The organism is Sulfurivermis fontis, from assembly GCF_004001245.1.
GTDB classification, from domain to species: domain Bacteria; phylum Pseudomonadota; class Gammaproteobacteria; order Thiohalomonadales; family Thiohalomonadaceae; genus Sulfurivermis; species Sulfurivermis fontis.
The window spans coordinates 2,995,435-3,221,047 of sequence record NZ_AP018724.1; the positions used below are offsets into that span (position 1 = coordinate 2,995,435).

At 64.9% G+C, this 225,613-nt stretch carries 221 protein-coding genes, 1 tRNA gene, 1 pseudogene and 1 riboswitch (2 of these 224 running past the window's edge); of the genes and pseudogenes, 100 read left to right on the forward strand and 123 right to left on the reverse strand.

Features of this window, described 5'->3' with window-relative positions:
• The 3 genes from trmB to EP379_RS15040 all read left to right on the forward strand — a co-directional run.
• On the forward strand, positions 1-426 hold the 3' portion of the coding sequence (gene trmB / locus EP379_RS15030; protein WP_232023933.1) for a tRNA (guanosine(46)-N7)-methyltransferase TrmB. Its footprint begins 267 nt before the window's first position; only the last 426 of its 693 coding nucleotides appear in the window; its start codon lies beyond the left edge, outside the window; the stop codon is at positions 424-426.
• Positions 427-510: 84 nt separating this feature from the next.
• Positions 511-930 carry a DUF4124 domain-containing protein gene (locus tag EP379_RS15035; protein WP_172600510.1) on the forward strand — a complete coding sequence of 140 codons (420 nt, stop codon included), beginning with the start codon at positions 511-513 and terminating at the stop codon, positions 928-930.
• A gap of 107 nt (positions 931-1,037) precedes the next feature.
• Positions 1,038-3,005: a Ser-Thr-rich GPI-anchored membrane family protein gene (locus EP379_RS15040; protein WP_127478549.1), complete on the forward strand. Its 1,968-nt coding sequence runs from the start codon at positions 1,038-1,040 to the stop codon at positions 3,003-3,005.
• Positions 3,006-3,205: 200 nt separating this feature from the next.
• Here EP379_RS15040 and EP379_RS15045 read toward each other — a convergent pair whose 3' ends face one another.
• Positions 3,206-5,287 carry a VIT and vWA domain-containing protein gene (locus EP379_RS15045; protein ID WP_127478550.1) on the reverse strand — a complete coding sequence of 694 codons (2,082 nt, stop codon included), beginning with the start codon at positions 5,285-5,287 and terminating at the stop codon, positions 3,206-3,208.
• 188 nt (positions 5,288-5,475) lie between these two features.
• On the opposite strand from EP379_RS15045, the gene EP379_RS15050 reads away from it, so the two are divergent.
• The 3 genes from EP379_RS15050 (at position 5,476) to lplT (ending at position 9,506) form a co-directional block, all read left to right on the forward strand.
• Positions 5,476-6,075, forward strand: coding sequence for a TetR/AcrR family transcriptional regulator (locus tag EP379_RS15050; RefSeq protein WP_127478551.1), 600 nt, complete (start codon positions 5,476-5,478; stop codon positions 6,073-6,075).
• Between the two features lie 66 nt (positions 6,076-6,141).
• The gene (locus EP379_RS15055; protein ID WP_127478552.1) at positions 6,142-8,322 is read left to right on the forward strand and encodes an AMP-binding protein; all 2,181 of its coding nucleotides are present in this window, start codon (positions 6,142-6,144) and stop codon (positions 8,320-8,322) included.
• Entirely contained in the window at positions 8,319-9,506 is a 1,188-nt protein-coding gene (gene lplT, locus EP379_RS15060) for a lysophospholipid transporter LplT (RefSeq protein ID WP_127478553.1), read from the forward strand. The genes EP379_RS15055 and lplT overlap by 4 nt, the downstream gene beginning before the upstream one ends.
• A 263-nt stretch (positions 9,507-9,769) precedes the next feature.
• Here lplT and EP379_RS15065 read toward each other — a convergent pair whose 3' ends face one another.
• From EP379_RS15065 to EP379_RS15085, 5 genes are all read right to left on the reverse strand, one after another.
• Positions 9,770-10,072 carry a DUF3240 family protein gene (locus EP379_RS15065; protein WP_127478554.1) on the reverse strand — a complete coding sequence of 101 codons (303 nt, stop codon included), beginning with the start codon at positions 10,070-10,072 and terminating at the stop codon, positions 9,770-9,772.
• 9 nt (positions 10,073-10,081) lie between these two features.
• Positions 10,082-13,147, reverse strand: a complete 3,066-nt coding sequence (locus EP379_RS15070) for an efflux RND transporter permease subunit (protein WP_127478555.1) — start codon at positions 13,145-13,147, stop codon at positions 10,082-10,084.
• Entirely contained in the window at positions 13,147-14,253 is a 1,107-nt protein-coding gene (locus EP379_RS15075; RefSeq protein WP_127478556.1) for an efflux RND transporter periplasmic adaptor subunit, read from the reverse strand. Before EP379_RS15075 ends, EP379_RS15070 begins: the two co-directional genes overlap by 1 nt.
• Positions 14,250-15,497, reverse strand: coding sequence for a TolC family protein (locus EP379_RS15080; RefSeq protein ID WP_127478557.1), 1,248 nt, complete (start codon positions 15,495-15,497; stop codon positions 14,250-14,252). The genes EP379_RS15075 and EP379_RS15080 overlap by 4 nt, the downstream gene beginning before the upstream one ends.
• 303 nt (positions 15,498-15,800) lie before the next feature.
• Complete coding sequence (locus EP379_RS15085; RefSeq protein ID WP_127478558.1) at positions 15,801-17,006, reverse strand: polysaccharide pyruvyl transferase family protein; 1,206 nt, start codon at positions 17,004-17,006, stop codon at positions 15,801-15,803.
• 80 nt (positions 17,007-17,086) lie between these two features.
• Between EP379_RS15085 and EP379_RS15090 the strand changes: the two genes are divergently transcribed.
• Both EP379_RS15090 and EP379_RS15095 read left to right on the forward strand, forming a co-directional pair.
• The gene (locus EP379_RS15090) at positions 17,087-18,124 is read left to right on the forward strand and encodes an RNA methyltransferase (protein ID WP_127478559.1); all 1,038 of its coding nucleotides are present in this window, start codon (positions 17,087-17,089) and stop codon (positions 18,122-18,124) included.
• 73 nt (positions 18,125-18,197) lie between these two features.
• The gene (locus tag EP379_RS15095; RefSeq protein WP_127478560.1) at positions 18,198-18,515 is read left to right on the forward strand and encodes a TusE/DsrC/DsvC family sulfur relay protein; all 318 of its coding nucleotides are present in this window, start codon (positions 18,198-18,200) and stop codon (positions 18,513-18,515) included.
• Positions 18,516-18,571: 56 nt separating this feature from the next.
• On the opposite strand, the gene EP379_RS15100 is transcribed toward EP379_RS15095, so the two are convergent.
• The 3 genes from EP379_RS15100 to hemW are packed head-to-tail and all read right to left on the reverse strand — an operon-like array spanning position 18,572 to position 20,185.
• Positions 18,572-18,778, reverse strand: a complete 207-nt coding sequence (locus EP379_RS15100; protein ID WP_127478561.1) for a hypothetical protein — start codon at positions 18,776-18,778, stop codon at positions 18,572-18,574.
• Entirely contained in the window at positions 18,778-19,035 is a 258-nt protein-coding gene (locus EP379_RS15105) for a transcriptional antiterminator, Rof (RefSeq protein ID WP_127478562.1), read from the reverse strand. The genes EP379_RS15100 and EP379_RS15105 overlap by 1 nt, the downstream gene beginning before the upstream one ends.
• Positions 19,028-20,185, reverse strand: coding sequence for a radical SAM family heme chaperone HemW (gene hemW / locus EP379_RS15110; protein ID WP_127478563.1), 1,158 nt, complete (start codon positions 20,183-20,185; stop codon positions 19,028-19,030). Before hemW ends, EP379_RS15105 begins: the two co-directional genes overlap by 8 nt.
• A 71-nt stretch (positions 20,186-20,256) precedes the next feature.
• On the opposite strand from hemW, the gene EP379_RS15115 reads away from it, so the two are divergent.
• Positions 20,257-21,204 carry an ABC transporter substrate-binding protein gene (locus tag EP379_RS15115; protein WP_127478564.1) on the forward strand — a complete coding sequence of 316 codons (948 nt, stop codon included), beginning with the start codon at positions 20,257-20,259 and terminating at the stop codon, positions 21,202-21,204.
• Positions 21,201-24,587, forward strand: a complete 3,387-nt coding sequence (locus EP379_RS15120) for an EAL domain-containing protein (RefSeq protein WP_127478565.1) — start codon at positions 21,201-21,203, stop codon at positions 24,585-24,587. Before EP379_RS15115 ends, EP379_RS15120 begins: the two co-directional genes overlap by 4 nt.
• On the opposite strand, the gene EP379_RS15125 is transcribed toward EP379_RS15120, so the two are convergent.
• The 5 genes from EP379_RS15125 to EP379_RS15145 all read right to left on the reverse strand — a co-directional run bounded on the left by EP379_RS15125 (position 24,579) and on the right by EP379_RS15145 (position 28,539).
• Positions 24,579-24,779 carry a hypothetical protein gene (locus tag EP379_RS15125; protein WP_127478566.1) on the reverse strand — a complete coding sequence of 67 codons (201 nt, stop codon included), beginning with the start codon at positions 24,777-24,779 and terminating at the stop codon, positions 24,579-24,581. The two genes, EP379_RS15120 and EP379_RS15125, sit on opposite strands and share 9 nt — an antisense overlap.
• Before the next feature lie 71 nt (positions 24,780-24,850).
• Positions 24,851-25,444: an RdgB/HAM1 family non-canonical purine NTP pyrophosphatase gene (rdgB, locus tag EP379_RS15130; RefSeq protein WP_127478567.1), complete on the reverse strand. Its 594-nt coding sequence runs from the start codon at positions 25,442-25,444 to the stop codon at positions 24,851-24,853.
• A 193-nt stretch (positions 25,445-25,637) separates the two neighbouring features.
• Complete coding sequence (gene rph / locus EP379_RS15135) at positions 25,638-26,354, reverse strand: ribonuclease PH (RefSeq protein WP_127478568.1); 717 nt, start codon at positions 26,352-26,354, stop codon at positions 25,638-25,640.
• A 302-nt stretch (positions 26,355-26,656) separates the two neighbouring features.
• Positions 26,657-27,553: a PP2C family protein-serine/threonine phosphatase gene (locus EP379_RS15140; protein ID WP_127478569.1), complete on the reverse strand. Its 897-nt coding sequence runs from the start codon at positions 27,551-27,553 to the stop codon at positions 26,657-26,659.
• Between the two features lie 17 nt (positions 27,554-27,570).
• Positions 27,571-28,539: a serine/threonine protein kinase gene (locus EP379_RS15145; protein WP_127478570.1), complete on the reverse strand. Its 969-nt coding sequence runs from the start codon at positions 28,537-28,539 to the stop codon at positions 27,571-27,573.
• A gap of 94 nt (positions 28,540-28,633) precedes the next feature.
• Here EP379_RS15145 and EP379_RS15150 point away from each other — a divergent pair, with 94 nt between their 5' ends.
• From EP379_RS15150 to spoT, 6 genes are all read left to right on the forward strand, one after another.
• Positions 28,634-29,497 carry a YicC/YloC family endoribonuclease gene (locus EP379_RS15150; protein WP_127478571.1) on the forward strand — a complete coding sequence of 288 codons (864 nt, stop codon included), beginning with the start codon at positions 28,634-28,636 and terminating at the stop codon, positions 29,495-29,497.
• 42 nt (positions 29,498-29,539) lie between these two features.
• Positions 29,540-29,797: a type II toxin-antitoxin system RelE family toxin gene (locus tag EP379_RS15155; protein WP_127478572.1), complete on the forward strand. Its 258-nt coding sequence runs from the start codon at positions 29,540-29,542 to the stop codon at positions 29,795-29,797.
• Positions 29,794-30,192 carry a helix-turn-helix domain-containing protein gene (locus EP379_RS15160; protein WP_127478573.1) on the forward strand — a complete coding sequence of 133 codons (399 nt, stop codon included), beginning with the start codon at positions 29,794-29,796 and terminating at the stop codon, positions 30,190-30,192. The genes EP379_RS15155 and EP379_RS15160 overlap by 4 nt, the downstream gene beginning before the upstream one ends.
• Before the next feature lie 23 nt (positions 30,193-30,215).
• Positions 30,216-30,842: a guanylate kinase gene (gmk, locus tag EP379_RS15165; RefSeq protein WP_127478574.1), complete on the forward strand. Its 627-nt coding sequence runs from the start codon at positions 30,216-30,218 to the stop codon at positions 30,840-30,842.
• Between the two features lie 244 nt (positions 30,843-31,086).
• Positions 31,087-31,356, forward strand: coding sequence for a DNA-directed RNA polymerase subunit omega (gene rpoZ / locus EP379_RS15170; RefSeq protein WP_127478575.1), 270 nt, complete (start codon positions 31,087-31,089; stop codon positions 31,354-31,356).
• Positions 31,357-31,378: 22 nt separating this feature from the next.
• Positions 31,379-33,490: a bifunctional GTP diphosphokinase/guanosine-3',5'-bis pyrophosphate 3'-pyrophosphohydrolase gene (gene spoT, locus EP379_RS15175; RefSeq protein ID WP_127478576.1), complete on the forward strand. Its 2,112-nt coding sequence runs from the start codon at positions 31,379-31,381 to the stop codon at positions 33,488-33,490.
• 31 nt (positions 33,491-33,521) lie between these two features.
• Here the strand turns inward: spoT and EP379_RS15180 are convergent, their stop codons facing one another.
• The 10 genes from EP379_RS15180 to EP379_RS15220 form a co-directional block, all read right to left on the reverse strand.
• Positions 33,522-34,925 carry an efflux transporter outer membrane subunit gene (locus tag EP379_RS15180; RefSeq protein ID WP_127478577.1) on the reverse strand — a complete coding sequence of 468 codons (1,404 nt, stop codon included), beginning with the start codon at positions 34,923-34,925 and terminating at the stop codon, positions 33,522-33,524.
• A 177-nt stretch (positions 34,926-35,102) separates the two neighbouring features.
• The gene (locus tag EP379_RS15185; RefSeq protein WP_127478578.1) at positions 35,103-37,031 is read right to left on the reverse strand and encodes a MacB family efflux pump subunit; all 1,929 of its coding nucleotides are present in this window, start codon (positions 37,029-37,031) and stop codon (positions 35,103-35,105) included.
• Complete coding sequence (locus EP379_RS15190) at positions 37,031-38,188, reverse strand: efflux RND transporter periplasmic adaptor subunit (protein WP_232023934.1); 1,158 nt, start codon at positions 38,186-38,188, stop codon at positions 37,031-37,033. The genes EP379_RS15185 and EP379_RS15190 overlap by 1 nt, the downstream gene beginning before the upstream one ends.
• Before the next feature lie 81 nt (positions 38,189-38,269).
• Positions 38,270-38,434, reverse strand: coding sequence for a hypothetical protein (locus tag EP379_RS16440; protein WP_172600511.1), 165 nt, complete (start codon positions 38,432-38,434; stop codon positions 38,270-38,272).
• Complete coding sequence (locus tag EP379_RS15195; protein WP_127478580.1) at positions 38,427-39,209, reverse strand: PepSY domain-containing protein; 783 nt, start codon at positions 39,207-39,209, stop codon at positions 38,427-38,429. Before EP379_RS15195 ends, EP379_RS16440 begins: the two co-directional genes overlap by 8 nt.
• Before the next feature lie 14 nt (positions 39,210-39,223).
• Positions 39,224-41,431: a TonB-dependent receptor plug domain-containing protein gene (locus tag EP379_RS15200; RefSeq protein ID WP_127478581.1), complete on the reverse strand. Its 2,208-nt coding sequence runs from the start codon at positions 41,429-41,431 to the stop codon at positions 39,224-39,226.
• Positions 41,432-41,526: 95 nt separating this feature from the next.
• The gene (gene hemP / locus EP379_RS15205) at positions 41,527-41,706 is read right to left on the reverse strand and encodes a hemin uptake protein HemP (protein ID WP_232023935.1); all 180 of its coding nucleotides are present in this window, start codon (positions 41,704-41,706) and stop codon (positions 41,527-41,529) included.
• 106 nt (positions 41,707-41,812) lie between these two features.
• Positions 41,813-42,175: a gamma-butyrobetaine hydroxylase family protein gene (locus EP379_RS15210; RefSeq protein WP_127478583.1), complete on the reverse strand. Its 363-nt coding sequence runs from the start codon at positions 42,173-42,175 to the stop codon at positions 41,813-41,815.
• Positions 42,176-42,185: 10 nt separating this feature from the next.
• On the reverse strand, positions 42,186-43,364 hold the full coding sequence (locus EP379_RS15215) for a methyl-accepting chemotaxis protein (RefSeq protein ID WP_127478584.1): 1,179 nt from the start codon (positions 43,362-43,364) through the stop codon (positions 42,186-42,188).
• Between the two features lie 50 nt (positions 43,365-43,414).
• Positions 43,415-43,915: a hypothetical protein gene (locus EP379_RS15220; RefSeq protein WP_127478585.1), complete on the reverse strand. Its 501-nt coding sequence runs from the start codon at positions 43,913-43,915 to the stop codon at positions 43,415-43,417.
• Positions 43,916-44,112: 197 nt separating this feature from the next.
• On the opposite strand from EP379_RS15220, the gene EP379_RS15225 reads away from it, so the two are divergent.
• The gene (locus EP379_RS15225; protein WP_127478586.1) at positions 44,113-45,354 is read left to right on the forward strand and encodes an HDOD domain-containing protein; all 1,242 of its coding nucleotides are present in this window, start codon (positions 44,113-44,115) and stop codon (positions 45,352-45,354) included.
• A 32-nt stretch (positions 45,355-45,386) separates the two neighbouring features.
• Here EP379_RS15225 and EP379_RS15230 read toward each other — a convergent pair whose 3' ends face one another.
• Genes EP379_RS15230 through EP379_RS15240 form a run of 3 tightly spaced genes read right to left on the reverse strand, consistent with a single transcriptional unit; the run spans position 45,387 to position 47,577 of the window.
• Positions 45,387-45,878 (reverse strand): GNAT family N-acetyltransferase, encoded by a 492-nt coding sequence (locus tag EP379_RS15230; RefSeq protein ID WP_127478587.1) that lies wholly within the window; start codon positions 45,876-45,878, stop codon positions 45,387-45,389.
• A gap of 10 nt (positions 45,879-45,888) precedes the next feature.
• A complete protein-coding gene (locus EP379_RS15235; RefSeq protein ID WP_127478588.1) occupies positions 45,889-46,497 on the reverse strand; it encodes a MarC family protein in 609 nt (202 codons plus the stop codon).
• 36 nt (positions 46,498-46,533) lie between these two features.
• Positions 46,534-47,577 carry an FIST signal transduction protein gene (locus EP379_RS15240; RefSeq protein WP_232024034.1) on the reverse strand — a complete coding sequence of 348 codons (1,044 nt, stop codon included), beginning with the start codon at positions 47,575-47,577 and terminating at the stop codon, positions 46,534-46,536.
• A gap of 59 nt (positions 47,578-47,636) precedes the next feature.
• Here EP379_RS15240 and EP379_RS15245 point away from each other — a divergent pair, with 59 nt between their 5' ends.
• Complete coding sequence (locus EP379_RS15245; protein ID WP_127477213.1) at positions 47,637-48,875, forward strand: ISL3 family transposase; 1,239 nt, start codon at positions 47,637-47,639, stop codon at positions 48,873-48,875.
• Positions 48,876-48,985: 110 nt separating this feature from the next.
• On the opposite strand, the gene msrA is transcribed toward EP379_RS15245, so the two are convergent.
• The 3 genes from msrA to EP379_RS15260 all read right to left on the reverse strand — a co-directional run bounded on the left by msrA (position 48,986) and on the right by EP379_RS15260 (position 50,651).
• Positions 48,986-49,618 (reverse strand): peptide-methionine (S)-S-oxide reductase MsrA, encoded by a 633-nt coding sequence (gene msrA / locus EP379_RS15250; RefSeq protein ID WP_127478590.1) that lies wholly within the window; start codon positions 49,616-49,618, stop codon positions 48,986-48,988.
• 125 nt (positions 49,619-49,743) lie between these two features.
• Positions 49,744-50,397 (reverse strand): thiopurine S-methyltransferase, encoded by a 654-nt coding sequence (locus EP379_RS15255; RefSeq protein WP_127478591.1) that lies wholly within the window; start codon positions 50,395-50,397, stop codon positions 49,744-49,746.
• A complete protein-coding gene (locus EP379_RS15260) occupies positions 50,397-50,651 on the reverse strand; it encodes a hypothetical protein (protein ID WP_127478592.1) in 255 nt (84 codons plus the stop codon). Before EP379_RS15260 ends, EP379_RS15255 begins: the two co-directional genes overlap by 1 nt.
• Before the next feature lie 105 nt (positions 50,652-50,756).
• Here EP379_RS15260 and EP379_RS15265 point away from each other — a divergent pair, with 105 nt between their 5' ends.
• From EP379_RS15265 to EP379_RS15285, 5 genes are all read left to right on the forward strand, one after another.
• Positions 50,757-51,641, forward strand: a complete 885-nt coding sequence (locus tag EP379_RS15265) for a DNA/RNA non-specific endonuclease (RefSeq protein ID WP_127478593.1) — start codon at positions 50,757-50,759, stop codon at positions 51,639-51,641.
• Between the two features lie 97 nt (positions 51,642-51,738).
• Complete coding sequence (locus EP379_RS15270) at positions 51,739-51,942, forward strand: hypothetical protein (RefSeq protein WP_127478594.1); 204 nt, start codon at positions 51,739-51,741, stop codon at positions 51,940-51,942.
• A gap of 126 nt (positions 51,943-52,068) precedes the next feature.
• Positions 52,069-53,475: a cryptochrome/photolyase family protein gene (locus EP379_RS15275; protein ID WP_127478595.1), complete on the forward strand. Its 1,407-nt coding sequence runs from the start codon at positions 52,069-52,071 to the stop codon at positions 53,473-53,475.
• Positions 53,476-53,604: 129 nt separating this feature from the next.
• Positions 53,605-54,795 carry an acetate/propionate family kinase gene (locus tag EP379_RS15280; protein WP_127478596.1) on the forward strand — a complete coding sequence of 397 codons (1,191 nt, stop codon included), beginning with the start codon at positions 53,605-53,607 and terminating at the stop codon, positions 54,793-54,795.
• Positions 54,796-54,805: 10 nt separating this feature from the next.
• Complete coding sequence (locus EP379_RS15285) at positions 54,806-57,181, forward strand: phosphoketolase family protein (RefSeq protein ID WP_127478597.1); 2,376 nt, start codon at positions 54,806-54,808, stop codon at positions 57,179-57,181.
• 118 nt (positions 57,182-57,299) lie between these two features.
• Here EP379_RS15285 and metA read toward each other — a convergent pair whose 3' ends face one another.
• From metA to EP379_RS15300, 3 genes are all read right to left on the reverse strand, one after another.
• A complete protein-coding gene (gene metA, locus EP379_RS15290; protein WP_127478598.1) occupies positions 57,300-58,373 on the reverse strand; it encodes a homoserine O-succinyltransferase MetA in 1,074 nt (357 codons plus the stop codon).
• A gap of 114 nt (positions 58,374-58,487) precedes the next feature.
• Positions 58,488-59,273 carry an ATPase gene (locus EP379_RS15295; protein WP_420824464.1) on the reverse strand — a complete coding sequence of 262 codons (786 nt, stop codon included), beginning with the start codon at positions 59,271-59,273 and terminating at the stop codon, positions 58,488-58,490.
• Between the two features lie 141 nt (positions 59,274-59,414).
• A complete protein-coding gene (locus EP379_RS15300) occupies positions 59,415-61,505 on the reverse strand; it encodes a hypothetical protein (protein WP_127478600.1) in 2,091 nt (696 codons plus the stop codon).
• Between the two features lie 235 nt (positions 61,506-61,740).
• Between EP379_RS15300 and pap the strand changes: the two genes are divergently transcribed.
• Positions 61,741-63,249: a polyphosphate:AMP phosphotransferase gene (gene pap / locus EP379_RS15305; protein ID WP_127478601.1), complete on the forward strand. Its 1,509-nt coding sequence runs from the start codon at positions 61,741-61,743 to the stop codon at positions 63,247-63,249.
• Positions 63,250-63,284: 35 nt separating this feature from the next.
• Here pap and EP379_RS15310 read toward each other — a convergent pair whose 3' ends face one another.
• Together EP379_RS15310 and EP379_RS15315 are read right to left on the reverse strand one after the other, a co-directional pair.
• Positions 63,285-65,318: a tRNA(Met) cytidine acetyltransferase TmcA gene (locus tag EP379_RS15310; protein ID WP_127478602.1), complete on the reverse strand. Its 2,034-nt coding sequence runs from the start codon at positions 65,316-65,318 to the stop codon at positions 63,285-63,287.
• Positions 65,315-66,223, reverse strand: coding sequence for a LysR family transcriptional regulator (locus EP379_RS15315; protein ID WP_127478603.1), 909 nt, complete (start codon positions 66,221-66,223; stop codon positions 65,315-65,317). The genes EP379_RS15310 and EP379_RS15315 overlap by 4 nt, the downstream gene beginning before the upstream one ends.
• 99 nt (positions 66,224-66,322) lie before the next feature.
• Between EP379_RS15315 and EP379_RS15320 the strand changes: the two genes are divergently transcribed.
• The 10 genes from EP379_RS15320 (at position 66,323) to EP379_RS15365 (ending at position 74,691) form a co-directional block, all read left to right on the forward strand.
• A complete protein-coding gene (locus EP379_RS15320; RefSeq protein WP_127478604.1) occupies positions 66,323-67,159 on the forward strand; it encodes a pirin family protein in 837 nt (278 codons plus the stop codon).
• Positions 67,160-67,171: 12 nt separating this feature from the next.
• Positions 67,172-67,717, forward strand: coding sequence for a cytochrome b (locus EP379_RS15325; protein ID WP_127478605.1), 546 nt, complete (start codon positions 67,172-67,174; stop codon positions 67,715-67,717).
• 34 nt (positions 67,718-67,751) lie between these two features.
• Positions 67,752-68,324: a YceI family protein gene (locus tag EP379_RS15330; protein WP_127478606.1), complete on the forward strand. Its 573-nt coding sequence runs from the start codon at positions 67,752-67,754 to the stop codon at positions 68,322-68,324.
• 469 nt (positions 68,325-68,793) lie between these two features.
• On the forward strand, positions 68,794-69,216 hold the full coding sequence (locus EP379_RS15335; RefSeq protein ID WP_127478607.1) for a rubrerythrin family protein: 423 nt from the start codon (positions 68,794-68,796) through the stop codon (positions 69,214-69,216).
• Positions 69,217-69,446: 230 nt separating this feature from the next.
• Positions 69,447-70,793: a heterodisulfide reductase-related iron-sulfur binding cluster gene (locus EP379_RS15340; protein WP_127478608.1), complete on the forward strand. Its 1,347-nt coding sequence runs from the start codon at positions 69,447-69,449 to the stop codon at positions 70,791-70,793.
• 21 nt (positions 70,794-70,814) lie between these two features.
• Positions 70,815-71,405, forward strand: a complete 591-nt coding sequence (locus EP379_RS15345) for a DUF3501 family protein (protein ID WP_127478609.1) — start codon at positions 70,815-70,817, stop codon at positions 71,403-71,405.
• Positions 71,406-71,554: 149 nt separating this feature from the next.
• Entirely contained in the window at positions 71,555-71,881 is a 327-nt protein-coding gene (locus tag EP379_RS15350) for a hypothetical protein (RefSeq protein WP_232023936.1), read from the forward strand.
• Positions 71,878-73,011: an ABC transporter permease gene (locus tag EP379_RS15355; RefSeq protein WP_127478610.1), complete on the forward strand. Its 1,134-nt coding sequence runs from the start codon at positions 71,878-71,880 to the stop codon at positions 73,009-73,011. The genes EP379_RS15350 and EP379_RS15355 overlap by 4 nt, the downstream gene beginning before the upstream one ends.
• Positions 73,008-73,682 (forward strand): ABC transporter ATP-binding protein, encoded by a 675-nt coding sequence (locus EP379_RS15360; RefSeq protein WP_127478611.1) that lies wholly within the window; start codon positions 73,008-73,010, stop codon positions 73,680-73,682. Before EP379_RS15355 ends, EP379_RS15360 begins: the two co-directional genes overlap by 4 nt.
• Before the next feature lies 1 nt (position 73,683).
• Positions 73,684-74,691 carry a hypothetical protein gene (locus EP379_RS15365; RefSeq protein ID WP_127478612.1) on the forward strand — a complete coding sequence of 336 codons (1,008 nt, stop codon included), beginning with the start codon at positions 73,684-73,686 and terminating at the stop codon, positions 74,689-74,691.
• 53 nt (positions 74,692-74,744) lie between these two features.
• Here EP379_RS15365 and EP379_RS15370 read toward each other — a convergent pair whose 3' ends face one another.
• Both EP379_RS15370 and EP379_RS15375 read right to left on the reverse strand, forming a co-directional pair.
• A complete protein-coding gene (locus EP379_RS15370) occupies positions 74,745-75,983 on the reverse strand; it encodes an ISL3 family transposase (protein WP_127474685.1) in 1,239 nt (412 codons plus the stop codon).
• A gap of 75 nt (positions 75,984-76,058) precedes the next feature.
• Positions 76,059-77,297, reverse strand: a complete 1,239-nt coding sequence (locus tag EP379_RS15375) for an ISL3 family transposase (protein WP_127474685.1) — start codon at positions 77,295-77,297, stop codon at positions 76,059-76,061.
• A 146-nt stretch (positions 77,298-77,443) separates the two neighbouring features.
• Here EP379_RS15375 and EP379_RS15380 point away from each other — a divergent pair, with 146 nt between their 5' ends.
• The 6 genes from EP379_RS15380 (at position 77,444) to EP379_RS15405 (ending at position 80,725) form a co-directional block, all read left to right on the forward strand.
• Positions 77,444-77,941 carry a TlpA family protein disulfide reductase gene (locus tag EP379_RS15380; RefSeq protein ID WP_127478613.1) on the forward strand — a complete coding sequence of 166 codons (498 nt, stop codon included), beginning with the start codon at positions 77,444-77,446 and terminating at the stop codon, positions 77,939-77,941.
• A complete protein-coding gene (locus EP379_RS15385) occupies positions 77,938-78,618 on the forward strand; it encodes a sulfite exporter TauE/SafE family protein (RefSeq protein ID WP_127478614.1) in 681 nt (226 codons plus the stop codon). The genes EP379_RS15380 and EP379_RS15385 overlap by 4 nt, the downstream gene beginning before the upstream one ends.
• A 39-nt stretch (positions 78,619-78,657) precedes the next feature.
• A complete protein-coding gene (locus tag EP379_RS15390) occupies positions 78,658-79,281 on the forward strand; it encodes a nitrous oxide reductase accessory protein NosL (RefSeq protein WP_127478615.1) in 624 nt (207 codons plus the stop codon).
• A 242-nt stretch (positions 79,282-79,523) separates the two neighbouring features.
• Positions 79,524-80,018: a nitrous oxide reductase accessory protein NosL gene (locus EP379_RS15395; protein ID WP_127478616.1), complete on the forward strand. Its 495-nt coding sequence runs from the start codon at positions 79,524-79,526 to the stop codon at positions 80,016-80,018.
• Between the two features lie 85 nt (positions 80,019-80,103).
• On the forward strand, positions 80,104-80,457 hold the full coding sequence (locus EP379_RS15400) for a type II toxin-antitoxin system RelE/ParE family toxin (RefSeq protein WP_127478617.1): 354 nt from the start codon (positions 80,104-80,106) through the stop codon (positions 80,455-80,457).
• Positions 80,438-80,725: a helix-turn-helix domain-containing protein gene (locus tag EP379_RS15405; protein WP_127478618.1), complete on the forward strand. Its 288-nt coding sequence runs from the start codon at positions 80,438-80,440 to the stop codon at positions 80,723-80,725. Before EP379_RS15400 ends, EP379_RS15405 begins: the two co-directional genes overlap by 20 nt.
• A 147-nt stretch (positions 80,726-80,872) precedes the next feature.
• Here the strand turns inward: EP379_RS15405 and EP379_RS15410 are convergent, their stop codons facing one another.
• From EP379_RS15410 to EP379_RS15420, 3 genes are all read right to left on the reverse strand, one after another.
• Positions 80,873-81,262, reverse strand: coding sequence for an MDR/zinc-dependent alcohol dehydrogenase-like family protein (locus EP379_RS15410; RefSeq protein ID WP_127478619.1), 390 nt, complete (start codon positions 81,260-81,262; stop codon positions 80,873-80,875).
• 191 nt (positions 81,263-81,453) lie between these two features.
• Complete coding sequence (locus EP379_RS15415) at positions 81,454-82,734, reverse strand: ATP-binding protein (protein ID WP_127478620.1); 1,281 nt, start codon at positions 82,732-82,734, stop codon at positions 81,454-81,456.
• Positions 82,734-83,411 (reverse strand): response regulator transcription factor, encoded by a 678-nt coding sequence (locus tag EP379_RS15420; RefSeq protein ID WP_127478621.1) that lies wholly within the window; start codon positions 83,409-83,411, stop codon positions 82,734-82,736. The genes EP379_RS15415 and EP379_RS15420 overlap by 1 nt, the downstream gene beginning before the upstream one ends.
• Before the next feature lie 249 nt (positions 83,412-83,660).
• On the opposite strand from EP379_RS15420, the gene EP379_RS15425 reads away from it, so the two are divergent.
• Together EP379_RS15425 and EP379_RS15430 are read left to right on the forward strand one after the other, a co-directional pair.
• Entirely contained in the window at positions 83,661-84,122 is a 462-nt protein-coding gene (locus tag EP379_RS15425; RefSeq protein WP_127478622.1) for a Spy/CpxP family protein refolding chaperone, read from the forward strand.
• Between the two features lie 292 nt (positions 84,123-84,414).
• A complete protein-coding gene (locus EP379_RS15430; RefSeq protein WP_127478623.1) occupies positions 84,415-84,723 on the forward strand; it encodes a hypothetical protein in 309 nt (102 codons plus the stop codon).
• 4 nt (positions 84,724-84,727) lie between these two features.
• On the opposite strand, the gene EP379_RS15435 is transcribed toward EP379_RS15430, so the two are convergent.
• Positions 84,728-85,249, reverse strand: coding sequence for a hypothetical protein (locus tag EP379_RS15435; protein WP_127478624.1), 522 nt, complete (start codon positions 85,247-85,249; stop codon positions 84,728-84,730).
• Positions 85,250-85,321: 72 nt separating this feature from the next.
• Positions 85,322-86,152 (reverse strand): metallophosphoesterase family protein, encoded by an 831-nt coding sequence (locus EP379_RS15440; RefSeq protein ID WP_127478625.1) that lies wholly within the window; start codon positions 86,150-86,152, stop codon positions 85,322-85,324.
• Positions 86,153-86,217: 65 nt separating this feature from the next.
• Between EP379_RS15440 and EP379_RS15445 the strand changes: the two genes are divergently transcribed.
• Positions 86,218-86,607 carry a tetratricopeptide repeat protein gene (locus tag EP379_RS15445; protein ID WP_127478626.1) on the forward strand — a complete coding sequence of 130 codons (390 nt, stop codon included), beginning with the start codon at positions 86,218-86,220 and terminating at the stop codon, positions 86,605-86,607.
• Between the two features lie 88 nt (positions 86,608-86,695).
• On the opposite strand, the gene EP379_RS15450 is transcribed toward EP379_RS15445, so the two are convergent.
• From EP379_RS15450 to oxyR, 4 genes are all read right to left on the reverse strand, one after another.
• On the reverse strand, positions 86,696-87,829 hold the full coding sequence (locus tag EP379_RS15450; protein WP_127478627.1) for an FAD-dependent oxidoreductase: 1,134 nt from the start codon (positions 87,827-87,829) through the stop codon (positions 86,696-86,698).
• Between the two features lie 127 nt (positions 87,830-87,956).
• Positions 87,957-88,121, reverse strand: coding sequence for a rubredoxin (rd, locus tag EP379_RS15455; protein WP_127478628.1), 165 nt, complete (start codon positions 88,119-88,121; stop codon positions 87,957-87,959).
• A 42-nt stretch (positions 88,122-88,163) separates the two neighbouring features.
• Positions 88,164-88,637 carry a rubrerythrin family protein gene (locus tag EP379_RS15460; RefSeq protein ID WP_127478629.1) on the reverse strand — a complete coding sequence of 158 codons (474 nt, stop codon included), beginning with the start codon at positions 88,635-88,637 and terminating at the stop codon, positions 88,164-88,166.
• 261 nt (positions 88,638-88,898) lie between these two features.
• A complete protein-coding gene (oxyR, locus tag EP379_RS15465; protein ID WP_127478630.1) occupies positions 88,899-89,828 on the reverse strand; it encodes a DNA-binding transcriptional regulator OxyR in 930 nt (309 codons plus the stop codon).
• Between the two features lie 125 nt (positions 89,829-89,953).
• On the opposite strand from oxyR, the gene EP379_RS15470 reads away from it, so the two are divergent.
• Complete coding sequence (locus EP379_RS15470) at positions 89,954-90,607, forward strand: peroxiredoxin (RefSeq protein WP_127478631.1); 654 nt, start codon at positions 89,954-89,956, stop codon at positions 90,605-90,607.
• A 113-nt stretch (positions 90,608-90,720) separates the two neighbouring features.
• A complete protein-coding gene (locus tag EP379_RS15475; protein WP_127478632.1) occupies positions 90,721-91,482 on the forward strand; it encodes an EAL domain-containing protein in 762 nt (253 codons plus the stop codon).
• A gap of 5 nt (positions 91,483-91,487) precedes the next feature.
• On the opposite strand, the gene EP379_RS15480 is transcribed toward EP379_RS15475, so the two are convergent.
• A complete protein-coding gene (locus EP379_RS15480; protein ID WP_127478633.1) occupies positions 91,488-93,575 on the reverse strand; it encodes a DUF342 domain-containing protein in 2,088 nt (695 codons plus the stop codon).
• 104 nt (positions 93,576-93,679) lie between these two features.
• Between EP379_RS15480 and msrB the strand changes: the two genes are divergently transcribed.
• Together msrB and EP379_RS15490 are read left to right on the forward strand one after the other, a co-directional pair.
• Positions 93,680-94,075, forward strand: coding sequence for a peptide-methionine (R)-S-oxide reductase MsrB (gene msrB / locus EP379_RS15485; protein ID WP_127478634.1), 396 nt, complete (start codon positions 93,680-93,682; stop codon positions 94,073-94,075).
• A 55-nt stretch (positions 94,076-94,130) separates the two neighbouring features.
• Entirely contained in the window at positions 94,131-94,562 is a 432-nt protein-coding gene (locus EP379_RS15490) for a DUF4426 domain-containing protein (RefSeq protein ID WP_127478635.1), read from the forward strand.
• 3 nt (positions 94,563-94,565) lie between these two features.
• Here the strand turns inward: EP379_RS15490 and EP379_RS15495 are convergent, their stop codons facing one another.
• Positions 94,566-95,147 (reverse strand): hypothetical protein, encoded by a 582-nt coding sequence (locus EP379_RS15495; RefSeq protein ID WP_127478636.1) that lies wholly within the window; start codon positions 95,145-95,147, stop codon positions 94,566-94,568.
• A 207-nt stretch (positions 95,148-95,354) separates the two neighbouring features.
• On the opposite strand from EP379_RS15495, the gene nosD reads away from it, so the two are divergent.
• Positions 95,355-96,569: a nitrous oxide reductase family maturation protein NosD gene (gene nosD, locus EP379_RS15500; RefSeq protein WP_127478637.1), complete on the forward strand. Its 1,215-nt coding sequence runs from the start codon at positions 95,355-95,357 to the stop codon at positions 96,567-96,569.
• Between the two features lie 12 nt (positions 96,570-96,581).
• Here the strand turns inward: nosD and EP379_RS15505 are convergent, their stop codons facing one another.
• Positions 96,582-97,184, reverse strand: a complete 603-nt coding sequence (locus EP379_RS15505) for an arylesterase (protein WP_127478638.1) — start codon at positions 97,182-97,184, stop codon at positions 96,582-96,584.
• On the opposite strand from EP379_RS15505, the gene EP379_RS15510 reads away from it, so the two are divergent.
• Positions 97,150-97,869, forward strand: coding sequence for an ABC transporter ATP-binding protein (locus EP379_RS15510; RefSeq protein WP_127478639.1), 720 nt, complete (start codon positions 97,150-97,152; stop codon positions 97,867-97,869). The genes EP379_RS15505 and EP379_RS15510 overlap by 35 nt on opposite strands.
• Before the next feature lie 4 nt (positions 97,870-97,873).
• Complete coding sequence (locus EP379_RS15515) at positions 97,874-100,369, forward strand: ABC transporter permease (protein WP_197722816.1); 2,496 nt, start codon at positions 97,874-97,876, stop codon at positions 100,367-100,369.
• Positions 100,370-100,477: 108 nt separating this feature from the next.
• Here the strand turns inward: EP379_RS15515 and EP379_RS15520 are convergent, their stop codons facing one another.
• Positions 100,478-101,215, reverse strand: coding sequence for an HPP family protein (locus tag EP379_RS15520; RefSeq protein WP_197722817.1), 738 nt, complete (start codon positions 101,213-101,215; stop codon positions 100,478-100,480).
• Between the two features lie 19 nt (positions 101,216-101,234).
• The gene (locus EP379_RS15525) at positions 101,235-101,573 is read right to left on the reverse strand and encodes a TusE/DsrC/DsvC family sulfur relay protein (RefSeq protein WP_127478640.1); all 339 of its coding nucleotides are present in this window, start codon (positions 101,571-101,573) and stop codon (positions 101,235-101,237) included.
• 141 nt (positions 101,574-101,714) lie between these two features.
• Here EP379_RS15525 and EP379_RS15530 point away from each other — a divergent pair, with 141 nt between their 5' ends.
• Entirely contained in the window at positions 101,715-102,572 is an 858-nt protein-coding gene (locus EP379_RS15530) for a LysR family transcriptional regulator (RefSeq protein ID WP_127478641.1), read from the forward strand.
• Between the two features lie 90 nt (positions 102,573-102,662).
• Here the strand turns inward: EP379_RS15530 and EP379_RS15535 are convergent, their stop codons facing one another.
• From EP379_RS15535 to soxX, 3 genes are read right to left on the reverse strand one after another with little or no spacing between them, the layout of a single operon-like run.
• On the reverse strand, positions 102,663-103,337 hold the full coding sequence (locus EP379_RS15535; RefSeq protein ID WP_127478642.1) for a hypothetical protein: 675 nt from the start codon (positions 103,335-103,337) through the stop codon (positions 102,663-102,665).
• Positions 103,334-104,092, reverse strand: a complete 759-nt coding sequence (gene soxA, locus EP379_RS15540; RefSeq protein WP_127478643.1) for a sulfur oxidation c-type cytochrome SoxA — start codon at positions 104,090-104,092, stop codon at positions 103,334-103,336. Before soxA ends, EP379_RS15535 begins: the two co-directional genes overlap by 4 nt.
• Positions 104,089-104,529, reverse strand: coding sequence for a sulfur oxidation c-type cytochrome SoxX (soxX, locus tag EP379_RS15545; RefSeq protein ID WP_197722818.1), 441 nt, complete (start codon positions 104,527-104,529; stop codon positions 104,089-104,091). The genes soxA and soxX overlap by 4 nt, the downstream gene beginning before the upstream one ends.
• Positions 104,530-104,711: 182 nt before the next feature.
• On the opposite strand from soxX, the gene EP379_RS15550 reads away from it, so the two are divergent.
• On the forward strand, positions 104,712-105,380 hold the full coding sequence (locus EP379_RS15550; protein ID WP_127478644.1) for an adenylate kinase: 669 nt from the start codon (positions 104,712-104,714) through the stop codon (positions 105,378-105,380).
• 342 nt (positions 105,381-105,722) lie between these two features.
• On the opposite strand, the gene efp is transcribed toward EP379_RS15550, so the two are convergent.
• From efp to EP379_RS15565, 3 genes are all read right to left on the reverse strand, one after another.
• Entirely contained in the window at positions 105,723-106,280 is a 558-nt protein-coding gene (efp, locus tag EP379_RS15555) for an elongation factor P (protein WP_127478645.1), read from the reverse strand.
• Positions 106,281-106,349: 69 nt separating this feature from the next.
• Complete coding sequence (gene earP, locus EP379_RS15560; RefSeq protein WP_127478646.1) at positions 106,350-107,504, reverse strand: elongation factor P maturation arginine rhamnosyltransferase EarP; 1,155 nt, start codon at positions 107,502-107,504, stop codon at positions 106,350-106,352.
• Positions 107,505-107,583: 79 nt separating this feature from the next.
• Entirely contained in the window at positions 107,584-108,477 is an 894-nt protein-coding gene (locus tag EP379_RS15565; protein ID WP_127478647.1) for a phosphoribosylaminoimidazolesuccinocarboxamide synthase, read from the reverse strand.
• A gap of 298 nt (positions 108,478-108,775) precedes the next feature.
• On the opposite strand from EP379_RS15565, the gene EP379_RS15570 reads away from it, so the two are divergent.
• Positions 108,776-109,726 carry a LysR family transcriptional regulator gene (locus EP379_RS15570; protein ID WP_127478648.1) on the forward strand — a complete coding sequence of 317 codons (951 nt, stop codon included), beginning with the start codon at positions 108,776-108,778 and terminating at the stop codon, positions 109,724-109,726.
• Between the two features lie 44 nt (positions 109,727-109,770).
• On the opposite strand, the gene EP379_RS15575 is transcribed toward EP379_RS15570, so the two are convergent.
• Both EP379_RS15575 and EP379_RS15580 read right to left on the reverse strand, forming a co-directional pair.
• Positions 109,771-110,184, reverse strand: a complete 414-nt coding sequence (locus EP379_RS15575; protein WP_127478649.1) for a hypothetical protein — start codon at positions 110,182-110,184, stop codon at positions 109,771-109,773.
• 1 nt (position 110,185) lies between these two features.
• On the reverse strand, positions 110,186-110,530 hold the full coding sequence (locus tag EP379_RS15580; RefSeq protein ID WP_127478650.1) for a hypothetical protein: 345 nt from the start codon (positions 110,528-110,530) through the stop codon (positions 110,186-110,188).
• A gap of 247 nt (positions 110,531-110,777) precedes the next feature.
• Here EP379_RS15580 and EP379_RS15585 point away from each other — a divergent pair, with 247 nt between their 5' ends.
• Positions 110,778-111,245: a DUF411 domain-containing protein gene (locus tag EP379_RS15585; RefSeq protein WP_127478651.1), complete on the forward strand. Its 468-nt coding sequence runs from the start codon at positions 110,778-110,780 to the stop codon at positions 111,243-111,245.
• A gap of 176 nt (positions 111,246-111,421) precedes the next feature.
• Here the strand turns inward: EP379_RS15585 and EP379_RS15590 are convergent, their stop codons facing one another.
• The 3 genes from EP379_RS15590 to EP379_RS15600 form a co-directional block, all read right to left on the reverse strand.
• Entirely contained in the window at positions 111,422-111,754 is a 333-nt protein-coding gene (locus EP379_RS15590) for a helix-turn-helix domain-containing protein (RefSeq protein WP_127478652.1), read from the reverse strand.
• A gap of 101 nt (positions 111,755-111,855) precedes the next feature.
• Positions 111,856-112,116, reverse strand: coding sequence for a type II toxin-antitoxin system RelE family toxin (locus EP379_RS17080; RefSeq protein WP_127478653.1), 261 nt, complete (start codon positions 112,114-112,116; stop codon positions 111,856-111,858).
• On the reverse strand, positions 112,097-112,303 hold the full coding sequence (locus tag EP379_RS15600) for a hypothetical protein (RefSeq protein ID WP_127478654.1): 207 nt from the start codon (positions 112,301-112,303) through the stop codon (positions 112,097-112,099). Before EP379_RS15600 ends, EP379_RS17080 begins: the two co-directional genes overlap by 20 nt.
• Positions 112,304-112,489: 186 nt before the next feature.
• Between EP379_RS15600 and EP379_RS15605 the strand changes: the two genes are divergently transcribed.
• Positions 112,490-113,728 (forward strand): ISL3 family transposase, encoded by a 1,239-nt coding sequence (locus EP379_RS15605; protein ID WP_127474685.1) that lies wholly within the window; start codon positions 112,490-112,492, stop codon positions 113,726-113,728.
• Positions 113,729-113,812: 84 nt separating this feature from the next.
• Here EP379_RS15605 and fba read toward each other — a convergent pair whose 3' ends face one another.
• The 5 genes from fba to tkt form a co-directional block, all read right to left on the reverse strand.
• Complete coding sequence (gene fba, locus EP379_RS15610) at positions 113,813-114,877, reverse strand: class II fructose-bisphosphate aldolase (protein WP_127478655.1); 1,065 nt, start codon at positions 114,875-114,877, stop codon at positions 113,813-113,815.
• A 192-nt stretch (positions 114,878-115,069) separates the two neighbouring features.
• A complete protein-coding gene (pyk, locus tag EP379_RS15615; RefSeq protein ID WP_127478656.1) occupies positions 115,070-116,503 on the reverse strand; it encodes a pyruvate kinase in 1,434 nt (477 codons plus the stop codon).
• Positions 116,504-116,672: 169 nt separating this feature from the next.
• Complete coding sequence (locus EP379_RS15620) at positions 116,673-117,854, reverse strand: phosphoglycerate kinase (RefSeq protein ID WP_127478657.1); 1,182 nt, start codon at positions 117,852-117,854, stop codon at positions 116,673-116,675.
• A gap of 160 nt (positions 117,855-118,014) precedes the next feature.
• Positions 118,015-119,019, reverse strand: a complete 1,005-nt coding sequence (gap, locus tag EP379_RS15625) for a type I glyceraldehyde-3-phosphate dehydrogenase (RefSeq protein WP_127478658.1) — start codon at positions 119,017-119,019, stop codon at positions 118,015-118,017.
• Positions 119,020-119,080: 61 nt separating this feature from the next.
• Positions 119,081-121,078: a transketolase gene (gene tkt, locus EP379_RS15630; protein WP_127478659.1), complete on the reverse strand. Its 1,998-nt coding sequence runs from the start codon at positions 121,076-121,078 to the stop codon at positions 119,081-119,083.
• Between the two features lie 540 nt (positions 121,079-121,618).
• Here tkt and EP379_RS15635 point away from each other — a divergent pair.
• From EP379_RS15635 to EP379_RS15655, 5 genes are all read left to right on the forward strand, one after another.
• The gene (locus EP379_RS15635) at positions 121,619-122,440 is read left to right on the forward strand and encodes a phosphate/phosphite/phosphonate ABC transporter substrate-binding protein (protein WP_127478660.1); all 822 of its coding nucleotides are present in this window, start codon (positions 121,619-121,621) and stop codon (positions 122,438-122,440) included.
• Between the two features lie 215 nt (positions 122,441-122,655).
• Entirely contained in the window at positions 122,656-123,819 is a 1,164-nt protein-coding gene (gene metK / locus EP379_RS15640) for a methionine adenosyltransferase (RefSeq protein WP_127478661.1), read from the forward strand.
• A gap of 161 nt (positions 123,820-123,980) precedes the next feature.
• Positions 123,981-124,058: riboswitch (S-adenosyl-L-homocysteine riboswitch) on the forward strand.
• 14 nt (positions 124,059-124,072) lie between these two features.
• A complete protein-coding gene (gene ahcY, locus EP379_RS15645; protein ID WP_127478662.1) occupies positions 124,073-125,488 on the forward strand; it encodes an adenosylhomocysteinase in 1,416 nt (471 codons plus the stop codon).
• 105 nt (positions 125,489-125,593) lie between these two features.
• Positions 125,594-126,445, forward strand: a complete 852-nt coding sequence (gene metF / locus EP379_RS15650; protein WP_127478663.1) for a methylenetetrahydrofolate reductase [NAD(P)H] — start codon at positions 125,594-125,596, stop codon at positions 126,443-126,445.
• A gap of 17 nt (positions 126,446-126,462) precedes the next feature.
• Positions 126,463-127,191 (forward strand): 16S rRNA (uracil(1498)-N(3))-methyltransferase, encoded by a 729-nt coding sequence (locus EP379_RS15655; protein WP_127478664.1) that lies wholly within the window; start codon positions 126,463-126,465, stop codon positions 127,189-127,191.
• Between the two features lie 246 nt (positions 127,192-127,437).
• Here EP379_RS15655 and EP379_RS15660 read toward each other — a convergent pair whose 3' ends face one another.
• The 7 genes from EP379_RS15660 to EP379_RS15690 form a co-directional block, all read right to left on the reverse strand.
• Entirely contained in the window at positions 127,438-128,178 is a 741-nt protein-coding gene (locus EP379_RS15660) for a c-type cytochrome (protein ID WP_172600513.1), read from the reverse strand.
• A gap of 54 nt (positions 128,179-128,232) precedes the next feature.
• Positions 128,233-128,739 (reverse strand): chemotaxis protein CheW, encoded by a 507-nt coding sequence (locus tag EP379_RS15665; protein ID WP_127478666.1) that lies wholly within the window; start codon positions 128,737-128,739, stop codon positions 128,233-128,235.
• A 15-nt stretch (positions 128,740-128,754) separates the two neighbouring features.
• On the reverse strand, positions 128,755-134,631 hold the full coding sequence (locus EP379_RS15670) for a hybrid sensor histidine kinase/response regulator (RefSeq protein ID WP_172600514.1): 5,877 nt from the start codon (positions 134,629-134,631) through the stop codon (positions 128,755-128,757).
• Positions 134,632-134,677: 46 nt separating this feature from the next.
• Positions 134,678-136,729, reverse strand: a complete 2,052-nt coding sequence (locus tag EP379_RS15675; protein WP_127478668.1) for a methyl-accepting chemotaxis protein — start codon at positions 136,727-136,729, stop codon at positions 134,678-134,680.
• A gap of 67 nt (positions 136,730-136,796) precedes the next feature.
• A complete protein-coding gene (locus EP379_RS15680; RefSeq protein WP_127478669.1) occupies positions 136,797-137,339 on the reverse strand; it encodes a chemotaxis protein CheW in 543 nt (180 codons plus the stop codon).
• Positions 137,340-137,347: 8 nt separating this feature from the next.
• Positions 137,348-137,713: a twitching motility response regulator PilH gene (gene pilH / locus EP379_RS15685; RefSeq protein ID WP_127478670.1), complete on the reverse strand. Its 366-nt coding sequence runs from the start codon at positions 137,711-137,713 to the stop codon at positions 137,348-137,350.
• Positions 137,714-137,787: 74 nt separating this feature from the next.
• A complete protein-coding gene (locus EP379_RS15690) occupies positions 137,788-138,195 on the reverse strand; it encodes a response regulator (RefSeq protein WP_127478671.1) in 408 nt (135 codons plus the stop codon).
• Positions 138,196-138,360: 165 nt separating this feature from the next.
• Here EP379_RS15690 and gshA point away from each other — a divergent pair, with 165 nt between their 5' ends.
• From gshA to EP379_RS15725, 7 genes are all read left to right on the forward strand, one after another.
• Complete coding sequence (gene gshA, locus EP379_RS15695) at positions 138,361-139,653, forward strand: glutamate--cysteine ligase (protein ID WP_127478672.1); 1,293 nt, start codon at positions 138,361-138,363, stop codon at positions 139,651-139,653.
• 85 nt (positions 139,654-139,738) lie between these two features.
• Positions 139,739-140,944, forward strand: a complete 1,206-nt coding sequence (locus EP379_RS15700; RefSeq protein ID WP_127478673.1) for a response regulator — start codon at positions 139,739-139,741, stop codon at positions 140,942-140,944.
• Between the two features lie 21 nt (positions 140,945-140,965).
• Positions 140,966-141,652 (forward strand): sensor histidine kinase, encoded by a 687-nt coding sequence (locus tag EP379_RS15705; protein WP_127478674.1) that lies wholly within the window; start codon positions 140,966-140,968, stop codon positions 141,650-141,652.
• 136 nt (positions 141,653-141,788) lie between these two features.
• Complete coding sequence (locus EP379_RS15710; protein ID WP_127478675.1) at positions 141,789-143,102, forward strand: enoyl ACP reductase FabMG family protein; 1,314 nt, start codon at positions 141,789-141,791, stop codon at positions 143,100-143,102.
• A 109-nt stretch (positions 143,103-143,211) separates the two neighbouring features.
• Positions 143,212-143,733, forward strand: a complete 522-nt coding sequence (locus EP379_RS15715) for a Slp family lipoprotein (RefSeq protein ID WP_127478676.1) — start codon at positions 143,212-143,214, stop codon at positions 143,731-143,733.
• A 3-nt stretch (positions 143,734-143,736) separates the two neighbouring features.
• Complete coding sequence (locus tag EP379_RS15720; RefSeq protein WP_127478677.1) at positions 143,737-144,228, forward strand: Slp family lipoprotein; 492 nt, start codon at positions 143,737-143,739, stop codon at positions 144,226-144,228.
• A 40-nt stretch (positions 144,229-144,268) separates the two neighbouring features.
• Positions 144,269-144,904: a hypothetical protein gene (locus EP379_RS15725; RefSeq protein ID WP_127478678.1), complete on the forward strand. Its 636-nt coding sequence runs from the start codon at positions 144,269-144,271 to the stop codon at positions 144,902-144,904.
• An 88-nt stretch (positions 144,905-144,992) separates the two neighbouring features.
• On the opposite strand, the gene EP379_RS15730 is transcribed toward EP379_RS15725, so the two are convergent.
• The gene (locus tag EP379_RS15730; RefSeq protein WP_127478954.1) at positions 144,993-145,397 is read right to left on the reverse strand and encodes a c-type cytochrome; all 405 of its coding nucleotides are present in this window, start codon (positions 145,395-145,397) and stop codon (positions 144,993-144,995) included.
• A gap of 261 nt (positions 145,398-145,658) precedes the next feature.
• Between EP379_RS15730 and EP379_RS15735 the strand changes: the two genes are divergently transcribed.
• The 3 genes from EP379_RS15735 (at position 145,659) to EP379_RS15745 (ending at position 148,975) form a co-directional block, all read left to right on the forward strand.
• Positions 145,659-145,735, forward strand: a tRNA-Arg gene (locus EP379_RS15735).
• A 311-nt stretch (positions 145,736-146,046) separates the two neighbouring features.
• Entirely contained in the window at positions 146,047-147,072 is a 1,026-nt protein-coding gene (locus EP379_RS15740) for an IS110 family RNA-guided transposase (RefSeq protein ID WP_127476133.1), read from the forward strand.
• Positions 147,073-147,355: 283 nt separating this feature from the next.
• A complete protein-coding gene (locus EP379_RS15745; protein WP_127478679.1) occupies positions 147,356-148,975 on the forward strand; it encodes a mucoidy inhibitor MuiA family protein in 1,620 nt (539 codons plus the stop codon).
• 142 nt (positions 148,976-149,117) lie between these two features.
• Here the strand turns inward: EP379_RS15745 and EP379_RS15750 are convergent, their stop codons facing one another.
• Positions 149,118-149,444, reverse strand: coding sequence for a DUF4156 domain-containing protein (locus tag EP379_RS15750; protein WP_127478680.1), 327 nt, complete (start codon positions 149,442-149,444; stop codon positions 149,118-149,120).
• A 61-nt stretch (positions 149,445-149,505) separates the two neighbouring features.
• Between EP379_RS15750 and EP379_RS15755 the strand changes: the two genes are divergently transcribed.
• Positions 149,506-149,946 carry a VOC family protein gene (locus EP379_RS15755; protein WP_127478681.1) on the forward strand — a complete coding sequence of 147 codons (441 nt, stop codon included), beginning with the start codon at positions 149,506-149,508 and terminating at the stop codon, positions 149,944-149,946.
• Between the two features lie 371 nt (positions 149,947-150,317).
• Here the strand turns inward: EP379_RS15755 and EP379_RS15760 are convergent, their stop codons facing one another.
• On the reverse strand, positions 150,318-150,617 hold the full coding sequence (locus EP379_RS15760; protein WP_127478955.1) for a hypothetical protein: 300 nt from the start codon (positions 150,615-150,617) through the stop codon (positions 150,318-150,320).
• Between the two features lie 32 nt (positions 150,618-150,649).
• The gene (locus EP379_RS15765) at positions 150,650-150,964 is read right to left on the reverse strand and encodes a DUF2288 domain-containing protein (RefSeq protein ID WP_127478682.1); all 315 of its coding nucleotides are present in this window, start codon (positions 150,962-150,964) and stop codon (positions 150,650-150,652) included.
• A 142-nt stretch (positions 150,965-151,106) separates the two neighbouring features.
• On the opposite strand from EP379_RS15765, the gene EP379_RS15770 reads away from it, so the two are divergent.
• From EP379_RS15770 to EP379_RS15785, 4 genes are all read left to right on the forward strand, one after another.
• The gene (locus EP379_RS15770; protein ID WP_127478683.1) at positions 151,107-151,487 is read left to right on the forward strand and encodes a YkgJ family cysteine cluster protein; all 381 of its coding nucleotides are present in this window, start codon (positions 151,107-151,109) and stop codon (positions 151,485-151,487) included.
• A 312-nt stretch (positions 151,488-151,799) separates the two neighbouring features.
• Positions 151,800-152,825: an IS110 family RNA-guided transposase gene (locus EP379_RS15775; RefSeq protein ID WP_127476133.1), complete on the forward strand. Its 1,026-nt coding sequence runs from the start codon at positions 151,800-151,802 to the stop codon at positions 152,823-152,825.
• Between the two features lie 283 nt (positions 152,826-153,108).
• On the forward strand, positions 153,109-154,308 hold the full coding sequence (locus tag EP379_RS15780; protein WP_127478684.1) for an SUMF1/EgtB/PvdO family nonheme iron enzyme: 1,200 nt from the start codon (positions 153,109-153,111) through the stop codon (positions 154,306-154,308).
• A 93-nt stretch (positions 154,309-154,401) separates the two neighbouring features.
• Positions 154,402-154,608, forward strand: coding sequence for a hypothetical protein (locus EP379_RS15785; protein ID WP_127478685.1), 207 nt, complete (start codon positions 154,402-154,404; stop codon positions 154,606-154,608).
• Between the two features lie 30 nt (positions 154,609-154,638).
• Here the strand turns inward: EP379_RS15785 and EP379_RS15790 are convergent, their stop codons facing one another.
• Positions 154,639-155,802, reverse strand: a complete 1,164-nt coding sequence (locus EP379_RS15790) for a hypothetical protein (RefSeq protein WP_127478686.1) — start codon at positions 155,800-155,802, stop codon at positions 154,639-154,641.
• Positions 155,803-155,929: 127 nt separating this feature from the next.
• Between EP379_RS15790 and EP379_RS15795 the strand changes: the two genes are divergently transcribed.
• Positions 155,930-156,820 (forward strand): radical SAM protein, encoded by an 891-nt coding sequence (locus EP379_RS15795; RefSeq protein ID WP_197722819.1) that lies wholly within the window; start codon positions 155,930-155,932, stop codon positions 156,818-156,820.
• A 1-nt stretch (position 156,821) separates the two neighbouring features.
• On the opposite strand, the gene EP379_RS15800 is transcribed toward EP379_RS15795, so the two are convergent.
• Positions 156,822-157,241: a hypothetical protein gene (locus EP379_RS15800; RefSeq protein WP_127478687.1), complete on the reverse strand. Its 420-nt coding sequence runs from the start codon at positions 157,239-157,241 to the stop codon at positions 156,822-156,824.
• A 203-nt stretch (positions 157,242-157,444) separates the two neighbouring features.
• On the opposite strand from EP379_RS15800, the gene EP379_RS15805 reads away from it, so the two are divergent.
• Positions 157,445-158,956 carry a B12-binding domain-containing radical SAM protein gene (locus tag EP379_RS15805; protein ID WP_127478688.1) on the forward strand — a complete coding sequence of 504 codons (1,512 nt, stop codon included), beginning with the start codon at positions 157,445-157,447 and terminating at the stop codon, positions 158,954-158,956.
• A gap of 66 nt (positions 158,957-159,022) precedes the next feature.
• Here EP379_RS15805 and EP379_RS15810 read toward each other — a convergent pair whose 3' ends face one another.
• From EP379_RS15810 to EP379_RS15835, 6 genes are all read right to left on the reverse strand, one after another.
• Entirely contained in the window at positions 159,023-159,316 is a 294-nt protein-coding gene (locus EP379_RS15810) for a TusE/DsrC/DsvC family sulfur relay protein (RefSeq protein WP_127478689.1), read from the reverse strand.
• Positions 159,317-159,514: 198 nt separating this feature from the next.
• A complete protein-coding gene (locus tag EP379_RS15815) occupies positions 159,515-160,303 on the reverse strand; it encodes a dienelactone hydrolase family protein (protein ID WP_127478690.1) in 789 nt (262 codons plus the stop codon).
• A gap of 80 nt (positions 160,304-160,383) precedes the next feature.
• The gene (locus EP379_RS15820; RefSeq protein WP_127478691.1) at positions 160,384-162,207 is read right to left on the reverse strand and encodes a GGDEF domain-containing protein; all 1,824 of its coding nucleotides are present in this window, start codon (positions 162,205-162,207) and stop codon (positions 160,384-160,386) included.
• 40 nt (positions 162,208-162,247) lie between these two features.
• Positions 162,248-163,024 (reverse strand): endonuclease/exonuclease/phosphatase family protein, encoded by a 777-nt coding sequence (locus EP379_RS15825; protein ID WP_232023939.1) that lies wholly within the window; start codon positions 163,022-163,024, stop codon positions 162,248-162,250.
• A 22-nt stretch (positions 163,025-163,046) separates the two neighbouring features.
• Positions 163,047-164,681, reverse strand: a complete 1,635-nt coding sequence (locus EP379_RS15830) for an acetolactate synthase large subunit (protein ID WP_127478693.1) — start codon at positions 164,679-164,681, stop codon at positions 163,047-163,049.
• Positions 164,682-164,688: 7 nt separating this feature from the next.
• Positions 164,689-165,360, reverse strand: a complete 672-nt coding sequence (locus EP379_RS15835) for a thiol:disulfide interchange protein DsbA/DsbL (RefSeq protein WP_127478694.1) — start codon at positions 165,358-165,360, stop codon at positions 164,689-164,691.
• A 142-nt stretch (positions 165,361-165,502) separates the two neighbouring features.
• On the opposite strand from EP379_RS15835, the gene EP379_RS15840 reads away from it, so the two are divergent.
• Positions 165,503-165,991 (forward strand): Crp/Fnr family transcriptional regulator, encoded by a 489-nt coding sequence (locus EP379_RS15840; RefSeq protein ID WP_127478695.1) that lies wholly within the window; start codon positions 165,503-165,505, stop codon positions 165,989-165,991.
• Positions 165,992-166,138: 147 nt separating this feature from the next.
• On the opposite strand, the gene ccsB is transcribed toward EP379_RS15840, so the two are convergent.
• The 4 genes from ccsB to EP379_RS15860 form a co-directional block, all read right to left on the reverse strand.
• A complete protein-coding gene (gene ccsB / locus EP379_RS15845; protein ID WP_127478696.1) occupies positions 166,139-167,305 on the reverse strand; it encodes a c-type cytochrome biogenesis protein CcsB in 1,167 nt (388 codons plus the stop codon).
• Between the two features lie 17 nt (positions 167,306-167,322).
• Positions 167,323-169,344: a cytochrome c biogenesis protein ResB gene (locus tag EP379_RS15850; protein ID WP_197722820.1), complete on the reverse strand. Its 2,022-nt coding sequence runs from the start codon at positions 169,342-169,344 to the stop codon at positions 167,323-167,325.
• 159 nt (positions 169,345-169,503) lie between these two features.
• The gene (locus EP379_RS15855) at positions 169,504-170,103 is read right to left on the reverse strand and encodes a c-type cytochrome (protein WP_127478697.1); all 600 of its coding nucleotides are present in this window, start codon (positions 170,101-170,103) and stop codon (positions 169,504-169,506) included.
• 24 nt (positions 170,104-170,127) lie between these two features.
• A complete protein-coding gene (locus EP379_RS15860) occupies positions 170,128-170,436 on the reverse strand; it encodes a c-type cytochrome (RefSeq protein ID WP_127478698.1) in 309 nt (102 codons plus the stop codon).
• 195 nt (positions 170,437-170,631) lie between these two features.
• Here EP379_RS15860 and yihA point away from each other — a divergent pair, with 195 nt between their 5' ends.
• Positions 170,632-171,267: a ribosome biogenesis GTP-binding protein YihA/YsxC gene (yihA, locus tag EP379_RS15865; protein ID WP_127478699.1), complete on the forward strand. Its 636-nt coding sequence runs from the start codon at positions 170,632-170,634 to the stop codon at positions 171,265-171,267.
• 458 nt (positions 171,268-171,725) lie between these two features.
• On the opposite strand, the gene polA is transcribed toward yihA, so the two are convergent.
• Entirely contained in the window at positions 171,726-174,449 is a 2,724-nt protein-coding gene (polA, locus tag EP379_RS15870) for a DNA polymerase I (RefSeq protein WP_127478700.1), read from the reverse strand.
• A gap of 73 nt (positions 174,450-174,522) precedes the next feature.
• On the opposite strand from polA, the gene EP379_RS15875 reads away from it, so the two are divergent.
• From EP379_RS15875 to EP379_RS15905, 7 genes are all read left to right on the forward strand, one after another.
• Complete coding sequence (locus EP379_RS15875; RefSeq protein WP_127478701.1) at positions 174,523-175,248, forward strand: LOG family protein; 726 nt, start codon at positions 174,523-174,525, stop codon at positions 175,246-175,248.
• Positions 175,249-175,256: 8 nt separating this feature from the next.
• Positions 175,257-175,586: a DUF2782 domain-containing protein gene (locus EP379_RS15880; RefSeq protein WP_127478702.1), complete on the forward strand. Its 330-nt coding sequence runs from the start codon at positions 175,257-175,259 to the stop codon at positions 175,584-175,586.
• A gap of 350 nt (positions 175,587-175,936) precedes the next feature.
• On the forward strand, positions 175,937-176,533 hold the full coding sequence (locus EP379_RS15885) for a TRAP transporter small permease subunit (protein WP_232023940.1): 597 nt from the start codon (positions 175,937-175,939) through the stop codon (positions 176,531-176,533).
• Between the two features lie 2 nt (positions 176,534-176,535).
• A complete protein-coding gene (locus EP379_RS15890; protein WP_127478703.1) occupies positions 176,536-177,918 on the forward strand; it encodes a TRAP transporter large permease in 1,383 nt (460 codons plus the stop codon).
• A 38-nt stretch (positions 177,919-177,956) separates the two neighbouring features.
• The gene (gene greB, locus EP379_RS15895) at positions 177,957-178,454 is read left to right on the forward strand and encodes a transcription elongation factor GreB (protein WP_127478704.1); all 498 of its coding nucleotides are present in this window, start codon (positions 177,957-177,959) and stop codon (positions 178,452-178,454) included.
• The gene (locus EP379_RS15900; RefSeq protein WP_127478705.1) at positions 178,451-178,789 is read left to right on the forward strand and encodes a YqcC family protein; all 339 of its coding nucleotides are present in this window, start codon (positions 178,451-178,453) and stop codon (positions 178,787-178,789) included. The genes greB and EP379_RS15900 overlap by 4 nt, the downstream gene beginning before the upstream one ends.
• A 65-nt stretch (positions 178,790-178,854) precedes the next feature.
• A complete protein-coding gene (locus EP379_RS15905; protein WP_127475565.1) occupies positions 178,855-179,811 on the forward strand; it encodes an IS5 family transposase in 957 nt (318 codons plus the stop codon).
• A 160-nt stretch (positions 179,812-179,971) separates the two neighbouring features.
• Here EP379_RS15905 and EP379_RS15910 read toward each other — a convergent pair whose 3' ends face one another.
• The 3 genes from EP379_RS15910 to uvrD all read right to left on the reverse strand — a co-directional run bounded on the left by EP379_RS15910 (position 179,972) and on the right by uvrD (position 183,830).
• A complete protein-coding gene (locus tag EP379_RS15910) occupies positions 179,972-180,472 on the reverse strand; it encodes a DsrE family protein (RefSeq protein ID WP_127478706.1) in 501 nt (166 codons plus the stop codon).
• A gap of 97 nt (positions 180,473-180,569) precedes the next feature.
• Positions 180,570-181,652: a TRAP transporter substrate-binding protein gene (locus EP379_RS15915; RefSeq protein ID WP_127478707.1), complete on the reverse strand. Its 1,083-nt coding sequence runs from the start codon at positions 181,650-181,652 to the stop codon at positions 180,570-180,572.
• 21 nt (positions 181,653-181,673) lie between these two features.
• The gene (gene uvrD, locus EP379_RS15920; protein ID WP_127478708.1) at positions 181,674-183,830 is read right to left on the reverse strand and encodes a DNA helicase II; all 2,157 of its coding nucleotides are present in this window, start codon (positions 183,828-183,830) and stop codon (positions 181,674-181,676) included.
• 80 nt (positions 183,831-183,910) lie between these two features.
• Here uvrD and EP379_RS15925 point away from each other — a divergent pair, with 80 nt between their 5' ends.
• Positions 183,911-184,294, forward strand: coding sequence for a group II truncated hemoglobin (locus EP379_RS15925; protein WP_127478709.1), 384 nt, complete (start codon positions 183,911-183,913; stop codon positions 184,292-184,294).
• Positions 184,295-184,318: 24 nt separating this feature from the next.
• On the opposite strand, the gene hemF is transcribed toward EP379_RS15925, so the two are convergent.
• From hemF to EP379_RS15960, 7 genes are all read right to left on the reverse strand, one after another.
• A complete protein-coding gene (gene hemF / locus EP379_RS15930; protein ID WP_127478710.1) occupies positions 184,319-185,239 on the reverse strand; it encodes an oxygen-dependent coproporphyrinogen oxidase in 921 nt (306 codons plus the stop codon).
• A gap of 14 nt (positions 185,240-185,253) precedes the next feature.
• Positions 185,254-185,814, reverse strand: coding sequence for an L-threonylcarbamoyladenylate synthase type 1 TsaC (gene tsaC, locus EP379_RS15935; RefSeq protein WP_127478711.1), 561 nt, complete (start codon positions 185,812-185,814; stop codon positions 185,254-185,256).
• Between the two features lie 5 nt (positions 185,815-185,819).
• Positions 185,820-186,329 carry a 5-(carboxyamino)imidazole ribonucleotide mutase gene (gene purE / locus EP379_RS15940; protein ID WP_127478712.1) on the reverse strand — a complete coding sequence of 170 codons (510 nt, stop codon included), beginning with the start codon at positions 186,327-186,329 and terminating at the stop codon, positions 185,820-185,822.
• 298 nt (positions 186,330-186,627) lie between these two features.
• On the reverse strand, positions 186,628-188,946 hold the full coding sequence (gene topA, locus EP379_RS15945) for a type I DNA topoisomerase (RefSeq protein ID WP_127478713.1): 2,319 nt from the start codon (positions 188,944-188,946) through the stop codon (positions 186,628-186,630).
• A 65-nt stretch (positions 188,947-189,011) separates the two neighbouring features.
• Positions 189,012-189,488, reverse strand: coding sequence for a DUF494 family protein (locus EP379_RS15950; RefSeq protein ID WP_127478714.1), 477 nt, complete (start codon positions 189,486-189,488; stop codon positions 189,012-189,014).
• A complete protein-coding gene (dprA, locus tag EP379_RS15955; RefSeq protein WP_127478715.1) occupies positions 189,489-190,592 on the reverse strand; it encodes a DNA-processing protein DprA in 1,104 nt (367 codons plus the stop codon). It lies immediately after the preceding gene.
• Positions 190,593-190,697: 105 nt separating this feature from the next.
• Positions 190,698-191,819: a LysM peptidoglycan-binding domain-containing protein gene (locus tag EP379_RS15960; RefSeq protein WP_127478716.1), complete on the reverse strand. Its 1,122-nt coding sequence runs from the start codon at positions 191,817-191,819 to the stop codon at positions 190,698-190,700.
• Positions 191,820-192,003: 184 nt separating this feature from the next.
• Between EP379_RS15960 and def the strand changes: the two genes are divergently transcribed.
• From def to EP379_RS16010, 10 genes are all read left to right on the forward strand, one after another.
• Entirely contained in the window at positions 192,004-192,507 is a 504-nt protein-coding gene (def, locus tag EP379_RS15965) for a peptide deformylase (RefSeq protein ID WP_127478717.1), read from the forward strand.
• Between the two features lie 50 nt (positions 192,508-192,557).
• On the forward strand, positions 192,558-193,499 hold the full coding sequence (fmt, locus tag EP379_RS15970) for a methionyl-tRNA formyltransferase (RefSeq protein ID WP_127478718.1): 942 nt from the start codon (positions 192,558-192,560) through the stop codon (positions 193,497-193,499).
• Positions 193,492-194,802 (forward strand): 16S rRNA (cytosine(967)-C(5))-methyltransferase RsmB, encoded by a 1,311-nt coding sequence (gene rsmB, locus EP379_RS15975; RefSeq protein ID WP_127478719.1) that lies wholly within the window; start codon positions 193,492-193,494, stop codon positions 194,800-194,802. The genes fmt and rsmB overlap by 8 nt, the downstream gene beginning before the upstream one ends.
• Before the next feature lie 4 nt (positions 194,803-194,806).
• A complete protein-coding gene (locus EP379_RS15980) occupies positions 194,807-195,367 on the forward strand; it encodes a DUF4390 domain-containing protein (RefSeq protein WP_172600515.1) in 561 nt (186 codons plus the stop codon).
• Positions 195,349-197,577 carry a sensor histidine kinase gene (locus tag EP379_RS15985; protein ID WP_127478721.1) on the forward strand — a complete coding sequence of 743 codons (2,229 nt, stop codon included), beginning with the start codon at positions 195,349-195,351 and terminating at the stop codon, positions 197,575-197,577. Before EP379_RS15980 ends, EP379_RS15985 begins: the two co-directional genes overlap by 19 nt.
• 90 nt (positions 197,578-197,667) lie before the next feature.
• Positions 197,668-199,029 carry a sigma-54-dependent transcriptional regulator gene (locus EP379_RS15990; RefSeq protein ID WP_127478722.1) on the forward strand — a complete coding sequence of 454 codons (1,362 nt, stop codon included), beginning with the start codon at positions 197,668-197,670 and terminating at the stop codon, positions 199,027-199,029.
• Between the two features lie 42 nt (positions 199,030-199,071).
• Entirely contained in the window at positions 199,072-200,586 is a 1,515-nt protein-coding gene (gene trkA / locus EP379_RS15995; RefSeq protein ID WP_338055818.1) for a Trk system potassium transporter TrkA, read from the forward strand.
• A gap of 9 nt (positions 200,587-200,595) precedes the next feature.
• On the forward strand, positions 200,596-202,041 hold the full coding sequence (locus EP379_RS16000; protein ID WP_127478724.1) for a TrkH family potassium uptake protein: 1,446 nt from the start codon (positions 200,596-200,598) through the stop codon (positions 202,039-202,041).
• Position 202,042: 1 nt separating this feature from the next.
• Complete coding sequence (locus EP379_RS16005; protein WP_127478725.1) at positions 202,043-202,618, forward strand: methyltransferase domain-containing protein; 576 nt, start codon at positions 202,043-202,045, stop codon at positions 202,616-202,618.
• 37 nt (positions 202,619-202,655) lie between these two features.
• Positions 202,656-202,976, forward strand: a complete 321-nt coding sequence (locus EP379_RS16010) for a tetratricopeptide repeat protein (protein ID WP_127478726.1) — start codon at positions 202,656-202,658, stop codon at positions 202,974-202,976.
• Here EP379_RS16010 and EP379_RS16015 read toward each other — a convergent pair whose 3' ends face one another.
• Positions 202,977-203,189, reverse strand: coding sequence for a hypothetical protein (locus EP379_RS16015; RefSeq protein WP_127478727.1), 213 nt, complete (start codon positions 203,187-203,189; stop codon positions 202,977-202,979).
• Positions 203,190-203,243: 54 nt separating this feature from the next.
• Entirely contained in the window at positions 203,244-203,924 is a 681-nt protein-coding gene (locus EP379_RS16020; protein WP_127478728.1) for a zinc metallopeptidase, read from the reverse strand.
• Positions 203,925-204,049: 125 nt separating this feature from the next.
• On the opposite strand from EP379_RS16020, the gene EP379_RS16025 reads away from it, so the two are divergent.
• Positions 204,050-205,264 carry a TraB/GumN family protein gene (locus EP379_RS16025; RefSeq protein WP_127478729.1) on the forward strand — a complete coding sequence of 405 codons (1,215 nt, stop codon included), beginning with the start codon at positions 204,050-204,052 and terminating at the stop codon, positions 205,262-205,264.
• A gap of 4 nt (positions 205,265-205,268) precedes the next feature.
• Here the strand turns inward: EP379_RS16025 and EP379_RS16030 are convergent, their stop codons facing one another.
• Complete coding sequence (locus EP379_RS16030) at positions 205,269-205,775, reverse strand: 3'-5' exonuclease (protein WP_127478730.1); 507 nt, start codon at positions 205,773-205,775, stop codon at positions 205,269-205,271.
• Positions 205,772-206,314 carry a YaeQ family protein gene (locus EP379_RS16035; protein ID WP_127478731.1) on the reverse strand — a complete coding sequence of 181 codons (543 nt, stop codon included), beginning with the start codon at positions 206,312-206,314 and terminating at the stop codon, positions 205,772-205,774. The genes EP379_RS16030 and EP379_RS16035 overlap by 4 nt, the downstream gene beginning before the upstream one ends.
• Before the next feature lie 144 nt (positions 206,315-206,458).
• Between EP379_RS16035 and EP379_RS16040 the strand changes: the two genes are divergently transcribed.
• Both EP379_RS16040 and EP379_RS16045 read left to right on the forward strand, forming a co-directional pair.
• Positions 206,459-207,766, forward strand: a complete 1,308-nt coding sequence (locus tag EP379_RS16040; RefSeq protein ID WP_127478732.1) for an NAD(P)/FAD-dependent oxidoreductase — start codon at positions 206,459-206,461, stop codon at positions 207,764-207,766.
• Between the two features lie 92 nt (positions 207,767-207,858).
• Complete coding sequence (locus EP379_RS16045; RefSeq protein WP_127478733.1) at positions 207,859-208,827, forward strand: phosphatase domain-containing protein; 969 nt, start codon at positions 207,859-207,861, stop codon at positions 208,825-208,827.
• An 82-nt stretch (positions 208,828-208,909) separates the two neighbouring features.
• On the opposite strand, the gene EP379_RS16050 is transcribed toward EP379_RS16045, so the two are convergent.
• The 18 genes and pseudogenes from EP379_RS16050 to atpA form a co-directional block, all read right to left on the reverse strand.
• Positions 208,910-210,247, reverse strand: a complete 1,338-nt coding sequence (locus EP379_RS16050; RefSeq protein WP_127478734.1) for an ArsB/NhaD family transporter — start codon at positions 210,245-210,247, stop codon at positions 208,910-208,912.
• A complete protein-coding gene (locus EP379_RS16055; RefSeq protein ID WP_127478735.1) occupies positions 210,247-210,747 on the reverse strand; it encodes a CBS domain-containing protein in 501 nt (166 codons plus the stop codon). The genes EP379_RS16050 and EP379_RS16055 overlap by 1 nt, the downstream gene beginning before the upstream one ends.
• A 40-nt stretch (positions 210,748-210,787) precedes the next feature.
• Positions 210,788-211,045 (reverse strand): type II toxin-antitoxin system HicA family toxin, encoded by a 258-nt coding sequence (locus tag EP379_RS16060; RefSeq protein WP_127478736.1) that lies wholly within the window; start codon positions 211,043-211,045, stop codon positions 210,788-210,790.
• Between the two features lie 243 nt (positions 211,046-211,288).
• A complete protein-coding gene (locus EP379_RS16065) occupies positions 211,289-212,164 on the reverse strand; it encodes a DMT family transporter (protein WP_127478737.1) in 876 nt (291 codons plus the stop codon).
• A 37-nt stretch (positions 212,165-212,201) separates the two neighbouring features.
• Positions 212,202-212,822, reverse strand: a complete 621-nt coding sequence (locus tag EP379_RS16070; RefSeq protein ID WP_172600517.1) for a LysE family translocator — start codon at positions 212,820-212,822, stop codon at positions 212,202-212,204.
• Positions 212,823-213,238: 416 nt separating this feature from the next.
• Positions 213,239-214,375 (reverse strand): 23S rRNA (uracil(747)-C(5))-methyltransferase RlmC, encoded by a 1,137-nt coding sequence (rlmC, locus tag EP379_RS16075; RefSeq protein WP_127478959.1) that lies wholly within the window; start codon positions 214,373-214,375, stop codon positions 213,239-213,241.
• A 49-nt stretch (positions 214,376-214,424) separates the two neighbouring features.
• Complete coding sequence (locus EP379_RS16080; protein ID WP_127478739.1) at positions 214,425-215,006, reverse strand: DUF6933 domain-containing protein; 582 nt, start codon at positions 215,004-215,006, stop codon at positions 214,425-214,427.
• A 13-nt stretch (positions 215,007-215,019) separates the two neighbouring features.
• Entirely contained in the window at positions 215,020-215,721 is a 702-nt protein-coding gene (locus tag EP379_RS16085) for a hypothetical protein (protein ID WP_197722821.1), read from the reverse strand.
• Complete coding sequence (locus EP379_RS16090; RefSeq protein WP_232023942.1) at positions 215,702-216,220, reverse strand: hypothetical protein; 519 nt, start codon at positions 216,218-216,220, stop codon at positions 215,702-215,704. Before EP379_RS16090 ends, EP379_RS16085 begins: the two co-directional genes overlap by 20 nt.
• Before the next feature lie 392 nt (positions 216,221-216,612).
• Positions 216,613-217,170: pseudogene (locus EP379_RS16100) on the reverse strand (RES family NAD+ phosphorylase).
• 102 nt (positions 217,171-217,272) lie between these two features.
• Positions 217,273-217,632: an MbcA/ParS/Xre antitoxin family protein gene (locus tag EP379_RS16105; RefSeq protein ID WP_127478743.1), complete on the reverse strand. Its 360-nt coding sequence runs from the start codon at positions 217,630-217,632 to the stop codon at positions 217,273-217,275.
• 244 nt (positions 217,633-217,876) lie between these two features.
• Complete coding sequence (glmS, locus tag EP379_RS16110; RefSeq protein ID WP_127478744.1) at positions 217,877-219,709, reverse strand: glutamine--fructose-6-phosphate transaminase (isomerizing); 1,833 nt, start codon at positions 219,707-219,709, stop codon at positions 217,877-217,879.
• Positions 219,710-219,790: 81 nt separating this feature from the next.
• Positions 219,791-221,167, reverse strand: a complete 1,377-nt coding sequence (gene glmU / locus EP379_RS16115) for a bifunctional UDP-N-acetylglucosamine diphosphorylase/glucosamine-1-phosphate N-acetyltransferase GlmU (protein ID WP_172600518.1) — start codon at positions 221,165-221,167, stop codon at positions 219,791-219,793.
• Between the two features lie 52 nt (positions 221,168-221,219).
• Positions 221,220-221,708, reverse strand: coding sequence for an FKBP-type peptidyl-prolyl cis-trans isomerase (locus EP379_RS16120; protein ID WP_127478745.1), 489 nt, complete (start codon positions 221,706-221,708; stop codon positions 221,220-221,222).
• 133 nt (positions 221,709-221,841) lie between these two features.
• The gene (locus EP379_RS16125) at positions 221,842-222,267 is read right to left on the reverse strand and encodes a F0F1 ATP synthase subunit epsilon (RefSeq protein WP_127478746.1); all 426 of its coding nucleotides are present in this window, start codon (positions 222,265-222,267) and stop codon (positions 221,842-221,844) included.
• A 25-nt stretch (positions 222,268-222,292) separates the two neighbouring features.
• Complete coding sequence (gene atpD, locus EP379_RS16130; protein WP_127478747.1) at positions 222,293-223,669, reverse strand: F0F1 ATP synthase subunit beta; 1,377 nt, start codon at positions 223,667-223,669, stop codon at positions 222,293-222,295.
• A gap of 37 nt (positions 223,670-223,706) precedes the next feature.
• A complete protein-coding gene (gene atpG, locus EP379_RS16135; protein WP_127478748.1) occupies positions 223,707-224,570 on the reverse strand; it encodes a F0F1 ATP synthase subunit gamma in 864 nt (287 codons plus the stop codon).
• A gap of 14 nt (positions 224,571-224,584) precedes the next feature.
• Positions 224,585-225,613, reverse strand: partial view of a F0F1 ATP synthase subunit alpha gene (atpA, locus tag EP379_RS16140; protein ID WP_127478749.1) — the 3' portion only. Its footprint extends 516 nt past the window's final position; the window shows 1,029 of its 1,545 coding nt (coding positions 517-1,545); its start codon lies off the right edge, out of view — the gene reads right to left on this strand; it ends in the stop codon at positions 224,585-224,587.

Sequence of the window (225,613 nt, forward strand, 5' to 3'; positions counted from 1 at the left end):
GGTGTCGGCCACCTGCTGCTCAGGATAGAAGAACTCGCACTGACCAACTTGCGCGTGATGCGCGACGATGCGGTGGAAGTGCTCACCCGGCGCATCGCCGACGCCTCGCTGGACGCGGTGTATCTGTTCTTCGCCGACCCCTGGCCCAAGAAGCGCCACCACAAGCGCCGCATCGTGCAGGAAGAGTTTGTCCAGCTGCTGCGCCGCAAGCTGAAAATCGGCGGCCACTTCCACATGGCCACCGACTGGGAAGACTACGCCCGGCACATGCTCGAAGTGATGAACGTCGCCGCGGGCTTTCGCAACACCTCGCCCAGCGGCGATTACGTGCCGCGCCCCGACTATCGCCCGCTCACCAAGTTCGAGCAGCGCGGCCAGCGCCTCGGCCACGGCGTGTGGGATCTGATCTTCGAGCGCATCGACTGACCTGCTTGCGCTTCCCCGCCACGGGGAAGCTATACTCGCGCAGGGACAGGATCGTCCCCGTCATGGCTATCAAGGAGGATGCCCATGCCCGCACGCATTCACAGTACCGTCCTGCTCACCCTGCTCCTCGCCGGCACTGCTCACGCCGCCACCTTCCAGCGCTGGACCGATGCCGAGGGCCGCATCCACTACGGCGATGCCGCCCCGGCCGGCGCCACTGCCGAAGAGGTGGAGATCGATCCCGATCACAACGTCCACGAAGCGCCGCCCGTGCCGCGCTTCACGCCGGCCGCACCGAAGAAACGCCCGCCCCCCCGCAGCGACGCCGCGGCGCAACGTGAAACCCGCGAGCGGCGGGAGCGGGCGGAGAAATGCGCCGACTACCAGGAGAAATTCGAACACCTGCGCGCGCGCATGCGCGCCGGCTACAAGGCCAGCGAATACAACCGACTGATGGAACAGGAAGAGACGCTGCGCCGGAAGATCAAGACCTACTGCGACTGATCGCCCGCAGCACGATACCGGGGCCGGTGCTAGTATCAGGCCATTGGGAAAATCCGTACGCAGAGACGGTGGCCCACGCAACGCCCCAGGCGCAAGGGAGAGGGAACATGAAACGCTCCGGCTACAACCACGCATGGCTGGTGCTCGGCGCACTCGGCCTCGTACTCGGCGGCCCGCTCCAGGCGGCCGAAACAGACAGCAAACCGACCGTGGAAGACGAAGCGCCGGTCCGCACGCTCAAACGCCCCCTCCCCGCCACCGTAACTCCGCGCACCACGACGCCCGCCGCGCCCAGGACGGTCGCGCCGGCCGCACCCAAGGCAGTGGCACCGGCCCACACCGCACCCAGGGCTGCGCCAGCACCGGCGGCCGCACCGAAGGCCACCACCCGCACACCGGCCCCGGACAAGGCAGCGGAACGCGCACCCTCCCGCGCAGCGCCCGGCACCGCCACGCTGACCGTGCAAAGTCCCAACGGCGGCGAGACATTCGCGCCGGGCAGCCGCCTGCAGGTGCAGTGGCAGGCCAGCGGCGTGTCCGGCCCCGGCACCATCCAGCTGCTGCGCGACGAGCGCCAGGTGGCGGTCATCGCCGCCTCAATCAACCTGTCGCAGGGCAAGACCAGCTGGCGCATACCGCAGGACCTCAAGGCCGGCAGCTACACCGTGCGCATCCAGAGCCGCGACCGCAAATACAGCGACACCAGCGATCGACCGTTCACCATCGGGGCCGCCAGAAGCAGCGGGGCAAAACCCTCCGCCAAGAGTGAGCGGGAACGCGGTCAACGCCCCACCGCCGCCGCGGCCACGCCGGACGACGGCAGCGCACAGGCGGCGCCGGACAGCGATACGACACCCGCCACGCCCGGACTGGACTTCATCGCACCGACCACCGACACGGCGTGGTGCACCAACCAATCGCATGAATTCCGCTGGAACTCGACGCTGCCGGCCAACAGCCACGTCGCCATCGACCTCATGCGCTCGGACGGCACGACACTGTGGCAGGCCGTCGCGGCCAACGCGCCCGACACCGGCAGTTACACCTGGCCCGGCCTGACCAATGCACAGTTCTCCTCCGGCATGATCAGCCTGCGACCGCGCATCAAGAGCAGCGACAACAGCGTGGTGCAGATGGGCGGGACACTGCATTTCGGCAAGCCGCTGATGCTCAACGCCCCGCAGAGCAATCACACCTGGCGCAAGGGGTCGCAATACACCATCCGCTGGACCCAGTTGTGCGACCTGCCGGCACCGGCCACCCTCGAACTGCTCAACGCCGCACAACAACCGGTGCTGACCATCGCCGACGGCCTGCCCACCGCCGGGCACCACATGCCGCGCTGGTATGAGTGGACCGTGCCCGACGACCTGGCGCCGGGGACCTATCACATCCGCGTGCGCACCGCCGACAACCAGCTGGCCCGCACCGGCTCGTTCAAGATCGCCAATCCGGTCAGCGTCGCCGTCAGCAGCAGCCTCACCTTCACCCAGCCGGCCAACAACGCCGCCTGGTGCACCAACCAGCCGCACGAATTCCGCTGGAACAGCACACTGCCCGCCAACACACGGGTCAAGATCGATCTCATGGAGGCCAACGGTGAAACCGTCTGGCGCAGCATCGTCGCCGACATCCCCAACAGCGGCAGCTATGCCTGGAGCGGCTACACCGACGTCCACTTCGGCTTCGATATGGGCAGATTCCGGCCGCGCATCGCCACCCTCGACAACAGCGCCGTCACCGTGGGCGATCGCTTCCACATCGGCAAACACCTGTTCCTCGAAGCGCCGAAGAGCAACTACACCTGGCACCACGGCGCGTCCTACGACATCCTCTGGACCCAGCTCTGCGACCTGCCCGCACCGGTCAGCGTGGAGCTGCTCGACGCCGGCAAACAACCCGTCGCAACGTTGGCCAGCGGCCTCGGCCCCGCCGGCTCCTCCGGCCGGCAGATCTACAAGTGGACCGTGCCCAACACCCTCACCCCCGGCACCTACCACATCCGCGTACGCACCGCCGACGGCCAATACATGGAAGAAAGCTCCTTCACCATCGCCGCGCCGTCGCCGTTCTGATCCTCGAAAAACAAAGGGCGGCGAGGTCAACAACCTCGCCGCCCATATTATGTTGGGCTGACAAAGGACACCCAATAATGGTGCCTCTATGCCCATCAAACTATTGCAATAGTTTTTACTCTGACCCCGAACTCCTATTGCAATAGTTTTTACTCTGACCCCGAACTCCTCACGAACTCCTTTTACTCTGACCCCGAACTCTACCCCGAACTCCTCAAACGGCCCATCAGTGACGGCAACACCAGCACTGCCAGCAGGAGCAGCATGAAGCCGTCGATGGCACCGCCGCCACCGCCGCTGGAGTGGCTCGGACGCGGGGTGGTGTACATCGGCTGCTGGGTATCGAGGCGGCGCGAGACCGGGGCGCTCTGCGCGCGCTGCTGCTGCGCGGCCTGTTCGATGGCGACGCGCTGCTGGTTGCTGCGCTGGATGTGGCGGGCGGCGAACTGTTCCTCGCGCAGGACGATCATCGAGGTGTAGTCGGTGACCAGCCCGTACTCTAACGCGATGTCGGTGGCCGCGCGCTTGAGATCGGCGTTCTCGCCGAAGTCTTCCATCTCGCTCTGGATGTCCTCGATGGCGGCGTAGGCCCACAGGCGTTCCAGTTCCGGGTTGTCCCTGCTCTGGTGGGGGAAGGCGAACTCGGTCTTGTAGGTCTTGGGCTGGCCGGAGATGCGGCCGGTGATTTCGACCCTGGCGTTGCCGCCGTCGAAGTAATGGCCCATGACGATCAACTGCTGGCCGCGATACAGGCTGCCGATTTCTTTCGGCGTCAGGTCGGCCACCTTCACGCCGCCGATCTTCACTTCCACGCCGTGCAGCGCCTCGTGGCTGACCTTGCTCACGGCGGTGAGCAGCTGGCCGACGATGTCGTCGCTGTTGGAGATGCTGACGGCGAAACCGCCGGAGGCCTTGGTGAGCGCATCGAGCAGCGGACGGTTGGCGCTGTTGCCCATGATGAAGGTGAACAGGCGCGTGTCCTTGCGCTTGATCATCTCGATGAACTTGCGCTGCGCGGTCTCGCCCACATTGGCCACACCGTCGGTGACCAGCACGATGGCACTGGTGCGATCAGCATCGATGGAGTCGAGCCCCATCTGCACGCCGGCATACAGGTTGGTGCCGTTGTGCGGTTGAATACGCATCACCTCGGCGCTGTAGCGCTTGACCATCTCCGCCGTGGCATTGACGTAGCCGCGGGTCAGCTCCCGCGCGCGGTCGTTGAACAACACGATGCGGAAGCGATCATCGGGACGCAGCTTGCCCAGGGCGCGCTGCACGCCATCGGCCAGGGTGGCGTACTTGCCCTGCATGGAGCCGGAGATGTCGAGCACGAAGATCCAGTCGCTGCCTTCGCTGATCGGCTTGAGGTCCTCGCCGGGGGTGACGGTGAGCATGAAGGTGCCGCGCTTGCCGGCGTCGGGCTTGTAGGTCACGAGGTCGACGCTGCCGGGCAGGCCGACCTGATGACGCCAGTAGACCACCAGGTCCTGGTCCAGGGTGAACACCGCCCCGGCCTGTTGCCCCTGCGGGTTGAAGGCCGGGGTCTGGACGCTGCCCTCTTCCTGCACCGCGGCGGCGCCATTGCCGATGCTCACTTTCCATTCGCCGGGACCGACCTGGCGCACCTGGGCATTGGGCTGGTTGGGCAGGCGCACGGCATCCACCGGATAGCCGGACTTGAGGTGCAGGTTGAAACTGAAGGCTGCGGTCACCTTGCTGTCGGCGGTCCAGAACGCCAGCTTCTCCTCGTCGACGCCGCCCTCTTCCAGCGGATAGACATAGCGGCCGATGCCGGTGTCGACGTGGGCCGCCTGCACGTACACCAGGCGGGTGCGGGTATCCTGCCCGGCGCGCACCGGGGACACGCTGATGTCGAAGGTCTTGTAGCTGTCCTTCTCGGTGATGCCGGCATCGCGCCCGGCGGCCTTTTCCTCCTCATAGACGCGGCGCGCCTCCTTCTTCTCCAGCACCTCGCCGATCACCGGCTTGCCGTCGATCCACAGGGTGAACTCGCCCACCGCGCCGTGCTCCGGCACCGGGAAGGAGTAGATCGCCTCCAGGTCGCGGTCGTGGGGGTTGTGAAACACCTGTTCCACGGTGGTGACCGCGTAGCCGTCCTCCACCACCACGTTGACGTGGTGCTCCTTCAGCGCCAGCGCCGGCAGACTGCCGTCCGCCGGGGTGAGCAGGCCCGCTGCCTGGGCCAGACCGCCCGCCAGCAGACCGAGGCACAGGGCCAGCGCCCTGCCCGTGACCGTCCAAACCTTGGTTGTTTCCATGATGGACCTCCTTAAATAAACATCGTTCAATTAATCCGCTGTAAAAACCCGCCGGGGCGGGTGATGACGCTGTCCAGTCCTCGTTTCTTGCCAACTGAACATCGTTCAATTATTTTGTAGCACACAATTGAACGGTGTTCAATACTCCGCTACACTGGCTTCCAACATTCAGCAGCAGGGCAAGACAGATGGCACGACGCAGCGACCACAGCCGGGAAGAAATCCGCCAGATGGCCCTCAACGCCGCCGAGGCCATCGTCGCGGCCGAGGGCTACAAGGGCCTGTCCGCCCGCAAGGTGGCCACCGCCATCGACTACACCGTGGGCACCCTGTATCTGGTATTCGAGAACCTGGACGACCTGGTCTTGCAGGTGAACGGCCGCACCCTCGACGCGCTGTACGAGTGGATGCGCGCCCGCCGCGCTCCCGGCGCCGACACGCGCGCCAGCCTGCTGGCCCTGGCCGATGCCTACATCGCCTACGCCGAGGCGGAGACGCCGCGTTGGAACATGCTGTTCGAGTACGTGACCGACAAAGGCAACGCCCTGCCCGACTGGTATGTGATGAAACTGAGCAAGGTATTCGGCCTGGCGGAAGTGGCGCTGAAGCCGCTGGCGGATCACCGCAGTGAGCAAGAGATCCAGCAGGCGGCGCGCGTGCTGTGGGCCAGCGTGCATGGCATCTGCACCCTGAAGATCCGCCACCGCATGGACCTGGCCGGCGGCCAGTCCACCGGCGAGATGGCGCACATGCTCATCGACAATTTTTTGCATGGATTTGAGGCATAACCCCCTCCCAGCCTCCCCCGAGGCGGGAGAGGAGAATCGGAACAACAGGAAAAAAGGAGAAAAACGATGGAATGGTTCAAACGCGCGCTGCGCTGGCTGCTCAAGGCGCTGTACCAGGTGGAAGTGAAGGGACTGGAGAATCTGGAGCAGGGCGGCAGGCGCGTGCTCATCGTCGCCAACCACACCTCCTTCCTCGATGCCGTGCTGCTGGTGGCCTTCCTCCCCGGCCCGCTCACCTTCGCCGTCAACACCTTCATCGCGCAGAACAAGCTGCTCAAGCCCTTCCTGGCGCTGGCGAAGATTTTCCCCATGGACCCGACCAACCCGCTGTCGGCCAAGTCGCTGATCCGCTACCTGCAGCAAGACAACCGCGCAGTGATCTTCCCCGAGGGGCGCATCACCGTCACCGGCTCGCTGATGAAGATCTACGACGGCACCGGCCTCGTCGCCGACAAGTCGGAGGCGATGGTGGTGCCGGTGCGCATCGACGGCGCGCAGTACACGCCGTTCTCGCGCCTGCGCGGCCGCGTGCGCCTGCGCTGGTTTCCGCAGATCACCCTCACCGTGCTGGAGCCGCGCCGCATCGCCCCGCCCGCCGAGATTCGCGGCCGCGCCCGCCGCAAGGCGGCCGGCCGTGCCCTGGCCGAGATCATGACCGAAATGATGTTCGCCACCAGCAACTACCGCCGCACCCTGTTCCAGGCACTGCTCGATGCGCGCAAGGTTCACGGCGGCAGCCACGTCATCGTCGAGGACATCCAGCGCCGGCCGCTGACCTACAACAAGCTCATCGCCGCCGCCTTCGTGCTGGGCGACGTCATCGCGCAGAAGGCGAAGCACGGCGAATACGTCGGCCTGCTGCTGCCCAGCATGACCAGCACCGTCGCCGCCTTCCTCGGCCTGCATGCCTACGGTCGTGTCCCGGCGATGCTCAACTACACCATCGGCGCCAACGGCATGCGCTCGGCCTGCGAAACGGCGCAGATCAGGACCGTCATCACCTCGCGCCGCTTCATCGACGCCGCCAAGTTGGGCGACGCCGTGCGCCAGCTGGAGGAGCAGGTCAAGCTGGTCTACCTGGAAGACCTGGCCAAACACATCACCCCGCTGGACAAACTCAACGGCCTGGCGCTGTCGCGCCTGGCCTCCTGGGCCTACTACAGAAACGGCGGCGCCACCGATCCGGACGCGCCGGCGGTGGTGCTGTTCACCTCCGGCTCCGAGGGCGCGCCCAAGGGCGTGGTGCTGTCCCACGCCAACCTGCTCGCCAACCGCGAACAGCTCGCCGCGCGCGTGGACTTCTCGGCGCAGGACATCATTCTCAACGCCCTGCCGCTGTTTCACTCCTTCGGCCTCACCGCCGGCACGCTGCTGCCGCTGTTCTCCGGCATGAAAACCTTCTTCTATCCCTCGCCGCTGCACTACCGCATCGTGCCGGAGATCGCCTACGACGTGAACGCCACCGTGCTGTTCGGCACCAACACCTTCCTCGCCGGCTATGCGCGCTTCGCCCATCCCTACGATTTCTACTCGGTGCGCTACGTCTTCGCCGGTGCGGAAAAACTGCAGGAGGAGACGCGCCGCGTATGGGCGGAGAAATTCGGCGTGCGCATCTTCGAGGGCTACGGCGCCACCGAGACCGCGCCGGTGCTCTCCGCCAACACACCGATGGATCACGCCGTCGGCAGCGTCGGCCGCCTGCTGCCGGGCATCCGCTATCATTTGCAGCCGGTGCCCGGCGTGAAGGAAGGCGGGCGCCTGTTCGTGCACGGCCCCAACGTGATGCTCGGCTACCTGCTGCACGCCAATCCCGGCGTGCTGGTGCCGGCGGAGTGCGAGCTGGGCCAGGGCTGGTATGACACCGGCGACATCGTCACCATCGACGGCGACGGTTTCATCCGCATCCAGGGCCGTGCCAAGCGCTTCGCCAAGATCGGCGGCGAGATGGTGTCGCTCACTGCCGTTGAAGAGCTGGTGGCGAAGACCTGGCCGGGGCACGCCCATGCCGTGGTTGCCCTGCCCGACAAGGCCAAGGGCGAACAACTGATCCTGCTCACCGAACAGGCGAACGCCGAGCGCGGCGCGCTGCTCGCCGCCGCCAAGGCGGCGGGCATCGCCGAAATCAACGTGCCGAAGAAGATCCTGAGCGTGCGCCAGCTGCCGCTGCTCGGCACCGGCAAGATCGACTACCCGGCGGTGAAGACCATGGCCGAAGAGCAATTCATCGACGAGGAGGACGTGGCATGAACCGCTCCATCCATACCCTGCTGTTTGCGCAGTTCCTCACCGCCTTTGCCGACAACGCCATCCTGTTCACCGCCTTTGCGATGATCACGCAGAGCGGCGGTTACGGCGAATGGTACAAGCCGGCCTTGCAGGCTTCCTTCCTCATCGCCTTCGTGGTGCTGGCACCGTGGGTGGGCCGCTTCGCCGACCGGCACGCCAAGGGCCGCGTACTCACCTGGGGCAATGGCCTCAAGGCGGCGGGCGCGTTGCTGCTGCTCGTCGGGATCGACCCGCTGCTGGCCTACGCTGTGGTCGGCATCGGCGCCGCCGTGTACGGTCCGGCCAAGTACGGCATCCTGCCCGACCTCGTTGGTCATGAGAATCTGGTCAAGGCCAACGGCTGGGTGGAAGGCTCCACCATCGTCGCCATCGTGCTCGGCGCGGTGATCGGCGCCGGCGTGGCGGATCGCAGCATCGGCGGGGCGCTGGCGCTGATCATCGCTTCCTACGTGGTATCGCTGCTCGCCACCCTGTTCATTCCGCAGACCGCCACCAAGCCGCGCGACGAACGTCCCGCCGTGCGCCACTTCTTCGCCATGATGGGCGGCTTCTTCACCACCTCGCGCGCGCGCTTCTCCATGCTCGGCGCGGCGATCTTCTGGGCCGCCGCGGTGGTGCTGCGCGTGATGTTGGTGACCTGGGCACCGGCGGTGCTGCTGACGCACAACACCTCCGACATCGCCAACCTCACGGTATTCATCGCCATCGGCATCGCGCTCGGTGCCGTGGTGGTACCCTGGCTGGTGCCCATCGAACGGCTGCGCCGCGCGCGCCTCGCCGCCTATCTGATGGGCTGCTGCATCCTGCTCCTCGGCATCACCTCCGATCCGCTGTGGGCCAAGGTCGTGCTGCTGCTCATCGGCGTGACCGGCGGCATCTTCGTGGTGCCGATCAATGCCGCGCTGCAGGACATCGGCCACCGCACCATCGGCGCCGGCGGTGCCGTGGCGATCCAGAACTTCTTCGAGAATCTGGCCATGCTGGCCGGCACCGGCCTCTACACCCTGGCGCTGACGCAGCACATCGACCCGGTCGCCGCCGTGCTCAGCCTCGGCGTGCTGGTGGTGCTCGCCACCACCATCGTCGCCTGGCACCTGCCGAAGGAACCGGAACCGCTGCCGCCGGCGCTGACCGAACAAGCGTAGGCATCGAGGCAGGTGGGTACGGCGTCCGGTCTTCCCCTCGAGCAAACCCGAGTACATCAACTGCTCGGTCACAATACAAGGATGGGTGGAGCGCAGCGCAACCCATCCTGCCGACATCAAACATTGCATCGATGGGTTACGCGTTGCTTCACCCATCTACATGGCACGTCTACTCCCTCCCCCTCGGGGGAGGGCTGGTGAGGGGGCATCCGCGCCTGATCAACAGCACCGACTATCCGCCGCCCGTCATGCTGCGGCCGTCATCACTCGATACGCCCGGCATCCAGCAACGGCATGACCCAGTAGTGCAATCCTGCCCCCTTGAAATCACGGCGCAGGGCATCGAGCAACGGGTTCACCGCCGTGCAGTCGGTATGGACATGGAACATCACCTTGCGCTGGCGCCCCATCACCTGCTCGGCCAGCGACAGTTCCGACTGCCGGCTGCCGTGACCGTCGATACGCGAGCTGCTGAAGCCCGACAGCTGTTCCTGTGCCAGCAGCCAGTCCACCACCGACTCCTCGATGGAGGGTGTCGTAACGATTACCAATAGACACTCTTGCATGTGGGACTCCTAGCGTTCCACGCCGAAACGACGGTACAGGATCGGCAGCAGGATCAAGGTCAGCAGGGTGGAGGTCACCAGGCCGCCGATGACCACGATGGCCAGCGGCCGCTGGATCTCCGAACCGGGGCCGCTGGCGAACAGCAGCGGCACCAGTCCGAAGGCGGCGATGCTGGCGGTCATCAACACCGGCCGCAGGCGGCGGCGTGCCCCCTCGATCACCACGTCGGCCAGGGCCATGCCATGGGCGCGCAGCTGGTTGAAATAGGTCACCATCACCACGCCGTTCAGCACGGCGATGCCCAGCAGCGCGATGAAGCCCACCGATGCCGGCACCGACAGATATTCGCCGGCCAGCCAGAGCGAGAACACGCCGCCGATCATCGCAAACGGGATATTGGTCAGCACCAGCGCCGCCTGACGCACGGTGCCGAAGGTGGAGAACAACAGCAGGAAGATCAGGCCGATGGCCACCGGCACCACGATGGACAGACGGCGCGCGGCGCGCTGCTGGTTCTCGAACTGGCCGCCCCACTCGACGTAGTAGCCGGTCGGCAGCTTGATCTGCTCGGCGACCCTGGCCTTGGCCTCGTCGACGAAACCCACCAGATCGCGGCCACGCACATTGGCCACCACCACCGTATAGCGCGCCGCCTTCTCGCGCGCCACCTTCACCGGCCCCTCCACCCGCTGCAGGGTGGCGATGGTGGTCAATGGGATGTTGCGCCCGTCCGGCAGGGTCACCTGCATGGCGGCGAAACGCTCCGGCGCGGCGCGCAGGTCCTCGCTGCCGCGCAGGATCAGCGGCGTACGGCGCGCCCCCTCATGCACGGTGCCGATCGTGATGCCCTCGACCTGTGCCCGCATCATGTTTTCCAGTTCATTGATCGACAGGCCGAGGCGGCCCGCAGCCAGCCGGTCGATGACGACCTGCAGATACTGCACGCCGGAATTTTCCGCCGTGCGCACGTCCTCCGCGCCGGGGATGCCGTTCAGCAGGGCGGCGATCCGCCGCGCCTGGGCATCCAGCTCGGTGACATCGGTGCCGAAGATCTTCACGGCGACATCGCCGCGCACGCCGGTCAGCATCTCGGAGATGCGCATCTCGATGGGTTGGGTGAAGCCATAGTTGAGGCCCGGAATGTCGTTCATCACCTGGCGGATGGCATCGATCAGCTCTTCCTTGGTTTCCATGCGCCACTCGTCCTGCGGCTTCAGCACCAGAAAGCTGTCGGTGTCGTTCAGGCCCATCGGGTCGAGGCCCAGTTCATCGGAGCCGACGCGGGCGATCACGCCGGTGATCTCCGGAACCTTCTCCAGCAGCGCACGCTGCACGCGCAGGTCCAGCGCCACCGACTGCTCCAGGTTGATGGACGGCAGCTTTTCCAGCTGCACCAGCAGGCTGCCTTCGTCCATGGTGGGCATGAACGTCTTGCCGATGCGGGTGTAGACGACGCCGGTCACCAGCAGCAGCACCAGGGCGCCGATGATGATCGGCTGCGGCTTGGCCAGACACCAGCGCAGCAGCGGCATGTAGTGGCGGTTCACCTGCCGCACCACCCACGGGTCCTCATGGCCGACCTTCTTCAGCAGGAACGACGCCAGCACCGGAATCGCCGTCAGCGATAGCAGCAGCGATCCGGCCAGGGCGAAGACGATGGTGAGGGCGACCGGAATGAACAGCTTGCCCTCCAGACCCTGCAGGGTCAGCAGGGGCAGGAACACGATGATGATGATCAGAATGCCGGAGGTCACCGGCACGCTCACCTCGCGCACGGCGCGATAGATCAGGTGCAGGCGCGGCAGGCGCTGCTGCTGCTCGCCGTGGGCGAGATGGGTGACGATGTTCTCCACCACCACCACCGCCGCGTCCACCAGCATGCCGATGGCGATGGCCAGGCCGCCCAGGCTCATCAGGTTGGCGGACATGCCGAACTGGCGCATCAGGATGAAGGTGGCCAGCGCCGCCAGCGGCAATACCAGTGCCACGGTCAGCGCGGCGCGCAGATTGCCGAGGAACAGCACCAGCAGGACCAGTACCAGGACGATGGCCTCGGTGAGCGCCTTGCTCACCGTGTGCACGGCTTTCTCCACCAGGTCGCCGCGGTTGTAGAACACGTTGATGGTGATGCCCTGCGGCAGCGTCGGCGCCAGCTCGTCCAGCTTGGCCTGCACCCCTTCCACCACCGTGCGTGCATTGGCGCCGCGCAGGCCGAGCACCAGACCTTCGACCGCCTCGCCCTCACCATTGCGCGTCACCGCGCCATAGCGCGTGATGGCGCCGATACGCACCGTGGCGATTTCGCCCACGCGCACCGGCACGCCCGCCGCCATCTTGACCACGATGGCGCGCACGTCTTCCACGGAGCGGATGCGTCCCTCGGCGCGTACCAGCAGGGCCTCGTCGCCCTCGCTGAGGCGGCCGGCGCCGTCGTTGCGGTTGTTTTCCTCCAGCGCCGCCACCAGCTCGGTCATGCCGACACCGCGCGCGTTCATGCGTGCGGCATCCGGCACCACTTCATAGGCGCGCACCAGACCGCCGAGGGCGTTGACGTCCGCCACACCCGGAACGGTGCGCAAGGCCGGGCGGATGGTCCAGTCGAGCAGGCTGCGTTTTTCCATCGCATCCAGCGTGTCGCCTTCGATGGTGAACATGAACATCTCGCCCAGCGGCGTGGTCATCGGCGCCATGCCGCCGCTGATGTCCGCGGGCAGATCCGCCCAGATGGCATTCAGCCGCTCGGCCACCTGCTGCCGCGCCCAGTAGATGTCGGTGCCGTCCTCGAAATCGACGGTGATGTCGGTCAGGGCGTACTTGGCCACGGAGCGCAGCATCACCTGATGCGGGATGCCCAGCATCTCCACCTCGATGGGCGCGGTGATGCGCTGCTCGACTTCCTCCGGCGTCATGCCCGGCGCCTTGATGATGATCTTCACCTGCGTCGAGGAGATGTCCGGAAAGGCATCGATGGGGATGTTCTGGAATGCCAGCGTTCCCGCACCGATCAACACCAGCACCGCCAGCAGCGCCAGCAGGCGCTGGGTCAGGGCAAACTGAATCAGGCGCGCCAGCATCACTCACCCCCGCCGAGGCCCATGGCGGCGCCCTTCACGGCCGCCAGGCCGGTAACCGCGACGCGCTCGTGCGGCGCGAATTTGGCGACGAATACGGTCTTGCCGTCCTGCGTGCCCAGCACCTCGACGATGCGCGGCGAGAAGCCCGTCGCCGTCTGCACGAACACGATGCTGTGCTGGCCGCTGCGCACCACGGCGGCGGCGGGCAGCTGATAGCGATCCGTGCCGGCCACGCCGGCGATGGAGGCCTGCACATACTGGCCGGGCCGCAGGGCGCCGGAACCGCTGGTCAGTTCGGCGCGCACCCGCACCGTCTGGCTCGCCGCATCGACGTCGCGGCCCACGCTCAACAGGCGCCCCGCCGCACCCAGCCCCGCCACCTTGACCTCGGCGCCGGCCGCCAGGCTGGGCAACTGCTCCAGCGGCACGCGGATCTCCAGCCACAGCGGGTCGAGATTGGCGAGGCGGTAGATGGGATCGCTCATGGTGAGGCGCTGGCCCGGTTCGGCGAGACGTTCGATGACCACGCCGGTCATCGGCGCGCGCACCTGCAGCGTGGTCGTCAGGCGGCGATTCTGTTGCAGCGCGGCGATATCCCGCGCCGCCATGCCCGCCAGCAACAACGCCTGACGCCGCTCCTCCAGCGCCGCACTCATTTCCTCGAACGCGCTCTGGGTTTCCAGATAGCGACGACGGGCAATGACGCCTTCCTTGAACAGCATCTCGTCACGTGTCATGGCGGTCTGGGCCAGACGCTGCTGACTCAGCGTTTGCAGGAAATCACGCTGCAGGCTGACCAGCTCGGGACTCTTGAGGCGGGCGATGACCTGGCCTTCTACCACCTCGTCACCCACCGCGCTGGGCATGTATTCCAGCAGGCCGGCCTGCGGTGCCGTGATCAGATGCACCTGATCCGGCGCCACCGTCACCAGCGCCGGCAGTTCCTGGCCGGCCACCGTGCTCACCGCCTCAGGCTCCAGCGTGGTAATCCCCAGCGTCTGCTGCTGGGCCGGTGTCATGACCACATCCTCGGCGGGCAGGTCGGCGGCATGAAGCGACAGAGGCAGCATTCCGGCCAGGACGAAGAGAGACAACAGGGACTTCATAACGTTTCTCCAACAACTTGGTTGTAGCGGGCGATCGCCTGCTGCACTTGCAGCTTGCGCATGTTGAGGGTTCGTTCGGCGGCATCGGCGCGGGTCTGTACGCGCAGGCGCTGCACCAGATCGATTTCGCCCAGATCGAATGCCAGGCGCGCCATGCGCAGGTTTTCCTGCGCCATCTGGTGCTGCTGCCGTGCCAGCTCCAGCTCGCTGCGCAACGTCGTCAACGCCTGCTGCGCGTCGTGCAAGGCAAGTTCCAGTTCGCGTTGCAGCGCCAGCTGTTCGCTCTGCGCCTGCACCAACTGATTGTTGGCCGCCGCAATGGCCGGTCCGGCGTGAGCGCCGCCGCCGAAGGGCAGGCGCAACGACACGCCGATGCTGTCGTGGGTGGTCTCCGTCACCGGTTCCTGATCACGCCGGGTTCCCACGATGAGCATGGGATTGTCACTGCCTGACGCGCGCGCGCGCTGCAATTCCGCCTGCGCCTGCTCGACACGGCGCTGCGCCTCCAGCAGCAAGGGGTGATCCGCCTCGATGCGGCGACGGGCGCTTTGCACTTCGCTGAACTCGGCCGGCCGCTGCGGCAGACCGGACAGCAACAGATAGCGCTTCTCCGCCGTGCGTACCTCGCTCACGGCGAGCAGATACTCGTCCTGCCTGGCCAGGGTTTCATCGCGCGCCAGCAGCAGATCGGCCTCGGCCAGATCCCCGGCCTCGACCCGGCGCTGCACGTCCTGCTCCAGGGCCTGCGCGGTGTGCCAGGCCTGCTCGGCCAGATGACGCTGTTCTTCGGCCAGCGCCAGCGACCACAGCACATCGCGCACACGACCGGCCACCTCCAGCCGCAGCGCCTGTCCCTGGGCGCCGGCCAGCTCACCCGTGCTCAGCGCCTGGTTGCGGCTCGCCGCGCGCTGGCCCCAGCGCCACAGCGGCAACTCCAGATTCGCCTCCCACTCGCGCAGGCCGCGGTCGGTGCCGGCCTGATCGGTCTGGTGTCGCACGACCAGCGCCGGCGCGCCGGCCAGCAGGCTGTCGGCGCGCGCCGCCAGCGCCGCGGCCTCCTGACGGGAGGCCTCGGCGATGCCGCTGCGCGGGTCGCCGCCCAGTGCCGCCACGTAGACATCATTCAGGCTCAGCTCGGCGCTGATGCCCACCAGCGGCGCCGCAAGCGTCTCATCCGCGGCAGCCTGGCCGCTGGTGGCGGCCAGCGCCAGGCACAGTGCCAACACGACAGGGGTTAATTGCATGACATATTTCCCGCAACCATTTCAGTGGCGGGAAGTATGGCGAGTGAAACTTAAACCGAGATTAAAGGAAGCTCTGAACAAGTTCAGAGCTTCCGCGGCACAGGGATGTGCCGCCATTTTCCAACGACGATAAGTCGTTGGAAAATGAAGCCAATCGAAAATCACACTTTTCGATTGGCGTGGTTTTGTCCACGGATGGACTTATGTCGCGCAGCCCATGGAGGGGCGGGAGCGACCTGAGAAGTCCAGGATGGACTTATTCAGACCTTCCTTAAAGTGGCGACGGAAGTGGCGTATGTGCCGTCACGCCAGGCCCGCGGCAAGCGCTGCGAAACAACCACGATATTCCTGGGCCATTTCTGCCGCGTGTTGTCGCAGCATGGCCTGTGGCACGGCCGATGCTGCAGACCAGGCGGCGGCGATCTCTCCCGCCGCCACCTGCACGGGCAGACCCGGCAGCTCCCAACTGGCGCAATAAGCCTTCTGCTTGGCGGGGATTTCTGTCGGCGCCGGCTGCCGTACATTGATGCGCGGCAGGCCATGCGCCATGGCGACGATCCGGCCGTGCAGACTGCTGCCGCAATAGCCACGGCTGTGCGCGATGAGGGCGCAGATATCCCACAGGTGCAGCGAACTGAACAACCAGATCGCGGGGGCGTGCATCCAGGCGGCGAGGCGACGGTAACAGGCGAGGTCATCGTGCCAGGGCGCGGCACCGGCGCGAAACAGGACGATGGTGAATCCGCTGGCGCGGGCGATCGCGTCGAGTTGCGCGGCAATGATGCGCAGCGTCGCGTCATCACCGAAGTCGGCGCTGAATTGCACGGCGAGATAACCCTGCGGAAAGGCGGCGCGCACCTGCGCCGCTTCGCCGTGGCGGGCATGCCGCTGGATTTCAGCGTCGAACAATTCCCGCACCATCACTGCCGGGTCGGGCAGCAGGATGGCGGCGATGCCCGCCGCCGCGAGATGGGCGTGCGTCACCTTGTCGCGCACACCCACGCCGTCTGCCGCATGCAGCTTCGCCAGCACTTCCCTGCGCAGTTCAGCCGGACGATCCGCGAGCTCCACACCGCCGACCGCGCAATAACTCACCGGCTTCGCCGCAGGAAACAGCTCACGGGCGATGCAGTACGGCGCCTCGTCGCCGAGACCGAGGGTCCGCGCGGCCCAGGCGCGGCGCTGCGCGGGATCATGCTCGCAGCGGGCGATCATCTCCTGCGCCTGCTCCGGCGTCTGCAGCATCACCGCCGCCTGCCAGGCATCGCAGGTGAGCAGTTCGCCGCCGACGTGGAGGATATGGAGCGGCTGGTCGCGCAGCTCCAGCGCCAGTGGCGCGATGGCCCGGGTCTGGTGGCCGCCGTATGGGCGCAGATCGCGCGCGGCGAGGCCGGCGTGAATCAACCGGCGCCCCGGCAACAGGGCGGCGGCGATGTGGGGGAACAGCAGATCGCCGAAGTTGTGGCGGTCGCAGGCGCCGAACAGCAGGAGGGGGGTGTCGTCTGCCATGGCTTAACTATACGCGCCCTCCCGGCTCCCCCGCTGTGGATAAGGAGCGCGCAGAGGTTTCCGGCTATCATGCGCTCCCCATGCGTATCGACGATCTGCGCCAGCTTTTACGCCATCACGGCGCCAGGCCCGCCCACGAGGCGCGCTTCCTGCGCGCCTGGCTGCAGGCGCTGCCGCTCGGCACGAAACGACAGGCGGTGGAAGACGTGATGCCGCTGACGCTGCGCCGGGCCTTGCCGGAGATTCACGCGGCACTGGAACACCTGGCCCGGGTGCGCTCCTCCCATCCCGGCGCCGACGACTCGGTGCGCCTGCTGGTGGAACTGGGCGACGGCCAGACGGTGGAAAGCGTGCTGCTGCCACGCGGCGGCGTGTGTGTGTCGACCCAGGTGGGTTGCGCCGTGGGCTGCGTATTCTGCATGACCGGGCGCGACGGTCTGCTGCGGCAGCTGAGCAGCGCGGAGATCGTGGCGCAGGTGGCGTTGGCGCGGCGGCGGCGGCCGGTGAAGAAGGTGGTGTTCATGGGCATGGGCGAGCCGGCCCACAACCTGGACAACGTGCTGGAGGCCATCGAACTGCTCGGCACCCTGGGCGCCGTGGGTTACAACAATCTGGTGTTTTCCACCGTGGGCGATCGGCGCGTGTTCGCACGCCTGCCGCAGGGCACGGTGAAACCGGCGCTGGCCCTGTCGCTGCACACCACCAATGCCGAATTGCGCGCCCGCCTGCTGCCCAAGGCACCGCGCATCGACCCGGCCGAGCTGGTGGAAGAAGGCGAGCGCTACGCCCGCGCCACGCGCTACCCCGTCCAGTACCAGTGGACCCTGCTCGAAGGCATCAACGATACGCCGGAGGAGATGGAAGGCATCGTGCGCCTGCTCAGGGGGAAGTACGCGGTGATGAACCTGATTCCCTACAACAGCAACGAGGGCATGGGCCACCGCCGTCCGACGGCGGAGCACACCGCGGCGATGGCCAGCTACCTGCACCGCCACGGCGTGCTCACCAAACTGCGCAACTCCGCCGGGCAGGACATCGACGGCGGCTGCGGCCAGTTGCGCGCCCGGCTGACGCCGCCGGGCGACGTTCAGCCCCGCCCCTTTCCGGCTCCCCCTTGATCGGCGCCACCACCGGCTATACTTGATACAAAAGGTAGGTTTTTTGGCTGACGGATAACCCGGGAGGTGTGCCATGACCACCGAACATGAAGTACTGCGCAATGTCCGCCCCGGCATGGAGTGCGACAGCGGACGCTGGACCGAACAGATGGCGCAGAACCTGGCCATCGCCGACGGCCTGGGGCGTCTGGGAGAAGAGCATTGGCGCGTGATCCGCTATTTGCGCGAACACTTCGTGCAGTACGGCGCGCCGCCGCCTATGCACCTGGCCTGCCTGAACAGCGAACTGGATCAGCACTGCGTGGAGCGGCTGTTCCATGGCGCACGCGAGGCCTGGCGCATCGCCGGCCTGCCGGACCCGGGTACCGAGGCCATCAGCTACATGGATTGAGGCGGGCGGGGGCGCCGTGCGCCCCCGTTGCCCACCGGGTCAATGCCGCGGGGCAATCACAGCACGTCGCCGACACGCAGCAGGGCATAGATCACCGACAGCGCGATGAGCAGATAGCCCAGCGGCGGCAGCACCTTGTTCAACACGGTGAAGATGCGCGGCATGCGCTCCAGCCTGCCACGCACGCTGCGCGGGTAATACCAGGCGAAGTAGGCGCCCACACCGATGTTGATCAACAGGGAAAGCAGTTCACCGCCACCCATTATTTCTCTCCTGCAAGATTTTCGATTCTGATGATGCGATCCAGACGGATGCAGCGTTCGGCACCGCCATCGGTGACCGCAAGCATGAACTCCTGACCCTGGCGCGTTTGCAGGTCGGTGGGGCGCAGGGTCTCCAGGTGATCGTTGCCGGTCTCGTCGCGCCAGTGCATGCGCCAGCGTCGGCGCTGCATGATGGCCACCTCGTACTCGGAATACAGGCCACATTCGATGGGCTGGTAATCGCTTTCGTCACTCATCGCCGTCCAGAAACAGCTCGATCAGGTCGTTGAGAAAATCGCGGCCCCGCCCGGTCGGCCGCACGCGTTTGGCATCCCACTCGATCAGCCCGCGCCGCTCCGCCTCCTGCAGGGCTGGCGTCACTGCGCTGATGGCCAGGCCGGTACGCTGGCCAAACAACCCGGTGTCGAAACCCTCCACCAGACGCAGCGCATTCATCATGAATTCGAACGCCGCGTCGCTGCGGCGCAAGGTCGCACGTCCCTCCACCTTGTCTGCGGCCGCCAGGTAATCACGCGGGTGGCGCTTCTTCCACAACCGTTCGATGCGCCCTTCCGGCGCATGGGTGATCTTGGCATGGGCGCCGGCACCGATACCGAGATAGTCGCCGAAGTGCCAGTAGTTCAGGTTGTGACGGCACTGCCGCCCGGCGCGCGCATAGGCGGACACCTCGTACTGAGCATAGCCGGCAGCGGCCAGACGCGCCTGGCCCTGGCGCTGGATGGCCTCGATCTCCTCTTCCGGCGGCAGCGCGGGCGGACGGTGATGGAAGGCGGTGTTGGGCTCCAGCGTGAGCTGATAGTAGGAGATGTGCGTCGGCTCCAGCGCCAGTGCCGTGGCAATGTCATCAATGCCACGCGCCAGCGACTGCGCAGGCAGACCGAACATCAGGTCCAGATTGAAATTGTCAAAACCGGCGTGGTGAGCGGCCTCCGCCGCACGCAACGCCTCGCGCCGGCCATGGATGCGACCGAGACGCTGCAGTGTGTCATCATCAAAACTCTGCACGCCGATGGACAGGCGGTTGATGCCGGCGGCGTGGAACTCCTCGAAGCGGCCCGCCTCCACCGTGCCCGGATTGGCCTCCAGGGTAATCTCCGCGTCGGGCGCCAGCCTGAGGCGCGCGCGCAAACCGGAGAGCAGGCGGTCCAATGCCTCCGGCGACAACAGGCTGGGCGTACCGCCGCCGATAAACACGCTGGACACCGGCCGCCCCCACACCGCCGGCAAATCCTGTTCGAGATCCCCCAGCAGCGCATCGACGTAGGCCGCTTCCGGGATATCACCCTTCAACTCGTGGGAGTTGAAATCGCAATAGGGACACTTGCGCACACACCAGGGCACATGCACGTAAAGACTGAGCGGCGGCGGGGCGGAAAAACGAAACATCAATAACCTCGATCCCGGCACTGGATTCCCGGCAATCCTCTGTATACTGTAGGAAAAATTGTTATATCCCGATGATGCCCATACGCCATCCAATGCGCATCGGCCTGTTGCTGGCCCTGTCCATCGCCCTGCTCAGTTGCAGCCCGGCGCCGACCTTGCGCATCGGCAGCAATCCCTGGCCCGGTTATCTCGCTTTGTATCATGCCCGCGATCTGGGGCTGTTCGACGGGCACCCGATCCGGCTGGTGGACTTCGACAACACCGAAGACGTACTGCGCGCCTTCCGCAACCGTGCCATCGATGCCGCCGCCGTCACCCTGGACGAGGCGCTGCACCTGGCAGAGAGCGGCGCAGACCTGCGTATCATACTGGTTTTCTCCATCTCCCATGGCGCCGACGTGGTGCTCGCACGCCCCGGCATCGACACCCCGCAACAGCTGCGCGGCCGACGCCTCGGCGTGGAGACCAACGCCCTCGGTGCCTACATGCTGGCACGCCTGCTGGAGCAGGCCGGCCTGTCCAGCCAGGATCTCACCATCGTCCATGTTCCCCTGCAGGAGCATGAGGCCGCCTACCGCAGCGGCAAGGTCGATGCGGTAATCACCTTCGACCCACAGCGCAGCCGCCTGCTCGCAGCCGGTGCGCGGGAGATATTTTCCAGTCGCGCGCTGCCTGGCGAGGTGGTGGATGTGCTGGTGGTGCGGGAAGAAACCCTGCGTTCCCATCGCACGGTGCTGGCAACGCTCGAAACGGCCTATTTTCAGGCGCTGACCCAGTTGCAGCGTGACCCGCAGGCCGCAGCAGGGACATTGAGCCGCCGCATACAGATCGACAGCGCCGACCTGATGGCCGCCTGGAACCTGATGGAGCTCGCCGAGCAGCCACGCCAACATATCTTGCTCGGCGATGGGCCCGGCAGCCTGCACCACACCATGCAGCGCATGCAGCAGGTAATGCAGCAAGCCGGCCTGTTGTCGCAGCCGGTACTGCAGTCGATCCGATTGGGCACGGCACCGTGAACTGGCTCTATCCCCTGCGCCGCACCATCCCCCTGGCACTGATCCTTTCCAGCCTGCCGCTGCTGGCCGTCCTCTACCTGCTCGAACTGCGCCAGGCCGACACGGGCATCCAACAGGAGCTCAGCCAGCGCGCCGCCCATTCCGGCAACCAGCTCACCATGCTGCTGCGCGATGCGCTCACTCACGAGGACTGGGAAAGTGTGCGGCGTACCCTGCAGAGCGTGGTGACGCAGCCGGATCTGCGCTGGGCCGTGCTGGTGGATGAAATGGATCAGGTGCTGTACAGCACCGACTACCGTCTGCTGCAGCGTTCCCTGACGACACTCCCCGATGCCCCCGATACCGCCCTGCTGGCACGGACGCGTCAGACCCTCGCCGGCGCAAGACGGTTCGACGACACAAATACGGTGCTGCATGCGGTCTATCCACTGCGCCTGCCGCTGAAGTCGGGAGAGCTGCGGGCGGCACGTATCGGCGCGCTGGTCTTTGTCTATGACGCTGCGCCGCAACTGGCACAGGCCTACCATAATGCCACTTGGCACGCCATCTACAGCTTCATCGGCGCAGTGTTCATTGCCGGCCTGTTCTGGCTGTATCTGCACTTCTTCCTGGTACGCCGCATCGAGCAGCTGACTACGGCCATCCAGCTCGGACACGCCGATGCCGCTCCACTGCCCCACATCAGCGGCCGCGACGAAATCGCCCAGTTGTCACAACAATTCACCCGCCTGATGCAACGCCTGGCGGCACAAAACCTCGATCTGCAACAGGCCGAAAGGCACAGTCGCCGCCTGAGCGATTTCTATGCCACGCTGAGTCATACGAACACCGCCATCGTGCGCAGCCAGTCGCTGGATGAATTGTTGCCACGTATCTGTACCATCGCGGTGGAGAACAGCGGCCTCTCGGCTGCCTGGATCGGCTTCGCCGACGAGCAGATGCAAATCCGCCCCGTCGCCAGTGCCAACATGCCGGAGGATTACCTGGCCAATCTGCACATCTCGCTGGACCCGGCGCTGCCGCAGGGACAGGGTCCGACGGCCACGGCCATGCGCAAGGGGGAACACTACCTGTGCAACGATTTCCTGCATGACCCGCACACCGCGGCCTGGCACGAGCGCGCCCGTGCCGCCGGCTTCCTTGCCTCCGCCGCCTTCCCCCTGCGCCGCGAAGGCCAGGTCATCGGTTCCCTCAATCTTTACGGCGGAGAGGCCAATCTGTTCAGCGCTGATCTGGTGCATCTGCTGGACGAAATGGCGCTGGATATCTCCTTTGCCCTGGACAACTTCCTGCGCGAGGAGCGCCGCCATCAGGCCGAGCAGGCGCTGGAGCGGAGCAATCACGAGCTCAACAAACGAGTCAAGGAGATGCGCTGTCTGCTCGACACCTCGGAGATCATCGCGCAGCACGATCTGTCACTGGAAGAGATGCTGCAACAGATCGCCGCACGCATCCCGCCGGCATTGCAGTATGCCGAACAGGCCTGGGCGCGCATCACCCTCAACGACAGGAACTACGGCGTCGGCGGCCACGGCAATGGCCCGGCCATCACTGCACCTATCATGCACAATGGCCACAGCATCGGCGCCATCGAAGCCGGCTACCTGCAGGTGCCCGTGGCTGTCGCAGACCACCCATTTCTCGCCGAGGAGCACAGTCTGCTCGGCCTGTTGGCCGCCCAGATAGGGCGCCTGTTTGGCCAGAGGCAGGCCGACGAACAATTGCAGCTCGCTGCCCTGGTATTCGACAACAGCCGCGAGCTGATCGTGATCACCGACGCCGAGGAACGCATCATCAGCGTCAACCGTGCCTTTACGAAGGTGACCGGATACGAAGCCGACGAAGTGATCGGCAAACATATCCGCACCATCAAGTCCGGCCGCCAGGACCAGCCGTTCTATGCCGCCATGTGGCAGGCCATCAATGAAACGGGTTACTGGCAGGGCGAGCTGTGGAACCGACGCAAGAGCGGTGAGCTGTATCCAGCACTGGCGTCCATCTCGGCCGTACACGATACCCAGGGCAAGGTGTCGAAGTACATCTCCGTTTCCACCGACATCACTGCCTACAAGCAGGCCGAGGAGCGCATTCGCTATCTCGCCTATTACGATCCGCTGACCGAGCTGCCCAACCGCACCCTGCTGCGCGACCGCGGCGAACAGATCCTGAGCAAATCGGAGCGCGCCCATACGGCGGCAGCCTTCCTGTTCCTCGATCTCGATCACTTCAAGACCATCAATGATTCCTTGGGCCATTTGCGCGGCGACACTTTGTTGCAAGAAGCCACCCAGCGCATACGCGCCGCCCTGCGCCATACCGACACCGTCGGCCGGCTGGGTGGTGACGAATTCCTGATCGTCCTCGGGCACACGGATGCGACCAACGCGGCCCATGTGGCGCGCAATCTGCTCATGCGCCTGGGTCAGCCCTTCGTGATCGACGGACACACCCTCAACATCACGGCCAGCATCGGCATCGCCATCTATCCCAACGATGGCGCCGACTTCGACGATCTGATGAAGAGTTCCGATATCGCCATGTACAAGGCCAAGGAACTCGGCCGCAACCGCTATCACTTCTTCACGCCGGAACTGAACGAGGCGGCCATGGAGCGTCTCACCTTGGAGAGCGCCCTGCGCACGGCACTGGAGCAGAACCAGTTGTCCCTCAACTATCAGCCGCAAATCGATCTTGCCAGCGGCAAGGTCATCGGTGTCGAGGCACTGCTGCGCTGGCGGCATCCGCAAATGGGCTTCATCTCGCCGGCCAAGTTCATCCCCATCGCCGAGGAGAGCGGTCTGATCAGCCAGCTAGGCACCTGGGTCTTGCAGGAGTCCTGCCGACAGAACAAGGCCTGGCAGGAGGCCGGCCTGCCGCCCATGGTGATGGCGGTGAACGTTTCGACACGGCAGTTTTCCCTCGGCGATATTCTGGCAGCGGTGCAGCATGCACTCCATGCAAGCGACCTGCAGCCCGAATATCTGGAGGTGGAGATCACCGAGAGCCTGCTGGCGCAGGATCTGGAAAACACCCTGAGGGTATTGGAACAACTGGATCGGCTCGGCGTGCAGATCGCCGTGGACGACTTCGGTACCGGCTACTCCAGCCTGGCCTACCTGAAGCGCTTCCCGCTGCACAAGCTCAAGCTGGATCAATCCTTCGTGCGCGAACTGGAGAACGATGCCGACGACCGCGCCATCGCCTCCGGCGTGGTCAACCTGGGGCACAGTCTCGGGCTGGTGGTGATTGCCGAGGGTGTGGAGACCGCGGCGCAATTGGCTATCCTGCGCCGCCTCGGCTGTGACGAGATCCAAGGTTATCTGTACAGCCGGCCGCTGCCGCCGGAGGAACTGGCGTCCTGGCTGCGCCAGCGTTCAGACTGATTGCCGAATACCGGCACGCGTGCCATTGGGCAGCAGATCCGCCGGAACGGCCTGTCCGGAACGAAACAACTGCAGGCGGGCGCAGCGTTCGCGCCGTGGTCCCTTGCAGTAATTGTTGATCCAAACATTGGCGGCGAGCGTGCCGAAGTTCTTCCACACCGGGCACTGCTGCAACTGCTCACATTCAATCATTTACGGCTCCCTCCGTTTTTGCATCCCTGGCAACCAACCACAGCGGACGATACAGCCCGCACTGCAAAGCGCTACCCCTGTCGCAACGCCGCCAACAACTTGCGCAACGCCTGACCGCGGTGGCTGAGCTCATGCTTCAGCGCCGACGGCAGTTCGGCCACCGTGGCGTTGTGTGCCGGTACGAAGAACACCGGGTCGTAGCCGAAGCCACCCTCGCCATGGGGCTCGAAGGCGATTACACCTTCCCAGCTGCCCTGGCAGATGATCGGCGTCGGATCGAGTTCATGTTCCATATACACCAGCACACACTGAAAGCGCGCCGTGCGCTGATCCGCCGGGACATCGCGCATATCGGCGAGCAGCTTTTGCAGATTGGCGGCGTCGCCGGCCCCGACGCCGGCATAGCGCGCCGAATAAATGCCGGGGGCGCCCCTGAGTGCATCCACCTCCAGGCCGGAATCGTCGGCGATGGCCGGCAGGCCGGTGTGGCGCGCGGCATTGCGCGCCTTGAGGATGGCGTTTTCCACGAAGGTCAGCCCGGTCTCCTCCGCCTCCGGCACGCCCAGCTCGTTCTGCGGCACGATACTGATAGCGGCACCGGCGAGGATCTCGCCGAACTCGCGCACCTTGCCCTTGTTGCCGCTGGCCAATACGACCTTTCTCATACCGCCTCCGAAAAAAAGAAGGTTAAACGCAAAGGGCGCCAAGTTCGCAAAGTGGGTATCCCCGGAACGGCGTTCAGTGCGCCTTGCCCGGGCAACGTACGCTGCGTTTATGTTCCGGGGGCAAATACCGCTTTACCTTTGCGTTCTTCGCGCCCTTTGCGTCTTTGCGTCTTTGCGTTTAACGCTTTTGCTTTTACTGTCCCAATGCCTCGCGCTGTTTTTCCAGCAGCTGGCGGATGCCCTGGTCGGCCAGGGCCAGCATGGCGTCCAGTTCCTCGCGGCGGAAGGCATGGCCCTCGGCGGTGCCCTGCACCTCGATGAAGGCGCCGCCGTCGTTCATCACCACGTTCATGTCGGTTTCGGCACTGGAGTCCTCGGCGTAGTCGAGGTCCACGATGGGCACGCCCTGATAGATACCGACGGATACGGAAGCCACCTGGCCATGCAGCGGGCTTTTCTTGATCAGCTTCTTGTCGAGCAGATGGCGCACGGCATCGGCCAGCGCGACATAGCCGCCGGTGATGGAGGCGGTGCGGGTACCGCCGTCGGCCTGGATCACGTCGCAATCGACGGTGATGGTGCGCTCGCCCAGCGCGGCCATGTCCACCACCGCGCGCAGCGAACGGCCGATGAGACGCTGGATCTCCATGGTGCGGCCGCCCTGCTTGCCCTGCGCCGCCTCGCGGCTCATGCGCGAGCCGGTGGAACGCGGCAACATGCCGTATTCGGCGGTGACCCAGCCCTCGCCCTTGCCCTTGAGGAAGCGCGGCACGCCTTCGCTCACGCTGGCGGTGCAGATCACCTTGGTATCGCCGAACTCGACCAGCACGGAACCTTCGGCATGCTTGGTGTAGTTGCGGGTAAGTTTGATGGCGCGCAGTTCAGCGGGCGCTCGTCCACTCGGGCGCATGGGATTTCCTTCGTTGGCTGGGTGTAATGGGCGGCCCGACCATTGTACCGGGCATCGGCAACGAGGCGAAGCCCATTGCCGCAATTAAGGAAGGTCTGAATAAGTCCATCCTGGACTTTTCAGGTCGCTCCCGCCCCTCCCTGGGCTGCGCGACATAAGTCCATCCGTGGACAAAACCACGCCAAGCGAAAAGTGTGATTTTCGCTTGGCTTCATTTTTCAACGACTTATCGTCGTTGAAAAATGGCGGCACATCCCTGTGCCGCGGAAGCTCTGAACTTATTCAGAGCTTCCTTAAGCGATTCAGCGCTTCAGCTCGTCCTGGTAGGTGCGCAGCACCTCTTCGATCTGGGCGATGGCACTCTGCAGCTTGGCATCGTCCACGTGGGGCGTCGCCGGCTTGGACTCCGGCACGGGCTTGGGCGGCTCCGGCGGGCGCGGTCGCGGCTCAGCCGCCGCCAGCGAGGTGAGGCGCAGGGCTATCACGCTGATGTTGTCGCTGTGCGGATAGCTGATCTGCTCGGCGCGCATGGCCATGTGTTCGAGCACCTCGTCCAGGCTGCCCTCCTGGCGCAGCATCAGCCCCAGTTGCGCATCGTCCAGTGCGCCCCACAGGCCGTCGGAGCAGAGCAGCACGATATCGCCCACACGCAGCTTCTTGCCCTTGCCCACCTCCACCTCCGGCGCCTGCGGCAGGGCGCCGATGCACTGGGTGATGTGGTTGCGGCGCGGGTGAGTGTCCTGCTCGGAACGGCGGATGATGCCCTGCTGGTAGAGCTGCTCGACGTAGGAATGGTCGGTGGTACGGAACACCGGCAGGCCGTCGCGGAACAGATACAGGCGCGAGTCGCCGACATGGGCCCAATCGATTTGACCGTTTTGGACCAGGCACAGCACGGCGGTAGTGCCGGGAATGTTGTCGCTGCCCTGCTCGGCGGCGTAACTCACCAGGGCATCGTGGGTGGCCTGAATGATGGCGGTGAGGAAGCGGCCCGGCTGGGCCACCGGACGCGTGCTGTTGAGATAGCGGTCGCGCGCGATATCCACCAGCGCCTGCGCCGCAATCTCGCCGCCGATATGCCCCCCCATGCCGTCGGCCAGCACCAGCAGCACGCCCTCATCGGTCTCGACGATGTCGAAGCGGTCCTGGTTGCTGTTGCGATTGCCGAGATGATTGGCAACGCCGGTTTCGTAATGCATCAGTCTTGGCCTGTGATTCAACCCTTGGACCAGGGCAAGGTAATGTCGCGGGTCAGCAGATCGAGGAAGGAGTCGCCGCGCGAGGTCGGCTCCTCCGGCGGATCCTCGCGGTTCATCGCCTCCAGCAGCTGATCGACGGTCTGCGGACGCAGCAGCGGGTCCACCTCCATCGCCCAGTCGATGGCGTTGAGCAGGGCGGCGGAATAGTGTTTCTTGAAGGCCTGTGTTGCCGGCTTCAGGGTGTCCTTCATGCGCCGCTCGTCCGCCGGCGGCGGCGTGGTGCCATCGATACAGGCGCGCATGGAGGCGCCGATGGCGTACAGGTCGCTCCACGGCCCGACATAGCCGCCGGGGGTGAGCTGCTCGTAGGGCGCGAAGCCGGGCGTCACCACCTGGGTCGGCTGATACTTGCGGCTGTTCTGCATCTGATGCACGGCGCCGAAGTCGAGCAGGATCGGGTTGCCGCCGGGACGCAGGAAGATGTTGCCGGGCTTGATGTCCAGGTGCAACAGGCCCATGCCGTGGATGGTCTTGATGCCGTCCAGCAGGGGCGGAAACACGGTACGGATGAACTTCTCGCTCAAGCCGCCGCCGTGGCGCTTGATGTAATCCTGCAGGTTGATCCCCTTCTCGTAGGCCATGACCATGTACACCGTGCCGTTGGCGCGGAAAAAGTTGATCACGTTGACGATGTTGGGGTGCTTGATGTTGGCCAGCGTGCTGGCCTCCTGGAAGAACATGCGGCGGCCGTGGGCGAAATTGTCGCCGTTCTCGGAGTCGGGCAGGGTGTGTACCGACACACCGTCCTCGCCACGGAAGGCCAGCTTGCGTGGCATGTACTCCTTGATGGCGACCAGGGTGCCGTCCTTGGCGTCATGGGCCAGATAGACGATGCTGAAACCGCCGCCGCCGATGGTCCGGTCGATGACGTAGCTGTCCAGCGGGGTGCCCTTTTGCAGGCAGTAATTGTCGCGCGCGTCGTTCATCCGCTATCTGTTTGAGGGGAAACCTGTTTTATAGCGCCGCGCAACCGGGTTACCATGACCGACCCGAGCCGCAGCGTTAGCCCGAGGAGTGTACATGATTCACAGCATGACGGCATTCGCCCGCCGCGAATCCCAGGGCGACTGGGGCGCCTTCACCATCGAACTGCGCTCGGTCAACCACCGCTATCTCGAACTGGGCCTGCGCCTGCCCGAGGAGGTGCGCGTGCTGGAGCCGCGCATCCGCGAACGCATCAATCAGACCCTCGGCCGCGGCAAGGTAGACTGCACCGTCCGCTACCAGGCCCCGGCAGAGTATGCCACGCTGGAGCTCAACCGCGACCTGGTGACCCAGCTGGCCCACGTCAGCCGCGAAATCGACGGCATCATCTACAACCCGGCGCCGGTGAACTCCTTCGACGTGCTGCGCTGGCCCGGCGTGCTGCAGCTGCCGACACCCGACCCCGAGCGCCTGCACGCCGAGGCCATGACCCTGCTCGACGCCGCCCTGGCCGACCTCGTCGCCACACGCGCCCGCGAGGGCGAAAAACTGAAGGAACTGATCCTGCAACGCTGCACGGCCATGAGCGAGATCGTCGCCCAGGTCAACGCCCGCCGCCCCGAGGTGCTGGCCCGCGCCCGCGAGCGCCTCGACGCCCGCCTGGCCGAGCTGAAGGGCGAGTTGGACCCGGCCCGGCTGGAACAGGAACTGGTGCTGCTGGCCCAGCGCCTCGACGTGGAGGAGGAGCTGGACCGCCTCAGCGCCCACCTGGAGGAGGTGCGCCGCGTGCTGGCGCAGAAGGAGCCGGTGGGCCGCCGCCTGGACTTCCTGATGCAGGAGCTGAACCGCGAGGCCAACACCCTCTCCTCCAAGTCCCAGGACGTCGACACCACCCGCTATGCCGTGGACCTCAAGGTGCTCATCGAGCAGATGCGCGAACAGGTGCAGAATATCGAATAGCCCGCCCCTTTGTTGACCATAAGTAAACACGGAAGTAAACTTATGCTCCAACTGGTATACAAGAAGGCCGCTCTGAAGGAACTGGCAGAGATGCCGGCCCCGGTACGCCGGAAGATGCAGGAAGAACTGGCGGCGATCGCCGCCAATCCGCATGGCTATAGTGGCGACTGGAGGCCGCTGACCGGTTCACCCTATTGGCGCCTGCGGGTGGGTGGCTACCGCGCCATCTGCCATATCCAGGACGAGGCGCTGGTATTGCTGGTGCTGAGGGCCGGGCCGCGAGGGGACATCGACAAATGAGCGCACAGGTCCAGATCATCGAGAAGGACGGCAAACCCGAATATGCCGTCGTACCCATCGAACTGTACCGCCAATTGCTGACCCTGGCGGAAGACGCCGAGGACCTCCGCGCCGCCAATGCCGCCCTGCGCGAACTGGAGAACGGTGCAGACGAGGCGGTCCCGGCGGAAGTGGCACAGCGCCTGCTGGCCGGGACCGAACACCCGCTGCGCATCTGGCGCGAGCACCGCGGCCTGACTCAGGAGGCCCTCGCGGCCCAGGCCGGTGTCGGCAAATCCTATCTGTCGCAGATCGAGGCCGGTAAAAAGACCGGTTCGGCCAGAACACTGCGTACCCTGGCGCAAATACTGCGGGTGGAGATGAACGATCTGCTCATGCCGCCCGCGCAGGATTGAACCCCGTAAACCACAGGTCCGCTATGGAACACCAGCACGAACAAGGCACCCTCTACATCGTTTCCGCCCCCTCCGGCGCCGGCAAGACCAGCCTGGTCAAGGCCCTGCTGCAGAACACCGATCGGCTGCAGGTCTCGGTCTCCCACACCACCCGCGCCATGCGCCCGGGCGAAGTCGACGGCAAGGATTACCACTTCGTCGATGTGGACACCTTCCGCGGCATGGTGGCCGACCATGCCTTCCTGGAACACGCCCAGGTGTTCGACAACTACTACGGCACCTCGCGCTCCGCCGCCCTGGACCTGCTCAAGCACGGCATCGACGTCATCCTGGAGATCGACTGGCAGGGCGCGCGCCAGGTGCGCCAGATGATCCCCGGCACGGTGTCCATCTTCATCCTGCCCCCCTCCCGCGCGGCCCTGGAGCAACGCCTGCGCAACCGCGGCCAGGACGGCGACGAAGTCATCGCCCGGCGCATGCGCGACGCAGTGAGCGAGATGAGCCACTGCTTCGAGTTCGATTACCTGGTGATCAACGACGATTTCGACACCGCCCTGGGCGAGCTGACCGCCATCGTCCGGGCCAACCGCCTGCGCGAGCCGCGCCAGGCCGCCGTCCACGGCGCCCTGATCAAGGCGCTGCTGGCCTGACCCAACACCATGGGTCCGCAAATGAACATGCATGGCCGCAACTGGTGGACTGAAAAGGTTGGAATGGCACCGGCCCTTCGCTTATCTCCGGTGAAACCCTCATATCCGACAGTCGCTTGTGCGTTTTCAGGACTAGTCGCGTCCCTGCGCGTTTATTTGCGGACTGCGGTTTTTAAGATAGAATTCAACCCCTTTTCGTCCGCCCCCGCCTCGGGGCGGGCCCGGATTATCGGAGAGTAGCAACATGGCCCGCGTCACCGTCGAAGACTGCCTGGACAACGTAGACAACCGCTTCCAGCTGGTGCTGGTCGCCACCAAGCGCGCCCGTCAACTGGAAAAGGGCAAGGAACCCCACCTGGCGTGGGAAAACGACAAGCCCACCGTGCTGGCCCTGCGCGAAATCGCCGCCGGCCTGGTCGGCCGCGAAATACTCGACGCCGTCGATCAGGAGCCCGAGGAAGAAATGGAAGAAGAGGTCGCCGCTCCGGTGGTGATCTCCATGGACAACGACTGATGTCCGGGCCGGAGGGCGCGCGGTGTTTCTCATCAGCGACCTGTGCGCCCTCCTCGAAGGCTATCTCGAACCGGACCAGGTAGCGGAAATCTACCGCGCCTACCTGTTCGGCGCCGAGGCCCACGAAGGCCAGAAGCGTCTCTCCGGCGAACCCTACATCTATCATCCCCTCGCCGTGGCGCGCATCCTCGCCGAGATGCGCATGGACGCCCCCAGCATCATCGCCGCGATCCTGCACGACGTCATCGAGGACACCCCCACCGCCAAGGAACAGATCGCCGAGAAGTTCGGCAACGAGGTGGCCGAACTGGTGGACGGCGTTTCCAAGCTGACCCACATCCAGTTCGAGAGCAAGGCCGAGGCACAGGCGGAAAACTTCCGTAAGATGATGCTGGCCATGGCACGCGACCTGCGCGTCATCATCATCAAGCTGGCCGACCGCCTGCACAACATGCGTACCCTGGAAGGCCTGCGCCCGGACAAGCGCCGCCGCATCGCGCGCGAGACCCTCGACATCTACACCCCCATCGCCTCGCGCCTCGGCATGAACCGCCTGCGCCTGGAACTGGAGGACCTCGGCTTCGCCGCCTACTACCCGATGCGTGCCCGCGTGCTGGCCGAGGCGGTAAAGAAGGCACGCGGCAACCGCCGCGAGATCATCAGCAAGATCGAGATCGCCCTGCAGGAGCGCCTGCGCCAGGAAGGGCTGGAAGGCCGCGTCATCGGCCGCGAGAAACACCTGCTGTCGCTGTACAAGAAGATGCGCAGCAAGAACCTGTCCTTCAACGAAGTGATGGACGTGTACGCCTTCCGCGTCATCGTCGACAAGGTGGACACCTGCTACCGCGTGCTCGGCGCCGTGCACAACCTGTACAAGCCGGTGCCGGGCAAGTTCAAGGACTACATCGCCATCCCCAAGGCCAACGGCTACCAGTCGCTGCACACCGCCCTGTTCGGCCCCTACGGCGTGCCCATCGAGGTGCAGATCCGCACCGAGGAGATGGACAAGGTGGCCGAGGCCGGCATCGCCGCCCACTGGCTGTACAAGACCGGCGAGGGCGGCGGCGTCAGCGCCCAGGCGCGCGCGCGCGAATGGCTCAAGGGCCTGCTGGAGATGCAGCAGAGCGCCGGCAATTCGCTGGAGTTTCTCGAGAACGTCAAGGTCGATCTGTTTCCCGACGAGGTCTACGTGTTCACGCCCAAGGGCGAAATCATGGAACTGCCGCGCGGCGCCACCGCCGTCGACTTCGCCTACGACGTGCACACCGACGTCGGCAACTCCTGCGTGGCGGTGAAGATCGACCGCCGCCTGATGCCGCTCGCCACGCGCCTCGCCAACGGCCAGACCGTGGAAGTGATCACCGCGCCGAGCGCGCGTCCGAATCCCACCTGGCTCAACTTCGTGGTCACCGCCAAGGCGCGCGCCAATATCCGCAACTACCTCAAGAACCAGAAACGCGACGAGGCCATCGGCCTCGGCCGCCGCCTGCTGGAGCAGGCGCTGGCCGACCTGGAAGAAACCCTGCTGATGGTGCCGCACGAACGCGTCGTCGCCGCACTGAAGGAAATGAACCTCGCCAGCCTCGACGACCTGCTGGAACAGATCGGTCTCGGCAACCGCATGGCGCCGCTGGTGGCGCGCCTCCTGGTGCCTTTGGAAACGGCGTCGCCGGAACAGGAAGCGGGCAGCCGCCCGCTCTACATCAAGGGCACCGAAGGCGCCGTGGTGTCCTTCGCCAAGTGCTGCCGCCCGATCCCGGGTGACGCCATCATGGGTTTCCTCTCCACCGGCCGCGGCATCATCATCCACACTCAGAACTGCAAGAACATCGCCGACTACCGCAAGCAGCCGGAAAAGTGGATCACCGTGCAATGGGCCGATCTCATCGACGCCACCTTCCAGGTCGACCTGCGCGTGGAGGTCACCAATCAGCGCGGTGCCCTCGCCACCGTCGCCGCCGCCGTCGCCGACGCCGACGCCAACATCGACAACGTCAACCTGGAAGACCGCGACGGCATTCACACCGCCATCAACCTCACCGTCGCCGTGCGCGACCGCGTGCACCTCGCGCGCATCATGCGCAGCATCCGCGCGCTGGACAAGGTCGTGAAGGTAGGCCGCGGCCGCGGCTGAGCAGCCGTCATCAAGGAAAAATCGGTGAACTTTATCGCGGAGCAGCTATCTCGATCCGCCAGCCGCCACCGAGCGCCTTGTACAAATCCAGCGCCGCGCCGAGGCGGGCGAGGCGCAGTTGCACGCGCGTATCCTGGGCCTGGAACAGACTGCGCTGGGCGTCGAGCACGGTGAGCAGATCATCGGCGCCTTCGCGGTAGCGCAGTTCCGCGAGGCGCAGGGTGCGCTGGGCGTGGGTGACGATCTGTTCCTGCATCGCCGCCTGCTGCGTGTTGCGTGCGGCGTTGCCGAGGCTGTCTTCCACTTCCTGCAATGCGGTGAGGATCGCCTTGCGGTAATTCTCCACCAGTTCGCGGCGGCGTGATTCGCTGCTCGCCACCTGCGCGCGCAGGCGGCCGCCGTCGAACAGCGACTGCACGATGCCGGCGGAAAGGCCGAGGGTGGTAACGGGATTCGACAGCGACAGCAATTCCGTCGTCGCCACGCCGGCAGAGGCGGACAGCGAGATCGACGGCAGCAGCGCGGCGCGGGCAGCAGCGACGTTGGCGTCGGCGGCAGCCAGTTGCGCCTCGGCGCGGGCGAGGTCGGGGCGGCGCAGCAGGAGTTCGGCGGGCAGGCCCGGCGCGACGGCCGGGATGTGCAGTTGCGCGAAATCCTCTTGCATCAGGGCAAGACCCTGCGGCGCGCGGCCGAGCAGGATCGCCAGGGCGCGCACGGTCTGCCGCTCCTGCACCTCCAGCGGCAGCAGCGCGCTGCGCTGGGTCAGCACGGCGGTCTGCTGCCGCGTCAAGTCCAGCGCCGAGGCGGCCCCGTTGCGGTAGCGCGCCTCGACGATGCCGAGCACGCGTTCGGCAATGACGAGATTCTCACGCGCCAGCGCCAAACGCTCGCGCAGGGCGAGGGTCTGGAAATAGGCATCGGCCACGGCCGCCACCAGGCTGAGGCGTGCGGCGGCGAAATCATAGTGCGCCGCGGACAGCGTTGCCGCCGCGGCGCGCACGTCGGCGTCGATGCGGCCCCACAGGTCCACCTCGTAACTGGCGCCGAGGCTGATGCTGGTGGATTCGCTGTTCGTGGCCGGTCCGTCCGCCGGTTCATTGCGACGCACGCCGGTGCTGCCGTTCAGGCTGAGGGCGGGGAACAACGAGGCGCCGCTCTGGCGCACCTGTAACTCGGCCTGCACCACCTTCTCTTGCGCCGCCGCGAGGTCGGGGCTGGCGGCCAGCGCCTCCTGCACCAACGCCTCCAGTTGTATCGAGTTGAAGTGTCGCCACCAGCTGTCGCTCAGCGGTTCGGCCTGGGCAGTCACCGCTTCGCTCCAGGTCTCCGGCAATGCCACCTTGGGCCTCTGGATGGTGTCGGTGGAGGCGCAACCGGACAGCGCGGCGACCAGGGCGAGGCCGAGCAGGGTTTGTTGGCAGCGGGACGGCTTCATGTGGTGTGTTCCCTTTCCTCTTTGCGGTGTTGCATGGTGCGACCGGCTGAAGCCAGCCTACAAAATTGACGCATTGTGCACACCAGGCCTTTCTTTCGTAGCCGCCGAGTCCTCTCGGCGTAGGCAGCCCGCCGTTCCGGCACCTGTTCGCCCACGGGGTGGGCTCCTGCAGTTGCATCACTCCGACGCCAGCGCCACCACCGGGTCGAGCCGTGCCGCCTTGCGGGCCGGCAGGTAGCCAAACACCAGGCCGGTGGCGAAGGCACAGCCGAAGGCCAGCACCACCGGCGCGACCGAGTACAGGATCGGCGTGTCGAAAGCCGCGATGATCGCCGCCGCGCCGAGCCCGACGCCGACGCCGATGAGGCCACCCAGCGCCGACACCACCAGCGCCTCGATGAGAAACTGCTGCAGGATATTGCGCATGCGCGCGCCGGTGGCCATGCGGATGCCGATCTCGCGGGTGCGCTCGGTGACCGACACCAGCATGATGTTCATCACACCGATGCCGCCGACCAGGAGCGAAATGGCGGCAATGGAGCCGAGCAGGATGGTGAGTGTGTTCTGTGTCTCCGATACGCTCTCGATGATCGCCGCCATGTTGCGGATCTGGAAGTCCTCGGTGCCGTGGCGCGCCAGCAGCAGCGCATGCACCGCCTCCTGCGTCGCGTCGATGGCCTTCACATCCTCCACCGCTATGGTGACGTTGCGCAGGTGACGCTGGCCGGTGATACGCAGGCTGCCGGTGGTGTAGGGCACGAAGATCACGTCGTCCTGATCCATGCCCCAGGCGGTGGCCCCTTTGGGCGCCATGACACCGATGACCTGGAACGGGATGTTGTTGATCAGAATGTACCGGCCCAGGGCGTCGCCGCCGGGGAACAGCGCCTTGCTCACCGTCTGCCCCAATACCGCGACGGTGGCGTAGCTGCGCTCGTCGTCGGCGCTGAAGAAGGTACCCACCGCCGGCTGCCAGGTACGGGCGCGGATATAGTCGGCGGAGGTGGCGTTGATCTCGGTGCGGTGATCGGCCCCGCCATAGCGCACGGTGACACCGCTGCCCTGCTCGGGCACCGCCGCCAGCACGTTGGGCAGCTCGCGGATCGCCGCCACATCCTCGGGCACCAGGGTAGTGATGCCGCCACGGCCGCGCATGTTGGGCGCGCCGGGGCGGACGGTGAGCAGATTGCTGCCCATGGCGCTGATGCTGTCCACCACCGCCTGCTTGGCGCCGTCGCCGATGGCCAGCATGGCGATCACCGAGGCGACGCCGATGACGATGCCGAGCAGGGTCAGGATGGTGCGGAACACATTGGCGCGCAGCGCGCGCAGGGCGGTGCGCGTGGCCTCGACCAGGTCGGTGAGGCGGGAGCTGCGGTCCACGTGCGGCATGAAGTCGGCCGCCGGGGTGGCGCGCGGCTGCGGTCCCGGATCGGACAGGATGTTGCCGTCGCGGATCTCGATGATGCGGCTGGCGTGCTCCGCCACCTCGCGCTCGTGGGTGATGAGGATGATGGTGTGGCCCTGCGCCGACAGGTCGGACAGCAGGCGCATCACCTCGGCGCCGCTCTTGCTGTCCAGCGCGCCGGTGGGCTCGTCGGCGAGGATGATGCGGCCGCCGTTCATCAGGGCACGGGCGATGGACACGCGCTGCTGCTGGCCACCGGACAATTGATTGGGGCGATGGTGCAGACGCTCGGCCAGCCCGAGCTCGGTGAGCAGGCGGCTGGCGCGCGCGTGGCGCTCGTGTGGCGGCATGCCGGAGTACACCGCCGGCACCTCGACATTCTCCAGCGCCGTGCTGCCGCCGATGAGATGGTAGCTCTGAAACACGAAACCGAACTCTTCGCGCCGCAGCCGTGCCAGCTCGTCCGCCGCCAGCGCGGACACGTCGCGCCCCATGAAGCGGTAACCGCCGCTGCTCGGCCGATCGAGACAGCCGAGGATGTTCATCAGCGTGGACTTGCCGGACCCGGAGGCGCCCATGATGGCGACGAATTCACCCGCATGGATGACAAGATCGATACCGTGCAGCACCTCCACCGCCAGCTCGCCGCTGTGGAAGGTCTTGCTGATGCCGCGCAGCTCGATGAGCGGCGTGCTCATCAATGCAGTCTCGCCGGCCGCGGCATTCCGCCCGCTGCGGCGCGCGCGCCCAGGGCACTCGGCGTCGACACCACGCGCTCGCCTTCCTGCAGGCCGGAGAGGATCTGCGCCTGGATGCGGTTGCTGATGCCCACCTCCACCTCGCGCGGCGTGATGCCGCCATCCTCCGCCACCACCTGCACCGTGGCGCGGCGCGTGCGGCTGCGCCCGTCACCGATGTCGGCGGCGGGACGCGCCGGCTGCATGGTCAGCGCCGACATCGGTACCAGCAACGCCTCCTTCGCCTCGGCGACGACGAAGAACACCTGCGCCGTCATCTGCGTCATCAGCGCGCGGTTGGGGTTGTCCACATCGAACAGGGCGTTGTACAGCACCACGTTGTTCTGCACCGTCGGCGTCGGCTCGATGCGGTGCAGCTTGCCGTACCAGCGCCGCTCCTGGCTGCCCAGGGTGGTGAAGTAGGCCTCCATGCCGAGGCGCAGGCGCGACACGTCGGCCTCCGACACCTGGGTCTGCACCGTCATGGTGGAGAGGTCGGCGATGCGCAGGATGATCGGCGCCTGCTGGTTGGCATTCAGGGTCTGACCCTGGCGCGCGGTAATGGAAACAACGGTGCCGGCCATCGGCGCGAAAATGCGTGCATAGTTGAGATTGGCCTCGTCGGCACGCAGGGAGGACTCGGTCTGCTCGATCTGCGCCTTGAGCATTTCGATCTGGGCACGCGCCGACTTCAGTTCCGCCTCGGCATTCTGCAAGGCCTCCACGGTGGTCGCCTCCTCGGCCAGCAGATTCTTCTGGCGCCGATGCCGGATCTCCGCCAACACCAGTTGCGCCTCGCGGTCCTGCAACTGGGCGCGCTGGTAGCGCAACTGGGCGCGGCTGGCATCCACCCGCGCACGGAACAGGGTCGGGTCAATCTCCGCCAGCAGATCCCCTTCCTTCACCTCGCTACCCACATCGACGTGAATCCTGTGCAACTGTCCCGACACCTGGGCGCCGACATCGACATAGTCGCGCGGCTGCAGCATGCCGGTGGCGGTCACCACCTCTTCGATGTCACCGCGCTGGACCACGGCGATGTTCTGCACCGGGCCGGCGGCGGCAGCGAAGAAATATCGCCAGGCAAGGTAAGCGCCTGCACCGAATGCGACCATCATTAACGCAACGATGACGCCGCGCCGCGTTGCCGCGCGACGCGGAAAAAAGTGTGTGGCCATGGCTATTCCGTCAATGGATGTTCATGCATCAGTCTGACGCTTCGACGGCGGTGGCGCAATGCGGTTCAATTTTTCTGCCTGCCAGCGCACCATCAAGCCGTGGCAGAAAAGGGCAAGACCGGCACCAAGGCCGGTCACCGCGAGGAAGAGGAGAGAATACAGAATGAACGACGCTTTTTCAGGCATCAGTCCTGGCCGCTCCCGCCTGCACCCGTTTGACCGCAGCGTCCCGCCGCCTGGTTTGCGCCCGCCACCACAGCCACAGGCCGGTGAAACCGAGAAATACCCAGACCAGGGCCAGCAGATCAATCCACACCCATTCGCCCGTCTTGCCCATGAAGGCCTTGCCGGTATGCAGGTCGGTGACAAGTTTACCCAGCGTGACACGCTCCCGCGGCAGCTCCGTGTCACGCATCCCGGCAAAGGCCCCGGCCACATCTGCGCCCTGCCACGCCAGCCAGTTCAGACCATCGTGGCTGATGAACAAGCCTTGCTCCTTGAGCGCAACCGTCACACTGCCATCCGCCGCAGAGTTGGCATTCCATGCATCGCCGGCCAGTACCTGCTGCCATGCGCCGGCACGCTCCAGCCAGACACCCTCCTTGGTAGCGGCCAGCAGCCCCTCTCCCGTCATGGCAAGGTTACGCACCTGCATTCCCTCCAGAGCCTGAACGCTCACCGGTCCCGCCGCCGTCAGCTCGAACAAACCGACATTGGTACCAACGACTTGGCGACCATCCGGCAGCTGCAGCACACTGCGCAGTTCCAGATGCTGACCCTGCATCGCACCCTCACCATACCCCGGCAACCAGGCCACGTAAGGCGTCATATCTATTTCGTTCAGGCCAAGGTCTTTTTTATGGGCCAGAAAAAATGAGGTAAAACCGATCAGCAGCATGGGTACTACCAAGATCACCGATACCCAGTTGTGCCAATCACGGGCCTTGAGATTGATCTGCATGCTTCACCCTCCGCTCAGAATCTGCCTTCCAGCGCCACATACAGTGCCCGACCGCCACGCTCCGACTCCCGGATGAACTTGGTCTTCTGACCACTGGTGTCGTATTCATACTTGTCCTTGTCCTTGACCATGTCGAGCAGATTGGCGGCCGTGATGCGCAGCGACAGATCCCTGCCGAACTGCTTCATCACGTACATGTCGAGCAGTTGCTGTTCCGCCTCGTCATCCGCCTTCAACGGCTCGGTGGGGTTTTTGAGGTATTTCGGTGTGTAGTTGTAGTTCACGCCCCAGGCTGCATCCCACTGCGGCAGTTGCCAGTCAAAGCCGATGTTGTACACGTAGGGCGGCTGGTCGTTTATGCGGGTGGTCGTGCCCGTGATATCGTTCGTGATCTCGGACTCCAGCCGCGTGTAATTGAAACGCAACATCACCTGCGGAAGATTGAAGATATCCAGACGTGCACGCGCGTCCAACTCCGCACCCCAGACTCTGGCATCACCGATATTGTACGGACGCTCGACATAGCGGCCATCTTCCAGGCCGACACGCCGCGCCACCATGTCGGAGATAGCGCGATGGAACAGATTGACGCCGAACACACCGCCACCCTGCGGCAGGAAATGCTCCCATCCCAGTTCCAGCCCCAGGGCCTGTTCCGGCTGTAGCGCCGCATTGCCGGACTTGTCCGGATCGGTAAGCGTGCCGGCCTTGGTTTCCGTGACAGTGGAGATGTCATCGTATTTCGGTGGTTTGATGCTTTCGGTCACGCTGGCGCGCAGATTGTTGCGCGCGCTCAACTGCCACAGGTAGTGCAGTGAGGGCGACGCTATCGTGTAGCGGCTTCCGCTGCGCTGCCCCAGGCTGTCCATGGCACTCTGCTCGCTGCGCAACATGCGCACACCGGGGGTCAGAACGTGGCCGCCGCCCAGATCCATTTCATCCTGCAACCACGCCGTCCAGAGCCTTTCGTCAATATCGAAGTTGTCACCGCGTCCCGGCACCTTGGGCGCACCGTTCTCCATCACCTCCTTGTGATCCCTGCGCTCCAGTTCCTTGTATTCGATGCCGGCACCAAGCGTGTGATTGCCCAGCGGCCGCTCCAGACGCACCCCGCTATACCACTCCTCTTCATGCTTGCGATCCGTCTCCAGCGTGGTCTTGCTCAACACGCCCAGCGCGTTGTATTCCAACATCGTTTTGTCCTTGTCCTCGCTGCCCTGCTGTCTGGCGGCAAAGAAGGCGAGCTGACCACCGGCCTCCAACTTGTGCCGCCACTCGCCGCGCAGGCGGCGGGTCTCGCGCAGCTTGTCCTCTTCCTCGACCCTGCGACCATCGGCAACATAATCGGTGCCGGTCAGCGGCGAGTTGTACTTGAATTTGTCCACCACCTTGTCCTTCTGCTCATCGTTGCGCGAGAGCCAGGGACTCAATATCAGCTCGTCTCCCTCATCCAGGCGGATATTGATGCGCGGGGAAAAATCGATGGTAGCGGAGCTAACGCGCTCGTCCTCGAACTCATCCTTCCAACTGCTGCGCTCGCCGCTGGCGACATTGAATCCCTGCTCGCTCTTGCGCTTGGTCTTCAGCGCGCCGATCTCGCCCGCCGCAACGTTCAGTAACCAGCGCACATGATCCGTCGCACCGCCGTACTGGCCGGACAGATTCCAGGTGTCCTGGTCGGTCTTCTCGCCGAACACACGGCCGGTAACGATCCGCGCATTGGCCACACTGTGCTCCGGCGCCTCACGCAACACGATGTTGATGGTGCCGCTCAGCCCGGCGTTGGGCATGTCGGCGGTAGGGGCGCGGATGATCTCGATGCGCTCCACCATGTCCAGCGGAATGCGGTCCACCTGGATCTGGCGCTCCTTGGTGCCGGACAGCACCGGCTCGCCATCGATGAGGATCTGGGTATAACCCTTGTCCATGCCGCGCATGCGCACGTCCTTGGGCGTGCCCGGCGGGCCGGTGAAGGTGACGCTGGGCAGGCGGCGCAGATAATCACCGACACTCAGTTCATTCATGCGGTCCAGTTCCTCGCGGCCATAGACCAGCCGGGTGGAGGAGGCCTCGCGGCGGACGTCGAAATCATCCTGCTCGGCATGAACGGTGACCGCCTGCAACCGGGTGGCATCGGCCAGGTGCAGGGTGGAATCGGCATAGGTGTGGGTGCAGGCCGCCGTAATCAGGGCCGCCAGGGTGGGTTTGCGCAGGGATGGCATATGTCAGCTCCAAAAAATCGGTACGGGATTTCCTGGCTGGCTGGACACATACCGCAGTGGACGGTGTCGGGCTGGCGATGGATTGGCGATGCAGCTTATTTCGTCAGTATCAGTTTGCCCTGCCGGGTCAAGCGCAGGCGGTACTCCTCGGCGCCGTGGGCAATGATCAACTCGGTGTCACGGCCCAGCAGCTCCGTGCTTTCCATCCGGCGCCGGCCTTCGCCGGCCTCCCGGACCATTACCACGCTTCCGGCAGGGGATTTTGTTTCACTCATCGTAACCCCCATGAATGCTGCAGTGATTGCGGCAGGAGCAAATGATAATGATTCGCAATAACAAGTCAACAGCTTGATGGAGGAGCCATGTGGACGGGGGAGGGACTCAGGTTTGGCGCCGCTGACCGGCCTGCTCCAGCCGGGCCAGATAGTCGGCCCAGCGTCGGGCATAGTTGGCGCCGAGGTCGTAGAGGTAGTCCCAGGTATACAGGCCGCTGGTATGACCGTCGTCGAAACACAGCTTTACCGCGTAGTGCCCCACCTGGACGATGTCGCTGATGTTGACCCCGGCCTTGCCCACCTGCAGCACCGGGCGCTTGCGGTGGTAGCCGGCCACCTCGGAGGAGGGGGAATAGACGCGCAGGTATTCGCAGGGCAGCTCGAAGCGGGCGCCGTCGGCAAAGGTGATTTCGAGCAGGCGCCGGTCGCGGTGCAGGACCAGTTCGGTGGGATGACGGGATGAGGTCATGGGACGTGGCTCAGCGGCGGAACCGCGCCACCAGTTCCTGCAGTCGTGCCACCAGCCCCTCCAGGTCGGTGCCGGCGGCCACCAGCCGCTCGACATCATTGGCGGTGGCCGTGGCATCGGCGCTGATGCTGGCGACATTGCGGTTGACCGTGGCCGTCACCTGCTGCTGATCGTCCGCCGCGCCGGCGATTTCGCCGGTGCTGCGGGCGATGGCGCTGATGGCGCCGGCGATGGCGGTGAGGGCGTCGGCCGCCTTGCGCGCCTGCTCCACGCTGGCCTGCGCCTGGCTGCGCCCGGCGTTCATGATCTGTACCGTGCCGTGGGCACCCTGCTGCAGCTGCTCGATGATGCCCTGGATTTCGCGGGTGGATTGCTGGGTGCGGGTGGCGAGGGTGCGCACCTCGTCGGCCACCACCGCGAAACCGCGCCCCTGTTCGCCGGCGCGCGCCGCCTCGATGGCGGCGTTGAGGGCGAGCAGGTTGGTCTGCTCGGCGATGCCGCGGATCACGTCCAGCACCACGCCGATGTTCTGGCTCTGCTGTTCCAGCTGTTGCAGCGCCGCCGCCGCCTGCTCCACATCTCCGGCCAGGGCATAGATGGCGTCGATGGTCTGGCCGATGATCAACCGTCCACCCTGTGCCTCACTGTCGGCCTGCTGCGCTGTCGCAGCCGCCTCGTGTGCCCGCCGCGCCACCGCCTGCACCATCTGCATAATGTCGCCGAGCGCCTGCGCCGCCTGCTCGGTATCGGCCTGCTGGCGCCGCACACGCTCGCTGACCTCCTGGCTGGTGCGGGCAAGAGAGTGGATCGCGCCGCTGAGCTGGCCGGTGGAGTCACTGATCTGGCCGACCATGCCGCGCAGATTGGCGGTCATGCGGTTGACGCTGTCGACGATCTCGCCGATGACATCGGCGCTTTGCAACGTGCATTGCTGCGACACGTCGTTCTCGCTCACCGCCTGCGCCACCGCGGCGATACGGCGCACCTTGTTCATCAACACCACGTTGACCAGGAAGTAGTTGAACAGGCCGATGGAGGTGCCGGCCACCAGACAGCCGACGATGAACCAGCCGCGCATCCCTTCCTTCCATTCCACGAAGAACTGGGCATACACCGGGAATACCAGCCCCATCGCCAGGCCGAAGGCCAGGAAGGCGAGAAGCAGCGTGCGCAGAATGCTGGGTTTCATGGTTGTCCTTCCTGTATATGCCCGGGAGCGCCGGGCGCCCTCCGTGACAGTCATTCGGCCGGCGGCGGGTACAGCTTGAGCAGCCCGTCCGGCACCTCCCCCTTGCCCGCCATCTCCAGACCGCTGTTGGCCAGCACGAACAGCACCAGCACCATGATGATCGTGGGCATCACACCCACGCGCGTGGCGATGGTGAAGATGATCTCGCGCATGCTGTGCTTCTGCGCGGTGAGCGCCAGCAGCGAACCGCCGCCGATGATCAGCGCCGAGGCGGCATACCCCATCAGCAGCAGGCGGCAACGGCGCCAGGCGAGACGCCAGTGCATCAGCGCAAACCAGGGCGCGCCGGTGGCGGCGCGATGGCTGCGCAGATAGATATAGGCGATCACCAGGGAAGAAAACAATGGCGGCAGGGCCAGACCCCAGGCGCCGATGTCGAGGGCGATGGAGGCCGGGGCGAGGAGCAGATGAAAGGCCGCCAGATTGATCATCAGCAATTCGTGGGGAGTGCGGGCCTGGCGCTTCAGGGCTTCGTCGATGGCGTAGATCATGTCGGTCCTCGTGGGAGTGGGCGTGAAGATGGGGGAGGCGGACGCTGTGATATGCTTGCTGAAGTTCAGGTCCATTTTATCCAAAAACTTCGCCCGGACCTTTGCGAAAACGCAATCGTCGTCGCAGATTCCCGCACGGGCGGCAGGAGAAAGACCGGCGTTTGCGGGAAGCCGCTTGACCAGCCACAAGGTGGGCCATGGAAAGCAACGATCCGCGGGTGCTGATTCGCGTCGCCGAGGCCGTCTACCCGGTGTGTGAACTGGGCGACGAAGCGCGCCGTCGCCTCGCCGAGCAGGGGCGCCTCGAAGTACTCAGGCCCCACGGCCGCATCGTCGCCGCCGCTGATTCCGCCTGGCTCACCTACCTCATCCGCGGCGAGGTGACGCTGGTCTCCGACAAGGGCGAAAACGAGGAGGTGCACGCCAACTCGCCGCGCGCCCGCCTGCCGCTGTTCCGCATCCACCCACCCGGCCTCCATGCCGAGGCCAGGGTCGCCAGCGTGGTGGTGCGTTTCAGCCGCCCGTTGCTGCACAGCCTGACCGCCGCGGAACGCAGCACGGGCAGCGGTGAAGAAATCGTGATGGCGGGCAATGCCGCCGATGACAGCCCGCTGTATCAGCGCATCTACCAGGCCTACCAGCGCGACGAACTGGAGCTGCCGTCGCTGCCCGACATCGCACTGCGCATCCGCGAGGCCATCCGCAATCCGGATGTCAGCGTCAAGGATGTCGCCAAGATGGTGCTGGCCGATCCCGTACTCTCCGCCCGGTTGATTCATGTCGCCAACAGTGCCGCCTACCGGCGCGACAAGCCGGTCACCACCGTCTATCAGGCCGTCACCCGGCTCGGCCTCGCCGCGGCGCAAAGCATCGCCATCAGTCTGGCGCTCAAGCATGTGTTCACTGCCGACGCGCCGCTGCTCAAGCAGCGCATGCAGGCGCTGTATCAGCACAGCAGCCAGATCGCCAGCCTCGCCTATGTGCTGGCGCGCCACAGCCACGGCTTCAACGCCGAGCGCGGCATGCTTGCCGGCCTGTTGCACGACATCGGTGTGATCCCCATCCTCACCTTCGCCGCACAACACGACAACCTGGAACATGACGCCGCCGAGCTGGACAAGACCATCAGCCGTCTGCGTCGCATCACCAGCCATCTGGTGCTGAGCCGTCTCGGCTTCGAAGAGGATCTGGTCACCGCCGCGGAACAGGCGGAAGACTGGATGCGCGATGCCCACGCGACGCCCGATTATGCCGACCTGCTGGTGGTGGCTCAGCTGCACAGCCATCTCGGCACGCCGCAGATGCAGCACCTGCCGCGCATCGACACCACACCGGCCTACCGCAAGCTCGATCTGGGCGAGTTCGATCCGCACCACGGCCTTGCCATTCTGCGCGAGGCGCACACCGTCAGTGCCGCCATCCAGCAGATGCTGCATTGACCCAGGAAGCGCTGAACTTGTTCAGCGCGTCCCTAAGGTGCGTTTCCTGCGGCAATGTCGCGCAGGGCATCACCGCGCAGACGATACACCGTCCACTCATCCTTGGCGGTGGCGCCCATGTGTTCATAGAACGCCACCGCTTTTGCATCCTCCGCCAGCACCCACCATTCCAGACGCGTGCAGCCGCGCTCCAGCGTGATGCGCGCCAGTTCGGCCAGCAACCGGCGGCCTATGTTGAGGCCGCGCGCCACCGGACGCACGTAGAGATCCTCCAGATGGATGCCGCAGCGGCCACGGAAGGTGGAATAGTTGCCGTAGTACAGGGCGAAGCCCACGGCGGCGCCATCGAGTCGCGCCAGCAGCACCTCCGCCTGCCGCTGCGGCCCGAACAGGGCATTGTGGATGTCGCCCTCGGTGGCGACCACCTCGTGGGCCAGACCGAGATGCTCCGACAGCTCAGTGATCATTTCGTGGATGGCCACCACGTCATGGGCCGCGGCCGGGGTGATATGCAATTGTCCCATGTCCCGCTCCTCAAATCTGGCGCCAGCCCTGCACCATGAACTCCACCGCGATCACCGCCAGCAGCAGCCCCATCAGGCGCGTGACGACGCGGATGCCGCTGACCCCGAGCAGGCGGCGCAGGGTCCCGGCAAAGCGCAAAGCCAGATAGACGATGAGGCAGGCGAGGAGTATCGCCGCCAGCAACTGCAGCTGCTGCACGGGTGCGGTGAGCTGCTGGCGCCAGACCAGCACCGCGGTGATGGCGCCCGGCCCGGCCAGCAGCGGAATGGCCAGCGGCACCAGGGCGATGTTGTCCTTGCGAATGCCCTCCTGCTCCTCCTCGGCCGAAGTCTTGATGCCGCTCGGGATCAGCGCCAGCATTTGCAGGGCGTAGATGAAGAAGATGAAGCCGCCGGCCAGCTGGAAGGCCGGCATGCTGATATGGAAGAGGCGCAGCAGGACGTCGCCGCTGAGGGCGAAGGTCATCAGAATGACGGCACTGGCCACGGCAGCCACCAGCGCCATGCGCCGCCGCTCATCCTGCGTGTTGTCGCGGGTGAACAGCAGGAAGAAGGGCAGGTTGCCCAGCGGGTCCATGATGATCAACAGCGGCACCAGTACGCCGATGAAATCCTGCATTCCCTTTTCCCCCGCTTGCCGGCCGCCCGCCGGGTGCTACAGGAACAGCGTCAGCACCCCGGTGTAGCCATACAGGCGTCCATTATAGAGCTCGCCGTTGGCAAAGAAACCGGCCAGGGGGAACTCGCCCAGCACCGCACCGATCAGGCGCAACTCCTCGGCGTCGTCGCCAAACTGGTGGCGGCCGCGCCCCAGGCAGGTGACGTAGATGCCGCCACGGATGGTGCGGCCGGCCACCCGTGCCTTGATGCGCGCCAGCATTTGGCGCATATCCTCGCGCGCCGTGTTGCCGTCGCGGCGACAGAACATCAGCCGCTCATGGCCATCGAGATAATCACCCACGGCGATGAGTCCGTTGCGCGTATCCAGCCCCATCAGGTGGCGCACCAGATAGTCGCCGGTGTCGGCATGGGCGATGGGCAGAGCGACAAAGATGTAACCGGCAATGCGCTGCAGATCGCGCGCCAGTACCTCGCCGATTTCCTCCTTCATCACCTCCAGTGCCGGACGGTGATCAAGACGGATGGCGATGTTGCCCTCCGCCTCGGTGATGGCATGGGGACGCCCCAGCGGCGTGCAGCCCTGGGTGTGATCGGTGACTACCGCCACCGCGGGGCCGAACAACACGCCCGACACGCCGCCGCTGATCACCGCATCACCGACCACCTGATGATGCATGCCGTTGGATGAGGTGAGGCCGCCGTTGATGAAGGCCGCCGGCAGCGCCGCACCCACCGCCTCCACCAGCCGGGGCGTCGCGGCATTGGTGGGATCGCCGTGCAGCAGCGCAAAGCAATAGCCTTGCTGCTCCGCCCAGGCATGCAATTCCGGCGGCAGCACCGCCTCGGCCTGCAACGCCGACGGCAACAGGCGGAACTGCTCCACCGGCACATCGCCCAGCAGCAGCACCAGCGCCGGCCCGTCGTAATATTCCTCACCACTGGCGCACACCGCCATGCCCAGGGTGCCCACCCACTGCACACGCGGCAGCACCGCCTGCAGGCGCTGCACGATCTGCGGCAGCTCGGCCGCCAGCGTGTCGCTGGCATAGACAAAACCGAGTGTGGCCTCGGCCGGCACGCTGCCCAATTGTTGCAGGCTCTTCCCCGTATCGAGTGGGTAGCTTACCCTGTTGAGTCATGAGAGACATAGACCTATACGCCCAGATTCTTGGCTTACGGTCGCCGTGGAAGGTGGCCGATGTGCAGTTGCTGCGTGATGCCGAGGAGGTTCGGATTCACGTGGTCCCGGAGCCGGGAGTGACGTGGAGCTGTCCGCACTGTGGACGCCCCAGCCCCGGCTACGACAGCAGGCGTCGGCAATGGCGCCATCTGGACACCTGCCAGTACAAGACGGTGCTGGAAGCGGACGTGCCGCGGGTGCAATGTGCAGAGCACGGGGTGGTCACGGTGGCGGTCCCGTGGGCAGAACCGGGTTCGGGTTTCACGGCGCTGTTCGAGGCGCTGCTCATTGACTGGCTGAAGGAGGCGAGCACGCAGGCGGTGGCGCGACAATTGAAGCTGAGTTGGGGCGCCATCGACAGAGTGATGCAGCGCGCGGTGAAGCGCGGGCTGTCCCGACGTGAGAGCCAAGCGCCGGAATACTTGAGCGTGGACGAGACCGCCTTCGCCCGGCGCCACGAGTACGTGACCGTGGTGACTGACCAGGAACGTGGCGTCGTGCTGCACGTGGCGGACGACCGCAAGACGGAGAGCCTGTCGGCCTACTATGCCGGGCTGAGTGATGAGCAGAAGGCCAACATCAAGGCGGTGGCGATGGACATGTGGCCGGCCTATATCAGCGCCACGGAGGCGCACATCCCACAGGCGCGGGAGAAAATCGCCTTCGACAAGTTTCATGTCGCCAAGTACCTGAATGATGCGGTGGACAAGGTACGGCGACAGGAGCATCGCTCCCTGTTGGCCGTGGGCGAGGACTGCCTCAAGGGCAGCAAATATGACTGGCTCACCAACCCGGCCAACATGACGCGTGCGCAGCAGAACCGCTTTCGTGCACTGCGCGATGGCAGCCTGAAAACGGCGCGGGCCTGGGCCATCAAGGAATTCGCCATGGGCCTGTGGCACTACGACAGCCGCACCTGGGCGGCCAAGGGCTGGACGCGCTGGCTGTCTTGGGCTGTACGCAGCCGACTGGAGCCGGTGAAGAAAACCGCCGCAACGATCAAGAAGCACCTGTGGGGCATCATCAATGCCGTGGTGTTGAAGGTACACAATGGCCATGCCGAAAGCATCAACAGCCGCATCCAGCACATGAAGAGCCGGGCGCGGGGGTTCCGCAATCGGGAGCGTTTCCGTACTGCCATCTACTTCCATCTCGGCGGCCTTGACCTATACCCCGCTCAGATGAGAAATCGGTGATTCAACCCACTCGATCAGGTGATGACCCTTGTTGCAGGCAGCGCTCCAGCAGGGTGGTGCCGTCGGCGCCCGCCGCGTGGGCGAGCAGAAATTGCTGCATCGTTATATCCCTATGCCAGGCACACGCCGGTGCCGCGCAGGCCGCAATAACCGCCGGGGTTCTTTGCCAGATATTGCTGGTGATATTCCTCGGCGTAATAGAAGGTTGGCGCGTCGACGATCTCGGTGGTGATCGCACCGAAACCCGCGGCGCTCAGCCGCGCCTGGAATGCCGCGCGTGTCGCCTCGGCGGCGGTGCGCTGCGCCGCATCGTAGACATAAATGCCGGAACGATACTGGGTACCGACATCATTGCCCTGGCGCATGCCCTGGGTCGGGTCGTGCGCCTCCCAGAACAGGCGCAGCAGATCTGCGTAGCTGATCTGCTGCGGGTCATGGATCACGCGCACCACCTCGTTGTGTCCGGTCATGCCGCTGCACACCTCGCGGTAGGTGGGGTTGGGCGTATAGCCACCCGCATAGCCCACGGCGGTGGCATACACGCCGGGTTGCTGCCAGAAAAGACGCTCGGCGCCCCAGAAGCAACCCAGGCCGAACAGGGCCTGCGCCATACCCGGCGGAAACGGCGGGAGGATCCGGTTGCCGTTGACGTAGTGATTGAACGGCACCGGCATCGGTACGGCGCGGCCGGGCAGGGCCTCGGCGGCGGTAGGCATGACGGGGGTGCGGGAATGAAGTGACATGGCGGCAGTCCTCGCTGCGGTATCTCCTAAGGATGCGTCCGCACGATGGAAAAACAAGGCCGCACGAAGCATGCCTGTGGCGAACGCAGATTGTTTCCGCAACGAATCTGCCGCGATGGTGCGTCCTACGGCTGCAAATGAAACACCACCTCGTCGAGGCGCGTCAGACCGCGTTCGCGGAAACGGGCGTTCTCGGACAATACATCATGGGTGTACAGCCGCGCGATGTCATAGTGCCCGGCATACAGACGCTGCACCTCGTCCGCGCTGACGGAAAACGGCGGTCCATCCATCTCCGCCTGCTCATAATCCATGGTAACCAGCAACATCGGCACGCGTGCCGGCAGCACTTTGTGCAGGTGCCGCGCATACTCCGTGCGCATCTCAGGCGGCAGCGCCACCAGCGAGGCGCGGTCATACACCGCCGCCACCTCCTTGAGGTCGGCTGGCTCCAGTTCGAAGAAATCGCCACACAGCAGGGTCACGCCGTCACAACTCCAGCTGTCGAAGGCGCCGTGGCTGCGCACCTGCGGCTTGAGTTCGTTCTCCAGAAAGAAATCTTCCACCGCCAGCGGACTCAGCTCCACGCCGAGCACGCGATGGCCCTGGGCACGCAGCCAGAGCATGTCGCGGCTCTTGCCGCACAGCGGCACGAACACCTCCGCTCCCGCAGGCAATTGCAGACTGCCCCAGTAGTCCTGCAGGTGGGCATTGATTTCCTCCTGATGGAAACCGATTTCGTTGCGCTGCCAGCGCTCCAGCCAGAACTCCGCCTTCATCACTCCTCTCCCAGCCAACGCACCAGATAGAACAACCTGAATCCCTCGGAAGAACGGAACGGGCCGCATACCCGCGCGGCAAACAGGTGTTTCGTCGCATCGGAGCGGGCCAGCGCCTCCTGCTCCGTGTCCACCACCTGCACCGTATTCTCCGGATAGCGCTGGCGCTGCCGGCGCGGCGCATAGATCACCGCATAGCTTTCGCGCAGATCGGCCGGCAGCAATCCTTCCTGTTCGTAATCCTCATCCGACATGCCTGGTATCCTTGGTCCTGTGAACGATGCCGTTCCATCATAAGCGCTCGGTACCGGCGGCGGTAGACAGTTATACTTCACTTCCCGTTCTGCCCCGGAGACCCCATGGCCCGTCGCCACACTGCCGTTCATGTCGCTGCACTGCTGTATCTGCTGCGCCGCCATCCGTTGTTGCTGCTGGTATTGGCAGTACTCACCGCCGGTTGGTACGGCCACGAGGTATTGCACGCGCGCCCGGCAATGGCCTGGCAGGGTATCCCCACAGCCATGGACTGGCGTGCCCTCACCTGGACCCGCGTGCTGCGCAACGACGCCTTTCTGGTGGGCTGGTCCGACCTGCGCGGCAATCCGCTGTGGGTCGAATACCGGCTGCAACCCATACCGGCGGATGCACCGTTTCATCGTCGCCCGGAGCGGTTCACTCGCGACTGGCGCGCCCTCAACTCCCTCGGCCACGACGACTACAGCGGCAGCGGCTACGACCGCGGCCACCTCGCCCCCAACTACGCCATCTCGCGCCTGTACGGCCCGACGGCGCAGCAGCAGACTTTCCTGATGACCAACATCACGCCGCAGCGGCCCCGGCTGAATCAGAAGGTGTGGCAGCGGCTGGAGGAGGTGGAGATCGATTTCTTCGCCCCGCGCTACGGCGAACTATGGGTCATCACCGGACCGGTGTTCGATCAGGACATCCAGCGCCTGCCCAGCACGAATCGGGTGGAGGTGCCGGACGCGTTTTTCAAGATACTCGCCGCGCCGCACGGCGGCCCCGGCGGCGAGGCCAAGCTGCTGGCCTTCGTGGTACCGCAGACCGTCAAGGGCAATGAGCCGCTGGACCGCTTCGTCACCAGCGTCGACCACATCGAGGAGCTCACCGGCTTCGATTTCTTCCCGCAGATGGCGCCGGCGTTGCAGGCGCGGCTGGAGGCGGCGGTCGATCCCGCCGCCTGGCGGCTGGGGGACGTGGCGCGACGCCCGGGACGGTATTGACCGTGTTTTTTCCTATGCCGAAACTATGGTTTTGCGGCAGTGCCGCTGCTACTTGAACAGTTTCGTGATTCGTATGCACTGACGGAGCGTGTCTACCATGAGCGAAAATCTCGACGCCATCAAACAGGAAATGATCCAGCTGGAAACCGAGTATCTGGCCCACATCAACAAGAACGGCTTCAGCTACCGGGAGTACGCCAACCCCCCGGCAGGCAGCTTCATGGAGAAGTACAAGAAACGCATGGCCGAACTGACCGCCGCCAGCGGCGTCAAGCCACTGGAGTATTACAAGGGCTATTGATTCCTTTCCTGCCGCAAACAAAACCCCGCGCTGCGGGGTTTTGTTTTTGACGGGCTCTCTGCCGGTCGGCTGATGCGCGGCTCCGCCTGCGCTGTTCACCCTCGCTTCGCGTATGCTGTCACCATCATGACCACCGCCCTGCTCTGGTTCCGCCGCGACCTGCGTCTGGCCGACAATCCGGCCCTGCGCGCGGCCCTCGCCCATGGCGAGCGGGTGATCCCGCTCTACATCGACACGCCGGAAGCCCATAACGAAGGCGCCGCCGCGCGCTGGTGGCTGCATCACAGTCTCGCGGCCCTGGATGCAAGCCTGCAACAAAAAGGCTCACGCCTGCTGCTGCGCCGCGGCGACGCACTGGAGGTGTTGCGCGCCGTGGCACGGGAAGGCGGTGCCACGGCGGTGTACTGGAACCGCGTCTACGAGCCGGCCGCCATGGCGCGCGACAACGGCATCATGCAGGCCCTGCGCGCCGACGGCATCAGCGTCGCCAGCAGCAATGCGCTGCTGCTCAACGAACCGTGGCACTTGCTCAAGGCGGACGGTGCGCCCTATCGCGTCTTTACGCCTTACTGGAACGCGGCACAGAGGCGCGGCTTCGATCTCGCCCTGCATGCGGCACCGGCGGCGCTGCCGCCGGTGCCGGCGGGATTGCGCAGCGAACCACTGGAAGCCTTGCAACTGCTGCCGCGCATCCGCTGGGACGGGGGACTGGCCGCCCAGTGGCGGCCCGGGGAGGCCGGCGCCGTGCAACGACTGACGGCGTTCCTCGGCGATGCCCTCGCGGCCTATGCCGTGGAACGTGACCGCCCCGACCACACCGGGACCGCGCGCCTGTCGCCACACCTGCACTACGGCGAGGTCAGTCCGCAACGTCTGGTGACTATGGTGCAGCAGCGCCTGGCCATGCAGCGCGATGCCGGCCTGACACAAAATGCCGAGAGCTGGCTGCGCCAACTGGCCTGGCGCGAATTTGCCCACCAGTTGCTGTATCACTTTCCGCACACCGTCAACGAACCCCTGGACGCGCGCTTCGCCCGCTTCCCCTGGCGGCGCGATTACACGGAAGACCTCATCGCCTGGCAGCATGGTGATACCGGCATCCCCATCGTCGATGCCGGCATGCGCGAGCTATGGCACAGCGGCTGGATGCACAACCGCGTGCGCATGATCGCTGCCTCGTTTCTCACCAAGAATCTGCTCATCCCCTGGCAGGAAGGCGCACGCTGGTTCATGGACACGCTGGTGGACGCGGATCTGGCCAACAACACGCTGGGCTGGCAATGGGTGGCCGGCTGCGGCGCCGATGCCGCGCCGTATTTCCGCATCTTCAATCCGGTGAGCCAGGGGGAAAAATTTGATCCCCTGGGGAACTACGTACGCCGTTGGGTGCCTGAGCTGACAAAGCTGCCGGATAAATATGTCCATCAGCCGTGGAACGCACCACAGCCACCGACACACTACCCGCCGCCGCTGGTCGATCTCAAGGCGAGTCGGGAACGTGCCCTGGAGGCTTACGCCGGCATCAAAACGTAACACTCGGCGGTTATGGTCTATGCTGAGTGAAACCGCCGCCGGCCATGTCGAGGGCGGACCCAGCCAATACCCGCACCCCTTCCCGTTGTACAACGACATGGACCTGTTTGCTGTTCCGACCACCCGCGCATGAAAATCCTGGTACTCAACTGCGGCAGCTCGTCGCTCAAATTCAAGGTCTTTGCCGCTCCTGATCTGCGCTGGTTGGCCGGCGGAACGGCGGAGCGCATCGGCCAGCCCGACAGCCTGCTGCGCATGGCCTGGCTGGATGGCGCAGGGGAATATCCCGGGGCGGCCCCTGATCACCAGGCCGCCCTGCGACAGGTATTCCGCCTTCTGGCGCAGCACGGCGTCGTTGCCGATCCGGTGCAACTCAGCGCCGTTGGCCATCGCGTGGTCCATGGCGGCGATCGCTTCCGCGCACCGCTGTTGCTCGATGCTGCCAATCTCGCGGAATTGCGCCAACTCACGCCGCTGGCACCACTGCACCATCCGGCCAATCTGCGCGGCATCGAACTGGCCGGCGCGCTGTGCCCGGGCGTGCCGCAGGTCGCGGTGTTCGACACGGCCTTTCATCACACCCTGCCGCCCCGCGCCTGGCGCTACGCGCTGCCGGAATGGACCTGGCGCGACTACCAGGTGCGCCGTTACGGCTTTCACGGTACCTCGGTGCAATACGTCTGCCGCCGCGCCGCCGAGCTGATGGGGCGGCCGCTGGATCAGCTCAACCTGATCGTGCTGCACCTGGGCAACGGCGCCAGCGTCACGGCGGTGCAGGGCGGTCACAGTGTCGACACCTCCATGGGCATGACGCCGCTGGAAGGGCTGGTGATGGGCACCCGTACGGGCGACCTCGATGCGGCGGTGCCGTTTTATCTCATGCGCCACGCCGGGCTGGATGCCGCCGCCGCCGAACACCTGCTGTTTTTCGACAGCGGCCTGCATGGCCTGTGCGGCAGCAGCGACATGCGCGCGGTGCATGCCCGCGCCGAAGCAGGCGACGCGGATGCGCAACTGGCGCTCGATGTCACCGGCTACCGCCTGAAGAAATATATCGGTGCCTACAGTGCCGCCCTGGGCCGGGTCGACGCGGTGATCTTCACTGCCGGCATCGGCGAAAACGATGCCGACATGCGACGACGCGCCTGCGGCGGCCTGGAACGGTTCGGCATATGGCTCGACGCCGGACGCAATGACGCAACACACAGTGAGGCGCGCCGCATCTCCAGCGACGACAGCCCGGTACAGGTGTGGGTGATCCCCACCGACGAGGAACTGGAGATCGCCCGCATCACACTCGAACTCACCACAACGGCCTGAGGAATCTGCCATGACCACACACAATCCCGCGGCACCGCTCGACGCCACCGAACTGGCGCAGATGGACGCCTGGTGGCGCGCCGCCAACTATCTTTCCGTGGGACAGATCTATCTGCTCGACAACCCGTTGCTCAAGCAGCAACTCACCGTGGACCACGTCAAGCCGCGCCTGCTTGGCCATTGGGGCACCACACCGGGCCTGAATTTCATCTACGTCCACCTCAATCGCATCATCCGTCAGCGCGACCTCGACATGATCTACGTCTGCGGTCCCGGCCACGGCGGGCCGGCGATGGTGGCCAACGCCTGGCTGGAAGGCAGCTACAGCGAGACCTACCCCGATATTTCGCTCGACGCCGAGGGCATGAAACGGCTGTTCAAGCAGTTCTCCTTTCCCGGCGGCATTCCCAGCCACGTGGCGCCGGAAACACCCGGCTCGATCCATGAGGGTGGCGAACTGGGTTATGCCCTGAGCCACGCCTTCGGCGCCGCCTTCGACAATCCCGATCTGCTGGTGGCCTGCGTGGTCGGCGACGGCGAGGCGGAGACCGGGCCGCTGGCCACCGCCTGGCATTCCAACAAATTCCTCAATCCCATCAGCGACGGCGCGGTGCTGCCGATCCTGCACCTGAACGGCTACAAGATCGCCAACCCCACCGTGCTGGCGCGCATCCCGCATGACGAACTGGAGGCCTTGATGCGTGGCTACGGCTACGAGCCGTTTTTCGTGGAGGGCTCCGACCCGATGCAGATGCACCAGCAGATGGCCGCCACATTGGACACGGTGTGCGAACGCATCCGCCTGATTCAGCATCATGCCCGCAGCGCCAATGATCCGACGCGCCCGCAGTGGCCGATGATCATCCTGCGCTCGCCCAAGGGCTGGACCGGCCCGAAGAGCGTGGATGGCAAAAAGACCGAAGACTACTGGCGCTCACATCAGGTTCCCTTCGGCGAGCTGCGCGAGAAGCCGGGCCACATCACCCTGTTGCAGGAGTGGTTGCAAAGCTACCGGCCGCAGGAGCTGTTCGATGATCACGGCCGTCCCAGCCCGGAGATCATGGCACTGGCACCGCAGGGCACGCGGCGCATGTCGGCGAACCCCCACGCCAACGGCGGCCTGTTGCTCAAGGCCCTGCGTCTGCCCAACTTCCGCGACTATGCCTTGCCAGTCACCAAGCCCGGCACCAGCAGCGCCGAATCCATCCGCGCCCTCGGCCGCTTCCTGCGCGATGTCATGCAAAAGAACGCCGACCATCGCAACTTCCGCGTGTTCGGCCCGGACGAAACCGCCTCCAACAGACTGGGCGACCTGTTCGAGGTGACCGAGCGCACCTGGCTGGCCGATCGCTGTAACGACGACGATCACCTCGCCCCCGATGGCCGCGTGATGGAAATCCTGTCCGAGCATACCTGTCAGGGCTGGCTCGAGGGCTACCTGCTCACCGGACGCCACGGCTTCTTCTCCTGCTACGAGGCCTTCATCCACCTCGTCGATTCGATGTTCAACCAGCACGCCAAGTGGCTCAAGGTGACGCGCCACATCCCCTGGCGCCGTTCCATCGCCTCGCTCAACTACCTGCTCACCTCCCATGTCTGGCGCCAGGACCACAACGGTTTCTCGCACCAGGACCCCGGCTTCATCGATCACGTGGTGAACAAGAAGGCGGAGATCATCCGCGTCTACCTGCCGCCCGACGCCAACACCCTGCTATCGGTGGCCGACCACTGTCTGCGCTCACGCGACTACGTCAACGTCATCGTCGCGGGCAAACAGCCGCAGTTGCAGTATCTGGACATGGACGCCGCGGTGAAGCATTGCACCGAGGGCCTGGGGATCTGGGAATGGGCCAGCAACGATCAGGGCGGCGAGCCGGACGTGGTGATGGCCTGCGCCGGCGACATTCCCACTCTGGAAACCCTGGCCGCGGTGGACATCCTGCGCCGTGAGTTCCCTACGCTGCGTGTGCGCGTGGTCAACATCGTCAACCTGATGCGTCTGCTGCCGCCGTCAGAACACCCGCACGGCCTGCCCGACAAGGAGTTCGACACCCTGTTCACTGCCGACAAGCCGATCATCTTCGCCTATCACGGCTATCCGTGGCTGATTCATCGTCTGGCCTATCGCCGCACCAACCACAAGAACCTGCACGTGCGCGGCTACAAGGAAGAGGGCACCACCACCACCCCTTTCGATATGGTGGTGATGAACGACCTGGACCGCTTTCACCTGGTGATGGATGTCATCGAGCGCCTGCCCCAGCTTGGCGCTGCCGCCGCCTACGCCAAGCAACGGCTGCGTGAGAAGCTCATCGAGCACAAGGAATACATCCGCCACCACGGCGAGGACATGCCGGAGATCCGTGACTGGGTGTGGCCGTATTGAAGTCGACAGCTGCAAGTGCAGGCCGGATATAGCGCAGCGGTATCGGGCAGGAGCGTGCGCGCCCCTACGCTCGGTTCACGGGCGCACGGGCGCGTAGTGCGCTGCCATAACTGTCGGATTAGCGGCCGCGCAGGCCCAGCGGATCGTCGGGATTGACGCCAGCCTTGAACGGCAGGCGGCGATCGTGGTGGGTGAGCTGGTAGACCATACCGATCCAGTTGTTGATCACCGCCTCGGCGCTGTCATGCCAGGTATTGTCCAGCTGCGCCGCCACGATCTCCTCCGGCATCTCCGGGATCGGCAAGCCCCTGGCCTTCGCCGCCTCCAGCTGCTCGCGGTATTCGTCGAGGATCGCCTCGCTCTGCGCGGTGAAATAGTTCTCCACGAAGGGCGGATAGTCGGCACGATCGCCGTTGGCATAGTGCAACACCTCGCGCTTGTATTCCTTCAGCAGCGAGATCACGTCGTATTCGGGATGGCCCTGGAAGAACACCAGACGGAACAGGTCGGGACTCACCGCCAGGTGCACACCGGCCTGGGCACTCTCCACCAGCACGCGGCAACCGACTGTCTCGAACTGCTCACGATCGATCTGGTTGAAGCGCGAATGCGGCACATCGAAGCGGGTATTGACGCCAGTGACCAGCGGATGACGGCGGTCCATCACCCGGTGCGAATACACACCCCAGCGCTTGAAGCCGAGCGGACGGCGCTTCTGGCCGTAGCGGAACTCCATTACCGCATGGGTGGTGAGGCAGGAACACAACGTCGAGGTCACGTTTTCATAGGCCCAGTCGATCACCTCGATCAGCGGCCGCCAGAACGGCTGCTGCGACAGCTCGCTACCCTGCACATTGGCACCGGTGATGATCAGCGCGTCGAGGCCCTGCGCCTTCACCTGCTCGAAGGTCTCGTAAAACCTGTCGACGTGTTCCTGGCCCTTGGCACCGCGCTTCAGCTCCTTGAGGGTGAACGGGTGCAGATAGAACTGAGCGATCTGGTTGCTCTCGCCGATGAGGCGGAAGAACTGCCGCTCGGTGGCCTCCAGCGCGGCGTCCGGCATCATGTTGAGCAGGCCGACGTGCAGCTCACGGATATCCTGCTGCAAGGCATAGTCGCGCGGCAGCACGTTCTGCCCCTCCTGCTTCATGCGCTCGAAGGTGGGGAGATCAGTATGGGCGACCAAGGGCATGGGTGATTTCCTCGATAATCAAACGGCGTGAAAACAGTCCGCGAATAAACGTGAATGGACGCAAATATTGCTCAGAATATGTCGTCGTTGGATTTGCGGGTTCCTTGCCGTTTCTCATTCCTGCCTTGCAATGGCGCGCTCGATCAGGGCGAGGAAATCCCCTTCGCTCTGCACTTGGGCCAGTTCGGCGGTGGTGATGGTGTAGCCGTACTGCCGGGCGATCGCCTCGTAACGCGGCACCCGCGCCCGGAACAGGCGCGAGAACACCCAGCGCACGAAGTCGTCCGGGTCGATCTGCGCCACGTAATCCAGCGCGCGCTCTCGCATGTAGATGGCCAGTTGCTCGTCGAGAAAGGCCTCGCGGTAATACAGCGGCTTGGGGTCCGCCTCGGCGCGACTGATCAGCGCGCGCTCATCCGCTTCCGAGGCCTGGATGTAAAGAAACAGGGTGTGCTCGGCCAGTTCATCCAACAGACCCGGTTCATCCAGCTCGCACAGCGAACCGCCGGCATCGTTGATGAAGTGCTGATAGCCGTACAGCGACTGCGCCTTGCGGATGAACTCCGGCACGTCGCGGAAGGTGGCCACCTCGGCGACGCGGTGCAGTGCCTGGCGGCGCTTGAACTCGGTGAGCGACAAACCGCCCAGTTCGGGATTGCCCAGCTTGCCCATGAAGGTGGACACCGGCTTCAGATGATCCACCGTGATGTTGTTACGGATATAGATGGAGTCCGAACGCAGCAGGTCACGCAGAAACGGCACCTGCATGGCCTGCTGCTTGATGTTGTCGAGGATCGCCTCGTCCAGGTAGCGCGTGCCGATGCGGTAGTCGGCCGAGAAGTGAAACCAGTTGCTGGCGCGCAGCAGGGTGGAGATGCGCGTCTTGCCCACGCCGGACATGCCCAGCAGGGTGATGCACTTGTGCTCCCAATGACGGAACTGCTCGGCGCTCAGTTTCACGAAACCCGCTCCCCGGGGTAAACGAAAAGAGCGTCATTGTAGCGCGGTGCGCCGCTGCCGTCAGGGCAGCGGCCTGGTGCCTCACCGCCCCGGCGCCGGCTGTCTGATGGGGGCCGGCTGCGTGTGCAGCGGAGTGGGCCGCTCCTGGGTTTCCTCTCCCGGGTCTGCGCCATAGCCGACACTCGATGCCTTGTCACGGTCGGTGGTGGCCTGGGGCCGCTCTGCCGGCACTGCCGACGGCCGCACCGTTGCCGCCGGCCTGGCCGGTGTCGCCGGTGCCGGCGCGCTGGATGGCGTCCCCGCGCCTGGGCGCGGCACCGTGCGCGGTGCCTGCATGGCGGCCGGATCGGCCGGGTCGCGTGCCTCGAAGATGCGCACCCCCTCGTTCCACTCGTAGCGGCCGTGGGTGCCGGCATGGGGCGGCAGGGCGATCTGTCCCAGCGGCAGGGTGAACACATCTATCCAATCGGTGGCCACATCACGCTTCACCGGCCCGGCCCTCACCCGCATCACCACACGCAGGCGCGTCGCGGCGCTGACATCCATCAGATAGGTCGGCGCACCCAGGCGCAGGCCGTAGCCCTGCTGCACCACCGTGCCGGGCGTTGCCGTCAGCGGTGGCAGGCGCAGGGTCTCGGTGTGCTGATTGGCATTGTTCAGGGTGATGCGCTGCTCCACCGCCGGCCGGCCGTCCACCAGCAGGGCATACGGCACCAGCACCTTGCCGCTGCCATTCAGACCCAGTCCGACCTCCAGCGCGCCGCTCAAGGCGCCGAGTTCGATGGCGGTATTGGTCAGTTCCGGCGGCACGGCGAAGGTAAATATCTCGCGCGGACTGCCGCCCAGCGGCGGGCGGAAGCTGCGGCTCTTGTGCCAGGGCGAATTGACCGGCGTCAGCTCCGCCCAGGTCTTGCCCAGGGCGTACAGCTTGAAGCCGAACCACGATCCGGCGGTGAAGACGAACTCATCGCCGCCAAACACCTGTCCCGGCGCCAATCCCACGCGACTGTAATATTCTTCCTGCGCGTCGCTGGTCACGGCCTGCAGACGCAGGGTCAGATCGCGGCCCGGATCATCGATGCTGCTGCGCACACTGCGCGTCGGCTCCAGGCGGCCGTTGAGGGCGACGGGAATGCGCAGGCCGAAACCGTAGCCCATGCCGTAATTGACACGCAGGAAACCGGCGCCGAATTTCCACTTGCGCTCCCAGGCCAGTTCCTGCCCGAGGGTGAAGCCGGCGAGAAAGGGCTCACTGAACTCCAGCCTTCCTTCGTGGCGCTCGCCGGCAGGATAGTGATAGTCGCGGCCCTGCATCGCCGGACCACCCAGGCTCGCCGGCTCACGCGCCGCCGCCGACCGCCGCGCCACGGTCGGCTTCAGCACCGGCCCCACGGTCTGGGCCAGGGCATGAAATTCCCCGGTCAGGCGCGGCACGCCGTCATTGTACAGCCGCCGCTCCACCGCCACCTGTTCGGTGACATCGAACTCGCCCACGCCGCTCAGCACGGCACGCAATACCGCATCCTCACCGCCCGCGGCCAACGCCTGACGCAGCGGATCATCGGCATCCAGCAAGGGCAACTCTGCGGTGATATAGCGGCGGAAACTCTGCTGCACATCCGGCGCCAGATCCGCCACGCGGGCCTGTGCCGCGGCCGCCTGATCCACCGGCGCCAGAAACCTTGCCAGTTCGGGTGCCGCAGCCGCCGCCTGCTGCGGGTCACGCACCACGACCCGTACCTGGCGCACCATGAGCAGCCGATCGGGAAACTCCACCACCGCCTCGTTGATCTGCGGCCGACCGACCAGCGCGGTGGCGGGGATGCGCCGCATTTGCTTGTCCAGTGCGCGCTGGGCCGTGAAGGTGCTGTCGAACAGCTTGTCCAGTGCGACCTTGTCGCCGCCGGCCGTCTCGATGCGGGTGCGCTGCATCGCCGCACGGTTCAGCACCTGGCGCGGCGCCTGGCGTGCCACCTCCATGGCCAGCACCGACTGCTCGTCCCAGTCGCGCAGCAACCGGGCCAGTTCGGGCGCTTTCTTCAGCACCGGAGGAACGGCCACCGCCGCCGCGGCCGGCGCCATGCCGGGCGGTGGCGCCGCCAGCACCGGGACAGCCGCCAGCAGCAGGATGAGCAGGGGAAAGGGAGATGTGCGCCAGGTTGATTTGGTCATGGTTCCATCCTTTCGTTTGTACGGTTATGACGCCACTGCGCCATAAGTGTGCTCCTTATGCCCGTGAATGCAACCCAGCGCAGCACCGGGTTGGAAACGGCGCAGGAAGGGACGTGGCGGCCGCAAGCAGGATAGGTTATTTCTTTATATCACCTTGTGCTGCCGCCGCCGCAGAGCATCCCACCGGACGCGCGGGGACGCCGCCCCCTGCCGGCCATCGCGGAAGGAGAGATACATGTTCGAAGCCGTGGAACTGGGCAACCGTCTGGCCAAAAAGGACTTCAACGACCGGCTGCCGCAACTGCGCACCCGCCTGCTGGAGATTCAGGCGGCGCTGCGCGAGACACGCATGCCGGTGATCGTCATCGTCTCCGGCGTCGAGGGCGCGGGCAAGCCCAAGGTGGTCAACCGCCTCAATGAGTGGCTCGACACCCGCGGCATCCAGACCCACGCCTTCTGGGACGAAAGCGACGAGGAACGGGAGCGGCCGCGCTACTGGCGCTTCTGGCGCAAACTGCCGCCGCGCGGCACCATCGGCATCATGTTCGGCTCCTGGTACACCCAGCCGATCATCGACCGCGTCTATGGTCGTATCGATCCCGGCCGGTTCGAGTACGAGCTGCTGCGCATCAATGAATTCGAAAAGATGTTGAGCGATGACGGCGCCCTGGTCATCAAGCTGTGGTTCCACATCACCAAGAAGGAACAGAAGCGGCGCCTCACGCCGGACAAGAAAGGCAAGCTGCATCCGGCCACCGGCATGGTGGCCTCGCCGATGCAGAAGAAGTTCCTCAAAAAGTACGACGACTTCCTCACTGTCTCGGAAGAGGCGATCCGCGCCACCAGCAGCGGCACCGCCCCCTGGCACCTGATCGAGGCGAGCGACGAGAACTACCGCGACTTTACCGCGGCCAGCACGGTGCTCGACGCCATCAGCCGGCGGCTGGAAGAGATGCAGGCCGCCGCCAAAGGCAAGGAAAAACCCAGCGCGGCCAAACCGGAAACCCCCGCGGCGTCCACGCCGCAACGCCAGGTGCTGGACAGCGTCGACCTGGGCCAGGCCATCAGCGACAAGGATTACAAGAAACAGCTGGCCAAATACCAGGAACGCCTCAGCCGCCTGGCCTGGGCGGCGCGCGAGAAGCGCCGTTCCAGCATCTTCATGTTCGAGGGCTGGGATGCCGCCGGCAAGGGCGGCGCCATCCGCCGTCTCACCGGCGCCATGGATGCGCGCCTGTACCGCGTCATCTCGGTGGCGGCGCCGACCGATGAAGAACTGGCGCAGCACTATCTGTGGCGCTTCTGGCGTCACATCCCGCAGGCCGGCTACATCACCATCTACGACCGCTCCTGGTATGGCCGCGTGCTGGTGGAGCGGGTGGAACAGTTCGCCCGGGAGCATGAGTGGCAGCGCGCCTACATGGAGATCAATGCCTTCGAGCAGCAACTGAGCGAGCACGGCATCATCCTGTGCAAGTTCTGGCTGCACATTTCGCCGGAGGAGCAGCTGCGCCGCTTCCAGGAGCGCGAAAAGATTGCCTACAAGCAGTACAAGATCACCGACGAGGACTGGCGCAACCGCGAGAAGTGGGAGCCGTACAAACAGGCGGTGAGCGACATGGTCACCCGCACCTCCACCTCCTACGCGCCATGGCACCTGATCGCCGCCAACGACAAGCACCTGGCGCGGGTGACGATCCTCAAGTCGGTGTGTGAGCGGATCGAACAGGCATTGGATGAGTAGCAGGTCGCGGGCCCCCTGCTGAATTTTCTGCCGACCTACAGGGCGGCATTACGACACTGCGCCACCGCAGTGCGCAGTGCCGCCAGTGCCTGCGCACGGCCGCTGTAGCCCAGCGCGGCAATCACCGACTCCCACGGCTCGCACAGCAATACCTTGTGTTGCAGCAGTTCACGCTGCACGGCATCCAGCACTGCCTGGTCGATGGCGGCACGCACCAGCTTGCGCACGGCCACCTGACACACCTCGTAGCCACGCCAGCCCTGCACGAAGCTTTCCACGTCGCGCCAGTCCTGCGCGTCCAGCTCCGCGCCGTCGTCGGCGTGCGCCCCTAGCAGCAGCATTGCCGCCACATCGGCATCTACCTCTTCCATGCCGTCGCGCAGCAGGGCCGGAAGGTGGGCCAGAAAACGCGCCCGCACCGCCGCAAACAGTTGTTCCCCCGCAACCGACAATGGCCGCAGCACGATCACCGAATGGGCGCCGCTGCTCGCCTCGCGCGTCAGGCCGAGGCGCACCGGCACAAATGCCGCACGCTGCCAGAACGCCAGCAGTTCGGCGCTGGCACCGAAACTGGAGCCGACGAAATCGAGGCCGTCGTCTTGCGCCTGTTTGACGATGGCCTGCACCAGGCGCGTGCCGAGGCCGCGCCGCTGTGCGGCGGGATGCACGGCGATGCGCATGATGCGCTCGCCCGACAGCCGCGGCGCCGCGACAAAGCCGCTGTGCAACGCCAGTGATTGCGGAATGAGATGACCGCGCGGCCGGCGCTTGCCCTGATAGATCTGCTCTGCCAATGCCTCATCGAAGCCGCCCTCGCGCACCGTCAATGCCGTCGCTGCCACCTGCCCCTGCCAGCGCATCAGCCACACGCTGACATTGGGGCCATCGAGCAGGTGGCGCAGGTCGAGGGGGCTGGTGCGGTAATGGGCCGACACCAGCAGGCCGAACAACTGGCGCAGCAGGGCATCATCGGCCAGCAGGACGTCGCGCTCCACCCGCTCGATACTGCACGCGTCCACGACCACACCACACAGCTGTGCATCATCGGCCGCCTGCGCATCGAGCAGCAGGGCATCGAACACGAACCGCTCCAGCGGATCGTGCTCCGGCCAACGGATCGGTTCCATCAGATGCACGCTGCGCCAGCCTGGCGCGCGTTCGTTCAGGACGCGCTGAAAGCGCACCGCAAAACCGCGCCCGGTGCCCTCGTAACCGTGCAGCGTGGTGGCGAACACGCTGCGCGGATAATGCGCCAGCAGGCGCTCCAGCAACGGCGCCGGGATCGCCGCGGCCTCGTCCACCAGCAGCAGGTCGGCGCCTAGCAGGGTGTGCAGCAGCTCGTCGGGGGCAACGAAGCGAATGCCCGCACTCACGTCCGGAGCAGATCGTAGGGCGGCGTGTTCGAACAAGGTCGCCACCGCCGCCAGGCGCGGCGCCGTCACCACGATGCGGTGCGTGCCCTGGCGCAGCAACTGCGCCGCCGCCATGCCCAGCACCGCCGATTTGCCGCGGCCGCGATCGGAGGTGAGCACCAACGGTATGGGCGCGGCCGCCTGCGCCATCGCCATGATCGCCGCCAGCGCCGCCTGCTGATCGGCGGTATGCCAGTTGGCTGGATGGTTGCCTGGCGTCGCCTGCCACGCGGGCAGCGCATCGGCCTCAGTCACTACCCTGATGTCGTGGCTCTGCAAAAGATGCACGAAGCGCGCAAGAAAGCGCCCGCTCACCTGTTCCGGTTTGAACGGGTGCACGGCGATACGCGCGTATTCGGGATCGGCATAATGCGGCCACCCCGCCAGCGGCGGCGTCAGCAACAACAGCAGGCCGCCGCCGCGCAGCGCACCGCTGGCCGCGCCGAAGGCCTCCACATCGAAACCGGTCCAGGCGTCGATCACCAGCAGGTCCAGTTCGCGCCCCAGCCACTTGTGTGCCTCGCGCGCCGCACCACCGGGCGCACCCGCTGGCGGCTCGCCCAGCCACAGCATCCCGTCGCAGGCATATCGCCGTGCCACTTCGCACGCCCATGCCCGCGCACCGGCCAGCACCCACATCTGTCGCGGCGCCGTCATGCCTGATCCCAATACGGCATATCACCGAAGCGCTGCGCCAGAAACTCGATCAGCACGCGCACCCGCTGCGGCAGATGACGGCGCGAGGGATACACCGCATAGGCGGTGGTGCCCGGCGCCCGGTAATCGGGCAGCAGCGGCACCAGTTCGCCCGCCGCCAGGGCGCGATGGGCGATGAAGGTGGGCGACACCACCACGCCGAGGCCATCGAGCGCGGCGCGCAGCAGCACGTCGCCGTTGTTGGCGCGCAGCCGTGCCGGCACCTTCACGCTGTGCACCTTGCCGGCGGCATCGAGGAAGCGCCACTGCTGCGCCTCCGGCACGTTGCCGTACACCAGGCCGGCATGAAAGGCCAAATCTTCCGGCGTGCGCGGCGTGCCGTGACGGCGCAGATAGTCGGGGCTGGCGCACAGCTGCATGCGGATCGGTGCCAGCGGACGGGCCACCAGGCTCGAGTCGGCCAGATCGCCGATGCGCAGCGCCAGATCGAAACCCTCTTCCACCAGATTGATGCGACGGTCGTCCAGGTCGAGGTCCAGCACCAGCTCCGGATGCTGGGCCAGGAACTCGGCCAGGGCCGGCGCCAGATGCTGCACGCCGAAGGACAGCGGCGCCGCCAGGCGCAGGCGGCCACGCAGGGCGCTCTGCTCCGCCGCCACCGACAGCTCCGCCTCCTCCAGGTCGGCGAGGATGCGCTGCGCCCGCTCGTGGAATTCCCGCCCCGCCTCGGTGAGCGACAGGCGGCGGGTGGTGCGGTTGAGCAGCTGCACGCCGAGGTGCGCCTCCAGTGCCGCCAGCTGCCGGCTCACCGCCGACTTGGCGCGATCGAGGCGCACGGCGGCGGCGCTGAAGCTGCCGGCCTCCACCACGGCGACGAAGGTGTGCAGGGAATCGAAGCGGTCCATTGTTCCTATATTCGCAACAGTCTTTTGCTGATTATCGCCTTTATCCCTGATTCAGCAACTCTAAACTTGAGCACAACAGACAACATCTGGAGGTAAACCATGCCCCTGCGGCCCCGTTCGGTACAACAGGTAATACACGGCCAGGAAACCGCCGACGGCGACGGCGTGCGCCTGACCCGCGTTATCGGCGGGCCGGCGCTGCCGCTGCTCGACCCCTTCCTGCTGCTGGATGACTTCCGCTCCGACGACCCGGACGACTACATCGGCGGCTTCCCGCCCCATCCGCACCGCGGCTTCGAGACGGTCACCTACCTGCTGCACGGCCGCCTGCGCCACGGCGACAACGCCGGCCACAGCGGCGTCATCGAGCACGGCGGCGTGCAGTGGATGACCGCCGGACGCGGCATCGTCCATTCCGAGATGCCGGAACAGGAGGAGGGCCTGCTGGCCGGCTTCCAGTTGTGGGTCAACCTGCCGGCGGCGCACAAAATGATGGCGCCGCGCTACCAGGAGTTCGGCGTCACGAATATCCCCGTGGAAACACGCGACGGCGGCGTCACGGTGAAAGTGGTGGCGGGAACCACCAGCGGCGGCACCACCGGCCCGGTACGTGAGCTGATCACGCCGGTGAGCTACTTCGACGTGACGCTGCCCGCCGGTGCGCGCTTCGCGGAGCCGGTGGACGCGGAGCGCAACGCCTTCGTCTATGTATTCGACGGCGCGGTACGCATCGACGGCCGCCGCATCGAGACCTACGCCCTCGCCCAGCTCGGCGCCGGGGATGCCGTGGAGATCGAGGCGGAATCCGACAGCCGCCTGCTGCTGGTCAGCGGCGCGCCGCTACGCGAGCCGGTGGCGCGCGGCGGGCCGTTCGTGATGAACACCGAGGCCGAGCTGCGCCAGGCCTACAACGACTACCGCGCAGGGAACTTTTGAAGCGAGGTCATCATGCGGATTCGTAACGACAGGGAGCGCTACGGCCTGGTCGCCGTCCTGCTGCACTGGCTGGTGGCGCTGACGGTGTTCGGCCTGTTCGGCCTCGGCCTGTGGATGACCAGCCTGACCTACTACGATGCCTGGTACCGCCAGGGGCCGGCACTGCACAAGAGTATCGGTGTCGTGCTGTTCGTGGTGATGCTGGCGCGCCTCGCCTGGCGCCTGTATTCGCCGCCGCCCGCGCCGCTGGCCAGCCACACACCGCTGGAACGCCGCACCGCGTACCTCGTGCACGGCCTGCTCTACCTGCTGCTGTTCGCCATCATGGCCAGCGGCTACCTCATCTCCACCGCCGACGGCCGCGCCGTGGAGGTGTTCGGCCTGTTCAGCATCCCGGCCACGATCACTGCCCTCCCGCGGCAGGAAGACATCGCCGGCGCCGTGCACCTGACCCTCGCCATCACGCTGATGGCGCTGGTGCTGCTGCACATCGCCGGCGCCCTGAAACACCACTTCATCGACCGCGACCGCACGCTCAAACGCATGCTCGGCCGCTGACATGCAACGACCTCACCACAAAAGGAGCCTCACCATGAAGAAAACCATCATCCCGCTGTTGCTGCTGATCCTCGGCGCCGCCGCCCCGCTGCACGCCGCCGACTATGTCATCGACACCAAGGGCGCCCATGCCTTCATCCAGTTCCGCATCCAACACCTGGGCTACTCCTGGCTGTATGGCCGCTTCAACGACTTCGACGGCAGGTTCAGCTACGACGAGAGCAATCCCGCCGCCGCCAAGGTGGAAGTGAACATCCGCACCGCCAGCATCGACACCAACCACGCCGAACGCGACAAACATCTGCGCAGCAAGGATTTCCTCGACGTGGGCAAGTTCCCCACTGCCAAGTTCGTCGGCACTGGCTATGAGGACAAGGGCAACGGCAAGGGTACGCTCAAGGGCAATCTCACCCTGCACGGCGTCACCAGGCCGGTGAGCATCGAGGTCGAACACATCGGCGCCGGCGCCGACCCCTGGGGTGGCCAGCGCCGCGGCTTCTTCGGCACCACCAAGCTAGTGTTGAAAGACTTCGGCATCGACTACGACCTCGGCCCCGCCTCGCGCGAGGTGTATCTGGACCTGTCGGTGGAAGGCGTGAAGTTGTAGTGAGTTTCATCAAAATCCCCCTCCCCACAATGTGGGGAGGGTTGGGGAGGGGATACGCGGCGCTTCCGGCGCCCCTCCCTCGACGCAGTTTTGCCCTGATTTCCCGCCTGTGGGTGAAATCCGTCCCCTGGGGCTCGAAACCACTGCTCCTGTACTACCCTTACAAACTCCATGGCCACTGACCGCACTGCGGAGCGGCTCGTCCGCATACGGCGGGTTGACCGAGATTTAGACTTGGTCTAGGTTTATCCTGTATCACTTAGGGAAGCTCTGAATTAAGGAAGCTCTGAATAAGTTCAGAGCTTCCGCGGCACAGGGATGTGCCGCCATTTTTCAACGACGATAAGTCGTTGAAAATTGAAGCCAATTGAAAATCACACTTTTCGCTTGGCGTGGCCTGAGAAGCCCAGGATGGACTTATTCAGACCCTCCCCAACATGGTCCCCCACACAAGAAGGAGGTTTGTTTCATGGCAACCCTGAAAGGCAGCAAGACCGAACAGTGCCTGAAAGAGGCATTCGCCGGCGAATCCCAGGCCAACCGCCGTTACCTCTACTTCGCCGCCAAGGCCGACGTGGAGGGCTACAACGACGTGGCCGCCGTGTTCCGCTCCACTGCGGAAGGCGAAACCGGCCATGCCCACGGTCATCTGGAATACCTGGAACAGTGCGGCGACCCCGCCACCGGCCTGCCTTTCGGCAGCACCGAGGCCAACCTGAAGACCTCCATCGCCGGCGAGACCCACGAGTACACCGACATGTATCCGGGCATGGCCAAGACCGCCCGCGCCGAAGGCTTCGACGAAATCGCCGACTGGTTCGAGACCCTGGCCAAGGCGGAGCGCTCTCACGCCAACCGCTTCCAGAAGGCCCTGGACTCCCTCGGTCAGTAAGTACTCGCTGTACCGGCCGGCCACCAAGGCCGGCCTTTTTTTGCCGGACACTTAGGGAAGGTCTGAATAAGTCCATCCTGGACTTCTCAGACCACGCCAAGCGAAAAATGTGATTTTCGCTTGGCTTCAATTTTCAACGACTTATCGTCGTTGAAAATTGGCGGCACACGGGGTATGCCGTGTTCCGTCTGCTCTGCAGCCAAACGATGACGACACAACAGGGAGGCAGCATGTCAGCACCGACCGAGTCCCGCCGCGAAGGCAATCTGGAAGCCCCCACCCGCCACCCGCTGGACTGGCGCAAACCGGGGTTCTACGACGAGGGCGCGCTGTTCCAGGAGCTGGAACGTATCTTCGATATCTGTCACGGTTGCCGCCGCTGCATCAGCCTGTGCAACGCCTTCCCCACCCTGTTCGACCTGGTGGACGAGTCGGACACCATGGAAGTGGACGGCGTGAAGAAGGAGGACTACTGGCAGGTGGTGGATCACTGCTACCTGTGCGACCTGTGCTACATGACCAAGTGCCCCTACGTGCCGCCGCACGAGTGGAACCTCGATTTCCCGCACACCATGCTGCGGGCCAAGGCGGTGAAGTTCAAAAAGGGCGAGTTCAAGACGCGTGACAAAATCCTCACCGCCACCGACGCCGTCGGCGCCCTCGCCGGTGCGCCGGGCCTGGCACCCGTGGTCAACGCGGTGAACAAGATCGGCCTGTTCCGCCAGGGCCTGCAATTCGTGCTCGGCGTGCATCCCGGGGCCCTGCTGCCGCAGTATCACAGCCACACCGCGCGCAAGCGTCTCGCCGGCCATCGCAGCACGGTGAGCCAGCCCGAGGCCGCCGGCCGCACCACCGGCCGCGTCGCCCTGTTCGCCACCTGCTACGGCAACCGCAACGAGCCGCACATCGCCGAAGACCTGTTCAAGGTGTTCGAGCACAACAACATCGAAATGACCCTGGTGGAAAAGGAGCAGTGCTGCGGCATGCCCAAGTTGGAGCTGGGCGATCTGGAGGCGGTGGAGCGGGCCAAGGACGCCAACATCCCGGTGCTGCTCGCCGCCATCGACGCCGGCTACGACATCGTCGCGCCGGTGCCGTCCTGCGCGCTGATGTTCAAGCAGGAACTGCCGCTGATGTTCCCCGAGGATGCCGGCGTGCAGAAGGTGAAGCAGCATATGTTCGACCCGTTCGAATATCTCGCCCTGCGCCACAAGGAAGGCAGGCTCGACACTACCTTCAAGCAGTCGCTCGGCAAGGTGAGCTATCACGTCCCCTGCCACCTGCGCGTGCAGAACATCGGCCTGAAGACGCGCGATATCCTGAGCCTGGTGCCGGACACCACCCTGGACGTCATCGAGCGCTGCTCGGGCCACGACGGCACCTACGCGGTGAAGAGCGAGTACCACGACATCGCCATGAAGATCTGCCGCCCGGTGGTGAACAAGGTGAAACAGGCCGAGTGCGATCACTACGCCAGCGACTGCCCCATGGCCGGCCATCATATCGAGAACGGCCTGCAGGATGGGCGCAAGCCGGAGCATCCGATGACGCTGCTGCGCATCGCCTACGGACTGTAGACATAACCACGCGAGGCCACCATGAGTTCGACCAAGCTGAAGCGCGAAGACCTGTATTCCCTGGAAAAGTACGCCGAGATCCGCCCCGAATTCCGCCAGCGCGTGATGGCGCACAAGAAGAACCGCCGCGTCCAGGTCGGACCCAACGCCACCTTCCACTTCGAGGATCGCCTCACCATGCACTATCAGGTGCAGGAGATGCTGCGCGCCGAGCGCATCTACGAGGCCGCCGGCATTCAGGAGGAACTGGATGCCTACAACCCGCTGATCCCCGACGGCAGCAACTGGAAGGCCACCTTCATGATGGAGTACGAAGATGCGGATGAACGGGCGCGCGAGCTGGCCCGACTCATCGGCATCGAGGACAAGGTGTGGATGCAGGTGGGCGACCATGACAAGGTCTACGCCATCGCCGACGAGGACCTGGAGCGCGAGAACGCCGAGAAGACCTCGTCGGTGCATTTCCTGCGCTTCGAACTTACCCCCGCCATGGCGGCCGATGCCAAAGGGGGCGCCGCCATCGCCCTCGGCATCGACCATCCCAACTACAACCACGCCACCGCGCCACTGCCCGACAACGTACGCGCCTCGCTGGTGGAAGACCTCGCCTGACCGCACTGTTGCGCCTGCGCAACATCTCTGCGTCATATGACGCAACCCATTGTATTGACTAATAATTTTTATCTGGCACATTGATAACCATCAATGCCTCCGTCGTCCGCGCCTCTTAGACTCCCTTCACTTCCAAAGCGCCGCCACCCATGCCTGGCCCATACGCTACTGTCAAAACGAGCTGCCCGGCCCGCGCCGGCACCGTCCCGCTGCTGCTGCTCGGCGCGGGCCTGCTGCTGTTTGCCGTCACCCTGCTGGATGCCGCCTGGCGCGGCAATGACAACGGCCTGGCCAGCTCGCTGGCCCTGGTGGCCGAGCTGGGCCTCACCGACCTCGCCCTGTTCACCGAGGCGCGCTACACCCGCCACCTGAGCCAGGCCGATCGCCATACCGCATTCCAGGATCACCCGCTGGCCCTGGACCACTTCCCCAGCGGCTCGCTGGTGCCGCCGCCACAACGACTGCAACAACCATGAGCCACTTCGTCCGCCGCCAGCGTTACCTCATCGACTTCACCGTCGCCTCCCTCGGCCGGCGCAAGGGCAAGAACCTCGGCCTGCTCGGGGTCTACACCCTGATCGTGTTCCTGCTCGCCTCGGTGATGCTGTTCAGCCAGTCGTTGCGCCGCGAGGCCGGCCTGTTGCTGGAGAACGCCCCCGAGGTGGTGGTGCAGCGCATGGTGGCCGGAAGGCACGACCTCATCCCGGCCGACTATCTGGAGCGCATCGGCAAGGTGCGCGGCGTGGTCGCCAAATACGGCCGTCTGTGGGGCTACTTCTACGACCCGGCGGTGCAGGCCAACTACACGCTGCTGGTGCCACGTGATCGCGACATCAACAACGGCGAGATGATCGTCGGCCACGGCATCGCGCGCACCCGCGGCCTGGGCGCGGGCGACTTCATTTCCTTCCGTGCCGCCAGCGGCACCACCTTTTCCTTCCGCGTCGCCGAGGTGCTGGCAGCGGATGCCGAACTGGTGAGCGCCGACCTGCTGCTGGTGAATGCGGCCGACTTCCGCGCCTTCTTCGGCATCGCCGCCGGGATGTACACCGACCTGGCGCTGGAGGTGCGCAATCCCAAAGAGGTGCGCAAGGTGGCGGAGAAGCTCACCGTGCTGCTGCCCGACACGCGGCCGATCCTGCGCGAGGAGATCCTGCGCACCTACGACGCGCTGTTCCAGTGGCGCCAGGGCATCGTCTTCGTGCTGCTCGCCGGCAGCCTGCTCGCCTTCGTCATCTTTGCCTGGGACAAGGCCTCCGGCCTGTCGGCGGAAGAGCGGCGCGAGATCGGCATCTTGAAGGCCATCGGCTGGGAAACCGCCGACGTGATTCGCATGAAGTTCTGGGAGGGCGCGCTGGTGTCGCTCGGCGCCTTCCTGCTCGGCTATCTCGCCGCCTATGGGCATGTGTTTCTTTTCGATGCGGCGCTGTTCGCGCCGGTGCTGAAGGGCTGGGCCGTGCTCTATCCGCAGTTCCGCCCGCAGCCCTTCGTCGACGGCCTGCAGGTGGCGACGCTGTTCTTCTTCACCGTCTTCCCCTACACCGTGGCCACCGTGGTGCCCATCTGGCGCGCCGCCACCACCGACCCCGATGCGGTGATGCGATGATCCGCCTCAACGACATCAGCAAGGCCTTCAATCAGGGCCGGCCCAACGAGTTCTGGGCGGTGCGCAACGTCAGCCTCGACATCGAGGACAACCGCATCACCGTGCTGCGCGGTCCGAGCGGCTCGGGCAAGACCACCCTGCTGTCGATGATCGGCTGCCTGTCGCGGCCGACCAGCGGGCGCATCCTGCTTGGCGAGCGCAACCTGTCCGGCCTGCCGGAGCGTTTCCTGACGCAAATACGCCGCGAGACCTTCGGCTTCATCTTCCAGCGCTTCAACCTGATTCAGGGACTGACCGTGCTGGACAACGTCATGCTGCCGGCCTATCCGCTGGCGCCGGATCACGGCGAGCTGGTGCAGCGTGCGACGACGCTGCTGGATCAGTTCGGCATGGCCGGCAAACGTGATGCCAAGGTGGAGTGGCTGTCCGGCGGCGAAGCGCAGCGCACCGCCATCTGCCGCGCCCTACTCAACGATCCGCAGGTAATCATTGCCGACGAGCCCACCGCCAACCTCGACACGCGCCTGTCGCAGGAATTCATGCACATCATCGCCGAGCTGAAGGCGGCGGGGCGCACCCTCATCCTCACCAGCCACGACCCAGTGGTCTCCGACGCCGGCTGCGTCGACCGCGTCATCACCCTGCGCGACGGTCAGGTGCAGGACCACTGACATGCTGCTCAGCCCCGCCATCCTCGCGCTCATCGGCGTCTCCGCGGTGGTGACGGCGCTGCTGCTGCTGGCGGCCGTGTTCGCGGTACGTGTGCTGCGCCATTGGGATATCCGCAGCGGCAGCGAGCTGCAACTGCGCCTGGAGCGCAGCACCTATCTCATCTCCACCCTGGTCACCTTCGCCATCGCCGCCGAGGTGGTGGCGCTGCTGCTGTTCGTCTACAACGCCGAGAGCATGCACACCCAGTTCATCGGTGCCATGTGCGCCACCGGCGTGCTCAACGTCAACGCCTGGGGCTGGCCGGCCCTGCTGCTGAAGATCGCCGTGTTCTTCGCCGGCAGCGTGTGGCTGCTGCTCAACCGGCTGGACAATCAGGGCTACGACTATCCGCTGATCCGCCTCAAGTACGCCCTGCTGCTCATCCTGCTGCCGCTGGTGGCGACGGCGGCCTTCGTGCAGCTGCAGTATTTCCTCAACCTCAACCCGGACGTGATCACCTCCTGCTGCGGCAGCCTGTTCTCACCCGATGCCCAGGGCGTGGCGGCCGAGGTCTCCGCTGTGGCACCGCGCGATGCCATGCTGGCGCTGTACGGCAGCGGTGCCCTGGTGCTCGCCAGTGGCGCCGTTTACCTGTGGCGCCGCCGCTTTGCCACATGGTTCGCCGCCAGCGCCGCCATCGCCTTTCCCGTGGCGCTGGTGGCCATCGTCTCCTGCATCGCGCTGTACGTGTACGAACATCCGCACCACCACTGCCCGTTCTGCATTCTGAAAAGCGGCCACGACTACATCGGCTACTGGCTGTACATCCCGCTGTTCATGGCCACCGCACTGGCCCTCGGCGTCGGTGCGCTGGCGCCGTGGCGCGACATCGCAAGCCTGCGTGCCGCCGTCGCCGCCGATGCGCGCCGCTACGCCGCGATCGCCCTGGCCGGCTTCGTGCTGTTCTACGCCGTCGCCACTTTGGCGATCGTGCGTTCCAACCTGACCATGGCGGGGACGTGGTGGTGATGCAGATGCGCACACTTCGTTTTTTGGGTCATCACCTGATCGAGTGGGTTGAATCACCGATTTCTCATCTGAGCGGGGTATAGGTCAAGGCCGCCGAGATGGAAGTAGATGGCAGTACGGAAACGCTCCCGATTGCGGAACCCCCGCGCCCGGTTCTTCATGTGCTGGATGCGGCTGTTGATGCTTTCGGCATGGCCATTGTGTACCTTCAACACCACGGCATTGATGATGCCCCACAGGTGCTTCTTGATCGTTGCGGCGGTTTTCTTCACCGGCTCCAGTCGGCTGCGTACAGCCCAAGACAGCCAGCGCGTCCAGCCCTTGGCCGCCCAGGTGCGGCTGTCGTAGTGCCACAGGCCCATGGCGAATTCCTTGATGGCCCAGGCCCGCGCCGTTTTCAGGCTGCCATCGCGCAGTGCACGAAAGCGGTTCTGCTGCGCACGCGTCATGTTGGCCGGGTTGGTGAGCCAGTCATATTTGCTGCCCTTGAGGCAGTCCTCGCCCACGGCCAACAGGGAGCGATGCTCCTGTCGCCGTACCTTGTCCACCGCATCATTCAGGTACTTGGCGACATGAAACTTGTCGAAGGCGATTTTCTCCCGCGCCTGTGGGATGTGCGCCTCCGTGGCGCTGATATAGGCCGGCCACATGTCCATCGCCACCGCCTTGATGTTGGCCTTCTGCTCATCACTCAGCCCGGCATAGTAGGCCGACAGGCTCTCCGTCTTGCGGTCGTCCGCCACGTGCAGCACGACGCCACGTTCCTGGTCAGTCACCACGGTCACGTACTCGTGGCGCCGGGCGAAGGCGGTCTCGTCCACGCTCAAGTATTCCGGCGCTTGGCTCTCACGGCGGGACAGCCCGCGCTTCACCGCGCGCTGCATCACTCTGTCGATGGCGCCCCAACTCAGCTTCAATTGTCGCGCCACCGCCTGCGTGCTCGCCTCCTTCAGCCAGTCAATGAGCAGCGCCTCGAACAGCGCCGTGAAACCCGAACCCGGTTCTGCCCACGGGACCGCCACCGTGACCACCCCGTGCTCTGCACATTGCACCCGCGGCACGTCCGCTTCCAGCACCGTCTTGTACTGGCAGGTGTCCAGATGGCGCCATTGCCGACGCCTGCTGTCGTAGCCGGGGCTGGGGCGTCCACAGTGCGGACAGCTCCACGTCACTCCCGGCTCCGGGACCACGTGAATCCGAACCTCCTCGGCATCACGCAGCAACTGCACATCGGCCACCTTCCACGGCGACCGTAAGCCAAGAATCTGGGCGTATAGGTCTATGTCTCTCATGACTCAACAGGGTAAGCTACCCACTCGATACGGGGAAGAGCCACGCAGGGTCATCACCTAATCGAGTGGGTTGAATCACCGATTTCTCATCTGAGCGGGGTATAGGTCAAGGCCGCCGAGATGGAAGTAGATGGCAGTACGGAAACGCTCCCGATTGCGGAACCCCCGCGCCCGGTTCTTCATGTGCTGGATGCGGCTGTTGATGCTTTCGGCATGGCCATTGTGTACCTTCAACACCACGGCATTGATGATGCCCCACAGGTGCTTCTTGATCGTTGCGGCGGTTTTCTTCACCGGCTCCAGTCGGCTGCGTACAGCCCAAGACAGCCAGCGCGTCCAGCCCTTGGCCGCCCAGGTGCGGCTGTCGTAGTGCCACAGGCCCATGGCGAATTCCTTGATGGCCCAGGCCCGCGCCGTTTTCAGGCTGCCATCGCGCAGTGCACGAAAGCGGTTCTGCTGCGCACGCGTCATGTTGGCCGGGTTGGTGAGCCAGTCATATTTGCTGCCCTTGAGGCAGTCCTCGCCCACGGCCAACAGGGAGCGATGCTCCTGTCGCCGTACCTTGTCCACCGCATCATTCAGGTACTTGGCGACATGAAACTTGTCGAAGGCGATTTTCTCCCGCGCCTGTGGGATGTGCGCCTCCGTGGCGCTGATATAGGCCGGCCACATGTCCATCGCCACCGCCTTGATGTTGGCCTTCTGCTCATCACTCAGCCCGGCATAGTAGGCCGACAGGCTCTCCGTCTTGCGGTCGTCCGCCACGTGCAGCACGACGCCACGTTCCTGGTCAGTCACCACGGTCACGTACTCGTGGCGCCGGGCGAAGGCGGTCTCGTCCACGCTCAAGTATTCCGGCGCTTGGCTCTCACGTCGGGACAGCCCGCGCTTCACCGCGCGCTGCATCACTCTGTCGATGGCGCCCCAACTCAGCTTCAATTGTCGCGCCACCGCCTGCGTGCTCGCCTCCTTCAGCCAGTCAATGAGCAGCGCCTCGAACAGCGCCGTGAAACCCGAACCCGGTTCTGCCCACGGGACCGCCACCGTGACCACCCCGTGCTCTGCACATTGCACCCGCGGCACGTCCGCTTCCAGCACCGTCTTGTACTGGCAGGTGTCCAGATGGCGCCATTGCCGACGCCTGCTGTCGTAGCCGGGGCTGGGGCGTCCACAGTGCGGACAGCTCCACGTCACTCCCGGCTCCGGGACCACGTGAATCCGAACCTCCTCGGCATCACGCAGCAACTGCACATCGGCCACCTTCCACGGCGACCGTAAGCCAAGAATCTGGGCGTATAGGTCTATGTCTCTCATGACTCAACAGGGTAAGCTACCCACTCGATACGGGGAAGAGCCCGTTTTTTCTCCTCCCCCACGACAGTGGGGGAGGCCGGGAGGGGGCTTGCATCGGCACCGCAGATGGCCCCTGGAGATGCACACTGCACAAAGCGAGTTACGTCATGACCAGGGCCGCACTGATCCTTGTTCTCTCTCTGCTCCTCGCCGCTTGCAGCAGCGACACGCCGCAACTCGCCAACGGCTCATCCGCACCAGGCTTCACCGTGCCGCGCCTGGAAGGCGGCACCGCCACCTTCCCCGACGACTTCCGCGGCAAGGTGGTGGCGATCCGCTTCTGGGCCGACTGGTGCCCGTTCTGCAAGGACGAAATGATGGCCCTGGAGCCGGTGTATCAGCGCCTGCATGGTGAAGGCCTGCACATCCTGGCGGTGAACGTGCGGCAGGATGCCGACACCGCCGGTAACTTCGTGCGCAAACTCGGCATCAGCTACGAAACCCTGCTCGACGTGTCCGGCGAGGTGGCACGCAGCTATGGCGTGCAGGGACTGCCGACGACCTTCTTCATTGACCGCAGCGGCAAACTGCATGCGCGCATCCTCGGCGAATCCACACCCGAGGTCACCGAGCGCATCGTGCGCGAGATGCTGGCCAAGCAATGAACGGCGAATTCACCTATGCCCTGGCCTTCATGACCGGCCTGCTCGGCGCCGGCCACTGCCTCGGCATGTGCAGCGGCCTCGCCGGCGGCCTCGCCGTGCATCAGAGTCACTGGCGCAAGCCGCTGCCGCTGCTTGGTTATCACGGCAGCCGCATCGCCGTGTACGTCGTGCTCGGCGCGCTGGGTGCGGCACTGGGCAGAACGCTGGTACAGACCGGCGCACTGGGCAAGTTTCAGGGCCAGCTCATCATCCTTGCCGGCGCCGTCATCATCGTCCTCGGGCTCGGCATCGCCGGGTTGCTGCCGAAACTCGCACCGCGCCGCTGCCCGCCAGGGACACCCTCGCAGCCGCCGCACCGCATGGCGCGGTGGCATAAACAACTGGCGCCGATTATTGCCGGTGTCGTCAATGGACTGGTGCCGTGCAGCCTGGTGTTTTCCGTGGCGCTACGCGCCACCGCCACCGCCGATCCAATGCAGGCCGGACTGCTGATGCTGTGCTTCGGCCTCGGCACCTTGCCGGCGATGGGTGCCGTAACGGCACTGAGCGGTCACATCGGCTGCCGCGCCCACGGCATCGCCCAGCGCCTCGCCGGTGTCGCTGTCATCGCGCTCGGCGCCTGGACCGTATACGAAGGCGTGATCTTCTACCAGGTGATGAGCGGCCTGGCGAACTGACTTAGTTGGACCAACGTAGCAACACTCAAGGAGAGCAACATGACTGACAAATTGACCCGCAGAAACGTACTCAAGGCACTGGGGCTGGGCACCCTGGCCGGCCTCACCTTCACCCGCACCGCCAACGCGATGTCGAACACCGACGGCACGCCGATGCAGTTCATCCCCAAGACCGCACCCGACGCCAATCCGCTGGAAAACGAACTCAGCAAGTATCCCAAATGCCCCTACTGCGGCATGGATCGCACCCAGTGGCATCACAGCCGCCACCTGGTGCACTACGAGGATGATCTGGTCGACGGCACCTGCTCGCTGCACTGCGCCGCTCTCAGCCTGTCCATCAACCTCGATCGCGGCCCCAAGGCGATCTACGCCGCCGATTTCGGCTCCGGCGACAAGATCAAGCCGCTGATCAACGTCGACCAGGCCACCTACCTCATCGGCTCCCAACTGCCCGGCACCATGAGCAAGACCAGCAAGATGGCCTTCGCCTCCGCCGACGCCGCCAAGGCCGCGCAGAAGGAAAACGGCGGCGAGCTCGGTGACTTCAACGCCGCACTGCGCCAGAGCTACCTCAACATGGCCGAAGACACCATCATGATCCGCGCCCGCCGCGCCGAGCGCCGCAAGAAGATGATGATGGACCAGCAGCACAAGATGTAATGCACCCAACTCCTCCCCCGCGGCAGTTGGGGAGGCTGGGAAGTAAGAATCTCCTCCCCCACGACAGTGGGGGAGGCTGGAAGGGGGCGCCGGGGCTGACGCCATGCCCATCCCCCTCCCCGCTTCTCTCCAGAGGGAGTTTTCACGGAAACAGAACGTAAACGCGACGCCAGACTGATTTCTGCATATCGACAGCAACAACAGGGCGCGCAATGCGCACCCTACACACCGGAACCGCCACCATGCACACCACCAAACACAGACTCGCCGCCCTGCTGCTGCTCACCCTGGCCACCGGCCTCGCCCACGGCGGCGAATTGAATCTCCCCAGCCCCGGGCCCAAGGACACCTGCCCGGTGTGCGGCATGTTCGTCGCGCTGTATCCCGAATGGATCGCCACCGTGCTCTACCAGGACGGCCACGCCCACCACTTCGACGGCGCCAAGGACCTGTTCAAATACCTGCTCGACCTGCCGCACTGGGCCCCCGGCCATCGCTTGGATGACATCCAGGCCATCGGCGTCACCGAATACTACGGCCTCACCCGCATCGACGCCCGCAGCGCCTGGTATGTCATCGGCTCCGACACCCTCGGCCCCATGGGTCACGAACTGGTGCCGCTCGCCACCCAGGAGGACGCCGAGGAATTCATGAAAGACCACGCCGGCAAGCGCATCCTGCGCTTCGACGACGTGAAGATGGGACTGCTGAAGGATCTGGATGCGGGGAAGTTTTAAGCCCTGTGGGGTCAGATTCCTCAGGAACATGGTGTATACCGTCCCCAGGTTGCGATATACGCCATTGGAGTATATGCTTTAGCGCATGATCACGGTGGCGGAAACCGCGCCTTTCCAAAGGAAGATCAGTTCGTTGCTCACGGAGGAGGAACGCGCTGACCTGATCGCTTATCTCGCCGAACACCCTAACGCTGGCGTGCTGCTGCAAGGCACAGGCGGTATCAGGAAACTACGCTGGGGCCGTCAGGGCGGAGGCAAACGCGGTGGCATACGCGTGATCTACTTTGTCTACAATACCGACATGCCGCTCTATCTGCTGGCCGCATTCGGCAAAAACGAAAAGGCGAACATCTCTGCGGAAGAACGCAACATGCTCGCCAAAGCGGTCACGGATTTGGTGGATTACTGGAAACAAAGAAATGCGCAAGGCTTACACTGACATCTCTGCCGGTCTGAATGACGCCATTGCCCATGCCAAGGGTGAACGTTCCGGTGTGGCGGAACATCGTCACGAACCGTTGGACGTGAAAGCCATTCGGGAAAAGACCGGCATGAGCCAGCAGCGTTTCTGCGCCACCTTCGGCATTTCCCTGGGCACACTCCGGCACTGGGAGCAGGGCCTGCGCACACCACGCGGCACCGCAAGGGTACTGCTCAAGATCGTGGCTCAGAACCCCAAGGCCGTTATCAAGGCCGCCTCCGAATAGGCTGACTCATTCGGCTTACAGCGGCATATATCCGGATAACCGTGGCCTGCCCCCGGTTATTTATCTACGTGTGAGTTCGGGAGTTCGGGGTCAGAGTAAAAATTCCCAGTTATCGACGAACAAACGGGCATCCCTGCCCGCCACTGCTCAATACCCCCGGCTGGTATGACCTTCGCCCAGCTGCTCATCACTGATCACCGCCCACAGCATGCGCGCCATGGTCTCCGGCGCAATGATGGTGTGACGGTTGCCGGTGGCCTGCATCTTGGCGCGCAGGTCTTTGCGTACTTCGGGGTTGCCGGTGAGATCGAAGATCACATCCACTGCTCCGCCGAGGGCGACGATTTCATCGGTGGTCTTGATGGGTATGCCGGCGGCCTGGGCGCGCTGCTTGCCCGGAGTGTCGGAGTTCTGCGCGGCGCAGACGATGCGGATGCCGCGCTCGCGCAGGCGCAGCATTTGGTCGAGAAAGCGGCCGCCGATTTCACCCAGGCCGACGATGGCGATGTCGGCAACGGTTACGCTGCTTTGGGTCATTGTTCTTCTCTCCTTTGGTGTTTGTTGTTGTAGTGCCTTCGGAGCATAACCAATCAGATCGCGTAGTGGAAATGCCGCATATCGAAACACAGCGGAGTGGTCAGGCATGCATCATCACCACACCGAGCCCCGCAAGTCCCCTCCCCGGCCCTCCCCCAAGTCTGGGGAGGGAGACATGCGCCAGGGCAGAGTTACAGCGGTAGTCGAATGGTGACCAGCAGACCACCGTCAGGATGGTTTTCGGCACTGACGCTGCCGCCGTGGGCCTGGACGGCGCGGCCGGTGATGGCGAGGCCGAGGCCATAGCCGCCGCCGGCGCGTTCGCGCGCCTCGCCGACGCGGGTGAAGGGTTCGAACATGCGACCGATGGCCTCCTGTGGCACGCCGCCACCGTGATCGCGCACGGTGATGACTGCCGCGTTGTTCGCGCTGTGCAGTTCGACCGTCACCGTCGTTCCCGGCGCGGTGTGGCGTACGGCATTGCGCACGACGTTTTCGATGGCGGAGCGCAGCAGCACCGGATCGCCGGCCAGGGTGGCGGCGTCGTTGGCGCCAAGGTCCACGCTGCATCCCCTGGCCTCGGCCTCGAAGTCGGCATCGGTGACGATCTGCTGCATCAGCTCGTGCAACGCCACCTCGCGCCGTTCCAGCACCGACTGCCCCGACTCCAGCCGCGCCAACGACAGCACGTCGGCGATCAATGCCTCCAGTTCGTCGGCTTCCTTGGCGATGCGCTGCAATGACTTTTCCTTGTCGCGCTCGGCCAGTTCCAGCGCGATGCGCAGACGCGCCAGCGGCGAGCGCAGTTCGTGGGAGACATCGCGCAGCAGGCGCTTCTGCGCGTCGAGCAGGTCGCGCAGGTGATCGGTCATTTGATCGAAGTCGCGCGCCAGCGCCTCCACCTCGTCGCCGCCGGGGCGACCGACACGCACGGAGAGATCGCCGGCGGCCAGGGCCTGGGCGGCGCGGCGCAGGCGGCGCAGGCGGCGCGTGAGCAGGGCGGCAAGGCCATAGCTCACCAGGCCGGTCACGCTGGCCGCGATCAGCAGGCGCAGCCACCACGGCGTCAGCGGCAGTTGTCCCGGCTCCAGCTCCTGCACCAGAAATACCGGCGGCTCCACGTGCGGCAGCGCCGCCGCCAGGATCACGCGGCCCCGTCCGGCCGGATGCACGCCCGGCGTGATCACCTGCGGCAGGCGCGGATGGCGCGGCATGTGCGGGCGCAGGACCGGCTCGCCGCTTGCATCGAGCAGGCGCAGGCTGTCGGGCTGGCTGCGCAGCCAGCGCGCGGCGGCCATCATGCCGCCCTCCTGCCACAGCGCCGCCGCCGTCACGGCCTTGCCCTCCAGCTCACGCTGCGCGTCGGCGATCACCTCGCCGCCGAACAGGCGCGACACGCCGAACAACGTAAAGCCGAGCAGCACGGCGGCCAGCCAGAAGGCGAGGAAGATCTTGGTGAACAGGGAATTCATCAGCGCGCCACGTATTGATAGCCGGCGCCGCGCACCGTCTGGATACGTGCACTGCCGTCGGGCAGCGGACCGAGCTTGCGGCGGATCTGCGCCATGTGGGTTTCGATGCGGCGGTCGAAGGCCTGCAGCGCGCGGCCGAGACCGTCCTCGGCCAGCACGTCACGCGACACCACATGGCCGGCATGGCGCAGCAGCAGGGCGAGCAGATTGAACTCGGCGCCGGTCAGCACCACCTCGCTGCCGCCGACGCTGACGCGGCGTCCGGCCTCGTCGAGAACGACATCACCGACACGCAGCACACCAGCAGCCGCATCCTCACCCTTCCGCCGCAACAGCGCGCGTAACCGCGCCACCAGCACACGCGGGCTGACCGGCTTGGCCACATAATCATCGGCACCCAGCTCCAGGCCGAGCACGGTGTCGGTGTCCTCGCCGCGCGCGGTGAGCATCAGCACCGGCGTCGCAGTCTTCGGCTTGATGCGCTTGAGCACATCGAAGCCGTTCATGCCGGGCAGCATCACGTCGAGGATGATGGCGTCCCACTCGCCGGCGATGGCGAGCGCCTCGCCCTGCACGCCGTCATGCACCGCCTGCACGGCAAAGCCCTCGCCGGCCAGGTATTCGGCCAGCAACTCGCACAGCGCCTCGTCATCGTCGATCAGCAGGATTTTTGACATCGTGGTTCGCCGCTAAACCTACGCGTCCTTCTTCGGTAGGGCCGGCTTCAGCCGGCCAGGCCGGTCGAAACCGGCCCTGCCATGTTTTGAATTGTCCTCTCCTGCATCACGTCGCGAAAGGCACATCACGCCTGCCTTTGCACTTCTTTGCACTCCCTTGCGTGTCTCCACCCAACTGCAACCGGCGCGGGGCTATCGTTTGCTCACCCTGATATCGCAGGCAGACCAATAACCCAAGGAGACAGCATCATGAAGCGTACCAACAAAATTCTCGTCACCGTACTGGCCGGCTCCCTGCTGCTCGGCGGCGGCGCCGCCCTCGCCTTCGGCGGCCATCCCGGCATGGACGGCTGCGACCGCGGCGGCATGATGTCGCTGCGCGGCATGCCGCAGATCGACAACCTGACCGACGCACAGCGCAGCCAGCTCGACACGCTGCGCAAGGAACAGCGCGACGCCATGCGCAAGCAGATGGATGCCATGAGCGACGCCCGCGATGAACTGCGCACTGCCCTGGACAAGGGCGCCGATACCGCCACCATCCGCAAGCTGGCCGAAAAACAGGCGGCCCAGATCGCCAACATGATCGTGGCCCGTGCCGAGATGCAGCAGAGGCTTGAGGCGATCCTGACCCCCGAACAACGCGCCCAGTTCAGGGAACAGGCCCAGCAGCGTTTCGGCGGCATGGGCCAGCCGCGCCACGGCTGGTAACCCTCCGCACCCCCGTCGCCGGGCCCCACGGGCCCGGCTTTTTTTCGCCCTTCACGCCTCCCGTGGCGTAGGAACGGGGCTGGACATAGTCCCGGGCATGGCCGACCCTACGGGGGACCTCGCGCCATCAGGACTGCCTCAAAATTGGGTAATCCCTTCAGCAGAGGCCAGTAAATGATCAATGTCAGTTTCTCTTATGCCGAATCGCAGCATTTACTTGATCGAGGTCAATGACTGAATATCTGTAATCGCTAATATTCTTATTCACCAACGGCGACCAAGGAGGTTCAGCATGTGCATCAAGGCAGGTAAGGACGAACTGGATTCGGTAAAAAACCTGATGAGCATGGCGCTCAAGGCGGTGGTGGCCGAGGCGCTGCAGGTCGAGCTGGATGAGGTGGTGGACGAGGCGCGCCTGGTGGAGGATCTGCACATGGGCGCAGCGGGGGCTGCCGCCCTGCGTGAACTCATCGCCGACACCTTCGACGGCTGCACCGTCGATCCGGCTGCGATACCCACCTACGCCGGGTTGCTGGAGCGCGTGGTGCTGAACGAGTTCCGCGACGTGGAACAGCGCGAGGTATGCGACCTGGCGGCCTGATGGCCTACAGGTCGTACTTGCGCTCCCAGATACTCCCTTCCACGACCCCTCTGGCCAACTTCATCATCGCCAGCAGCTCCGCGGCGGTGAAGTTGGCCATCATCTGCAGCACGTCGCCCGGTGCCAGGCGGCGCTTCTCGATCATCTGATCCATCACCTCCTTGTCGTCCACGCCATCCTCCTGCAACAGAAACGGATTGGCATGCATGGTTTCGATATTCTCGATGCCGAGCGCCCGATCCTGCGCCTTGTATTGCCGTGCGATGTGCTCGTCCTCGAGGGCCAGCAGGAAGGCCTTGTAGAGCGCCCAGGAGTCCGCCGCGGTCAGGCGCGCGACCTTCAGCCAGGCCGCCACATCCGAATCGGCGTCGGCAAACAGCTTTTGCCGCTGCGCATAAAGTTCATCGATGTCTTCCTGCATCGCATGTTCCTGCATGCGGTTCTGGATCTTTTCCGACAGGTCCACGGCGCGCGCCAGGAATATGTGGAGCTTTTTTTGTGCGCTCTGACCGGCTCCTGCTGTCATGTCTTGATTCCTCAGTAGGCAGTGGCACACCAGCGGCGACAAGCCAACCCCAGCCGCCTGCTGCATTACGACTTACAACGCATTACCCAGGAAATCCTCCACCGCACGCGCCACGCTGATCTCGCCGTTCTTCACCGCATCGTGATACTGCTGCATCCACGGCCCGACGAACATGCGGGCGTGGCGCAACTCCTCCAGCATCAGCCGCGTCAGCGGGCCGCCCGCGGCGAGAAAGCCGCTGGCAGCGAAGTCGCGTTCGGTCTGTGCGTAATCATACGCGACGCGCACCACCTCGGCCTGCCAGCGGCGGCCGTCGAAGAGAAAGCGACCGTAGCAGGCGCGGTGGTCCACGTCGAAGGGCGCCCCTACCGAGCCGGTGTTGACCACCAGGGTACCGTCGAACAGGCGCCACAGCGGCTTGTGGGTATGCGAGGTGATGAACAGGTCGCGCCGCTCGCCCAGCTTGGCCGGCAGATCCGCCTCCGCCGTGCGCGCCGAGATGCCGTCGCGGCTGCCCAGACGCGATCCATGGGTGATGTGCAGGGCGCCGCCGTCCAGTTCGGTGAGATCGATGTGGTTGTCCCAGCGGCGCAACTCGGCCACCGCGGCGCCGAGCTGGGCATGGGTCCAGTGGGCGAAGCGGCGCAGGTCGAACAGGGGATGCTCCGGGTCGTAGGCCTTTTCCTCGCACGACAGCACGAAATCCTCGTGGTTGCCGCGCAGAAAGCGGACGGCCGGAAAGCTACGTTGCAGCAGATGCAGGCAGACCAGGCTGTAGGGACCGCGATTGACGAGGTCGCCGTTGACGATCACCTCATCGGGCCGCCAGCGCGTCACATCCTCCAGCACCGCCTCCAGCGCCGGGACATTGCCGTGGATGTCGGAAAGGACCGCAATCTTCATGGTGCAGCGACGTTAACCCGATTGGGGTAGACTTGAACACCCCACACAAAACCACAACAAACACCATGAAACGCTACGTCCTGCTGTTGCTGCTCCTGGCCGCTCCGGCCCTGGCCGACTCCATCGACGAGGCCGCCGCGGCCCTGGATGCCGGCGACCACAGCCGCGCACTGCTGCTGCTGCGCCCGCTGGCGCGCGACGGCAACATGGACGCCCAGTACCTGCTCGGCAGCCTGTACAGCAGCGGCGGCAACGACGTGGCGCAGGATGGCGCGGAGGCGGTCAAGTGGCTGACACGCGCCGCCGAGCAGGGCCACCAGCAGGCGGCCAATACCCTCGGCATGATGTATGTCAGCGGCCTTGGGGTGAAGATGGACGAGACCGAGGCGAAGAAATGGTTCGCCCTCGCCGGCAAGATCGCCGAGGCCAGCAACAAGTCCAGCGATTGCGAATAGTTTTCAGGCATCAAGGTAGGAATCGTATCCGCGATTTGGCGTAGCGGGGTGCGCTATCGCGAATACGATTCGCTCCTACGAAAGGGTATCAGGCCATCAACTGCTTCACCAGCGCCTGCTTGGCCGCCGTCGCCGCGCCGGTGAGGGCGAAGCCGCGCAGCTGCGCGCCGTCGACGAACTCGGCCCGCACACCGTCGGCATCCACCTGCACGCGCCATTCGCCCGGCGCACCCGGCGCCGGCGGCGCCACCACCACCGGACAGGCCGGCGTCTTCACCGCCACCGGCATGGGCGGATAGTTCACCGCCGCCTCACGCCCCGCCAGCACCGCCGCCAGGGTGCGCGCCTGCTCCATCAGCGGCAGCACGAAGGGCCGCACCGTGCCGTTGACCTCGGCGCAGTCGCCCAGCGCGTACACATCCGCTGCACTGGCGCGCAGCTGTACATCCACCACGATGCCGCGATTGACGGCGAGTCCCGCCTGCTGCGCCAGGCGTGTGTCTGCCTGCAGGCCGATGGCGGACAGCACCACATCGGCCTCCACCGCGCTGCCGTCGGCCAGCAACAGACGATAGGCGCTGCCGTTGCGCTCGACGCGCGACACCACGGTGCCGAGATGCCACCCAATACCGATGGCACTCAATGCGCTACGCACCGCGTTGCCCGCCTCACTCGGCAACAGTCGCCCGAGCGGATGCGGGTCGGGGCCGATGATGCTGACCTTATGCCCGGCACCGGCGAGGTCATTGGCGAACTCGCAGCCGATGAGGCCGGGGCCGATCACCGCCACGCGCCGCGGGCCCGGCAACTGCGCATGGAACTGCGCGTAGTCATCCAGGCTGTTCACCGTCAGCACGTCGACCGCGCCATCGCCCTCCAGCGGCAGGCGGATCGGGCGTGCGCCCACGGCGAGCACCAGGCGCGAGTAGGCGATCACCTCGCCATTGGCCGTCACGGTGTGCGCCGTCGTGTCGATGGCTTCCACACGCGTGCGCACCTTGATCACGGCATCGAGGTCGGCGGCCATCTTGGCCGCATCAGCACTCACCAACTCCGCCGGCGTCTTGCCGCGCAGCAGCGCGTTGGACAGCATCGGCTTGGAATAGAAGCCGCCATCGTCCGCCGTGATCATGACCAGCGGCGTGACGCTGTCCAGCTTGCGCAGCTCCCGCGCCAGGGTGTAACCGGCCAGGCCGGTACCGATGATGACGATGGGGTGCATGCCGTTCTCCTGTATCAATTCAGCTATGTCTACAGCGTGCCGTCGTGGGAGCCCGGCTACGCCGGGCGATCGCGGGCTGTCCGGCACCGCTGTCGCCCGATCCATCGGGCTCCCACATCACGGCGCATCAGATCTCCACCATCTCGAAGTCGGCCTTGGCCACGCCGCACTCCGGACACTCCCAGTCTTCCGGAATGTCTTCCCAGCGGGTGCCGGGGGCGATGCCTTCGGCCGGGTCGCCGGCCGCTTCATCGTAGATGTAGCCGCAGACGATGCACTGATACTTTTTCATGTCGTCTCTCCTGAAATAGTGAATACGGGTTCGTTATCGGGCTCAGGCGTTCACGCGCGCCAGGGCCTCGCGGTAATGGTTGGCGTGGCGCTCTTCCACCTTGGCCAGGGCGGCGAAGCGCTTGGCCGCCTTCTCCAGCACCGCCTTGAACTGTTCGGCGTGCTCCTGCGACTCGGCGATCTGCTCGTCGAATTCGCGCACGGCGTCGGACTGCTGCTCTTCCAGCGCGGTGTGGCGGAAGCTCGGGTACATCTCGGTGTACTCGTAGGTCTCGCCCTCGATGGCCAGCTCCAGGCAGCGCGCCGGGTTCAGGGTCGCCTTGGGGAACAGCAGGTCCATGTGGCCGAAGGCGTGCTGGACTTCCTGCGCGGCGGTGGCCTCGAAGACCTGGGCGCTCTCTTCGTCGCCCATGGCGCGGCAGATGCGGGCGAAGTACATGTACTTGATGTGGGCCATGGATTCGCCGGCAAGCGCGGCTTCCAGGTTGGCGAGGGTCTTGATGTCTTTGGGCTGCATTTCCGGTTCTCCGTCTGTGGGTTGAATCCGCTGGGCGGCGGCACGGAGAGCAGGTTACGGAAACGCGACAAATAGCTCTAATCGTTTGTTGCTATAAAATTGATAGTCAATACCCATTAGCGTAGACCCGATACAGCGCAACGACATCGGGCACGGCAGATCAAAGGCTTGATCCGCAAATGAACGCGAATGAACGCAAATGGGATAAATGATTGCATGGGGACCGAAATCGTCCCATAGCGGCAACGAAACGATTTGCGTTCATTTGCGGACCGAGCCTTGCGACTGGTCCACAATCCAGCGCTCGCCCAGCACCGGCGTCACCGCCTCGCGTACCGCCTGCGCCACGGCGGCAAAGGCCTCGGTGCGGTAGCTGCCGCTGCGGTGGAGCAGGCCGACGCGGCGCGTCGGCACCGGATCGGCGAAGGGGATGTAGCGGATGCTCTTCTCCCTGCCCTGGGCCAGTTGCGGCATCAGGGTGATGCCGATGCCCTCCGCCACCATCTGGCGCACCGTCTCCAGGCTGGTGCCGCGGAAGCCGCTGTATTCGCTCGCCCCGCCCAGCAGGCAGACATCCAGCGCCTGGCCGCGCAGGCAGTGGCCCTCCTCCAGCAGCAGCACCTCCTGGCCATGCAGGTGGTCCAGCCCCGCCGTCTTCACACCGGCGAGGTCGGGATGTCCGGCCGGCACGCTGAGCAGGAAGGGTTCCCGATACAGATCGATCTCTTCGAACTCGTCGGTCTCCACCGGCAGGGCCAGCAGCAGCAGGTCGAGGTCACCGTTGCGCAGCTTGTCCAACAGCACGGCGGTCTGGTGTTCGTGCAGAAACAGCTGCAGGCGCGGGTGACGCTTGTGCAGGCGCGGCACGAACAGCGGCAGCAGATAAGGAGCGATGGTGGGGATCACGCCCAGCTGCAGGCGACCGGCCATGGGGTCGCGGAAGGTGGTGGCGATCTCCTTCACCCCGCGTGCCTCGGTGAGCACGCGCCGCGCCTGTGCCGCCACCAGCCGGCCGGCCTCGGTCATGCGCACCTGGCGGCCACGCTCCACCAGCATCACGCCGAGGTATTCCTCCAGTTTCTTGATCTGGCCGCTCAGGGTCGGCTGGCTGACGAAACAGCGCTCGGCGGCGCGGTGGAAATGCCGCTCCTCGTCCAGGGCCACCAGATATTCCAGGTCACGCAGGTTCATCGCCGCCTCTCCAATAAATAGGTTTCACCTATCAAATCAATATAAACAAACGATTTCAACACCCATTAGCAAATGCTGATACTGCATCCACCCCAAGCAATCAACCCAACCGAGAGGAAACTGCAATGTCCGAGAATACTGAACAGGCTGTCCGCGGCATGCCGCGCATCAACGAACCCGCCCCGGCCTTCGAGGCGAAGACCACCCACGGCGTGAAGAAGCTGGCCGACTACAAGGGCAAGTGGCTGGTGCTGTTCTCCCACCCGGCCGACTTCACCCCGGTGTGCACCACGGAGTTCACCGCCTTCGCCAGGGCGTATCCCGAGTTCCAGAAGCTGAACACCGAGCTGCTCGGCCTGTCCATCGACAGCCACTACGCCCACGTCGCCTGGGTGCGCAACATCAAGGAGAAGTTCGGCATCGACATCCCGTTCCCGATCATTGAGGACCTGTCGATGAAGGTGGCCAACGCCTACGGCATGATTCAGCCGGGGGCCTCCGACACCTCCGCCGTGCGCGCCACCTTCATCATCGACCCCAATGGCATGCTGCGCGCCATGGTGTACTACCCGATGAGCAACGGCCGCTCGATTCCGGAGTTCCTGCGCCTGGTGCAGGCCTTGCAGACCTCCGACGCCCACAAGGTGGCCACGCCGGAAGGCTGGCAGCCCGGGGACAAGGTGATCGTGCCGCCGCCGCAGAGCGTGCAGGAGGCCGAGGAGCGCATGGCCGCCGGCTACGAGTGCACCGACTGGTACTTCTGCAAGAAGGCGCTGTAATACCACGTCTCTGACCAGCACGGGCGAACCGGGAACCCGGTCCGCCCGTGCCGCTTTTTTTGCTGCGACACTGTTACGATGCAGCTCAACCGGACGAACCTCGGTATTGCTCCATGGACTCCCCTCTGCACGGCTACAGCAAACTTTCCTGCACCGAGTGCCGCAACGGCGCCGGGCTCGACTTCGATTTCACCATGGCCTTCCAGCCCATCGTAGATGTGGCGACGGGCTCGGTGTTTGCGCAGGAGGCGCTGGTGCGCGGAATGAATGGCGAGGGCGCCGGCAGCGTGCTGGCGCGGATCACCGATGCCAATCGTTACCGCTTCGATCAGGCCTGCCGTGTCAAGTCGGTGCAGCTGGCCGCGCAGCTCGGTATCACCAGTCACCTCAGCATCAATTTTCTGCCCAATGCGGTGTACCGTCCCGAGCTGTGCATCCGCACCACGCTGGAGGCGGCGGAGACCTATGGCTTCCCTCACGCGCGCATCATCTTCGAGGTCACCGAAGGCGAGCAGATCACCGACCACGCCCATCTGCTGGGCATCTTTACCGAATACAAGCGACTCGGCTTTCTCACCGCCATCGACGACTTCGGCGCCGGCTATTCCGGCCTCAACCTGCTGGCGGAATTCCAGCCCGACATCATCAAGCTGGACATGGCGCTGATCCGCGGCATCGACAGCAACCGCCCGCGCCAGGCCATCGTGCGCGGTATCGCGCAGGTATGTGCGGAACTCGGCATCCGTGTCATCGCCGAGGGAATCGAAACCGCAGAGGAACTGAAACCGCTGCGCGATTTCGGCATCACGCTGTTTCAGGGCTATTACTTTGCACGGCCGCAATTCGAGGGGCTGGCCGCCGTCAAGACGGCCTGACTGTGTCAGCCCTTGGGCACCAGCTGCCAGCCGGTATCGCCCTGCTCGCCGGTAACCTCGCGCTCCTCCAGCCAGAGCAGTTTCTTGTCCTCGCTGAGACGCACCTCGCTGTGCGGCGCGCGGATCACCGTGCCCTGATAGGTCATCTTTTGTACCTTGAGTTCCGGTTTGGCTGCCGTTTCACTCATCCAGTCATGCAGGCGGACAATCTCCGCACGCAGGCGCACCATCTCCTCCTGTGCCGCATTTTGTTTTTCCTGCAACTCCGCCAACGCGGCGGCGGCGGCGTCCTGCGCGGCAAACAGCGCATCAAGCTCCTGCTCGGTGCTCGCCACCTGTTCATGCAGCATCTCCAGCAGGTGTTTTGCCTGACCGTCACCGGCGCTTGCCGCCTGCTCCAGCTCGCGCCTGCGCACCAGAATCTTGTCCTGCACCTGCGCCAGGGCGCCGATGCGCGGTTCCAGTTCCTCACGCTCTTTGCGCCGTGCCGTTATCTCCTCGGCCAGCGCCGCCAGCGCCTGCTCCTGTGCCGCAATCGCCGCCTCGTATTGCTCGATCTGGTGCAGCACGCGCTCGTCCACACCGACAGTGATGTGACAGGGCGGCGAGGAGGGCGAGCCGATCTCCTGCACCACCACGCCGCCCTTGGCCGACACGGTGGAGGCGAGCAGGGTGCAGGTCTCACCGTGAAACACGCCGCTGGTTTCCACGGTCGACTCCACCACCTCGCGCTGCACCAACACGTCCCCCATGGCTTCGACATGGGTAGTGTGCAGATACTTGGCCTTCACCACACCATCGGCGCGGATGCGCGCACCAATCACGCCGCCGGCCACCATCACGTCGCCGCTGGCCTCCACCTCGCCGCCCTCGATCTCCTTGGCCACCAGTTCGCCGCACTTGACACGAAAGCCGTGCTGCACGGTGCCGCTGACGATGACCCGTCCGGCAAAATCCACGTGGCCGGTGTTGTAGCCGAGATTGCCATCGATGCGGTACTCCGGATGCACGGCGATCACGCCCGAGGCGGTCAGCACCGGATGACCGGCCACCTGGGCGAGCACCGCCAGACGGTCCGGTGTCAGCTGCGCACCGTTACCGGCCTGCAGGCGCGCGTCCTTCACCTTCGCCACCTTGAGCACGCGGCCATGTACGTCGCGGCCCGGCACACCGTCCACCGCCGGCTGTTTGCGCGCCAGCACGGCGCCGGCCTCCACCTGCGGAATGTCGCCGCGATCCTTGAAATCGATGGCATCGTCGATCTCGCGGCCGGCCTTGAGCGGATGAAGATCAAACAGATATTCGATGCTGGCATCCTGCCCCGGCCGCGGCGCCAGACCATGGGCCAGCGGCAGGGGCTGGCCAGTGGGTGCCGCAGGGTCGCAGGCCTGCTGCAGCGCCTCTTCATCGATACCGTATTCCACATGGGCCAGATGCAGGGCCTGGCGCAGGTCTTCGACACCCGGCCGCGACACCCCCTCGGTCAGGGTCACATAGGCGGTAAGATGATCGGGGGCAATGCTGATGGCATAACTGCCGGCGGGTGCCGGTTTGCGCGCGGCGGCAGGGATGGGGGGTGCGGCAGGCGCCTCGACCGCTGTGGCGATTTCTCCCTGCGCAGCGGGCGCGGCCGCTGCAACCGGTGCAGCGGCCTTGCCGGCAGCCGCCTCCTGCCGCGCGCGATGCTGCACCTTGAGCAGGATGTCGCGCTGGTCGGCGGTGAGGACGTGTTGGCGTACCAGCATCTCGCCGATCATCACCTCCTTGTGCTCCTTCATGAACAGGATCTTCTGCACCTCCATGGCGGCGTTGACCTGTTCCCAGGTGGCCCAGCCGCGGGCGATGGCAAGGTCACCGAAGCGCTTCTCCGCGATGCGCACCGACTTGAAGCGGCGCACCGTCTCCACGTAGTCGAGCTGGGCGCGGCTGAGCAGCCCCTCCTCCACGAACACCAGGCCGGGGTCGTGCTCGTCGTCCAGCGGCTTCATGGCGCGCGCGGCCAGCGCCGCCTGTACCTGCACCGCGGTGAGCAGGTGCAGGCGCTCGGCCACCTCGCCGATCTCGCGCGTCACCTCCAATGCCTTGCTTTCCATGCGCCTTCCACCCGGGAACCCCTGTGATTACTGCGTCTTATAACAGAAATGCCCCCGCAGCGCCCTTGACCTAAACTTGGCGCACACAGCACGGAGACAGAGTCATGAGCGAAAAGATACGCAAGAGTGAAGCGGAATGGCAGGCACAGCTCACGCCGGCCCAGTATCGGGTGCTGCGCCAGGCGGGCACCGAAATGGCCTTCAGCGGCGCGCTGTACCATCACCAGGAATCCGGCGTGTACCGCTGCGCCGGCTGCGGCGCGCCGCTGTTCCGCTCGGAGCAGAAATACGACTCCGGCAGCGGCTGGCCCAGCTTCTGGGCCCCCATCGACGGCGCCTTGGAGACCCGCACTGACACCGGCCACGGCATGGTGCGGGTGGAGGTGCGCTGCGCGCGTTGCGAAGGCCACCTCGGCCACGTCTTCGAGGATGGCCCGCCACCCACCGGGCTACGCTACTGCATCAACTCCCTGGCCCTGGAATTCACCCCCGAGGAATGAGCAAGGCGGCGTGGACTATAGTTGATAACAGGAGTCGGACAAAGGAGGGTTCATCATGCACAAGCTCATCATGCTGCTGGGCGCGACCCTGCTGTGGGCCGCCGTCCCCGCGCTGGCGGACAACGCCGAGCGCTTCAACGGCTATACCGTGCACTACAACGCCTTCAACGCCAACATGCTCGATGCGCGCGTGGCGCAGACCTACCGGCTGCGGCGCGGCTGCAACGACGGCGTACTGACCGTCGCCCTGCGCAGGGATGACGGCAGCGCGGTAGCGGCGAACGTGCAGGTGAGTGCCGTCACCCTGGTCGGGCAGCACAACACCATCGCCATGCAGGAGGTGAGGGACGGCAGGAGCATCTACTACGTGGGCGGCTTCGCCATCCCCGCCGCGGCGGAGCCGCTGAAGTTTGTCGTACGCCTGCGTGTCGGAGGGGCGGCCGAAGAACAGCGCTTCGAGTTCAGCCGGCAGATGTTCCGCTGTTAGGGATCAGCGCTTTTTCCCCGGGGCGTAGTTGCCGTAGCCGCGGTTGACCAGCCGGCCCTCGCGCACCAGCCGCTCCAGAACCTTGCCCAGATCGGTGCCGCTGTGGCCGCGCGAGCGCAGTTGCTCCTTGAGCAGACTCTCGCTGATGGACTGGCGGCCGGCCATGATCTCCATGATCAGGTCGCCCAGATCATCGGCGGATTCCGCCTTGTCGGTGGCGCGACGGGCCGGTTTCTCGGCTGCCGGCTCGACCTTGGCCGGGGCAACGGCCTTGGCGGACTGGGCGGGGGCCTCACCAGCCGCGATATCCTGCTCCAGCTCCGCCAGATTCTTGTCGATGAGCGCCAGGGCCGCCTGGTGCTTGGTGATGAGCTGTTCGCGCTGCTTCTGCAACGCCTGCATCTCCTTGTCGTTGGCGGCCAGGGCCTGCTCGAACTCGCGCATCAGCTGTTCACGACGTTTGCGCACCTCGCCGATGCGCGCCAGCGCCGCGGCACGTTTGGCGGCCTCTTGCTCCGCCTGCTTTTTCCTGTTGGCCAGTTCGAACAGCTCCTCGGCCGACATCTCCTCGATATTCACCAGCATATGAACAGTCCTTGGTTCCACAGGCCCCGCAGGGCCGTTTGCGTCGGCGCCGATTCTACCTCAGCCGGCGGAGTCGCAGAACGGCACGGCGCCACACTCCGCGGCATTGCTCTTGATCAAGGCGGCAGCGACGCCCTTGCAGATATAGTAGGCGGCAAAACCGTTCCCTGCCCTGTAAACAGACCTCTCCCGGACGATCCGCCTCTGATGATGAAACGGTTCTGGCGCATGGCCGGAGTGCTGGCCGGGCTGCTGAGTGCAGCGCCCGGACACTGCCTGCCGCCGTTGCAGATGTTTGTCGACGTCACCCCGCCGGGCGGGGTGCTGCGGCCACCGCCGGGAACCTATGCCGGTCCGGTGGTGATCCGCCGCCCCATCACCCTGGAAGGGGAGGGCCGCATCACCATCGACGGCGGCGGCCACGGTACGGTGCTCAGCGTCATCACCGACGGTGCCACCGTGCGCGGCCTGCGCCTGACCAACTCCGGCGAGGCCCACGACTCGGTGGATGCCGGCATCCTGGTCGAGGGCAACAACAACCGCGTCGAGGACAACACCATCGATGACAGCCTGTTCGGCATCCACCTGCGTCAGGCGCGCGACAATACCCTGCGCCACAACCGCATCAGCTCCAAACCCTTCGACGTCAACATGCGCGGCGACGGCATCCGCCTGTGGTACAGCAGCGGCAACCTCATCGAGGGCAACACCCTGCGCAACGTGCGCGACATCTTCCTGATCAACTCGCCCGACAACCGCCTCATCGGCAACGACACGCGCCACAGCGGCGTCGGCATCCAGCTGGTCTATGCGCCGGGCAACCTGCTGGAGGACAATACCGTCGAGGCCAACACCACCGGCATCGTGCTGGTCTACTCCGACGACAACACCATCCGCCGCAACCGCCTGCGCCACCTGCGCAGCGCCTCCGGCTCCGCGCTGGCGGTCAAGGAAAGCTCCGGCATCCTGATCGAGGACAACGACATCCTGCACTGCGCCATCGGCATCCTCGCCAACTCGCCGATCCATCCCGAGAACACGCTGGAGCTGAAGGGCAACCGCTTCACCTACAACGACGTCGCCATGTATTTCTACGGCGAGAAGGGCGGCCACACCATCCAGGGCAACCGTTTCGAGCAGAACCTGCAGGACATCGCCGTCACCGCCGCCACCAGTGCCCGCGACAATCACTGGAGCAAGAACTACTGGGACAGGTACGAAGGCTTCGATCGTGACGGCGACGGCATCGGCGATCAGCCGCACGAAATCCATCTCTATTCCGATCGCCTCTGGATGGACCGTCCCATGACCCGCTTCTTCCGCGGCGCGCCGCTGCTCGAACTCATCGACTTCATCGAACAGCTCGCCCCCTTCAGCGAACCCCCGCTGGTGCTGCGCGACCCGACGCCGCGCGTGCGCTGACGCTCCGGTGGATCAGCGCAACAACGGTTCCAGCACCGGCCACACCGTATCGAGCAGCAGCGGCTGCGCCGCCGCGTTGGGATGCAGCTGATCGGCCTGGATCAGCGCCGGGTCGAGGGCGACCTTTTCCATCAGGAACGGCACGAAGGGCAGACGGTGGCGTGCGGCCAGCTCCTGGTAGACAGCCGCAAAACGCTCGGTATACACACGGCCATAGTTGGGCGGGATCTGCATGCCGATGAGCACCACCTTGATCCCGCGCGCCTGGGCCCGCATCACCATCGCATCGAGGTTGTCGCGCATGGCCTTGAGCGATAGCCCGCGCAGGCCGTCATTGGCCCCCAGCTCCAGCAGCAACCAATCGGGCCGGTGCTGGTCCAACACCGCGTCGAGGCGGGCCAGCCCGCCCGCCGTGGTGTCGCCGCTGATGCTGGCATTCACCACGGTATGCTCCAGACCGCGCTGCTCCAGACGCTGCTGCAACAGCGCCACCCAGCCCTCACCGGCCGTGAGGCCATAACCGGCACTGAGGCTGTCGCCCAGCACCAGCACTGTCCCGGCCTGGGCATGACAGGCGACAATGAACAACAGGATTGCCAACAGGAAATTTCGCATCGTGGAATCGATTGTCACTGCCGAACAGGTCGGCAAGCAAGTGGAGGTGGCGGGCGGCACGCTCACCATTCTGCAGGACGTGAGCTTTCGCGTCGGCGCCGGCGAGAGCCTGGCCATCGTCGGCGTGTCCGGCTCGGGCAAGTCCACCCTGCTCGGCCTGCTCGCCGGTCTCGACCTGCCGAGCAGCGGCCGCATCCGGCTGGCCGGCGAAGAACTCAACGCGCTGGACGAGGACGGCCGCGCCCGCCTGCGCGGCCAAAAGGTCGGCTTCGTGTTCCAGACCTTCCAGCTGCTGCCCGGCCTCACCGCGCTGGAGAACGTCATGCTGCCGCTGGAGCTGGCCGGCAACGGCGGCGCGGCCAGCCAGGCCGGCACGCTGCTGGAACGTGTCGGCCTGGGCCAGCGCCTCGACCACTATCCGAGGCAGTTGTCCGGCGGCGAGCAGCAGCGCGTCGCCATCGCCCGCGCCTTCGCCGGCGATCCGGCGCTGCTGTTCGCCGACGAGCCCACCGGCAATCTGGATGCCGCCACCGGGGCGCGCATCATCGACCTGCTGTTCGACCTCAACGCCGAGCGCGGCACCACCCTGATCCTGGTCACCCACGACGACAAGCTGGCCGCCCGCTGTGGCCGCCGCCTGCACCTCGATGCCGGCCGCGTGGTGGCCGATGAGCGCAGGGATTAACGTCATGCTGCACCGACTCAAGCTGGCCTGGCGTCTGCTGCTGCGCGACTGGCGCGCCGGCGAGCTGCGCATCCTGTTCGCCGCCCTGGTGATCGCCGTGGGTGCCACCTCGGCCATCGGCTTCTTCACCGATCGCCTGCAACGGGCCATGGGCAGCCAGTCGGCGGAACTGCTCGGCGCCGATCTGATCCTGCGCGCGCCGCGGCCGGTGAGCGCAGACTGGCTGAGGCGGGCGGAACAGCTGGGACTGCGTCACGGCGAAACGCTGGAGTTTCCCAGCATGGTGCTGCACGGCGACGAAATGCGCCTCGCCGGCATCAAGGCGGTACAGGACGGCTATCCGCTGCGCGGCAGCCTGCGCATCAGCGACGAGCCCTACGGCGCGGAGCGCGACAGCCGCAGCATCCCGCCCCCCGGCGAGGCCTGGGCGGAGGCGCGCCTGCTGCCGCTGCTCGGCATGGCGGTGGGCGAGACCCTCGCCCTCGGCGACATCGAGCTGAAGGTGACGCAGATCGTCGCCTTCGAACCGGGCGCCGGCGGCAACTTCGCCGCCCTGGCGCCGCGCCTGCTGGTCAACCGCGCCGACGTCGAGCGCGCCGGCATCCTCGGCCCCGGCAGCCGCCTCAGCCGCAACTACCTGTTCGCCGGCGAGCTGGCCGCGCTGGAACGTTACAAGCGCTGGCTCACGCCGCAGCTGGAACCCAGCCATCGCCTGGTGGACGTGCGCGAGGACCGCCCCACGGTGGGCGCGGCGCTGGAACGCGCCGAGCGTTATCTCGGTCTCGCCAGCCTCACCGCCGTGCTGCTCGCCGGCGTCGCCATCGCCATGGGCGCGCGCCGCTACAGCGAGCGCCACTTCGACGTCAGCGCCATGCTGCGCTGCCTCGGCGCCAGCCAGCGCGACCTCCTCGCCCTCTACCTGCCGCAACTGCTCCTGCTCGGCCTCATCGCCAGCGGCCTCGGCGTCGCCATCGGCGCCCTGGTGCAGGCCGGGCTGTTCGCCCTGCTGCACGAGCTGCTGCCGGTGCGCCTGCCGCCGCCGGGCTGGCTGCCGGCATTGCTGGGCCTGCTCACCGGGCTGGTGGTGCTGGGGGGCTTTGCCCTGCCGCCGATCCTGCGCCTGCGCCAGGTGCCGGCGCTGCGCGTGCTGCGCCGCGACCTCAACCCCCTGCCGCTGCGCGCCTGGCTGGTGTACGGCGCCGCCGTCGGCGCCATGGCCCTGTTGATGGCGCGCTATACCGGCAGTCCGGCGCTCACCCTCGGCGTGCTGGGCGGCACCGCGGCGGCACTGTTGCTGCTTGGCACCCTCGCCTGGCTGCTGCTGCGTGCCAGCCGCGGCCTGCACCGCCGCGTCGGCGCCGCCTGGCGCTACGGCCTCAACAACCTGTGGCGCCGCCCCTGGTCCAGCGCCGGCCAGATCCTCGCCTTCGGCCTCACGCTGATGGCGATGGCGCTGATCGCCCTGCTGCGCAACGACCTGCTCGACACCTGGCAGGCGCAGCTGCCGGAACGCGCGCCCAACCACTTCGTGGTCAACGTGCTGCCCGACGAGGTGGTGCGTTTCGGCGCCTTTCTGCAACAGCACCACATCGACAGTGCGCAACTCTATCCCCTGGTGCGCGGCCGCCTGGTCACGGTGAACGGCAGGCCGCTGGAAGAGGTGCTGGCGCCGGGCGACGACGGCGGCGGCGCGGTGCACCGCGAGCTGAACCTCACCTGGAGCGACACGCTGCAGGAGGACAACACCATCGTCGCCGGGCGCTGGTGGACGGCGCAGGATCGTGGCCAGCCGCTGGTGTCGCTGGAGGCCAAACTGGCGCAACGGCTCGGTGCCGGGGTGGGTGATGAGCTGCGCTTCAGCTTCGGCAGCGGCAACGAACTGGCCGTGCGCATCGCCAGCCTGCGCACGGTGCAGTGGGACTCCTTCAAGCCCAACTTCTTCGTCATCTTCGCCCCCGGCGTGCTCGACGGCCAGCCGGCCACCTGGATGACCTCGCTGTATGCGGCGCCCGGACAGCGCGCCGCCATGGCGCAGATGGTGCGCGACTTCCCGGCGGTGACGGTGATCGATCTGGAGCGGCTGATGGCGCAGGTGCGCCGCATCATGGAACAGGTGACGCTGGCGGTGGAGTACGTGCTGATCTTCGTGCTGCTGGCGGGCTTTGCCGTGCTCTACGCCACCCTGCAGGCCAGCCTGGACGAGCGCCTGTACGAGGGCGCCCTGCTGCGCACCCTGGGCGCCAGCCGCTACCAGTTGCGCGCCGGCCACCTGGCCGAATACGCCCTGCTCGGCCTGCTCGCCGGCCTGTTCGCCGCCGCCGGCAGCGAGCTCATCGCCTGGCTGCTCTACACGCGGGTGTTCCAGCTCGATTACACCCTGCACTGGACGCTGTGGCTGGCGCTGCCGCCCGTGGGCGCGCTGTTGATTGGCGCCGCCGGCTACTGGGGCACGCGCCATGTGGTGCGGCGCAGCCCGCTGGCGGTGCTGCGGGCGCTGTAGGGGAAACGCCGTCGGGAGATATGAGGCACAAGGTACGAAGACCGTGCGCAGCACACGCCTTCTTCGTATCTCGTGCCTTGTCCCTCGTGCCTGGCGACCGTGCCCGCGCTACGCGGCCCTGGCCGCCGCCAGCGACAGGCGCGGCGCCTCCGGGGTGACGGCGTGGCGCATGGCGAGGGCGTAGATCTGCAGCAGATCCTCCTCGCTCACGTCGATATAGGAATCCAGTTCCGACAGGGCATACACCAGGTCGCTGTGGGCGATGACGCATTTCTCCCCCACCGGGCAGACCACTTCGGGCGTCGGCCGCGCCGGCAGCAGGGCCAGGGGATAGCGGCGCCAGGCGAAGGCATAGTTGACCAGCATCGCCGCCAGCAGCAGCACCACGGCATTGAGCAGCACCGGCTGCAGCAGGAAGCCGTAACCCAGGTCATGGATCGCCGGTCCGCCCACCACCGCGACCAGGGCGGTGGCCCCGCCGGGCGGGTGCAGACAGCGCAGGTAGTACATCACGGCGATGGCCAGCCCCACCGCCAGCGGGGCGGCGAGCAGCGGATCGGCCACCCACTGCGCGCAGGTGACGCCCACCGCCGCCGACAGCAGGTGGCCGCCGAGCAGCGGCCAGGGCTGCGCCAGGCTGCCGTGGGGCACGGCGAACAGCAGCACCGCCGAGGCCCCCATGGAAGCGACCACCAGCGCGGCACCGTGCAGATCCAGCAGATGGCTGCTGACCCCGAGGACCAGCAGCATGCCGGTGAAGCCGCCCAGGGCCGAAACCAGCCGCTCCCGATGGCTGGCCGGGTGATCGTCGCCCTGGCCCAGCCAGGTCATGAAACGTTGCCACATAAATCCGCCCCCATACCGTTCAACCCGTACTCCAGGCACGCGGCCGCTTCATGCCGGCGATCTTGCAGGCCTGCTTCACGTAGCCGTAGGGAAACAGCTTGAACAGGTGGTTCTGCGCCTTGCGGCCATAACCCAGCTCATCGGCGATGAACTTGATGGTGAAGCGGGCATCGGGCGCGATCTGGTGCTCGGCGAAGTAGCCGCGCATGAAGCGGAACACCTGCCAGTGCTCGTCGTTCAGCTCCAGCTGCTCCTGCCAGGCCAGCTGCCGGGCGATATGCTCGTCCCAGGTCTCCGGGTCCACCAGATACCCCTCGTCGTCCGTCGTCACGGCCTGTCCGCTCTTGTCGCTGATCATGATTTGCCCCTCCGTTCCGTTCTGTCGGCGGCGGTCGCCACCTGCCAGGTACGGGATCATGGTATGGGCCGGTCATGCATCGAACAAACGATATTTTTTGTCTGTTAATATTTGAATATCCGATAGATTGGACACCAAACCATGGATATCGAGTTTGCCCGTACCTTTCTCGCCGTGGCCGCCGCCGGCAATTTCGTCGGCGCCGCCAACCGCCTGCACGTCACCCAGTCCACCGTCAGCGCCCGCATCCAGGCGCTGGAGACCCAGCTCGGGGCGCGCCTGTTCCGCCGCGGCCGCAGCGGCGCCGAACTCACCATGGCCGGACAGCGCTTCCTGCGTCATGCCAAGACCCTGGTGCAGACCCTGGAGGCGGCACGCCACGACGTCGGCCTGCCCGCCGGCTTCCAGGGCAGCCTGACCCTCGCCGCCCGCATCGCGCTGTGGGAGGGCTATCTGCCGCGCTGGGCGGAGTGGATGCAGCAGGAGGCGCCGGACATATCCCTGCGCATGGAAACCGGCATGGAGGGGGAGATGATGCAGGGGCTGGTGCAGGGCAGCATCGACATCGCCCTGATGTATACCCCGGAGAGCCGCCCCGGCCTCGGCATCGAACGGCTGTTCGATGAAACCCTGGTGCTGGTGAGCAGCAACCCGGCGCGCGGCTGGCCCGATCCGGGCTATGTGCACATCGACTGGGGACCGGAGTTTCACGCCCAGTTCAGCACCCGCTATCCCGACATCCCGCCGCCTGCCCTCACCGCCAACATCGGCTGGCTGGCGATGCAGTGCCTGTTTCACAGCGGCGGCGCCGCCTTCCTGCCGATCCGCATCGCCCGCCGCTGGCTGCAACAGGAACGCCTGTTCCGCGTCGAGGGCGGTCCGCAGTTCACCCTGCCGGCCTACATGGTCTATCCCACCGATCGTGCCGAAAAGACCCTGGCCACCGCGCTGGACGGCCTGCGCCTGCTGGCAGTGGAGGAACAGCGGCTGGCGCAGTAGGACCGCTGTAGGGCCGACTTCAGTCGGCCAAACACCGCCGAACGCAGCAAGGTCGGCTGAAGCCGACCCTACAACCTGTCCGAGCCGCCCCTACCGCTGCGCGGCGCGAAAACGCACCTCGGTGTACAGCCTGCCCTCGAACAGGGCCTCCAGCGTGACCCGGCCGGGCTCGTGCCGCACCGCAAAGCCCGGCTGCCCGGGCGGCGCGACGCTCACCACGCGCAGCCGCTCCGCCGGATACTCCAGGGTCAGGCTGACGCGCAGCGGGAAATAGCCGTCGAGGAAACGGCGCTGGAACGGACCATTGCGCAGCACGTACTCATCGCCCTCGCGGCGCAGCAGGCGTGCGGCGGCGGCGACGCACAACACGGCGCCGTGGCCGATGTTCTCCATCTGCACCGACTGTCCTTCCACCCAGGCCCGCTCGATCCCGCTGGCCGATACCACGCGCAGGTCGCGCATCTCGCGGTACGTGTACACCACCTCCGCCAGCGGCACCGGATCGAGATTCTCGTGACACTGCGACTGCTCCAGCCAGCCGTCGTCCAGGCTGGTGGGCAGGATGCGCAGACGGTTGCGCGAGTGGGGCACGCGCTTGTCCGGCATCACGGCGAGAAACTCCAGTTCGCCGCTGTTGACCTCAAAATCGTAAGGCTGGGCACGCGTGTCATCCTCGAACCAGCGCTCCAGTTCCTCCGGTGTCGGTTCCTGTGCCGCCAGGAACGGCGCGCACAGCAGCAACAGTGCGCAGAGCCCGCCTCTCATCGCCGTATCCCCGGCGTCTCGATGGGCAGGCCGTTGCCGCGGGCGTTGAGATACACCTCCAGCGCGATGAACTCCTCCGAGCCGACCGCATAGGGCAGGGCGCGCAGCGTGGCATAGCAGTCGCGGAACTTGCCGTGCAGGCTGGAGATGGCGCCGGTCTGCAGGCGGTGGGCGGGGAAGGCGTTGCTGTGCCCCTGATTGAGCACCTGATCGCGCAGGCGCAGATCCACATAACGGTCATGGCAGTGATGGCAACTCATGTCGAGCTGGCCGATGCGCGTGTGGTACAGCGCCTTGCCGCTGTCGTACCACGGCTTGAGCGGCCCGCTGACATCGACATTCACCTTCTCGCCGCGCGCCAGATGACGCACATAGGTCTCCAGCGCGATCAGCTCGGCATCGTCGTAGGGCAGCGGAAACTCATCGAGCTGCCGCTCGCGGCAGTCGTTGATGCGCTGTTGCAGGGTAAGCGGTCCCTGATGCACCGCGCTGTAGACCGGATAGCGCGCGATACGTTTGGGGTCGAGCCTGCTGCCGTTGTCGCCGTGGCAACCGGCGCAGGACCGGCCGTTGTAGTCCGGCGCATGAAACAGCGCGCTGCCTTCCTCCACCGTGTACATGCCGGGGTTTTCAAATTCGTCATCCTGCATCGCCTGCATCTGCTCGGGCAGATAGGCATAGCCCGACACCGGCTTGTCCCAGGCCAGCAGCGGCACGGGCAACAGCAACAGCACGACGCACACGACAGACTTCATCGCAGCGTCACCAGGTAGGCAACCACGTCCTCCACCTCCTGCGCGCTGAGTATGGTGCTGGCGTAATCGGGGTGCGGCCGATGGTAGCGCGCCGGGTCACGATAGAAGGCCGGCATGATGGTGTCGGGATTGACCAGCTTTTCATCCACCACGCGCAGGCGCAGCTCGCCGGCCGAGAGACGCGCACCGACGCCGAACAACGGCGGTGCCAGCGTGCCATGCATGGGATGCTCGGGGATGGGCAGCATGTGGCAGGAGATACAGTTGCCGCGCTCGCGTGAGGCGACGATTTCGCGGCCGCGGGCGGCATCGCCGCGCAGCCCTCCCAGCGGTTGCGTAATGGCAAAGTTCTCCGCGCGCCAGGGCAGATAGGCCTCCTGTGCCGCCAGCGGCGCCATCAGGAGGCAGGAGAGGAAAATGAATGCAGCGGGTTTCATCGGCAGACTTGGACTGGGTACAAAACGCAGTGTAGTGCATATGACACCGTCATGATCGCACTGTAATTCTGCTTATGCGCCGATAACGATAATTTGCCGTCATCTTCGCCGCCCAACCGTTAGAATCCCGGTTCAGCCATCGGCTATACACACAATAATTCATATTCTCGGAGACGAATGACATGCGACTGATTCTTCTGGGCGCCCCCGGCGCCGGCAAAGGCACCGTGGCCAAGATGCTGACTGCCCTCGACGGTTCGGTGCAGATTTCCACCGGCGACATCCTGCGCGGCGCCGTGAAGGACGGCACCGAGCTGGGCAAGAAGGCCGATGCCTACATGAAGGCCGGCGACCTGGTGCCGGACGACCTGATCCTCGGCATCATGGCCGAGCGCCTGCAGCAGCCGGACTGCGCCAACGGCTTCCTGCTCGACGGCTTCCCGCGCACCATTCCCCAGGCCGAGGCACTGGGCGGCATGCTCGACAAGCTGGGCATCAAGCTGGACTTCGCCGTGAACCTGGACGTGCCGCGCGAGGTGATCCTCGATCGCCTGACCACGCGCCGCACCTGCTCCAACCCGGCCTGCCAGGAGATCTACAACGTCAAGAGCAAGCCGACCAAGAAGGAAGGCGTGTGCGACAAGTGCGGCAGCCCGGTGATCCAGCGCGACGACGAAACCGAGGAAGCGATCAGCAAGCGCCTCGATACCTACAACGAGAAGACCGCACCGCTGGCCGATTACTACCGCAAGAAGGGCATGCTGCTCGACATCAACGCCACCTCCAGCGACACCGTGGTGAACACCATCAAGAGCAAGCTCGGCATCGGCTGCTGCGGCAGCTGCGCGTAACAAGCCGTTAAACGCAAAGACGCGAAGGCCGCAAAGAACGCCAAGGGAAGCTCTGAAAAAGTTCAGAGCTTCTTAAGGAAGGTCTGAATAAGTCCATCCTGGACTTCTCAGACCACGCCAAGCGAAAAGTGTGATTTTCGCTTGGCTTCATTTTTCAACGACTTATCGTCGTTGAAAAATGGCGGCACATCCCTGTGCCGCGGAAGCTCTGAACTTATTCAGAGCTTCCTTAAGTACGCTTTGCGGTCCTTTGCGCCCTTTGCATTGAAGGCTGTTTGTTCAGATAAAAGAAAAAGGGGCAACCTCGCGGCTGCCCCTTTTTCATTTCACTGCGCGGCGCGCTTACTTGGCGCGGCTGCGGTATTCGTCGGTGCGGGTATCGATTTCGATCTTGTCACCGATCTCGACGAAGGCCGGCACGGAGATTTCGTAGCCGGTGTTCAGCTTGGCCATCTTCATCACCTTGCCGGAGGTGTCGCCCTTGACGGCGGGTTCGGTGTAGACGACCTCGCGCACCACGGTGGTGGGCAGCTGGACGGAGATCGCCTTGCCGTTGTAGAAGGTCAGCTGGCAGGCCATGCCGTCTTCCAGGTACTTGAGGGCGTCTGCCATGTTCTCGGCCTCGACCTCGTACTGGTTGTACTCCTCGTCCATGAACACATACATGGGGTCGGCGAAGTAGGAGTAGGTGACGTCCTTGGTTTCCAGGATGACGGTTTCGAACTTGTCGTCGGCGCGGTACACGGTTTCCGTGCCGGTGCCGGTGAGCAGGTTCTTCAGCTTCATCTTCACCACGGCGGCGTTGCGGCCGGACTTGTTGTACTCGGCCTTCAGCACGACCATCGGGTCATTGCCAACCATCATTACCTGGCCGGCGCGGATTTCCTGTGCGGTTTTCATAGTAGGGGTACTGTCTGGGTGGAAAAGAGGCCGGGATTATACCCGAATATCCGGCAAATTCGCACGCCCTTACCGGGCCTTTCCCTGGCGGCAAAAGGCGACCAGATTGGCCGCCAGATCGCCCAGATCCGCCATTTGTCGCGCCCACAGCTCGGCATGCACCGTATAGGCGGCGCGGTGGGCGAGAAAGCCGTCCCAGTGTGGTGCCATCCCTTCCTCCCGGTTCCAGGCCTGCCACAGGTCGCGCAGCACCGCCCCTTCCTGCACGCCCAGTCCGGCGCAGTAGCGATGCAGAAAGGCACGCAGCTTGTCGCTGTGGGCATCCTCCGCCTGGCGGTAAGGCTGCCAGACCAGCGGCCGGCCGGCCCACTGCGCCCGCACGAAGGAGTCCTCGCCGCGCACGAAGTTGACGTCGCAGGCCCACAGCAGGCGGTCATAGCGGTCCTGCTCCACGAAGGGCAGCACGTGCACCGTCAGCGCCCCCGCGCCCAAGACGGCACCGGCGGCGGCCTCCGCTACGCCATAGTGGCCACCGATGCGCCGCGCCAATGCCCCCTCCGGCACCAGCACGCGCAGCGGCCGGGCTGAACGTTCCCATAGCCGCAACAGGGGCACGACGCCGGCACAGTCATAGGCGAACAGCGACAGGCGCAGCTCGCCGTGCGCCGGCGGCAGACCCAGCCCGGCCCAGAACTCGGCCTGCGCCACCGCGTCGCCCTGGAAGGCGCGGCGCGCCTCCAGCAGGCCGCGCTCGCGCAGCAGGCCGCCGGTGCCGGCGGTGAACCCGGGGAAGAAAAAGTATTTGGTCAGCGGCAGGCCGGGCTGTGGCGAAGGCAGGCCGTGGCAGCCCGCCACCCAGTCCTCGGCGCTCAGGTGTTCGACGTTGACCCAGCGCGGTTTCGGCTCACAAGCGGCCATGGCCCGCAGATAGGCCTCCGGCGGGGTGCAGGCGAAGGTGTCGAGCACCACCGCCGCCACCTCCTGCGGCGTTACCGCGGGAAACGGCGTCAGCCAGCGCCGCACCTCGACGCCGCGGCTGCGCTGCACATCCTGGTCCGGGTCGATCGCCGGGTTGATGCGGCGGAAGGAGGCGAGGTCATCCACCCACAGGCGGACATTCAGACCATGCTCACCGGCGAGCTGGCGCGCCAGACGCCAGCAGGTGCCGATGTCGCCGAAATTGTCGACCACCGAGCAGAAGACATCCCAACGGGAAGCGGGCATGAGGAAAACCGCAGCGGTCGGATCAGAGGGCGATCATGGCACAGGCGGGCAGGCCAAACGAAAAAACGCCGGCGGTGATTTATTCGATGTCGCTGCCGGTGAGCTGGCGCAGGGCCTCGCGGTAACGCTCGGTGGTCTTCTGCACCACCTCGGCGGGCAGTTCCGGGGCGGGCGGCTTCTTGTTCCAGCCCAGACTTTCCAGATAGTCGCGCACATACTGCTTGTCGAAGCTGGGCGGATTGGCGCCGGGCGCATAGGAATCCACCGGCCAGAAGCGCGAGGAATCGGGGGTCAGCACCTCGTCCATCAGCACCAGGTCGCCGGCCTCGTCCTGACCGAACTCGAACTTGGTGTCGGCGATGATGATGCCCTTGGTCAGCGCATACTCGGCGGCGAAGGTGTACAGCCTGATGCTGATGTCGCGCACCTGCTCGGCCAGCGGACGCCCCACCAGCTCCACCATGCGCTCGAAGGAAATGTTTTCGTCGTGGTCACCCACCGCCGCCTTGGTGGAGGGTGTGAAGATCGGCTGCGGCAGCTTGTCGGCCTCGCGCAGGCCGGCGGGCAGCGGCATGGAGCAGACGGTGCCGGAGGTCTTGTACTCCTTCCAGCCGGAGCCGACGATGTAGCCGCGCACAATGGCCTCCACCGGCAGCGGCTTGAGCCTGCGCACCACCACGGCACGGCCGGCCACCTGCGCCGCCTCGGCGGCGGAGACGACGCTGGCCGGGTCGATGCCGGTGAGATGATTGGCAACGATGTGCTGAGTACGCGCGAACCAGAAATTGGACATGCCGGTGAGCACCTTGCCCTTGCCCGGGATCGGCGTCGGCAGCACCACGTCGAAGGCCGAGAGGCGATCGGTGGCCAGGAACAGCATCTTGCTGTCGTCGATGGCGTAGATGTCGCGCACCTTGCCGCGCTGGATCAGTTGGAGACTCTTCAGTTCGGAGTTGAAAACGACTTCGGACATGGCTGGTTCCCGTGGGCTGTGGCGCCGGGTCGCAATGACCCGGCCGGAAAGGGTTTAATGATGCGGATTTGCAACCGCGCTGTCGATAACCGTCAAATTAAAAGGCGGCGCCTCGTTGCCGATGCGCCGCCCCGGGCTCCCTCACAGATATTCTGTCTGCCGCGCCGGTGCCAATCTGTTTTTTGCTGCGGCCACCGCGGACTGCACTCTCGCTTTGAATCGTGCAGTGAAACTAGTGTAGACTTCATTGATATAATGTAAATTAAATTGTTGTAATGGAATACATAAGAAGATACTTATGAATATAACCCTGCGCCAACTCCGGGTCTTTTCCGCCGTCGCCCGACATCTCAGCTTCACCCGTGCCGCCGAGGAGCTGTGCCTGACGCAGCCCGCGGTGTCCATGCAGGTCAAGCAACTGGAAAACCAGCTCGACGTGCCGCTGTTCGAGCACCTGGGCAAGAAGATCTTCCTCACCGAGATGGGCAAGGAAGTCTACCACTACAGCCGCGCCATCCTGCAGCAGATCGATGAACTGCAGGGCGTGCTCAACAGCCTGAAAGGCCTCGGCAAGGGTCGCCTCAAAATCTCCGTCGCCTCCACCGCCAACTACTTCATCCCGGTCCTGCTCGCCGGTTTCTGCCAGCGCTATCCCGGCGTCACCGTCAGCCTCGACGTCACCAACCGCGAAACCCTGCTGACCCAGCTGGCGGAAAACGAAGTGGATCTGGTGGTGATGGGCCAGCCGCCGGAGGACATGGACCTCGGCTACGAGGCCTTCCTGGAAAACCCGCTGGTCATCGTTGCCCCGCCGGAGCATCCGCTGGCCAAGGAAAAGAAGATACCGTTGAAACGCCTGGAACAGGAGGTGTTCCTGGTGCGCGAACCGGGCTCCGGCACGCGCATCGCCATGGAGCGCTTCTTCGCCCAGCACGACGTGCGCATCACCACCGGCATGGAAGTGGGCAGCAACGAGGCCATCAAGCAATCGGTACAGGCCGGTCTCGGCCTCGGCCTGCTGTCACGCGACACGGTGGAGATGGAGCTGGCCCTCGGCCGCCTGGTAATCCTCCACGTCGCCGAGTTCCCCATCATGCGCTACTGGTATGTGGTGCACCGCCACGGCAAGCGCCTCTCCGTCGTGGCACAGGCGTTCAAGGACTACCTGATCAAGGAAAGCCCGTCCCTGCTCGGCAAGGGCGAGCAGAAGCTGCCGCGGGCGGCGACCAAGAAGACGCGCGGCGCCTGACACCTCTCCTCCCCCGCGTGCGGGGGGAGGCGGGAGGGGGCCGCTCAGGAAAACCAGCGCAGGAATGCGGCCGCCGTCAGCGCGGTAACACCCAGCAGCAGCAACACACCCCACACTGCCTCGTGCCGCGGCGCGGGCCAGCGCAATGCCCTCAGCAACAGCAGCCCCGCCAGCACAAAACCCGTCGCCGCACAGGCCATCTTCAGCAGCAGCGCCGCCACGGCGATGCCATGGATATCGGGAAACGCGCCGTACCAGACATAACTGATGGCGCCGAAACCGGCGCCGCTCAGCCCCTGCACCGCCCAGCCGATCAGCACCAGCCAGGCCAGCGGCCGCCGCGCCGCCGCCTGCAGGCGCAGGGGCCAGCGCGCAAACAGCGGCGCACCCACCACCGCCACGGCACCGAAGTTGTGCGCCACCTGGGTCAGGGCATAGGCGAGATTCTGCAGGTCCACCCTACTCCACCCTCACCTTCACGCACTGCTCGACGCCGATGGGCGTGTGTCCCTTGTTCACCACCTTGATGCACACCTCATGGCTGCCGGAATCCATGGCGGGCAGGGCATAACTGCCCTGGAGCCGGCGCAGCACCGCCACCTCCCTGCCGTCCACGTACAGATGCACGTGATCACCGCGCGGCCCCGGCTCGACCGCATAGCTGATGCGGTTCTCCGCCATGGCATCCAGCCGCGCGCCGTCCTGCGGCGCGGTGATGGTGACCGAACCCTCCGCCGCCCACACGGCAGCGGACAGAAACAACCCTGAAAGAAGCGCCAGAACAAACCCGCGCAGACTGTGCATGATCATCACCTCCTGCATTGTTGACTTGAACAGTAAACATAGCAGGCAGACAGTTTCCCCACCAACCACGCCGTAGGGCCGACTTCACTCGGCCAAACCGGACTCCCGCAAGGAGAGAGCCTTAAACCAACGCCACGAACACCGTCACCGGACAACATCGGATCTACATCAAGTCGCACTCAGCGACGCCATGCCATGAAGGAACCACCCGCCGCCGCGCCGGTCGATCCCCTTGGAGGTAACCACCATGACCACATCGAGAATGAACTACTGGCTGCTCGGCATCGGCGCCGCCCTGGCCATCACCACTGCGGCCCTGCTGCCCCTGCGCACCGCCACCTCGGCCCCCGAAGTGGTCGTCTACAAGAGCCCGACCTGCGGCTGCTGCAGCGCCTGGATCGACCACCTGCAGGACAACGGCTTCAAGGTCGTCGCCCGCGACACCACCGACCTCACCACCATCAAGAAACAACACGGCGTCACCCCCGAACTCGCCTCCTGCCACACCGCCCTCGTTGACGGCTACGTCCTCGAAGGCCACGTCCCCGCCGCCGACGTGCAGGCCCTGCTCGCACAGCGCCCGGCCATCACCGGCCTCGCCGTCCCCGGCATGCCCATCGGCTCCCCCGGCATGGAACAGGGCGACACGAAGCAGCCCTATGACGTGGTCGCCTTCGATAAACAGGGCGTGAAGGTGTTCAGCAGCTATCGCTGAGATGTGGCAGGCATAGAAACGAAAAGGGGGCCGATGGCCCCCTTGTTGCCTCGTTATTCAATTGATTTGCCAGATGCGCCTTGCCGTACTTGGCTAGCACGTCAGCAAGCGGAACGGCGTTAAGTTCACTGCGGTCAGAAAAACCGGGGACAGACCACGGTTCTCATGCACCGACTTCACGCTGCTTCGCCATTCAACTGCTCCAATCGAGCCAACGTGTCCGGGTACTTGCGCACCATCAAAATCAACGCTGCCGCCTGGGCGTTGGGTTTGGCCCGCCCCTGCTCCCAGTTCTCAAGTGTCCGGGTGGAAACGCGCAAACGCCGAGCAAATACAGCCCGCGAAACATGCAGTTGTTCGCGCGTGGCGCGGATAAGTTCCGGAGCGATCTCTGGGCGCGGCAATTCGTCCACTTCATGGGTACGCAACGTGATCTTTCCTTCGCGCTGTTGGCGCATCGCATCGATGCCGCTCACCATCTCGTCGAACAGCTTGCGGTTCTTGCTCATGGTTTCTGTCTCCTGGCGGCCACTCCCTGCTGTATTGCCCGCTTCATTGCGGCATTTGTTCCCGGCATCAACTCGGAGAGGCTATCCTGGCCAAACGCCATCTATCTATACACTTCGCTTCTGTGCCCCGCACGCACAACCTCTACAATCAGCCGATCTTGGTAGAGTGCATAAATGACGCGGTAATCTCCGATGCAGATACGGTAACTGCATTCGCTGCCGACAAGCTTGCGGCAATTTTGAGGTATTGGATTTGCGCCGAGGCCACTAACGGCCTCAACGATGCGGGGAATAACTTCGCGGGGTAATCTGCGAAGCTCCTTCTCCGCACTTCTCTTCCATTCAATCCTGTAGGAGACCATCCCGCTTCAAGTCGGCGATTAGCTGGTCATGGCTGATGGTCGGCTCTTCGCGCCGCTCGGCGACGGCGGCCAAGGCATCAAGGTCTTCGAGCAGTTCGTTGTATTCGGCAACGGACAGGATCACTGATACGCGGTTGCCCTGCTCGTCGGTGACGTATTGGGGATGGAGCTGTTCGGCTGTATTCATGGCACGATGTCCATAATGCTGCGGTATGGGTCGATTATAGCGGCTGATTGTCCTAGGGAGGCAAGGGGTTTATATCGACCGAAGAAACGTAGTTTATCCCCCCTCACCCTAGCCCTCTCCCTTAGGGAGAGGGGATAACAAAACGGCTCTTCCCCGTATCGAGTGGGTAGCTTACCCTGTTGAGTCATGAGAGACATAGACCTATACGCCCAGATTCTTGGCTTACGGTCGCCGTGGAAGGTGGCCGATGTGCAGTTGCTGCGTGATGCCGAGGAGGTTCGGATTCACGTGGTCCCGGAGCCGGGAGTGACGTGGAGCTGTCCGCACTGTGGACGCCCCAGCCCCGGCTACGACAGCAGGCGTCGGCAATGGCGCCATCTGGACACCTGCCAGTACAAGACGGTGCTGGAAGCGGACGTGCCGCGGGTGCAATGTGCAGAGCACGGGGTGGTCACGGTGGCGGTCCCGTGGGCAGAACCGGGTTCGGGTTTCACGGCGCTGTTCGAGGCGCTGCTCATTGACTGGCTGAAGGAGGCGAGCACGCAGGCGGTGGCGCGACAATTGAAGCTGAGTTGGGGCGCCATCGACAGAGTGATGCAGCGCGCGGTGAAGCGCGGGCTGTCCCGACGTGAGAGCCAAGCGCCGGAATACTTGAGCGTGGACGAGACCGCCTTCGCCCGGCGCCACGAGTACGTGACCGTGGTGACTGACCAGGAACGTGGCGTCGTGCTGCACGTGGCGGACGACCGCAAGACGGAGAGCCTGTCGGCCTACTATGCCGGGCTGAGTGATGAGCAGAAGGCCAACATCAAGGCGGTGGCGATGGACATGTGGCCGGCCTATATCAGCGCCACGGAGGCGCACATCCCACAGGCGCGGGAGAAAATCGCCTTCGACAAGTTTCATGTCGCCAAGTACCTGAATGATGCGGTGGACAAGGTACGGCGACAGGAGCATCGCTCCCTGTTGGCCGTGGGCGAGGACTGCCTCAAGGGCAGCAAATATGACTGGCTCACCAACCCGGCCAACATGACGCGTGCGCAGCAGAACCGCTTTCGTGCACTGCGCGATGGCAGCCTGAAAACGGCGCGGGCCTGGGCCATCAAGGAATTCGCCATGGGCCTGTGGCACTACGACAGCCGCACCTGGGCGGCCAAGGGCTGGACGCGCTGGCTGTCTTGGGCTGTACGCAGCCGACTGGAGCCGGTGAAGAAAACCGCCGCAACGATCAAGAAGCACCTGTGGGGCATCATCAATGCCGTGGTGTTGAAGGTACACAATGGCCATGCCGAAAGCATCAACAGCCGCATCCAGCACATGAAGAACCGGGCGCGGGGGTTCCGCAATCGGGAGCGTTTCCGTACTGCCATCTACTTCCATCTCGGCGGCCTTGACCTATACCCCGCTCAGATGAGAAATCGGTGATTCAACCCACTCGATTAGGTGATGACCCAACAAAACAAAAAGGGGGCCTTGCGGCCCCCTTTTTGTTGCAGCAAAGGTCGGTGCTTAGTTGATCTTCGGGTCCAGCGCGCCCTTGGCGTACAGGCCCGCCATCTTCTCCAGGGAGATCGGCTTGATCTTGGAGGCGTGGCCGGCGGCACCGAAAGCTTCGTAGCGGGCCTTGCAGATATCGCGCATTGCGTCTTCGGCCGCCTTGAAGTACTTGCGCGGGTCGAAGTTGGACTTGTTCTCGAACAGGTGCTTGCGGATGGCGCCGGTGGAGGCCATGCGCAGGTCGGTGTCGATGTTGACCTTGCGCACGCCGTTCTTGATGCCTTCCACGATCTCTTCCACCGGCACGCCGTAGGTCTTGCCCATGTCGCCGCCGTAGTTGTTGATGATTTCCAGCCAGTCTTCCGGCACGGAGGAAGAACCGTGCATGACCAGATGCACGCTGGGGATACGGGCGTGGATTTCCTTGACGCGGTCGATGCGCAGAACCTTGCCGGTGGGCTTGGAGGTGAACTTGTAGGCGCCATGCGAGGTGCCGATGGCGATGGCCAGGGCGTCGACGCCGGTCTTCTTGACGAAATCGGCGGCCTCGTTGGGATCGGTCAGCAGGGCGGAGTGATCCAGCACGCCTTCGGCACCGTGGCCGTCTTCCTCACCCATCTTGCCGGTTTCCAGGGAGCCCAGGCAGCCCAGCTCGCCTTCGACGGACACGCCACAGGCGTGGGCCATTTCCACCACGCGACGGGTGACGTCGACGTTGTACTCGTAGGAGGAGGGGGTCTTGCCGTCTTCCATCAGGGAGCCGTCCATCATGACGGAGGAGAAACCGGACTGGATGGCATTGATACACACGGCCGGCGAGGCGCCGTGGTCCTGGTGCATGGCCACCGGGATGTGCGGGTAGGCCTCGATGGCTGCCAGGATCAGGTGGCGCAGAAACGGCTCGCCGGCGTACTTCCGGGCACCGGCGGAGCCCTGCAGGATCACCGGGCTGTCGGTGGCGGAAGCGGCCTCCATGATCGCCTTCACCTGCTCCATATTGTTGACGTTGAACGCCGGCAGGCCGTAGCCATTTTCAGCCGCGTGATCGAGAAGTTGACGCATGGAAACCAGGGCCATAGTAAATCTCCTTGTGCTCTCTTTATTAAGTTGAATGGTTCTACTGTAAACCACGCCGGACGGGAAAAAAACGGAGTTGTTGCAATGTCATTGCGCGGCTGCGCTACCGTTGCGCCTGCTCCGTATGTCCCCTGTTCTGCGTGGTAAATCCCTGCTTCGTCTCCTTCTCCTTCAGGGGGAGGGAGGCAAGCATTAAACCAGTTCGCCGACCTTGACGATCTTCATGGCGTTAGTACCGCCATGAACGCCCATCAGGTCGCCCTTGGTGATGATCACCAGATCGCCGTCGCGCACGGCGCCGCGACGCAGCAGTTCGTCGACGGCCTCGCGGTTCACCTCGGCATGGTCGGTGGTCTGCACATCGAAGCTGACCGGATACACGCCACGGTACAGCGTCACCTTGCGCCGCGTCTCGACATGGCGCGTCATCGCGTAGATGGGGATACCGGAGCTGATGCGCGACATCCACAGCGGCGTGGAACCGGATTCGGTCAGCGCGGCGATGGCCTTCACGTTGAGGTGGTTGGCGGTGTACATCGTGGCCATGGCGATGGCCTCGTCGATGTAGGTGAATTGGGTGTGGATGCGGTGATCGGACTGGGTGGCGACGCGCTGCTTCTCCGCCTCGACGCATACACGATCCATCGCCTGGATCGCCTTGTCCGGATATTTGCCGCTGGCGGTTTCCGCCGACAGCATCACGGCGTCGGTGCCATCGAGCACGGCATTGGCCACGTCGAACACCTCGGCGCGGGTCGGGATCGGATTCTCGATCATCGACTCCATCATCTGCGTCGCGGTGATCACCACGCGGTTCATCTTGCGCGCCAGTTGGATCAGATGTTTCTGCACCGGCGGCAGCGCGGCGTCGCCGATTTCCACGCCGAGATCGCCGCGGGCGATCATGATGGCGTCGGAGGCGGCGATGATCTCCTCGATCACCGGCAGGGCCTCGGCGCGCTCGATCTTGGCGACGATGGCGCCGTAGCCGCCGGCGGCGCGCAGCAGGTCACGGGTTTCGTTGACGTCGGCGGCGCTGCGCGGGAAGGACAACGCAACGTAGTCGGCCTGCATCTTGGCCGCGATTTTGATGTCCTCGCGGTCCTTATCGGTCAGTGCCGGTGCGGTGAGACCACCGCCCTGGCGGTTGATGCCCTTGCGGTTGGACAGAATGCCGCCCACCACCACGCGACAGTGGATTTCGGGACCGTGCACCTGATCGACCCACAGCACGATGCGGCCGTCGTCGAGCAGCAAGGTGTCACCGCGTTTCACATCATCCGGCAGGGTCTTGTAACTGATGCCGACGCGGGTTTCGTCCCCGTCGTCAACGCCGAGCTTGGCGTCGAGAATGAAGGGCTTCCCCTCTTCCAGCATCACCTTGCCATTCTTGAAACGCTCGACGCGGATCTTGGGCCCCTGCAGATCGGCCAGCACGCCGACCTGGCGGCCATGGGCGCGGGCGCGGTTGCGCACGCGTTCTACGCGTTCGATATGTTCTTCGGCCTTGCCGTGGGAGAAATTGATGCGGACCACATCGACACCGGCCTCGATGATCTTGTCCAGCATCTTGGGGTCGTCGGTCGCCGGCCCCAAGGTAGCCACTATCTTCGTTCGTCTCGACATATGCTCTCGTATGCTCGCCTCTTAATGATTCGCCGTGAGCGAATCAGGGCAGCCCATGGCCACCCGTGTAGCCGGCGTCGCGTACGACGCCGGTCTGTTTTTATAAACGCACAACGCGCACGGCGCGTTACTCACCGCACCGTGCGCGTTGATTACCAGACATCCGGCTTTAGTCCTTGGCCCGCTCTTCCAGAATGGCAACGGCAGGCAGCACCTTACCTTCCAGATATTCGAGGAACGCGCCGCCGGCGGTGGAGATGTAGGACACCTTGTCGTAGATGTCGTACTTCTGGATGGCGGCAATGGTGTCGCCGCCGCCGGCCAGGGTAAAGGCCTTGGTGTCGGCGATGGCCATGGCGATGGCCTTGGTACCTTCGCCGAACTGATCGAACTCGAACACGCCGACCGGGCCGTTCCACACCACGGTGCCGGCCTTCATGATGATGTCCACCAGCTCCTGCGCGCTCTTGGGGCCGATGTCGAAGATCATGTCGTCGTCGGCCACGGCATTGGCGTCTTTCAGCACGGCGGGCTCGTTGGCGTCAAACTTCTTGCCGCACACCACATCCACGGCGATGGGGATCTTGGCGCCGCGGGCGGACATCTTCTCCATCAGCATCTTGGCGGTCGGAACCAGATCGTCTTCACACAGGGATTTGCCGACGTTCTTGCCGGTGGCCTTGAGGAAGGTGTTGGCGATGCCGCCGCCGACCACCAGTTGGTCACACTTCTCGGCCAGTGACTCCAGCACGGTGAGCTTGGTGGAAACCTTGGAACCGCCGACGATGGCGACCATCGGACGGGCCGGATTGGCCAGGGCCTTGCCCAGGGCATCCAGCTCCTCGGTCAGCAGGATGCCGGCGCAGGCGATCGGCGCAAACTTGGCCACGCCGTGGGTAGAGGCCTCGGCGCGGTGGGCGGTGCCGAAGGCGTCCATCACGAACACGTCGCACAGGGCGGCGTATTTCTTGGCGGTCTCTTCGACGTTCTTCTTCTCGCCCTTGTTGACACGGCAGTTTTCCAGCAGCACCAGCTCGCCTTCGGCGACATCGAAGCCACCGTCAACCCAATCCTTGATCAGGCGCACCGGCTTGCCCAGCTTGGCGGACAGCACGTCGGCGACCGGCTTCAGGGAAACCTCTTCGGTCCATTCACCTTCGGTGGGACGGCCCAGATGGGAGGTCACCATCACCTTGGCGCCGGCCCTCAGGGCGAACTCGATGGTGGGCATGGAAGCGGTGATGCGCGCATCGGAAGTGACCTTGCCGTCCTTCACCGGCACGTTCAGATCGGCACGGATGAAGACGCGCTTACCCTTCAGGTCGAGATCGGTCATCTTGATAACAGGCATGTTTCAACTCCCTCGTAAAGTTTGAAAGTCATTGGCCAAACGCGGGCTTGGCGAATAACTCTGCGAGTCAGATACGAGGCACGAGGTGCGAGATACGAGGGGTTGAGCGCGCTACGCGCCCCCTCGTACCTAGTCCCTCGTATCTCGTCCCTTCTTTGCCTTACTTAGCTACGTGCTGCACGAAGCGCAGCATGTTGCAGGTATAGCCGTATTCGTTGTCGTACCAGGACACGACCTTCACAAAAGTGTCGTCCAGCGCAATACCGGCTTCGGCGTCGAAGATCGAGGAATAGCCGCAGCCGCGGAAGTCGGTGGAGACCACCTTCTCGTCGGTGTAGCCCAGGGTGGCACCAATGCCGGCCTTGTCCTCGGAGGCCTTCTTCATCGCCGCGCAGATGTCCTCGTACTTGGCCGGCTTCTCCAGCTCCACGGTCAGGTCGACCACGGAAACATCGGAAGTCGGTACGCGGAAGGCCATGCCGGTCAGCTTGCCGTTCAGCTCGGGGAGCACCTTGCCTACCGCCTTGGCCGCACCGGTGGAGGACGGAATGATGTTCTCCAGGATGCCGCGGCCGCCGCGCCAGTCTTTCTTGGACGGACCATCGACGGTCTTCTGGGTGGCGGTGGCCGCGTGCACGGTGGACATCAGGCCGCGCTTGATACCCCAATTGTCGTGCAGCACCTTGGCGATGGGGGCCAGACAGTTGGTGGTGCAGGAGGCGGCGGAGACGATGGTCTGGCCCTTGTAGGTCTCGTGGTTCACGCCATAGACGAACATCGGGGTCTTGTCCTTGGACGGAGCGGACATCACCACCTTCTTGGCACCGGCCTTGATGTGGGCCTGGCAGGATTCCTCTTCCAGGAAGAAACCGGTGCATTCCAGCACGATATCGACGCCGACTTCGTTCCACTTCAGGTTGGCGGGGTCCTTCTCGGCGGTCAGGCGGATCTTCTTGCCGTTGACGACCAGATTGTTGCCGTCGACCTTGATCTCGCCGTTGAAGTTACCGTGTACGGAGTCGTACTTCAGCATGTAGGCCAGGTAGTCCGGCTCAAGCAGGTCGTTGATGGCGACCACTTCGATGTCCTTGAACTCCTTGGCGATGGCGCGGAACGCCATGCGACCGATGCGGCCGAACCCGTTGATACCAACTTTGATAGCCATACTCTTCTCCTGTTCTCAAGTGAAACCAAAATGCCGGGAACACGTTCCCCGCCGCTGGAAATTACAGAACGCTTTCGACCGCCTTCACCACGTTCTCCACGGTGAAACCGAACTCCTTGAACAGCTGCCCGGCCGGGGCAGACTCACCGAAGCGATCCAGGCCGACAACCTTGCCGTTGAGACCGACATACTTGTACCAACACGCGGTGACGCCGGCTTCCACGGCGACGCGCTTGGTGCAGGACGCCGGCAGCACGGATTCGCGGTAGGCGGCATCCTGGGCCTCGAAGGCATCGACGCTGGGCATGGACACCACGCGCACGTTCTTGCCCTTACCGGCCAGTTCCTCGGCGGCCTTCATCGCCAACTCCACTTCGGAACCGGTGGCGATGATGATGGCATCGGGATTGGCACCGCCATCACGCAACACGTAGCCGCCGCGGGCGATATTGGCGATCTGCGCATCGCTGCGCGGCATGTGGGCCAGGTTCTGGCGGGAGAAAATCAGCGAGGTCGGTCCGTCCTTCTTCTCGATGGCACAACGCCAGGCCACCGCGGACTCCACCGCGTCGCATGGACGCCACACGCTCATGTTGGGGATCAGGCGCAGGGTGGCGGTCTGCTCCACCGGCTGGTGGGTCGGGCCGTCTTCGCCCAGACCGATGGAGTCGTGGGTGTAAACGAAGATGGAGCGAACCTTCATCAGCGCGGCCATACGCAGCGCGTTGCGGGCGTATTCGGAGAACATCAGGAAGGTGCCGCCGAAGGGGATGAAACCACCGTGCAGGGCCACACCGTTCATGATGGCGGACATACCGAACTCACGCACACCGTAGGACAGGTAGTTGCCGTCGGACACGGTCCGGGTAATCGCCTTGGCCTCTTTCCAGGAGGTCAGGTTGGAGGGGGTCAGGTCGGCGGAACCGCCGAGGAACTCCGGCAGCGCCTTGGCGTAACCCTGGATGGCGTTCTGCGAGGCCTTGCGCGAGGCGATGGTTTCGCCCTTCTCGGCCACGGCCTTGATGAAATCGTCGGCCACCTGCTTCCAGTTGGACGGCAGCTCGCCCTTGATCACGCGGCGCTCGAACTCGGCGGCCAGCTCCGGGAATTCCTTCTTGTAGGCGGCGAACTTCTCTTCCCAGTGGGCCTGCGCCTTGGCGCCCTTTTCCCTGGCATCCCAGCCCTTGTAGATCTCGGCGGGAATGACGAACGGCTCGTGCTTCCAGCCCAGGTTTTCGCGGGTGGCGGCGATCTCATCGGCACCCAGCGGTGCACCGTGGCAGTCGTGGCTGCCGCACAGGTTGGGCGCGCCGTAACCGATCACGGTCTTGCAGCAGATCAAGCTGGGCTTGTCGTTGACGCTCTTGGCCTCGTGGATCGCCTTGTTGATGGCCTCGGCGTCATGGCCGTCCACATCGCGCACGACGTGCCAGCCGTAGGCCTCGAAGCGCTTCGGCGTATCGTCGGAGAACCAGTTCTCGACGTGACCGTCGATGGAAATGCCGTTGTCATCCCAGAAGGCAATCAGCTTGCCGAGGCCCAGGGTGCCGGCCAGCGAGCAGGCCTCGTGGGAGATGCCTTCCATCATGCAACCATCGCCCATGAACACGTAGGTGTAGTGGTCGACGATATGGTGGCCGGGACGGTTGAACTGGCCGGCCAGCACCTTCTCCGCCAACGCCATGCCGACGCCGTTGGTGATGCCCTGACCCAGCGGACCGGTGGTGGTCTCGACGCCCTCGGTGTAGCCGTACTCGGGATGCCCCGGGGTCTTGGAGTGCAGTTGGCGGAAGCTCTTCAGATCGTCGATGGAGAGGTTGTAGCCGGTGAGATGCAGCAGGGAGTAGATCAACATCGAACCGTGGCCGTTGGACAGGATGAAACGGTCACGATCGGCCCACTTGGGATTGGCCGGGTTGTGCTTCATGTGGTCATTCCACAGCACCTCGGCGATGTCGGCCATGCCCATGGGCGCGCCGGGATGTCCCGAGTTGGCTTTCTGCACGCCGTCCATGCTCAGGGCGCGGATGGCATTGGCTAGTTCTCTACGATTCGGCATGTGCTTCTCCTGGATAGTGTGAATACTCAAAACCTTGACTGCACGCGCACCGTCACGCGTGTTTGCAACCGGTCATGCTTTGACGTCAGGGGAGAATGAGACAGGGACGCGCACGCCGCGCACCGTTTGCCACGACGCGCCTCATGCTTCTTGTCATTGAACATTCATTCCGGTGCGGCGCTGGCGCGCACCGCGATACTCCCAGCAAGACATCAAAATTCTGTTGTTATCCCGGCGGCGCGCCATGCGCATCGCCGGGCCTGCGGGAGGGGCCTTTTCCGCCTTGTTAATCCCGCAGCTGTATTAGGAATTGTCGATTTTTACCCAATCGCGCCCCCTGCGGCAATATCCCCGTTATCCATAACTTTCTGTTTTATGCCTATAACTTCGGCTTTAGGCGGGGGAAACGCAGCGCCATGCCACCACCGGAACACACTACGGACTTGCCGCACGGGGAGGTCAACTTTACACTGCGGAAGCGGTAATTACACATAACAATACCCTGATATATGCGGGGGATATAACGGAGGAGTCGGGTCGATGACCAACACGTCCCACCTTGCGGGGGCACGTGCGTTCGTGCGCCGCCTTATCGCTACGCTCGCCCTGCTTGCCGTCGTGACCGGTGCCACAGCTGCCGAACTCACCTTTGCCGTCCATCCGGTCCTGCCGCAGGCACGCACCATCCAGGTCTATCAGCCCCTGGCCACCTACTTGAGCAAGGCCACGGGCCAGAACATCAAGCTGGTCACCAGTCCCAACTTCCTCACCCACTGGCAAATGATGAAACGCGGTGAGTATGACCTGATCCTCGACGGTCCGCATTTCACCGACTATCGGGTGAAAAAGATGGGCTATACCGTGCTGGCCAAGCTACCCGAGGTGGTCAGCCATGCCTTGGTGGCCAACGAGGAACAGATGATCCTGGAGCCGGCCGAACTGGTGGGCAAGACCATCGCCACCACCGCCGCGCCCGCCGTGGGTGCCCTGCAACTGGCGGAGCTCTATCCCAACCCATTGCGCCAGCCACGCATCGTCGAGACCCCGGATTTCCAGGAGGCCGCCGAGTTGGCGGCACAAGGTAAGGTCGCGGCGGCCATGATTCCCTCGCCGCTGGTGGGACGTTACCCCAATCTGATCACCGTGCACACCACCACCCAGGTTCCGTCCCCCGGCATCTCCGCCAGCCCCAAGGTGGGCGCTGAACTCCAGCAGGCACTGCGCCGGGCCCTCCTCGACGCGCCCAACAACCCCGACGGCCGCAAGGCCCTGGAGGCCCTCAACACCGCCGCGCTGGAGGCGGCCGACGACAGCAGCTTCCAGGGCATGGCGCGGCTGCTGGAAGGGATGTGGGGTTATTGAGCACCCAGGCACGAGGAACGAGATACAAGGAGCGCGGGCGGTATCCCCTCGCTCCCTACGCCCTGGTTCCTGCCTGGAGAATGCCTCAGGCGGCGTGATGAGCGCGCTGCGTACCATCCCCTCGCCTCTCGTATCTCGTACCCGTCTTCTTTATAATGCCCGGTCCAACTTTCACGGGTGGGCGCCGCGTGCGTCCGGTTAACCAGGGAACCAGCATGTCCAACAGCTACTTGTTCACTTCCGAATCCGTCTCCGAAGGTCATCCGGACAAGGTCGCCGACCAGATTTCCGATGCGATCCTCGACGCCATCCTGAGTCAGGATCCGATGGCGCGCGTGGCCTGCGAAACCCTGGTGAAGACCGGCATGGCCCTGGTGGCCGGCGAGATCACCACCCACGCCGTGCTGGACTATGAGGCCATCGTGCGCGGCGTCATCAAGGACATCGGCTACAACAGCTCGGAGATGGGCTACGACTGGGAAACCTGCGCGGTGCTGAATGCCATCGGCAAGCAGTCACCGGACATCGCCATGGGCGTGGACGAGAGCGAAAACCACGAACAGGGCGCCGGCGACCAGGGTCTGATGTTCGGTTATGCCAGCAATGAAACCGACGTGCTGATGCCGGCCCCCATCTGCTACGCCCATGCCCTGGTGGCGCGCCAGGCCGAGGTGCGCAAGAACGGCATGCTGCCCTGGCTACGCCCGGATGCCAAGAGTCAGGTCACCTTCCGCTACAAGGGCCACAAGCCCGTCGCCATCGACGCCGTGGTGCTGTCCACCCAGCACGGTCCGGAGATCAGCCAGAAAACCCTGCACGAGGCGGTGATGGACGAGATCATCCTGCCGGTGCTGCCGGCGGAGTGGATCACCAAGGAAACCCGCTTCTTCATCAATCCCACCGGCCGCTTCGTCATCGGCGGCCCGATGGGTGATTGCGGCCTCACCGGCCGCAAGATCATCGTCGATACCTATGGCGGCATGGCGCGCCACGGCGGCGGCGCCTTCTCCGGCAAGGACCCCTCCAAGGTGGACCGTTCCGCGGCCTACGCCGGTCGCTATGTGGCCAAGAACATCGTCGCTGCCGGCCTGGCCGAGCGCTGCGAGGTGCAGGTATCCTATGCCATCGGTGTGGCCGAGCCCACCTCCATCAGCGTGGACACCTTCGGTACCGGCAAGATCTCCACCGAACGCCTGGTGGAGCTGGTACGCGCGCACTTCGACCTGCGCCCGCGCGGACTGATCAGCATGCTCGACCTGCGCCGTCCCATCTACCGCAAGACCGCCGCCTACGGCCATTTCGGCCGCCATGACGCGGACTTCACCTGGGAACGTACCGACAAGGCCGACCTCCTGCGCGACGCGGCGGGGCTGAAGTAAGGGAAAGCTTGTTAAACGCAAAGACGCAAAGGCCGCGAAGTTTGCGAAGCAATTATTGCTGAATTACCCACCGTTCGCGTAACGAGGCGTTTGGGCCTGTTTTTACTTTGCGTACTTTTGCACTCTTTGCGTTGAAATCTTTTGCAGCAGTTTTTCGCCGCCCCCCTGAGGAGCGCTGCAGCAGGTACACACCTGTCAGGCTCAGGGCAGCGGTTCTGTAACAACGGCGCTCGTTCCTGACGGAGTCATAGCCATGAACGCTGTAGCCAACTTCACCGACTATAAAGTCGCCGACATGTCCCTTGCCGCCTGGGGCCGCAAGGAAATCCAGATCGCCGAAACCGAGATGCCGGGCCTGATGGCCCTGCGCGAAGAATTCGGCCCGCAGAAGCCGCTCAAGGGCGCGCGCATTTCCGGCTCGCTGCACATGACCATCCAGACCGCGGTGCTGATCGAGACGCTGGTGGAACTGGGTGCCGAAGTGCGCTGGGCCTCCTGCAACATCTTCTCCACCCAGGACCATGCCGCCGCCGCCATCGCCGCCGCCGGCATTCCGGTGTTCGCCTGGAAGGGCGAGACCCTGGAAGAGTATTGGTGGTGCACCGAACAGGCGATGACCTGGGCCGGCCACGACGGCCCCAACATGATCCTCGACGACGGCGGCGACGCCACCATGCTGGTGCACAAGGGCGTGGAATTCGAGAAGGCCGGCGCGGTGCCTGAAGCGGCCGCCAATGCCAATCACGAGTGGAAGGTATTCCTCGACCTGCTGCGCGCCAGCCTGAAGAACAACCCGGGCAAGTGGACCAAGATGGCCAAGGGCATCAAGGGCGTCACCGAAGAAACCACCACCGGCGTACACCGCCTGTACGAGATGGAAAAGCGCGGCGAACTGCTGTTCCCGGCGATGAACGTCAACGACTCGGTCACCAAGAGCAAGTTCGACAACCTGTACGGCTGCCGCGAATCGCTCATCGACGGCATCAAGCGCGCTACCGACGTGATGATCGCCGGCAAGATCTGCGTGGTGCTCGGTTACGGCGACGTGGGCAAGGGCTGCGCGCAGGCCTTCCGCGGCATGGGCGCCACCACCTGGGTCACCGAAATCGATCCGATCTGCGCGCTGCAAGCGGCGATGGAAGGTTACCGCGTGGTGCACATGGATGAGGCCTGCAAGCTCGGCGACATCTTCGTCACCACCACCGGCAACGTAAATGTCATCACCCACGATCACATGGTCCGGATGAAAGACGAGGCCATCGTCTGCAACATCGGCCACTTCGATTCCGAGATCGACATCGCCTCCCTCGAGAAGTACCAGTGGGAGGAAATCAAGCCGCAGGTCGATCACGTCATCTTCCCCGACGGTAAAAAGATCATCGTGCTGGCCAAGGGTCGCCTGGTGAACCTGGGCTGTGCCACCGGTCATCCCAGTTTCGTGATGTCCGCCTCCTTCACCAACCAGGTGATGGCGCAGATGGAGCTCTTCACCCGCGGTGAACAATACCAGCGCAAGGTCTACGTACTGCCGAAGATCCTCGACGAAAAGGTCGCGCGCCTCCACCTGAAGAAGATCGGTGTGCAACTCACCACCTTGAGCAAGGAACAGGCCGATTACATCGGTGTTCCGGTGGAAGGCCCCTACAAGCCCAACCACTACCGTTACTAAAAGGCCAAGAGCCTGTAACGCTAAGACGCCAAGGTCGCAAAGCCAGCTTTGCGTTCTTTGCGCGCTTTGCGCCTTTGCGTTCAACCTGGTTTTCGGGGGGTTAACATGGAATCGCAAAAGAAGTATCGGCCCGGTTTCAGTTTCGAGTTCTTTCCGCCCAAGACGGCGGAGGGTCGCCAGAAGCTGCTTGCGGCACGCGACAAATTCGCTGCTTTGGAACCGGCATATGTGTCGGTCACCTACGGTGCCGGCGGCAGTACCCAGCAAGGCACCCTGGAAACCATCCGCGACATGTTGGCGGCTGGGCTCGATGCAGCACCGCACCTGTCCTGCATCGGTTCATCCAGCGAAATGCTGCGGGATATCCTCCAGGGCTACAAGGCCATGGGCGTGAAGCGCATTGTCGCCCTGCGCGGCGACATGCCCTCCGGTATGCGCGAGGCCGGCGAATTCTCCTATGCCAATGAGTTGGTGGAATTCATCCGCCGCGAAACCGGCGATCATTTCCACATCGAGGTGGCGGCCTATCCGGAGTTTCATCCGCAGGCAGCCAGCGCACAAAAGGATCTGCTCAACTTCAAACGCAAGGTCGAGGCCGGCGCCAATGCCGCCATCACCCAGTACTTCTACAACCTGGATGCCTATCTGCGCTTCGTCGACGAGTGTGAGAAGATGGGGCTCGCTCTGCCCATCGTGCCCGGCATCATGCCGATCACCAACTACAAGCAGCTGGCCCGCTTCTCCGAGGCCTGCGGCGCCGAGATCCCGCGCTGGCTGGCCAAACGACTGGAGGGCATGGGCGACGATCTGGAGTCAATCCGCGCCTATGGTCTGGAGGTGACGGTGGAGCTGTGCCGCCGCCTGCTGGAGGCCGGGGCGCCTGGATTGCACTTCTACACCATGAACCAGTTCGAACCCACCCGCGCCATCTGGCAGGCCCTGGGGTTGCCAGGCTAAAGCCTGCCGCCGCCTGCATGCGCCTCCCTCGCATCCATCAGCCGGGGCCGCTCAACCCCGGCACCATTGTCGAACTCGATGCCGGCGCTGCCAACCACGTAGCCCGGGTCCTGCGCCTGGCGCCCGGTGCCGCACTGCGCCTGTTCAACGGCGAGGGCGGCGAGTACGACGCGACTCTGCACGAGGTCGGCAAGCGCAACGTCACGGTGCGGGTGGCTGTGCATCATGCGCGGGAAGCCGAGTCGCCCTTGGCGATCACCCTGGCCCAGGGCATCGCCAAGGGCGAGCGCATGGACTATGCCATCCAGAAGGCGACGGAATTGGGCGTGGTACGCGTGGTGCCGATCATCACCGATCGCTGCAACGTGCGCCTGTCCGACGAACGCTGGGAGAAAAAGCTGCACCACTGGCAAGCGGTGGCCATCAGCGCCTGCGAGCAGTGCGGCCGCAACCGCATTCCCGTCATCGAGCAACCGCTCACCCTGCCCGCCTGGCTGGCTCAGGATCAAAATGAACTGCGTCTCACCCTGGACCCGCAGGCGACGGGAGGCGTTGCGACGATCACGGAAACACCGCAGCAGCTGAGCCTGCTGGTGGGACCGGAGGGAGGACTGAGCGACGCCGAGCTGTCGGCCGCGCAGCGTGCCGGCTATCGCGGCATCCGGCTCGGTCCGCGCGTGCTGCGTACCGAAACCGCAGGCACCGCGGCCCTGGCGATATTGCAGGCGCACTGGGGAGATTTATAGCACGGCAGGAGCCGTGCTCCTGCAGGCACGGTTTGCTTTAGGGAAGCTCTGCATAAGTTCAGAGCTTCCGCGGCACAGGGATGTGCCGCCAATTTTCAACGACGATAAGTCGTCGAAAAATGAAGCCGAGCGAAAATCACACTTTTCGCTTGGCGTGGTTTTGTCCACGGATGGACTTATGTCGCGCAGCCCAGGGAGGGGCGGGAGCGACCTGAGAAGTCCAGGATGGACTTATTCAGACCTTCCTTAGCGCAGCGAAGTCACGTAGTTGGCGATGGCGCGGATGTCTTCATCCGACAGATTCTGCGTCACCTGCTCCATGCGCGGGTTGGTACGTTTAACCTCTTCCGGATCGGACCTGCCCTGGGCATTGGCTCGATAGCGCTGCAGGGTCTTCATGACGTATTCCGGCTTCTGGCCGGCGATACGGGCAAAACCGGCCTCGCCCTTGCCATTGGTACCGTGGCACATGAAGCAGACGGTATCGTAGGTACGCTTGCCACGGGCCGCCAGAGCCGCATCGTACTCCACCGGCTGCACCGGCATGCTGGAGTAGTAGATGGCCAGGTTGACCTTGTCTTCGTTGCTGAAGTTGGCCGCCAGCGACTGCATGACGAAGTTCTTGCGCTGGCCGCTGGCAAACAGCTGCAGCTGCTCCAGCAGATAGGCGGGCTGTTGGCCGGCCAGATTGGGGATATCCGGCTGCTTGCTGTTGCCGTCACGGCCGTGGCAGCTGCTGCACAGCAGCGAGCGGTCGGCGCCCTCGGCGATGGCGGTGGCACGCAGGGTGGTATCGCTTTCCACATCCTTGATGACCTGCAGCAGGCGGTTTCGTTCGGCCAGCGTGGCCTCCTCGCGCGCCACATCCTCCTGTTTCATCTGTATACCGAGCTGTTGCGCCAGGCGTTCGTCCTGTGTCGCGGCACCAACCGTGGCGGTAGCGACCGCCAGAACCGAGACCACCCCCATCACGGCTACAGATTTCATGCCCATCATCATGTTTGAAGTCCGATCGATTGCGAATTATCAATGCAGGGGATTCTAACCCACCCTGACACCCAGCTGTAACAATAGCCGCTCCAGCACATCGAGATTGGGAATTACACCCTCACGCCCGGCCACCCGCAGGCGCCCGGCGATTACCGCCAATTCCTCCCCCTCTCCGCCCTCCACCGTCTCGACCATATCCGGCTTCAGCTCCTGCAGGCGGGGGATGCCTTGCGCGAGAACGGCGATGAAAGGCATCACCGGATTGCTGTTCAAAGTGTTGCACACCACGGCACGGGCATGCACGCCACCGGCACCGGCCGAACCGCCCAGGAGGGGCTCGATGGCAAGCAGGGGGATGGAGCGGCCACGCCACAACATCATACCCAACAGCCAGGCCGGCGCATCGGCGATGGGCTGTGGTGATTTGAACTCGGCGACCTCCGCCACCGCGGTGTTGGGCAACACCAGCAGCATACCGCTGAGCGGCACCAGCAGACTGCGCACCTTCACGTCGCCGAGCGCGTCGTTGACCGCTGGTGTGGTTGTCGTTTCGCTCATGCCCTGTCCCCAGCCTTACTTGCCACGCCGCTGTGCAATCAGCTTGTGGATGTTTTCCAGCAATTCGGCCTCCTGATACGGCTTGCTCATGTAGAAATCGACACCGATCTCCATGGCGCGCTGGCGGTGCTTCTCGCCGCTGCGCGAGGTGATCATGATGATCGGGAGGTGCTTGAGACGGTCGGTGTTGCGGATGTGCGTCGCCAGCTCGTAGCCGTCCATGCGCGGCATTTCGATGTCGAGCAGCATGACGTCCGGCATGACCTCCTCCAGCTGGGCAATGGCATCGACACCGTCTTTCGCCGTGACCGGGCGGATGTCGTTGCGCTCCAGCAAGCGCGAAGTGACCTTGCGCACGGTGATGGAGTCGTCCACCACCATCACCAGCGGCTGCGCACTGACCGGTGCGGCTTCCACCACTGCGGTACTGCGCTGGGCCAGGCCGAGGCGGGCGAGCAGCGGCAGGTCGAGGATCAGGGCCACACTGCCGTCACCGAGGATGGTCGCACCGGACAGGCCGCGCAGCTTGGACAGCTGCGGACCGAGCGACTTCACCACGATTTCACGACTGCCGATGAGGTTGTCCGCCGCCCAGGCCACGTAGTGATCGCCGCTGTGGGCGAACAACAGCGGGCGTTTGCTGACCTCGCCTTCGGCCGGTGCCGTAGTCGCCGGCGGCAGGCCGAGCGTGGCACTCAGCGGCAGCAGCTCATATTCGCGGCCCAGCCAGGTGTAGGTGGGGTTTTCCGCCGCCAGCAATTGTTCCAACTGGGCGCGATCCAGGCGCTCGATACCCTGGATGGAGGTCATCGGCACGGCATAGGTTTCCTCGCCGGCCTGAACCAGCAGGGCGCGACTGACCGACAGTGTCAGCGGCAGACGTATGGTAAAGGTGGTGCCTTCGCCCTGACGGGTATCGATTTCCAACAGGCCGCCCAGCTGTTTGATCTCACTGTTGACCACGTCCATGCCGACACCGCGGCCGGCCACCTGGGTCAGGGTCTCGGCGGTGGAAAAGCCGGATTCCAGAATGAAGTGCACCACTTCCTTGTCGGAGAGACCGGCGTCGGGCTTCATCAGGCCACGTTCGATGGCCTTCTGGCGCACACGCTCCAGATTGATGCCGGCACCATCATCGATGATGCGCATCACTATCTCGGAACCTTCACGCACCTGCGCCAGGATGATCTGGCCGCGCGAGGGCTTGCCGGCCTTGCGGCGTTGCTCCGGCGTCTCGATGCCGTGGGCGATGGCGTTACGCAGCAGATGCTCGATGGGCGCCAACATGCGCTCGACCATGTGGCGATCCATTTCCACCTCCGCGCCACGGAAGCTCAACTCCACCTCCTTGCCGAGCTCCGCACTGGTCTGGCGCACGATGCGGCGCAGGCGTGGCGCATGCTCCACCAGCGGCATCATGCGCGTATGCATCAGGCCTTCCTGCAACTCGGTGCTGACACGCGACTGCTGCAGTAACAGAGTTTCCGTTTCGCGCGTCAGACTCTGCAGACCCTGTTGCACCTCGACGAGGTCGTTGAGACTTTCCATCGCCGAACGCGACAGCTGCTGCATGTGGGTAAAGCGGTCGAACTCCAGGGGATCGAAATCCTCGTACTCGGTGCTGTCCACATCCTCGTAGCGCGACTGCATCTGTGCCTCGGTCTCGATGGCGAACTGACGCAGCTGGTCGTGCATACGCTCGAGGATTTCACCGAAGTCACGCAGGCTGTAGTTGATGCTGCCCACCTGCTGCTCGACACGGGAACGGTAAATACTCACCTCACCGGCATAGTTGACCAGATTGTCCAGCAGGTCGGCGCGTACACGCACCACGTCCTGCTGCAGGCGCTGGCCGCGGCGGCGATCGGCAAGCTGTTCGGCCCCCTCTTCCGCTGCAGCCTCCGGCCTGGCCACGGGCTGCGGCGCCGGTGCCGGAATCACTTCCTTGGCGCGGCTTTCGGCCACCAGCTCGTCCATGGCCTCGACGAGCACTGCATCGGGGATCGGTGCATGGCCGCCACGCAGCTGATCGAGCATGGTGGCGAGACGATCGTGGCAGCGCTGCATCAATGCCAGCATGCGCGGTGACAGCGGCACATGACCGTCCGCCGTTGCAGCCACCATCAGTTCCGCACTGTAGGCCACATCGGCCATGCTGGCGATGCCGGCGTCACGCGCCGCCGCCTTCATATCCCGCAACTGGCGACCGATTTCCAGCAACAGCGGCTGCTTGTCCTGCTCCACGTCCCAGGCCCGCAATTGCACCTCGTAGGCTTCGAGGATGGCAGCGGCCTGTTCCAGGAAACCGGACAGCGGCGCCGCAGCCGCCTCCTCTTCCACCGCCGGCACTTGAGGCGCGGCACCGGAAAGATTGCGGATGCGGGCAATCAGATCATCGGCAGAAACCACCGGCGCGTTGTTGCGCACCTGCTCCAGCATCGTCACCAGACGATCGTGTGCCAGCTGCAACAAATCGAACATCGCGCTGGAGCGGGTCAGCCGCCCTTCGACGATATCCTCGAAGATGGATTCCAGGGTATGGCTCAGATCACCGATGGGCGTGACGCCGGCCATGCGTGCACCCCCCTTGAGGGTATGCAACTGGCGCTGCAGCGCCTCGACCAGTGAACGATCGTCGGGGTGCTCGCGCCAGGCCTGCAGCGATTCCTCGCTGGCGTCGATGATCTCGGCACCTTCCTCCAGGAAGATATCGAGCAGTTCCTGATCGTATTCCGGCACCATGGCAGGCGCAGCGACCACCGGCGGCGATGGCGGCGCGGCCGGGGCCTCCTCCACCGCAATGGAGGACAGGATGTCCTCCAGCGGCGGCGCCTCTTCCTCGACCGGCTCCAGCGCCTCCAGGGTGATGTCTTCCTCTTCCGGCGCAACGAGGGTGATCTCCTCCTCTTCCGTTGCGGCAGGTTCCGGCATGGCCTCGACCTCGAAAGAGGCATCCTCTTCTGCGGGCACCTCCGGCGCAGCGCCCTCCAGCGTGATTTCTTCTTCCGGCGCCTCGAACTCGGGCACCGCCTCGCCGGTGATCTCTTCCTCCACCTGCGGTGTGGCAGCGGCCGTCACCTCTTCCGGAGCCTGCGCCAGACCGGCCTCGGGGATCTCCTCCAGCCCTTCGGCAAGGCGCTGGGCCGCATGCTGCAGGGCCTCCGCCTCGTCGCGCAGGGTCTGGTGTCCGGGCACGGCCGCCCGCGTCCCCTGCAAGAAGGAAAGCATGTCGCGGGTCAGCGCCACACATCGCTCCAGCGCGTTCAGCCCCTGCGGTGACACCGCCACATGAGCGGTATGCAACGCCTTGGCGTATTTCTCCAGCGGCAGGGCGACATCGGCCACGGCAATCACACCGGCCATGCGCGAGCTGCCCTGCAGGGTGTGCAGGGCGCGGGTCAGCGCCTCGGTCACCCGGCAGCCGTGCTCGGCGCGGCACTCGGCGATGAACTGCTCGATGATCGCCAGATGGGCGTCGGTTTCGTTGCCGTAGATTTCCAGCAGCACCGGGTCCAGCTCGGGCACCGCCGGTTCAACCGGGGCTGCGTTCTCCATCGTCACCGCGGCAGGGGGTGGCGGTGCCGGCGGCAGCATGGCCTCCAGGCCACCCGGGGTGCTCATGGCGTTCGCCGCCTCCTGCAGCCACTCCACGTCGGCACGGACCGCTGTCCCCTCGCGGAATTCGGCGACCAGTTCCGGCAAGGCCTCCGCCGCCTGATCCAGCAGGTCAAACATGGCGTTGCTCGGCTCGACGGTATTGTCGATGACCCGGTTCAGCATGTTCTCGAAGGCCCAGGCAAACTCGCCGATGCGCAGGGCACCGACCAGGCGCCCGCTGCCCTTCAGGGTGTGGAAAGAGCGGCGCAGGTCACGCAGCGTCTCGCTATCACCGCGGTTGGACTGCCAACGCGGCAGGAGTTCGTTGATCTTGGTGATCTCCTCCGTGGCCTCTTCGATGAAGATCTCGACGATCTCCGGATCGAGCCCGGCACTCGCCGCCGGTGCCTGAGCGGGTGCGGCGGGGGTCACCGGCACTGCGGCCGCGACAATGGCCTCTTCCGGCGCGGCGGCTGTGACCATTTCCTCCGGTGCCGCAACAGCGCTCTCTTCCACCTCCGCCGCAGGGGCCGTAATCGCCACTTCCCCGGCAGCGCCTTCCGCCTCATCCAGCGCCTCTTTCTCGACAGCCGCGGGCACGAGCTCCGGCAATGCATCGACCGGGTAGCCCAGTTTCGCGCAGGCGCGCTCGGCCACCTCCAGCACCATCCCCGGATGGACGCGACTTTCCACGAAGGCGTCCATGTAGTACTCGATAGAGGTCAGCGCATCGGCCAGGGCATCGAGCATATCGGAACCCGGCAGGGTATCGGCCTTGGCGAGATCGTTGCCGATGTACAGCGAGCAGGCACGCAATACCCGGGCGGCGCGGGTATAGGACAGCAGAGTCAGGCTGCCGATGATTTCATGCAACAGTCCGGCCAGGGGCGCCAGCGGAGTGGCATCGCCGGGGGCGGCCACATAGGCGTCCACCGCGTCCTTGACACGCAACAGATTGCTGCGCGCTTCCTTCATCACCTGACGGATGACACGCTGATGCTCGGCTTCGGCCTCCGGCGACAGTTCCCCCGCCCCAACCTGACCGGCCAGATCGTCGGCCTGTTCCAACGGCCGCACCGTGCCCCAGTCGCGCAGGGCCGAGTCCACGGCCAGAACGGCGCTGGCGATACCCATCAATAGGTTGTCGTCGGCAACCGACTCGACATCCTGCAAATCGCGGATCACCGCCACCTGCCGCTCCAGCGCCTCCTGCAATGCGGGCTGGCCCATCATCACCAGGGTGCTGGCGATGCGCGACAGGGTGTCGGCCAGCGGCAGCAGGGAGGATGCCGCGCGCCGCTCGCTGCGCACGAAGATATCGAGGGCATCCTGGACCGAGGCCAGCTCTTCCAGTACATCGCCCGCCAGGGTCTTCTTCAGCTCGGCATTGAAGCCGCCGACACCGGCGGGTGCCGCCTCACCGGCCATCAGACGATTCAGCCCAAAGGCCGTCTTCAGCTCGCCGACGCGGCCTGCCGAACCAGCCGCCTGCGCCACCTGGAACAGCAGGCTGGTGAGCAGGGACGACAGGGACTCGGGCTTCACCGCCGCCTCACCACCCTCGCCGATCTGACGGATCACCTGCTCACCGTTGCTGAGCAGACGCTTGGCGGCGGTACGCACCACCTGGCCGTCGCCGGACAGGGACTCGATAAAACCACCGAATACCCAGAACCACTGCCGCAGCGCCGGAACCGTCGCTGCGGCCAGCAACTTGTCGCTCAGCACGCGCAGGGTCTTCAGGCTCTGGGGGGTTTCCTCGCCGCGCAGCAGGTGCAACAGGCTGGACTGGTAGTAGGGGCGCGCCTTCTGTGCCAAGACACGGATATCCACCGTGGGCGCCGGGGCCGCGGGCGGCATCACACTGAGGTCGGGCTGGAAGAAATCGCTTTCCGGGAGGGCCTGTTCGCCGCGCAGGCGGCGCATCTCGTTGATCAGCGGCAGCAGTACCAGGGCGTTGTCGGACAGGCCGGTCTGCAGACCCTCCAGGTAATCGGGCAGTTGCAGGATGGCACGCATCAGCACTTCGCAGGCGCGCTCGATATCCGCGATGCGCTTTTCCTGCAGGGCAACGGCGAGCCGCTCCATCTCGTCGGCAGCCCGGGCGGCGCCGTAGAGTTCGACCATCTGCAGGGTGCCGTGCACCTGATGCAGATGCATGACGCAGAAACCCATCTGGGTTTCATCGTCCGGCGTGGCGACAAACGCCTCCAGCGCCAGCCTGGCCTGGTCGAGGGAGGCGTCAATCTCGCCCTTGACCCAGTTCAGGGTGCTGACGTCGAACTTCGCGGTCATCGGCATGGCACCCATAGCGCGCTATACATCAAGGCCGGCAAGATTCTTAGCCGGGCAGCTTGAAGCCGGATACGGATTTCTTCAGATCGTTCGCCAGTTCGGCCAGATTACCGATAGCGGCAGCGGTATGCGTGGTACCGGCCGATGTCTGGGTGGTGATCTCCTGAATGACGTTCATGGTGTCGGACACGTTGGCCGCCGCCGCCGCCTGCTGGCGGGTGGCGCCGGAAATGCTCTGTACCAGCTCGGCGAGATGCAGCGACACGTTTTCGATTTCGCCCAGTGCGGTGCCGGCGTCCTCGGCCAGGCGGGCACCGTTCACCACGCCCGCGGTACTTTGTTCCATGGAAATGACCGCTTCGTTGGTATCGGCCTGAATGGTCTTAACCAGGGCCTCAATCTGCTTGGTAGCGTCGGCGGAGCGTTCTGCCAGGCGTTGCACTTCGTCCGCAACCACCGCGAAGCCGCGGCCCGCTTCACCGGCCATCGCTGCCTGGATGGCGGCGTTCAGTGCCAGCACGTTGGTCTGCTCGGCGATATCGTTAATCAGTTCCACGATGTCACCGATTTCCTGCGAAGACTCACCCAGACGCTTGATACGCTTCGAGGTTTCCTGAATCTGCTCGCGAATGGCGTCCATGCCTTCGATGGTCTTCTGCACCGCCGCCGTACCCTTGGCGGCGATTTCCACCGAGCGTTGCGCCTCCTCGGCGAGCTGATCGGCGTTGCGCGACACACCTTCGATGGAAATGGCCATTTCGTTAACTGCACTGGAGGCCGAGGCAATCTGCTGCGCCTGATGCTCGGAGGCCTCGGCGAGGTGCATGGCGGTGGCCTGGGTCTGCTGTGCCGCCGCCGACACCTGACTGGCGGTTTCGTTGATGGCGGTTACCAGGTTGCGCAATGCGTCGATGGCGTAGTTCATGGAGTCGGCGATGGCGCCGGTGATGTCCTCGGTCACGGTCGCGTTCACGGTCAGGTCACCGTCGGCGAGGTCGCCCATTTCATCCAGCAGACGCATGATGGCCTGCTGGTTACGACGGTTGTGCTCCTCACTTTCCTTGCGCTGGGCATCGGCTTCCGCCAGACGGATCATGCCTTCCTTGCGCAGCGAGTAACCGAGATAAAGCAGCAGCAACAATGCGACCACGCCGAACAGGCTGCCCATCATGGTGTTGACGGTACGGCCGGCGGCATAGTTCTGGTAGGCGATTTCCAGACGGGAGATGGCATCCAGCAGACGGTCGGAGTGGGTCAGCACCTCCTGCACGGCCTCGGATACCTCGAACATCTCCGGACTGCGCTCGAGGATGGCGCTGACCTGGGCGCCGATTTCATCAAATAGTGCATTCACTTCCGTCAGCTTGGCACGAATCTCGTTGTTGGCGACGCGCTCGATGCCGAGACCGCGGTTGCCGTCCAGCAGCCCCTTGATGACACGCCCGAACAGAGCGGCGTCACGGCCGAAACGGTCGGCGGCGGTCACCGCGCCTTCACCACCTTCGAGCACGCGGTTGACGTTGTTGACGATACGCTGCGACAACATGAGCTGACGGGCGGCGATGTACACCTGACCGGGTTCGGCGCCGCGCTGCGCCATCAGGGTAGCCACTTCGTCGGACAGGGCCAGCAGCTGGGCGGCGCGCTCGTTGATCGCCTGCACCGTTTCACGCATTGCACGCACCGCCTGCTCACGGCCGAGGATGACATTGATACTCTTGTCAAACTTGTTCCACTCGGACTCCATGGCCGCAAGGGCATCGAGTACCTCGACCGGCGAGGGTGGCATGCCGGTCTCCGGATCGCCCTCCTTCAGCAGCATGAAGGAGTGTTCAAACTGCTCGTAGGACTTTTTCAATTTGGCGAACACATCCACAGTACCCTGCGTAGTCTGGCCTGCGTATTTGGTCATCTGCTGGGACAACACGCGCTCCTCACCCAGCAGGGTGATGTACTGCTTGTCGTAACCGTCCTGAATGGCCACGTAGATGTAAATGCCCGCCATGGCCAGCACGAAGAAAAGCAGGAAGAAGATAAGAATGAAGACAGACTTATCGCCCCCTGCCGCACCAGCGGCCCCTTTGGATCGTGCTTTCATTGTTCTCGCTCCTACACCACGAACACTTGCGGAAAATCGAAGTTGTCATTAATCACCGTGCAGCCGGCTATGCCGCCACCTGCATGAATTCGGGACTGTCCACCAGCGCCGCCATACTGAACACTGGCCAGATTTCACCTTCCTGGCGATAGCTGCCGCGCAGGTAACGCGCAAAGGCGGGGTCCACCGTCCCGCTCTCGGCGCTGAATTCTTCTTCGTAGAAATGCTTCAGACCCAGCACCTCGTCCACCATCAGCCCGGCGGATATCCCCTTGTGGCGCACCACCAGGATGCGGCTGCGGCGTCCCGGCAGCGTCACGCCACCCTGGATGAAACCGTGCAGGTCCATTACCGGCAGCAGGGTACCGCGAATGTTGGCCACGCCCCTCACCCAACGCTGCGCGCCGAATACCGAGGTCAGGCGCGGCACCGGCAGGATTTCCTTCACCTCATCCACCGCCGCCACCAACTGTGTGTTACCGACACGAAAACCGACGCCGTCCCAAGTGACGCGGACGTCCAGCTGCTGGGGAAGTTCGAAGGCGTGAGCCTTGCTGCGTCGCTCAATCTCTTGCAGCAACAGGAGGGGGTGTTGGGACGGGACGGTCATGGTCCTGCTCAGGCGCCCAGCACCGCCTTGATCTTGGCGAGCAGCTCGGCCTCGGCCACCGGCTTGGTCACGTAATCCTTGGCGCCTTGGCGCAGGCCCCAGACGCGGTCGGTTTCCTGATCCTTGGTGGTGACGATGATCACCGGGATGTGCGCCGTGTCGGCGTCCTTGCTCAGCTGGCGCGTGGCCTGGAAGCCGTTCATGCCCGGCATCACCACGTCCATCAGCACCAGGTCGGGCTTCATCTCGCGGGCGGCGGCGACACCCTTTTCGCCATCGGCCGCGGTGGCGACCTCGTAGCCGTGCTTTTGCAGGATGCCGGTCAGGACGTGAATCTCGGTGGGAGAGTCATCGACAATCAAAATACGGGCCATGGTTTTCCCCTCGCCTAACTATGCGTTACGCCGGCTGCGGCGGTCCGTCCGCCGCCACGCCTGGCCATTGCTGTTTATTTCGCCGCATCAAGCACATGGCGCTTGATGGCACCGAGCAGTTCTTCCCGGGTGAACGGCTTGGTCAGATATTCTTCGGAGCCCACGATACGCCCGCGGGCACGGTCGAACAACCCATCCTTGCTGGACAGCATGATGACGGGGGTGTTGCGGAATTTCTGGTTGTGCTTGATCAGGGCGCAGGTCTGGTAGCCATCCAGGCGCGGCATCATGATGTCGACGAAGATGATATCGGGGTTGTAATCGGCGATCTTGGACAAGGCCTCGAAGCCGTCGTTGGCGGTAATAACGTCGCAACCCTCCTTCTTGAGCAGGGTTTCGGCGGTACGCCGGATGGTCTTGCTGTCGTCAATCACCAGGACTTTCAGTCCCTGGAAGCCTTCTTCTGCTGCGTCGCTGGCCACTTCGCCCCCAATCTGCCTTGAGTTTGTGTTCTATAGTCCCTGACAGGCTCGGAGATTTTTATCATATTCTTTAAAAGCAATCCACAAGCCCTTATTAACCCGAACGTTTCCCCTGCGTTCCGCCTGCTACACTGCCCGGCCTGACTCGATGAACCACGGACCACTATGACTACTGCCCTGCACGCCGTCCCCCACCTCACCACCGCCCTCACCGGCCCGCTGCTGCAACTGGAATCCCATCTGCTTGACCATCAGGCGGAGATCGAGGCCTGGTTCCGCGCGCAATGGCGCCTGACCCCCGCCCCCTTCTATACCTCGGTGGACCTGCGCAATGCCGGCTTCAAGCTGGCCCCGGTGGACACCAACCTGTTTCCCGCCGGCTTCAACAACCTCAACCCCGCCTTCGAGGCCCTGTGTATCCAGGCCATCCAGTCCGCCCTGGAACGTCTCTACCCGAACGCCCGCCGCGTACTGCTGGTGCCGGAGAACCATACCCGCAACCTGTTCTATCTGGAGAGCCTGGCCACACTGCGCGAACTCATCGCCCGCGCCGGCTACGAGACCCGCATCGGCTCCCTGCTGCCGGACCTGAACGGCCCCCATGTGGTCAAACTGCCTTCCGGCCGCAAGGTGACCCTGGAACCGGTGCGGCGCGTGGGCGACAAGGTGGGGCTGGACGATTTCTTCCCCTGCGTGGTGGTGCTGAACAACGACCTGTCCGGCGGCCGGCCGGCCATCCTCGAGAATCTGGATCAGGCGGTGGTACCGCCGCTGGGCATCGGCTGGTCGTCCCGCATCAAGTCCGGCCACTTCGGCCACTACCGCAAGGTGGCGGAGGAGTTCGCCGCCATGGTGGAGATCGATCCCTGGCTCATCGACCCGCTGTTCCGCAACTGTGGCGAGATCGACTTCATGAAGCGCGAAGGGGAGGACTGCCTGGCACGCAACGTGGACGCCGTGCTGTCCGCCATCCGGCGGAAATACGACCAGTACGGCATCGACAAGCCGCCCTTCGTGGTAATCAAGTCCGAGTCCGGTACCTACGGCATGGCGGTGATGACCGCCCACAGCGTGGACGAGGTGCGTGAGCTGAACCGCAAGCAGCGCACCCACATGTCCAAGACCAAGGAAGGACAGGCGGTGAGCAAGGTGATCATCCAGGAGGGTGTCTACACCTTCGAGACCTGGGGCGAAGCCAACGCGGTGGCCGAACCGGTGGTGTACATGATCGACCACTTCGTGGTGGGCGGCTTCTACCGTGTGCACACCGGGCGCGGCCCCAATGAAAACCTCAACGCCCCCGGCATGCACTTCGAACCGCTGGCCTTCGCCGAGCCCTGCAACATGCCCGATTGCGCCGAATTCCCCGACGCCGGCGTCAATCGCTTCTACGCCTACGGCGTCATCGCCCGCCTCGCCCTGCTGGCCGCCGCGCGCGAGATTCGCGCCCTGGAGTGAACAGCCCGCCGGCACAGGGAGGTGCCATGGGATATGCCGGACCTGTTAACATCGGTGCCATGTCCGCCTGCCACAACCAAAAAGCATGACCCTCGACCTGGCGAAAAAGTCCGCCCTCGTCATCGACGACTTCCAGAACATGCGTGCGACCCTGCGCCAGATGCTGATCACCATCGGCGTGCAGGAGGTGGACGCGGCGAGTAGGGCCGAGGAGGCGCTGGAGCGCCTGCACGCCAAGCGCTACGACATCGTGCTGTGCGACTACAACCTCGGCACCGGCATGGACGGCCAGCAGCTGCTGGAAACCGCGCGTGCCCAGGGCCTGATCGGCTACGGCACCACCTTCATCATGGTCACCGCGGAAAACTCCAGCGAGATGGTGATGGGCGCCCTGGAAACCCTGCCCGACGCCTACCTCACCAAGCCCTTCACCAAGGACCTGCTGCGCGCGCGCCTGACCCGCGCCCTGCCGCGCAAGATACCGTTACAGGCGGTGGACGACGCCCTGCGCAAGAACGATCGTGCCCGTGCCGTCGCCCTGCTCGATGAACTGCTCGCCGGCCGGCCGGCCAACGGCACCGAACTGCTGCGTCTCAAGGCCGAGCTGCTGTTCAGCGGGGGCGAGGCGACGGCGGCCGAGACGCTGTGCCGCCAGGTACAGGACAGCAAGCCGGTCGCCTGGGCGCTGACCCTGCTCGGCCGGATCGCCCTGCAGCGCCAGCAGTACGGAGAAGCGGAACAGCTGTTCCGCGACGCCATCACCCTTACCCCGGCCTACATGGCCGCCCACGACGGCCTTGCCGCGGCGCTGGAAGCGGATGGCCGCCGTCAGGAGGCCCTCAGCGTGCTGGTTACTGCCGTGGAACGCTCGGCCAAGTCACTGCCGCGCCAACTGCACCTCGCGCGGCTGGCGCAAGATCTGCGACAACTGGACATCGCCGAACGCGCCTGGCGTCGTGCCCTCAGTCTGGCGCGCCAGATGGAGCAGGATCAGCCGGCCTACCACGCCGCCTTCACCGCCACCCTGGCCGCCAAGGGCGAGTACCGCGATGCCCAGGCCGCCGTGAAGAAACTGGCCCAGGAGTTCCGCCTGCACGTGGAGGTCCCCTGGTGGACCCTGACGGCAAAACTGCATATCCTCGCCTTCCATCCCGGCCCCGAGCGCGCGAGCCTGCTGCAGGAATTCGATACCCTGCTGCGGGGCGGCCCGCCGCCGGCCGCGGTTGTCGCGCAGTTGGGAGCGGCACTGCACGCGCTGGGCGAAGACAAGCGCGCCGCACAACTAGGATGATTTCCCAGGAAAAACTCACCCGTGAGCCACATCGATTTCAGCACCATCCTCGCGATCAGCATTCACGACACCAAGAATGCCCTCGGCATGGTGCTCAATTCGCTGGACGGCCTGCTCGACCCCGCCACCGGCGCATGCCGCTGCGACGCCTCCCACATCGCCCGCCTGCAATACGAGGCGCGCCGCGTCAACGACAACCTGGTGCAACTGCTCACGCTGTATCGTGCCGACAAGGGGCTGTACCAACCGCGCATCGGTCCCTGCCCGGTGTACGAGATACTGGAAGACTATTACCTCGCCAACAAACCGATGATGGATCACCACGGCATCCGCTGCGATATCGACTGTGCCGAAGACCTCTACTGGCCCCTGGACCGGGCGATGGTGGCCGCGGTGCTGGAAAACGTCATCACCAACACCGTGCGCTACACCCGTGATTGCATCCGCATCGCCGCAGAAAATACCGAGGGCTGGCTGCTGCTCGACGTGGAGGACAACGGCCCCGGCTTTCCCACCGCCATGCTCGGCCGCCGCGCCGTTGCCAAGGACACCCCCCTCGACCCCACGGCCGGACGTACCGGCCTCGGACTCTACTTCTGCAGCCTCATCGCCCAGATGCATGACAGCGGCGACCGCCACGGCTACATCGAACTGTCCAACGACGGCAGCCTCGGCGGCGGCCGCTTCCGGCTGGCCCTGCCCGGATGAGTCATGTCGCCTGGCGGCGTGACCCCGTTCCAAACCGGTCACAAAACCGCCATTTCAGGCCGTATCCGCCGCATTCTCCGGCTTCGGCCGCCGTCCTTTTGATATAATCGCGGCCAACAATAATTCGGGGGTTCCAATGTCTGTACTCACGCCACTCCGTGACCTGCCCACCGCGAACATCTTCCGCCGCGGTGATGTCTTCGTCCTGTTCGGCGAATTGTTCGGCCGTGGTTACGCCAACGGCCTCATCGATGAAGCCCGCAAGGCCGGCATGACCATCCTCGGCATCACCGTCGGACGCCGTGATGAAAACGACCACCTGCGCCCGCTCAACACCGAAGAGTTGCAAGAGGCGGAAACCCGCCTCGGCGGCCGCATCATAAACATCCCGCTGATGGCGGGCTTCGACATGGATGCGCCGGAAGGCACACCCACACCCACCGCCCTGCTGGCCGAACTGAAGCTGACCAACTGGCAGGAGGCCAAACTGGACTGGGCCCAGATCGAACGCTGCCGCGAGGTCGGCGTCGCCCGCTTCAAGTCCGCCCTGGCCCAGGTGATGGCCGAGCTGGACCAGGCCATTCCCGATGGTGCCAACGTCTTCTTCGCCCACACCATGGCCGGCGGCATCCCCAAGACCAAGGTGTTTCTCGCCATCGCCAACCGCATCTACAAGGGGCGCGGCGAGCGTTTCCTGTCCTCGCGCGCCCTGCTCGATTCCGACCTGGGCAAGATGATCCTGATGAACTTCGACGAGGTCACCGCCAACACCTTCCAGTACCTCATCGAGGCGAGCGCCGGCATCCGCGCCCGCATCGGCAAGACCGGCGGCGAGGTCCGTTACACCGCCTACGGCTACCACGGTACCGAGATCCTCATCAACGGCACCTATCAGTGGCAGACCTACACCAACTACACCCAGGGATATGCCAAGATGCGCCTGGAACGCCACGCCGAAGCGGCCTGGTCCCAGGGCGTCAAGGCCACGGTGTTCAACTGCCCGGAGATCCGCACCAACTCCAGCGACATCTTCGTCGGTGTGGAACTGTCGCTGTTCCCGCTGCTCAACGCACTGAAGAAAGAAGGCTGCGGCGCCTGGGCGGAACAACAGTGGGCACATTGCCAGTCGCTGCTGCAAGACGGCATCAGACTGCAGGACATCCTCGACAAGATCGAACGCTACAACAACGACCCGGCCATCGCCCGCTTCCGTGATTTCGCCGCCTGGCCGATGGACAACAGCGCCGAGCTGGCCGAGGTGATGGTAGGAACGTCGGAAGAAATCGTGGATCTGCACAAGGACCGCAAGGTGCTGATCAGCGATCACCTGAGCTCCCTGGTGCTGGAAGGCACCGGACCGCTGATGTTCCACGAGGCCGCCGCACCGCACGGCCCGGTGCTGTGGCTCAACCACGACATCATCGCCAAACAACTCGCCAGGCTGCACTGACCAGCCACAGCCCCGGCCCGGGCGGGCAGCGGGGCTGGCGCAGTGCTGCGGAAAATCCCCTCCCCCGCAGCTAGACTTTGAGCACAGATTCATTGCTCATGGTACCGCCATGCATGTCCTCCATCGCCGCCTCCTGCTCGCTCTCGTGCCACTCGTACTGGGCGCCTGCGCACCCACCCCGCTGCCGTTGCGCGAGGCCCCGGAGCACGGCCCGGGACCGGATCAGGTGCGCGTCGCGCCCGAGCAATACACGGGCACCGTCGTCCGCTGGGGCGGCATCATCACCGCCGTGGACAACGGCCCCGCGGACAGCGTGGTGGAACTGGTATCACGTCCGCTGTGCGGCAACGGGCGACCGTTGGAAACGGATCAGTCAGAAGGACGCTTTCTGGTCCATATCAGCGGCTTTCTCGATCCGGTGGTCTATGCCAACGGCCGGGAACTGTCCGTGGTCGGCCGCGTGGAAGGGGTGGAGCAACGCAACATCGGCGCATATCGCTACAGCTACCCCGTACTGCGCGCCATAGGCCACCACCTCTGGCCGCCGCGCCTGCCGTCGCAGCCCGATCCGTTTTACTATCCGCCCTATCACCGACCGTGGTATCCCTACGGTCCCTACCCCTGGCCCTGAGCGATGCTGCGCCCCTTCCTGATTGCCGCCGTCCTTCTCGGCCTGACCGCCTGCGCCGGCGGACCGCGCTACGACACCCGTGCAGCAACGACCGACCTCACCGCCGCACAGGTGAGTGCCGCCCCCGGCACGCATCTCGGCACACAGGTCATCTGGGGCGGCGTCATCGTCGCCACCCGCAACCTGACCGACTACACGGAGATCGAAGTGTTGGCGTATCCGCTGGACCGCAATCAGCGCCCGGATACCGGCAGTGGCGAGCAGGGCCGCTTTCTCGCCCGCTACAGCGGCTATCTGGAGAGCGTCGACTACGCCCCCGGCCGCCGTCTCACCGCCCGCGGCCGCGTGGAGCAAACCGTCGCCGGCAAGGTCGGCGACGCGCCCTACACCTTTCCACTGCTCCAGGCGGCCGATATCTATCTGTGGCCGCGTGATGGCAGCGCCCCCAGCGGGCCGCAATTCCAGTTCGGCATCGGCGTGATCTTCAGCCGCTGACACGACAACAGCCGGCGTGCGCAACGACAGGGAGCACACTATGTACGCCAAATCGGGAGCGCCGTTCATGGCGCTGTGCATCCTGGCCGGCACGCCCCCTATGGCCCATGCCACCAGCGACGACAGCTATGTCTTCCGCATCGGCAAATTCGAGGCCACGGACACGACACCGCCACCCAAGCACACCGGCGTCGCCCTCGGCCTCGGCTTCGAGCGTCGACAGGACAGCGGCCTGCGCTACGGCATTGAGGTAACCGCCCATTTCTCCGATTACGCCACTCCCGGCACCGTTTACGGCGGCCCCTTCACCGTCATCGACGACACCATGACGCTCACCACCGTGGGCGTCGCGGGTACGCTGGCGCAGGCCTACGCCACCGCTGCGGTCGACCTCTACGCCGGTGGCAGCGCCGGCCTGTACTACGCCAACATGCGTGCCCACGGCAGCACGCTCGGTTTTCCGGGCACCCATGACGAGCGTGATACCGGCCTGGGCGTCAGCCTGTTCGCCGGTCTCGAGTTCCCCGTCACTAGAGAGAGTCACCTCGGCCTCGAGGTGCGCCGCCTCTTCCTCGAGGCCGATTTCGGCCCGCTGTCCAATGGTGAAATGGCCATCGGCGGCACTTCGGTGCTGCTGTCCTATCGCAGCAAGTTCGCTGGCAAGGCAGCGCCGTAAGCGGGGCAAAGCCGCAGGCGGCGGGCTGCCGTACAGGAATGAAAAAGGCCGGGTCACCCCGGCCTTTTCACTTCACTACTCGGCCTTTTTACTTGGCCTTGGACACCATGTACTCCACGGCCGCCTTCAGCTCGCCATCGGAGCAGGTACCGCAGGTGCCGCGCGGCGGCATCACACCGCTCTTGCCCTGGAAGCCGGAGATGGCGTGCTTGACCAGGGTGTCCATGCCCTGGGCGATGCGATCACCCCAGGCGGCCTTGTCGCCCAGCTTGGGAGCGCCGGCGGCACCGGTGCCGTGGCAGGCCACGCAGGAGGCGTTGTATACGGCATCGCCGGAACGGGCGGCCGCGGGAGCCGCCGCAGCCGGCGCCGGAGCGGCAGCCACGGCGATGGGTGCGCCGGTGTTCAGCTTGCCGACCGGCTTGATACGGGCCTCGACCGCCGCCGCGCTCATGTCGGCGCTGGCCGTGCCGCCGCCGAGCACGGAGGTCATGATGTTGAGGATCAGGGCCACCAGGCCGCCGACCACGACTAGAGTCACCACGGAAGTACCGAAATAGGTATTGGTTTTCTGGCTCACGCCTGTTCCCTCGCTCTCTTGAAGTATTAACGCCGCATGGGCGCCTGATTGCTGATTAATTGGTTATTCCGGCCACTGGCCGCAGATTGGCCGCGTAGTATAGCCGCAAGGACCCCGTGCCGAAACCCCGCCATGGACGCGCCCGGGCCTGCCATGTAAGCTATGCCGTCCCGCGCGCCCGTAGCTCAGCTGGATAGAGCGCTGCCCTCCGGAGGCAGAGGTCAGGGGTTCGAATCCCTTCGGGCGCGCCATAACTCTTCAACCCGCCATATGGCGGGTTTTTCGTTTCTGCACCGTATTGACCACACCGGATCGCAGCGCTACGTTGGTGCTCCACTCACCGCTCAGGAGAATTGAATGGACGCCTCCCACCCCGTGAGCGCTGAACACGAGTTATCCGGCGCGCTGGCCGTCTTCGGTATGGAGGGACCTGCGGCGCCCGGCGCCGTGGATAGCTTTGCGGTGTGGGTGGGATGAAGGTGGACCCTCACGGGCCGACGGCATCGAAGTGCCCAAGGTGGAAGATACTGAAGGTCTTCACAGGCAAACCGGAGGGTCCGAAATGAATGGTAGCAAAACGGTCGTTGGCGTGGATATCGCCAAGCGGGTATTTCAGTTGCACTGGATCGACATGGAGACCGGAGAGATCGTGAGCCTGCAGCTCAAGCGCGAGAAGTTCCTCGAACACTTCGCTAACCGGCAACCATGCCTCATTGGGATGGAAGCCTGCGGCGGTGCGCAGCACTGGGCGAGGAAACTCACGGCGCTGGGCCACCAGGTCAAGCTCCTGCCAGGCAAGGCGGTGAAGCCGTTCGTCACCGGCAACAAGAACGACCGGCAGGACGCGCGGGCGATCTGGACAGCGGTGCAGCAGCCGCACGTCAAGGCGGTGGCGATCAAGACGGAAGAACAGCAGGCCATCCTGGCGCTGCACCGCATGAGGAGCCAGTTGGTCAAGTTCCGCACCGCGCAGATTAACGGCCTGCGGGGGTTGCTCGCCGAATACGGTGAAGTGATGCCGCAGGGCAAAGCGGGGGTCAGGAAGGGAATTGCTGCGGCTTTGGCCAGACTGGAAGACCGGCTGCCGGCAATGGTGATCGATACGTTGCGCGAGCAATGGGCGCGCATCGAGAAGCTGGATGGGGAAATCGCCGCCATCGAGCAGCGCATCCAGCTGTGGCTCAAGCAAGACGAAGCTTGCAAGCGAATCGCTGAAATTCCTGGTGTCGGGCCGCTGACCGCCACGGCGGCGGTCGCCATCATGGGCGACGCCAAAGCCTTCAAGTCGGGGCGAGAGTTCGCCGCCTTCGCCGGCCTGGTGCCGCGACAGGTGGGCACTGGTGGGCGCATCAAACTGCTCGGCATCAGCAAGCGCGGTGACACCTACCTGCGCACCTTGCTGATTCACGGTGCGCGATCCGTGCTGACCCACGCCAAAGACCCCGGCCCGTGGGTCACGAAATTACGCCAGCGCCGGCCGCTGAATGTCGCGGTCGTGGCCCTGGCCAACAAGATGGCGCGAACGATCTGGGCGATGCTCGCCCATGAACGGACGTACCAAAAGGGATTCGTCAGTCAGCCGGCATAGGTGCCTGACGAGTGTATCAACCACTTTGAAGAAAGGAGTGGCCGCCGTAAAGGTTGCGCAAGGTCGATAAAGTGTGATGGCAAACAGGTCAGACCGTGACCCGCCAAACCTGTATGGCGGTAAGGACTTCGAGTCCTTCAGGAGAATGAGGCGCGGGTCAGCGGATTCCATCAGGGCCAGCAGGTCTATTCCTGCACAACAGGCCGGATATAGAACTGCAGCCTATCTGTCCCAACACACCAAAATCGCCCTTGGCAAACGGGAGGCGTCCATATAGCCTGTCATGGCACGGAAAACCCTGCTGCTCGTCCCCCTGCTGTTTGTTTCCCTGCCTCTTGTCGCGCGCGACATCCCGAGTACCAGCACGGTCAGTGCCGTCACGGTGTATCCCGACCGGGCCCAGGTGACGCGGCAGGTGAAGCTGGAGCTGCCGGCGGGCAGTCACACGGTACTCATCGCCAATCTGCCGCCGCGCCTTATCGAACAGTCGCTGCAGGTGCGTGGCCAGGGCAACGGCAGGCTGCTCATCGGCGCAGTGGAGGCCCGGCGCGTGTTCAGTACGCAACTGGCGGGGGAGCGCGAACAGAAACTGGCCGAGACGCTGCGTGCGCTGCAGGATGACAGGGCCGTACTGGACGGCCGTCGCCAGGCACTCGATACCCAGGCGGCGTTCATCGAGAAGCTGGCGCAACTGCCCGCCACGCCCAACAAGGATCACAGCAACACCTTCGCGCCGGAAAAGTGGCCGGCGGCCTGGCAGGCCATCGGCAACGGCATGGCCGAAACCAACAAGGCGCGCGTGGCGCTGCAACGGGAGCTGCGCCTGCTCGACGAGCAGATCAAGAAAACGGAGCAGGAACTGGACCAGATCCGCAGCGGGCGCAAGGACAGCCTCACCGCCGCCATTCATGTCGAGGCGGCGCAGGCGGGAGCGGCCAGCTTCGAGCTGAGTTATCAGACACCCGGCGCCTCCTGGTCACCGGTCTACGATGCGCGGCTGGCAACGGAATCGCGCGCCGTGCAGCTGACCCAGGCCGCCTGGGTGCGCCAGGCCAGTGGCGAGGACTGGAAGGATGTCGCGCTTACCCTGTCCACGGCACGGCCAGCCGCAGGGGCCGCCATGCCGGAACTCGCGCCCTGGTGGATTGACTTCCAGCGCTCACGGCCTGCAGCACAGCGTGCACTGCGCGAAATGAGTGCCGTAGACATGATGGCCAGCAAGATGGCCGAGACACCGGAAATGGCCGCAGAAGAGCTGGAGGCCACGGCCGACGTGAGTGAGTTTGCCGTCAGCTATCGCGTGCCTGGCAAGGTATCAGTGGCCTCCGACAACGCGCGCCAGCGTTTTGTGCTCGGCAAGCAGGACATCGCCGTGCAACTTGCGGCACGCAGCGCACCGCGTCTGGACAGCCGTGCCTTCCTGTATGCCGAGTTCGACTATGCCGGCGAGGCGCCGCTGCTGCCGGGCACCTGGCGGCTGACCCGCGACGACACCTACGTCGGTGAAGTGGAGCAGGCGGCGCTGCGTCCCGGTGCCCATCTCGCCCTCGCCTTCGGCAACGATGACGCGGTGGAGGTACAGCACCATGTGGTGAAGGACGAACGCGGTGAAAAAGGCGTGTTCAACAAGGACAACCGTGTGGAGCGGCGTTACCGCATCGAGGTGTATAACCGCCACCGCATTGCCCTGCCGGTGACGATCTACGATCAGCTCCCGGTGGCGCGTGATGAGCAGATCAAGGTGGCGCTCAGCGAGGACACGACACCGCCGACCCAGCGCGATGTCGACAATCGCAGCGGTGTGCTGGCCTGGAAGCAGGAACTGAAGCCGCAGGGCAAGCAGGTGATCCAGTTCGGCTACAGCGTGAGCTTCCCGCAGGGGCGGGATGTGCCTGGGTTCTGAGTGGCTGTCGCCGCACAGAACCAGGTACGAGGGACGAGTAGAAGGGGGCGAGGAGTGAGTGCGCTGCGCGCACGCTAAGCATCAAATAGCGTCCGCGCAGCCGGCTTATTCCCTCGTATCTCGCCCCTCGTATCTCTTACTGTCACCTTGGTACGCAGCGATAGACGGCGAAGGTCTGCTTGCCGTCTTCCACCGCACTGATCGGCACCACGGTATCGCCGTCCAGCTCCACCGCGCTGTTGCGCGCCAGGATATTCAGCTCCTCCTGCACCTTCTGTGGATTGCGCTCGATGCCGGCGAGCTTGGCGAGCAGCGACACGGTGGTCTGTCCGACCTTCTTGCACTTGGTCACTTCCTCGGCCGACAACACGCGCACCTTCTCGCCCTGCGCCGTGGGCTCCACCCAGGTACAGGCCGACAACGCCAAGACCAGCGCCGCCATCGTTCCCGCTCGTTTTGCCAGATTCATTTCATTGCCTCCCGCGCTGCGGACTAAACTGTACGTACTCTATCTGCAACGGAGCGCCGCCATGGCTGAACTCGCTCACATCGTGTTCTACGTGCGCAATCTCGCGCAGTCACTCGCCTTCTACCGCGATGCCGTCGGCCTGCAAGTGGTCGGCAGTGTATTCAACGGCCGCGCCACTGTGCTCAGCGGCGGCCGCAGCCATCACGAACTGCTGCTCATCGAACTGGGCGATGCCCCCGGCCCGCTGGCCGGACGGCGCCTCGGCCTGTACCACACCGGCTGGAAGGTGGGCAATTCGCTGGACGAGCTGCGCGCCGTCAAGGCCCGGCTGGAGTCGCTGGACATCGAAATCGAGGGGATGTCCGATCACACCGTCAGCCAGAGCCTGTACCTCAGCGACCCCGACGGCAACGAGGTGGAGCTGTTCGTGGACGACCCGGCGGTGGACTGGCGCCACGACCGCTCCTGGCTGGCGGCGCCGGTCAAGCCGCTGGAACTTTGACGCGGTCGCGTCAAAGGCAGTTACAAGTGACAAGATACAAGTTACAACAAGCGTGTCCTGACCCTCATCACATCGCCACGGGACATCCAAGTCACCCTGGCAACATTCGGATTCAGGACAAACATGCGCTTCGCGCGGCCCCGGCACGTCCTGCGTCCCACGGGCCTCGTTGAGGCCCTGGCCACAAATGACTCTACGCCGACACACCTTGGCTGCTCCGCCCGCCAAGGCCCGGCTACCGGGGGCTCCTTCGCCGTCCGGGCTCAGTCAGTGGAGGAGTGCGCTGCGCGCACGGTTGCCTGAATTCATATTAATACGAGCGCAGCGAGTTCACGTGTTTGTAACTTGCAACTTGTCACTTGTATCTGCCCCTAGGCCCTGCCGACATTGCTGTCGGTCGGCGCGTGGAAATACTCGCTGCCGGCGGCGAGTTCCTCGGTCAGCTGCAGCAGCTCCGCCAGGCGTGCCTCGGCGGTGCTGAACGGCGCGCAGTCCTCGCAGCGCGGATCGCCGCAGGGCTGGCGCGAATACAGCCAGTACTGGATGGCGCCGGCGAGGAGGCCGTCGGCCACATCCCACAGATCGGCCTCGGCATCGTCGGCGGCGATGCGGTTGCCCAGCTCCACCGCCTCGCGCGCCGCCTCGTCGTATACCGTCACATCGTCATGCATGGAATCCATCGTCACCTCCACCGCCATTCTGCTCAGGAATCCAGCCGCGGCTGGCTTTCCTGTATCACCACCCAGGGCGCCACCACCACCGCCCAGAACTCCGCCTGGCGCGCATGCCAGTCACGGGCCTGTTCGGTCTCGGCGCGGGCCACCTGGCCGGCCTGCAACCAGGCCGTCAGTGCCGCGCTGTCGTCACGCGCCATGGCATGGGCCACCTCGATGAGGTCCAGACCCGGCGCCACCCACACCACCACGCCGCGGGCAAAATGGCGCTCCAGCTCCGGCCAGGCAATCCTGGCCGTCTCGCTGTTCAGTTTGGCCCGCAAATCCACATCCTGCTCGTCCATCACACCTTACCCGGAATATAGGGGCGTGCATTCTAGCGCATAACAACCCGCATTCCGCCCCTGCCGCCCTCTCCCCAGCCGCATTGCCGCCCGCTATAATCCGCGCGCCCTTCCCATCGGGTCTTCTTTCAGGAGGCTTGCCGTGGACAATCCCTGTCTGCGGTGCGGCGCATGTTGCGCCTACTATCGCGCATCGTTTTACTGGACCGAGGCGGACCCCTTCCTCGGCGGCACCGTGCCGCCCGAGCTCACCGTGCCGCTTACTCCGCACCTCGTCGCCATGCGCGGCACCACCCATCCGCCCATGCGCTGCGTGGCCCTGGACGGCACCATCGGCGAACAGGTGTTGTGCACCATCTACCCGCGTCGCTCCAGCAGCTGCCATGACGTGGAGCCGTGGGAAGAGGACGGCAGCCCCGGCACGCGCTGCAGCAAGGCGCGCGCCGCCCACGGCCTGCCGCCGCTGGAACCACGCACCGACAGACCGGGACCGGGCGACAGCCCGCTGCCGCTCAGCGCATAAAACGCAATTTCCCTCCCGCCAGCGGAACCGACCGGCATCCGGACCGCCTTCGGCACGAATTTTTCGCTACCATGGCGCCTTTCCCGAGACAGCCGCAGAAGAATTGAATGGACGCCTCCCACCCCGTGAGCGCTGAACACGAGTTATCCGGCGCGCTGGCCGTCTTCGGTATGGAGGGACCTGCGGCGCCCGGCGCCGTGGATAGCTTTGCGGTGTGGGTGGGATGAAGGTGGACCCTCACGGGCCGACGGCATCGAAGTGCCCAAGGTGGAAGATACTGAAGGTCTTCACAGGCAAACCGGAGGGTCCGAAATGAATGGTAGCAAAACGGTCGTTGGCGTGGATATCGCCAAGCGGGTATTTCAGTTGCACTGGATCGACATGGAGACCGGAGAGATCGTGAGCCTGCAGCTCAAGCGCGAGAAGTTCCTCGAACACTTCGCTAACCGGCAACCATGCCTCATTGGGATGGAAGCCTGCGGCGGTGCGCAGCACTGGGCGAGGAAACTCACGGCGCTGGGCCACCAGGTCAAGCTCCTGCCAGGCAAGGCGGTGAAGCCGTTCGTCACCGGCAACAAGAACGACCGGCAGGACGCGCGGGCGATCTGGACAGCGGTGCAGCAGCCGCACGTCAAGGCGGTGGCGATCAAGACGGAAGAACAGCAGGCCATCCTGGCGCTGCACCGCATGAGGAGCCAGTTGGTCAAGTTCCGCACCGCGCAGATTAACGGCCTGCGGGGGTTGCTCGCCGAATACGGTGAAGTGATGCCGCAGGGCAAAGCGGGGGTCAGGAAGGGAATTGCTGCGGCTTTGGCCAGACTGGAAGACCGGCTGCCGGCAATGGTGATCGATACGTTGCGCGAGCAATGGGCGCGCATCGAGAAGCTGGATGGGGAAATCGCCGCCATCGAGCAGCGCATCCAGCTGTGGCTCAAGCAAGACGAAGCTTGCAAGCGAATCGCTGAAATTCCTGGTGTCGGGCCGCTGACCGCCACGGCGGCGGTCGCCATCATGGGCGACGCCAAAGCCTTCAAGTCGGGGCGAGAGTTCGCCGCCTTCGCCGGCCTGGTGCCGCGACAGGTGGGCACTGGTGGGCGCATCAAACTGCTCGGCATCAGCAAGCGCGGTGACACCTACCTGCGCACCTTGCTGATTCACGGTGCGCGATCCGTGCTGACCCACGCCAAAGACCCCGGCCCGTGGGTCACGAAATTACGCCAGCGCCGGCCGCTGAATGTCGCGGTCGTGGCCCTGGCCAACAAGATGGCGCGAACGATCTGGGCGATGCTCGCCCATGAACGGACGTACCAAAAGGGATTCGTCAGTCAGCCGGCATAGGTGCCTGACGAGTGTATCAACCACTTTGAAGAAAGGAGTGGCCGCCGTAAAGGTTGCGCAAGGTCGATAAAGTGTGATGGCAAACAGGTCAGACCGTGACCCGCCAAACCTGTATGGCGGTAAGGACTTCGAGTCCTTCAGGAGAATGAGGCGCGGGTCAGCGGATTCCATCAGGGCCAGCAGGTCTATTCCTGCACAACAGGCCGGATATAGAACTGCAGCCTATCTGTCCCAACACACCAAAATCGCCCTTGGCAAACGGGAGGCGTCCATATAGTCTGCCATGAAGTCACATGAACTGCTCGGTCAGTTGAGCGTAGTGCATCAGATGATGAGCCATCTCATCGACTCGGTGCCCGAGGACGACGGCTACCGCCGCCATCACCCCGACATTCCCCCGCTCGCCTGGCTGCTGGGCCGCGCCGTGTATCTGGAGACCTACTGGCTGCGCGAGGTGGTGCAACAGGACGCCAGTATGACGGCACGGGTGCGACCGCTGTTCGGTACCGGTGCAGAGCTGACGGATGCACTGATGCAGCAGCTGCCGCCGCGTGAACACCTGCTCAACTGGGCGCTGGAGTTGCAGGACCAGAACACCATGCTGCTGGCCAACCCGGCCCTGCTGCCACCCCATGCACTGGTACGGGAACAGCGCCTGCTGCCCCTGCTGTTGCAGCAGCAGGCGCAACTGTGCGAGCTGATGCTGGCCCAGCTCAGTGAGCGGCGCCTGCAGCAAAGCGTCGCTTACCGCGTCACCACACCGCTGCGAGCGGCGGCGCCGTCGCAGGACCATGTCGACGTGCAGCAGGGACATTACCGCGTCGGCGCCAAGGACGACCCGGCGGCACTGGACAACGAACTGCCGCCACAGATGGTGCACCTGCACAGCTTCCGCATCGACACCCGCCCGGTGAGCAACGGCGCCTGGCTGTCTTTCATCGAGGCCGGCGGCTACGACACACAAGCGTGGTGGAGCGAGGCCGGCTGGCACTGGCGACAGAGCCAGCCCCCCCACCCCCATCACTGGCGCCGCGACAGCGCCGGGCTGTGGTACGGCGTCGGTCTCAACGGCCCCTTCGACCTGCTGGCGGAGGACGCCGTCTACGGCATCAGCCTGTACGAGGCCGAGGCCTACGCGCAGTGGGTATCATCGCTGGGCGGCAAGCTGGCCGGTGCCGTGGTGCAGCACGAATACCAGTGGGAGGTGGCGGCGCGCACCCAGGCCATCAGCGACTACGGCCGCGCCTGGGAATGGTGCGCCAACCCGTTCCACCGCTACACCGGCTATCAGGCACCCGCCGATGCGGAAGCGGCCACGATGGATTTCGATGCCGGCCATCACAGCCTGCGCGGCGGCGGCCTGCACAGCCAGCGCATCCAGCGCCGCCGCAGCTATCGCCACCATGCCGCTCCCGGGCAACGCCATTTGTTCAGCGGCACGCGGCTGGTGTTCCCGCCCTCCAAGATGCCATGGCATAAATAGGAAGCGGTGCGCATTCAACGTAGCGCAACGGTGGCTATAGTTATCGCAGCTATGCACCCATCAAGACAGGCAGCCGCCTGAAGGAGCCTTGACATGAAACGCCTCGCCCTATTGCTCACGCTCACCCTGCTCGCCGGCTGCGGCGTGGAAACGGCATCGACCGCCGCCACGGCCGGTGCCGCCAAGGCCAGGGAAGCCGAACAGGCACAAAACACCAAGGAGCGGATGCAGCAACAGATCGATGCCGCCAGCGCCCAGGCGGCCGCACGCCTGCAGGCCGCCGACGAAGCAGCGCGCTGATCCCGTCACGCCAGCGCAGCGCGGACTGCGCTATGCCGGCCAATACTCTGTCGCGATCCCTGCGCCGAGGTCGGCCTCGACGAGGCGGCGCCGCACCTCCAGCAACTTTTCAATCAGGGCCGGCTCGCGCTGCTCGTAGGCTGCCGCATCAGGGACACGGCTGACCACCACACCGAGCAGCTCGGTGATGGCGTTGCCGATGGAGTTCTGCGAAATGGTGACAATCAGCTTGCCCTGCTCGTTGCGGTAGATGAGCTGCTTGAAGGCCGGCTGCCAGCGGATGGCATTGGCATAGGCCGGGTCCTTGATGCAGCGGTCCCGCACCATCTTCGCAGTCTTGAGGAAGTCGTTGTCGAACAACAGCACACTCTCCACTTGGGCGGGGAAATACAGATCCGGCAACATCGGGGCATTGCGGCTGGACACCTGCGAGAAGAAGGTGCGGTAGAAATCGAGAAAGCCCTTCAGCACCAGATCGTATTCATGCCAGAAGCGCACATCCTGCAACGCCGCCGCGCCGCCCGGCACCTCCCAACTCGGCAAACCCTGCGGATAGCCGGTCAGGTCGATGCGCGCCGAGTCATCACTCACCGGACGCAGCACCTCTAGATGCAACGCCTTGCAGATGAACTCGCGGTACACGCCGTGCATGTATTTCTCGAACAGCGAATGCTGGCCGCCGTCGGTGAGGTTGGGGTTGTTGGGGTCGGCCAGCTTGGCGTTGCGCAGCTGTTCCATGGGGAACACGATGAAGTGATTGTGCAGCATGCGGATGCTGGGCACACCGGGCGAGGTGAGCGGCCAGGTGGCATCGAGACTGGCCTCGCCCGCCAACACCAGATGCTGCTGCGGGTCCGGGTACTGCTCCAGCATGTAGTCGATGATGATCTGGTTCATGCGATTCCACACGTGGCGCACATGATCCGGCACCTGGGTGCGGCGCACCGGACGGCCGAGGGGATTGAGGATCGTCTGCGAGGTGTTGTAGATGATGGAGGTGTCGAACTCGGTGCTGTGACCCAGGGCCTTGCGATACAGCAGCAGGTTCTCGGGGTTGAGCAACAGGCCATTGTTGTGCACCAGATCATTGAGATTCTCGGTGCTGTTGAAGAATTCGTTGGGCTTCATCCCCTCCGGCACCTCCAGCGGAATGGGACGGAAGGGGGTGACGATCTCGCGTGGGCCGCACTGCATGACTACACCTCAGACATTACTTTTATGGGCGCATAAGCCGTTGAAATGAAGTGATTTCGGGGGCTGCGCGCACCATAGCACCTTGCACTGCACAGCGGTATATGCACGAAGTGACACAGACGGCCAGGTGAAAAAATTGCCCATCGACTACGACCATCCGCTGTACCGTCCGCCGGGCGAGAGCGACAACCTGATCATCCAGGCCACGCTGGGTTGCAGCTATAACCAGTGCAGCTTCTGCGCCATGTATCGCGGCAAGCACTATCAGGCGCGGCCGCTGGAACAGGTGTACGCCGACATCGACGCCGCAGCACAGGACTGGCCCGATGCGCGCCGCCTGTTTCTCGCCGACGGTGATGCCCTCGCCTTGCCGACACCACACCTGCTGCAACTGCTGGATTATCTCGCCCTGCGTCTGCCGCGGATGACGCGTGTCTCCTGCTATGCCACGCCGGCCAATATCCGCCGCAAGTCGACCGCTGAACTCGCGCAATTGCGCGCACATAAACTGTCGTTGCTGTATGTGGGGATCGAATCAGGCTCGGCGCTGATCCTGAAGAAGATCACCAAGGGCGCCACACCGCACGGCATCACCGCCGCATTGCATCAGGCACATGCTGCCGGGATGAGGATATCCGCCACGGTAATCCTCGGCCTCGGCGGCAGGGAGTACAGCACAGAACACATTACCGGCACCCTTGCCCTGCTCAACAGCGCACCGCTGACACAACTATCCACCCTGCAGCTGTATCTGGATGACGGCATGCAATCGGAATTCGCACACAAGTTCGGCACACCGTTCGCGTTGCCGGATGATCACGCCCTGCTGTATGAGCAGCGGCGGCTCGTCGCCGGCCTGATGCCGCCGCAGGCCATCGTGTTCCGTTCCGATCACGCCTCCAATGCGCTGGCATTGCAAGGTGTATTACCCAGGGATCGCACCCGCCTGCTGGCCGCAATCGACGCGGCCCGGGCCGGACGGCGGCCGTTGCGGCCGCCGCATCAACGCGGCCTTTGAGCTACGCCATCCACAGGCCACAGTCGCAATCCTCGCGGACCGCGCCGGGCACCACGCGCGGCAAACCGTTTTCCAGACCGATCTTCCAGTCGGTGACGAACTGTTGCAGCGACTCGACAAAATCCGCCTCGTGACTGGGACGATTGCTGGTGCAATGCACGGTGACGCCGCCGTTGCCTTCCGCCGTGACGGTCCACTGCACGGCGTTGATGCAGGCCGGTAGCATGAAGCGCACGCCATCGCGGATCACGTCACGACGCACGCGCATCTGGCCCCATACGCAGTAGATGTCGCCGCGATCGCCTTCGTGCGACAGCACCTTGTCGATGGAGGCGCACCATTGCGGCAGATTGTCGATACGCAGATGGCGCTGCAGGTCTTCGGCACGCAACCGCACCGGGGTGTTGGCAAAAAACTCCATGGACTCCTCCTCACTGGCTATGGCTGTTTTTCTTCAGTGGCTCCCGAGGCGTATGATTCTTGTGGTCTTTTCCTGCAACGGGGGCCCGGCGAATGTAGCACGTTCTGCCCCCGGCACGCCCCTCCCCGCCCTCCCGCGCACGCGGCGGAGGGTGGGGGAGGGCAACGTAGCGTAGAATGCCCTGCGCCACATTGATCCCGATCATGACCGACATCGTTCTCGCCACCCTCAACGCCAAATACCAGCATGCCTCCCTCGGCCTGCGCTATCTGCTCGCCAACATGGGCGAGCTGCGCCCGCAGACCCGGCTGATGGAATTCGTGTGGGATCAGCGCAGCACGGAGATCGCCGAGCGCCTGCTGACGGAACGGCCGCGCATCATCGGCCTGGGCGTCTACATCTGGAACGCGCGTGAAACCCTGCAACTGGTCCAGGTATTGAAGGCGGTGGCGCCGGAGGTAATCATCGTGCTCGGCGGCCCGGAGGTGAGCTACGAACAGGAAGAGCAGGCCGTCGTGACGGCGGCCGACTACGTCATCGCCGGCCAGGGCGACCTGGCCTTCGCCGCCCTGTGCCAGCAGTTGCTGCACGGCGAACGGCCCGCACAGAAGATCATCCACGTCACGCCGCCGCCGCTGGAGCAGATCAATCTGCCCTACGATGAGTACACGGATACCGACATCGCCCAGCGCCTGGTGTACGTAGAGGCCTCGCGCGGCTGCCCGTTCAAGTGCGAGTTCTGTCTCTCGGCCCTGGACAAGACAGCCTGGCCGTTTGAGCTGGAGCGCTTTCTTGCCGCGCTGGCGCGGCTGCACGCACGCGGCGTGCGCCATTTCAAATTCGTCGACCGCACCTTCAATCTCAACGTCAAGGCCAGCCGCCGCATCCTGCAATTCTTTCTCGACCGCCTGAGCGACGATCTGTTCCTGCACTTCGAGGTAATCCCCGATCACCTGCCCGAGGGCCTGAAGGAACTACTGGTGCGGTTCCCGCCGGGCACGCTGCAACTGGAGGTGGGTGTGCAGAGTTTCAATCCGGCGGTGCAGCAGCGCATCAGCCGCAAACAGGACAACGCGGCGACGGAGGCGAACCTGCGCTGGCTGCGCGCCCACAGCCACGCCCACCTGCACGCCGACCTCATCATCGGCCTGCCCGGCGAGGATCTCGCCAGCTTCGCCACCGGCTTCAACCGGCTGTGGGCGCTGCGGCCGCACGAGATCCAGGTGGGTACCCTGAAGCGCCTGCGCGGTGCGCCCATCGCGCGCCACACCGACGAGTTCGCCATGCGCTACGATCCGCAGCCGCCCTATACCCTGCTGGCCAACCGCGACCTCGACTTCTCCACCATGCAAAGCCTGACGCGCTTCGCCCGCTACTGGGACCTAGTGGCCAACTCCGGCCGCTTCGGTCACGCCCTGCCCCTGCTGCTCGGTGACGATGCCTTCGGCCGTTTCCTCCAGTTCGCCGACTGGCTCTATGCGGCCACCGGCCAGACCCACAAGATCGCCCTGCCGCGTCTGTTCCAGTTGCTGCATCAAGCCCTGGTCGAGGTATTTGCAGTGCCGGAACAGGACAGCCTGACGGCCCTGGCGCGCGACTGCGCCGCCTTCGGTGCCAAGGGCTGCCCCGAATTTCTCCATGGCCACCTGCAGCAGGTGCAGCAGGCGGCGCGCCGCAACGCCCCGGTCCGGCAGGCGCGGCATCTGCAAAACTGACCGTCCGAAAAGCATCAGGCCCGCGGGGTCTCCCCCCGCGGGCCTGATGGTGTGATGCGCAACCGCTTAAACGCAGCCGGTCGGCTTGGGCAGGCCGCCGTACTTGGTGATCGGCTTCATCGGGCCGGTCAGCCATAACTTGAACATCTCCTTCTGGTCCACCTCCAGGTACTTGGAGAACTTGCGGATCGGCGGCACCGAACCGAATTCCTCGTAGTACTCGCGGGCCTTCATGATCTGGTTCCACTTTTCGTCGGTCAGCTCGACGCCGTCGGCCTCGGCCATGGCACGACCGATTTCCGGGGTCCACAGGTTCATGTTGGTGAGGTAACCGTCACCGTCACGTTCCGGCAGTTGCATGGGATTTCCCTCCGTATAGTTGGTTTAAGCCTTTCAGGGCGCCGCGCTTGGGCGCCCCATACCCGAGTGATGTTGTTGGGTATTTAAGCAAATACCTTGTAGGAAGGTCAAGTATTATTTTGATAAACAGCAAAACCAGGGGGCAGAACGCTGGGCGGGAGCGGCCGGCCAGGCCGGGATGCCCCGGACCCGGCCGGTTCAGCGGCCGAAAGTGTCGCGTAGAAAGGTTTTCAGCTCGGCCCAGGACCGGGCGTCGGCCTCGGGGTGATAGGCCAGGGGCAGACCGAAGCGCTGGCCATATCCGTCGGCATCGGGATTGGTGAAGGCGTGCCTGGCGCCGGCATAGTTGACGAAGCGATAGTCGACGCCGGCGGCGGTCATCTCCTGATGGAACACCTCGATCTGCCGCTCCGTGACCATCGGATCGGCGGCGCCGTTCAACACCAGCACCCGCGCCTTGACCGTGCCCGGCTCGGCCAGCTTCCTGCTGGCGATGGCGCCATGGAAACTGGCCACCGCCCTCAGGTCGACACCCTCACGCGCCATGTTGAGCACCACGCCGCCGCCGAAACAGTAGCCGATGGCGGCGATCGCATCGGCTGCCACCGTGGGATGCCGCTCCAGCAGCGCCTTGGCGGCGAGAAAACGGGCACGGCGCTGCGCCATGTCGCTGTTCACCGCCGTGGCAAACTTGCCGGCATCCTCAGGATGCTCCGCGGTCTTGCCGTCCCCGTACATGTCTACCGCCAGTGCGGTGTAGCCCAGTTCGGCCAGCATGCGCGCACGCTTGCGTGCGTACTCGTTGTGACCCCACCACTCATGAACCACCAGCACCCCGGGGCGCTTGCCCTGGATCGCGTCGTCGTAGGCCAGATAGCCCTTCATCACCGTGTCACCGGCACGGTAGCTCACTTCTGCGCCAATCACGGCCGCCCGAACACCGGCTGCGAACAGCATGCACAGCATTGCAGCAACCATTGTTCTCATCGCAGTTCCTCCCGTTCGTGAATGGAGTGTAGATGGCAGACGGACGCTGCTCTATGGCACATCCTGTGGGGGTATTCGCCTCAGGGCTCATCCTCGGCGCGGCAGCAGTTGCGCCCCGCCGCCTTGGCCCGATACATGGCGGCATCGGCCCGGGCGAACACCGTGTCGGGATCATCCTGCTCACGAAACTGCGCCAGACCGCAGGAGATGGTGATCAGCACGCGCTCGCCGCGGTAGTGGAACTCGCAGGACTCTACTGCGGCACGGATCTTTTCCGTCACCATGCGGGCCTGGGCCAGATCCGTCTCCGGCAACAGGATGATGAACTCCTCGCCGCCGTAGCGGGCGACGAAATCCGTTTCCCGTACCTGGGTCGACAACAGTTTTGCCACCACCTTGAGCACCTTGTCGCCGGCCTGGTGGCCGTAGGTATCGTTGATGCGCTTGAAGTGATCCACGTCCCATACGGTAAAGACCAGGGACGAGCGGTAGCGTTTCCAACGGGCGTATTCCTGGGCGATGCGCTCGTTGTAGGCGAGACGGTTGGCGATCTCGGTCAGGGGGTCGATCAATGCCTGGCTGCGCTCCTGCTGGATGCGCCCGCGCAGCGCTTCGGTTTCGCTCTCCAGGGTACGCAACCGGGCATTGAGCCGCTCCACCTCCCGCTCCGCCCGCTCGATGCGCTCGTCTTCGGTATTGCGGAACACCTCCATGTGCCGGCGGATGGTAGCGACGCGTTCCTGCACCGCCTGCTTGAGATGTTCGAGGTTTTGCGCCCAGCGTACCGAGTCTTCGATGCCCTGCATCTGCACCTGCACCTCGGCATCCAGTGCACGGCCATCTTCCACCGTTTCACGATGCGCGGCCACCGCGCCGCGCAGGCTCATGTCCAACTCCTGCAGATTGCAGGTCAGCTGCTTGAGAAAACTCTCGACCTCGGCGCGCTCGCTTTGCGCGCGGGTGCGCATGGTGGTCACCAAATCGGCGATGCGACCGAGAATGGCGCCCAGTTCCTCCTCGTCCTCGGCGATGCCCAGCGCCGTCTTGATGGCCTCCGCCTCACCATGCAGTTCGGCGGGAACGGCCAGCCGCTCCAGCAATTGCAGCAACACCTCCTGCGACGACAACGTCGTCCCTGCCGGGGTTGCCGCCGCCGGGGTGGCCAGCAAGGTCGCCAACTCGGCCGTCACGCGCTGCAACTCCTCGCGCCGGCTGGCCGCTTCCAGCCGTGCGCGCAGCGCTGCCGGCGCCACCGCGGCCGTCAGCAACTGCGCCAGCAGGCTCTTGGCCAGCTGTGTGCCATCGTTGCCCGCACGCTCGACGGCCGGCATTGGCGTACCGGCAGCCCCCTCCTCGCGCCGGAACAGGCGGCCGAGCAGCCCCTTGCCGCCACCGCCGGCCTCCGCCTCTTCACCCTGCTGCCCCGCCAGCCAGTCGAAGGCCTCGCCGATGAGAGCGATCAGCTCCTGCAAATACGGTTGATAATCTTCTTCGCCGCGTGCGGCCGCCAACGCCTTGCCATAGGCCCTGGCCTTGTGGCCCAGACCACGCGGGAAATTGATACCGTCGGCCAGGCGGCGCAGCACCTCCAGCGGGGTCACAGGCTTGCCGTGACTGCGGCGCTGCTGATCCAGGCGCACCAGATGTTCCGACAACGACTGGATCATTGCCTCCAGTTCGACACTACCGACACTCTTGCGGATCGCGCCACGCAGCTTGTCCAGCTGCTGGTTGAGCTCACGATCGCTGCTGTCCGCGGCCAGGCTCAGGCGCGAGATGCACTGACGCAAGACATTTTCCGTCTGACGCCACTCTTTCTCCTTGCGTTCGAGCTGCGTCAGACCGTCGTAATACTTGCTGCGCCACTGTTCCAGTTCCCGCGCCAGGCGCTCATCCTGCGTCATGCTGCACTCCCTGAATGTCGTTGTGCGTTAACCGTCGGCCTCAGGCCGGCAGATGGATATCGTCGGGAAGAATCAGTTCCATGGCCACGGGCAGATGATCAGAGCAGGCATGGTTGATCACATGGCAATGGGATACCTGCAACTCCGGCGTGACCAGGATGTGATCGATGCAGCGGTTGGGGCGCCAGCTGGGAAAGGTGTGCTGCTCCTCCGCCGGCTCACACAGGCGCGTGCGCTGGAACAGGCGCCGCATCTCCGGGCTGCCGGGGGCGCAGTTCATATCGCCCATCAACACGGCATGGCGGTAGTCCACCAGCAGTTCGCTGACAAAGTCCAGTTGCGCCATGCGCGCCCGCTGCCCCAAGGCCAGATGGATTAGCACCACGATCAGGGCATTTTCACCGTGACCATAACGCACCAGCAGTGCGCCACGCCCCGGCACCATGCCCGGCAGACGATGCTCGGTCACTGCCGTCGGCAGGGTGCGCGACAGCAGGCCATTGCCGTGCTGCGCCAACTGGCCCAGATCACGGTTGATCTGGTGATACCAGAAAGGGAAGCCCGCCTTTTGCGCCAGGTATTCGGTGAGATGCACATACCCGGTACGGTGCGATCCGGCATCCAGTTCCTGCAACGCAACGATATCGTAGTCGGCGATCAGCTGCGCGATGCGATCGAGGTTGCGGAACCGACAACTGGCCGGCAACACATGCTTCCACAGATTGGTGAGGTAGTGGTGCGGACGCGAACTGCCGATGCCCATCTGCACGTTGTAACTGAGCAGACGCAGCCGACGGCCCGCGGCATCTTCCTGCACGACCACGTCCCTCGTTGTCGCCTCAGATGGGGCAGACCATTTCGCCGAGCTTGGCGGTAAGTTTGAGGTTTTCACCATAGTCCACCGGACAGTCGATGATGCTCACGGTATCGTCGGCCAATGCCCTCTGCAGCGTCGGCAACAAATCGGCGACGCGTTCGATGCGATAGCCCTTGGCGCCGAAGGATTCGGCGTATTTGATGAAATCGGGGTTGGTGAAGTCGACGTTGGACGGCCGGCCGAACTGGTTCAGCTGCTTCCACTTGATGAGACCGTAGCCATTGTCGTTCCAGATCAGAATCACCATCGGTAGTTTGAGGCGCATCGCCGTCTCGATCTCCTGGCTGTTCATCAGGAAGCCGGCATCGCCGGTCACCGCCACCACCTTGCGTTCGGGATAGGCCAGCTTGGCCGCGATCGCACCGGGCACGGCGATACCCATACTGGCAAAGCCGTTGGAGATGATGCAGGTATTGGGGTACTCGCAGCGGAACATGCGCGCCATCCACATCTTGTGGGCTCCGACATCGCAGATCACGATGTCCTCCATGTCCAGCGCGGTACGCAGATCCCAAATCACCTTCTGCGGCTTGACCGGGAAGCTGTCGTCATTCTTGTGCGATGACATTTCCTCGACCAGGGCATCGCGCAGCGGGCGCATACGGTGGCCCTGATGTGGCGTGGCGAGCTCGCCGATGCGCACCAGCGAGTGCTTGATGTCGCCCACCACGCCCACCGCCACCGGGTAATAGGCATCCACCTCCGCCGGCGTACTGTCGACATGGACGATGATGCGATCGCGTGTCGGGTGCCACAGGTACGGGTGGTATTCCACCAGGTCGTAGCCGATACAGATGATCACGTCGGCGGTATCGAAACCGCAGTTGACGTAATCGCGCGCCTGCAAACCCACACTGCCCAGGGCCAGAGGATTCTTCGCGAACGGCACCACGCCCTTGGCCATGAAGGTATTGGCCACCGGTATGTTGAGGCGCTCGGCAAAATCGGTGAGCTGTTGCCAGGCCTTGGCACGCACCACACCGTTGCCGGCCAGGATCAGCGGCGCGCGGGCATTGGAAATCAGCTCGGCCGCCCGATCGACACGATCCGCAGATGGTTCCGGCTGCGAGGGGTTCTTTACCGGCAGCGGGTTCTCGTCCACTTCGTACTTGGCGATGTTCTCGGGAAACTCGATGAAGGCGGCACCGGTCTTTTCGGTCTGTGCCAGCTTGAAGGCCTTGCGCACCACCTCGGGAATGACGTTCGGTGTGAGCAGGCGCGAAGAATATTTGGTGATCGGGTGGAACATCAGCTCCAGATCCAGCACCTGGTGCGACTCCTTGTGCAGGCGCGTGGTCGCGGCCTGCCCCGCCACCGCCACCAGCGGTGCATGATCCATGTTGGCGTCGGCGACACCGGTGATCAGGTTGGTGGCACCCGGACCGAGGGTGGCCAGACACACGCCGGCACGGCCGGTGAGGCGGCCGTAGACATCGGCCATGAAGGCGGCGCCCTGTTCATGGCGCGTGGTGATGAACTTGATGGGCGAGTCCTGCAAGGCATCCATCAGGTCGAGATTTTCCTCACCGGGAATACCGAAGATGTATTCGATACCTTCGTTCTCCAGGCACCGGACGAACAGTTGCGCCGCCTTCATGATATTCTTACTTGCCGGCCGCCGTGCTGGTCGGCTTGGCCGTGGCACGCTCCTTCGCCACCAGAAAGTCCACCACCTGCAACAGGCCCTGATAGCTTTGCGCCATCGGCCCGTCGCTACGGTACTTGCCCGCCACCACAACCGACGGTACACCATCGATCCCAAAACGCTGGGTCAGCCGCTCGGCCCTGTTCACCTTGACGTCGACGGCAAAGGATTTGAAGGTATCCATGAACTTTTTCTCCTCCACGCCAAACTCGGCAAAGAAGGCAGCCAGCTGCTGTTCTGTATTGAGGGAGCGCTTGTCTTTGTGTATCGCGTTGAACATCGGGCCATGGATCTTGTCGACGATGCCTAGTACTTCAGCGGTATAGTAGGCCCGCGCGTGCAGCCGCCAGGCACTGCTATTGAAAATGGCCGGGATGCGAATAAATTCCACATAGTCCGGCTTGCGTTGCAACCAGTCGTGCAAATGAGGCTCGAAGGCGTAGCAGTGGCCGCAGCCGTACCAGAACAACTCCACCACCTCCACCTTGCCGGCTGTGCTGGTGAGTGGCTCTACCGGCTTGTCCAGGCGGGCATACTGAAAGCCTTCATAGATCTCGTCAGTGGCGTGGACCGACAGGACCGCCAGCGACAGCAACAGCGCCAGGCCGGCCCGGGCGAGACAGTTTTTCATCGGTGTGACTCCTGGGTTATGAGGGCGGCAGAATCCGCCGGATACGTGTGGCAACTATACCACCGCCGGGGAAAACGCTGGCGCCTTTCCCGGCCTGCTGCGGCGTTCTATGCTATGACCCATACCGAGTGGGGGAGTTGCCATGGCTACGGACAATACCATAAACCTGACCGAATTCCTGAGCCAGCAGTACCTGTGCGAGTCGCTCACCCTGCGCGAGGTGCAGACCCTGCTGGAGTTCACCGAACTGGTCACGTTCAAAAGGAATGCCATCATCGCCGACATCGGCGAGGTGGGTGAGGCGCTGTATTTCATGCTCAAGGGAGAGGTGGCGCTGATCTATGAGGCCGAGGGTCAGTCGGTGGAGATCGGCGGCATCAAGGAAGGAGAGCTGGTGGGCGAGATGTCGTTCTTCGACCGCGAGCCGCGCTCGGTACGCCTGCTGGCCAAGTCGGCCGACACGCGCCTGCTGCGTCTGTCGCGCACCATGTATCAGCGACTGCGGGTGGAGCACCCGTTCATCGCCGTCAACCTGCTGGAGCACGCCATCATCAACCTGGACCACCTGTTCCGCCGGGTGAGCCAGGATGTGGCGACGTTTTCGCGCTATGTGTATGGCGGCAAAAAATGAGGCCGGTGGCGCGAAAACGCAGGTACGAGATACGACGAACTAGATACGAGGGAATGGGCTCGCTACGCTCGCCGATCTAACAGCGTGCACGCAGCGCACACACCATCCCCGTGCCTTTTGCCGCGTACCTCGTCCCTCTGTTCTTCTTTACAGCGTGCCGTAGGAATGCAGGCCGGACAGGAACATGTTCACGCCGAGGAAGGCGAACAGGGTGATGAACAGACCGATCACCGACCACCAGGCCAGGGGCCGGCCGCGCCAACCCTTGGTCAGACGCAGGTGCAACCAGGCGGCGTAGTTGAGCCAGACGATCAACGCCCAGGTTTCCTTCGGATCCCACGACCAGTAGCCGCCCCAGGCTTCCGCCGCCCACATGGCGCCGAGCACGGTGGCGACGGTGAAGAAGGCGAAGCCGAGGGCGATGGCCTTGTACATCACGTCGTCCATCTGCTCCAGGCTGGGCAGGCGCGCGGCGAGCCAGCCGCCGGGGCGGCGCTCCACCAGCAGATAGGCTACCGCCACCATCGCCGCCAGGGCAAAACCGCCGTAGCCGATGAAATTGGTCGGCACATGCAGTTTCATCCAGTAGCTCTGCAGCGCCGGCACCAGGGGCTGGATCTCGTGGGCGCCACGGGCAAAGGAATACCACAGCAGGAAGGCCACCGCCGCCGAGATCACGGTCAGCACGAAACCGCCCAGCTGGCGGTTCCTGTAGCGGCCTTCATAGTACAGATACATCAGCGCGGTGATCACCGCGAACAGAATGAATACCTCGTATAGATTGCTCACCGGGATATGGCCGACGTCGTGGCTGATCAGGTAGGACTCGCGCCAGCGCACCATCAGGCCGGTGAAACCCATGGCGGTGGCGCTCCAGGTCAGCGCACTGCCGACACGGCTGGAAAACTCCGAGCGGGCAAACATGCCGAAGAAATAGGCAAAGGTGGCCATCACGTAGAGCGCGCTCATCCACATGATCGCCGACTGACTGCTCACCAGATATTTCAGGAAGAAACTGGTGTCGCCCCGGGCGAGATCTTCGCCGTACAGCCCGATGGCAAACAGGCTGAGCAGGCCGATGACCAGACTCAGCTGACGTATCGGCTTCCAGGACCAGCCCAGCCAGATCAGGGTGAGCGCAGTACCGTAGAGAATACCGATCTCATAGTTGTCCATGAATGCGGCATAGTGGACATGGGCGTAAATACTGCCGGCAACGGCAACCAGGGCCCACAGCCAGTCAAACCAGCCCAGCCGCCGCCACAACGACGGCTGCTTGAATTCCTGCTCCAGGTAATCGCTCGATACGGACATCACTCCCACCTCGTCACTCAATGCGTCGCTGCACCCGCAGGCGGCACGGCCTTTTCCAGCTCGGCCTGCAAGGCACGGAATTCACGCTCGAAATCCATGCGGTTGCGCAGGCCGCTGCCGGCGAACAGCATGGCAGCGCCACCCTCGCGCGGCACCACATAGACCCACACACGGCGCTGGTGCATATAGAACATCATGAACACGCCGACCATCAGCATAGCGCATCCCAGATACACAATATCCTTGCCTGGAGCGCGGGCAATCTGCAGACCGCTCGCCTCGATATGCTCGAAGGCATTCAGCTGCAGATAGAACGGCGAACCATAAGCCCCGAGCATCGACAGGGTATTGAGCGCATCGTCGAAGAACTGGCTGTCGGCGTCGCTGACGCCTTGCGCCACATCTATACCTTCGTCGCGCAGCATGTCCACATACAACGCGCCCAGTACACCTTGCAGTACATTGACATAGGAATTGATGGCGTCTTGCCGCTGCTCGGCCGGCACATTCGCCTCGGCATGCTTGATGATGCCATCCATGCCCTGTGCCACGAACAGGGCGACTAATCGGCTGATCGAGTCGATCATCGTGCTGCGCACTTCCTTGCTGGCCGCATCACCATCCACCATACCCGCCAGCTGCTGCTCGATCATGCGGCGCACGCGCGTCTCATCATGCGCGGCGGCCAACAGGTTCATGAAGCGCTGCGGCGTGCCGGCGGCATCGGCGGGAATGTACAGATAACGGTAATCCTCGTTCGGCGTGGCGCGCATACCGCTCATGAAGAACCGGCGTCCCTCCACCTCCACCGGCAGCATGTAGTTGACATACTCGATGGCTTCACCGGCGGGATTGCGCATGCGGAACACGAAACTCGGGCCGTAATTGCGGAATTTCTTGCCGCTGGTGTCGCCCTCCTCCACCGGGAAGATGTTATAGAGCTTGAAGTCGGTGAATTCCAGTGTGCGCTCGCCGCGGGTAGTGGTGAGACGCAGAAAGCGATTGACATTGCTCTTCAGCGCCACCGGCTCCTGCTGCGGCAGATCCAGCGACCAGGCGCGCAGATCGAGGCCGGAACCGCCATCACCGAAGCTGGACTGGTAGATGGCATAACCCTTGTAGATGAGCGGGTGATTGACGCGTATGGTCTGGCGCAGCGGCTCGGTCAGATCGGCGTCATGAATGATCAAATCGCTCTCGAAGGATTTCGGCATGCCGGTGGGATAGTGTTCGACGCGGAACTGCTCCAGCTCGATAGCGAAGGGCAGCTCCTGCACCAGATAGCCGTCGCGCAGTTGCAGGAATACCACGCTGGAGCTGCCGCCTTCGGGAATGCTGATGCTGCCACGGAAGGACAGATTGTCGGTTCCCAGAGTACTTTCTGCCGGAACCTCGCTGGCGGGAAGGTCGCGCGTCTCGGCACGCAGTTCGCCGCGCAGCTCCTTCCACTTGAGGGGCAAATTGCCGTCGATCAGCCCACCCAGGCAGATCACCACGATGGAGACATGGGACAAGATGTAGCCGAGGCGGCCGGCGGCGCCCTTCATTGCCGCCACCGTGCGGCGTTCCCCCTGCGCCGCCTGTCGCACCCGGTAACCACGCGCCGCCAGCAGGGCCGCGCTGCGTGCGGCGGCATCGTTACCGTCCTGGCCGGTTTCCCATTCCGCCTTCAGGTGGAAGCTGCGCAGGGATTTTTCCTGGACGTCGGTGCGGAAATGGCGCATGTCGCGCAGAATGTGCGGCGTATTGCGCCAGACACACACCGAGGTGGAGACCAGCAGGAAGCCGAGCAGGATCAGGAACCAGGTGGCACCGTAGATATCGAACAGGCCCAGCGACTTGAACACCTCGAACCAGAACGGTCCGAACTTCCGCACATAATTGGCATAGGGCTCGTTCTGCTGCAGCACCGTACCGATGACCGAGGCAATGGCGATCACCACCAGCAGGGTGATGGCCAGATTCATCGAGCCGAGGAATTCGAGTGCAATGGCACCCGTGCTGCGCCGTGGGCGCACCGGAGGTGTCGTATCGTTCAACTAATGCCCTGCCCTGATGCTGTTGCGTATGGTGTTTGAGCCGCGCAACGCGCAGAAGTTGCGTGCCGCCGCCTCGAGGTGGCCGATGATAGCACGCAGAAAAGCAGAAGGGCGGCCCACCGGGCCGCCCTTCCGGGGAACTACAGAACTGCCCCCGACTCAGTGCAGACCAGCGATGTACTCGGCCACGGCCTCGATCTGCGCATCGGTCATCTTGGCAGCCACGCCGCGCATCATGCTGGCCGGGTCGTTGCTGCGCTTGCCGTCGCGGAAGTCCTTCAGCGCCTTGATGGTATAGGTCGCATGCTGACCGGCCAGGGCCGGGAACTTGGCCGCGGGGTTGCCGGCGCCATTGGGACCGTGGCACGCCATGCAAGCAGCCAGACCCTTGCTGGCGTCACCGGCGCGGTAGAGCTTCTCGCCCGGCGCCGCCTTCTCGGCGTTGGCGGAACCGACACCACGCTTCTGACTGGAGAACCAGGCCGCCAGATCGGCTATATCCTGCTCGCTCAGGGGAGCGGCCATGCCGGTCATGGTGTCGTCCTTGCGCGCGCCGGATTTGAAGTCCATCAGCTGCTTGCTGATGTACTGCTCGGACTGACCGGCCAGGCTCGGCCAGATGGGGGTGACACTGTTACCGTCCATGCCGTGGCAGGCGGAGCACACCGCGGCCTTGCCCTGGCCCGCGCTGGCGCTGCCGGCCGCATGGGCGGACCCGAGGGCACCCAGCAGCAGGGCTGCAATCGCTAGTCTGTTCATCAAATTACCCAACGTGCTTGATTATTACTTGCTCTGGGAAACCATGTAGTCCACGGCAGCCTTCAGATCGGCCTCGGTGCAGGCAGCGCAGGTGCCCTTCGGCAGCATGGCGGTGCCCGGCTTGCCGTTCAGGGCCACGCCGTACAGCTTGTCCATGCCCTGGGCGATACGCGGCGCCCAGGCGGCCTTGTCGCCGATGCGCGGCGCACCGGCCGCGCCGGAGGCGTGGCAGGCCACGCAGGCCTTGTCGTATACAGCCTTGCCGTCAGCGGCGATGGCGGAAGCGGAGATCATCATTGCGCCGGCAGCGCAGGCAACCAGGAACTTGTTCATTCAGCGGGCTCCTAACTCAAGAATTCAGTTCAATAAAGCGTTTGATTATGCGGGTTGGCGTACCATAATGCCAAGTCTCGTACGCCCCCTCCGAAAAGACAGGGCTATATACCAACAATGGGATACGCCGGTCAACAAGACAGGCCGGAAAACCGCTGTTTTCCCCCGAATTCCCGCCTACCTCGTGTAATACTGATGAATGCAGTCAATCATTATCGCCAGGCCCAGTTTCTGCTCGGCGCCCAGCAGCTGCGCCAGCTACCCGCCGACGCGGGTATCGAGATCGCCTTCGCCGGCCGTTCCAACGCCGGCAAGTCCAGCGCCCTCAATACCATCACCGCCATCAAAGGCCTGGCGCGCACCAGCAAGACACCGGGACGCACCCAGCAGATCAATCTCTTCGGCCTGGACGAAGGGCGCCGGCTGGTGGACCTGCCCGGTTACGGCTATGCCAAGGTGCCGCCGGCGATCAAGGAACACTGGCGCAAGACCTTGGAGCAGTATTTCAATACCCGTCGCTGCCTGCGCGGTCTGATCCTGCTCATGGATGTGCGTCACCCGCTTACCGAGTTCGACCAGATCATGCTCAATTGGTGCCGCCACCGGAACATGCCGGTGCATGTCCTGCTGACCAAGGCCGACAAGCTCAAGCGCGGCCCGGCCTCGGCGGCCTTGCAACAGGTGCGGCGCATTCTGGCCTCGTACCCGGAGGCCTCGGTGCAATTGTTCTCGGCCCACGACGGTCAGGGCGTGGAAGAGGCCCGCGCCCTGCTGGATCGCTGGTTCGGCTATGGCGCCGACGCTACGGAGGGATCGGCAACGGAAGGTTAGGGAAGCTCTGAATAAGTTCAGAGCTTCCGCGGCACAGGGAGGTGCCGCCATTTTTCAACGACGATAAGTCGTTGAAAAATGAAGCCGAGCGAAAATCACACTTTTTGCTTGGCGTGGTTTTGTCCACGGATGGACTTATGTCGCGCAGCCCAGGGAGGGGCGGGAGCGACCTGAGAAGTCCAGGATGGACTTATTCAGACCTTCCTTAGACAAAAAAAACCCCGGTGCCGAAGGGGGGGAAGGCAGCCGGGGCGTATCTAAATTGCCCGGCTTAGGGGGAGGAAGCCGGGCGGTTGTTCCCACCAGGGAGAGAAGAGTGGGAAAGCGCAGAGCGCTTGACCAATGAGACTGGCCCCTCCCCGAAAAGTTCTGCGATTCGCCAATTGCATCATTAATTTTTTTAATGAAGCAGATTAATCCGGCCAATGGTTGCTCAGGACCCGGCTCTGTGCCGCCGTTCAGTGTGCCTCGTCCCAGTTGTCGCCCACCCCCGCTTCCACCAGCAGCGGCACCTTGAGCTCGGCAGCACCAGCCATCAGTCGCGGAATTTCCGCCCGGGCTGTATCCACATACTCCTCCGCCACCTCGAACACCAGCTCGTCATGCACCTGCATGATCATGCGCACCTTGCCACCGCTGTCCTGCTGCCAGGGATCGACGGCGATCATGGCGCGCTTGATGATGTCGGCGGCGGTGCCCTGCATCGGCGCATTGATGGCGGTGCGCTCGGCATACTGGCGGCGCTGGGCATTGCTGGCCTTGATGTCGGGCACATAGAGACGGCGGCCGAACACGGTTTCCACATAGCCCTGCGCGCGCGCCCGCTCGCGGGTTTCGTCCATGTAGCGGCGCACGCCGGGATAGCGCTCGAAGTAGCGGTCGACGTAGGTCTGCGCCGCGGCGCGATCGATGCCGAGCTGGCGCGCCAGGCCGAAGGCGGACATGCCGTAGATCAGGCCGAAGTTGATGGCCTTGGCGCTGCGGCGCATGTCGGCGCTGACCTCATCCGGCGCGACGCCGAACACCTCGGCGGCGGTGGCGCGGTGGATGTCCTCGCCGGCGGCGAAGGCGCGCAGCAGACCTTCGTCACCGGACAGGTGGGCCATGATGCGCAGTTCGATCTGCGAGTAGTCGGCCGCCAGTAATCTGTATCCGGGGGGGGCGATGAAGGCCTGGCGGATGCGGCGGCCCTCGGGGGTGCGCACCGGGATGTTCTGTAGGTTGGGGTCGGAGGATGACAAGCGGCCGGTGGCGGCCACCGCCTGATGATAGGAGGTGTGCACCCGGCCGCTGCGGCGGCTCACCTGCTCGGGCAGGCGGTCGGTGTAGGTGGACTTGAGCTTGGCCATGCCGCGGTGCTCCAGGATCAGGCGCGGCAGGTCGTAGCCATCCAAGGCCAGCTCCTGCAACACGTCCTCGGCGGTGGACGGCTGGCCCTTGGGAGTCTTCTTCAGCACCGGCAGTTGCAGGCGCTCGAACAGGATCTCCTGGATCTGCTTGGGTGAGCCCAGATTGAACGGCCCGCCGGCGGCGCTGTAGGCCGCCTGCTCGATCTCGTTCATGCGCAGGGCCAGTTCGCCGCTCTGCCGCCTGAGCATGGCCACGTCCACCAGCACGCCGGCCCGCTCCAGACGCGACAGGATCGGCACCAGCGGCAATTCGATCGTCTCGTAGACCCGCTTCAGCGCCGGCTCGGCGGCGACGCGCGGCCACAGGGTGCGGTGCAGTTGCAGGGTGATGTCGGCATCCTCGGCGGCGTATTCCGTCGCCTGTTCGATGGGCACCTGATTGAAGCCGAGCTGTTTGACGCCCTTGCCGGCCACCTCTGCGAAACTGATAGTCTTGCGGCCGAGGTACTTGAGGGCCAGGGAATCCATGTCGTGGCGGGTGGCGGTGGAATCCAGCACATAGGATTGCAGCATGGTGTCGTGGGCGATGCCGCGCAGTTCTATGCCATGATTGGCCAGGACGTTCATGTCGTACTTGAGATTCTGGCCCAGCTTCGCCCTGGCCGGGTCTTCCAGCAGCGGCTTGAGCCGCGCCAGCACCGCCTCACGGCCGAGCTGATCGGGGGCACCGGGGTAATCATGGGCCAGCGGCACATAGGCGGCCCGTTCCGGTTCCACGGCGAAGGATACACCGACGATCTCGGCATCCATGTAATCGAGACTGGTGGTCTCGGTGTCGAAGGCGAACAGCTCCGCCGCCGCCAGCCGGGCCAGCCACTCCTCCAGCTGCGCCAGCGTCAACACGGTGTCGTAGCGCCGTTGCGCGGTGGCCAGCGGCGTTACTGGCTCCGCCGCCGCGGCAGCCACCTCGCCACCACCCAGCAGCTCGCCCAGCCAGGTCTTGAACTCCATGCGGCCGTACCACTCGCGCAGCGCCTCGGCATCCGGCGCCGTGCGGCGCAGCTCCAGCGGTCCCTGCGCCAGCGGCACGTCGCACTTGATGGTCACCAATTGCCGCGACAGCGGCAGGAAGCCGAGGCTTTCCCGCAGGTTGTCGCCAATCTTGCCCTTGATGGCGTCGGCATGGGCGATGATCGCATCCAGGGAGCCGTATTCCTGTAACCACTTCACCGCCGTCTTCGGCCCCACCTTGGGTACGCCGGGCACGTTGTCGCTGGTGTCGCCGATGAGGGCGAGGTAATCGACGATGCGCTCCGGCGGCACGCCGAACTTCTCCACCACCCCGGCCGGGTCCATCACCGTATCGGTCATGGTGTTGACCAGGGTGATGTGTTCATCCACCAGCTGGGCCATGTCCTTGTCCCCGGTGGAGATCAGCACCGGCAGCCCGGCAGCCTCGGCCTGCCGCGCCAGCGTGCCGATGACGTCGTCGGCCTCCACGCCTTCCACCACCAGCAGCGGCAGCCCCATGGCGCGCACGATGGCATGCAGCGGCGCGATCTGGCTGGCCAGTTCCGCCGGCATGGGAGGGCGATGCGCCTTGTACTCGGCGTAGAGGTCGTCACGGAAGGTCTTGCCCTTGGCATCGAACACCACCGCGACATGTTCCGGGTCGTAGTCGCCCAGCAGGCGGCGCAGCATGTTGACCACGCCGTACACCGCACCGGTAGGTTCGCCACGGGAATTGGTCAGGGCCGGCAGGGCGTGGAAGGCGCGATACAGATAGGAGGAGCCATCCACCAGGACCAAAGGTTTCTGCGTCGAATCAGACATGGATGATTTGTTTTCTGCGTTTCCGGGAATGGGACTACAATAGCCGCTTTGCCGCCAACTACGCGACACCTCCATGAGCGACGATCACAAATCACACCACCCGGGCATGACGCCTCTCGATGACACCGCCCTCAGCCGCGAATCGTGGAAGATCTTCCAGATCATGGCCGAATTCGTCGAAGGCTTCGAACGCCTGGCACGCATCAGCCCCTCGGTGTCCATCTTCGGTTCGGCCCGCTTCGCCCCCGATCACCCCTATTACAAACTGACCGAGGAGATCGCCCGCGCCCTGTCCGATGCCGGCTTCTCGGTGGTCAGTGGCGGCGGCCCCGGCATCATGGAGGCGGCCAACAAGGGCGCCTACGCCGGTAAATCACCGTCGGTCGGCCTCAACATCCAATTGCCGCACGAGCAGGTGGGCAATCCCTATCAGGACATCCGCCTCACCTTCCGCCACTTCTTTTCGCGCAAGGTGATGTTCGTGAAATATGCCGCCGCCTACGTGGTGATGCCCGGCGGCTTCGGCACCCTGGACGAACTGGCCGAGATCCTCACCCTGGTGCAGACCGGCAAGACCCGCCGCATCCCCATCATCCTGGTGCACAGCCCGTTCTGGAACGGGCTCATCGACTGGTTCCGCGACACCCTGGTGGCGGAGAAGACCATCAGCCCGGAAGACCTGGACCTGTTCCAGGTGCTGGACCACCCCCAGGACGTGGTCAATGCTATTTTCAGTCACTACGAGCACCGTGGCTTCGAGCCCTCCGCCGAAGAGCGGGAAATTCTCCTCGACCTGTGAGCCGCCCCATGCGCCCAACCTTTCTTGCCGCCGCCCTGCTCCTCATCGGGTACGCCCATGCCGCCGGGCAGCTCGATCCCTTGCCGCCCCCGCCGCTGCCCGATGCGGAAGCCGTCGAAGAGGCGGAGGAACTGCAGCCCGAGGTCACCATCCGCAGCCGCGGCGATGCCACGGTGGAGGAATATCGCGTCAACGGCCGCCTGTACATGGTGAAGATCAGCCCCAGTCGCGGCTACCCCTATTACCTCATCGACAGCGACGGCGACGGCAGTTTCGAGACGCGCCGCAACGAGCTGGACCCGCCCAATATCAATCAGTGGATACTGTTCCGCTGGTAAGTGCCTGATTCGCCGAAGGCGCACCGTTTGAGGGCATCCCCTTATCCACAAAACCTGTGGATAACTCTGTGGACGAAGTGGTGACATGCCCGTGCAGGGCACGCCAATACTGGCCCCGTCTTAAATCGGTCACACTTTGAGCACATCCAATTTTTCTTTTAGAAACATATAGATAAAAATTATTTTGCGCCCTGCGGCGCGAGCGGCCACTTACTTTCAGCCGAAACGACAGCCGTGCGCCGCCGTGTGCATAAAAACGGCTCGCCGTATAGGAAAAATCCTACAAACACCCGCGCGGACCGGGCAGCCGGTCCCACGTAAACCGCCTGCGCGCCGCAGGTTTGCCCCGGATGCCGGGGCAAACGTACAATCCACCCCTGTTTCCCACGACCACCATGCCCATGCCGCTGCTGGAACGGATAGCCGCCGTCATCGACGCCCTGAGCGAGTGGACCGGGCGCCTCATCGCCTGGCTGACCCTCGCCATGGTGCTGGTGACCTGTGCCGTGGTGGTGCTGCGCTATGCCTTCAACCTGGGCTGGATCGCCCTGCAGGAATCCATCACCTACCTGCACGCCCTGGTCTTCATGCTGGGCGCGGCCTATACCCTGCGCCACGACGGCCATGTGCGTGTCGACATTTTCTACCGCCGTCTGTCGCCCCGCGGCCAGGCCTGGGTAGACCTGCTCGGCAGCCTGCTGCTGCTCCTGCCGGTGTGCGTATTCATCCTGTGGATCAGCTGGGACTACGTGGCCGCCTCGTGGTCCCTGCTGGAAGGCTCGCGCGACGCCGGCGGCCTGCCCCTGGTCTATCTGCTGAAGAGCGTCATCCCGCTGATGGCCCTGCTGCTGCTGATCCAGGGACTCGGCCAGGCACTGCGCAGCCTGCTGGTGCTGCGCGGCCATCCCGAGGACGCCCCCGCCCACGACGCCGAGGTGGAGGTGTAGCCATGGAGTGGCTGGCCCTGCTGCTGTTCCTTGCCGTCTGTCTGGTGCTGCTGGCCGGCTATCCGGTGGCCCTCAGCCTGGCCGGCACGGCGCTGCTGTTTGCCTTCGCCGGTGCCGCCTTCGGCGTCTTCGACATCACCCTGCTGCAGGCCCTGCCCAACCGCCTGTACGGCATCATGACCAACGAGACACTCATCGCCGTGCCGCTGTTCGTGTTCATGGGTGTCATGCTGGAACGCTCCCGGGTGGCGGAGAACCTGCTCGATACCATGGCCTCGCTGTTCGGTCCGCTGCGCGGCGGCCTGGGCATCTCGGTGGTGGTGGTAGGCATGCTGCTCGCCGCCAGCACCGGCATCGTCGGCGCCACCGTGGTCACCATGGGCCTGCTGTCCCTGCCCACCATGCTCAAGCGCGGCTACAGCCCGCGGCTCGCCGCCGGCACCATCTGCGCCTCCGGCACCCTGGGCCAGATCATCCCGCCCTCCATCATCCTGATCCTGCTCGGCGACGTGCTGTCGTCCGCCTACCAGCAGGCGCAACTGGACATGGGCATCTTCTCGCCGGAGACGGTGTCGGTGGGCGATCTGTTTGCCGGCGCGCTGTTCCCCGGCCTGCTGCTGGTGGTGATGTATATGCTCTATCTCATCGCCGTGGCGATGTTCAGCCCGCAGGCGATGCCGGCCCTGCCGCCGGAGGATCGTGCCCTGCGCGGCGCGGCGCTGGCCGAGCGCCTGTTCAAGGTGCTGCTGCCGCCGCTGCTGCTGATCCTGGCGGTGCTCGGCTCCATCATGGGCGGCATCGCCACCCCCACCGAGGCCGCCGCAGTAGGCGCCATCGGCGCCATGCTGCTGGCCGCCAGCCAGCGCCAGTTCGATCGGCGTCGTCTCACCGAGGTGATGCGCAGCACCACCCAGATCACCGCCATGGTGTTCCTCATCTTCGTCGGCGCCTCGCTGTTCTCCCTGGTGTTCCGCGGGTACGGCGGCGACGAGCTGATCAAGGAACTGTTGTCCGACCTGCCCGGCGGTGTCATCGGCGCGATGATCATCGTGATGCTGGTGATGTTCCTGCTCGGCTTCATCCTCGACTTCATCGAGATCACCTTGGTGGTGGTCCCCATCGTGGCACCGATCCTGCTCGCCATGGGGCTGGATCCGGTATGGCTCGGGGTAATGATCGCCATCAACCTGCAGACCTCCTTCCTCACCCCGCCATTCGGTTTCGCCCTGTTCTATCTGCGCGGCGTGGCACCGCCGCAGCTCAACACCCTGGACATCTACCGCGGTGTAGTCCCGTTCATCGTCATCCAGCTGCTGATGCTGGGCCTGCTGGCGTTGTGGCCGGAACTGGCCACCTGGCTGCCCGGCGTGGTCTACAGCGATTAACCTCCCGTGCCTGCCATCCGGGGGCAATACCCGTCACCATGTCACGTTACCGACCCCCGCAGCCGCGCAGCTCCCTCTACATCACCGCCGCCGGTTATCGGCGTCTGCAAAGCGAGCTGCAGGGCCTGTGGCAACGGCGCCATGAAGTGGTGAAGGCCCTGGCGGCGGCCGCCGCCGAGGGCGATCGCTCGGAGAACGCCGAGTACATCTACCGCAAGAAGGAACTGCGCGAGATCGACCGGCGCATCCGCTACCTGCAAAAACGCCTGCCGGAACTGACCGTGGTGAGCGCCGCGCCGAGCGATCCATCGCGGATCTATTTCGGTGCCTGGGTCAGCGTCGAGGATGAAGACGGCAACGAACATACCTGGCGCATCGTCGGCCCGGATGAATTCGACCCCGAACAGGGCTGGATCAGCATGGATGCGCCGCTGGCCCGCGCACTGATGAAGAAACAGGTGGACGACGAGGTGGAGATCGAACTGCCCAAAGGGAAGACGCGCTACTGGATCACCGCCATACACTACACGCCATGACCGACACCGACCGTCTGCATCGCATCGCCGATCTGCTTCTCGCCATCGAACAGGAGATGCGCCGCATCGGGCTGTGGGAAGCAACAGCACCCTCCCCGGCCAGCCTCGCCAGTACCCTGCCCTTCTGCCACGACACCCTGGAGTTTACGCAATGGCTGCAATGGATATTCCTGGCACGCATGCGTGCTCTGCTGGAAAGCGGTGCCCCCCTGCCCACCGCCTGCGACATCCATCCCCTGGCTGAGCACAGCTTTCTGGAACTGCCACAGGACACCACGCGGCTGCTGGAGCTGATTGCGCAAATCGATCGGGCCATCAGCCAGAGGTCGGATTAAGGAACTTCTGCAAAAGTCCCCGATCTGATCTTGCAACCGCATGACCGGAGCCGAGGACGGGGAAAATGAAACAACTGAGCATGACCACGGGGTTCGAGAAATACACCAAGGCGACCAAGCGCCAGGCGTTTCTGTCCGACATGGACCGCCTGCTGCCGTGGGCGGAGCTGTGCGCGCTGATAGCGCCGCACTACCCGCAGGCCGGTAACGGCCGGCCGCCGAAGGAGCTGGAGATGATGCTGCGCATCCACTTCCTCCAGCAGTGGTTCAATCTCTCGGACCCGATGGCCGAGGAAGCCCTGTACGACTCGCTCAGCATGCGCGCCTTCGCCGGCATCGACCTGGGCGAGCATCCGGTGCCGGACGAAACCACGATCTGCCGCTTCCGCCACCTGCTGGAGCAGCATGGCCTGGGTCGCAAGCTGTTCCAGCAGATGCACCAGTACCTGCAACGCCATGGCTTCAAGCTGGGCACCGGCACCATCGTCGATGCCACCCTCATCAGCGCCCCGTCCTCGACCAAGAACAAGGACCAGCAGCGCGACCCGGACATGCACCAGACCAAGAAGGGCAACCAGTGGTATTTCGGCATGAAGGCCCATGTCGGTGTCGACCACCGCACCAAGCTCATCCACTCGGTGGTGGCCACCGCCGCCAACGTCCACGACTCCCACTGCCTGCCCGACCTGCTGCACGGCGATGAAACCCGCGTCTGGGGGGATTCGGCCTATCAGGGCCAGACCGAGGTCATCAAACAGCATGCGCCCAGGGCCCGCGACCTCACCCACCGACGCTACCGCTACAAGGGCTGGGTCGACGAAGCCGAACGGGCGAAGAACCGCCTCAAGTCCACCATCCGGGCACGGGTCGAACACAGCATCGGTGTCATCAAACGGATATTCGGTTTTGCCAAGACCCGCTACCGGGGATTGGAGAAGAATGCCAACCGCCTGTTTGTCACCTGTGCCCTGGCCAACATCTACCTGGTGCGCAGGCAGCTGCTGCGTACTTTGCAGGCGTAGTGCCGATGCACTACGCCAAATGCGGCTCACGGGCCGCCGGGATGAGCAAATACCGGCGCTGCCGGTGCGATTCGGCGCGTGATGACTCGCTGATATCGACGATTTGCTCATATTGGATTACTTGTTCAGAGCATCCTTAACGCCCTCACGTCTTCATGCCTCAGCGTATATCCTCGATGGTGTGATGCCGCTCCGGCACCTGCGGCGTGATCAGCGCATAGCCCTGCATCTGCCAGTGCACCAGTTCGGTAAAGGCCGACGGCACCAGCTCGATGAAGTCATGGAAATCCTGCGGCACATAGTGATAATCCTCCGCCGCCAGGGCACACACCTTGAACTCCACGCCCAGGCTGGCGTAGTAGCGCATGCGTTCCACCTCAGCGCGGTATTTCTCGTAGTTCTTCTGCGCCACGGTGACGATCTCGGTACCGTGCAGCACCACCTTGATGGACATCATCTCCGGCGCAAAACCATAAGGCTCACCGGACAACGGATTGACCAGGGAGCGTATCCAGTACAGGGCGGCACCCATCTTGGCGGGGTGATCGAGATAGAAGTCGTATACGACCTGCGGTGGTGCATAGGGCGGCGTCGTGACGCGCGCCTCGGCACCCGCGTGGGATGACAACAACAATAGCAGGGGAATGAGTGCAGTACGCATGATGGCCTCCTGTGGGGTGGGCCTGGTACTGCAACTATAGTCGAGGAAAAGGCGTGCGATCGGGTGTCGCCCGATCGCACGCCGTGCATGCTACAGGCTAAGCACCCGCCCGCGCGTTGAGGAAGGCGCGCTCCGATACGTCGTGCCAGGCCACTACCTGATCGCGGAAACGGGTGAAGGATTCGTATACCTTCTTCGACAGCGGATCCTTGGCCGCGATCTCCGCCACCACCGCATCCGAAGTGGTCTTCAGCTGGCGCAGCACGTCGTCGGGGAACTTCTTCAGCTGCACCTTGTGCTTGGTCACCAGGGTATGCAGTGCCTCATTGTTGCGCGCGGTGAAATCGGACAGGCCGTCCATGTTCGCCGCCTTGCAGGCGGTAAGTACGATAGTCTGCAGGGCCTTGGGCAGGGCCTTGAAGGCCTTCTCGTTGATGAAGCATTCCAGCACCGTGCCCGGCTCGTGCCAGCCCGGGTAGTAGTAGAACTTGGCCGCCTTGTGCAGGCCGAAGGCCAGGTCATTGTACGGACCGACCCACTCCACCGCATCGATGTTGCCCGATTGCAGCGCCTGATAGATCTCACCGCCGGGCAGATTCACCGGCGTACCGCCCAGACGCTGCAGCACCTCGCCGCCGAGACCGGGGATGCGCATCTTGAGACCCTTGAGATCTTCAAGGCTCCTGATCTCCTTGTTGAACCAGCCGCCCATCTGCACACCGGTGTTGATCGCCGCAGTGGGGATCAGGCCGAAGGGCTTATAGACCTCTTCCCACAGCGCCATGCCGCCGCCGTGGTACAACCAGGCATTCATCTCCTGCGCGGTCATGCCGAAGGGCACGGCGGCAAAAAACTGCGCCGCTTCGCTCTTGCCCTTCCAGTAGTAGGCCGCACCATGCCCCATCTCGGCGGTGCCGCGCGATACCGCATCGAAGATCTCGAAGGCTGGCACCAGTTCACCGGCACCGAACACCTTCACCTCGATGCGGCCATCACTCATCTCCTCGATGAGCTTGGCCAAGTGGTTGGCGCCGACGCCCATGCCGGGGAAATTCTTCGGCCAGGTGGTCACCATCTTCCACTTGTACTGTGCCTTGGCGTTGACCACCGGCGCCGCCAGCGCCGCACCCGCGGCCACCGCACCGGCGCCCGCGCCCTTGATGAAGTCACGACGTTTCATTGTTTGCTCCCTCGCCTTGGTTTACACCGCTACCAGATTGGCATAGGCCAGCACCAGCCACTTGCTGCCTACGTGATCGAAATTGACCTGCACCCGTGCCTGCGCCCCCTGGCCCTCATAGGACAGCAACACGCCCTCGCCGAACTTGGGATGCAGCACCCGCGCGCCGAGGCGCAAGCCATCGGGTTCCGCCGCCGCCGCGGCCCCATGGAAGGCAGGCTGGCTGACGCCGCCGCGCAGGCGGATCTCCTCGATGAATTCCGCCGGCACCTCGCGCACGAAGCGCGAGGGGCGGGTGTATTTTTCCTCGCCATAGAGACGGCGCACCTCGGCATAGGTGAGAAACAGGCGCTGCATGGCGCGGGTCATGCCGACGTAGGCCAGGCGCCGCTCCTCCTCCAGCCGACCCGGTTCGTCCATGGACATCTGGTGCGGGAACAGGCCCTCCTCCATGCCACAGAGGAACACCAGCGGGAACTCGAGGCCCTTGGCCGAGTGCAGCGTCATCAGCTGTACCGCGTCGTCCCATTCGTCGGCCTGGCCTTCGCCGGCCTCCAGCGCGGCGTGGGCGAGGAAGGCATCGAGCGGCAGCATGTCACCGTGGGTTTCCGCGTCGAATTCGAATTCGCGCGCGGCATTCACCAATTCTTCCAGGTTCTCGATGCGAGCCTGGCCCTTTTCGCCTTTTTCCTTGCGATAGTGTTCAATGAGTCCGCTCACCTGTACCACGTGCTGAGCCTGCTCGTGCAGTTCGAGGCCCGCGGTATCGGCCGCCAGGGCATCGATCAGATCGATGAATCCCTTGAGGGCGTTGGCCGCACGCGCCGCCAGCAGGTTGCGGGCGAGGATGTCGCTGGCCGCCTGCCACAGGGAAAGGCTGGAAGCACGGGCGTGGTCGCGCACCGTCTGCACCGTGCGCTCGCCGATGCCGCGCGTCGGCGTGTTCACCGCCCGCTCGAAGGAGGCGTCATCGTGGCGGTTGGCCACCAGGCGCAGGTAGGCCAAGGCATCCTTGATCTCCTGCCGCTCGAAGAAGCGCAGGCCGCCATAGATACGGTAGGGCATCTGCGCCTGCATCAGGGCCTCTTCCAGCACGCGCGACTGGGCGTTGGAACGGTAAAGCACCGCCGCCTCGTCACGCCGGTGGCCCTCGTTCACCCACTGGCGGATCTGTTCCACCACGAAGCGCGCTTCCTCCAGTTCATTGAAGGCGCCGTACAGGCGTATCGGCTCGCCCTGCGCGCCCTCGGTCCACAACTCCTTGCCGAGGCGGTCGGCATTGTGATCGATGAGGGCGTTGGCGGCCTTGAGGATCGTCGCGGTGGAGCGGTAATTCTGCTCCAGCCGGATCAGGCGCACATCGCGCAGGTCCTTGCGGAACTGGTGGATGTTTTCCACCTTGGCGCCGCGCCAGCCGTAAATGGATTGATCGTCATCACCCACGGCGAACACCATGCCGCTGTCACCGGCCAGCAGGCGCAGCCAGGCATATTGAATGGCGTTGGTGTCCTGGAACTCGTCCACCAGGATATGGCGGAAGCGCTCCCGGTAATGGGCCAGCACATCGGGACGCTTGAGAAACAGCTCATGGGCGCGCAGCAGCAGCTCGGCGAAGTCCACCTGGCCACTGCGCTGGCAGGCCTCTTCATAGCTCCGGTAGAGCTGCACCATCATCTTCAGGTAGGGATCGCCGTAGTGCTCCACCGCCGGCGGGCGCACCCCCTCATCCTTGCGCGCGTTGATGAACCCCACCACCTGGCGCGGCGGCCAGCGTGCGTCATCGACACTGGCCTCGCGCATCAGGCGCTTGACCAGCCGCAGCTGGTCTTCGCTGTCCATGATCTGGAACGACTGCGGCAGGCCGGCCTCCTGCCAGTGGGCGCGCAGCAAGCGGTGGGCCAGACCGTGGAAGGTGCCCACCCACATGCCACCGATGGGCGCCTGCAACAGATGTTCGATGCGGCCGCGCATTTCGTGCGCCGCCTTGTTGGTGAAGGTGACGGCGAGGATCGACCAGGGCGAGACATGCTCGGCACGGATCAGCCAGGCGATGCGGTGGGTGAGGACGCGGGTCTTGCCACAACCGGCACCGGCCAGGATCAGCAGGTTGCCCGGCGGCGCACATACCGCCTCGCGCTGTGCCGGGTTGAGATGTTCTAGCAGATCGGAAACGTCCATCGGGCGATTGTAACAAATGGCCTGCGCCGGGTTGTGAAAACGCAATGCCGCGCACCGGCGCTTTGCGCTAGGATGCCGCCATGGAAAATCCACACTACCAACGCCTGGGCGGCGCCGAGGGCATCCGTGCCCTGGTGGACCGCTTCTACGACCTGATGGACAGCCGGCCCGAACTGGCCGAACTGCGCGCCATGCACGCCAGGAGCCTGCGGGTTTCGCGCGAGAAGCTGTTCGAATTCCTCTCCGGCTGGACCGGCGGCCCCGGGCTGTACGAAGAGAAGTACGGCCATCCGCGCCTGCGCATGCGCCACATGCCCTTCGCCATCGACAGTGACATCCGCGACCAGTGGATGGGCTGCATGCGCCAGGCGCTGGCGGAAACCGTAACCGACGGGGCACTGCGCGACGAACTGGAGCGGGCGCTGGGCAAGGTGGCCGACTTCATGCGCAACCGTCCGGACTGACTCCAGCCGGTGAGGAGCCGGCCCCTACGATATACCGGCCAGCCAGTCGCGCGGTGGCAGAAATTTCTCGTACAACTGCGCCTCTGCACTGCCTGGCGCGGGCTGCCAGTCATACCGCCATTTCACCAGCGGCGGCATGGACATCAGTATGGACTCGGTACGGCCGCCGGATTGCAGGCCAAACAGGGTGCCACGGTCCCATACCAGATTGAACTCCACGTAGCGGCCTCGGCGATAGAGCTGGAAGTCGCGCTGCCGTTCGCCATACGGTGTGTCGCGGCGACGTTGCGCGATGGGCAGGTAGGCGCCGAGATAGCTATCGCCGACACTGCGCACGAAGGCAAAACATTTCACAAAACCCCAGGCATTGAGGTCATCGAAGAATATCCCGCCGACCCCACGCGCCTCGTTGCGGTGTTTGAGAAAGAAATACTCGTCGCACCACTGCTTGTAGCGTGGGTAGACCTCATCGCCGAACGGCGCGCAGGCCGTGCGCGCGGTGCGGTGCCAGTGCACCACATCTTCCTTGTAACCGTAATACGGCGTCAGGTCATAACCGCCGCCGAACCACCACAAGGGCGCCGCGCCGGCCTTTTCCGCCACGAAGAGGCGCACATTCATATGCGAGGTGGGCACATAGGGATTGCGCGGGTGCAGCACCAGCGACACGCCCATCGCCTGCCAGGAACGGCCGGCCAGCTCAGGCCGTGCCGCCGTCGCCGCTGCCGGCAGGCTATCACCCATCACATGGGAGAAGTTGACCCCGGCCTGCTCGAACAGCGCACCATCGGCGAGCACGCGGGTGCGGCCGCCGCCACCCGCCGGCTTGTGCCAGGCATCCTCCCGAAACTCCGCCGCGCCATCCTCCTGCTGCAAGGCTGCGCACAGGCGGTCCTGCAACTCGCGCAGATACTGCGCCACGGCATCGATATCGGCTTGATTCATGCGGGCACCTCGGGCTACTGCCCGGCGCGCACGATGCGGCCGGTCCGGCCATCACGAATCTCGGTGGGACGCTCCAGTCCGCCCAGCGGGGCGTGCAGGATGCAGTCGACATGGCCGGCGAACATACGTTGCACCGTCAACGGATCGCGTGCCGGGCGCTGCCCGGCGGGGTTGGCACTGGTGGAAACTATGGGGCCGCCGAAGGCGGCGCACAAGGCACGCACCACAGGATGGGCGCTGACGCGTACTGCCAGGCTGTCGTGCCTGCCGCGCAGCCACACCGGCACCTGCGACGGCACCGGCAACAGCCAGGTCACCGGACCGGGCCAGGACGCAGATACCTGTCGGGCCAGCGTGTCGGCCAGGGGCAGCAGATAGGGTTGCAGCTGCGCGAAGTCGGCGGCCACCAGGATCAGGCCCTTGTCCATGGGGCGCTGCTTCAACTCCAGCAGTCGCCGTACGGCATCGGCATTGCGCGGGTCACAACCGAGACCATAGACCGCCTCGGTGGGATAGGCGATGAGGCCGCCGCGCCGCAGGGCGCGCACGGCCTCACGCAATTGGAAGGGCGTCATGGCCGTCAGGCGAGGCCGAGTTCCTTCTGCACCTCGGCATTGCGCGCCAGGATCTTCTCGGCATTGGCCTTGCGCTCGTCACGCAGCTTCTGCGCCAGGGCGGCGTCGGAGACGGCCATGATCTGGGCGGCGAGATAACCGGCGTTCTTGGCGCCGGTCTTGCCGATGGCGACGGTGGCGACGGGGATGCCGGCCGGCATCTGCACGGTAGAGAGCAGCGCATCCTGACCCTTGAGCGGGCCGCCGTCCATGGGCACACCGATCACCGGACGCACGGTGATGGCCGACACGGCACCGGCCAGGTGGGCAGCGAGGCCGGCGGCACAGATGAAGGCCTGGCAACCGCGCTGCTCGGCGTCCTTGACGTAGTTGTGGGTGGCCTCCGGCGTGCGATGGGCGGAGTGCACACGCACCTCATAGCGGATGCCGAAGGACTTCAGCACATCGAAGGTGGCCTGCATGGTGGGCAGGTCGGAATCGGAACCCATCAGGATGGCGACGAACGGCTGGGACATGGAACTATCCTCGGTTGAAATTTCCGCACAAATCTACCGCAAATCAGCGCCGCACTCACGTCAGGAGTTCTTATGCTGCGCGTCGCGGCGGCTTATGCTTTTTAACGGCTTTAACGCAAAGACGCAAAGAGCGCAGAGGGCCGCAAAGATTTCTTCGGTAGGAGCGGCTCTGCCGCGATGACGCGCGCCAGAGCGCTCAAACGTCGCATCGGCCAAAGACGCTCCTTCAGACAAATTTCATACAAATATTCTTTGCGCCCTTGGCGTCCTTTGCGCCTTTGCGTTAAATGCCTTTGCCTTATTCTTCGTCGGCCGGCGCCTCGCCCGGCGGCGCCACCTGTTCGGCGTAGCCGCATTCCTTCTGTGGGCAGACCTTTTCGGTGCCGCGGCGCTTGGTGGTCTTGAGGGTGAGGATCGGCCAGCCGCACTGCGGGCACGGCTCGTTGATCGGCGGATTCCATACCGCGTACTTGCACTCCGGGTAGGTGTTGCAGGAATAGAACATCTTGCCGTAGCGCGACTTGCGCTGCACCAAGGTGCCTTTCTTGCACTCCGGACAGGTGACGCCGGTGTCCGCCGGTTTTTCCAGCGGCTCGATGTACTTGCACTTGGGATAGGCGGAACAGCCGATGAACTTGCCATAACGCCCCTGGCGGATGATCAGCGGCGAGCCACACTTGGGACAGGTGCGTCCTTCCACGACCTCCGGCGGCGCCTCTTCCTTCTGTTCGGCGGTCTCGTTCAGGTTGCGCGTGTAGTCGCATTCGGGATAACCGCTGCAACCGATGAAGCGGCCGCGGCGCCCCAGGCGGATGGTGAGCGGCTTGCCGCACTTGGGGCAGGCCTCGTCCATGGCCTCCTGGGTGACGTCCTTGCGGCTGACGTCCTTCTCCTTGGTCTCCACCAGTTCCTTGAACGGCCCCCAGAACTCCTCCATCACCGGCACCCACTCGCGCTCGCCGCGCGAGATCTCGTCCAGCTCGTCCTCCAGATGCGCAGTGAAATCGTAGTCCACGTACTTGGTGAAGTGTTCGGTGAGGAACTTGTTGACGATGCGGCCAACGTCGGTGGGGATGAAGCGTTTCTTGTCCATCTCCACGTACTCGCGCTGCTGCAGCGTCGAGATGATCGAGGCATAGGTGGAGGGACGGCCGATGCCGTACTCTTCCAGCGCCTTCACCAGCGAGGCCTCCGAATAGCGCGGCGGCGGCTCGGTGAAATGCTGTTCGGTACGGATCGCCATGAGGGTCACGCTGTCGCCCTCGTGCAGCGGCGGCAACAGACGGTTGTCCTCGTCCTCATCCTTCTTGGCGTCGTCCACACTCTCCTCGTACACCGCCATGAAACCGGGATGCACCACGGTCGAGCCGTTGGCGCGAAAGGTGTTGCCCGCGCCGGCAGCGATATCCACCGCCACGGTATCGATGGTGGCGTGGATCATCTGGCAGGCCAGGGTACGTTTCCAGATCAGCTCGTACAGCTTGTACTGTTCCTTGCTCAGATGCTCCTTCAGTGAGTCAGGCTCGCGCAGCACGGAAGTGGGGCGTACCGCCTCGTGCGCCTCCTGGGCGTTCTTCGACTTGGTCTTGTAGATACGCGGCTCCTTGGGCACGTTGTCCTTGCCGAAACGCTGGGCGATGTAGCCGCGGATCTCGTCCAGCGCCTCCTGCGCCAGATTCACCGAGTCGGTACGCATGTAGGTGATGAGACCGACGGTCTCACCGCCGATATCGATGCCTTCATACAACTGTTGCGCGGTGCGCATGGTGCGCTGTGCGGTGAAACCGAGCTTGCGGGAGGCCTCCTGTTGCAGGGTGGAGGTGGTGAACGGCGCCGCCGGATTGCGCTTGCGCTGCTTCTTTTCCACCTTGCTCACTACCAGCTTGCCGGCAGCGGCCTTGCTCAGGGTCTTTTCCGCCGCCTTGGCCTGTTTGGCGTCGGTGATGGAGAACTGGGTTATCTTCTCGCCTTCGAGTTGGGTCAGTTTGGCGGTAAAACCCTGCTTGGCGGCCAGGGCATCGGCCTCGATGGTCCAGTATTCGCGCGCCTTGAACGCCTCGATCTCCAGCTCGCGCTCGACGATGAGGCGCAGCGCCGGGCTTTGCACGCGACCGGCGGACAGGCCGCGGCGGATCTTCTTCCACAGCAGCGGCGAGAGGTTGAAGCCCACCAGGTAATCGAGGGCGCGGCGCGCCTGCTGCGCATTGACCAGCTCCATGGCCAGTTCGCGCGGATGTTCCACCGCCTCCTGGATGGCCTTCTTGGTGATTTCGTGGAACACCACGCGTGCCACTCGCTTGTTCTTGAGCAACTTGCGTTCGTTGAGGATCTCGTACAGGTGCCAGGAAATGGCCTCTCCCTCGCGGTCCGGGTCAGTGGCCAGATACAGGCTGTCGGCCTTGGCGAGCGCCTTGGCGATGGCATCGACGTGCTTTTCGTTTTTGTCGATGACCTCATACTGCATCCTGAAACCATGCGCCGGATCGACTGCACCCTCCTTGGGGCGCAGGTCGCGCACATGGCCATAGGACGCCAACACCTCGAAATCCTTGCCCAGGTATTTCTTGATGGTCTTGGCCTTGGCCGGCGATTCAACGATGACGAGGTGTTTGCTCATACTGCTTCCTTAAAAAACAAATGCCCGCGTTACGCGGGCATACCTTGTCGAACGAGAGGGTGCGCTCAGTGCAACACACCCGCCGTCTCGTCCAGAACCAGATCTTCCATCCACGCAAACGCCGCCTCGCGGCCGGGCTGGTTGAACAGGACCATCAGGATCACCCACTTGAGCTGCTCCAGGTCCACCTCGTCCTCTTCCAACGCCATCACCCGATCGATGACCATTTCGCGCGTGGCGGAATCGAGCACGCCCATCTGTTCCATGAACAGAATGAAGCCGCGGCACTCGGTATTGATCTTCTCCAGCTCCGGCTCGGAATAGAAGCGGAGGGAGCCGGACGGCACCGCTGCGGGCAGCGCATCGTCCTGCAGATCGGCCAGACCCTCCAACCAGTCGAAGGCCTTGCCGATCTCGTTCTGGCGGAAACCGGCCTCCAGCAGTGCCTCTTGTAGCGCATCCTGATCCTCGTCGAAACCTATTTCATCTTCGATGTAGTTTTCGAACAGGTACATCAGGACATCAAACACGTTTTGCTTCATTCAGAGGCTCTCTTTGCTGGTCCGGGCATAACCCCCGCCCGCCGCGGAGGCCACGAAGCCCTCCAGTTCCAGTAACAACAGCATGGAGGAAACGGCATCGGCCGTCAATCCGCTGCGTTCCACCAGGATGTCCACGGCAGTAGGCGCGAAATCGATGCAATCGAGCAGACGACGATAATCCTCATCAAGGTTAAATTCACTTACTTCGGGCGTGGCTTCTTGCGCCAGCGCCGCGCGCAGCTGCGGCGCCAGCTCCTCCAGAATGTCCTGTGCCGTCTCCACCAGTTTGGCGCCATCCCGTATCAGGCGATGGCAGCCACGCGCCAGTGGGTTGTGGATCGAACCGGGAATGGCGAACACCTCGCGGCCCTGCTCCGACGCGCTGCGCGCGGTGAGCAGGGAACCGCTGCGCAGCGCCGCCTCCACCACCAACGTGCCCAGCGCCAGTCCGCTGATGAGGCGGTTGCGGCGCGGGAAATGACCGGGCAACGGTGGCGTACCCGGCGGATATTCGCTCACCAGGGCGCCGCCGCCGTCGACGATGGCGTGGGCCAGATCACGATGGCGCGCCGGATAGATGCGATCCGGTCCGGTGCCGAACACCGCAATGGTCTGCCCCTTGGCGGCCAGGGCTCCGCGATGGGACGCGCCGTCGATGCCAAGGGCCAGGCCGCTGGTGATGGTCAGTCCGGCGGCCGCCAGGACACGGGCAAACTGCGTTGCCGTCTCCTCGCCCAGCGGCGTTGGATTGCGGCTTCCCACCATTGCCAGCTGCGGCGTGAGCAGGGCCTCGGCCGCACCATGCACGAACAACAGCGGCGGCGCATCGCGCAGCTGCGCGAGCAGGGGCGGATAGCGGGGATCCTGCAAGGTGATGATATGACGCTCCCCGCCGGCCCAGGCCAGATCCTGCTCCACGGCCTCCCATGCCGGCGCACGCAGGGCCGCGCGCAGTTCCGGCTCCAGCGCGGGATCGCGCGTGCCGTGGTCGAACAGTGCGCTGGGCGAACCATGCTGCACCAGCAATTCGCGCAGCCGCACCGGACCGATGCCGGGCAGGTGCAACAGGGCGAGCCAATGGTGAAGTTCGTCGCGGGAGGTCATCTCTAGTCAGCCATGTCCCTATAGCCAGGCTCACAGTATAGCGACTACGGCCGCCACAAAGGCAAACGGCGCCCGCAGGCGCCGTCTGTGCGGGGGCATGCGCCCTCAGGGGTTGGTTACGAAGTCGTTCACGTGCATGGTGCGGGTGGCCTTCAGTACCAGACCGTAGCTGACGCGGGCAAAGGTGCGGAACACCATCAGGGTACCGGCATGCTCGTCGGGCATCTTGACCAGCTCGTTGTCGCGGCGGGCATCACGCACCGTCTCGCCACGCTGGTAGACAGCCAGCACATGACCCGGCTCCATGCCGTCGTTCTGACCCAGGTTGATGGCCACCACCTGGAACTGGCCGATGAGGGCCACGCCGCCCGGCACGGCGATGATCTGGCCGCGCACCTTGTCCTTGGGCGCGCGCGGCAGGAAGCTGGTATCCGACAGGGCGTCGTTCATCGGCAGCAGACGATCGCCGTTCAGGATTTCACGTGTCGCCTTGTTGATCTGCAGGGTGGAGACATCATCGAAGTCCTTCAGCTGGGCATCCCCCAGATGGATCGCCTCGTAACCGAGGATATCATCGCGATCCTCGGGGTTGCGGTAGACATCGCCCGGACGCACCACCATGTATTCCGTCAGGTTCGCATCGCTGAGGCCGCGCACGTAGATGCGATGGCCGGGGCCGGCGACCAGGTGGCGATCGACGCTGGACACGATATACGGCGCCGCCTCCAGTTCCTCCTGGGTCACCACGCGCGGGCGGCTCAGGAACGGGCGGATGGCATCCATGGGAATGGTGGGGATGGGTCGATCCAGCCCTTCCACACGCACCTTCGGCGACAGGCGCACCTCCGGCCGGCCGGGGGCGGTGGTGCTGATCTTGCCGCCGCGGTGGATCTGGATGATGGGACGCCCGTCCTTGTAGGCCAGGATCAGGATGTCGCCGGGATAGATGAGGTGCGGATTTTCGATCTGCGGATTGCTGTCCCACAGTTCCGGCCAGCGCCATGGATCCTCGAGGAAGCGCGAGGAGATGTCCCACAGGGTATCGCCCTTCACCACCACGTATTGCTGCGGGGCATCGGGCTTCACGACCAGCGGTGCCGGTTCTGCGACCGGTTCGGGTTGCGGCGGTTCCGGCGCCGGTTGCGGTGCACTGGCACAACCGACGACAATGGCAGCGGCTGCCAGCAGGGTGAGCAGTCGGGAGATACGGAGCGGATTCTTTTCCATGGGCGTCCCGTAAGATGTTTGTATCGAATTCGGTGTCCACCCGAGACTCAGGGTGGTTCCCCCTGTTCCAGCCCGGCCCCGCGGCCGCTGCCGGTGGGTCGTCCTGAAGGCCAGAACCTAGTATCATCATTACTTTAGCAGCAAGTCTTGCGCAATTACTATAGGTTTGTCACGGAAAACCGCCATGGCCATCCTCAACATCCTTCATTTCCCCGATCCGCGCCTGCGCACCCGCGCCGCGCCGGTGTCCCAGGTGGACGATGGCATCCGCCGCCTGGTGGACGACATGTTCGACACCATGTACGACGCCCCGGGCATCGGCCTGGCCGCCACCCAGGTGAATGTGCACCAGCGTGTCATCGTCATCGACGTATCGGAAGAAAAAAACGAGCCGCGGGTATTCATCAACCCCGAGATCATCAGCCGCGACGGCGTGGAGCGGATGGACGAGGGCTGCCTGTCGGTGCCCGGGGTGTATGAGACGGTGGAGCGGGCGGAAAAGGTCACGGTACGTGCCCTCAACCGCGACGGCCAGCCCTTCGAGCTGGAGGCCGACGGCCTGCTGGCGGTGTGCATCCAGCACGAAATGGATCACCTGGAGGGCAAGCTGTTCGTCGACTATCTCTCCAGCCTCAAGCGCGAGCGCATACGCAAAAAACTCGAAAAGCTGCGCCGCCAGACACTGTAAGCGCCCACCAACAACGGGCCCGGTCACGCCCCCATCCTTTCGGTACCCCCATGAATCCGCTGAAGATCGTCTTTGCCGGCACGCCCGAGTTCGCCGCCGTGGCCCTCAAGGCCCTGCTGGCCTCACGCCACCAGGTCATCGCCGCCTATACCCAACCGGACCGTCCCGCCGGCCGCGGCCGCAAGCTCACCCCCAGTCCGGTCAAGGCCCTGGCGCTGGAGCACGGCGTGCCGGTATATCAGCCCTTGTCGCTGAAGGACGCGGCGGCGCAGCAGGAACTGGCCGCGCTCCGGCCGGACGTGATGGTGGTCGCCGCCTATGGCCTGCTGCTGCCCAAGGCGGTGCTGGACCTGCCGCGCCACGGCTGCCTCAACATCCACGGCTCGCTGCTGCCGCGCTGGCGCGGTGCCGCACCGATCCAGCGCGCCATCCTGGCGGGCGACGCCGAAACCGGCATCACCATCATGCAGATGGACGTCGGCCTCGATACCGGCGCCATGCTGTATAAGGTCCGCACCCCGATCAGCGACAACGACACCGCCGCCACGCTGCACGACCGCCTCGCCGCCCTCGGCGCCGAGGCCCTGCTCACCGCGCTGGACCGGCTCCAGGCGGGCACCCTGCACGGCGAAGCGCAGGACGAGGCCCTGGCCAACTACGCCAAGAAACTGGACAAGACCGAGGCCGCCATCGACTGGTCGCGCAGCGCCGTGGAGCTGTCGCGCCAGGTGCGCGCCTTCAATCCCTGGCCGGTGGCGCAGGCGCGGCTGGGCGACGAGGTATTGCGTGTGTGGGAGGCGGTGGTGCTGCATGAGGCCGCCGACGCCGCCCCCGGCCGCGTGGTACGCAGCGGACGCGACGGCATCGACGTCGCCACCGGCGACGGCCTGCTGCGCCTGCGGCGCGTGCAACTACCCGGCGGCAAACCGCTGGCCGCCGGCGACTTTCTCAATGCCCACCCGCTCGACGGCGTAACCCTCGGCAATGGCTAAACACCGCAAGGAGGATGCCCGCAGCGCCGCAGCCCGGGTCATCGAGCAGGTGCTGGCCGAGGGCCGCTCCCTGGCCGCCGCCCTGCCGCCGGCCCTGAACAGCGTGCCGCCGGCCGAGCGCGGCCTGACCCAGGAGCTGTGCTACGGCACCCTGCGCTGGGCGCCGCGGCTGGAGGCCCTGGCCTCGAGGCTGCTGGACAAGCCGCTGCGCGCCCGCGACAGCGACGTGCACGCCTTGCTGCTGGTCGGCCTGTACCAGCTGCTCTATCTCAACGTGCCGCCCCACGCCGCGGTGTCGCTCACCGTCGACGCCACGGTAAAACTGAAGAAGGAATGGGCGCGCGGCCTGCTCAACGGCGTGCTGCGCCGGCTGCTGCGCGAGCAGGAGTCCCTGCTCGCCGCGGTGGACGCCAGCACATCGGCCGCCCTGGCCCATCCCGCCTGGCTGCTGGCCCGCTTCGAGCAGGACTGGCCCGAAGACTGGCGCGCCATCGCCGCCGCCAACAACGCCCGCCCGCCCATGACCTTGCGCGTCAACCGCCGGCAGGGCAGCCGCGCTGATTATCTCGCCCGGCTGGAGGCGGCAGGCCTTGCCGCCTGTGCCGTGGCGCATGTGCCCGACGCCATCACCCTCGCCGCCCCGGCGGCGGTGGAACAGCTACCCGGCTTTGCCGAAGGCGCCGTGTCGGTACAGGATGCGGCCGCGCAGCTCGCCGCCGGCCTGCTGCAACTGGCACCGGGCCAGCGCGTGCTGGACGCCTGCGCCGCGCCCGGCGGCAAGACCGGCCACATGCTGGAAACCTGTCCCGAGATCGAGCTGCTGGCCCTGGACAGCGAGGCCGAGCGCCTGCAGCGGGTGGCGGAAAACCTCGCGCGCCTGCGGCTCACCGCCGCACTGCGCACCGGCGACGCGGGCGAGCCGGCGACGTGGTGGGACGGCAAGCCTTACGATCGCATCCTGCTCGACGCCCCCTGCTCCGGCAGCGGGGTGATCCGGCGCCACCCCGACATCAAGGCCCTGCGCCGTGCGGAGGACATCACCACCCTCGCCGCGCAGCAGGCACGCCTGCTGCGTGCGCTGTGGCCCTTGCTGGCGCCGGGCGGTATCCTTGTCTACGCCACCTGCTCCATACTCACGGCGGAGAACGCCGGGCAGGTGACCGCCTTTCTGCACGACGAAGCACAGGCGCAAGAACTCCCCATCACGGCCTCCTGGGGGCGGGCCGTGGCGGCGGGGCGACAGATCCTGCCCGGCGAGAATGGAATGGATGGCTTCTATTACGCGGTCCTGCGCAAGACATAACGGGGTGCGGCTGGCTGGCTGGCGCCGGCTGCTCTCCGTGTTCGCCCTCTGCCTGTCCAGCCTCCCGGTGCATGCCGCCGGTTTCGAGATCCACGCCGCCGCCACCAGCCTGGAGGATGACACCTACCAGCTCACCGCCCGCATCGGCTACCACTTCGGCGATGAGGTGCTGGAGGCCCTGGACAACGGCGTGCCCCTCACCCTGCAGATGGAGGTGGAGGTGCAGCGGGTGCGCAAGTGGTGGACCAACGAGACCCTCGCCAGGCTGACGCAGCGCCACCAGCTCACCTACCATGCCTTTTCCGATCAATACCTGCTGCGCAACCTGGACAGCGGCGAACTCACCATCCACCCCACCCTCGGCATGGCCCTGAGCGAGTTGGGGGCGGTGGACCATTTTCCCCTGTTGCCGGCCGAACAGATCGAGGCCGGCGAGGATTACGAGGTGCAATTGCGCGTCTCCCTGGACATCGAGGCCCTGCCGGCGCCGCTGCGCCCGGTGGCCTACGTCACCCCCGCCTGGCGCCTGTCGAGCGCGTGGTACACATGCTCCTTGACACCCTGAAGCGCCTCACCTCCGGGCCGCGGCCGGTAGCGCTGCTGCTGGTGCTGCTGCTGGCCTCGTTTTACCTGCTGAGCGGCGCCATCCAGAACACCGCCCTGTTCGGCCGCCTCTACTCGCTGCTGCTGGCGGTGAACATCCTGGCCCTGCTGCTGCTCATCGCCCTCATCGGCCGCAACCTGATCCACCTGCTGCAGCAGTACCGCGACCACGCCCCCGGCTCGCGCCTCACCCTGCGCCTGGTGGTGATGTTCGTGCTGCTGGCCCTGGCGCCGGTATCGGTGGTGTATTACTTCTCGCTGCAGTTCCTCCACCGCGGCATCGACAGCTGGTTCGACCTGCGGGTGGAAAAGTCTCTCCAGGATGCCCTGGAGCTGGGCCGCGCCTCCCTCGACGGCCGCCTGCGCGAGCTGTTGCGCCAGACCCGCCTCGCCGCCGCCGAACTGGTCCCGGTACCGGACAGCGCGGCGGCCCTCAAGCTCAATGAGTTGCGCCAGCACAGCGAGGCGGCAGAGATGACCCTGCTCACCCTGCGCGGCCGTGTCATCGCCAGCGCCAGCATGGACCCCACCGCCATCATCCCGGCGATGCCCAGCGAAGCGGTATTGCAGCAACTACGTCAGGGTCTGGACTATGCCCGCCTGGAGCCGCTGGGCACGGCAGGCATGCACGTGCGCGTCGCCGTCACCCTGCCGTCCCTTGACCCCGCTGCCGAGGCGCGTGTGCTGCACGCCCTGTTTCCGGTGGCGGAGCGCCTCAGCCTCCTCGCCGACAGCGTGCAGGAGACCTATTCCCAGTACACCGAACTGGCCTTCCTGCGCCAGCCGCTGAAATACAGCTTCACCCTCACCCTGTCGCTGATCCTGCTGCTGTCCCTGCTCACCGCCGTCTGGGCGGCGTTCTTCTCGGCGCGCCGCCTGGTGGCGCCGATCCGCGACCTGGCCGAGGGCACCCGCGCCGTGGCCGCCGGCGACTACGACAAGCGCCTGCCCCTGCCGGGGCGCGACGAACTGGGCTTCCTGGTGCGCTCCTTCAACGAGATGACCTACAAGATCGCCCAGAGCCAGCAGGCGGCGCGCCTCAGCCAGCGCCAGGCCGAGGAACAGCGCACCTATCTGGAGGCCGTGCTCGGACGCCTGTCTTCCGGCGTGCTGACGCTGGACAGCGACGGCGTCCTGCACACCGCCAATGCGGCCGCCGGCCAGATCCTCGGCGTCGAACTGCACGACGCCCTGGGCCGCCCCCTGCAAGACCTGCCCGGACGCCATCCGGCCCTGGACCAGTTCATCGAGGCACTGCTGCCGCACCTGGTGCCGGCTGAACCGGAGTGGCGCGCGGAACTGGTGTTATTCGGCCCCAAGGGCCGCCAGGTGCTGATGTGCCGCGGCGCCCTGTTGCCCGGCATCGACGGTGCCAATGACAGCGAACAGTCGGGCGGCGGCCACGTCATCGTGTTCGACGACATCACCGCCCTGATCCAGGCCCAGCGCGACGCCGCCTGGGGCGAGGTGGCGCGGCGCCTGGCCCACGAGATCAAGAACCCGCTCACGCCGATCCAGCTCTCCGCCGAACGCCTGCGCCACAAATACCTCGCCACCATGCCGGGGGCCGACGCCGAGGTGCTGGACCGCGCCACCCACACCATCGTGCAACAGGTGGAGGCCATGAAGGAGATGGTGAAGGCCTTTTCCGACTATGCCCGCCCACCGCAGATCCGGCTGGAGATGGTGGGCATGAACCGCATCGTCAACGAAGTGGTGGAACTGTACCGGACCGAGCAGCGGCCCATCGGCTTCGACCTGCAACTGGATCCGCGTACGCCGACCATCGAGGCCGATGCCGGCCGCCTGCGCCAGGTGTTGCACAACCTGATCAAGAACGCGCTGGAGGCCTGCGGCCCGGCCGGCGCCCATATCCGCATCACCACCCGCTGCGCCCAGGAAACCGGCTGCCGCTACGTGGAGCTGTCGGTATGCGACGACGGCCCCGGCATTCCCGAGGAGATGCTGGCCAACCTGTTCGAGCCCTACGTCACCAGCAAGCCCAAGGGCACCGGCCTGGGGCTCGCCATCGTCAAGAAGATCGTGGAAGAACACGGCGGCATGATATGGGTGGAAAACATGCCGGAAGGCGGGGCGTGCATTATGATTCGCTTGCCGGTTAAAAAAGCGGAACAGAGGCGCGAGGCGCAAGATACGAGATGCGAGGAATAGTGTGCGCGGCGCGCACGCCAGATTTTCGTACCTCGTGTCCCGTTCCTCGTACCTCATCTCCGACCGCAACGCTGACGAGGACCTTGAACCATGGCGCACGGCTACATCCTGGTGGTGGACGACGAACCGGACATCCGGTCGCTGCTGCAGGACATCCTGCGCGACGAGGGCTACGAGGTGGATACCGCGGAAAATGCCGCCGCCGCGCGCAAGGCGCGCAAGGCGCACCGTCCCGACCTGGTGCTGCTCGATATCTGGATGCCGGACACCGACGGCATCAGCCTGCTCAAGGAGTGGAGCGAGGAAGGCCCGCTCACCACGCCGGTGATCATGATGTCCGGCCATGGCACCGTGGAGACCGCCGTGGAGGCCACCCGCCTCGGCGCCTACGACTTCATCGAAAAGCCGCTGTCCCTGGCCAAGCTGCTGGTGACGGTGGAGCGGGCGCTGGAGGCCTACAACCTGCAGCGCGAGAATGTCGGCCTCAAGCGCCTGGCCCAGCCGGTGGGCGAGCCGGTGGGGCGCAGCGCCGCCATGCAACAGTTGCGCGAGCAGGTGCGCCGTGTCGCCCAGCACGGCACCACCGTGCTGATCAGCGGTGAACCCGGCGCCGGCAAGGGCGTGATGGCGCGCTACCTCCACGCTTGCAGTGCACGCCGCGACGGTCCCTTCATCAGCGTCGGCGTCGCCTCCCTGCTGGGCGACAACGCCACCGTGGAACTGTTCGGCAGCGAGGAGGGCGACAAGGTGCACTACGGCCTGCTGGAGCAGGCCAACGGCGGCACCCTGTTCCTCGACGACATCGCCGACATGGACAGCGCCACCCAGGCGCGCCTGCTCGGCGCGCTGGAGACGCGCAGCTACCATCGCGTCGGCGGCACCGATCCGGTCAAGGTGGACATACGCGTCATCGCCGCCACCCACTACGATCTCGGCCAGCGTGTGCGTGACGGCCTGTTCCGCAACGACCTCTACTACCATCTCAACGTCGTGCCGCTCACGGTGCCGCCGCTGCGCGAGCACAGCGAGGATGTCAGCGACCTCATCGCCTTTTACGTCGATTACTTCGTCAGCCAGGAAAAGTTGCCCTACCGCAGCTTTTCCGTAGCGGCGCAGAACCGCCTGCGCAACCACCCCTGGCCCGGCAATGTGCGCGAGCTGCGCAACCTGGTGCAGCGCCTGCTCATCGTCGGCGGCAGCGGCGATGTCGATGCCGCCGAGGTGGAGGCCGCCCTGGGCACGCTCAGCGTGACCAGCGCCACGGCGGCCACCCCGGACATCGACCTGCCGCTGCGCGAGGCGCGGGAAAACTTCGAGCGCCGCTACTTCCTCGAGCTGCTCGCCCGCCACGACGGCAACATCAACCAGGTGGCCCAGCATTCCGGCATCGAGCGCACCCATCTGTATCGCAAGTTGAAGTCGCTGGGGATCGATGCGAAGAGCAGGGGCTGAAAGAGAGATACGAGTGCCAAGTGACAAGGTACAAGTGGAGGAATGCGCAACGCGCACAAACGTTTTGATTCAACACAGCGCGAGCGCAGCGGGCCCAATCGCTTGTATTTTGTCACTTGTAACTTGTATCTGCTTTTTTTCCTCACGTACAATTCGCGCCCAACGCACAGCGGAATCGCGGCCATGAAGATCATCATCCTCGGCGCCGGCCAGGTGGGTTCCTCCCTCGCCAACAATCTCGCCAGCGAAGCCAACGACATCACCGTCGTCGATACCGAGCCGCAGCGCCTGCAGGCCTTGCAGGACCGCCTCGACCTGCGCACGGTGACCGGCCAGGCCTCGCATCCCGAAGTATTGCAGCGCGCCGGCGCGGAAGATGCCGACATGCTGATCGCCGTCACCAACTCCGACGAGACCAACATGGTGGCGTGCCAGGTGGCCTACTCACTGTTCCGCACGCCCACCAAGATCGCCCGCGTGCGCGCCCTCGAATACCTGGTGCACCCGCAGCTGTTCAATCCCGAGTCGATCCCCATCGACGTGCTGATCAGCCCGGAACAGCTGGTCACCGACTATATCCACCGCCTGATCGAATATCCCGGTGCGCTGCAGGTGCTCAACTTTGCCGAGGGCAAGGTGCAGCTGGTCGCGGTGAAGGCCTATTACGGCGGCCCGCTGGTGGGCCACGAATTGCAGACCCTGCGCCAGCACATGCCCGGCGTCGATACCCGCGTCGCCGCCATCTACCGCCGCGGTCGTCCAATCATTCCGGAAGGCACCACCGTCATCGAGGCCGACGACGAGGTGTTCTTCATCGCCGCGAAGAAGGACATCCGCGCCGTGATGAGCGAGCTGCGCCGCCTGGAAAAGCCGGCGCGTCACGTCATCATCGCCGGCGGCGGCAACATCGGCAAACGTCTGGCCGCGGCGCTGGAGAACGACTACCAGGTCAAGCTCATCGATCACAATCCGGCGCGCGCCCGTGCCGTGTCGGAAGAGCTGTCGCGCACCATCGTGCTGCAGGGCGATGCCGCCGATGCCGAGCTGCTGCTGGCGGAAAACATCGAGGAAACCGACGTGTTCTGCGCCCTCACCAACGACGACGAGGCCAACATCCTGTCGTCGATGCTGGCCAAGCGCCTCGGCGCGCGCAAGGTGATGACGCTGATCAACCGCGCCGCCTACGTCGACCTGGTGGAGAGCGGCGAGATCGATGTGGCCATCTCGCCGCAGCAGGCCACCATCGGCTCGCTGCTCACCCACGTGCGCCGCGGCGACGTGGCGGCGGTGCATTCACTGCGGCGCGGTGCCGCCGAGGCCATCGAGGCGGTGGCGCATGGCGACAAGCTGTCGTCCAAGGTCGTCGGCCGTGCCATCGAGGACATCAAGCTGCCGCACGGCACCACCATCGGTGCCATCGTGCGCGGCAGCGACGTGCTCATCGCCCATCACGACACGGTGATCGAGGCGGAGGACCACGTGATCCTGTTCGTGGTGGACAAGAAACGCATCCCGGAAGTGGAACGCCTGTTCCAGGTCGGCATCACCTTCCTGTAGACCGTCGCCATGCGCCTGCCGCTCATCGCCCGCCTGCTCGGCATCTTCCTGGTCATCTTCGCGGCGACACTGTTTCCCCCCGCCGCCATCGCCTGGTATACCAACGACGGCCAGCTGGACAACTTCCTGCTCAGCCAGGGCCTGCTGGTGCTGCTCGGCCTGGTATTCTGGCTGCCGGGCCGCGGCCATACCGGCAACCTGCGCACGCGCGAGGCCTTCGTGGTGGTGACGCTGTTCTGGAGCGTGATCGGCCTCACCGCCGCGCTGCCCCTGGTGCTGGGCCTCGACATCTCCATCACCGACGCCGCCTTCGAGGCGGTCTCCGGATTCACCACCACCGGCGCCACCGTGCTGTCCGGCCTGGACAGCATGCCGCCGTCGATCCTGATGTACCGCCAGCAGCTGCAATGGCTGGGCGGCGCCGGCGTGATCGTGCTGGCCATCGCCATCCTGCCCATGCTCGGCGTCGGTGGCATGCAGCTGTTCCGCGCCGAGACCGCCGGCCCGATGAAGGACGAAAAGATCACCCCGCGCATCACGCAGACGGCACGCGCGCTGTGGGGCATCTATGTCGGCTTCACCATCGCCTGCGCCCTGGCCTACTGGGCCGCCGGCATGTCGGCCTTCGACGCCGTCGCCCACAGTTTCAGCACGGTGTCCACCGCCGGCTTCTCCACCTACGATGCCAGTCTCGCCTACTTCGACAGCGTGGCCATCGAAACCATCGCCATCGTCTTCATGCTGCTCGGCGGCATCAGCTTCAATGTGCACTTCATCGTCCTGCGCATGCGCAGCCCCAAGGTCTACTGGCACGACACCCAGACCGCCGTGTTTCTCGCCATCGTCGCGGCGTTGATCCTGATCATCACCGCCACTCTGTATCTCACCGGCCAATACAGCGATGTCGGCAGCGCATTGCGCCACGCCGCCTTCCAGGTCGCCTCGGTGATCACCACCTCCGGCTTCAGCACCGATGATTTTTCCATCTGGCCGCTGTTCCTGCCGGTGCTGCTGATCTTCACCAGCTTCCTTGGCGGCTGCGCCGGCTCCACCGCCGGCGGCATGAAGGTGATCCGCTTCATCATCCTCGCCAAGGAAGGCTCGCGCGAGCTGTGGCGGCTGCTGCACCCCAGCATCATCCGCCCCATCAAGCTGGGCGGTCGCGCCCTGCCCGAGCGCGTCATCGATGCGGTGTGGGGCTTCTTCGCCCTCTATATCGCGGTGTTCGCCTTCCTCATGCTGCTGGTGATGGCCACCGGCGTGGACCAGGTCACCGCCTTCGGCGCCGTCGCCTCCGCCCTCAACAACCTCGGCCCCGGCCTGGGCGAGGTCGGCATGAGCTTTGCGCCGCTCAATGACGCCGCCACCTGGATCTGCACCTTCGCCATGCTGCTCGGCCGCCTGGAGATCTTCACCATCCTGGCGCTGCTGTCGCCCATGTTCTGGCGCAAGTAAGGTGTCCGACGCCGCCAAGTGGGACACACGCTACCGCGACGCCAGCGTCGGCGACGGCGAGCCGGTGCAGGTACTGCGCGACTATGCCCACCTGCTGCCGGGCCACGGCCGCGCGCTGGACCTCGCCTGTGGCCTTGGCGCCAACGCCCTGCTGCTCGCCGCCCGGGGCCTCGACACCCTCGCCTGGGACCTCTCCGCCGTGGCGGTGGACAAACTCAACGCCTACGCCCGCGCGCACGACCTGCCGCTCCATGCCGAGGTGCGCGACCTGACGCAACACGGCCTGCCGGAACACCACTTCGACGTCATCGCCGTGAGCCGCTACCTGGAGCGCCGCCTGTGCCCGGCCATCCAGGCCGCGCTCAAACCCGGCGGTCTGCTCTACTACCAGACCTGGACCCGCACGCAGGTCGGTGAACACGGCCCGGGCAATCCCGCCTTCCGCCTGGCGCGCAACGAACTGCTGCACCTGTTCAGCGCGCTGGATGTCATCGCCTACCGCGAGGAGGACACCGTGGGCGACACCGCGCGCGGCCTGCGCGACGAGGCCTATCTGGTGGCGCAGCGACCCGCCTGACCTTGCCCGGCCCGCGCCGCGGCCCCATGTCCTGTCCATGGACCCCACCGCACTGGAAAGACTGCTCGCCGCCGGCCAGGACAACCTGATGCTGCGCTTCGGTCTGGGCAGTGCCTGGCTGAAGCAGGGCGATCCCGCGCGCGCCATCGACCATCTGCGCGCCGCCCTGCGCCACGACCCGGCGCACTCCGCCAGCCACAAGCTGCTCGGCAGGGCCCTGGCCGCCGCCGGCCGCAACGCTGAGGCCGTTGCCGCCTACGAGGCGGGCATACGCATTGCGGAGGAAAAGGGGGACATCCAGGCGGCGAAGGAGATGCAGGTGTTTCTCAAACGGCTGCGGAAGACGGATGCCGGATAGTCAGGCACCGGAGTGCAGGAGCTGCAGCCCGGCCGCCGTCAGGCGATAGTGACAGCGCCAGGCCAGACCCGGCAGCGGCACCAGCACATGACGCTCCAGCAGTCCATGCGCCACGAGCACCTCCAGCACCGCGCTGCTGCACGCCTCGCCCGCGCTGTCGGGATGCAGCGCCAGATACTCCAGGCAGGTTCGTTCACTCTCGCTCAGCCGCATCGTTGTCCACCGCGCTCCGGTCCCTCACTGTAGCGCAAAACCGGGCGCGCTGTTTCAGCGCCGCAGGATGGCCCACCAGCGCGCCAGGTTGAGCACGCTGAACAGCGAGGCGGCAACGTAGGTGAAGGCGCAGGCGGTGAGGATCTGCCGCGCCGGACGCAGGTCGCCGGGCGGCAGATAGCCGCTGCCCAGCAGCGGCAGGGCGCGGCGATAACTGGCGTCCAGTTCCACCGGCAGGGTCACCAGATGCACCAGGATGGCGCCGCCGAAACTGGCGAGGCCGGCGAGGAACATCACCAGCCCGGCGGAGGGCGCCCGCGTCAGCAGGGTCAGCACCGGCAGCGCCAGCATCAAGGCCGCGCCGGCCTTCTCCGCCCCCTGGGCCACGCGCACCAGGCGCGTGCGCCAGGCCAGCGGCGCATAACCGCTGTGATCCTGCAGCGCATGGCCCACCTCATGGGCCGCCACCGTCACGGCGGTGAGCGAGCGGCCATTGAAATGTTCCGGCGCGAGGCGCACCGCCTTCGCCTGCGGGTCGTAGTGGTCGCCCTGTTCCGTCGTCTCCACCACCACCTGCTTCAGGCCGTGACGATCGAGCAGATGACGCGCCAGTTCGCCGCCGCTGCCCGGATAGTCGCGGCGCTCGCCGCTGTAGCGGCGCAGCACCGCCCTGGCCCACAGTGCCGGAGCCAGGGTAAGAAACAGAATCAGCAAACCGATGATGGCGAACAGCATGACGTGGCTTCAGTGGCAGGACTCACCGCAAGGATGCGTGCGGCCCCTGTGGTTTTCAATCTCGAATTTTGAATCTTGCACCCCTTGCGGGGATAATCGCGCCTCCACCCCAAGCCATCATCTCCATGCCTGAAGAAACTCCACGCACCAGCGGCCCGCTGCGCCGCATCCGCCGCGACGGCATCAGCTACACCCTGCTCGGCACCGCCCACGTCTCGCGCGCCAGCGCCGAGGATGTGCACACGCTGCTCGCCAGCGGTGACTTCGATGCCGTGGCCATCGAGCTGTGCCCGGCGCGCCATCAGGCACTGGTCAATCCGGATGTGTGGGGCCAGACCGATCTGTATCAGGTGTTCCGCCAGGGCCGCGCCGCGATGATGGCCGCCAGCCTGGCCCTCGGCGCCTACCAGCAGCGCCTGGCCGAACAGTTCAACGTGCGTCCCGGCGAGGAGATGCGCACGGCCATGGAGGGCGCGCTGCAACGCGGCCTGCCGGTGCTGCTCATCGATCGCGACGTCGGCACCACCCTGCGCCGCGTCTACCGCAACGTGCCCTGGTGGCAGCGCCTCAACATCCTCGGCGGCCTGCTCGGCAGCGTGCTGTCGCGTGAGCAGGTGAGTGAACAGGAGATCGAGCGGCTGAAGGAAGGCGACCTGCTGGAAACCACCTTCGCCGAATTCGCCGATCGCAACACCGTGCTGTATGAGCCGCTCATCGCCGAACGCGATCAGTACATGGCGGCGCGTCTGTGTCAGGAGGCACGGCGCGACGGCTACAAGAATGTACTCGCGGTGATCGGCGCCGGCCACCTCAAGGGCATCGCCAGCCACCTGGAAACAGGCAACACCTGCGCCGACGCCGATGCCACCGTGCGGCGGCTGGAGGCGCGCCCGCCGGCCTCGCGCTGGCCGAAACTGATCCCGTGGCTGATCGTCGCGGTGATCCTCGCCGGTTTCGGCATCGGCTTCAGCCGCAGCCCGGACCTGGGCTGGGCGATGATCTGGGACTGGCTGCTGATCAACGGCGTGCTGTCGGCACTCGGCGCGCTCATCGCGGCGGGACATCCGGCCACCGTGCTCACCGCCTTCCTCGCCGCGCCGTGGACCTCGCTCAATCCGATGATCGGCGCCGGCATGGTGGCCGGGGCGGTGGAGCTGTATTTCCGCAAGCCGCGCGTCGCCGACTTCAACAACCTGCGCCACGATGTCACCCACTGGCGCGGCTGGTGGCGCAACCGCGTCGCGCGCACCCTGCTGGTGTTCTTCCTCGCCAGCCTGGGTTCCGCCGTCGGCACCTACGTCGCCGGCTTCCTCATCTACGATCGCCTCATCGGCGGCTGACGCATCAGGGGTTGAAACACCAACCCGCCTGTTCCGCCGCAATCACGATCCGCGCGCAGGCGGCGGCATCGGAGTCGGCCCGATGGTGGACCAGTTCGATGCCGAGGTGGCGGCACACATCGGGCAGTTTGGTGGGGCGGATGTTCCACTGCGCACGCGCCAGCTGCACGGTGCAGACGAAGGGCTGCGGCGGCACGGCGAGTCCGTAACGGTTGCAACAGGCGTTGAGCACGCCCTTGTCGAAGGGCGCATTGTGGGCGGCGAGGAATTCCACCTCGCGCAGCGCCGGTGCGAATGTTGCCCAGACGGCGGCGAAGTCCGGCGCGTCCTGCACGTCGCTCCAGCGCAGGCCGTGGATGTGGGTGAAGGAAAACGTGCGCGTCGGCGGCCGGATCAGTTCATACAGCTGCTGCACGATGCGACCGTCCTCGACGATCACCGCCGCCAGGGCGCAGGCGCTGTCAGCGCCGTAGGTGGCGGTCTCGAAGTCGATGGCGGCGAAACGGCTCATGCCCCCTGCCAGACCTGCGGCTCGACGAGCACCGTGTCGGTGCCATTGCCCAGCCACACCTGCCCTTCCTGAATGGTGCATTGCAGGCGCATGGTGCGGCTGACCAGCCCGGCCAGCGCCGCCGTCGCCTCCGGCGGCAGATTGCACACCTGCAGGTTGTCATGGCGCCGCAGCTCCGGCGCGCTGCGCTGCCACCACTGCTCCGCGGTGCGGCCGCCGTAGGCATACAGCACCACCTGGCGCGCGCGGTTGCAGGCCTTGCGCAGGCGCCGCTCGTCGGGCAGGCCGACATCGATCCACAGCAGGATGTCGTCGGTAAGGCTGCGCTGCCACAGCTCCGGCTCATCGTCGGCGCACAAGCCCTTGGTGAACTGCAGCCCCTCACCGGCGTGTAGCGCAAAGGCGAGCAGGCGCACCATCATGCGCTCGTCGGTTTCCGACGGATGGCGAGCCAGGGTCAGGCTGTGGTCGGCGTAGTAGCCGCGGTCCATATCCGCGATCTGTAACTCGGCCTTGAAGACGGTAGCGGTGAGTGCCATGGGGACAGCCTGCCTGGGAAAGGCGCACAGTGTAGCGCGCCCGCTACAAAAATATGTCACGCCGCGCGCCCCGGTACGTTGCCAGTACGGCGGTTTTCATCCACAGTTTTGTAGGCGGCCTCCCCCGCGACCACTCCGACCCGCATGGCCCTCCTCGACAAAGAATCCGACCTTACCCGCCACTCCTACTACGAGGCGACGGTGGCGCGCCCCCCCGTGGCGGCGCCGCTGAGGGGATCTCACACAGCGGACGTCTGCGTGGTGGGCGGCGGCTATGCCGGGCTGGCGGCGGCGCTGGAGCTGGCGCAACGCGGCTATCGCGTCACCCTGCTGGAGGCGCGCCGCCTGGGCTGGGGCGCCTCGGGCCGCAACGGCGGACAGGTGCTGGCGGGCTACGGCTTCGCCGGCCTGGAGGCCATCGAGGTGCAACTGCCGCGGGAAGAGGCGCGCCGCGCCTGGGACATCTCCATCGCGGGGCTGCACTGGCTGCGGGAAACCATCGCGCAGCAGGGCATCGACTGCGAATACACCGCCGGCCATCTCAGCCTCGCCATCGGCCGGCGCAAGGCCCATGCCCTGGAACACTGGGTGCAGCACCTGGCGCAGCGCTACGACTACCAGCTGCAAGCCATTGCGCACGCCGAGCTGGGCGACTGGATCGCCAGCGACCATTTCCATGCCGGCGCCTTCGACCCGCTGTCCGGCCATCTGCACCCGCTCAAGTACTGCCTCGGCCTCGCCGCCGCCGCGCAACGCGCCGGCGTACAGCTGTGCGAAAACTCTGCCGCCATCGCCGTCGAGCGCGGTACACCGGCGACCGTGAAGACCGCGCAGGGTGAGGTGCGCTGCGACTTTGTGGTGCTGGCCGGCAACGTCTACCTGCCCGAGTTCGGCGCGCAGATCGCGCCGGAACTGGCCGCACGCATCATGCCGGTGGGCACCTACATCATCACCACCGAGCCGTTGCCGGCGGAACTGGCGGACAGCCTGATCCGCCACCGCTCCGCCGCCTTCGACACCAACCTGGTGCTGGATTATTTCCGCGTCACCGCCGACAACCGCCTGCTGTTCGGTGGCGGCGAAAGCTACAGCACGGCGACGCCGCTCAACCTGAAGGAAAGGATGCGCCGGCGCATGGTGCAGGTGTTCCCGCAGCTGGCCGACGTCGACGTGCCCTATGTGTGGGGCGGCTTCTGCGACATCACCATGAATCAGGCGCCGGACTTCGGCCGCCTCGCCCCCAACATCTATTACCTGCAGGGTTTCTCCGGCCACGGCCTGGCCCTCGCCGGCATGGCCGGCCGGCTCGCCGCCGAGGCCATCGCCGGCCAGGCGGAACGCTTCGACCTGCTCGCCCGCCTGCGCCACCGCCGCTTCCCCGGCGGCGAATGGCTGCGCACCCCGGCACTGGTGCTCGGCATGCTGTACTACCGTCTGCGCGACATGCTGTAGCGCGAGACACGCAGCCGGCTCGCAGGAACGGCTCCGCCGCGATACGGCGCCCGTTTCGCATGGGAAACACATAACGCGGCACAATACGCCCCATGCCGGTACCCAACGAAATCGTCATCTGCGGCCTCGACGGCGTGCTCGCGCTGATCGCGCACCGCCTGCACCACCTCTACAACGACGAAGGCGTGAAGCACTGGGATCGCTTTCTGGAGGCCTGCGGCGACGACATGCCCAACCTGCCGCTCATCGACCGCCTCAACCAGGCGCGCGCCGAGGGCGTGCCGGTGATCCTGCTCACCGGCCGCAGCGCCAGCGTGCGCGAGCAGACCCTGGCCTGGCTGCGCCGCTGGCAGATCGGCTACGACGGGCTGTGGATGCGTCCGGCCAACGACTACAAACCGGCGGTGGACTTCAAGAGCGCGGTGATCGCGCAGCATTATCCCGACGCGACGATCCGCCGCGTCTACGAATCCGACACCCACCTCGATTTCGCCCACTGGTGCACCGAGCAGAACATCCCCTGCACCCTCATCGGCCACAACCAGGGCAACGGCGAGACGCGCGACGTGTTCGAGCTGAAGGTGGTACACCACGCCTGCGGGCACACCGTGCTGTATCCCTTCTACGGCGACGACGATTTCACCTGGCCGGATCGCCTCCAGCAGCTCGGCGAGAGCCCGTGCCGCCTGTGTCAGGTGGAGGAACAGCGCAAGGAACAACGACAGAAGAGCGAGCAGGCGCGCCACCAGGCGCAGCAACGCGGCCTGCCGCCGCTGGAGGGTTCCGACAAACAGGTGGCCTGGGCCGAGACCGTGCGCCTCAACGCCTTCGGTGCCATCGACAAGGTGCTGAAGTGGATGGAGCAGGTCAGCGCCCAGGCGGAAGAGGAGGACCCCGATCACTGGCACATGATGCAGCAGGGGATCCACAAGGCCATCGCCTATCTGGAAAACCAGGTCGACGCCAAGTGGTGGATCGACCACCGTCACGGCATCCACAACAGCCTCGACGGCGGCCGCGCCCTGCTGTCATCCATTGCGCAGGAGCTGGGGTTTTATTGAGTCCGGCATCACGAATACGATTCGCTCCTGCCAGGCAGGTCATGCAGGAGCGAATCGTATTCGCGACCGCGCCAATCGGGCGCTACAGGAAGTGCCGCAGGTAGAGGTACACATTGGCCAGTGCCACGCTGGCGATCATCAGCGGCATGCCGATGAGCAGAAAGCGCAGGAAGCTGATCGGCGTGCCGGCGCGCTCCGCCAGGCCCGCGACCATCACGTTGGCCGCCGCACCCACCAGCGTGCCGTTGCCGCCGAGACAGGCGCCCAGCGCCAGCGACCACCACACCGGTTCCGCCGCCGCCATGCCGCCGAGTCCCGCCTCCATGCTGTGCACCAGCGGGATCATGGTGGCGACGAAGGGAATGTTGTCGATCACCGCCGATACCGCCGCCGACAACCACAGCGTGGTAAAGGCGGTGATCATCGGATCGCCGCCGGTGACATCCAGCAGCCCCGCCGCGAGGTGTTCCAGCAGGCCGGTGCTCTGCACGCCATGCACGATGACGAACAGGCCGATGAAGAAGAACAGCGCGCTCCACTCCACCTCCTCCAGCGCCATGCGCACCTGCTCGGCCTGGCCGCGGCGATCCTCGCCGATGCCGGTGAGCAGCAGCAGCAGGGCGGCACCGGACATCGCCGTGGTGCCGGGGGCAATGGCGAAATGTTCGCCGATGATGAAACCGAGGATCACCAGCCCGAGCACCAGCAGCGACTGGCGCAGCAGCCGCATGTCGCGCAGGCTGCCCCGTGCGTCGAAGCGCATCACGCGCTCCTTCAGCTCCGGCGTGGTATGCAGCGAGCGGCCCCAGATGCCGTAGAGCACCAGCAGCACCAGAGCGAGCAGGAACAGGGCGATGGGGCCCAGCTGCAACAGGAAGTCATTGAAACTGAGATGGGTCGCCGAGCCGATGAGGATGTTCGGCGGATCGCCGATCAGCGTCGCCGTGCCGCCGATATTGGCGGCGAGGATCTGGCTGAACAGGAACGGATAGGGCGATACCTTCAGCTTGTCGACGATGAGCAGGGCCACCGGCACCACCAGCAGTACCGTGGTGAGATTGTCGAGAAAGGCGGAGAACAGCGCCGTCACCAGGGCCAGCAGGATCAGGATGCCGATGGGTTCGGCGCGCGCCCTTTTCGCCGCCCAGATGGCGATGAATTCGAACACGCCGGTGCGCCGCGTGATGGCGATGATCACCATCATGCCGGCGAGCAGCGCGATGGTGTTGAAGTCGATGCCGGCGATGGCCTGGTCCTGGGTCAGCACACCGCTGAGCAGCATCGCCGCTGCCCCGAGCAGCGCCACCACCGTGCGATGGATGCGCTCGGAGAGCAGAAAGCCGTAGGCCATGACGAAGATGCCCGCCGATACGCCCAGCGGATCGAGACCGAACACTACCGTCGCTTCCGTTGCCTGCATCAGTATATCTTCCCGCCCGCCTGCTCCAGACGGTCGCTCCAGCACGGCTCACCGCGCAGCAGGGCGAGGATGGTAAAGAAGGAGATGGCGCCGAGCAGGCGGCCGCTGTCCGGGTCCACCACCGGCACCACGAACTGCGTGTCGGCCAGGATGGTGTGCGCCTCGATGAGCGGCGTGTCCGGATGCACCACCTCGGCGCGCGAATCCATCACCGTACTGATCGGCTGCTGCACCAGTTCGTCGAGCCGCTCGCGCAGCTCCTCGCGCGATTCGCGCAGGTAGCCCATGCGATCCAGGCCACGCACCATGGTCAGGTGCCTGGGCAGCAGCGCGCGCATCAGGCGCTCGCCGGAAAGAAAGCCGACGAAACGCTCCTGCCGGTCCACCACCGGCACCAGACCCATGTGCCGTTCCATGATGAAATCGATGGCCTTGCCCAACGGTTCGTCCGCATACAGCGGTGTCGTCGTCGGATGCATCACTTCACGGCAAGTCAGCATGGCTCTCCCCCGTCCTTTTGTCGTTTTGCACGATCGGGCTTTACCCGCCGGAGAATCCCGCCGCCGCCAGAAAATCGCGCAAGTGGCGGATTTCGCTCTTTTCGCAGGTGCCGCTGTGATGCGGCTTGTGCACGAAACCCTCGACGCCGTTCAGCACCACGCGCATGCGCGCGCCATGCGCCGGTTCGATGCTGGCGCCGAGATGATGCAGCATGGACTCCACCTCGCGCCAGTGGATGTTGCCGCTCGCCGGGCCGTGCATGATGGTTTGCAGCAACTGCTCGTGCTTGTGGCTCATGATGACCTCCCGTAGCAGTGTGACTGACCTTTGTGTCTGAAGGTTAGGGAAGCTCTGAATAAGTTCAGAGCTTCCGCGGCACAGGGATGTGCCGCCATTTTTCAACGACGATAAGTCGTTGAAAAATGAAGCCGAGCGAAAATCACACTTTTCGCTTGGCGTGGTCTGAGAAGTCCAGGATGGACTTATTCAGACCTTCCTTAGTTGACGGCCCGGAGCGCGACCACGCACCGCTCTGCCCGGCTACTGGCCCGCCGCCACCGATCTGGCAAACAGGGTCAGCCCGATACCGCCGAGGATCAGCACCGCCGCCAGCACCAGGCGCAGGGTCAGCGCCTCGTCCAGCAGGACCACGCCCGCCAGCGCGGCGATGACCGGCACGGACAATTGCACCGTGGCGGCGCGGGTCGCGCTCAGCTGCGGCAGCACGCTGTACCACAGCGCATAGCCGACACCCGAGGCCAGCGCGCCCGAGATAACGGCCCACCGCAATCCCGCTGCCGACCACGTCAGGTCCCCCAGCCAGAACAGGCTCAGGACAATGGTGAGCGGGATGCTGCGCACGAAGTTGCCGGCGGTATCCGCCAGCGGGTCGGCCGAGCCGCGGCCATGCAGCGAATAGACGCCCCAGGCCACCCCCGCCGCAGCCATCAGTCCGGCCGCCAGCGGCGGCGGCGCCGTCAGGCCCGGCGACATCAGATACACCAGGCCGCCGCAGGCCGCCACCAGCCCGAGCCAGGCCAGGCCGTGGGGCCGCTCGCCGCGCCACAGGGCCACCAGCCACATGGTCGCCTGCACGCAGCCGAACAGGATCAGCGCCCCGGTCCCGGCACCCAGATCGATATAGGCAAAGGAAAATGCCGCCGCATAGGCAAACAGCATCGCCGCCGAGGCCCAACTGCCGCGCACCTCGCGCGCGCTGGCATGCCCGCTCAGCACGGCGATCAGCCACAGCATCGCGGCGCCGGACAGCAGCCGCACCGTGGTGAAGCTGGCCGGGTCGATGGCGTCGGCGCCGATGGCCGCACGCGCCAACAGCGAATTGGCGGCCAGCGGCAGCATGGTGAAGATCGTGACGGCGATGATGAAGGCCGGAGAACGCAGGGGGATGCCGGTCATGGGCGGCTCGCGTTATCGATGGGCGGCGGCCGTGCCGTCACGACACCGCGACCAGCCGCGCGCCCGCCAGCACGAACGCCGCCCCGGCAACGCGGCGGATCGACACCAGCACCCCCGGCGCCGAGAAGCGCGCCACGCCGAAGCCGATGGCGCCGTAGAAGCCATAGGCGCACACATCCAGCACCACGGTGATGAGACAGAAGCCGAGGAACTGCATGGCCAGCGGCGCCTGTGGCGTGATGAACTGCGGCAACAGGGCGGCGAAGTAGAGCAGCGCCTTGGGGTTGGACAATTCGAGCACCAGCGCGCGCCCGAACACACGCCGCGCCGACAGGGCCGCCGCCCCGCCGCCCAGCGTGGCGAAGCCGGCGCCGCCGTGCGCCAGCAACAGGCGCACGCCGAGGTAGATGAGATAGGCCGCGCCGGCCCAGCGGATCGCCGCATATACCTGCGGCGAGGCCAGCAACAGGCCGGCCAGGCCCAGCGCCGACAGGCCGAAGTAAAACGCATTGGCCAGGGCAATGCCGCCGATGGCGTGCGCCACCAGGCGCGTATCGCGCGTCGTGCCCACCGAGGCGACAAACATCGCCGCCGGCCCCGGCGTGAAACAGGCCATGGCGGTGGTGACGGTAAACAGGAGCAGGATTTCCAAGGACATGGGAGTCGCCGAAATTGCGTGCCGGAAAATCGCTGGAGTCTGACGCGATTCCGGAAAAATGGGAACTGCGATCGCGTGGCGGCTGCCGTCGGCGGCTGTTCCAGCGGGGCCAGCAATCCCCATCCCGGCCTCCCCGCTTTTTCCCACACCCTCCATTACCCCCGCAGGATGGGCACGCTGTCGCTTTGCCCATCCTACATCTCTACATCTAGGGAAGGTCTGAATAAGTCCATCCTGGACTTCTCAGGTCGCTCCCGCCCCTCCCTGGGCTGCGCGACATAAGTCCATCCGTGGACAAAACCACGCCAAGCGAAAAGTGTGATTTTCGCTTGGCTTCATTTTCAACGACTTATCGTCGTTGAAAAATGGCGGCACATCCCTGTGCCGCGGAAGCTCTGAACTTATTCAGAGCTTCCCTAGGAGCGCGCCTCACGCTCCAGCAGCGTGATCACTTCGTAATGGGCGGTATGCGGAAACATGTCCAGCAACCGTGCCCGGCGCAGGCGCAGGCCCGGCATCTGCGCCAGGTCGCGCGCCAGGGTCTCGGCATTGCAGCTGGAATAGATCACCCAGCGCGCCGCCGACTGGTCGAGAAAACGGCACAGCGCCGCGCCGATGCCGCGCCGCGGCGGATTGACGATCACCAGCTCGGGCACCTGGGCCTTGCCCGCGGTAAAATCCGCGGCATCCAGGGCACGAAAGCTCACCCGCTCCAGCCCCAGTTCGGCACGGCTCTGCTCCGCACTGGCGACGGCCTCGGCGCTGATCTCGATGCCGGTCACCGCACGCCGGCCGTCGGCCACATGCAGCGCAAAACCGCCGACGCCGCAGAACAGGTCCCACACCCCGGCCGGGTCGCACTCCGCCACCCACTCGCGCCCCTGCCGGTACAAGGCCTCGGCCACCGCCGTGTTGGTCTGGAAAAAACTCTTCGGCCGCAGGTGCAGCGGGATGCCGTTGAGGCGCATGGTCAGGCTGTCTTGTTCGGTGAGCAGGATCTCCCGCTCCCCCTCCAGCACCGCCTTGTGCTCCGGCTGCAAATTCACCGACACCACACGCAGCCCAGGCAGTGCCGCCTGCAACTCCGGCAGATACTTGCGGATGCGCCCCAGCGCCTCCTGCGAGCGCAGCACGAAGCGCGCCATCAGCTCGCCGGAATGCTCCGCCAGGGTCACCAGCACATACTTCAACTCGCCGCGCCGCGCCGCAATGTCGTAGGGCTCGATGCGCGCCCGCCGGATGAATGCCGCCAGCGGCGCGAAGCTCGCCTGCAACGCAGGCGGATACAGCGGACAGTCCGCCAGCGACACGCCCTGCCCCTGCTCATCGACAATCCCCAGCACCGGCGCCTCAAACGTGCCGCTCACCACCATCTTCGCCTTGTTGCGAAATCCCGCTTCGCTACTCGCCACCGGCGCCAGCCACTCGACGTCCGCCCAGTCCGCCAGCAACGCGCGGCAACGCGCCTCCTTCGCCGCCAATTGCCCGGCATAGGGCTGCTCCAGCAGCGAACAGGAGCGGCAGCGGTTGGCGGAATAGTGGGGACAGTGCACAGAGATATTGCGAATGACGACGCGGGGCGTGCTTGCCGGTTCGATGAAATTATCGGGGCCGCCTGAATGGCACCACATTATCCGTCCGCGGCCTGGCGTGCTCCAACATCCCGCGCCAGAATTCGCTCATCACCTTCAGTGGCCAGAAGTATTCCTTCTGCCCCTTGCGCGAGCGCGGGGTCTGGTTCACGCGCAGACCGAAAGCAAAGGCATCGCCACCGTCCAGCGGCAGGGAACCAAAATCCGCCGCCATCCACTCCAGATGCCAGGCCACTTCGTTCATATGCGCCTGCACGCTGCGATCCGAACCCGCCACGATCTGCACCGGCTGACTCACCACATCCACCAGCGCCGCCAGACGCTGCGACTCCGCATCGTCCAGCGCACAGATGGACACCATCTCGCGCCACAGGCGGTCGCGCACCAGTTCGGGAAAGCGCAGGAAATCCGGCTTGGTCAGGCCGGCGAACACCATCGCATAACGGCTTTGCAACTCCATCAGGATGACGCACTTGCGCCGCAGCACCTGCACGCGGTGGCCGTACCACTGCATCTGCCGCAGATCGGTGGGCGCCTCGACCAGCAGAGGCTTGAGGTCTGTGGCCAAGGCCTTGGAGACATGTATCTGCATAGGATGCTATCCGCTACTCCATTTTTTCTTTCGCCAGCGCCTCCATCTTGCGGATGACCAGCGCAACGCGTGCCTGACTTGCAGCATCGGTCGGCAGATGTCCGGACACGGCATCGATAAATCGCGGGTTGCGCAGCAGCGCCCGAAAACGCGCCTGCAGTGCCTCAACCGGCGCCCTATCCGCCTGGGCTACCTCCTCAACGATGCCTGGACGCCCATCCAACACGGCAATGACGTCTTCCAGATCATGGCTCATTTGATAATCACCGCGACCACGACCATCAAAGGCCTCCAGTTTGGTCAGCAGGAAATACGGCGCCGACACCAAGCGTATGTCCCTGCCCGAAGGCAACCGCGCCATGGTTGCGTGCTCCATCGCCGGCATATACCAGCGGTTGCCAAACCCCAGAATCGTTTGGTCGGTAGGCATGACATCAAGAATGACGCTGTCCACGATCCAGCGACAAATCGGTGCGTCTTCGCTGATATCCTCCCGGAAGCCGCACTGCCGTAGCCGTTCGGACAAAAGTTGATATTCAACGAGGGAGCCCACCTGCACGATGGCATCCACATCCCGGGTCTCGCGTATCGGCGGCGCCGCGGGATCGGTAATCAACAACCCAGTCGCGCAGCCTCCCAGAAACACCATCTCATCCGCCAAAGCGCCCAGACGCTCGACGGCCAATACCAGAACCTCAAGATTCGGATTCTGCATCCTTGCCATAATCTTCCAGCCTCTTCCTTAGCTCTTTTCGGGCGAGTTCCCGCTCGCGCGCCTGTCCGCCACGCAGGCCATCCACCAGAACCAACAGTTCGTACAGCGCCGGGTCGTTCCGTGCCGCCCTGGGCGCCGACTTGTAGAGCGGCGAGAAAGCCATCCCTCGCATTTCACCCTCCGGATCCGGCCACACCGGGGGCGGCTCATGGTCGGGAACCACGGCACCGTCCAGTGGCGGGGCGGCATGCGCCGTGGGGATACCGCGGGTCAGTCCGCCGCGGTCGGGAACAAACACATATTGCATTCCATGCAGCAAAAATTCTTCCAGGTTACTGATATTCGGCCGGATTACGTCACCGATACGCAGGGCCAGACGGGCCGCCAACACCCGCTTGGCCGCGCCGTGCACCTCCGACGGACTCATCGCCAGTTCCAGCGCCAGGCGGTTGTATGACCAGGGCCTATTGCCCAGGGCGACGAGCTTGAGCAGCAGCAAAAGGTCTTGGGGTTTTAATATCATTTGGGCATTCGCGGTTCGCGATTCACGAATACGGAATGCACAGATAATAAGCCATTCAAGGCACGCCCGCCACTTCGCCCCCTCGGGTTACGGACGTGACGACGGATGTTCTGCTTGGTAGTGGCGAACAACTCGGCTATCTCTCCCTGGGTCAGCCAGACGCTGCCGCCCTCGGCGCGCAGGCTTACCTCGGCGTGGCCGTCGTCACTGCGATGGAGGATCCGCTCGCTCACGCGGTGGTTCGGTCCTGGTTGATCATCCGGGTGCAGCCCATGGGCCGTGTCGGCATCCTTGTTCCTTTATCAGCGCTGGGCAGTTTGTTCTCATTGTTCCGGACAGTCCGGGCAGCCGTCGAAGCGTACCAAATTCTACCCCGCCGGCCATGGCAGCTTGCCCTCTACCGCGAATGTCTCGATGGGGAAGCGGTGCAGGGTGCGACTTTGCGGCTAGGCAAAGGTGGCGACTTCGGCGCTGGTTTCGCACAGCCAGGACTGCATTTCCAGGGGGCGCGGTTCGGCGAAGGCGGCGGGGGTGAACAGGGTGTGTTCGCTGCGGATGGGCATCGGCGGCGGGGTTTGCATGCCGTGCCAGAAAACGAAGCGGTAGTAGGCGGCCTCGGCCAGGACGGTGGCCGGGGTCAGGGTGCCGTAGAACAGGGAGGGTTCGTGGCGGCGGCCGTAGCGCGAGCCGTAGGGCAGCGGCGGGTGGCGGAACGGTGTGTAGAGCAGGTAGTGCAAGTGGGCGCTGCCGGGCGGGGGTGGCGGCTTGACCGTATCGAGCATTTCCTCCAGCAGGCTTTGTGCCTCCAGGCTGTCGACCAGTTGCATGGTGGCGACCTGTTCCTGGCTTTCCACCAGACGGTAGAGTTCGCCGCCGATGGGGCGGATGGCGGCGGCGAGTCGGCAGGTTTCCCAGAGTGCTGGCATGGTTCAACGGTGGTTGTGCCGGGCCTGTCCCGGAGAGCAGCGGCACCGGGTGGCGGGCATCGCCCGGCGGAGCCGGGCTCCCGCGAATTCTGCTTCCTTGTATCAGACCTTGCCGCGGATCGCGTCCAGATACTCCATTACCCGCACCAGTCCCTGCACGTTCCTTACCTGTTCGGCGGGGATGCCGCCGGTATGGCTGTTGGGGGTGTGCATCCAGTGGCGCATCTGGTCGCGGTCGCCGCCGACCAGGGCGTAGAGGCTGCGGTAGCAGCGGATCAGCAGCAGGGCCAGTTCGCCGGCCTTGGTATCCGGGACAATCTTGCCGCGGTTGAAGACGGTGCGTTCCTTGCCGATGACCGCGCCCAGGGCGTCGCGGGTCAGGCCGAGGAAGTCACCGGCGGTGAGCAGGGCCTGGGTGAGGGCAGTATCGGGTTCGGGCTTTTGAGCGGTGGCGGGGGGCATGACTTGCACCCCTTCTGTGATGCGTTAGCCAGCATATAGTACTTGTTCGTTGCAAATGCAAAATGACTACACAAAAGGTGCGCCCCGTTATCAATGCCCGCCCGTCGACGACAAAGGTTCGGCAATATCTGTAGGAGCCGGGTCTCTCGGCGAATATTCGCCAGGGGACTGGGCTCCTACAGAGCCTGGGCGCCTTCCGGCTCTTCCCAGCTCGCGGGGAGGAACCTCAGTGCGGCGCTGCGCCCTACTCGACCGTCACGCTCTTCGCCAGGTTGCGCGGCTGGTCGACGTCGGTGCCCTTGAGCACGGCAACGTGGTAGGCGAGGAGTTGCAGGGGGATGGTGAAGATGATTGGCGCGACGTGCCCGCCGGCGGGGGGGACGACGGTGACGTGGACACGTTCGGACTGGGCCATGCCGGAGGCGTGGTCGGCGAAGACGTAGAGTTCGCCGCCACGGGCGCGCACTTCTTCCAGGTTGGACTTGAGCTTTTCCAGCAGGGCGTCATTGGGGGCGACGGCGATCACCGGCATGTCTTCGTCCACCAGGGCGAGGGGGCCGTGCTTGAGTTCGCCGGCGGGATAGGCCTCGGCGTGGATGTAGGAGATCTCCTTCAGCTTGAGCGCGCCTTCCATCGCCACCGGGTATTGCACGCCGCGGCCTAGAAACAAGGCGTGGTGCTTGTCGGTGAAGCGTTCGGCAAGGCGGTGGATTTCGTCGTTGAGGGCGAGCACGTCCTCGACGTGGCGCGGCAGCGCCTCCAGTTGTTCGACGATGGCGCGCTCGCGTTCTGCGCTCAGCTTGTGGCGGCGGCCGAGGGCGATCACCACCAGCAGCAGAGCGACCAGCTGGGTGGTGAAGGCCTTGGTGGAGGCGACGCCGATCTCGGGGCCGGCGCGGGTCATCAGCACCAGATCGGCCTCGCGCACCAGCGAGCTTTCCGGCACGTTGCAGATGGCGAGCGACGGACCATAGCCCCACTCCTTGGTGGCGCGCAACGCGGCCAGGGTGTCGGCCGTTTCGCCGGACTGGGAGATGGTGATCACCAGGGCGTCCGGATCGGGCACCGGATGGCGGTAACGGAATTCGCTCGCCACCTCCACCTGGCACGGCACGCCGGCCACGCCCTCGAACCAGTTGCGCGCGACGAGGCCGGCATGGAAGCTGGTGCCGCAGGCGATGATCTTCACCGCCTTCACCTTGTCGAACACGGCGCCGGCGTTGGGACCGAAGGCGGCCTCCAGCACGCGGCCACCGGCGATGCGTCCTTCCAGGGTTTCGCTGATCGCCTGCGGCTGTTCGTGGATCTCCTTCAGCATGTAGTGGCGGAACTCGCCGCGCTCGACGGCGTCGAGGGACAGTTCACTTTCCTTGATCGGCCGCTCCACCACCTCGCCCTGGGCGTTGTGGATGGTGAGGCTGTCGCGGCGGATGTCGGCGACGTCACCCTCTTCCAGGAAGATGAAGCGACGCGTCACCGGCAGCAGCGGCGCCACGTCGGAGGCGATGAAGTGCTCGCCGATGCCGAGACCGATCACCAGCGGGCTGCCGCGGCGCGCGGCGATGAGGCGGCCGGGCTCTTTGGTGCTGATCACGCCGAGGGCATAGGCGCCGTGCAGTTCGCCGACGGTGGCCTGCACCGCGGCGAGCAGGTCGAGGCCGCGCGCCGTGTGGCTGTGCACCTGATGGACGATGACCTCGGTATCGGTCTGCGAGGTGAATTCGTAGCCGGCGGCCTTTTGCGCGGCGCGCAGGGCCTCGTGGTTTTCGATGATGCCGTTGTGCACCACCGCGATCTCCTTGCGGCAGATGTGCGGGTGGGCGTTCTTCTCGCTCGGCACGCCGTGGGTGGCCCAGCGGGTGTGGGCGATGCCGGTGCTGCCGCGGAACGGATGCCGCGCCAGTTCGTCGGCCAGCGCCTGCACCTTGCCCGGCATGCGCGCGCGCGCGATCTGGCCGCCTTCGTCCAGCACCGCCACACCGGCCGAATCGTAACCGCGATACTCCAGACGGCGCAGACCCTCGATGAGGATCGCCACCACGTCACGTTCCGCTACACCACCGACGATGCCGCACATTTGTTTTACCCCAGTTGCAAGTTACAAGTTACAAGTGACAAGTAAAACGACGGGCGTCCTTTTCTTGGGACTTGCCACTTGTCACTTGTCACTGCTCTTCTTCCCCGGCCGCTTCCAGCCGTTGATGGTCACCTGCTTGCTGCGGCTCAGGGTGAGCTCGCCGGCCGGCGCGTCCTTGGTGATGGTGGAGCCGGCACCGATGGTGGCATTGTCGTACACCGTCACCGGGGCGACCAGCTGGGTGTCGGAGCCGACGAACACGCCGTCGCCGATCACCGTGCGGTGTTTGTTGGCGCCATCGTAGTTGCAGGTGATGGTACCGGCACCGATATTAACCTTCGCACCCATGGTGGTGTCGCCGATATAGCTCAGATGATTGACCTTGGAGCCGGCGCCGATGTCGCTTTTCTTCACCTCGACGAAGTTCCCGATATGGGCGCCGTCAGCGATGCGTGTCTCCGGGCGGATGCGCGCGAACGGACCGATGTGCGCGCCGGCACCGATGACGGCGCTTTCGATGATGCTCATTGGTTTGATTTCCGTGCCGGCACCGATCTCCACGTCCTTCAGCATGCAGTTGGCGCCGATGGTCACGTTGTCGCCCAACACCACGCGACCTTCGATCACCACATTGACGTCGATGATCACATCGCGCCCCACGCTCAGTTCGCCGCGCAGATCGAAACGCGCCGGGTCGAGCAGGGTCACGCCGGCCAGCATCAACTGCCGGGCCTGGCGTTGTTGCAGCGCGCGCTCCAGGGTGGCGAGCTGTTGGCGATCGTTGATACCGGAGACCTGTTCGATATCGGGTGCGCTTACGGTGTTGATCACCACGCCATCCTCCACTGCCATGGCGATGATGTCGGTAAGGTAGTACTCACCCTGGGCGTTGTGGTTGTCGAGCCGCTCCAGCCAGCCGCGCAGGCGTGCGGCATCGACGGCGAGCAGGCCGGTGTTGATCTCGCGGATGGCGCGTTCTTCCGCGCTGGCATCCTTTTGTTCGACGATGCGCTGCACGCGGCCGTCACGGTCGCGCACGACGCGGCCGTAGCCGGTGGGGTTGTCCAGCTCGATGGTGAGCACGGCCAGGGCATCGGCCGCGGCATCGACCAGCCTGTCCAGTGTCTGCGCCTCGATGAGCGGCACGTCGCCGTAGAGGATCAGTACGCGGCTGTCGTCACCGACCTTGGGCATCGCCTGCGCCACGGCATGGCCGGTGCCGAGCTGGCGGTCCTGCAAGGTCCACACGGCGTCGAGATGGCCGAGCCGCTCGCGCACCAGATCGGCGCCATGGCCGTAGACGATGTGGATGTGTTTGGGTTCGAGCAGTCGGGCGGTGCGGTAGACGCGCGCGAGCATCGCTTCGCCGCCGATGGCGTGCAGCACCTTGGGCAGTGCCGATTTCATTCGTGTGCCCTGGCCGGCGGCCAGGATGATCACTTCCAGTGCCTGGTTCATCTATGTGCCTGTCTGCAAAGTGTGCGGCGGGTTGCAACCCGCCCTGCATGCTTCAATGCAGGCCCTGCGCCTGCGCCACTTCACCGGTCATCAGTTCCTGCGGCGTGGCATCGCGGATAGCGGCGACGCGCACGGCGAAAATCAGGTTCTTGCCGGCCAGGGGGTGGTTTCCGTCCAAGGTTATGGTACCGGCGTCGATATGGGTCACCGTCATGGTCACGGTCTCGCCGGCCTCGTTGGTGAACTCGGCCTGGGCGCCCAGGCGGCGGAATTCGGGAGGCACGTTTTCCAGCACGTCGGTGAAGGTCAGACCGGGGTCACGCGGGCCGAAGGCATCGTCCGGGGTGAGCAGGACTTCGACACTCTCGCCTACCGCCTTACCCTCCAGCGCATCCTCGATCTGCCGGTACAGGCCGACACGGCCGCCGTGCAGGTAATCGACGGGGATCTCCACCGCCTCCAGCAGGTTGTCGTCGGCCTGGTCGCGAATGGTGTAGGTTATGGAAATCACCTTGCCGCGGCTGACTTTCGCTTCCGCCATCGTTCTATTCCCCTTGTAGCGGTTGTTACCCACGGTTCGGGCTGCCGCCCGGCCCAGGCCCGGAATTTTCCGGTTACGAAAAAAAAGGGCAGTTTATCACTGCCCTTTTTTGTTCTCATCTGCTGCAGCCGTATTAGCGCTTGGTCTTTTCCCGCATGCGCTGAATCATCTGCAACTGGGCGATGGCCTGGGCCAGTTCGGCCTGGGCCTCGGCCCACTCCATCGCGCCAGTGCGGTCACGCATGGCCTGCTCGGCGCGCTCCTTGGCCTGGAGCGCGGCGGCCTCGTCCATGTCGCGGGCACGCAAGGCGGTGTCGGCCAGCACGGTGACGGTGTGCGGCTGCACTTCGAGCATGCCGCCGGAGACATAGAAGAAGTCTTCCTCGCCACCCTGCTTGACGACGCGCACCTGACCCGGCTTGAGCTGGGCAAGGAAGGGGCTGTGGCGCGGCATGATACCGACCTCGCCTTCCTGCGCCGGGGCGAACACAGCCTCAACGGTACCGCTGAAGATGGACGCCTCGGCGCTCACTACGTCTACATGCATGGTCATTGCCATAGCATAAACCCCCTGTCAGGCCGCGTTAAACCTTCTTGGCCTTTTCGACGACTTCATCGATGGTGCCGACCATGTAGAAGGCCTGCTCCGGCAGGTGGTCGAACTCGCCGTCCACGATACCCTTGAAGCCACGGATGGTGTCCTTCAGGCTCACATACTTGCCGGGAGCGCCGGTGAAGACTTCGGCGACGAAGAAGGGCTGCGACAGGAAACGCTGGATCTTGCGGGCACGGGCCACGGTGAGTTTGTCCTCTTCGGACAGTTCGTCCATACCCAGGATCGCGATGATGTCACGTAGTTCCTTGTAGCGCTGCAGGGTGGCCTGCACGCGGCGGGCAGTGGTGTAGTGCTCCTGACCGACGACCAGCGGGTCCAGCTGACGCGAGGTGGAGTCCAGCGGATCCACGGCGGGGTAGATACCCAGCTCGGCGATCTGGCGGGACAACACCAGGGTGGCGTCCAGGTGGGCGAAGGTGGTCGCCGGCGACGGGTCGGTCAGGTCGTCCGCGGGCACGTACACGGCCTGGAAGGAGGTGATGGAGCCGGTCTTGGTGGAGGTGATGCGCTCCTGCAGGGCACCCATCTCGGAGGCCAGCGTCGGCTGGTAACCTACCGCGGACGGCATACGGCCCAGCAGTGCGGACACTTCGGTACCGGCCAGGGTGTAACGGTAGATGTTGTCGATGAACAGCAGCACATCACGCCCTTCGTCACGGAAGTACTCGGCCATGGTCAGGCCGGTCAGGGCGACACGCAGACGGTTGCCGGGCGGCTCGTTCATCTGGCCGTAGACCAGGGCCACCTTGTCGAGCACGCCGCCTTCCTTCATTTCGTGGTAGAAGTCGTTACCTTCACGGGTACGCTCACCCACGCCGGCGAACACGGAGAAGCCGGAGTGCTCGACGGCGATGTTGCGGATCAGCTCCATCAGGGTAACGGTCTTGCCGACGCCGGCGCCGCCGAACAGGCCGACCTTGCCGCCCTTGGCGATGGGCATGACCAGGTCGATAACCTTGATGCCGGTTTCCAGGATCTCAACCGTCGCCGCCTGGTCGGCGTAGGCCGGGGCCTTGCGGTGAATCGGCATCTTCTGCTCGGCGTTGACCGGGCCGGCCTCGTCCACCGGATTGCCCAGCACGTCCATGATGCGGCCCAGGGTGGCCTTGCCGACGGGCACGGAGATGGCGGCGCCGGTATCGCTTACCGCCATGCCACGCTTCAGGCCGTCGGTGGAACCCATGGCGATGCCGCGCACCACGCCGTCGCCCAGCTGCTGCTGGACTTCGAGGGTGAGGCCCGCGTCGGTGACGGTGAGGGCGTTGTAAACCTTGGGCATGGCGTTGCGCGGGAACTCCACGTCCACCACGGCGCCGATGATTTGCACAATCTTTCCAGAACTCATTGCCAGTTCCTCTTGAATTTAAATCCGGTTAGCGCGCTTAGACCGCGGAGGCGCCGGCCACGATTTCCGACAGCTCTTGGGTAATGGCTGCCTGACGGGCCTTGTTGTAAGCGAGCTTCAGTTCACTGATCAGGTTGCCGGCGTTGTCGGAGGCGGCCTTCATCGCCACCATGCGCGCCGCCATTTCGCAGGCGACGTTCTCGACCACACCCTGATAGACCAGCGACTCGACATAGCGCATCAGCAGTTGATCCAGCACGGTTTCGGCGTTGGGCTCGTACAGGTAGTCCCAGTGATGCTTCAGCGCCTCGTCCCGCTCTTCCGCCGCGATCGGCAGCAACTGTTCGACGCGCGGCTGCTGCGTCATGGTGCTGACGAAACGGTTGTAGATCAGGTAAATGCGATCAATCTCACCCTTGTCATAGGCATCCAGCATCACCTTGACCGTGCCGATCACGTCCATCAGCTTGGGCGCATCGCCCAACTGTGCGGCTTGCGCCAGGACGCGGCCACCGACACGGCTGAAAAAGCCCTGCGCCTTCTGGCCGATGGTGCACAGGTCCACCTCGACATTCTTGTCACGCCATTCCTTGATGGTGTTGAGGGCGGCCTTGAACATGTTGATGTTCAGGCCACCGCACAGACCACGATCGGTAGAAATGGCGATGATGCCGACGCGCTTGACCTCGCGCTCCACCATGTACGGATGCTTGTATTCGGCATGGGCATGGGCCAGGTGCTGAATCACGCTGCGCATGCGGTCCGCATAGGGGCGGGTGGCCGCCATGCGATCCTGCGCGCGGCGCATCTTGCTGGCAGCCACCATCTCCATGGCGCGGGTGATCTTCTGAGTGTTCTGCACACTCTTGATCTTGCTGCGTATCTCTTTACCGCTGGCCATCGCTCAACCCTCGCTTACCAGGTGCCGTTCGCCTTGAACTTCTCGATGGCGTCGCGCAGGGCGTTCTCGATGTCGCTGTTGTAGTCGCCGGTCTCGTTGATCTTGGCCATCAGCTCGCCGTGCTCGGCCTTCATATAGCTCTGCAGGGCGCCTTCGAAGTCCACCACCTTGTTGACCTCCACGTCATCCAGGTAACCCTGGTTGGCGGCGTACAGGGAGACGGCCATCTGGGCGATGGACATCGGCGAGTACTGGAACTGCTTCATCAGCTCGGTGACGCGCTGACCGCGATCGATCTGCTTGCGGGTGGCCTCGTCCAGGTCGGAGGCGAACTGCGCGAAGGCCGCCAGCTCACGGTACTGGGCCAGGGCCAGACGGATACCGCCGCCCAGCTTCTTGATGATCTTGGTCTGGGCCGCACCGCCGACGCGGGAGACCGACAGACCGGCGTTGATGGCCGGGCGGATGCCTGCGTTGAACAGGTCGGATTCCAGGAAGATCTGACCGTCGGTGATGGAGATCACGTTGGTCGGCACGAAGGCGGACACGTCGCCGGCCTGGGTCTCGATGATCGGCAGCGCGGTGAGCGAGCCGGTCTTGCCCTTGACGGCGCCGTTGGTGTGCCTTTCGACCCAGTCGGCGTTGACGCGCGCGGCGCGCTCGAGCAGACGGGAGTGCAGGTAGAACACGTCACCGGGGTAGGCTTCACGGCCGGGCGGACGGCGCAGCAGCAGGGACACCTGACGGTAGGCCCAGGCCTGCTTGGTCAGATCGTCATACACAATCAGCGCGTCTTCGCCCTTGTCGCGGAAATACTCGCCCATGGCGCAACCGGCGTACGGCGCGATGTACTGCATCGCGGCGGAATCGGAGGCGGTGGCGGCGACGATGATGGTGTGTTCCAGGGCGCCGTGCTCTTCCAGCTTGCGCACCACGTTGGCGATGGAGGAGGCCTTCTGGCCCACCGCCACGTAGATGCACTTCACGCCGGTTCCCTTCTGGTTGATGATGGCGTCGACGGCGACGGCGGTCTTGCCGGTCTG

Excerpts from the sequence above, each read along its gene's own strand:
- gshA (WP_127478672.1), top strand. The coding sequence starts at position 138,361 with ATGACTACTGCCCTGCACGCCGTCCCCCACCTCACCACCGCCCTCACC.
- EP379_RS15530 (WP_127478641.1), top strand. The coding sequence starts at position 101,715 with ATGGATATCGAGTTTGCCCGTACCTTTCTCGCCGTGGCCGCCGCCGGC.
- EP379_RS15820 (WP_127478691.1), bottom strand. The coding sequence starts at position 162,207 with ATGACGCAGGATGAGCGCCTGGCGCGGGAACTGGAACAGTGGCGCAGC.
- EP379_RS15440 (WP_127478625.1), bottom strand. The coding sequence starts at position 86,152 with ATGAAGATTGCGGTCCTTTCCGACATCCACGGCAATGTCCCGGCGCTG.
- EP379_RS15195 (WP_127478580.1), bottom strand. The coding sequence starts at position 39,209 with ATGCAGATCAATCTCAAGGCCCGTGATTGGCACAACTGGGTATCGGTG.
- EP379_RS15200 (WP_127478581.1), bottom strand. The coding sequence starts at position 41,431 with ATGCCATCCCTGCGCAAACCCACCCTGGCGGCCCTGATTACGGCGGCC.
- EP379_RS15375 (WP_127474685.1), bottom strand. The coding sequence starts at position 77,297 with ATGAGAGACATAGACCTATACGCCCAGATTCTTGGCTTACGGTCGCCG.
- gap (WP_127478658.1), bottom strand. The coding sequence starts at position 119,019 with ATGGCTATCAAAGTTGGTATCAACGGGTTCGGCCGCATCGGTCGCATG.
- EP379_RS16000 (WP_127478724.1), top strand. The coding sequence starts at position 200,596 with ATGCGCCTGCCGCTCATCGCCCGCCTGCTCGGCATCTTCCTGGTCATC.
- EP379_RS15890 (WP_127478703.1), top strand. The coding sequence starts at position 176,536 with ATGGAGTGGCTGGCCCTGCTGCTGTTCCTTGCCGTCTGTCTGGTGCTG.
- trkA (WP_338055818.1), top strand. The coding sequence starts at position 199,072 with ATGCGCAACGCGCACAAACGTTTTGATTCAACACAGCGCGAGCGCAGC.
- EP379_RS15860 (WP_127478698.1), bottom strand. The coding sequence starts at position 170,436 with ATGAACAAGTTCCTGGTTGCCTGCGCTGCCGGCGCAATGATGATCTCC.
- EP379_RS15430 (WP_127478623.1), top strand. The coding sequence starts at position 84,415 with ATGTGCATCAAGGCAGGTAAGGACGAACTGGATTCGGTAAAAAACCTG.
- EP379_RS15660 (WP_172600513.1), bottom strand. The coding sequence starts at position 128,178 with ATGAAATCTGTAGCCGTGATGGGGGTGGTCTCGGTTCTGGCGGTCGCT.
- EP379_RS15505 (WP_127478638.1), bottom strand. The coding sequence starts at position 97,184 with ATGCGAAATTTCCTGTTGGCAATCCTGTTGTTCATTGTCGCCTGTCAT.
- tkt (WP_127478659.1), bottom strand. The coding sequence starts at position 121,078 with ATGCCGAATCGTAGAGAACTAGCCAATGCCATCCGCGCCCTGAGCATG.
- EP379_RS15450 (WP_127478627.1), bottom strand. The coding sequence starts at position 87,829 with ATGCACCCCATCGTCATCATCGGTACCGGCCTGGCCGGTTACACCCTG.
- EP379_RS15280 (WP_127478596.1), top strand. The coding sequence starts at position 53,605 with ATGAAAATCCTGGTACTCAACTGCGGCAGCTCGTCGCTCAAATTCAAG.
- EP379_RS15320 (WP_127478604.1), top strand. The coding sequence starts at position 66,323 with ATGCCCCTGCGGCCCCGTTCGGTACAACAGGTAATACACGGCCAGGAA.
- EP379_RS15340 (WP_127478608.1), top strand. The coding sequence starts at position 69,447 with ATGTCAGCACCGACCGAGTCCCGCCGCGAAGGCAATCTGGAAGCCCCC.
- EP379_RS16050 (WP_127478734.1), bottom strand. The coding sequence starts at position 210,247 with ATGCAGGCAACGGAAGCGACGGTAGTGTTCGGTCTCGATCCGCTGGGC.
- EP379_RS15490 (WP_127478635.1), top strand. The coding sequence starts at position 94,131 with ATGCACAAGCTCATCATGCTGCTGGGCGCGACCCTGCTGTGGGCCGCC.
- rdgB (WP_127478567.1), bottom strand. The coding sequence starts at position 25,444 with ATGAGAAAGGTCGTATTGGCCAGCGGCAACAAGGGCAAGGTGCGCGAG.
- EP379_RS15635 (WP_127478660.1), top strand. The coding sequence starts at position 121,619 with ATGACCAACACGTCCCACCTTGCGGGGGCACGTGCGTTCGTGCGCCGC.
- EP379_RS15760 (WP_127478955.1), bottom strand. The coding sequence starts at position 150,617 with ATGCATGACGATGTGACGGTATACGACGAGGCGGCGCGCGAGGCGGTG.
- EP379_RS15780 (WP_127478684.1), top strand. The coding sequence starts at position 153,109 with ATGAAGTCACATGAACTGCTCGGTCAGTTGAGCGTAGTGCATCAGATG.
- EP379_RS16060 (WP_127478736.1), bottom strand. The coding sequence starts at position 211,045 with ATGAGCCACAAGCACGAGCAGTTGCTGCAAACCATCATGCACGGCCCG.
- EP379_RS15950 (WP_127478714.1), bottom strand. The coding sequence starts at position 189,488 with ATGAAGCAAAACGTGTTTGATGTCCTGATGTACCTGTTCGAAAACTAC.
- EP379_RS15730 (WP_127478954.1), bottom strand. The coding sequence starts at position 145,397 with ATGACCTCCGTGCTCGGCGGCGGCACGGCCAGCGCCGACATGAGCGCG.
- rph (WP_127478568.1), bottom strand. The coding sequence starts at position 26,354 with ATGCGCCCGAGTGGACGAGCGCCCGCTGAACTGCGCGCCATCAAACTT.
- EP379_RS16025 (WP_127478729.1), top strand. The coding sequence starts at position 204,050 with ATGCCTGAAGAAACTCCACGCACCAGCGGCCCGCTGCGCCGCATCCGC.
- EP379_RS15925 (WP_127478709.1), top strand. The coding sequence starts at position 183,911 with ATGGAAAATCCACACTACCAACGCCTGGGCGGCGCCGAGGGCATCCGT.
- EP379_RS17080 (WP_127478653.1), bottom strand. The coding sequence starts at position 112,116 with ATGGTCTCCTACAGGATTGAATGGAAGAGAAGTGCGGAGAAGGAGCTT.
- ahcY (WP_127478662.1), top strand. The coding sequence starts at position 124,073 with ATGAACGCTGTAGCCAACTTCACCGACTATAAAGTCGCCGACATGTCC.
- EP379_RS15275 (WP_127478595.1), top strand. The coding sequence starts at position 52,069 with ATGACCACCGCCCTGCTCTGGTTCCGCCGCGACCTGCGTCTGGCCGAC.
- EP379_RS16120 (WP_127478745.1), bottom strand. The coding sequence starts at position 221,708 with ATGGCGGAAGCGAAAGTCAGCCGCGGCAAGGTGATTTCCATAACCTAC.
- EP379_RS15335 (WP_127478607.1), top strand. The coding sequence starts at position 68,794 with ATGGCAACCCTGAAAGGCAGCAAGACCGAACAGTGCCTGAAAGAGGCA.
- pyk (WP_127478656.1), bottom strand. The coding sequence starts at position 116,503 with ATGTCGAGACGAACGAAGATAGTGGCTACCTTGGGGCCGGCGACCGAC.
- EP379_RS15460 (WP_127478629.1), bottom strand. The coding sequence starts at position 88,637 with ATGCAGCCCAAAGACATCAAGACCCTCGCCAACCTGGAAGCCGCGCTT.
- EP379_RS15150 (WP_127478571.1), top strand. The coding sequence starts at position 28,634 with ATGATTCACAGCATGACGGCATTCGCCCGCCGCGAATCCCAGGGCGAC.
- EP379_RS15520 (WP_197722817.1), bottom strand. The coding sequence starts at position 101,215 with ATGTGGCAACGTTTCATGACCTGGCTGGGCCAGGGCGACGATCACCCG.
- EP379_RS16030 (WP_127478730.1), bottom strand. The coding sequence starts at position 205,775 with ATGAGCCGTTTCGCCGCCATCGACTTCGAGACCGCCACCTACGGCGCT.
- EP379_RS15960 (WP_127478716.1), bottom strand. The coding sequence starts at position 191,819 with ATGGAAAAGAATCCGCTCCGTATCTCCCGACTGCTCACCCTGCTGGCA.
- EP379_RS15495 (WP_127478636.1), bottom strand. The coding sequence starts at position 95,147 with ATGCTGGTGAATATCGAGGAGATGTCGGCCGAGGAGCTGTTCGAACTG.
- EP379_RS15345 (WP_127478609.1), top strand. The coding sequence starts at position 70,815 with ATGAGTTCGACCAAGCTGAAGCGCGAAGACCTGTATTCCCTGGAAAAG.
- EP379_RS15720 (WP_127478677.1), top strand. The coding sequence starts at position 143,737 with ATGCTGCGCCCCTTCCTGATTGCCGCCGTCCTTCTCGGCCTGACCGCC.
- EP379_RS15350 (WP_232023936.1), top strand. The coding sequence starts at position 71,555 with ATGCCTGGCCCATACGCTACTGTCAAAACGAGCTGCCCGGCCCGCGCC.
- soxA (WP_127478643.1), bottom strand. The coding sequence starts at position 104,092 with ATGAAGTCTGTCGTGTGCGTCGTGCTGTTGCTGTTGCCCGTGCCGCTG.
- EP379_RS15390 (WP_127478615.1), top strand. The coding sequence starts at position 78,658 with ATGACTGACAAATTGACCCGCAGAAACGTACTCAAGGCACTGGGGCTG.
- EP379_RS15100 (WP_127478561.1), bottom strand. The coding sequence starts at position 18,778 with ATGGGTGGCGGTGAACTGCTTTCCCTGTTGATCAACATCGGTGTGGGC.
- EP379_RS15410 (WP_127478619.1), bottom strand. The coding sequence starts at position 81,262 with ATGACCCAAAGCAGCGTAACCGTTGCCGACATCGCCATCGTCGGCCTG.
- EP379_RS15715 (WP_127478676.1), top strand. The coding sequence starts at position 143,212 with ATGCATGTCCTCCATCGCCGCCTCCTGCTCGCTCTCGTGCCACTCGTA.
- EP379_RS15415 (WP_127478620.1), bottom strand. The coding sequence starts at position 82,734 with ATGAATTCCCTGTTCACCAAGATCTTCCTCGCCTTCTGGCTGGCCGCC.
- EP379_RS15400 (WP_127478617.1), top strand. The coding sequence starts at position 80,104 with ATGATCACGGTGGCGGAAACCGCGCCTTTCCAAAGGAAGATCAGTTCG.
- EP379_RS15985 (WP_127478721.1), top strand. The coding sequence starts at position 195,349 with ATGCTCCTTGACACCCTGAAGCGCCTCACCTCCGGGCCGCGGCCGGTA.
- EP379_RS15040 (WP_127478549.1), top strand. The coding sequence starts at position 1,038 with ATGAAACGCTCCGGCTACAACCACGCATGGCTGGTGCTCGGCGCACTC.
- EP379_RS15620 (WP_127478657.1), bottom strand. The coding sequence starts at position 117,854 with ATGCCTGTTATCAAGATGACCGATCTCGACCTGAAGGGTAAGCGCGTC.
- greB (WP_127478704.1), top strand. The coding sequence starts at position 177,957 with ATGTCACGTTACCGACCCCCGCAGCCGCGCAGCTCCCTCTACATCACC.
- EP379_RS15550 (WP_127478644.1), top strand. The coding sequence starts at position 104,712 with ATGCGACTGATTCTTCTGGGCGCCCCCGGCGCCGGCAAAGGCACCGTG.
- EP379_RS15835 (WP_127478694.1), bottom strand. The coding sequence starts at position 165,360 with ATGAAAAACTGTCTCGCCCGGGCCGGCCTGGCGCTGTTGCTGTCGCTG.
- EP379_RS15300 (WP_127478600.1), bottom strand. The coding sequence starts at position 61,505 with ATGACCAAATCAACCTGGCGCACATCTCCCTTTCCCCTGCTCATCCTG.
- EP379_RS15840 (WP_127478695.1), top strand. The coding sequence starts at position 165,503 with ATGGCTACGGACAATACCATAAACCTGACCGAATTCCTGAGCCAGCAG.
- EP379_RS15370 (WP_127474685.1), bottom strand. The coding sequence starts at position 75,983 with ATGAGAGACATAGACCTATACGCCCAGATTCTTGGCTTACGGTCGCCG.
- efp (WP_127478645.1), bottom strand. The coding sequence starts at position 106,280 with ATGAAAACCGCACAGGAAATCCGCGCCGGCCAGGTAATGATGGTTGGC.
- ccsB (WP_127478696.1), bottom strand. The coding sequence starts at position 167,305 with ATGTCCGTATCGAGCGATTACCTGGAGCAGGAATTCAAGCAGCCGTCG.
- EP379_RS16080 (WP_127478739.1), bottom strand. The coding sequence starts at position 215,006 with ATGCAGATACATGTCTCCAAGGCCTTGGCCACAGACCTCAAGCCTCTG.
- EP379_RS15670 (WP_172600514.1), bottom strand. The coding sequence starts at position 134,631 with ATGACCGCGAAGTTCGACGTCAGCACCCTGAACTGGGTCAAGGGCGAG.
- EP379_RS15750 (WP_127478680.1), bottom strand. The coding sequence starts at position 149,444 with ATGAATCTGGCAAAACGAGCGGGAACGATGGCGGCGCTGGTCTTGGCG.
- EP379_RS15355 (WP_127478610.1), top strand. The coding sequence starts at position 71,878 with ATGAGCCACTTCGTCCGCCGCCAGCGTTACCTCATCGACTTCACCGTC.
- EP379_RS15105 (WP_127478562.1), bottom strand. The coding sequence starts at position 19,035 with ATGAGTGACGAAAGCGATTACCAGCCCATCGAATGTGGCCTGTATTCC.
- EP379_RS15145 (WP_127478570.1), bottom strand. The coding sequence starts at position 28,539 with ATGAACGACGCGCGCGACAATTACTGCCTGCAAAAGGGCACCCCGCTG.
- EP379_RS15330 (WP_127478606.1), top strand. The coding sequence starts at position 67,752 with ATGAAGAAAACCATCATCCCGCTGTTGCTGCTGATCCTCGGCGCCGCC.
- EP379_RS16015 (WP_127478727.1), bottom strand. The coding sequence starts at position 203,189 with ATGCGGCTGAGCGAGAGTGAACGAACCTGCCTGGAGTATCTGGCGCTG.
- gmk (WP_127478574.1), top strand. The coding sequence starts at position 30,216 with ATGGAACACCAGCACGAACAAGGCACCCTCTACATCGTTTCCGCCCCC.
- EP379_RS15830 (WP_127478693.1), bottom strand. The coding sequence starts at position 164,681 with ATGAAGGCGGCGCAACTGTTCGTCCGGTGCCTGGAGAACGAAGGTATC.
- EP379_RS15065 (WP_127478554.1), bottom strand. The coding sequence starts at position 10,072 with ATGCAAGAGTGTCTATTGGTAATCGTTACGACACCCTCCATCGAGGAG.
- EP379_RS15790 (WP_127478686.1), bottom strand. The coding sequence starts at position 155,802 with ATGCAGTGCGGCCCACGCGAGATCGTCACCCCCTTCCGTCCCATTCCG.
- EP379_RS15990 (WP_127478722.1), top strand. The coding sequence starts at position 197,668 with ATGGCGCACGGCTACATCCTGGTGGTGGACGACGAACCGGACATCCGG.
- EP379_RS15270 (WP_127478594.1), top strand. The coding sequence starts at position 51,739 with ATGAGCGAAAATCTCGACGCCATCAAACAGGAAATGATCCAGCTGGAA.
- EP379_RS15405 (WP_127478618.1), top strand. The coding sequence starts at position 80,438 with ATGCGCAAGGCTTACACTGACATCTCTGCCGGTCTGAATGACGCCATT.
- EP379_RS15420 (WP_127478621.1), bottom strand. The coding sequence starts at position 83,411 with ATGTCAAAAATCCTGCTGATCGACGATGACGAGGCGCTGTGCGAGTTG.
- EP379_RS15095 (WP_127478560.1), top strand. The coding sequence starts at position 18,198 with ATGACCACCGAACATGAAGTACTGCGCAATGTCCGCCCCGGCATGGAG.
- EP379_RS15810 (WP_127478689.1), bottom strand. The coding sequence starts at position 159,316 with ATGCAACTGCCGGAACGTGACGGTGACGGTTACCTCACCAACATGAAC.
- EP379_RS15395 (WP_127478616.1), top strand. The coding sequence starts at position 79,524 with ATGCACACCACCAAACACAGACTCGCCGCCCTGCTGCTGCTCACCCTG.
- EP379_RS15160 (WP_127478573.1), top strand. The coding sequence starts at position 29,794 with ATGAGCGCACAGGTCCAGATCATCGAGAAGGACGGCAAACCCGAATAT.
- uvrD (WP_127478708.1), bottom strand. The coding sequence starts at position 183,830 with ATGGACGTTTCCGATCTGCTAGAACATCTCAACCCGGCACAGCGCGAG.
- EP379_RS15900 (WP_127478705.1), top strand. The coding sequence starts at position 178,451 with ATGACCGACACCGACCGTCTGCATCGCATCGCCGATCTGCTTCTCGCC.
- glmU (WP_172600518.1), bottom strand. The coding sequence starts at position 221,167 with ATGAACCAGGCACTGGAAGTGATCATCCTGGCCGCCGGCCAGGGCACA.
- fmt (WP_127478718.1), top strand. The coding sequence starts at position 192,558 with ATGAATCCGCTGAAGATCGTCTTTGCCGGCACGCCCGAGTTCGCCGCC.
- EP379_RS15190 (WP_232023934.1), bottom strand. The coding sequence starts at position 38,188 with ATGATGGTCGCATTCGGTGCAGGCGCTTACCTTGCCTGGCGATATTTC.
- EP379_RS15225 (WP_127478586.1), top strand. The coding sequence starts at position 44,113 with ATGGAAAGCAACGATCCGCGGGTGCTGATTCGCGTCGCCGAGGCCGTC.
- rsmB (WP_127478719.1), top strand. The coding sequence starts at position 193,492 with ATGGCTAAACACCGCAAGGAGGATGCCCGCAGCGCCGCAGCCCGGGTC.
- EP379_RS15090 (WP_127478559.1), top strand. The coding sequence starts at position 17,087 with ATGCGTATCGACGATCTGCGCCAGCTTTTACGCCATCACGGCGCCAGG.
- EP379_RS15515 (WP_197722816.1), top strand. The coding sequence starts at position 97,874 with ATGCTGCACCGACTCAAGCTGGCCTGGCGTCTGCTGCTGCGCGACTGG.
- EP379_RS15580 (WP_127478650.1), bottom strand. The coding sequence starts at position 110,530 with ATGCACAGTCTGCGCGGGTTTGTTCTGGCGCTTCTTTCAGGGTTGTTT.
- EP379_RS15360 (WP_127478611.1), top strand. The coding sequence starts at position 73,008 with ATGATCCGCCTCAACGACATCAGCAAGGCCTTCAATCAGGGCCGGCCC.
- purE (WP_127478712.1), bottom strand. The coding sequence starts at position 186,329 with ATGTCCCAGCCGTTCGTCGCCATCCTGATGGGTTCCGATTCCGACCTG.
- EP379_RS15570 (WP_127478648.1), top strand. The coding sequence starts at position 108,776 with ATGAATATAACCCTGCGCCAACTCCGGGTCTTTTCCGCCGTCGCCCGA.
- EP379_RS15745 (WP_127478679.1), top strand. The coding sequence starts at position 147,356 with ATGGCACGGAAAACCCTGCTGCTCGTCCCCCTGCTGTTTGTTTCCCTG.
- EP379_RS15035 (WP_172600510.1), top strand. The coding sequence starts at position 511 with ATGCCCGCACGCATTCACAGTACCGTCCTGCTCACCCTGCTCCTCGCC.
- metF (WP_127478663.1), top strand. The coding sequence starts at position 125,594 with ATGGAATCGCAAAAGAAGTATCGGCCCGGTTTCAGTTTCGAGTTCTTT.
- EP379_RS15590 (WP_127478652.1), bottom strand. The coding sequence starts at position 111,754 with ATGAGCAAGAACCGCAAGCTGTTCGACGAGATGGTGAGCGGCATCGAT.
- EP379_RS15815 (WP_127478690.1), bottom strand. The coding sequence starts at position 160,303 with ATGAGAACAATGGTTGCTGCAATGCTGTGCATGCTGTTCGCAGCCGGT.
- EP379_RS15915 (WP_127478707.1), bottom strand. The coding sequence starts at position 181,652 with ATGAAACGTCGTGACTTCATCAAGGGCGCGGGCGCCGGTGCGGTGGCC.
- EP379_RS15435 (WP_127478624.1), bottom strand. The coding sequence starts at position 85,249 with ATGACAGCAGGAGCCGGTCAGAGCGCACAAAAAAAGCTCCACATATTC.
- EP379_RS15475 (WP_127478632.1), top strand. The coding sequence starts at position 90,721 with ATGGACTCCCCTCTGCACGGCTACAGCAAACTTTCCTGCACCGAGTGC.
- EP379_RS15525 (WP_127478640.1), bottom strand. The coding sequence starts at position 101,573 with ATGATCAGCGACAAGAGCGGACAGGCCGTGACGACGGACGACGAGGGG.
- EP379_RS15140 (WP_127478569.1), bottom strand. The coding sequence starts at position 27,553 with ATGCATTACGAAACCGGCGTTGCCAATCATCTCGGCAATCGCAACAGC.
- pilH (WP_127478670.1), bottom strand. The coding sequence starts at position 137,713 with ATGGCCCGTATTTTGATTGTCGATGACTCTCCCACCGAGATTCACGTC.
- EP379_RS15680 (WP_127478669.1), bottom strand. The coding sequence starts at position 137,339 with ATGACCGTCCCGTCCCAACACCCCCTCCTGTTGCTGCAAGAGATTGAG.
- atpD (WP_127478747.1), bottom strand. The coding sequence starts at position 223,669 with ATGAGTTCTGGAAAGATTGTGCAAATCATCGGCGCCGTGGTGGACGTG.
- EP379_RS15885 (WP_232023940.1), top strand. The coding sequence starts at position 175,937 with ATGCCGGGGCAAACGTACAATCCACCCCTGTTTCCCACGACCACCATG.
- EP379_RS15080 (WP_127478557.1), bottom strand. The coding sequence starts at position 15,497 with ATGCAATTAACCCCTGTCGTGTTGGCACTGTGCCTGGCGCTGGCCGCC.
- EP379_RS15385 (WP_127478614.1), top strand. The coding sequence starts at position 77,938 with ATGAACGGCGAATTCACCTATGCCCTGGCCTTCATGACCGGCCTGCTC.
- EP379_RS15775 (WP_127476133.1), top strand. The coding sequence starts at position 151,800 with ATGAATGGTAGCAAAACGGTCGTTGGCGTGGATATCGCCAAGCGGGTA.
- EP379_RS15785 (WP_127478685.1), top strand. The coding sequence starts at position 154,402 with ATGAAACGCCTCGCCCTATTGCTCACGCTCACCCTGCTCGCCGGCTGC.
- EP379_RS15265 (WP_127478593.1), top strand. The coding sequence starts at position 50,757 with ATGGCCCGTCGCCACACTGCCGTTCATGTCGCTGCACTGCTGTATCTG.
- EP379_RS15255 (WP_127478591.1), bottom strand. The coding sequence starts at position 50,397 with ATGAAGGCGGAGTTCTGGCTGGAGCGCTGGCAGCGCAACGAAATCGGT.
- lplT (WP_127478553.1), top strand. The coding sequence starts at position 8,319 with ATGAACCGCTCCATCCATACCCTGCTGTTTGCGCAGTTCCTCACCGCC.
- metK (WP_127478661.1), top strand. The coding sequence starts at position 122,656 with ATGTCCAACAGCTACTTGTTCACTTCCGAATCCGTCTCCGAAGGTCAT.
- EP379_RS15805 (WP_127478688.1), top strand. The coding sequence starts at position 157,445 with ATGACCGACATCGTTCTCGCCACCCTCAACGCCAAATACCAGCATGCC.
- EP379_RS15855 (WP_127478697.1), bottom strand. The coding sequence starts at position 170,103 with ATGAACAGACTAGCGATTGCAGCCCTGCTGCTGGGTGCCCTCGGGTCC.
- EP379_RS15115 (WP_127478564.1), top strand. The coding sequence starts at position 20,257 with ATGATGCCCATACGCCATCCAATGCGCATCGGCCTGTTGCTGGCCCTG.
- EP379_RS15325 (WP_127478605.1), top strand. The coding sequence starts at position 67,172 with ATGCGGATTCGTAACGACAGGGAGCGCTACGGCCTGGTCGCCGTCCTG.
- EP379_RS15075 (WP_127478556.1), bottom strand. The coding sequence starts at position 14,253 with ATGAAGTCCCTGTTGTCTCTCTTCGTCCTGGCCGGAATGCTGCCTCTG.
- EP379_RS16010 (WP_127478726.1), top strand. The coding sequence starts at position 202,656 with ATGGACCCCACCGCACTGGAAAGACTGCTCGCCGCCGGCCAGGACAAC.
- oxyR (WP_127478630.1), bottom strand. The coding sequence starts at position 89,828 with ATGAACCTGCGTGACCTGGAATATCTGGTGGCCCTGGACGAGGAGCGG.
- EP379_RS15600 (WP_127478654.1), bottom strand. The coding sequence starts at position 112,303 with ATGAATACAGCCGAACAGCTCCATCCCCAATACGTCACCGACGAGCAG.
- EP379_RS15425 (WP_127478622.1), top strand. The coding sequence starts at position 83,661 with ATGAAGCGTACCAACAAAATTCTCGTCACCGTACTGGCCGGCTCCCTG.
- EP379_RS16105 (WP_127478743.1), bottom strand. The coding sequence starts at position 217,632 with ATGCCCCCCGCCACCGCTCAAAAGCCCGAACCCGATACTGCCCTCACC.
- EP379_RS16040 (WP_127478732.1), top strand. The coding sequence starts at position 206,459 with ATGGCCCTCCTCGACAAAGAATCCGACCTTACCCGCCACTCCTACTAC.
- EP379_RS15380 (WP_127478613.1), top strand. The coding sequence starts at position 77,444 with ATGACCAGGGCCGCACTGATCCTTGTTCTCTCTCTGCTCCTCGCCGCT.
- EP379_RS15365 (WP_127478612.1), top strand. The coding sequence starts at position 73,684 with ATGCTGCTCAGCCCCGCCATCCTCGCGCTCATCGGCGTCTCCGCGGTG.
- EP379_RS16065 (WP_127478737.1), bottom strand. The coding sequence starts at position 212,164 with ATGACCGGCATCCCCCTGCGTTCTCCGGCCTTCATCATCGCCGTCACG.
- EP379_RS15910 (WP_127478706.1), bottom strand. The coding sequence starts at position 180,472 with ATGCGTACTGCACTCATTCCCCTGCTATTGTTGTTGTCATCCCACGCG.
- EP379_RS16035 (WP_127478731.1), bottom strand. The coding sequence starts at position 206,314 with ATGGCACTCACCGCTACCGTCTTCAAGGCCGAGTTACAGATCGCGGAT.
- pap (WP_127478601.1), top strand. The coding sequence starts at position 61,741 with ATGTTCGAAGCCGTGGAACTGGGCAACCGTCTGGCCAAAAAGGACTTC.
- EP379_RS15655 (WP_127478664.1), top strand. The coding sequence starts at position 126,463 with ATGCGCCTCCCTCGCATCCATCAGCCGGGGCCGCTCAACCCCGGCACC.
- fba (WP_127478655.1), bottom strand. The coding sequence starts at position 114,877 with ATGGCCCTGGTTTCCATGCGTCAACTTCTCGATCACGCGGCTGAAAAT.
- EP379_RS15285 (WP_127478597.1), top strand. The coding sequence starts at position 54,806 with ATGACCACACACAATCCCGCGGCACCGCTCGACGCCACCGAACTGGCG.
- EP379_RS15230 (WP_127478587.1), bottom strand. The coding sequence starts at position 45,878 with ATGGGACAATTGCATATCACCCCGGCCGCGGCCCATGACGTGGTGGCC.
- hemW (WP_127478563.1), bottom strand. The coding sequence starts at position 20,185 with ATGTTTCGTTTTTCCGCCCCGCCGCCGCTCAGTCTTTACGTGCATGTG.
- EP379_RS15125 (WP_127478566.1), bottom strand. The coding sequence starts at position 24,779 with ATGATTGAATGTGAGCAGTTGCAGCAGTGCCCGGTGTGGAAGAACTTC.
- EP379_RS15235 (WP_127478588.1), bottom strand. The coding sequence starts at position 46,497 with ATGCAGGATTTCATCGGCGTACTGGTGCCGCTGTTGATCATCATGGAC.
- EP379_RS15445 (WP_127478626.1), top strand. The coding sequence starts at position 86,218 with ATGAAACGCTACGTCCTGCTGTTGCTGCTCCTGGCCGCTCCGGCCCTG.
- EP379_RS15480 (WP_127478633.1), bottom strand. The coding sequence starts at position 93,575 with ATGGAAAGCAAGGCATTGGAGGTGACGCGCGAGATCGGCGAGGTGGCC.
- EP379_RS16125 (WP_127478746.1), bottom strand. The coding sequence starts at position 222,267 with ATGGCAATGACCATGCATGTAGACGTAGTGAGCGCCGAGGCGTCCATC.
- rpoZ (WP_127478575.1), top strand. The coding sequence starts at position 31,087 with ATGGCCCGCGTCACCGTCGAAGACTGCCTGGACAACGTAGACAACCGC.
- EP379_RS15535 (WP_127478642.1), bottom strand. The coding sequence starts at position 103,337 with ATGAGAGGCGGGCTCTGCGCACTGTTGCTGCTGTGCGCGCCGTTCCTG.
- EP379_RS15155 (WP_127478572.1), top strand. The coding sequence starts at position 29,540 with ATGCTCCAACTGGTATACAAGAAGGCCGCTCTGAAGGAACTGGCAGAG.
- msrB (WP_127478634.1), top strand. The coding sequence starts at position 93,680 with ATGAGCGAAAAGATACGCAAGAGTGAAGCGGAATGGCAGGCACAGCTC.
- EP379_RS16045 (WP_127478733.1), top strand. The coding sequence starts at position 207,859 with ATGCCGGTACCCAACGAAATCGTCATCTGCGGCCTCGACGGCGTGCTC.
- EP379_RS15605 (WP_127474685.1), top strand. The coding sequence starts at position 112,490 with ATGAGAGACATAGACCTATACGCCCAGATTCTTGGCTTACGGTCGCCG.
- EP379_RS15295 (WP_420824464.1), bottom strand. The coding sequence starts at position 59,273 with ATGTCCGGCGTGGGCAAGACGCGCATCTCCACCCTGCTGCGCGCCAGC.
- EP379_RS15510 (WP_127478639.1), top strand. The coding sequence starts at position 97,150 with ATGAACAACAGGATTGCCAACAGGAAATTTCGCATCGTGGAATCGATT.
- EP379_RS15085 (WP_127478558.1), bottom strand. The coding sequence starts at position 17,006 with ATGGCAGACGACACCCCCCTCCTGCTGTTCGGCGCCTGCGACCGCCAC.
- EP379_RS15210 (WP_127478583.1), bottom strand. The coding sequence starts at position 42,175 with ATGACCTCATCCCGTCATCCCACCGAACTGGTCCTGCACCGCGACCGG.
- EP379_RS15740 (WP_127476133.1), top strand. The coding sequence starts at position 146,047 with ATGAATGGTAGCAAAACGGTCGTTGGCGTGGATATCGCCAAGCGGGTA.
- rd (WP_127478628.1), bottom strand. The coding sequence starts at position 88,121 with ATGAAAAAGTATCAGTGCATCGTCTGCGGCTACATCTACGATGAAGCG.
- def (WP_127478717.1), top strand. The coding sequence starts at position 192,004 with ATGGCCATCCTCAACATCCTTCATTTCCCCGATCCGCGCCTGCGCACC.
- EP379_RS15905 (WP_127475565.1), top strand. The coding sequence starts at position 178,855 with ATGAAACAACTGAGCATGACCACGGGGTTCGAGAAATACACCAAGGCG.
- EP379_RS15220 (WP_127478585.1), bottom strand. The coding sequence starts at position 43,915 with ATGATCTACGCCATCGACGAAGCCCTGAAGCGCCAGGCCCGCACTCCC.
- earP (WP_127478646.1), bottom strand. The coding sequence starts at position 107,504 with ATGCCCGCTTCCCGTTGGGATGTCTTCTGCTCGGTGGTCGACAATTTC.
- EP379_RS16020 (WP_127478728.1), bottom strand. The coding sequence starts at position 203,924 with ATGCTGTTCGCCATCATCGGTTTGCTGATTCTGTTTCTTACCCTGGCT.
- EP379_RS15185 (WP_127478578.1), bottom strand. The coding sequence starts at position 37,031 with ATGAGCACGCCGCTCATCGAGCTGCGCGGCATCAGCAAGACCTTCCAC.
- polA (WP_127478700.1), bottom strand. The coding sequence starts at position 174,449 with ATGTCTGATTCGACGCAGAAACCTTTGGTCCTGGTGGATGGCTCCTCC.
- EP379_RS15665 (WP_127478666.1), bottom strand. The coding sequence starts at position 128,739 with ATGAGCGAAACGACAACCACACCAGCGGTCAACGACGCGCTCGGCGAC.
- atpG (WP_127478748.1), bottom strand. The coding sequence starts at position 224,570 with ATGGCCAGCGGTAAAGAGATACGCAGCAAGATCAAGAGTGTGCAGAAC.
- EP379_RS15055 (WP_127478552.1), top strand. The coding sequence starts at position 6,142 with ATGGAATGGTTCAAACGCGCGCTGCGCTGGCTGCTCAAGGCGCTGTAC.
- EP379_RS15565 (WP_127478647.1), bottom strand. The coding sequence starts at position 108,477 with ATGTCCGAAGTCGTTTTCAACTCCGAACTGAAGAGTCTCCAACTGATC.
- metA (WP_127478598.1), bottom strand. The coding sequence starts at position 58,373 with ATGCCCTTGGTCGCCCATACTGATCTCCCCACCTTCGAGCGCATGAAG.
- hemF (WP_127478710.1), bottom strand. The coding sequence starts at position 185,239 with ATGAATCAAGCCGATATCGATGCCGTGGCGCAGTATCTGCGCGAGTTG.
- EP379_RS15800 (WP_127478687.1), bottom strand. The coding sequence starts at position 157,241 with ATGGAGTTTTTTGCCAACACCCCGGTGCGGTTGCGTGCCGAAGACCTG.
- hemP (WP_232023935.1), bottom strand. The coding sequence starts at position 41,706 with ATGAGTGAAACAAAATCCCCTGCCGGAAGCGTGGTAATGGTCCGGGAG.
- msrA (WP_127478590.1), bottom strand. The coding sequence starts at position 49,618 with ATGTCACTTCATTCCCGCACCCCCGTCATGCCTACCGCCGCCGAGGCC.
- EP379_RS15470 (WP_127478631.1), top strand. The coding sequence starts at position 89,954 with ATGTCCGAGAATACTGAACAGGCTGTCCGCGGCATGCCGCGCATCAAC.
- EP379_RS15725 (WP_127478678.1), top strand. The coding sequence starts at position 144,269 with ATGTACGCCAAATCGGGAGCGCCGTTCATGGCGCTGTGCATCCTGGCC.
- dprA (WP_127478715.1), bottom strand. The coding sequence starts at position 190,592 with ATGACCTCCCGCGACGAACTTCACCATTGGCTCGCCCTGTTGCACCTG.
- EP379_RS15765 (WP_127478682.1), bottom strand. The coding sequence starts at position 150,964 with ATGGACGAGCAGGATGTGGATTTGCGGGCCAAACTGAACAGCGAGACG.
- soxX (WP_197722818.1), bottom strand. The coding sequence starts at position 104,529 with ATGAAACCCGCTGCATTCATTTTCCTCTCCTGCCTCCTGATGGCGCCG.
- EP379_RS15700 (WP_127478673.1), top strand. The coding sequence starts at position 139,739 with ATGACCCTCGACCTGGCGAAAAAGTCCGCCCTCGTCATCGACGACTTC.
- EP379_RS16070 (WP_172600517.1), bottom strand. The coding sequence starts at position 212,822 with ATGTCCTTGGAAATCCTGCTCCTGTTTACCGTCACCACCGCCATGGCC.
- yihA (WP_127478699.1), top strand. The coding sequence starts at position 170,632 with ATGAATGCAGTCAATCATTATCGCCAGGCCCAGTTTCTGCTCGGCGCC.
- EP379_RS16055 (WP_127478735.1), bottom strand. The coding sequence starts at position 210,747 with ATGCTGACTTGCCGTGAAGTGATGCATCCGACGACGACACCGCTGTAT.
- glmS (WP_127478744.1), bottom strand. The coding sequence starts at position 219,709 with ATGTGCGGCATCGTCGGTGGTGTAGCGGAACGTGACGTGGTGGCGATC.
- EP379_RS15710 (WP_127478675.1), top strand. The coding sequence starts at position 141,789 with ATGTCTGTACTCACGCCACTCCGTGACCTGCCCACCGCGAACATCTTC.
- EP379_RS15260 (WP_127478592.1), bottom strand. The coding sequence starts at position 50,651 with ATGTCGGATGAGGATTACGAACAGGAAGGATTGCTGCCGGCCGATCTG.
- EP379_RS15180 (WP_127478577.1), bottom strand. The coding sequence starts at position 34,925 with ATGAAGCCGTCCCGCTGCCAACAAACCCTGCTCGGCCTCGCCCTGGTC.
- EP379_RS16440 (WP_172600511.1), bottom strand. The coding sequence starts at position 38,434 with ATGCCTGAAAAAGCGTCGTTCATTCTGTATTCTCTCCTCTTCCTCGCG.
- EP379_RS15315 (WP_127478603.1), bottom strand. The coding sequence starts at position 66,223 with ATGGACCGCTTCGATTCCCTGCACACCTTCGTCGCCGTGGTGGAGGCC.
- topA (WP_127478713.1), bottom strand. The coding sequence starts at position 188,946 with ATGAGCAAACACCTCGTCATCGTTGAATCGCCGGCCAAGGCCAAGACC.
- EP379_RS16085 (WP_197722821.1), bottom strand. The coding sequence starts at position 215,721 with ATGCAGAATCCGAATCTTGAGGTTCTGGTATTGGCCGTCGAGCGTCTG.
- EP379_RS15755 (WP_127478681.1), top strand. The coding sequence starts at position 149,506 with ATGGCTGAACTCGCTCACATCGTGTTCTACGTGCGCAATCTCGCGCAG.
- EP379_RS15310 (WP_127478602.1), bottom strand. The coding sequence starts at position 65,318 with ATGACGGCGCCGCGACAGATGTGGGTGCTGGCCGGTGCGCGGGCATGG.
- tsaC (WP_127478711.1), bottom strand. The coding sequence starts at position 185,814 with ATGACGCCCTTCCAATTGCGTGAGGCCGTGCGCGCCCTGCGGCGCGGC.
- EP379_RS15245 (WP_127477213.1), top strand. The coding sequence starts at position 47,637 with ATGAGAGACATAGACCTATACGCCCAGATTCTTGGCTTACGGTCGCCG.
- EP379_RS15045 (WP_127478550.1), bottom strand. The coding sequence starts at position 5,287 with ATGGAAACAACCAAGGTTTGGACGGTCACGGGCAGGGCGCTGGCCCTG.
- nosD (WP_127478637.1), top strand. The coding sequence starts at position 95,355 with ATGATGAAACGGTTCTGGCGCATGGCCGGAGTGCTGGCCGGGCTGCTG.
- EP379_RS15880 (WP_127478702.1), top strand. The coding sequence starts at position 175,257 with ATGCGCCCAACCTTTCTTGCCGCCGCCCTGCTCCTCATCGGGTACGCC.
- EP379_RS15875 (WP_127478701.1), top strand. The coding sequence starts at position 174,523 with ATGAGCGACGATCACAAATCACACCACCCGGGCATGACGCCTCTCGAT.
- EP379_RS15675 (WP_127478668.1), bottom strand. The coding sequence starts at position 136,729 with ATGAAAGCACGATCCAAAGGGGCCGCTGGTGCGGCAGGGGGCGATAAG.
- EP379_RS15215 (WP_127478584.1), bottom strand. The coding sequence starts at position 43,364 with ATGAAACCCAGCATTCTGCGCACGCTGCTTCTCGCCTTCCTGGCCTTC.
- EP379_RS15070 (WP_127478555.1), bottom strand. The coding sequence starts at position 13,147 with ATGCTGGCGCGCCTGATTCAGTTTGCCCTGACCCAGCGCCTGCTGGCG.
- EP379_RS15585 (WP_127478651.1), top strand. The coding sequence starts at position 110,778 with ATGACCACATCGAGAATGAACTACTGGCTGCTCGGCATCGGCGCCGCC.
- EP379_RS15050 (WP_127478551.1), top strand. The coding sequence starts at position 5,476 with ATGGCACGACGCAGCGACCACAGCCGGGAAGAAATCCGCCAGATGGCC.